Here is a 165,952-nt window from a genome sequence, read left to right as displayed (position 1 = left end):
GTGAATCCCCTATTCATTCCATTGTTCATTCAAAAGCCATTGCCGCGCCTGAAAGCGGGTCGCCATTCTAACCAAGTTATCCACATCTGTCATGAAATATTCAGCACTAATCGTTCAAAAAAGCGCTTTTCATGCATAAATTTAAATTTAAAACCTAGTGTGGATAAGTTTATCCGCAAGCTGTGGATAAAATATACCATAAAGTTATCCACAAAGTATAAAAATTATAGAAACAGTTTTATCCACAACATAAACCTATGTTTATAAAAATAAAAAATACATTTTCCACAGAAAAACAGCTCCCTAATAGTAATAAATTTAAATTTATAAATTTGAATTTATTTATAAGAACCAAACTTTCTGTGGATAACCAGAACCAGGTTTAAATTTAAATTCAAAGCAAGAATCTAAATTTGAATTGTGCATAGTATTGTGGATAAATCTGTTGATATAGATGTTAATAACTAAAATATAATTTTAAAACAATTATTTATATTGTGGTTAACTATTTTATTTACTCTTTGACTACACCATTTGAAAAGTATCAGGCAAGCCAATACCCAGACTAATTTGAAAAGAAATATGCTTTTGCATTGACAGCTCAAGCAATGAGCACTAAAATCGCGGACCTTCATAGAAAGATCATTTTTGGAGTTTCGACATGAAACGTACATTCCAACCATCTGAATTAAAGCGTAAACGCGTTCATGGTTTCCGTGCTCGTATGGCTACTAAAGCTGGTCGTCAAGTTCTAGCTCGCCGTCGTGCAAAAGGTCGTCACAGCTTAACTGTTTAATCAGTTAGGCTTCGCCGACTTTGGGTGATATGACAACACTTTATGGTTTTGGCACAGAGTTACGATTACGCTGTGCTGCCGATTATAAAGGTGTCTTTGATGGTGCGCTTTTTAAAGTGCATCAACCCCATTTCTTATTTCTTGCAAAACATTCCGAACTGCCAAATAGCCGTTTGGGTTTAGTTGTTGCCAAGAAAAAAGTGCGCCGTGCGCACGAACGAAATCGAGTAAAACGTCTTGCTCGCGAAAGTTTTCGCCTGTATCAACAGCAACTCAGCGATCTGGATATTGTCGTGATGCCTAAAGTGGGTATCGAAGCAGTGCCGAATGCCGAATTGCACCAGCAACTACAATTTGCCTGGCAGAAACTCAACCGTCTTGCCAAAAAGCATACAAAAATAGCTCCCTCCCCACAAAAGTAGAGATGGCCAATGGTACGTTTACTGCATTGGTTAATACGTTTCTATCAGATTGCGATTAGTCCTTTATTGGGACCACGCTGTCGCTATATTCCAACATGTTCTCAATATTCCTTGGAAGCAGTCCATACACATGGAGCTGTGCGTGGTGTGTGGCTGGCTACTAAACGTATTTGCCGTTGTCATCCGTGGGGTGGCTCAGGATATGATCCTGTTCCCCCGAAAGCGATTCGTTTTATTTCATTTCAGCAAATAGATTCTCAAACGCTTCACGTTGCTGTACCCTTTCGTGATCGTTTATTGAACCAAAATCACTCTAACCACTTGGGGTAATACATATGCAACAATGGGCCAGGATTGCAATTCTCGGGGCTATGTTTGTTGTCGCATATTTGCTCATTTTGGCGTGGCAAAAAGATTATGGAAATGCGGAAACTCAACCTCAGCAGGAAACTGCAGTTGTATCGCAAGAAGTGTCAGCAGATTTGCCAAATGCTCAGACGGCGACAGCCGCTTCTGACGTGCCACAAGCAAATGTTCCAGCGCAGCAAGCCACGGATGCTACAGCACCTGTAAGTCAGCAGCTTATTTCAGTACAAACTGACCTTTATCATCTTTGGATTAATCCTAAAGGTGGTGATATTGTTCGTGTTGAATTACTCAATCATGACAAAAACAAAGACAGCGATGAACCTTTCGTCATGCTGGAAAGCGATGCGAAACGTACCTATGTCGCGCAGTCAGGTTTAATTGGTCTAAATGGACCGGACAGCAGCCGTAATGGTCGTCCAAGCTATGAGCTGGAAAAAACTGCTTATAGCCTGGCAGATGCCAAGGCAGTCAAAAACAAAGATGGCGAGAATGTAAAAGTTCTGTCTGTGCCAATGGTATTCAAGACTGCAGATGGTGTAGAAATCATCAAAACTTTCAATTTTACTGAAGGTGAATATCCAGTTGTCGTGAACCACAAGGTGATCAACCGCAGTGGACAGGCTTGGCAAGGTCAAATGTTTGGCCAGATCAAGCGTGACAATTCTGAAGATCCAGGCAAATCTGATCAAGGTATCTTTACTTTAGGTACTTTCTTGGGTGGCGCTTGGGGTACCCCGGATGAGCATTACAACAAGTTGAAATTTGACAACTTTGTTGAAGAAAAGCTTAGCACTGAAGCCAAAGGTGGCTGGGTTGCGATGGTTCAGCACTACTTTGTGAGTGCTTGGGTACCAGGTAACCTGAAATTGACACAGGGCAATGGTGAGGCCTATACGGCGAAGCTGGAATCACGTAAGTCAACTGATAACATGAATATCATTGGCTTTACTTCTCCAACCTTCAATGTACCTGCTGGAACTGTGGCTGAAATTGATGCGACCTTCTATTCTGGCCCAAAAATCCAGTCAGAGCTGAAAGATCTGGCAACAGGTTTGAACCAGACTGTGGATTATGGCTGGTTATGGCCAATCGCTAAACTGCTATTCGTTGGTCTGGAATTCTTTCACGGCTTAGTGGGTAACTGGGGCTGGGCAATTATTCTATTGACCATTTTGGTGAAACTGATCTTGTGGCCATTGTCGTCGAAGAGCTACCGCTCGATGGCGAAAATGCGTGTGATTGCGCCAGAAATGCAGCGTATGAAAGAAGAGTTCGGTGAAGACCGTATGCGCTTCTCTCAAGAGATGATGGCACTGTACAAACGTGAGCAGGTCAATCCGCTAGCAGGCTGTTTACCGCTGTTGCTACAAATGCCAATCTTCCTGGCATTGTACTGGGTACTCATGGAATCTGTGGAACTGCGTCATGCACCATGGATGCTGTGGATTCAGGATTTATCTTCAATGGATCCGTGGTTCATCCTGCCATTGTTGATGGGTGCGACCATGTATATCCAGCAGTCATTGAACCCACAACCAACTGACCCGATGCAGGCCAAAGTGTTCAAGATTATGCCGGTGATCTTTACAGTATTCTTACTGTTCTTCCCTGCTGGTCTTGTGCTTTACTGGATTGTGAACAACCTGATTACGATCTTGCAGCAAGGTTTGATCAATAAAGCTGTTGCCAAAGACCGTGCACAACGTGAAGGTGAAACGCCAGCAAACTAAGTGTTGCTGACGGGCTGAATAAATCCGCTTAAGATGGTAATCTTAGGCGGATTTTTTTTGGCTGTACTTTTTGTTCTTCTGCAGGTGAATTTTATGCTCAACCCAACCACTACGATTGCTGCGATTGCGACACCACCAGGGCGTGGCGGCGTTGGGGTGATTCGTCTGTCTGGTCCAAAATCTTATGAGATTGCCCAGGCTCTGACCCAGAAAGAATTGCCCAAAGCCCGTTTTGCCGGTTTCCGTCAGTTCTATGATGCGGCGGGTGAAGTGATGGATGAGGGGTTGGCGATCTGCTTCCCGAATCCAAATTCTTTCACTGGTGAAGATGTGGTGGAATTGCAAGGCCATGGCGGTCCGGTCATCCAGAATGCCCTGCTCGCACGCTTGCTGGAACTTGGGGCAACAGCAGCCAAAGCGGGTGAATTCTCGATGCGTGCCTTTGAAAATGGCAAGCTGGATCTGGTCCAGGCTGAGGCGATTGCTGATTTGATTGATGCGACATCGCAAGCGGCTGCACGTTCTGCGGTACGTTCCCTGCAAGGTGCATTCTCGACCAAGGTGAATACAGTATTAGAACAGCTGATTCATCTGCGTCTGCATGTGGAGGCGGCAATTGATTTCCCTGAGGAAGAAATTGATTTTTTGGCGGATGGCAAGATTTTAAATCTGCTGGATGGTGTTGCTGTTGCAGTAACTCAAGTACAGCAATCAGCCCGTCAGGGACAGTTACTGCGTGAAGGTTTACAGGTGGTGATTGCTGGTAAACCGAATGCGGGTAAATCATCCTTACTAAATGCCTTGGCTGGGATTGAACGCGCGATTGTGACCGATATTGCGGGTACCACCCGTGATGTTCTGCATGAAAAAATCACTTTAAATGGTCTGCCAATTACCCTGACCGATACCGCAGGTCTGCGTGAAACGGGCGATATCGTGGAAAAAGAAGGGATTCGCCGTGCGATCAAGGAAATTGAACAGGCAGATCTGCTGTTGCTGGTATATGACCTGAGTCAAGGGGATGACCCCTTACAACTGGCGCAAGAATATTTTGCTGAGCATATCGAGCCGAAACGTCTGATGCTGATTGGGAACAAAGCAGATTTGACCGGTGCTGAAGCTGTTATCGGAGATTTGCAAGGTTTTCGTCATATCACCGTCTCAGCCAAGCAGGAAACTGGGGTGCAATCGCTCATAGACGCGATTACAGCGCATGCAGGCTTCCAACCAGAAGAAGATACCTTTATTGCGCGTACCCGTCATTTAGACGCAATGAAGCGTACACAGCACTATCTTGCTGAAGCACGTGAACAACTGGTGGTATATAACGCAGGTGAGTTAGTCGCTGAGTCATTACGTTTGGCACAGAATGCTTTAGGTGAAATCACCGGTGACTTTAGTGCGGATGACCTGCTAGGTAAGATTTTTGGATCGTTCTGTATTGGAAAGTAATTTTCAAGTTATATAAAAAAGCCCTCGATTGAGGGCTTTTTTACACAAAACGAAAATATTCAGCCATAACGCTTGAGCAGTTTTAAAAAATCCTGAAGATCCTGTTCATTGACGGCTTCTGGATCCTTGATGACATGTTCTATAAGATGCTCCTCAATCAGTTCATTCATCAGGCCATTTACAGCACCCTTGATGGCAGCGACCTGTTGCAGCACGTCAATACAGCTGGGTTCAGGCTGTGTCAGTGAGGCTTCCACGGCATGAATCTGACCTTTCAAGCGTCGTACACGATTTAATATTTTTTTATCTTCATGCAAATGACTCACCACAAGTCTCCAAAAATAAATATACTAAGGGGGAGTATATAAATAAGACCACTCGAATGCAAAATAATAGCGCTTCACAGCACAAGCATCAGTTTGATCAAGGCAATCCGCTGGCACAGAAAAAAATACTGTTTGCCACCATTCTGACTGCCGTGATGATGGTATTTGAGATTATTGGTGGGTGGGTCTTTCAATCCATGGCCTTGCTGGCAGATGGCTGGCATATGAGTTCTCATGTTCTGGCCTTAGGTCTTGCCTTTGCTGCTTACAAAGCTGCACGTCATTATGCCGATGATCCACGCTTTAATATGGGGACTTGGCGTATTGAAATTCTGGCGGGTTATAGCAGTGCCATCATGCTATTGGTGATCGCGGGCTTCATGGCTTTTCATTCGATTGAACGCCTGTTTGCTCCAGTGGAGATTCATTATAATGAAGCCATTCCGATTGCCATCCTGGGACTACTGATCAATCTGGTCTGCGCTTGGTTACTGCATGATGGTGGACACCAACATTCTCATGGACATCACCACGATCATGAGCATAGCCATTCTCATGAACATGACCTGAACCATCAGGCAGCATTTATGCATGTAGTCGCTGATGCCCTGACTTCAGTCTTTGCCATCATTGCCCTGCTCGCCGCTAAGTATTTTGGCTGGGATATTCTGGATGCTGTGCTCGGGATTGTTGGATCAATCCTGGTAGCACGCTGGTCTATTGGTTTATTGAAACAGACCGCAAAGACCCTGATAGATGCCGATATGGATGCACCAGTGGTAGATGAAATCCGTGAAGTAATCGCGGAGTTTGGTCCTGCAGTAAAAATGACTGACCTGCATGTTTCCCGCGTGGGTAAAGGCAAGTTTGCCTGTTTTGTGGCGCTGGATACCACGCTGGATTTAAGTCCTGATCAGGTACGCGATGCTATTTCTATTCACGAAGAAATCGTGCATATTTCTGTAGAAATTAATCCAGTTCCCTCTGTTTCCTAAGCAGTTTATGTTCCACGTGAAACAGTAAAAAAAGATCGAACTATGACACTACATAAATCATCTGATTTTTCTGCATGAAACGCATAGAATCAGCACTACTTTACTCTGACATGAGCGGGAGATTCATGCTGAAACCTACCCTATTGCTGGCTATCACCGCCTTGGCTTCGAGCCTGAGCTTTGCCGATATCAATACAGTCAAAGCCAATCTGGCCAAAAACAGCCCGGACCTGAAAATTGAAAATCTTCAAGCTACGGAAATGAAAGGGATCTATAGTGCTTCTATGGATGGACAGGTAGTTTACCTGAATGAGGATGCCAAGCATCTCATAGGTGGTTCTATGATTCGCCTTGCCGATAAGCAGAATCTTACCCGTGATCTGGTGTTGAAACAGAACAGTATCGACTGGAAAAAGCTGCCTTTACAGGATGCATTAAAAACAGTACGAGGAACCGGTAAACGTCAGCTGGCTATCTTTTCTGACCCAAATTGCCCATATTGCAAACAGCTTGAAGTAGAACTTAAAAAGCTCAATGACGTGACGATTTATACTTTTGTTCTGCCATTAAAAGCTCAATCTATAGCCCCTTCACGACAGATTTATTGTGAAAAAAATCCGGCTCAAGCCTGGGAAGATCTGATTAGCAAAGCTATTCAGCCTAAATCCACTAAACGCTGTACCAATCCGGTAGAGCGTAACTTGGCCTTGGCTAAATCCCTGGATATTCAGGGGACACCAGCAATTATTTTCTCGAATGGTTTTAAAGTCATGGGTGCCTATCCAGCTGAACAGATTGAAAAAATTCTTACAGAACTTGGTCTGTAATCTTAACTTTCTCGTTAACCTAAAGTGTATTGAGAGCAGAAGGTTTGAATTGAATCTTTAAAAACCAGCAATAAAAAAGCACCCGATCAGGTGCTTTTTTCAATGTAAAACAGACATTATTCAATTAAATATTCAGACAGTTTTGCGTTTGGTAATCATGTTGTAGATAAACAGAATGATGATGGCACCAATCACCGAAGCGATAAAGCCTGCCGCCGAACCTTCCTCATAAAGACCCAACATACGACCGCCATAGGTGGCAAGTAATGAACCGGCAATCCCCAGTAGGGTTGTCATAATGAAGCCTGCCTTGTCATCTCCAGGATGGATCGCACGCGCAATTAAACCTGCGATAAAACCAATAACAATTGCAACTATAAGTGACCACATATGCATGCTCCTTTCTTATCATGTCTTTGTTTTTAAGTCATGTTCAGGAATAATCATCGGATAAATCAATTCTTTAATCTAGCGAAGTCCTGAAACGGAATGTTAGCTTTTTGTTCATGTGAAGCAGACATAAAAAAAGTGGCTTTTCGCCACTTTTTCAAGTCGAATCTGTTAAAGACCAATTTCACCAATAAATGGAATATGGCGATATTTTTGATCATAGTCGAGGCCGTAGCCGACAATAAATTTGTCTTCAACTTCAAAGCCAAGGAACTGCACGTCCAGATCAATTTCACGGCGTGAAGGTTTACTTACCAAGGTACACAGCTGAATCGAGTTCGGGTTACGGGTTTGCAGGATTTCCAGCACTTTGCTTAAGGTATTGCCTGAGTCAATAATGTCCTCGACCACCAGTACATCTTTACCATGGATCTCACCGTCCAGATCTTTCAGGATTTTGACATCACGGCTTGAGGTTGTACCACCACCATAGCTGGATACAGTCATGAAATCGAGTTCATGCGGCTTGGAAATGGCACGACATAAGTCCGCCATGAAGATCACTGAACCGCGTAACAAACCGATGAGCACAAGCTCTTTGTCACTATTGGCATAGTGTGCATCGATTTGAGCACCAAGCTCTTTGACTTTAGCTTGAATTTCTTCAGCGGAAATCATTACGCTCATTTGAACGGTCATGGGTAGATACCTAAAAAAGTAAAAATAGCAAAATAAAAAAGGTGTTGACCTGCAACACCTGATATATCAGCAATTTTAATACATCCAGTAGACAGATGCACCTGTTTTGCCCTGTGTTAATGTAATCAATTTTTAGGCAATTGTGAATCACGCTTGAGTAAAAAAGCACAGCCAATTGCTACTACAGATAACATGAACCAAGTGCGACGGCGTGATTTTTCAGGCTTTTTCCTGAGCTGCTGCTTTGACATATACCGCTTCTCCATAAACATAAGTCGCTGCAATATTACGGTCATCACCAAGCATGATCAGTGCAAAAAATGCATCTTCAATATTTTTGGCTCTACTTTGACGTAACTGTTGTAACGCCGTTGCATTCAGATCCAGTACCACAAAGTCGGCTTCTTTCCCAATATTAAAATTACCCAAGCGATCGTCCAGGCTCAGGGCTTTGGCTCCTCCCAGTGTCGCATGATAGAGCGATTCAAAGGCAGACAGTTTATCGCCTTGCAACTGTTGCACCTTATAGGCTTCATTCAGTGTTTGCAGCTGGTTAAAGGATGTACCAGCACCGATATCGGTACCCAGTCCAACTTTCACCTGCTTATCCCAGGCTTTTTTCAGGGGAAATAAACCACTACCGAGAAACAGATTGGAAGTCGGACAGAAAGCAATTGCCGAGTCGGTCTGCTGCATGCAATCCCACTCCGGCTCTTCCAGATGCACGCAATGGGCAAATACCGATTTAGCGCCAGTCAGGCCATAGTGATGGTAAACATCCAGATAACCTTCACGTTCCGGAAAGAGTTCTTTTACCCAGGCAATCTCATTCTTGTTTTCACTAAGATGGGTATGCACATAGACATCCGGATATTTCGCTTTGAGTTGTCCGGCTTTTTTTAGCTGTTCTGGTGTTGATGTTGGGGCAAAACGTGGCGTGATGGCATACAGGTTACGACCCTTACCATGCCATTTTTCAATCAACTTTTTAGAATCGGTATAAGCAGATTCTGCAGTATCGGTGAGTGCTTCGGGGGCATGACGATCCATCAGCACCTTTCCGGCAATCAGGCGCATATTACGCGCAGTCGCTGCATTAAATAAAACATCTACGGATTGTGGATGTACGCTACAAAATACCAGTGCGGTAGTCGTTCCATTTTTAAGTAATTCTTCTACAAAAAACTCGGCAATTTTTTCTGAATAAGCTGGATCCTGGAACTGAATTTCAGTGGGGAAAGTATAAGTATTTAGCCATTCCAGAAGCTGTTCGCCATAAGCACCAACCATTTCGGTTTGTGGGAAATGGATATGGGTATCAATGAAACCTGGCACGATCAGCTGCTCTGGATAATGAGTCACCTGCACGCCTTCAGGCAGATGCTGCTGGCCTTCATCCCAGTTGCCAAACCATTGAATCTCACCATTCTGGCTGATGAGTAAACCATCTTCTACATATCGCACTTGGTCGTGAATTTCACGCGCTTGGGCAACCGTATTCTTGATATCCAGGAAGCGACCGCGTACTGCCGTCATTGCAATGATAGAAGACATTTAAAACCTGCGCTTTGTTATTTTTTCGGTTGATTGTACCTGATATTTTTCACTTAAACTGTATCGTGTTTACGCAGGTCAAATATGGTCAAGAAACTGTAATAAGTTAGAGATAAATAGCCTCAGGATCGCAGGGGCATTGATGATATGTTTGCCTTTTACTTCATTCATGCAGGTACAATTTCTTTGCTCATTGGTCAAATTAGACAACATAGGCGATATAAAAAAGCCTTCCAGAAGGAAGGCTTTTCTTGGTTTTAAGCTATTTAAATGTTTATAGTTGATGAATATTATATTTCTTGTTGTGACGAATCGACATGAAGGCAGTAATGGCTAGCACCAATACAATCACACTTAAAGAAATCCAGATTGGCATATGGAATACATCCAGCATCAACATTTTGAAGCCAATAAAGACCAGAATCACACCCAGACCATATGGCAGGTAATACATTTTCGAAGCTGCACCTGCTAGCAAGAAGAACATGGCACGCAGGCCCAAAATTGCCATCAAGTTTGCGGTTAAGACAATAAATGGATCCGTAGTCACTGCAAAGATGGCAGGAATCGAATCTACAGCAAAGATCACGTCTGATGCTTCGACCAGAATTAACACCAGAAAGAGTGGCGTTGCCCATAACAGGCCATCTTTACGCACAAAGAATTTATTGCCTTCAAGTTGCGGGGTCAGGCGCAAATGTTTACGCAGCCATTTTAAGATCGGCATGTCTTCAATATTGCTGGGTTCATCATTATGGCCGCGCAGAAATTTATAGCCGGTGTAAACCAGAAAGGCACCAAACAGATAGAGAATCCAGGAGAATTCCTGTACGAACCATGCACCAATAAAGATGAAAATCGTTCTCAGGACAATTGCCCCGAGTACCCCATACAGTAACAGCTGACGCTGTAAGGCAGGCGGAATGGCAAAGGCTGCAAAGATCATCAGCCAGACAAAAACATTATCGATTGCCAGTGATTTTTCCAGCAAATAACCGGCAAAGTATTCCATGACTTTCTGGTTGGCAATGACCGCCCCTGCCGTCTGTTCCAGATATAGCCACAGACCACCACCAAACAGGACTGCCATGGTGACCCAGGCAATACTCCAGTAGGCTGCAGTACGGACTTTAACTTCCTTACCATGCTGATGCTTAAAGCCGATGAAATCAACCGTCAGCATGACGGCGATAATTCCGAAAAAAATAAGATACAGCCAGAGCGTACCAATTGTTTCCATGTGTATTCTCCACATCGGACAATTGGCCATAAAAAAACCTCGACCAGTTGTCTGATGAAAAACATCTATAACAACATGATCAAGGTCTTGCCTACATCGTACTGTTTTAATTTTGCATAGTTAATTTTGCATAATTATAGTGACGATGCTCAGATACCGACTTTTTGCAAAGTGTAATGACGATATTCTGACACGTTTAAATCACTCAATAGAGACACTTTAAACGTTTGGAGGAGGCTACTCCCCTTGTTCAAACTCAATTCTTTTTGAGCAAAAGCTCAATGTGAATAAAGCATGACAGATTTTAAGCAGAGACACAATTTTATTTACAAAAATCATCGATTAAGAACGTAAAAAATCAGGACGTTTTACCAGGGAAAACAAAGCTGTGTTCTATATCGCTCAGTAACACTACTGAAATAAATTCGGTTGTGTTAAAGATAAAGGCAGCACACGCCAAGGCAATTACACAGATTCATAGGCGTGTGATAGAAAGGGATTTGGGTAGAAGCGGATATGAGGGATGATTCATACAGGATCGGCACATTTTATGCTTTTGACAGAAAACTTCACATGAGGCTGGCTGTAATTTGACTCAGCGGAATTAAAAAAATTGCAACATTGTAAAGCTGAGGACTATGGCAGTCTGACATAAAATCTTGAGGTAAACCTATGCAGATTGAACACCAGGAACAAGGAACTAAAGGTGAATGGTATGTGGTGCAGAAAGACCAGCGCCTGGCAGAGATGACATATTCCCGGGCAGGTGATGATAAGTTCATTATTGATCATACCTGGGTGGATGACAGCCTACGCGGGCAACGTGTTGGACAGCAGCTGGTTGAAGCTGCGGTCAGTTTTGCCAGAGCACATGCTCTGAAAATTATTCCACTCTGCCCTTTTGCCAAGTCGGTGTTTGATAAAAATGAAAGTATACGGGATGTACTTCAATAGGACTTCATCTAACTCAAAGATGGGACTAAACATCTATAGAAGTTTAATGGATGAGGATATGACGATATAACAGGTTAATCCTGGATTAGTACAACAGGTAAGAAAATGAGCAACATTAAACATCAGGACTCAAAGCGCGGCGGTGTATTTTATATGGAAGACCAAGGCCAGCGCGTGGCAGAAATTACTTATCAATGGCGTGAACCGGACACTATTGTCGCTGACCATACCTGGGTCTCACATGCGCTGCGTGGCAAAGGTGTGGCCCGCAAGATGCTGGATATTCTGGTGGAATTTGCTCGTCAGAAACAGCTAAAAATTATTCCACAATGCTCCTATGTGCATGTCATGTTCAAACGTGATCGGAATTTACATGACGTAGCGACTTTGGCTTTTTAAACCACCCGGTTGGAATAAGCCGATTCAGATTAGTAAAAGACAATAAGCCCTGTTTATGGGCTTTGGGCAGTTTATAAAGTAGAATGCCACTGAATAGTCCTAATCCCATCCAGACAATCTGCTCATACTGCTGCAGCATGAGCAAAATAGCGATGATCAGGGAGATGCTGGTCTGAAAAAAGGCACGATGATCCACATACTTCAGTAGTGCCCAGGTTAATAACAGGGTACTGATCAGCATATTAATTTCACGTTGCAAGCTCCAGCTATGCAACACGATGACTAGCGCGAAACACAGACATAACAAGCTTAACGTGATGAAAAGATCTTTTAGCATGTTTCACCCTCATTAAAATCATTATCATTCGAATAATTATTTTTCAATGATGTCTCTTTAATTTTTAATAATTTAGCTACAAATTGCAAACTGAAAACAATGTAAGACATAGCTGATATTTGATTAAAAAATAATCTAAATCCCAGGTGTTGATTCTAAAATCAATACTTGTAATTTGAGGGAATCATCCATGCTACAACTCTGTTATGCCAGTGAGCGTGTCGAAACAGAACAAGATTTATTACAAGACTTGAGTGATATTTTAGCAATTGCACGAAAGTTCAATTATGAACATCAGATTTATGGGGCGTTGTATTATGCTCAAGGGAAATTTTTCCAGTGCTTGCAGGGTGAAGCTGAGATTGTAGAACAGCTTTTTCAACGTATTTCGAAAGACCGTCGGCATCAGCAGGTCTATCGTTTTGCTGATACAACCGTGGAAGCGCCAAGCTTTGCTGCATGGTCTATGAAATATGTACATAAGCATAGCGAGATTGCTTCGTTCTTTTCCAAGTTGGGTCATAGCAGTTTTCAGCCGCATTATTTAGATCCACAGGATCTGGATAGCTTGCTTGAGATCCTATATCGGGTTGACGAAAATCATCAACAGCTGGTTTCACCAAAGGGTTATAAACAACGTGGTTATGTTCCTTATTTCTAAATTAAGCAGTATAAAAAAGCCCGCAATGCGGGCTTTGGTTTTATGAACAGAATGAGTCATGAATCAGTAATCAATCATGACTTTTAAGGCTTTTTCATCAGCCGCATGTTTAAACACATCATAGGCCTTTTCAAATTCATCAAATTTAAAATGATGGGTCGCCAGTTTTTCTAGTGGCAGTTTGCCTGAACAGCAGGTTTTGAGCAGCATGCCAGTGGTATTGGCATTTACCAGACCTGTGGTAATGGTCAGGTTCTTAATCCACAGTTTATTCAGTTCAAAATTCACCGATTTACCATGCACACCGACATTGGCGATGTGCCCGCCTTCTTTGACTATGTGCTGGCAGATATTCCAGGTCGCTTCCAGACCGACTGCTTCAATGGCACAATCTACACCACGGCCATCAGTCATATCCAGTACCCGTTGAATTGCATCTTCATTGGCAGAATTCACGCTATGGGTTGCACCCACAGTTTTAGCAAATTCCAGCCGGTTATCATCCACATCGACCATAATGATATTGGCAGGTGAATAAAATTGTGCTGTCAGCAGGCAACTCATCCCAATTGGTCCTGCACCGACAATGGCGACATTGTCCCCCGGTTTGACATCGCCATATTGCACGCCAATTTCATGTGAGGTGGGCAGGATGTCAGACAGGAAGACTGCTACATCTTTATTTAATCCGTCTGGTAGGTGATACAGTGAGGTGTCAGCAAACGGTGTACGGACATATTCTGCATGGGTTCCGTCAATCATATAGCCCATAATCCAGCCACCCTCATTTCGGCAGTGGGCATACAGTTGTTTCTGACAGTTTTCACAGGTACCGCAGCGGCTGACACAGGAAATAATCACCTGATCGCCCTTTTTGAAATTTTTGACTGCTGAACCGACTTCTTCAACAATACCAATGCCTTCATGACCGAGAATCCGGCCATTAAAACTGCCGGTTTTTTCTTTTGCCACCTCTTCAATTTCGGGGTTTTTACCTTTCCAGATTCCGAGGTCTGTTCCGCAGATCGTGACTTTGGTGAGCTTGATAATGGCATCATCAGGTTGCAGGATTTGTGGGACGGGACGTTCTTCAAAACGGATGTCATTGGCGCCATAGTAAACCATTGCTTTCATTGTATTTGACATGGCAACTATCCTTCTTAATGATTATTGTGAAAGATTGGCAGTCGTGATTACTGTAACGACTGTCAGCTGAGAAAGATGCAATGGTTTTAAGCTAACAAGATTCTAGGATGAGATCATTGGTAAAATAGTTAATTCCTTAAAAAAATTAAGTATTTTTTAAGGTTAAAAAAGGACCGTAGCCATCTGTCTACGGTCCTTGAAAAGTCTTATGCAATAAAAGACTAAAAGTATTTATTTAGATATCTGACTGTAAGGCACGAATCAGTTTCTGATGCAAGCCGCCAAAACCGCCATTGGACATGATCACCACGGCATCGCCCTCGTCTGCTTCAGTCACAACAGTTTGAATGATTTCATCCAAAGTACGTGCTATGACAGCTTTATTTGGCGCAGCTTCAATCACAGGTTGCAGATCCCAGTCCAGGCCTTCCGGTTGATACCAGATCACTTCATCAGCCAGACGTGCTGAATAAGCCAAGCCATCTTTATGACTGCCCATACGCATGGTATTGGAACGCGGCTCAATGATCGCCCAAAGCTTACGTTCACCCAGACGCTTGCGCGCGCCGTCGAGGGTCGTATCAATTGCAGTCGGGTGATGGGCAAAATCATCATAGACTTCAATGCCACGCACCGTATCTAGCAGCTCCATACGGCGTTTTACACCGCCAAAATTGGAGAGTGCTTCACAGGCAGTTTCAATGGATACACCGATATGCTCAGCAGCAGCAATGGTTGCCAAAGCATTGGCAACTGAATGCTGTCCAGTCATATTCCATTTCACTTCACCTTTTAACACACCATGCTGTAGCACCTTGAAATGTGAACCATCGGCAGACAGTTGCTCAGCATAAAGTTCAGCTTTTTCATTGGCATCCAGTGAAGTACGAATCACAGGTGTCCAGCAGCCCTGCTCCAGGACTTCATCGATATTTGTTTCAGTAATTGGTGCAATAATGCGACCTTCACTTGGAATGGTACGTACCAGGTGATGGAACTGCTTTTGAATCGCTGCCAGATCATCAAAGATATCGGCGTGATCAAATTCCAGATTATTCAGAATTGCAGTTTTAGGATGGTAATGCACGAACTTGGAGCGCTTGTCGAAGAAAGCAGAATCGTATTCATCGGCTTCTACACAGAAGTATTTGCCGCCACCTAAACGCGCGCTTTCAGAAAAACCAAGTGGCACCCCACCAATCAGGAAGCCTGGCTCTAACCCCGCCTGATCCAGTACCCACGCCAGCATCGTTGTCGTTGTTGTTTTACCATGGGTGCCTGCTACACCCAACACGTGTTTACCTTGCAATACGTGATCTGCAAGAAATTGTGGACCTGAAATATAAGGCAGGCCTTCATTGAGCATGTATTCCACAGCATCAATACCACGCTTCATCGCATTGCCAACAATGACCAGATCTGGATGTGGTTGTAGATGGCTACGGTCATAGCCCTGCATTAAAGTAATGCCTGCATTTTCCAGTTGGGTCGACATCGGTGGATACACGTTCTGGTCTGAACCTGTCACCTTATGTCCAAGGTCTCGCGCTAGTAAGGCCAGCGAGCCCATAAAGGTGCCACAAATGCCCAAGATATGCAGATGCATCTACTTCACTCCATTTTGTACTGACACATCACTTTGTTTGCTGTGCTGTTGTCATGATTTATTCGATTTACCGGCAACGATAGCAAGGCTTTGCGGGAAAAGATAGGCATTCTGGCGTGATTTTTTATGTGAAGAAACGATACCAGGTGGGATAAAAAACCAAGGTTCACGATTATCTTTTGCTGTAATAATCCGTAAAATATCCTGTAAATTTTCTACTGGCATCTGCTATGTTCTGGCCCCTGCTCCTGCTTGTTTGTGCAAACTGCTTTATGACGTTGGCCTGGTATGGTCATCTAAAATTTTTGCCACATGATGCCCCAATGTGGAAGATCATTTTATTTAGCTGGATCATTGCCTTATTTGAATATAGCCTGATGATTCCTGCAACACGGCTGATGGCACAACACGGTCTGGCAGTCGGTCAGATGAAGATCACGCAGGAAGTGGTGACGCTACTGGTTTTTGTGCCCTTTATGCTATTTATGTTTAAACAGCCGTTTAAACTGGATTATCTCTGGGCGGGATTATGTCTATGTGGCTGTGTCTATTTCGTGTTCCGTAGCCCCTAATCTACTAAAGTGGTGTACTTCCCTATTTTTATTCCAGATTTTAGGATTTCATTAAAAAAATAAGAAAAATCGGGTCTTGCTTTGACCGTTAAATTTTATGAAGCTGAATTTTCAGTCTATAATAGACCCTCCTATTAAAGCTTGGCTCTCTCGTCGAGATTTATCTTCTTTACTTTAATCTCTGGAAAAATTTGCAATGAACGCGGCTGCTCCACTAGTAGGTATTATCATGGGTTCTCAGTCAGACTGGGCAACTCTCGAACACACAGCCAATATGCTAAAGCAACTTGGTGTTCCTTTTGAAGCCGAAGTGGTTTCTGCACACCGTACTCCTGACCGTTTGTTTGAATATGCTGAACAAGCACGTGATCGCGGCATCCAAGTCATTATTGCCGGTGCTGGTGGTGCTGCGCATTTACCAGGTATGTGTGCGGCGAAAACTGATCTTCCTGTACTTGGTGTGCCAGTAAAATCATCAATTTTAAACGGCGTTGATTCATTGCTTTCAATTGTACAAATGCCTGCCGGTATTGCAGTGGGTACGTTGGCGATTGGTCCTGCGGGTGCAACAAATGCGGCAATTATGGCGGCGCAAATTCTCGGTTTAACACGTCCGGACATCGCAAAAAATGTTGCAGATTTCCGTGCGGCGCAAACTGATAAAGTTGCAAGCAACAACATTCCAGGTCAAAACTAAAGCCAAGCTTAATACGGGACATTCATCATGGATAAAACCATCGGTATTTTTGGTGGCGGTCAACTGGGTCGCATGATGGCGCAAGCTGCCTTACCTTTGAATATTCAATGCACCTTCTTTGAAGCGAGCACGGACTGCCCTTCAGCAGCGTTGGGTCAAGTGATTTCAACCAAAGCGGAAAATGGTCTGCAAGATTTCATCGCAAGTGCAGATGTCTTCAGCCTTGAGTTTGAAAATACGCCATTGGCAGATGTAGATGTATTGACGCAAAGCAAACAGCTTCATCCACCACGTCAGGCGTTGGCAATTGCACAACATCGTTTGTCTGAAAAAGCCTTGTTTGATGAACTTGCGATTCCGGTTGCGCCGTATAAAGCAGTGACTTCATTGGACAGCTTAAAAGATGCAGTGGCTGAACTGGGGCTGCCAATCGTACTGAAAACCTCGCGTGGCGGTTACGATGGTAAAGGTCAGTTCGTATTGCGTACAGCTGATCAAATCGATCAAGCATGGGCAGAACTTGGCCCTGCGGGTGAATTGATTGCAGAAAGCTTTGTGACCTTCTCGCGTGAAGTGTCAATCATTGCGGTACGTGGTCAAAATGGTGATGTGAAAACATGGCCATTGGCTGAAAACCACCATCACAATGGCATCCTGTCACACTCGATTGTGCCTGCACCGAACAGTGCAGATCTACAGCCTGTGGCGCAAGATTACATCACTCGCCTGCTCAATCATTTGAACTATGTAGGTGTGTTGACACTTGAATTGTTTGTGACAGATAAAGGTTTGTATGCCAATGAGATGGCACCACGTGTACACAACTCAGGTCACTGGTCGATTGAAGGTGCGGTATGTTCGCAATTTGAAAACCACATTCGCGCCGTGGCAGGTCTGCCTTTAGGTTCAACCGATATTATTCGCCCAAGTATTTTGGTGAATATTATTGGTCAGCATCCAAAGACTGAAGATGTATTGGCCTTAGAAGGTGCGCATTTGCATCTGTATAACAAGTCAGAGCGCGAAGGTCGTAAGATTGGTCACATTACGTTGATGCCAAATGACAGTGCAGAATTGACAACCTTATGTCGTCAATTAGCGAAGATTTTACCGAATCCTTTAGCATTAAGCGAAGATATGACCATCTAAACTTGAACTTGCTGATAAAAAAAGCGATCACACCAGTGGTCGCTTTTTTATTTGTTTGCTTTCAGGCATGATTGCGCCTCTTTGAAAATCCCCTGCTATTGGTCGGATGGATTTTTGAAAAAACGTATAATAATTATACAATTAACATCACATTGAAAAGCTCATGATGTGAATGATGATCAGAGCTTCTATCAAGCGGAAAGCATCAGATTTGAATTTAAAAAGGTGTTTTAAATTCAAACAAAAATAAAATATGAATTTAAATTCATAAAATAAATTCAAATGAGAGTATTTGAATTTAGATTTTAAATTTAAAACAATAAATTTAAAAACCAGGAAATGAATTCAAAGTTTTGAATTTAAAAATTCCTCTTCTATTTTTTATAAATGAATTTAAATCTTAAGTATCTGAAATTACGTATTCTTAAGCGGGTAGATGGTTAGTTATCCATATAGTCTGTTTTGAATTTAAAAGGCTGGCAATACGGGTTTTGAATTTAAATTTAAAAAATTGATTCAAATTTGAATTTAAAGTAACTTGTGGATAAGTTTTTAAATTCAAAACTTACAAATAAATTTAAAAATGAAGAAAATATGAATTTAAATTTTACGTATTTAGGCTTTAATTTTATCCACAAGCTGATAAGGTGAATAGGAACATAATGCGAAATATAAGTATTTAAGGGTACTATGCAACGGCTTGCACTTTTTCTTGGCTCAATCGTTTTGGCTGCTTCTCAGGCACAGGCTGAACTGATTATTAATGGACAGCGTGTGAGTGCATCAGAACTGTCCTCGAGTCTTGGCATCTCTACGCCAAATTCCAGCTCATTTCAAAGCTGTCTGGCTGGATTAAAATCCCAGGCACTCGCTAAAGGTGTCTATGCAGCGACCTATGACCGATATACTCAAAATTTGACCCCTGATTATTCTGTAATTGAAAGACTCAACTATCAGCCAGAATTTTCAACGCCAATTTGGGATTATCTGTCTGGTCTGGTCGATGAAGAACGTGTGCAGCAGGGCCGTCAGAAATTACAGCAGCATCGCGACGTATTAAATCGAGTTAGTGCTGCTTATGGTATTCCGGCTGAAACTGTAGTGGCAGTCTGGGGCGTGGAAAGTAATTATGGTGATATTTCCGGTCAATATCCTTTGTTGCAGGCGCTCGGTACTTTGAGCTGTGAAGGTCGTCGACAAAGTTATTTCCGTGGTGAGTTCTTTACCACCATGAAGTTATTGCAACGCGGTGATGTCTATGAAAACCAGCTTAAAGGTTCATGGGCAGGAGCTTTTGGTCATACCCAGTTCATGCCATCCACTTATGATGAACTGGCGGTCGATTTTGATGGTGATGGGCGTCGTGATTTAGTTGGAAGTATTCCAGATGCCTTGGCTTCAACAGCCAACTTCTTGAAAAAACGCGGCTGGCAAAGCGGGCAGCCTTGGGGCTTTGAAGTAAAAATTCCACAAGGTATGTCTATCTCAGGCGAAGGTCGTCGTAATAAAACATCTCTGAGTAGTTGGATAAATCGTGGTGTGGTACGTGCTGATGGCACTCCGCTATTACAAGGGAATTTATCGGAATCTTCTCAGGCTGGTTTATTGGCACCTGCCGGTGCTAATGGCCCGTTATTTTTAGTGTTTAAAAATTTCGATGCTATATATAGTTATAATGCAGCCGAAAGCTATGCTTTAGCCATTGCACATCTGTCAGATCGTTTACAAGCTAAAGGTAGTTTTGTTCAGTCGTGGCCGACTGATGATGCTGGCACATCACGTGCAGAACGTCGAGAGATTCAGCAATTCCTTTTAAATCGTGGTTATGACATTGGTGCGGTGGATGGTTTGATTGGCGATAAAACCCGTCAGGCGATTCGACAGGAACAAATTCGTTTAGGCTTAAATCCAACCGGACGGGCAGGTCAGCAGATTTTGCGTGCTTTCAGAAATGAAAATGCCAAACTGATGATGCAATAACAGAGATTGAAAAAAAGGTCTGCAATAATGCAGACCTTTTTTAATGACTATTTTTTTAAGTAACTATATATAGTCATGTAAATAATATGGTTAAGCAGGGCTTAGATGGCAGTAATGGTACCGAGCACACGATAACCTGAAGCACCGGTCACAGCCGGCAGGTTACCACTCAGCTGGTTTATAAAGCGCATCGCCAGCCAGGCAAAAGCAGTACCTTCGACCCAAGTTGGATTTAAGCCTAATTCAGCTGTAGTTTGCACACTCCAGTGATGTTTACGCAAACGCCAGCGCAGCTGTTCCAGTAGATGTGAATTATAAGCACCACCTCCACAAACATAGACTTCACCCGTATCCAGACCAGAACGATAAATCGCTTTTTTAATCGCACGTGTGGTGAGCTTCATGAGCGTTGCCTGAACATTTTCAGGGGTATCTTCCAGCTCGTCATATTCTAAAGCACTGCGCCAATCGGCAATCTGTTCATCCAGCCATTCCAGGTTAAAGTCTTCACGGCCGGTACTTTTAGGGGGTTCTTTGGAGAAAAATGCATGTTCCTGCAAACGATCTAACAGGCTACGGATTGGCGTACCATAAGCTGCCCAATTGCCATTTTCATCAAAAGGCTGACCGGTATAACGCTGACACCAAGCATCCATCAGAATATTAGCCGGTCCAGTATCAAAGCCATAAACTTGATCCGGTTGACCCGCAGGTAGAATACTGACATTGGCAATACCACCTAGATTCAGAATTACACGGTGAATGCTGTCATGCTGAAAAATATCCTGATGGAAAGCCGGAACCAGAGGTGCACCCTGACCACCAGCCGCCAGATCACGACGACGGAAATCGGAAATTACCGGAATCCGGGTGATTTCTGTAATGATATTTGGATCGCCAATTTGTAGAGTAAAACCGTGTTCAGGGCGGTGGCGAATGGTCTGCCCATGTGAGCCAATCGCCTTGATCTGCGAACGATCCAGATTATTTTTTTCAATCAGCTCATTAATACCATGACCAATCATCTGTGCCAGAGCAACATCTGCTTTACCCATGCGGTCAATTTCATTATCGCCGGGCAGTGTGAGTGCCATCAGTTCATCACGAAGATCATGATCAAAAGGCAAGGTGAGGGTGGCGTGAAGCTGGAGTGGATCAAAAGAAGCAGCAACAATATCGACACCATCCATGCTTGTGCCGGTCATTACCCCAATATAGATCGCTGTCATGGTTATTCTTAAGCCTGCAATGTGCTGAAAAAGTGTTAGTATATCGCACAAATTGAATAACTGATGTATTTAGGTTTTGTGATGTCAAATTTCCTGCCGGCTGAAGAACAACTTGCCCTCATCCAACGAGGCACACACGAAATTATTTCTGAAGAAGATCTTCTGAAGAAATTAAAGCAGAATCGTCCACTAAAAATTAAAGCGGGTTTTGACCCAACTGCACCTGACTTGCACTTAGGTCATACTGTCCTGATCAATAAGCTAAAAGTATTCCAGGACTTGGGCCACGAAGTTTTCTTCCTGATTGGTGACTATACTGCGATGATTGGTGACCCAACCGGCAAAAGCGCAACACGTCCACCATTATCACGTGAACAGGTTCTAGAAAACGCAAAAACTTATCAAGAACAAGTATTTAAAATTCTTGATCCAAACAAAACCAAAGTGGTGTTCAACTCTGAATGGTTTGCACAAAAAACTGCGGCTGATTTAATTCAATTGGCATCGCAGCAAACTGTTGCGCGTATGCTTGAGCGTGATGACTTTACCAAGCGTTATAACAACCAACAACCGATTGCGATTCACGAATTCTTGTATCCACTGGTACAAGGTTATGACTCTGTAGCGCTTGAAGCAGACGTAGAGCTGGGTGGTACAGACCAAACCTTTAACCTGTTAATGGGTCGTACGTTGCAAGGTCGTTATGACCAAGAAGCACAAGTATGTATTACTGTACCAATTCTTGAGGGTTTAGATGGCGTTAACAAGATGTCTAAATCTTTAGGTAACTATATTGGTGTGTTTGATGCACCGGGTGCAATGTATCAAAAAGTGCTTTCAATGCCGGATTCACTGATTGAACGTTACTTTGATCTTTTAAGTTTTAAATCAATTGAAGAAATCCAGCAGTTGCTTAAAGAAGTGGCTGAGGGTCGCAATCCACAAGAAGTGAAAAAGATTCTTGCACTTGAACTGGTTGAGCGTTTCCACGGTGCGGAAGCAGCAGCCAATGCACATAAAGGTGCAGGTAACTTAATTACTGAAGGTGAACTTCCAGAAGGTACACCTGAAATTACCATTTCACTGAGCGAGTTTGGTGGTGAAATCTTTATTACGTCGATTCTGCGTGAAGCAGGTCTGACTAAAAACTCGGCACAAGCTAAAGATGCACTTGGCCGTGGTGCGGTAAAAGTAGATTGGAAGCCAGTTGATACAACTTTTTCTGTGAAAGAAAACGTGACTTTGATTGTTCAGGCAAGCAAAAAAGCCATCGCAAAAGTAACTTTTGTTGACTAAGATTTTTTCTAAGTTATTGAATTAAAAGCAGGCTTCGGCCTGCTTTTTTTTATGGATCCCTATATTTAAAAATCAAATAAGCAAATTCAAAAAAAACCTTATAAAAACAAGAGTTAAATTTTTCCGAATCCCTTGCGTTTCCCTATTATTATGTATAAGATTTATTCATCTAGAGAATTCGCTTTAAGCACATCTAGAGGGTAGTGGTAATAACAACTAACTCCACAACTTATATAGTCTCTTCACCAAGAGACTTTTTTTTAAGATACTAAAGCAAATAACTATAATAATGACATAATGGATCGGGTAAAGATTCAACTCTAAGGGAGAGATTTTGGGAGAGATCTCTTCCTTTTTTATTGGCAAAATTTCCCCTTTCTTTTCGATATTTTCTTTTAAACATCACACTTTTTATTTGCTTTAAATTCAGCGAAGATCGCTGGATGGATACTGACATTCAGAAAATTATTAGTATGCTGATCATATGAGGTCTCAAAGAAGATCTATAAATTAAAAATAAGAGGGTAAGCAGTGTTTATGTATCATTATCAGACTCAGGATATTTTTGATCAGGAAATTGATTTCATTTTACGTTTTCTATTTGAATACGATACGCCTGAACAGAAACAGCAATCCTTTGACCATGCACATGCTTTATTACAGCAATTAGATCTTGCATCACACTATCCGTTATTTTCATTAGTCAAAGAGCGATTGCCACGTCGGGCTAAATTGTTATTTGCTGCTGAGGACTATAAAGGTAAAAAAGAAGTGATTGAGGAAGTCATGCATCACTGGTTGGGGCATAAGCATCGCCAATACGCAGCTTAATAGTCTTAACATGCTATTTAGCTTTATATAGGGGCTAAATCAGGTTTTGTAACTTATATAGAGCTTAATAAAGCTGATTTAGCGATTTTTACTTTTTAAAACCTCAAATTAGAAAGAAAGGCTGGTGTAAAAGCAGCAAACTGACTTTCCTGATGTGGCCTATATCTATAAGTCGGGTAGAAAACAGTAAAATATGTAAGCTGATATAAGAGAGTTTTGGAAAATTTTAAATACAGAGCTGAAATTTCACGGTCTAATTAAAAATCAGTACGTTTTTGAGAGCTATTAGGTCTTAATGAAAATGCCTGTTTTAAAATGAATTGCACTGAATACAGGTTTTATTTGAATAAAACGGTCAAAATTTAGATAAAAAAGCGATTTTTTAGTGGTTTTCGTAGAAAAAAGATACATACGTGAAAAATATAGTGAATTGGGGGTTGCAATGATTCTGAAATCCTCTAGAATGCACCCATACCGACGAGATACACGGAAACGAACGAAGCAGATTGCTAAGTTGTTAAGTGTTTCAAGTCCAGCTTCTAGCACTGACGAGGTGTTAGAAAGATCATTAAGAGATTATGAAGAACAACTTGTGTGGATTTTTACTGGTTGATCAATCGAATATATTTTCATTGATAATTGGTAGAAATTTCTCGAAGTTTATTTGAGCAAATTTTTTGTCAGTAATTGATGAGCCAAGATTGGTACACTATATGTACTATTGATTTTAAACTGAAGAGTTTGATCATGGCTCAGATTGAACGCTGGCGGCAGGCTTAACACATGCAAGTCGAGCGGGGTGAAGGTAGCTTGCTACTGGATCTTAGCGGCGGACGGGTGAGTAATGCTTAGGAATCTGCCTATTAGTGGGGGACAACGTTCCGAAAGGAACGCTAATACCGCATACGTCCTACGGGAGAAAGCAGGGGACCTTCGGGCCTTGCGCTAGTAGATGAGCCTAAGTCGGATTAGCTAGTTGGTGGGGTAAAGGCCTACCAAGGCGACGATCTGTAGCGGGTCTGAGAGGATGATCCGCCACACTGGGACTGAGACACGGCCCAGACTCCTACGGGAGGCAGCAGTGGGGAATATTGGACAATGGGCGGAAGCCTGATCCAGCCATGCCGCGTGTGTGAAGAAGGCCTTTTGGTTGTAAAGCACTTTAAGCGAGGAGGAGGAACTCTAGATTAATACTCTAGATGTTTGGACGTTACTCGCAGAATAAGCACCGGCTAACTCTGTGCCAGCAGCCGCGGTAATACAGAGGGTGCGAGCGTTAATCGGATTTACTGGGCGTAAAGCGTGCGTAGGCGGCTTTTTAAGTCGGATGTGAAATCCCTGAGCTTAACTTAGGAATTGCATTCGATACTGGAAAGCTAGAGTATGGGAGAGGATGGTAGAATTCCAGGTGTAGCGGTGAAATGCGTAGAGATCTGGAGGAATACCGATGGCGAAGGCAGCCATCTGGCCTAATACTGACGCTGAGGTACGAAAGCATGGGGAGCAAACAGGATTAGATACCCTGGTAGTCCATGCCGTAAACGATGTCTACTAGCCGTTGGGGCCTTTGAGGCTTTAGTGGCGCAGCTAACGCGATAAGTAGACCGCCTGGGGAGTACGGTCGCAAGACTAAAACTCAAATGAATTGACGGGGGCCCGCACAAGCGGTGGAGCATGTGGTTTAATTCGATGCAACGCGAAGAACCTTACCTGGCCTTGACATACTAAGAACTTTCCAGAGATGGATTGGTGCCTTCGGGAACTTAGATACAGGTGCTGCATGGCTGTCGTCAGCTCGTGTCGTGAGATGTTGGGTTAAGTCCCGCAACGAGCGCAACCCTTTTCCTTATTTGCCAGCGGGTTATGCCGGGAACTTTAAGGATACTGCCAGTGACAAACTGGAGGAAGGCGGGGACGACGTCAAGTCATCATGGCCCTTACGGCCAGGGCTACACACGTGCTACAATGGTCGGTACAAAGGGTTGCTACCTCGCGAGAGGATGCTAATCTCAAAAAGCCGATCGTAGTCCGGATCGCAGTCTGCAACTCGACTGCGTGAAGTCGGAATCGCTAGTAATCGCGGATCAGAATGCCGCGGTGAATACGTTCCCGGGCCTTGTACACACCGCCCGTCACACCATGGGAGTTTGTTGCACCAGAAGTAGGTAGTCTAACCGTAAGGAGGACGCTTACCACGGTGTGGCCGATGACTGGGGTGAAGTCGTAACAAGGTAGCCGTAGGGGAACCTGCGGCTGGATCACCTCCTTAACGAAAGATTGACGATTGGTAAGAATCCACAACAAGTTGTTCTTCATGACGATGTATCTGAGGGTCTGTAGCTCAGTTGGTTAGAGCACACGCTTGATAAGCGTGGGGTCACAAGTTCAAGTCTTGTCAGACCCACCATGACATACTCATACGATACATTGAATCCTAAATGATAAGCTGGGGACTTAGCTTAGTTGGTAGAGCGCCTGCTTTGCACGCAGGAGGTCAGGAGTTCGACTCTCCTAGTCTCCACCATCACATCATTGACTACTAGTTGGTCAAGCAGATGTAAGATGAGCTAAGAAATAAGCGATCAATTGATGAGATCCTAGAGATTAACAAGTACAAGCGTTATGATACGCGCACTTGATAATCTCTGTGATCTATCACAGTTGACTGCACTCCGACGAGGATGCAGTGAATCATTAACAGAATATATTTGAGTTGAAATAATTTGTTCAAACTCGTTTTAAACAACCTAACAAGCAATTGTGAAAGTTGAATGAAATGAGTTCTAGCGATTAAACTGAATCAAGCGTTTTGGTATATGAATCTAATTGAAGCTGTACAGTGCTTAAATGCACAAGACGCCAACTGTATGAGAGTGATGAGAAATCATCATGATCTGTTGCTAACCTAACTTGTAAGGGTTAACGACTGTTTGGGGTTGTATAGTCAAGTAATTAAGTGCATGTGGTGGATGCCTTGGCAGTCAGAGGCGATGAAAGACGTGATAGCCTGCGAAAAGCTCCGGGGAGGCGGCAAATATCCTGTGATCCGGAGATGTCTGAATGGGGAAACCCACCTGGTATAAGCCAGGTATCATTAACTGAATACATAGGTTAATGAGGCGAACGGAGGGAAGTGAAACATCTCAGTACCTCTAGGAAAAGAAATCAATTGAGATTCCCTCAGTAGCGGCGAGCGAACGGGGAACAGCCCATTAAGTCATATCAGTTTTAGTGGAATGCTCTGGGAAGTGCAACCATAGTGGGTGATAGTCCTGTACACGAAAGGGCTGATATGATGATGTCGAGTAGGGCGAGGCACGTGAAACCTTGTCTGAATATGGGGGGACCATCCTCCAAGGCTAAATACTCCTGACTGACCGATAGTGAACCAGTACCGTGAGGGAAAGGCGAAAAGAACCCCTGTGAGGGGAGTGAAATAGATCCTGAAACCGCATGCATACAAGCAGTGGGAGCCGACTTGTTCGGTGACTGCGTACCTTTTGTATAATGGGTCAGCGACTTATATTCAGTAGCAAGGTTAACCGTATAGGGGAGCCGTAGGGAAACCGAGTCTTAATAGGGCGTTTAGTTGCTGGGTATAGACCCGAAACCGGGTGATCTATCCATGAGCAGGTTGAAGGTTAGGTAACACTGACTGGAGGACCGAACCCACTGTCGTTGAAAAGCCAGGGGATGACTTGTGGATAGGGGTGAAAGGCTAATCAAACTCGGTGATAGCTGGTTCTCCCCGAAAGCTATTTAGGTAGCGCCTCGGACGAATACCATTGGGGGTAGAGCACTGTTTCGGCTAGGGGGTCATCCCGACTTACCAAACCGATGCAAACTCCGAATACCAATGAGTACTATCCGGGAGACAGACTGCGGGTGCTAACGTCCGTAGTCAAGAGGAAAACAATCCAGACCGCCAGCTAAGGCCCCTAAATTATAGTTAAGTGGGAAACGATGTGGGAAGGCATAGACAGCTAGGAGGTTGGCTTAGAAGCAGCCACCCTTTAAAGAAAGCGTAATAGCTCACTAGTCGAGTCGGCCTGCGCGGAAGATGTAACGGGGCTAAAACTATATGCCGAAGCTGCGGATTTGCAATTTATTGCAAGTGGTAGGGGAGCGTTCTGTAAGCCGATGAAGGTGGATTGAGAAGTCTGCTGGAGGTATCAGAAGTGCGAATGCTGACGTGAGTAACGACAAAGCGGGTGAAAAACCCGCTCGCTGAAAGACCAAGGGTTCCAGTCCAACGTTAATCGGGGCTGGGTGAGTCGACCCCTAAGGCGAGGCCGAGAGGCGTAGTCGATGGGAAATTGGTTAATATTCCAATACTTCTGTTTAATGCGATGAGAGGACGGAGAAGGTTAAGTCAGCCTGGCGTTGGTTGTCCAGGTGGAAGGTTGTAGGCATGTATCTTAGGCAAATCCGGGGTACTCTATGCTGAGAACTGATAGCAAGCTGTACTTGTACAGTGAAGTGGCTGATACCATACTTCCAGGAAAAGTCTCTAAGCTTCAGTTAAACAGGAATCGTACCCGAAACCGACACAGGTGGTCAGGTCGAGTAGACCAAAGCGCTTGAGAGAACTCTGCTGAAGGAACTAGGCAAAATGGTACCGTAACTTCGGGAGAAGGTACGCTGTTGATGGTGATAGGACTTGCTCCTTGAGCTGTCGACAGCCTCAGAAACCAGGCCCCTGCAACTGTTTATTAAAAACATAGCACTCTGCAAACACGAAAGTGGACGTATAGGGTGTGATGCCTGCCCGGTGCTGGAAGGTTAATTGATGTGGTTAGCGCAAGCGAAGCTATTGATCGAAGCCCCAGTAAACGGCGGCCGTAACTATAACGGTCCTAAGGTAGCGAAATTCCTTGTCGGGTAAGTTCCGACCTGCACGAATGGCATAATGATGGGGGCGCTGTCTCCAGCAGAGGCTCAGTGAAATCGAAATCGCCGTGAAGATGCGGTGTACCCGCGGCTAGACGGAAAGACCCCGTGAACCTTTACTGCAGCTTGACATTGAACTTTGATCTTACTTGTGTAGGATAGGTGGGAGGCTTTGAAGTGGCGACGCTAGTTGCCATGGAGCCGTCCTTGAAATACCACCCTGGTAATATTGAGGTTCTAACTCTGCTCCATTATCTGGAGCGAGGACCATGTCTGGTGGGTAGTTTGACTGGGGCGGTCTCCTCCTAAAGAGTAACGGAGGAGTACGAAGGTGCGCTCAGCGTGGTCGGAAATCACGCGTAGAGTATAAAGGCAAAAGCGCGCTTAACTGCGAGACCCACAAGTCGAGCAGGTACGAAAGTAGGTCTTAGTGATCCGGTGGTTCTGTATGGAAGGGCCATCGCTCAACGGATAAAAGGTACTCTGGGGATAACAGGCTGATACCGCCCAAGAGTTCATATCGACGGCGGTGTTTGGCACCTCGATGTCGGCTCATCTCATCCTGGGGCTGAAGCAGGTCCCAAGGGTATGGCTGTTCGCCATTTAAAGAGGTACGCGAGCTGGGTTTAGAACGTCGTGAGACAGTTCGGTCCCTATCTACCGTGGGCGCTGGAAATTTGAGAGGATCTGCTCCTAGTACGAGAGGACCAGAGTGGACGAACCTCTGGTGTACCGGTTGTGACGCCAGTCGCATCGCCGGGTAGCTATGTTCGGAAGGGATAACCGCTGAAAGCATCTAAGCGGGAAGCCTACCTCAAGATAAGATTTCCCTGTGACTTTATGTCACCTAAAGAGCCGTTGAAGACTACGACGTTGATAGGTTGGATGTGGAAGTGTAGTGATACATGAAGCTGACCAATACTAATTGCTCGTGAGGCTTGACTATACAACACCCAAACAGTTGTATGTAAAGCATCAATTGATTTCATATTAATCAAAGCAACTTGATTTAGTGATCAAGCTAGATAAAATGAACACCTTAGATTGACTCAAGTATCTCTGTTAATAACTCATTTGGTAGAAAGCAAGGCAACCATAAGACCTAGCGAGTATCCATAAACAGTTGTGCTGGCGACAATAGCAAGAGTGAACCACCTGATCCCTTCCCGAACTCAGAAGTGAAACCTCTTAGCGCTGATGGTAGTGTGGGGTTACCCATGTGAGAGTAAGTCATCGCCAGCTCATTATTCCAAAACACCCCCAATCAAAAGATTGAGGGTGTTTTTTTATGCGTAAAAAATAGAAATATAAGGCTAATAAAGGAAAAAGGTCTAAAAAGAATAAAGTTTACTTTCATACTGTTTTGATTATGATGTAATTGACTGAAAATAAAGCAATAAGGATAAGATTTGACTGAGGTCATTGTACAATTACTAGGCGGAATAGGGCTGTTTTTGTTGGGCATGAGCTTAATGACCGACACGCTAAAGAACCTTGCTGGTGATGCTTTACGTCAATGGTTTGCTAAATTTACAGGTTCACCGTTTAAAGCGATGAGTACGGGCATTATTGCCACCCTGATTGTGCAATCTTCCACGGCAACGACATTGGCAACCATTGGTTTTGTGAGTGCAGGGATCTTAAGTTTTGCTCAGTCGATCGGCGTAATCATTGGGGCGAATATTGGCACAACCAGTACGGGCTGGATGGTGGCATTCTTAGGCGTAAAGTTTTCGATTAGCCAATATGCATTGCCATTTATAGCCTTTGGTGCATTGGCAAAATTATTATTTAAAGGGCGTATTGCTTTAATTGGTCTGGCTGTTGCTGGTTTTGGCTTAATATTCTATGGAATCGATCTGCTTCAAATCGCGATGTCCGGTGTTGCGGAAAGAATAGATTTATCCGTTTTTGAAACAAAAGATTTTGGTGGAAAAATCCTGCTGGTACTGTTTGGTATCGTAATGACCATTATTTTGCAGTCATCTAGTGCTGCGATTACAACGACTTTGGCAGCATTAGCAAGTCAAGCTATTCAATTAGAACAAGCATTTATGCTGGTGATTGGTCAAAATATAGGAACGGTTGCAACTGCAATATTGGCTGCTATAGGTGCAAATGTCAGTGCCAAAAGAACAGCAGCCGTGCATCTCAGTTTTAATGTACTCAGTGCAGTGTTGGCTTTTTTTATTCTTGTACCGATGTTTGTTCACTTCAGTGCAGCAGGGCAAATATTTGCAGGCTTAAGTGCTGTGGTATTGGTTGCAGCTTTTCATACACTTTTTAGTTTGCTGGGGGCATGTATTTATATGCCTTTAATTCCTCAATTTTCCGGGCTACTGATGAAATTGATTCCGGATGATCAGGATGATGTCATGCTGATGCTGAATGAAGCAAGTTTAGAAGTCCCAATACTGGCCTTGTCTGCAATTGATCAAGTGATGCGCCATTTATTCACTCAGCAATTCTTATATTTAGCACATGCGATTAAAGATGGGGTTTACCCATCGGCAGCCATGTTGAAACAGCTTGATGAAAGGTTGATGGCCCTTGAAGCCTTTATTCAAAAACTAGAACCATTCGAAGATCAAAAAAATCAGCAGCACGTATTATATATATTGCGTTTGATGGTGTATTTGAAGGTTCTCAGAAGTGATCTAACCCAACTTGAACTGACTCAGGCCATACGTACTCAACCGTCGCTGAATCAACTTGCTTTAGAGTATGCGGAAGTCCTGGAAAATGAATTAGATTTCAATCAAGCCCTGCAACAGACAAAAAATTATCAGCATTTATTATCTGATTTAAAGCGCTTGAAAATAGCTCTGAAAGCAAATCGAGAGGAGCTACGCCAAGATATACATCAATATGCGCAATTGCATCATTTAAAAATGAATGAAACATTTGAATTGCTGGCAGGACAACGTTGGCTAGATCGAGTGATTGCACATAGCCAACGTACGGTGAATGTTTTGCAGGATCAGTATTTATTTAATACGACACTAACTGAGGATGAGCATGCTTAAGGGTCGTTCTTAAGCCTTCTTTATGTGTTTACACACACTGTATGCACTAGGGCCGCTGGTTAACGAAACTGATGAGGTGGCAGGCTATTGGTTAGCTAATAGTTTAATGTTTTGCTGGCGATGAATATTGCTGCAGTTATTGGCATCGCAGGCGGTGGTATTCTGCTAGATAAGTTCCATTTAAAACCGATGATCATTACTCTCTGGCTGTCAGATCCCGTGGCAAAGCAGAAGCTTAAGGCTGTCAAGGCTTAGTGACACACAGGTTCTTATATTCATTTTTAGTCTATAAAAACCGTGAAACCCCTTCAAATAAGGGGTTTCAGCATTTAAATTCATAATTTTTAGCAGAAATCAAAAAATATTTTTTTCTAGAAAAATCACTAAAAAAATCCACTTAAAAATACATTTTAAATATATAAAACAATAATTTAAATATTAATAATAACGTGAATATTCACATAATAAAATGCATCTAAAGCTTTAATTTAGCTTAACTATGGTCTTATTGTAAGGCAAAAACTGCTTCAGTATATTCGCTGCAACTGATTATTTTTTCGTAATAGTCAGTAGGATATATGGACAAGTACTCATGGGAGATGAGAACGATGACAACGGAAAAAATAGATGTAAATTCTGTAGTCGATAATGCGAAATTCACGCCTTTCCACTTCAATGTAGTTGCTTGGTGTTTACTCATTATCTTATTTGACGGCTACGATTTAGCAATCAATGGTGTAGTTTTACCACTATTGATGCAAGACTGGGGCTTAAGTGCAGTGCAAGCGGGAATGCTTGCCAGTACAGCTCTTGCAGGCATGATGTTTGGTGCGATGATCTTTGGTTCCTTGGCGGACAAGATTGGTCGTAAGAAAGTGATCATGATCTGTATTGTTTTATTCAGCGGTTTAACCTTTGCAGGTGGTTTTGCTTCAAATCCAACAGAATTTGGTATTTTACGTTTCCTTGCTGGTTTAGGCATTGGTGGTGTAATGCCAAACCTTGTGGCTTTAACATCTGAATATGCACCACAGAAAATGCGTAGTACGCTTGTGACTGGTATGTTCAGTGGTTATGCCGTAGGTGGTGTAATGGCAGCGTTATTAGGCTCATGGTTTACGCCAACATTTGGTTGGGAAATCATGTTCTTTATCGCAGGTATTCCACTATTCTTATTACCAGTGATTTGGAAATTCCTACCTGAATCATTGTCATATATTGTGAAAGAAAACCGCCAAGCAGAAGCGCGTGCAATCGTGCGTCGTATGGCACCAGATGTAAAAGTAACTGAAAATACAGTATTTACTTTACCTCAGGAAAATGTACCTGAAGCGGCAAACGTAGTGAGCTTGTTCCGTCGTGGTCGTGCTGTAAATACATTACTGTTCTGGATTGCGTTCTTCACTTGCTTGCTGACGATGTATGCTCTCAGCAGCTGGTTGCCAAAATTGATGATGGCTGCGGGCTACTCAATGGACAACAGCTTGATGTTCATGATGGTAATGAATATTGGTGCGGTTGTGGGTATTGTGGGCGGTGGTATTCTGGCTGACCGTTTCCATTTGAAACCAGTATTGATGTGCTTAGGTATCATGGGTGCGACTGTAATGAGCTTAATGGGCTTTGCATCTAACCAATTCTTACTTTACATCCTGGTGTTCCTGGCTGGTGCAGCATCAATCGGTTCACAAATGTTGCTATACAGCTATGTAGCACAGTACTACCCACTGGCAGTACGTTCTACAGGTATTGGCTGGTCTTCTGCGATTGGTCGTATGGGTGCGATTGTAGGTCCAATCCTGATTGGTGGCTTACTCGGTATGAATCTGCCTGCACACTTCAACTTTATGGCAGTTGGTTTACCGGTACTGATTACAGCAATTGCGGTTGCACTGATCATGCATGAAAATGAAGCTGACAAGATTGGTTCAGCAGAGACAGTTGCAGCAAAAGCTTAAAACCAAGTTTGAAATAAGAAGCCTCCGAAAGGGGGCTTTTTTTATGAGTTAAAAAAAGAGACAAGTTCGTCCTTTGAAAAATTAATGACTTATACATATTTAAAAAATTGGTTTTATTTTTGGTCGATATGACAATGCTTATTTTGATCAAAAAGAAAACGCATGGGTTTAGTTATTTGGCGATCGTTAAGACTTTTGTCGGGTATTTCAGTGCATAAACCTATGCTCAACTAATGATCAGCGAAAACATGACCGTATCGATCTATAAAAATAACAGCAAAGAATGAATCTGCATGTTTCGCGTACATAACAATGACATTTAATCTCACAGGAGGTGAGAGGTGACAATGAATACAGTCAATGTAAATGACGTGATTGATCAGGCCAAATTTACCCCATTTCACAGCAACGTGGTGTTTTGGTGTTTGCTAATCATTTTATTTGATGGCTATGACCTTGCGATCAATGGTGTGGCATTACCGTTATTGATGCAAGAGTGGTCCTTAAGTGCGGTTCAGGCGGGCATGCTCGCAAGTACAGCACTTGCCGGCATGATGTTTGGTGCAATGATGTTTGGAACACTGGCCGATAAAATTGGCCGTAAAAAAGTGATTCTTATTTGTGTGCTGATTTTCAGTGGTTTTACCTTTGCAGGTGGTTTTGCCTCAAACCCCACTGAATTTGGTGTGCTGCGCTTTCTTGCAGGTTTAGGCATTGGCGGTGTCATGCCAAACCTTGTGGCTTTAACCTCAGAATATGCACCTGCGCGTTTGCGTGCCACGCTTGTAACCACCATGTTTAGTGGTTATGCGGTAGGTGGTGTGATGGCCGCATTACTCGGTGCATGGTTGACTCCCAATTTTGGTTGGGAAATCATGTTCTTCATCGCGGGTATTCCACTGTTACTGTTACCGATCCTTTGGAAATTCTTACCAGAGTCATTAACGTTTTTGGTCAAAGCCAAACAAGACAAACATGCCCATGCGATTATGCAGCGTTTGGATACATCACTGAGCTTCAACGTTGAAACCAAACTTGAACTGAGTGAAGTCAAAGTTGCTGAGCCTGCCTTTGTGAGCAGTTTATTCAAACAAGGTCGTGCAGCGAGTACCTTGCTGTTTTGGCTAGCTTTCTTTATGTGTCTACTGACCTTATATGCGCTTGGCAGCTGGTTACCTAAACTGATGATGGCTGCAGGTTACTCACTGGGTAATAGTTTGATGTTCTTGCTTGCCATGAATATTGGTGCGGTGATTGGCACAGTCGGTGGCGGAATTTTGGCAGATAAATTCCATTTGAAACCAGTGATTATTAGTCTATGTTTGGCGGGGGCTGTGGCATTGTCTTTACTTGGCTTTAAGTCACCGCAACCTGTAATTTATTTCTTGGTGGCGGTTGCGGGTGCATCTGCGATTGGTGGTCAGATTTTGCTGTATAGCTATGTGGCACAGTATTACCCATTAACCGTACGTTCGACAGGTATTGGTTGGGCTTCAGCAGTAGGGCGTAGTGGTGCGATTGTGGGGCCGATTCTGATTGGTATGCTGTTGGGTATGGAGCTTCCACATCAGATTAACTTTATGGCAGTGGGTTTCCCTGTGATTATTGTGGCTATTGCGGTTGCGCTCATTTCACGGAAATCAGCACCTGAAGCATTGCCAACTTCTAAACCTGTTGCATTAAAAGCTTAAAATCAAGTTTGAAATAAGAAGCCTCCGAAAGGGGGCTTTTATATGTTATAAAATTTTAATTTTAATAATGATTATGTATGAAAAGAAAATCAGAATCGCTAATACAACAATGTGAACGTTTAAACATAGATTATATTGAAATAAAACTTGATTACGAAGGTAAACCAGAAATAGCCCTTCTTGAATATTTTAAAAACCAAGGTTCTATAGGGACTACATCGGAAGGAGGTGCAATCTTAACTTTTATGAAAGCATGTTTTTTAGATAAGTTATCAGAATTAAATAGTTTTGGTTGTAAAGATGACGCATGTAATAGGTATTTAGAAGCACAGTTCGAAATTTTGAAAGATTTTAAAGATGTTATAATTAACTCCATAGACTCATTATCTAAAGAAACTTTTATTAGGGTTCTTGCATAAATCATTTTTTAATCACTACAAAGGAAATCCCCTCTCCTTGTAGGAGACTTGCGGAGCACATGCTCCTCAGGGAGAGGTTTTTTAGAAGAAATCCCCTCATCCTAACCTTCTCCCAGAGGGAGAAGGAACTTTCAATATCCATTTAAACATGAATATAACGATCATTTTTTGATTTATGAAAGAGATCTATTAAAAATGCAGAAGAAATACTTAATAAGCAATTTATAAAAAGTATTTATCCTGATTTGAATCTGAATATTTTAATTGCTTTGTACGACTCCTTATCTAAAGATAATATCAAAAAATTAGCTTATAAATTTTCTGAAAATCCTTATGGTTATCGTTCTGGTTGGCCTGATATAGTTGTAGAAAAACAAAAAGAAATTTATTTTATCGAGGTTAAAACTAAAGATAAATTACATGAAAGCCAGTTATATACAATTCCAGTAATGAAAGAAATTCTTCCTTTTGCGTTTATGGTATATCGTATAAAAAAGTAGTTTTTAAAATTGGTAGTCAACTATGAACCTCAAATCATTCTCCCCAATCCCTGAAGATGACGATGAACTGCATCTTCCTGAACTGGTGTACTGGGCATCCTTAGGTGATGTCGAACAGGTCGAGCAGGCACTACAGGAAGGTATGAACGTCAACTCCGCTGATGAAGAAGGCTATAGCGCATTACAGGCTGCTGCTGAAAATGATCATCTTGAAGTGGTGAAGCTGCTGGTGAGTAAAGGCGCAGATGTCGATCATCGCAGCACCTATACCGCTTTAGAGCTGGCTGAAATGGCAGGCAATAAAGATGTTGTGGAATATCTAAAAAGCCTGAAAGGCAGTATTCCTAAATAAGAAAGAATAAAAAAAGAAACCCCACAAGCTGGGGTTTCTTTTTGAAGCTAGTTTAGGACTATGGAATGATATCCATATCCGCTTCCAGTTCTTCCACAATCGCGGTATTAAAAGCCGGTAAATCATCCGGATTACGTGAAGTAATCAGCACCCAGCCATTGGTATTACAGCGGTGCACTTCTTCATCAACCCATTTTGCACCGGCATTTTCCAGATCCAGCTTGATACTCTTATAAGAGGTCAGGTTTTTATCTTTGACCCGACCCGCATCAATCAGCGTCCATGGTCCATGACAGATGGCCGCAATCGGTTTCTGATTATCGGCAAAATACTGGATAATGCGTTGGGCATCTTCATTAATACGCAATTTATCAGCATTCACTGTTCCGCCAGGAATGACCAGCAAATCATAATCTTCAACACTGACTTCACTCAGGGTTGTATCGGGTGTGTATTGTGCACTTGGTTTGCTGTCACTTTCCATGGTTTGAACATCTTCATTTTTTTCTGCAGCATGAATCACCACAAAACCATGCGACTGCAAGAAATCCATTGGCTGGACTAATTCATCGTGTTCAATGCCCACGTTCGAAGTGATAAACAGAATTTTCTTGACCATGATTGTATATCTCAATATCTGCAGGGTTCTTTAGCTTAGCAATAAGGCATTTTTTGCAATGTTGCTTTTTTAGCCGAGGACTGTAAGCATTTATAGAAGAAAAGCCTGCTAGAACAACAGAGAAAAACAATAGATGGAAAAAAGCCCCGATATCCTATCGGGGCTTTTCCGTATTTCGTGCTCTAGGTATAACTCCTGTCGTACCTCACGTCCTGGTGCATCTGCTTATTTTTGTTTTTATGTTTCGGAGCATCCTGCTCTCTATGTGTTTAAGATACTGCAGCTTGCTGTAGCTCGAAAGACGCAGATAACGGCTTGTGTTGTAAGCCTAGGCTTACAGGATTTAGGCTACTTTCTTTAAGCTATTATTTTCATTAAAAGTGTATATCCAGACCGATATAAGGACCTTTAAATTCCAGCTGAAGATCTGGCACATTATTTTGCTCGGCATCAATTTTCATGATGCGATAGCCCAGCTTGGCACCGAGGTCTACCGCCAGATTATCAATAAAGTCGTATTGAAGCTCAGCCTGTATATCGGTCTTTTTAGTGTCGCTGCCATGGCTGTAAACAGCTTCAGCTTTGGCACTCATACCGGTAAATGGCAGTTTGACACCAGCTGTTGCGTAGAGCAGAGGGCTGTATTCATCCAGATCGTACTGGGTTAAAGCACCGGCGTTCAGGTTTTTCACCGTACCAGCCAGATTGGTTAAGCCGACACCGACATCCGCATGCAGCACTGTATCTACTAATTCGTAATACAGAATATAGTCGATATTGTTCAGCTCGATATCTGAAGCATTCAGCACAGTGCTTTGCTCGCTGTTGCTGTCGAGATTTACATATTTGATTTTCGCATTTGGCAACAACGGTACTGGATGTTCCAAAGCTACCGACAGCTGTGCCGTACCTTGACGGTCCAGATCATGTTTGTTTGCATTATCTGATTGGCTATACCCGTCAAAATTCCAGTAGCTGGCATCGGCTTTCAGACCAATGACATCGGCATGGCTGACAGTGCTCAGTGCCAGTCCGCATAATAAGGTGTTGATGATTCTTGCGTGCATAGGTTGAATTTCCTTGTGCTTGACTCAAATTGAGCAATTTTATGACCTAAATCCATATTTTTAGTATTTCTGGCTAGCTGCATCATATAGATAATTTTCAAAATGTATATGGCAGAAAACAGGGGATTATCCAGTTAGATTGAGCTTAATTGTTCAGTTTTATTTTGCTAGATCTGGAACAATTGTATAGCAGGCTTTTCAGCCATCTAAACCAAGGTCTACATTTTAAAAACGCATGTCACTGGATCTTGGGCATATAATCAAATATATCGAAATATTGCGTGACCCTGAAAGGACGTGACATGACTAAACCCCAAGCAGTAATCGACTATCCGCTTTATGTGGCAGGTAAGGCCGTGGAAACCTCAGAATGGCTGGAGGTTCAGGATAAATATACGCATAAGGTCTGCGCACGTGTGGCATTGGCAGATGCCAAAATTCTGGAAAAAGCCATTAAAGCAGCAGTGAAAGCTGAAGCAGAAATGGCGGCTCTGGAACCCTATCAGAAACAGAAAATCCTGTTGCACTGCGTGAAACGCTTTAATGAAATTCGCGATCAACTGACCGAGATTCTCATTGCAGAGGGTGGCAAGCCACGTAAAGCTGCGGCAGCTGAAGTAGAACGTCTGATCAATACTTTCCAGATCGCTGCCGATGCGGTGAGCCAAGTCGATTCAGGTCGCATGATCCCATTGGCAGTCACAGCTGCGGCATCGGGTTATCAGGGTTTTGTGAAGCAGGTTCCGATTGGCGCCGTCTCCCTGATCAGTCCTTTTAATTTTCCGCTGAATCTGACCGCTCACAAGATTGCTCCAGCGATTGCAGCGGGTTGTCCCTTTGTCTTAAAGCCTGCCAGCCTGACACCGGTATCGGCCTTGAAGATTGCTGAAATTCTGGCAGAAACTGACTTGCCGCCAAATGCATTCTCGGTATTGCCATGTCCACGTGAACTGGCGGATGTACTGGTCACCGATGACCGCTTTAAGATGCTCAGTTTTACCGGTTCCGATGTGGTCGGTTGGGATATGAAAGCGCGGGCAGGACGTAAGAAAGTCACGCTGGAACTGGGTGGTAATGCTGCAGTAATGATCGAGCCGGATACTGAAATCACGGATAGCTTTATTGATCGTTTGATTGGTGGTGCTTTTGGCCATGCCGGACAGGTCTGCATTAGTGTGCAGCGCATTCTGGTGCATCAAGACATCTACGTTGATGTGAAGAAAAAGCTGGTGGCTAAGCTGAAAAAACTCAAAGCAGCCGATCCTGATCTGGACACCACCGTGGTCGGTCCAATGATTAAGGAAGCTGAAGCCAAACGTCTGAAAAAATGGCTGGATAAAGCCGTGAAGAAAGGCGCTAAAGTTCTCAGCGGTGGCAAGCTGGATGGCGTGATGTTTGAGCCAACCTTACTGGAAGATGTTGATCATGGTCTGGAAGTGTACAAGGACGAAGTATTTGGTCCGGTGGCAATTCTGGAAAAATACAGTGATTTTGCAGCAGGGATCGAGTGCATTAACAGTAGCCGTTTTGGTTTGCAGGCCGGTGTCTATACCCAGAATCTGAACAAGATGTTGTATGCCTGGAATCAGTTGCATGTTGGTGGCGTGATCATCAATGACATTCCATCTTTCCGTGTCGATAATATGCCGTATGGTGGTGTAAAGGATTCGGGGCTAGGACGTGAAGGCATCCAGTCTGCAATTCGTGACATGCAGGAAGAGCGAATGCTGGTGATTAAAGCCTGAATCATGATTTAAGTTTAAAGTGTTCAGATCATGCGTATATTTGCTCATGATCTGATTTTTTTAAAGTTCAGCTATTCAATAAGGAGAGAACAGGAATAATTTTTATATCTCATCAAGATATACTTAAAAAACAATACATTCCTAAAAGTTAATATACTTATAACTTAATAAATCAAGATGGGCCTGGAGAAATATTGAACGGTTGAACAAGATATATTATAAAAATTTAATATTAGGAGCAGAATTTACACAAATTATACTCAAAACTCAGTATTGTTAAATCCATATACACGGACAGTATGGCCAAGATGCTTTATCCAGGATTTGACATGCTAGACCGTTAGCTGATTTAGAAGCTGAGGCTCACAAGGCAAAGCTCCAATTGAAGCACCCAGAATTATTTTTATTGGTACTTTTTTTGCTCGCGCGATAACCACAATAAGCAGCATCTAAAGAGACCTAAGGTTTAGGTGTTCTATGACAGATACTCGAGAGAATTGGTCGGCACGATCAGGATTTATTATTGCAGCAATTGGCTCTGCAGTAGGGTTGGGTAATATTTGGCGTTTTCCATACGTTGCCTATGAAAATGGTGGAGGCGCATTCCTGATTCCTTATCTGATTGCGATTTTTGCAGCAGGTTTGCCATTATTGTTTTTAGATTATGCAGTTGGACACAAGTTCCGCAAAGCACCGCCAATGGCCTATAAAAAACTCATGAATGCAGAATCTCTGGGTTGGTGGCAGGTGATGGTGACTCTGGTCATCGGGATTTATTATGCCAGCGTGTTGTCCTGGGCCGGCAGTTATATGTTCTATTCCTTCGGACAGCAGTGGGGCACAGACACACAAGGCTTCTTCTTCAATACCTACCTGCAAAATGGTGAAGGCCTGACTTTCGGCTTTGTACCGGTACTGTTCTTTGGTCTGGTAGTTGTTTGGGCAGCGGTCATGCTGATTCTTTACGGTGGAGTACGCCGTGGGGTGGAACTGGCGAATAAAATCTTTATGCCATTACTGGTGATTTTATTCACGATCCTGGTGATTCAGGCAGTACGTTTACCTGGTGCAGTCGATGGTTTAAATGCCTTCTTTACTCCGAACTGGGAAGCCATGACCAATTATAAAGTCTGGCTGGCAGCTTTTGGTCACATCTTCTTCTCACTTTCGGTGGGTTTCGGGATTATGTTGACCTATGCGTCTTACTTGAAACGTAAAACCAACCTGACCGGTTCAGGCATCGTGGTGGCATTGGCCAACTCGTCTTTTGAAATCCTGGCGGGTATTGGTGTCTTTGCAGCACTTGGTTTTATGGCGTTCAGCTCAGGTGCGAAAGTTGAAGATGTGGTGTCCGGTGGTATCGGTCTGGCCTTTATTGCTTTCCCGAAAATCATTTCCAGTTTAGGCTCAGGCGGTGACCTGTTCGGTTTCCTGTTCTTTGGTTCATTGACGGTGGCGGGTATTACCTCCATGGTGAGCATCCTGCAGGTACCAATTGCGGCATTCCAGGACAAGTTGGGCTGGTCAAAGAACAAGTCAGTAACGATTATTGCTGGTGGTTCAGCAGTGGTATCGACTTTGATCTTCTCGACTCATAGTGCTATTACATTTGTTGACATCATTGACTACTTTGCCAATAACATTGGTATTGTCGGTGGTGGCCTGTTATCGATTATTTTATTGTCATGGTTCCGCCGTCCATTGATGAAACAGCTGGAAGAACATGTTAACCAGTTTGCCAGCGTGAAACTTGGTGCGAGCTGGAAGTTCATGCTGACCTTCATCACCCCTTTGTCTTTATTACTGGCACTGGGTTTAACCCTGAAATCTATCTTGGCAGAAGGCTATGGTGGTTATCCCGCAAGTACGCTGTGGATGATTGGTGGGGGTACCCTTGCATTCTTTATTCTGGGCGCCATTCTGTTCAGTCTAGTTAAAGACCGTCATAGTTAGGAGAACGAATATGAATACATCTGCATTGATTATGATGATTTTCTCCATCGTTTTATTATGGGGTGGTCTGGTACTGTCTGTGATTCATCTGGCAAAAAATCCGGAAGAACCAGAAGACTAACAATCTTCACATAAACTGATTGTTGCTGTAAATGAAAGTCATTATCATCTTTGCTGATAATGGCTTTTTTAATGGGCGGACTTATGGGTATTGCTCCCGTGACGGATGCACAAGTCTATACAGCCTTTGCCGTGACTTTATTTGCTGGATTGGCCACCGTTGTCGGTGGGGGACTGGTGCTATTTTTAGAAAAGCCCAATCTGCGTATCATGTCTTTCGGTCTGGCCTTTGCTGCCGGGGCAATGATTTATGTGTCCCTGACTGAGATCCTGACCAAATCCATTGATTCCTTTAGCATAACTTATGGCGCAAAAATGGGTTATGCCTGGGGAACCTTGACCTTATTACTGGGTGCAGTCTTGGTGCTGTTACTGGATCATCTGGTACCCAATCCGCACGAGACCCTAGAAAAAAATAATACCCAGGATCTAGGGCAGGAGCAGTTGCTACGTACCGGTTTACTCACCTTATTTGCTATTACTGCACATAATTTGCCGGAAGGCATGGCGACCTTTTTTGCAACCTTGGAAAGTCCGATGCTGGGTGCACCGTTGGCAGTAGCGATTGCGATTCATAATATCCCGGAAGGTGTAGCGATTGCCTTGCCGGTGTATATGGCGACGCATCGGCAATCTTATGCTTTGCTCGCCAGTCTGGTTTCTGGTCTGGCGGAACCTTTGGGCGCCGCGTTGGGGTACTTCATTCTGGCGCCGTATCTGAATACCACCATCTATGGCATCATTTTCGGCCTGATCGGGGGCGTGATGGTCTATCTGGCACTGGATGAAATGTTGCCGACAGCCAAGCGCTATTCCAAAGGTCATGAAACTGTTTATGGCCTGATTAGCGGGATGGCGGCGCTCGCCAGCAGCCTGGTGATTTTTAAATTTTTACAGTAAATCCAGAATATAAAAAAAGGTAGCTGAAGCTACCTTTTTCTTTAGGTTAATACTCAAGCTGTTTTTTCGATACGGCAATAGAAGAAACCATCGCCTTGCCCAGCTTTCGGTAACAGCTGACGACCATGGGTCTGCTCAATGCCCCAATCAGCTTCGATCTTGATTTCTTTAGCATCCGCATGGGTGTTAAAGAATTCGAGCATCTGCTGTTCATTTTCTGCTTTCAAAATTGAACAGGTGATATACAGCAAAGTGCCGCCAACTTTTAGCTGCTGCCACATATTTTCTAGAATCTGCTTTTGCAGTTCCACAGTCTGGGCAATATCAGTAGATTGACGCAGCAGGCGGATATCAGGGTGACGACGCATAACACCAATCGCTGAGCAGGGTGCATCCAGCACGATACAGTCCGGCTGTTCAGCGGCTTGCCAGCTGATCGCATCGGCAGTCACGATTTCTACGTGTTCGCCTTCAAGCAGCAGACGTTCCAGATTTTCCTGCACACGTAGCAGACGTTTGGCATCCTGATCCAGTGCAATCAGCTTTTTAGGGCTGTATTTTTCCAGAATATGTGCCGTCTTACCGCCCGGTGCTGCGCAGGCATCGACAACATATTTGTTATTCAGGTCTGGCAGCAAAGTCGCACAGAGCTGGGCATGTTCATCCTGTACCGAAAAACCGCCGACATCAAAACCAGGCAGATGCGGTATATGGCCATTCTCATCCAGCACGATCCCAACATTGGAAATTGTACAGGCATGTGCAGCAATGTCATGCTCATCCAGAATTTCCAGATATTCATCACGACTGACCTGACGTTCATTAACGCGTAAGGTTAGTGGAGCTACCTGTTTCAGTTCAGTGCTGATTTCCACCAGTTGTTCCGGCCAGTCTTTCTTTAGACGTTTGTACAACCAGCTTGGCAAACCATGCGCCTGTTTTAATGCAGCCTGAAATTCAGGTGTTTCACGTGAAACACGACGTAAGATGGCATTCACTACACCACTCAAGGCCTGATAACCGAGCTGCTTAACGGCTGTTACGGTTTCAGAAATTGCAGCATGCGGGGCAATACGGGTTTCCAGCAACTGGTACAGACCGACATAGAGACAGGTTTCTACTGTGTCATTGTTAATTGGTTTCACCAGGAGTGGCAAGGTTACGCTTTTCAGCGCATACCACTGACGCAGTGTCCCAAGAACCAGTTCGTGGAACAGGGCGCGGTCACGCTCTGCCACTTTGCCAAGATGTTGTGGCAAAACACTGGCAAGTGATTGCCCTTGCTGTACCGCGAGCAGGGTGCGAATCACCTGGGCACGTAAATTCAGGTGTGATGTGCCGGCTTCGTAATGACTCATGCCAGTATTTGTCCTACATGTAATTTTTGGGTTTGATTGATTTGAACCGGATTCAGCGCTTTACCGCCCGGCCATTGCAGTGAAGTCAGGCAAATGGCTTTTTGATCACCACAAGCGACATGTACACCATGTTTATCTAGCGCAAGGATAGTTCCGGGTGCCTGGCCTTCAGCATTTTCCTGAGATAACAAAGAACCCCAAACGCGCAGGTTATTCGTTTCATCAAGAGGCGTAAAAGCCACTGGCCATGGATTAAATGCGCGGATATTGCGGTCAATGCTGACAGCATCCTGAGTCCAGTCGATTTTAGCTTCTGCCTTGGACAATTTATGTGCATAAACCGTAAGTGCTTCATCCTGCACTTCGCGCTTATCAAGATAGTGCTGTAGAGATTCTTCTGTTTCCAGTACTTTGACTGTGGCTTCAGCACCTTGCTGAGCCAGCTTGTCATGCAAAGAAGCTGAGGTGTCTTGTGGCTCAATCGGGCAGATGGTTTTATACATCATGTCGCCAGTATCTAAGCCAGCCGCCATTTTCATAATGGTCACACCAGTCTCGGCATCCCCCGTAGCGATGGCACGTTGAATCGGTGCGGCGCCACGCCAGCGAGGTAGCAATGAACCGTGAATATTCAGGCAGCCATATTTCGGTGTATCTAAAACCACTTGCGGCAGGATCAGACCATAAGCTGCCACCACCATGACATCCGCATTTAAGGCTTTTAACTCAGCTTGAGCGGCCAGACCTTCTTCGGTTGAAGATTTAAAATGTAGCGGTTGATAGACCGGAATATTGTGTTCCAGTGCCAGCTGTTTAACCGCGGATGCCGTCAGTTTTTGCCCGCGACCGGCTTTACGGTCTGGCTGGGTATACACCGCCACAATCTCATGGTCGGTTTTTAGCAGCGCAGCCAATGCAGTGGCTGCAAATTCTGGTGTGCCTGCAAAAATGATTTTCACGGATGAAATTCCAAATAAACTTAAAAGCATTATAAGGCATAAGGCAATTCGCAGCCTAATTCAGCACAGCCTTTAAAGCCAATCGTTGCTGATTACACTGATAAATCACTCAGATTTCATATAAAAAAAACTCATGCAAATTGTAAAAAATATTCATGAAAGTTTTGTATTTAAACCGGAACGATAGCGGTATAGTAGATTTTACTAAAAGATTTTAATCGTGTAGGTACTGAAACTGCGCTGAGCATATCCCAACCTGTCACATCGATAAGCGCCTGATCTGCCGTGTGACTTGGTGTATAATATGTTCAATTTTCGACTGATTTCATGCTCTCGATCAGACAGATTTCGCCAGAGTGAATGAACTCATTCACCTCAAGCACAACCTTTGTTGGAATAACACAATGCCTGACTATCGTTCAAAAACATCGACACACGGAAGAAACATGGCGGGTGCGCGTGGCTTATGGCGCGCCACTGGTATGAAGGATGAAGACTTCGGCAAGCCAATTATTGCAGTCGTTAACTCATTTACCCAGTTCGTTCCGGGCCACGTGCATCTAAAAGACCTCGGTCAATTGGTGGCGCGTCAGATTGAACAAGCAGGCGGCGTAGCAAAAGAATTTAATACCATTGCAGTCGATGACGGGATCGCAATGGGTCACGACGGCATGTTGTATTCACTGCCTTCGCGTGACCTGATTGCTGACTCAGTAGAATACATGGTCAATGCACACTGTGCTGACGCAATGGTCTGTATCTCGAACTGTGACAAAATCACACCGGGGATGTTAATGGCGGCAATGCGCTTAAATATTCCAGTGGTATTTGTGTCAGGCGGCCCAATGGAAGCAGGTAAGGTAAAAGTTCGTGGTGATGAACACGCGATTGACCTTGTAGATGCCATGATTGTTGCAGCAGATGACAACTTTACTGATGAAGAAGTTGCAGCGTATGAGCGTTCTGCGTGTCCAACCTGTGGTTCTTGCTCAGGTATGTTTACTGCAAACTCAATGAACTGTTTAACTGAAGCCTTAGGTTTATCTTTACCGGGTAATGGTTCTACGCTTGCAACACACGCAAACCGTAAAAAATTATTTGAGCGTGCGGGTCAGTTGATTGTTGAAATCACAAAACGCCATTACGAACAAAATGATTACAGCGTATTACCACGTAATATTGCCCCTAAAGCAGCATATGAAAATGCTATGACTTTAGATATTGCAATGGGTGGTTCTACCAATACCGTACTTCACTTATTGGCTGCTGCACATGAAGCAGAAGTTGATTTCACAATGGACGACATCGATCGTTTATCTCGTAAAGTGCCTGTACTTTGTAAAGTTGCACCTGCAGTGAAAGATGTTCACATGGAAGATGTGCATCGTGCAGGCGGTATCATGTCGATTCTTGGTGAATTAGACCGTGCAGGTTTACTCGACACTTCTGTACCAACCGTACATGAAAAAACACTTAAAGATGCTTTAGACAAGTGGGACATTATCCGTACTGAAAATGAAGACGTGTATAACTTCTTTAAATCAGCACCGGGCGGTGTACCAACCCAAACAGCATTCTCACAAGATCGTTACTACACACGTTTAGATGGTGACCGTGAGAAGGGTGTGATCCGTAATGCAGAACATGCGTTCTCTAAAGATGGTGGTTTGGCTGTGCTTTACGGTAACATCGCGATTGATGGTTGTATCGTAAAAACTGCAGGTGTGGATGATTCAATTCTTAAATTTAACGGTACAGCACGTGTATTTGAAAGCCAAGATGATGCAGTAGAAGCAATTCTAGGTGGCAAAATCGTTAAAGGTGATGTAGTCCTGATCCGTTACGAAGGTCCACAAGGTGGTCCGGGTATGCAAGAAATGTTGTATCCAACCAGCTACTTAAAATCGAAAGGTTTAGGTAAAGATTGTGCGCTGGTAACCGATGGTCGTTTCTCGGGTGGTTCATCAGGTCTTTCAATTGGTCACGTGTCTCCAGAAGCTGCTGAAGGCGGTGCAATTGCTTTGGTTGAAGATGGTGACCGTATCGAAATTGATATTCCTAACCGTACTATTCATTTAGCAGTGGCTGATGATGTGATGGCTGAACGCCGTGCAGCGCAAGAAGCGAAAGGTTGGAAGCCTACAAAAGAGCGTCCACGTAAAGTTTCTAAAGCACTTAAAGCCTATGCAATGCATGCGACAAGTGCTGCAAAAGGCGCGGTACGTGATATCTAAGCTATAAATTTTTATAGCGCAAAAAAGCACTCCAGATGGGGTGCTTTTTTATTTCTTCGCTATTTATTTCTTAAGCATTTAAGGTTTATTGAATCACGTGAACTTTCAATAAAATCAATCATGGCAGTGCTGTAGATATTTAAAAACGATAAAGGCTTAGTAAAAGTAGGTGTATAGTAAAACTACAGCCTCTATACAAAAGTGATTACACGCATGTCAATGAAATTTATTAGCCGCTTTGTGGCAATTTTAGTGCTCGTTATGATTTTAGCGGCACTTAGTATTCAATTTTTCTTTAATCCACATCATACCGTCGTCTTCTGGATTTTAGCTGTTCCGGTGATTTTGGGGGCTCCGATCCTTGCCTCTGTGGTCTTGGCATCAAATGAAGAACTTGATCTGCATCAGGTAAATTAAGCACGAATATACTAAAAATGCGCCAAGCAATGATTGGACTGACGATAACAGATGAATGTATCTCAGAAATTCCCTCAAGGCTTGGCATCGTCCAAGAAAAAGACTCGGCTTTAAAAGTCCGAGTCAGGTCGGATGGCAATAACATGCTATTTCACTTCAAATGCTCATCTAACGTTTTGATTATTCACTGCCTTAAATAAATTTGAGACTGCTGATGAGTGTTGCGTAGGCAGAGTTTTACTTTCGACAGGACAATTGCAATCTCCCTTTCGCTTTATCTGCTTCATTGGTTAGAGAAAAAGCAAAAATAACCAAATCAGATACACAGAGTCTTACTTTTATGTAGACATGGCTTTCTATACAATCGAATAAAATCTAGGCAGCTTTTAGGCTTCACAAGAATTACACCCAGGACCAATAAAATGAGTAAAGACAATATCCGAGAACATTCCGCGCCCGTCTATGAGGGCATTGAAAATGCACCCGCCCGTTCCATGATGCGTGCCACCGGTTTTCAGGATGAAGACTTTACTCGTCCTTTCATCGGCATCGCTTCAACCTGGGCCAATGTCACCCCTTGTAATATGCATATTGATGGCTTGGCACGTACCGTCGAGCAAGGTGTGAATACCGCAGGAGGTAAGGGGATTATCTTCAATACCATTACCATTTCCGACGGGATTTCTAATGGGACTGAAGGCATGAAATATTCTCTGCTTTCCCGTGAAATTATTGCTGATTCGATTGAAGCTGTGGTCGGCTGTCAGGCTTATGATGGTGTGATTGCCATCGGTGGCTGCGATAAAAACATGCCGGGCTGCATTATGGGATTAGCACGTCTCAACCGTCCGGGTCTGTTTATCTATGGCGGTACGATTAAGCCGGGTGAAGGTCATACCGATATGATTTCTGTGTTTGAGGCAGTCGGTCAGCATGCCAAAGGCGAAATCAATGCCATTCAGGTCAAGCATATTGAAGAGGTTGCTTTGCCGGGTCCGGGTTCTTGTGGCGGGATGTATACCGCGAATTCGATGGCTTCTGCGATTGAAGCATTGGGTATGAGCTTGCCGGGTTCCTCAGCACAGGAAGCGGTCTCTGAGGACAAGCAGATGGATTGTGCTCGTGCCGGTGAAGCTGTAATGAATCTGCTGCGTCTGGACATCAAGCCACGTGACATCATGACCAAAGCAGCTTTTGAAAATTCAATTAAAGTACTGATTGCTTTGGGTGGTTCAACCAATGGGGTGCTGCATTTACTTGCGATGGCACATACCGCAGGTGTCGAGCTGAGTCTGGATGATTTTGTCCGGATTGGCAAAGATATTCCAGTCGTAGCTGATGTGCGTCCATCCGGTAAATACCTGATGTCGGAACTGATTGCAATTGGCGGGATTCAGCCCTTAATGAAGCGTATGCTGGATGCCGGCATGCTGGATGGTTCCTGTCTGACGGTGACCGGAAAAACGCTGGCAGAAAACCTGGTGGATGTAAAAGATTATCCTGAGGATCAGCAGATTATCCTGCCGTTCGACAAGCCAGTGAAAAAAGATTCGCATCTGGTGATTCTCAAAGGCAACCTGTCACCAAAAGGCGCTGTGGCAAAAATTACCGGTAAGGAAGGCTTGTACTTTAAAGGACCGGCACGCGTCTTTGAAGGCGAGCAGGGCGCGATGCGCGGGATTCTGGATGGTGAAGTGCAACCGGGTGAAGTGGTGGTGATTCGCGGTGTCGGCCCTAAAGGTGGACCGGGCATGCCAGAGATGCTCAAACCGACCTCAGCGATTATTGGTAAAGGTCTGGGGGCTTCAGTCGCCCTCATTACCGATGGTCGTTTCTCCGGAGGGAGTCATGGTTTTGTGATTGGTCATGTGACGCCAGAAGCTTATGAAGGCGGACCGATTGGTCTGGTACAAAATGGCGATGAGATTTCGATTAATGCTGAAACCCGTGAAATGATCTGGCATGTCTCGGATGAGGAAATTGCTGCACGTCAGGCTGCATGGGTTAAACCAAAACCGAACTATAGCCATGGTGCATTGGCCAAGTTTGCTAAACTGACTTCAGGCGCAGAAACCGGGGCAGTGACTGACCTCAATATCGAGATTTAAAGGCTCAGCAAACATTGATCATTTTGTCTTGAATTGATATAAGTTTTTTTCACATAAAGCAGATCTAGACGATCTGCTATTCTGATGAAAAAGATAGTATCCTGTAGCAGTTAGACGCTGTCATCTGCTGCGCCGTTATCTGTTGAGGCTGATCTCATGTCCCTGTTACGCCGTTGGTTCGATCCAATCCGATCGAGTTGGTTTTATCAAAAGCCAACCCGCCAGGCGGTGCTATCTGTTGAAGATGGCTTAACGATTTACCTGCGTCTGGATGATGTCTATAGCTATCTGGCGGTGCAGCAGTTACCACAACTGGAAGAGATTCTGAGTCCGGAATTAAAACCGCTAAAGGTGGTCATTTCCAGTCAACGTGGCGAAGTTCCGAATCAGATGTCTTTTGAAGAATGGCAAAATTATTGTATTAATGATGCCAAAATTCTCTCCAGACAGCATCGTTTCAGCTTTCATGAAACACCAGAATTGCCCACTGAAGAAGCCTTAAAACAGGCCGAAACCATTCTGCGCCGAACGCCATTGCGTGGACAGGATTTTCTCTATCTGCTTGAAGATATCTTCCATATGCTGTGGCAAAAGCAGTATGGCAAACTGCGTACCTTGCATACCATGGCCAGTCGCCATCATCAGCCACAGAATTTTTCTGAACGGGTTTTTGACACAACCCCGGTTTTGGCTAGCTATTTTGATTTTGGTGGCCGTCAGTATCACGCTGTAGATGATTTGCTGCGTTTAACTCGCCGTCTGAAACAGCAAAAATTACTGACGGGTAATCCGATATTCCTGATTAATCATATTGAATGGCGTGAGCATCTGATCAGTGATGCTGAAGAACTGAATGAAATCCAGGGCTTGGATCCGGAACTGGATCTGTATATTGCCCTGGAAGATCCGATTTCCTGGCTGTTGCTGGCCTACATTAAAGAAGAACTGGCTGATTATTATAATATTCATCTGAATGTCTATCCCCTGTCTTATCGTGGGCGTGATGGCTTTGACTGGGGACTGGCAACACGCCTGTCAAAACGGACCGAAGTCGAATTCACCCCATTTTGCCGACCGACGGCACAAAGCATTTTGCCGATGGTACAGCTGTATTACAGCTGCCCGGAAGAGGAGCGCGTGGATGCGATGTACCGGATGTTACAGGCGGTGTGGACGCGTGGCCGTGATCTGAGTTATACCCCACATTTCAAGGCCTTACAGCAGGAACTCGGAATTGAACAGCTGACAGAAGAAGACCTGCAGGCCAAACTTAAAGACAATGATATGCTCTGTGAAATGAAGTCTCAGCCCAACTTGCCGGTGCTGGAACTTCGAATTGATAATCAAAGTTTTGTATTTAATAGCTTATATCGTGTCTGGATGATTGAAAGTATTTTCAGTAATGTGTTAGAAGAAAAGTATAAGAGTGATAATCAAACTGAAAGTGAACTGAATAAACATGAACAAAGTAAAAGCTGAATCATTACAACATGCACGTGAGCAGATTGACGCGATTGATACAGCTTTGGTTGAGCTGATTGCTGCGCGCCAGTTTTATGTCGACCAAACCACCCGTTTCAAGAAAACTGAAACTGACCTGCAATCTCCAGAACGGATGGAGCAGATCGTCGAAAATGTCAAAGCCCAAGCGCAAAATCAGGGTGTTGATCCAGTATTTATTGAGCATCTGTATCGGGAAATGTTCCAGTATTTCATTCAGCGCGAACTGAAAGAATTCCGTCCTTAAGCGATCTTTATATAAAATCTTTGCTGGCCAGTCTGATGCTTTCCAGCAAAGCACATCCTAAGCCTCAAAATCTGCTTGAGGCTGTATCTTTGGTCAGGCGACCAGTTTCAACAATATTTAAAACAGCTGTAAATCAGATAAATCCAGACGCATCTACAGGATGCTCATTGCAAAAAATCTATCTTAAACAATTCTCCGGACATAAAAAAAGCAGCCTTTGCGGCTGCTATTAAATTAGTGACTTGGAGTTTATTTTTTATCGACCAGGTTGAAGAACCAGTTCAGGAATAATGCAGCGAATGTTGCAGTACCAATTCCGCCCAGGTTGAAATTACCAAAGGTCATGGCAAAGTCACCCGTACCTAAAATAATGGTCACAGCCGCAACCATCAGGTTTTTGTTTTGTGAGAAATCGACTTTATTTTCAATCCAGATTTTGGCACCGGCAATGGTGATCAAACCAAAGACCACAATCGAAGCACCAGTCAGAATCGCAGTTGGAATGGTATGAATCACTGCACCAAACTTCGGGGATAGACCAAGGAAGATTGCAAACACACCCGCTACGGCAAAGATAATGGTTGAGTAAACGCGAGTGACTGCCATCACACCGATATTTTCACCATAAGTCGTCATCCCCGGAGCACCGACACCACCAGCTAAAGTCGTTGCCACGCCATCCGCGACAAAAGCTTTACCAATATGCGGATCCAGGTTTTCACCGGTCATTGCGCCGACTGCTTTAATATGCCCCAGATTTTCAGCCACCAGAATCAAGGCAATCGGTGCAATGATCAGCATGGCATTTAATTCAAAGGTCGGTGCATGGAAAGTTGGTAAACCGAACCAGTTAGCTTGCTGAATTGGGGCAAAGTTGATCGCAGTGCCATACCCCATGACATTACTGAGGACAAAGTAGATCAGATAAGCCAATAACAGGCCGACCAATAACAGCAGGCGCTGTAATAAACCACGGGTGAATACCGCAATCGAACCCATGCACAGCACGGTGACCAGTGACATCCACATGTTGAAGGTATTGCCCATGACACTTTTTACGGTTACAGGAGCAAGGTTCAGACCAATGATCATCACCACCGCACCAGTGACGACTGGTGGCATCAGCTTTTCAATCCAACGGGTACCCGTCGCCATGACCAGAAAACCCATCAAGGCATAGAAGATACCACAGGCAATAATCCCGCCTGCTGCAACGCCAATATTTGGATTGAGGCCACCACCACCGGCATAACCGGTTGCCGCGATCACCACACCAATGAAGGCAAAGCTTGATCCCAGATAACTTGGCACGCGGCCACCGGTCATCAGGAAAAATAAAATAGTACAAATACCTGACATTAAGATGGCCAGGTTTGGATCAAAGCCCATCAAAAATGGCGCCAGTACAGTGGCACCAAACATTGCAAAAGCGTGTTGTACACCCAAAATCACAGTCTGTGCAGGTGGTAAATATTCTGCGGTACCTACTGGTCGTGCATCGATACTGCCCTCATAAGGGCGCCATTTGGGAAACCAATTGGACATAAAATGAGCACTCAAAAGATAAATTGTGCACATCATACTCTTGTTTTTTAGAAGATTTAATCGCTGATACAAAATTTTTGTTCAAATTAATGCTATGACTTTATTTGATATTTTACCGGGTGGTAAAATTTTTTTGAATTAAAAGTAAAGTTAAATCAGTGTATTAATTCTGTGAAAAAATATTGTTATAACCTATAAATAATTTTTATTGGCTATATAACTAAAGTGCTTTTGAATATTTGGCTGATCAATAAAAAAGCATATCACGGAGATACGCTTTTTCATGATTAAAAATGACTTAGCCTGTATTCCGTAAACCAGCAGCAATTCCGGCAATACTCACCATTAATGCATGATCTACCGGGGTGTGTTCAGCATTTTGCTCTGCCAGATACAGACGACGGCGTTTCATCAGTTCGGCCTGTAACAAGTGCAGCGGCAGTAAATATGGCTTACGCACGCGCATCGATTGATCCAGCACATCATTACTGGTCAGCAGTTTTGATTCACCTTTTAAGGTCAGCAGGGTTTGTACCGCATCTTTCAGACGTTGACGCAGTTCCTCACCCAGTACTTTCAGGTCAGGATCATGGGTCAGATGTGATTCATAGTACAATGCCACATCACCATCTGCCTTGGACAATACCATTTCCAGCATATCAATCAGGGTCTGGAAATATGGCCACTGCGCTAGCATTTCATCGAGTGTGGCACGTTGACCCTGATCCAGTACCTCATTCAATGCAGCACCAGTACCGAGCCAGGCAGGTAACATCAGACGGATCTGGGTCCAGGCAAATACCCATGGAATCGCACGTAAGGATTCAATGCCGCCACTGACTTTACGTTTTGCTGGACGTGAACCGAGCGGCAGCATTTGCAGTTCCAGCTCAGGCGTTACCGTACGCAGGTATTTTACGAAGTGTGGATTTTCACGTACCGTTTGACGATAGATCTGTACTGATAAATCGGTCATCTGATGCATCAGCTCACGCCATTCTGTTTTTGGCACAGGTGGCGGCAGCAGCGTCGCTTCCAGTGTCGCAGCGGTATAGATCTCCAGATTTTGTAGCGCGATGCCTTCCAGACCGAACTTGAAGCGGATCATCTCACCCTGTTCAGTGACACGAATCGTACCCGAGATCGAGCCAGGTGGTTGCGAGAACAAGGCCTGTTGTGTTGGGGCACCACCACGGCTGATTGAACCGCCACGACCGTGGAATAGCGTTAACTGAACACCGTGCTGTTGTGCCACTGCAGTTAATTCCTCTTGGGCACGGTATTGCGCCCAGTTGGCAGACATAAAGCCGGCATCCTTGGCTGAATCTGAATAGCCAATCATGACTTCATGCTTGCCCTGAATATGCTGTTTGTACCAGTGCATATTAAACAGCGTGGACATGGTGCTGGCTGCACCGTCGAGGTCTTTCAGGGTTTCGAAGAGAGGAACTACTCGTAGTGCCTGTTTAATCCCGGCTTCTTTTTGCAGCAATAAAACCGCCAGTACATCACTTGGGTATTCCGCCATCGAAATGATATAGGCACCGAGTGATTCACTTGGCTGTTCTGCCAGCGTACGCATAGTCGCGAAGACTTCCTGCACATCTGGATGTTCAATCAGGCTGCCTGCTGGTTCATTCAGGTATTTCGGTAATAGGGGACGTTTGCTTTGCAGTTCCTGTAATAGGAAGTTCTGACGCGCCTGTTCGGTCCAGGTTTCAAAATTACCTAAGCCAAGATATTCCGTAATCGCAGAAATTGCCTGACGGTGGCGACCAGACTCCTGACGGATATCCAGTTTCAGCAATTCAATACCGAAACTGTTCACACGATAAATAAAGTCCAGCAGTTTGCCATTGGCAATTTCTGGCAGGTTGCACGCTAGCAGCGAGCGATAGCACAACAATAAAGGCTGTAGTAACTCATCTTTGGTTTTAATGACCTGGCTGTCATCGGCATCATTACCCTGCAGTTTTTCTGCCAGCCAGTGACGCGTTGCTTTGAGGCGTTCGCGGGTGTCACGGAGATATTCACGATAAGGCTCCGGATGAGAGCTGCCCAGCGCCTGTTGCAGTTCTTCACTGCATTGCTGGATTGACAGTTCCCAGCGTAGGTCTTCAATATCACGTAAATACAGATCAGCAGCTTTCCAGCGTGACAGCCACAGCACTTCCTGTGTGATGTGATGGGTCACATTCGGATTACCATCACGATCACCCCCCATCCAGGAAGCAAAACGCACAGGCGCTACACTAAGCGGTAATGACTGACCGCACTGTTCCTGTACTATGCCATCTAGTTCACGGATGAATTTTGGTACTGCATTCCATAAAGTCTGTTCAATAGTGGTAAAGCCCCATTTGGCTTCATCGACTGGAGTTGGACGATGTTGACGGATTTCATCCGTCTGCCAGGCAGAAGTGATCAGCTGTTTCAATTCCGCCAGAACGGCTTGACGTTCACGCGGAGTCAGTTTTTGCTGGTCGCACTTGGACAGGCAGTCATTGATGCCATCATATTTTTGAATCAGGGTACGGCGGCTGACTTCAGTCGGATGTGCCGTCAGGACCAGTTCAATTTTCAGTTCGCAGATCTGCTGATATAAGCTTTCAGCGGAAATTTCCTGCTGTTTAAACTTTTCAAATAGGGGAACCAGGGGATTTGGCGATTCGGCAGTTTCATCAAATTCACTTTGACGGCGGCGACGTACCACATGATATTGCTCGGCAATATTGGCAAAGTTCAGAAAGTGGGTAAAAGCGCGGGTCAGTGGAAGAATTTCATCATCTTCCAGACTAAGAAATAATTGTTCGAGTTGTTTTTCTGCTTCAGCCTGGCCGTCACGTGCACCCTTGGAAAGCGCCCGAATCTGTTCAACCTGATTAAACAAATCCTGCCCCGCATGTAGCTTTAAGGTTTCACCGAGCAGATTACCCAGTAAACGTACGTCTTCGCGTAGTGGTGCATCAATTTGTTGAGCCATTTTTATATTCCCTCTGTTGCATTTCCAGACTATACCGTGCCTGGAAAGCATTCCAAGCCCGTTACAGACAAAAGTCGGACATGACCTGTCTATAAAATAGCAAGGCTAATACCAATTTATATGAATCTGATGACAAATTGACAGCTTAGGCAGGCTTTGTTGCACAAAGATTTGAAATGCAAAGCGCCCCTAATTGAGCCAAATTTAAGGCGTAACTTGGGTAAGTGGTCGACCTAATTCCGTAAATCTGTTGAGGACTGCTACACGTGCATGAATTTCATTCACCTGACTAGGAAAGCTTCTTGCCATTAATTTATCGCCTAATAATTTGATGCAATGCATCTTGGTTTCCACCAAACTGCGGCGATGATAGCCTGACCATTTTTTCCATAATGTCCTGCCTAAACGTTTAACTGTTCGAAGTAATTCATTTCGCTCTAGCGAGCTGATCTTTGTATCTTTCCATGGTTTCGCATTTTTTCTAGGTGGAATCACCGCATGTGCTTGCCGATCTGCAATGACCTGACGGCATTGCTTGGTGTCATAAGCTCCATCGGTATAAACAGAGTCAATCTGCTCATCTTGTGGAATCTGATTAAGTAAATCACCAAGCACCTGTGAATCACCGACATTATTGGTTGTGAGCTGAATAGCGCGTATTTGTAGGGTTTTGGCATCTATACCAATATGTAGTTTACGCCATTGGCGACGATATTCAGCTCCATGTTTCTTGCGTTTCCATTCGCCCTCACCTAGAAACTTCATGCCTGTAGAGTCTACGAGTAGATGCAGCCCATCGCTACTTTTTTGGTAGCTGATTGCAATATCAATATGCTTTTGTCTTCTACAAAGCGTACTGTAATCTGGTGCGGTCCAATTTAATCCGCAAAGTTCAATCAGACTTTGCACAAAGCCAGTGACCATACGTAAAGATAGACGGAATAAGGATTTAATCATTAAGCAGCATTGGATAGCTGCGTCGGAGTAGGTTTGATTTCGCCCTTGTTTGCCTTTTGATGGAGCATACCATTGCGTAGCAGGATCAAACCAAATGACAATATTTCCGCGACTCATGAGTGCTCGGTTATATGCGGGCCAATTGGTTGTGCGGTAGATTTTGTGTGTAGGCTTCTTCATTTGAAAATTATATCGCTGAAAAAGCCTTTACAGATAGGTTTGTGCAACAAAGCCGCTTAGGCAGCATAGCGCAATAAGAAAATATAAATAGCGTCCTGAATAATTATTTGCTGTTGTTCCAGGGTGGGTACAGCAACAACACCCAGCAGCACTTTCTGATGCCGATTACCAAACAGCAGTGAGAGCATCAGTTCAGTTTGCCGCCATGGATCATCTTGCTGAATAAAATAATAGCTCTGAGCCAGATGAAAGAACTCCTGCCAGAGCTGGCTCAATCGCAGATGTGAGGCATTAAAGAATTGTTGGGTTAAAGGGCTTTGCTCGGAGGCCAGTTCCATCAGCAGTAAATCCAGTTTAATCGCTTCCGGCAGATTGACCATATTCATCGACAGCATACAGGCTTCATGCAACGCATCACGAAAATTGCTCTCGGCATGCAGCAGTGTCGTCGGACTGAGCGGAATAAGATGCTCGCAGGTATCCTCAATTGCGCAGGTAAAGAGTGTGGCTTTGTCCTGAAAATGGTTATACACCGTCAGCTTGGTCACGCCCGCAGCCTGCGCAATCTGGTTCATGCTGGAACCATGATAGCCATGCTGCAAAAACAGGTGTTTGGCCGCATCCAGAATACGCCGGCGCTTTTCGAGATCTTTAGGACGTCCTACGGGAATTTGCACATTTTTTTCCAAAAAAATAAAAATGGTCATTGTTTTATGGGGGTAATTCTAATTAGTGTACCGCATGGTATATTAATTAAAAAATAACCAGTTCACTATAGCGCAGTCTATCGACCAGAAAAATCATTTTATTTGATAAGAGCAGACAACATGAGCACGATTCAGTACGTCCTGACCGGCATGATTATAGCTTGCAGTGTGACCTTAGGGGGATGCAGCAAAAACAATGCGGCAACAGAACAGGAAGTTCCCTTTGTCATGGTGACTCAGCCGAATACCTCCTATTTAGAACAGAAAAGCTATGCCGGGGATGTACAGGCACGTCAGCAAACGCCACTGGCGTTCCGGGTCGCTGGTCAGATCACCCAGCGTTATGTCGATGTCGGGGATCAGGTTCGGGTAGGGCAGGTACTGGCGAGCTTAGATGTCAAGGATGCGGAACTGCAGTTAAATGCAGCGCGTGCCCAGCTGGAAAGTGCCCAGTCTGCAGCCAAAATTGCTGAAGATGAACTGAACCGTTTTAAACAGTTACTGCCGGCCAATGCGGTCAGCCGCTCGCAATATGATGCAGTCGAGAATCAATATAAGGCAGCTAGATCGAATCTGAAGCAGGCCCAGTCCAATTATGATGTCAGCCGTAACCAGACTGGTTATAACCGCTTGATTGCCAATAAAAATGGCGTGATTACTGCACGTCATATTGAAGTCGGTCAGGTGGTGGCGGCAGGGCAGGCAGCCTTTGACATTGCGCTCTCTGGAGATCGCGAAGTCGTCATTGGAGTGCCGGAACAGGCGGTTGGCGAGATTAAAGTTGGTCAGTCAGCCTGGGTTACGCTCTGGTCGAAAAAAGATGAAAAATTTAGTGCTTATGTACGTGAAATTTCTCCAGCTGCAGACCAGTCCCGGACCTTTACTGTGCGGGTAGCACTACGTGAAGGCCAGAAATCGATTCAGCTTGGACAAAGTGCTCGTGTGTTCTTTATCAAAACTCAGGACAATGCGCTGAGCGTACCTTTATCCAGTATCTCTGCGATGGAGGGTCAGGCTTATGTGATGGTGGTCAAGCCGGATTCTACCGTACGTAAGGTACCGGTGCAGATTGGCGCTTATGGCCGTGATTCTGTGCCTGTGCTGAGTGGTCTTAAAGCGGATGATTATGTAGTGATTGGGGGCATTCATCTGCTCCGGGATCAGCAAAAAATCCGTCCGATTGACCGTCAGAACCGTAGTGTGACCATTCGGGCTGGAGGTTAAACATGAATTTTAACCTTTCGGAATGGGCCCTGAAAAATAAGGGTCTGGTGCTGTATTTCATGATTCTACTTGGTCTGGTCGGCATCATGTCTTATTCCAAACTGTCACAGAGTGAAGATCCACCTTTTACTTTTAAGGTGATGGTGGTACAAACCTACTGGCCGGGGGCCAGTGCACAGGAAGTTTCCCTGCAGGTCACGGACCGGATTGAAAAGGAACTGATGACCACAGGTCAATATGACCGCATCATGGCTTATTCCCGTCCTGGTGAGTCAATGGTCACTTTTATTGCCAAAGATTCTTTGCGTTCAAAAGACATTAATGATGTCTGGTATACGGTACGTAAAAAGGTCAATGACATTCGGCATGAACTGCCACAAGGCGTGCAAGGTCCGTTCTTTAATGATGAATTCGGCGATACCTTCGGCAATATCTATGTACTGAAAGGCAAAGATTTTGACTACGCCACACTGAAAGAATATGCCGACCGTCTGCAATTACAATTGCAGCGAGTGAAAGATGTTGCCAAAGTCGAACTGATTGGTCTGCAGGACCAGAAAATCTGGATTGAGATTTCTAATACCAAAGCTGCACAGCTGGGTATTCCAGTCACTGCTATTCAGCAGTCGCTACAACAGCAAAATGCCATGAGCAATGCCGGTTTTTTTGAAACCGAGTCAGACCGGATTCAGGTGCGAGTCAGTGGTGCATTGCAAACTGTGGAACAACTACAGCAGATGCCACTTTATGTGAATGGTAAAACCATTCAGCTCGGCGATGTGGCAGAAGTCTATCGCGGCTTTACTGATCCAGCCCAGCCACGCATGCGTTTTATGGGTGAAAACGGGATTGGCATTGCGGTCTCCATGCGTAAGGGTGGGGACATCATTGCCTTGGGTAAAAACCTGGAACAGGAATTTGCTCGCCTGCAGAAATCCTTGCCTCTAGGGATGGATCTGCAAAAAGTATCGGATCAACCGGTGGCGGTAAAGCGCAGTATCAACGAGTTTATGAAGGTGCTGGCGGAAGCGGTGATTATCGTGCTTCTGGTTAGCTTCTTCTCTCTCGGTTTCCGTCCCGGTCTGGTGGTGGCTTTTTCAATTCCTTTGGTACTGGCGATGACCTTTGCCGGTATGCAGCTATTTGATGTCGGCCTGCACAAGATTTCCCTGGGTGCCTTGATTCTGGCACTTGGTCTGCTGGTCGATGATGCCATTATTGCCATTGAAATGATGGTGATCAAAATGGAACAGGGCTATAGCCGGCTGGAAGCTGCCGGGCATGCCTGGCGTACAACCGCCTTTCCGATGTTGACCGGAACTCTAATTACAGCAGCTGGCTTCTTACCAATTGCAACTGCTGCATCCAGTACTGGGGAATATACCCGTTCTATCTTTCAGGTGGTGACCCTTGCTTTGCTGGTGTCCTGGATCGCTGCAGTGCTGTTTGTCCCGTATTTGGGTGACAAACTCCTGCCGGATTTTAATAAAGATCTGATCCAGAAAGCACCCTGGTATCAGCGCCTCTGGTCGCGTCTGCGCAAGCAGCCTGAACCACAGCCGATTATACATCATGCCGGTGAGCATCATGATCCTTATCAGACCCGGTTCTATCAGGGTTTTAGACGCTGGGTAAATACCTGTGTCACTTATCGCAAGACCGTGATTGCGCTGACAGCAGGTATTTTTGTCCTGTCGATCATCATGTTTAAATTCGTACCACAGCAGTTTTTCCCACCATCAAATCGGGCGGAGATTCTGGTTGATCTAAAGCTGGAAGAAGGTGCTTCACTGAAGGCTACGGAAGCTGCAGTGAAAAAAGTCGAGGCTTTCCTGTCTAAACAGGAAGGGATTGATAATTACGTGGTTTACGTCGGCACCGGTTCACCGCGTTTCTATTTGCCACTTGATCAGCAATTGCCACAAACCAGCTTTGCCCAGTTTGTAGTACTGGCTTCTTCACTGGAAGACCGTAATGAAATCCGTGAATCCTTAAGTAAACAGATTCGTCTGCTGCTACCTGAAGTGCGTACCCGCGTATCCTTGCTGGAAAATGGCCCACCCGTCGGTTATCCACTGCAGTTTCGGGTATCGGGTGAAGATCTGGGACTGGTGCGTACCTGGGCACAAAAAGTCGCTGCTCAAGTGGCTGAAAACCAGAACACCACCAATGTGCATTTAGACTGGGGCGAACCAAGCAAAGTAATCAAATTAGACATTGATCAGGACCGTGCCCGTCAGATGGGCGTGAGCAGTAGTGATCTGGCCAATTTCCTCAACAGCTCCATTGCAGGAGCAGGACTGGATCAGTTCCGGGAAAAACGTGAGCTGATTGAAATTCGTCTGCGTGGTGATCAGGCGGAACGGGTGGATGTGGCTTCTTTAAGCAGCCTGGCGGTACCCACTACACGTGGTAACTTTGTACCGTTGGCTCAGATCGCCAATATTGAATACAGCTTTGAAGAAGGCTTGATCTGGCATCGTAACCGTTTGCCGACGATTACCGTACGTGCGGATATCCGTACCAGTTTGCAGCCTGCAACTGTCGTGAATGAATTGCAATCTACACTAGATCAGCTACGTGCCGAGATGCCAAATAGTTATCTGTTGGAAATAGGGGGCACCGTTGAGGAATCAGCACGTGGTCAGACATCTGTGAATGCCGGTATGCCATTGTTCCTGGCAGTGGTTCTGACCCTGCTGATGATCCAATTGAAGAGTATGTCACGGACTTTTATTGTGTTCCTGACCGCCCCACTGGGCATCATTGGCGTGGTACTCTTTCTGTTATTGTTTAATAAACCGTTTGGTTTCGTCGCCATGCTGGGTACGATTGCACTCTCAGGCATGATCATGCGTAATTCCCTGATTCTGATTGATCAGATTGAACAGGATATTCAGGCAGGGGAGTCACAATGGGATGCCATCATCAATGCCACAGTACGCCGTTGCCGTCCAATTGTACTCACGGCTTTGGCTGCTGTAATGGCCATGATTCCACTTTCACGCAGCATTTTCTTTGGCCCAATGGCGGTTGCTATCATGGGCGGATTGATTGTGGCGACGCTGCTAACCCTGTTTTTCCTGCCGGCCTTGTATGCGCAATGGTTTAAGGTAAAGAAAACTTCGCAATCGGTCTAAAACTGTCTTAAAATCAGGTGCGAAATATTAAATTTTTTAATATAGTAGTGCCTGATAATTTTACAATTTTAAAAAATGCGAAGTTGCCGTTTTTTCAGTATTGCAGAAACGGACAACGAGGTTGAAAGAGACATGAATCAAAAAAGTTTAACTCAAATGCGGCGCTCTGTAGCCATTGCATATGTGTTCATGTTTTTAGCCTCTTTTACCGTGATTTTTGGAATTTTTTCTTATTGGTTAGCACGCAAAGTCGCTCAGGTCGACTATGCGGAAGTCTGGCTACAGGCACAAGCCCTTTGGATTATGCGTAATGTGGTGATCTATACCATGCTGGCTGTTTTTGCAGCCCTCTGGTTTATTCCACTCTTTTTCCATGCCTGGGACAGCATGTTATGGGTGAAAGCCTGTACTGTCACGGGTGTCGTATTCAGCTTTATCGCCTTTATTTTCATAATTAATGCCTGGTTCAAGGGCGTGTCCAAATTCTATCAGAGCAAAGCTGTTTTCTAAGCTTTCGATTTTTTTTCAGATTCCCCCTTGTAAAAACTGGTTTGACCCCCAATTTCAGACCACAGTTGAGTATTAAATAAAATTCCGTGAGGAGCATCGCCAGACATGGCTAAACGTGATTATTATGAGGTTTTGGGTGTTGCTAAAACCGCTAGTGATGATGAGATTAAAAAAGCCTACCGTAAGTTGGCGATGAAATATCATCCAGACCGCAACCCTGACAATCCAGAAGCTGAAGAAAAGTTTAAGGAAGCTTCAGAAGCTTATGAAGTACTGTCTGACAGCGAAAAGCGCAGCATGTACGACCGTATGGGCCATCAGGCCTTTGAAGGTGGTATGGGCGGCGGTGGCGGCTTCGGCGGTGGTTTTAGCGCAGAAGATATTTTCAGCCAGTTCGGTGACATCTTTGGTGGGGCATTTGGTGGCGGTCGTCAGCAACAACGTGCGCGTCGTGGTTCTGACTTACGTTATGTGATGGAACTGAGTCTGGAAGAAGCAGTCAAAGGCGTCAAGAAAACGATTACCTTCACTGCGCCTGCACCATGTGATGCCTGTGATGGTAAAGGCTCTAAAAATCCGAATGATGTGGAAACTTGTCCGACCTGTCATGGTGCGGGCCAGGTACGTATGCAGCAGGGGTTTTTCTCTGTACAGCAAACCTGTAGCACCTGTCGTGGTCAAGGCAAGATCATCAAGAATCCATGTAATAAATGTCATGGTTCGGGCGTATCTGATCGTCAGCAAACCCTGGAAGTTACCATTCCAGCTGGTGTGGACAATGGCGACCGCGTACGTTTAACCGGTAAGGGTGAAGCGATCCGTGATGGTCAATCTGGCGATCTGTACGTAGAAGTGGTAGTGCGTGAGCACGAGATCTTCCAGCGTGATGGCGCTGACCTGTATATGGATGTGCCTGTTTCAATTGCTGATGCTGCATTGGGTAAAGAGATTGAAATCCCAACCCTGGATGGCCGTGTCAGCCTGAAAATCCCGGAAGGTACCCAAACCGGTAAATTATTCCGTTTACGTGGTAAGGGGGTAAAACCTGTTCGTACCAGCATGACTGGTGACCTGTTATGCCGGATTGTGGTTGAAACACCAGTAAACCTGACGGCACGTCAGCGTGAATTGCTGAAAGAGTTGCAAGCCTCAATGGATGGGGAAGGTAGCCAATCTTCACCGAAGAAAAAATCATTCTTTGATCGTCTGTTTGACTAATTGAATGAGAATAGAAAAGGACGCTCAGGCGTCCTTTTTTATATCTCAGCTTTACAGTTCACCGCTTTTTAAAAAGAAAAAATTGGTATCTTCCTCAGGTTTCTGTATAAGTTCACTATTCAGTAAAGCTTCTGTCTTACTTTATATTCCTGTGGCTTGAACTTATTCTGTTATTTCAACAAAGCTAACATAAATGATACTGATCTCATCTTTTGCAATTTGTTGAAGTAGCTAAACTGATTATAAGAATAAAGAAGTTGATGACGCATAATTTTCTAAAATTTAAGGTAACCGAGATGATAAAAGTAAATATTGGTATTTCAGCCGAAGACAGAGCGGAAATTGTAGAAGGTCTATCCAGACTACTTGCCGATAGCTACACCTTATATTTAATGACCCATAACTTTCACTGGAATGTCACCGGCCCGCAATTTAATACTCTACATAACATGTTCATGCAGCAATATACCGAACAGTGGAATGCTTTAGACATTATTGCAGAACGGATCCGTTCTTTGGGCTTTCCTACACCAGGAACCTATCAGCAGTTTGCAAAGCTGACTTCTATTGAGGAAATTGAAGGTGTTCCTAAAGCGGAAGAAATGATTCGCTTACTGGTCAATGCCCATGAGACGGTTGCCCGTACCGCAAGAAGCATGTTTGACATTGTAGATCAGGCAAATGACCAGCCAACTGCAGATATCCTGACTCAACGTCTAAATGTGCACGAGAAAACAGCCTGGATGTTAAGAAGTCTGTTAGAAGAGTAAATCTTTCAGATATTCATAGCTGAATTTTTAGTTTTCTATTTCCAAAGTATTGCTCTCATACAACTGGCCCATGGTTATCCTATGGGCTTTTTATATTTTTAATCCTGAGCTCGTATTGTATACAGGAAAAACAGCTTGCCCAATATTTTATAGAAAGCCGACTCTTTAGAATTTAATTAAACATTTCCTGCATATCAAAAACGCTCATGATCTTCTTTAATTCTTTTCATTGATTTTTATGCGATCAATCTTAGTGTTAGGAGCGAGTTTTGCTATAGTAAGAACAATTTCGAATCAATATCAGGACTACGTTATGTCAGCGACACCACGCATTGGAATTTTAGGGGCAGGCGGCCGTATGGGACGCATCCTTATTCAGGCAGTGAAAGAAGCCGGCTATCAATTGGGCGCAGCAGTTGAACGCCCTGAAAGCACACTTTTAGGTGCAGATGCCGGTGAACTCGCAGGCATTGGAGCAAATGGTGTCAAGGTTGTTGGCAGTTTAGAAGAGGTCGTGAAGGATTGTGATGTCGTGATCGACTTCACCGCACCAGCTGCGACCGTGAATCACCTTAAAATTTGTCGTGACCATGGTGTTGCGATTGTGATTGGCACGACAGGCCTAAACGATGAACAAAAAGCCTATGTTGATGAGTCTGCAACAGAAACACCTGTAGTCTATGCAGCAAACTACTCAGTGGGTGTGAACGTATCGATCAAGCTCCTTGAACTTGCTTCTAAAGTCTTCGGCGATACAGTAGATATTGAGGTCATTGAAGCACATCACCGCCATAAAGTTGATGCACCATCGGGTACAGCATTAATGTGGGGCGAAGCCATTGCGGATGCGCTAGGCCGCGATTTAAAACAAGATGCTGTTTATCATCGTGAAGGGCATACAGGTCCACGTGAACGTCAAAGCATTGGTTTCCAAACGATTCGCGGTGGTGACATCGTGGGTGAACATACTGCAATGTTTATTGCAGATGGTGAACGTGTTGAAATTACCCATAAAGCGACTAACCGGATGAACTTTGCTTCTGGTGCCGTTCGTGCTGCTGCCTGGGTGGTCGGTCGTGATGCGCGCAAATATGATATGAAAGACGTACTTGGTTTTAACGATATTTCAGTATAAATATTGCTCAAAATCATTTATAAATAATAATTAAAACCTAAAACAAAAATTAGAAGACGACAACGGAATGAAAAAAGTCATATTCATGTGCTGTGCTGTGGCGCTTGCAGCCACAGCACAGTCCACGCCGGTAGATAACGCACGGCTGAGCATTAATAAAAACAACATTAAAGTGTGGACCTTTCAAGATGCGAAAAATCCGGTCTTTTTGTATAAAGCAGAAACGACCTATGATGTCCCGATTGAACAAGCTGCATCTTTAATTTTAGATGTCGATAATGCCGTGAAATGGGTGCCGTATATGGGCAGCATTAAGGTCTTGTCGCGTGATGATCGTAAAGGTGACTTTACTTTATATATGGTGCTGGATTTTCCATTTCCGTTAAAAGACCGTGATTTGGTGGTGCAAGGGAAAATGAGCAAGGATGCCAAAGGAATAATCACCATTAAAAACAAGGCAGTGCAAAAAGGCTATCCTTTAAATCCCAATTATGTCCGTTTAACCCATTATGAAGGCGATTGGACATTTCAAAAATTAGCGCCCAATCAGGTTAAAGTGTCCACCTATGGTTATGCCGACCCTGAAGGCTCAATTCCGCTGACCTTTGTCAATATGTTCGTGCAGCAGCAGCCCTATCAGATGCTACAAAAAATGAAAAAACAGCTCAGCATACAAAAGCATTATTTGCCTTTACCTGAAGCCTTGAAGTAAACCTACGATGCTCTAGATGCCTTAGTCTTGTGCTAGGGCATAAGCCGTTAGGCGTTTCATATGAGATGCCGGTGGCAGATTCAAGGTCAAAATCATCTGGGTTTGTCCTGCGGTAGGGTCAATCAAGCTGACCGCGATTTGTTGTGCTTGCTGTGTACATAGAAAGCTTAATTTCTGTTGCTGAGGCATGAGTGCTTGTGTCGTGTTGGGCTGTGCAACATAGTGACGTTGAGCTGTGGTTTGGTTAGCCGCATTTTGGGTAATTTGATAATGCGCTAACTGTTGTGTGTTCAGGAAACCTTGGATTAGTGATTTACAGATCAAATGCCGTTGCTGATCCGCTGCTGACATGCTGTTTGGTTCACAACCCATCAAGGTTAGCATACTACCCAATAGTGTGATTTTGAAAAAATGATACATGAGCTCCCCTTCCGTAAATTCCTGTTATTGATATGGCATTCAGCATAGATGTGTTAAGTTGATGGGTACAGCTACAAGAAAATTTAAAAAATGGGTACAGTTTTAAAGTTTGGGTATCAACAGCTTGCCAATAGCATGATGGAAAAAATTCAGTCCGGCGAGCTGCAGCAGGGGCAACGCTTAAACTCACTTCGTCAATTTGCGCTGCAACATCAGGTCAGTTTAAATACCATAAAGAGTTGCTATGCGTTGCTTGAAGCGCAAGGATGGATTGAGGCAAAAGAAAAAGTGGGCTATTTTGTTAAAGCGCCTCAAAATGAAACCGCCTTAAGCTTACCCAAGCATCCTGACTTTTCTGCCTCTGCCAAGGAGGTATCGAATTTAGATTTACAAATTCAAATTCAACAAGCAGCAATCAACAGCCAATTGATTCAGCTTGGTTCAATTCAACTGTCTCCAAGTTTAATTCCGGTACAGGCACTGCGTCGTTCAGTGCAACGTGCGTTAAAACATGCCAAACCGGAAGATTTTTTATATAGCGACCGGCAAGGTCATTTGAGTCTCAGGCAAGCACTTTCAGCGCATTGGTCGGAAGATGGTTTTTTTATTGCACCGTCGCAAATTTATATCAGTAATGGCTGTATGCCAGCGTTGTCGGTACTGTTACAAAACCTGACAGACATCAATGATGCTGTCATTGTGCCAACGCCCAACTACAACGGTCAGTTGCAGTTATTAGCCTTATTAAAGCGAAAAATCATTGAGATTCCTGCAAATACAGCAGGTTTTGATCTTGCCCGTTTGGAACAGGCTATGCAGCAGCCGAATGCGAAAGTATGTTTGTTGACGGCAAATTATCAAAATCCACTTGGTTTTTGTTTAAGTCATGCCGAAAAAGAGCAGATCGCAAAACTCGCTGAAAAATATCAATGCACCATTATTGAAGATGATATTTACGCAGAATGTACCTATGCAGAGCAGCGTCCTTTACCCATTCAATATTGGGATCGTGCCGGCTATGTGGTGTACTGTGGCTCAGTGTCTAAATCCTTGTCATCGGCCTATCGTGTGGGGTGGTTTTGTTTACCGGAACGCTTACAGCATTTACATGCCAAAATCATGCTACAAAATGTCATTGTGAATACCCCATTGCAATTGGGCTTGGCCGATTTAATCCATAGTCGTGAGTATCGAAAGCATTTAAACCAATTAAAACCCATATTAAAACAACAAGTTCAAGCCTATCGGCAATATATTCATAAGGCATTTTCAGGGATCCCGATAGGCATCAGTCAACCTGCGGGTGGTTATGTGCTTTGGCTACAGTTTCCTGAAGAAATTGATAGTATCGAGATATATGATTTTGCTCAGCGCCAAGGCATTAATATTGTGCCGGGTTTGGTCTTTGGTGAAGATGCCCGTTATAACAATTGTGTACGCTTCAATGCAGGGCATGAATTATCCGAGGAGATCTGCCAGGCGATTCAGTGCTTGGCAGATTGGGTGAAACAAAAATTGAGCGAGAAGCCTTAAAAATCTGCTTTGAGCACAATCCGGTATCGTGCCTTGCCAGAATGCAGGCGTTCAATCGCTGCATTGATATCTGACATTGGAAATAATTCAATTTGTGGTGCAATATTTTTACGCGCAGCAAACTTCAGTAACTGACGTAAAGCTGCTGGAGAACCTGTCGGTGAACCAGTCACGGATTTGGCACCGCCAATTAATGAGCCAGCTGAGATCTGCATCGGCTCCAGAGGTAAGCCCAGCATATGCACGGTGCCATTCGGCGCCAGGGTCGCCAGATAAGCCTGCCAGTCTAAAGTGACATTCACGGTACTGAGCAGCAAATCGAATTTACCACGAAGCTTTTTAATCGCTGCCGGATCGCGGCTATTTACCACATGATCCGCGCCCATGGCTTTGAGTTCATCGGTTTTATCCAGGTTGGAGGTAAAAGCAGTGATCTCACAGCCCCAGGCTTTGAGCAGTTTAATGGCGATATGACCTAAACCACCAATACCGATGACCCCGACATGGTGAATGGCCTGAATCTGATGTTTTAGAATCGGATCAAATACGGTAATCCCGCCGCAGAGCAGGGGGCCGGCACTGGTCGGATCCAGATCTTCAGGAAGAGGAATTGCCCACTGCCAGCCAGCACGGACTTTATCGGCAAAACCGCCAGCATGACCAACAATCGTCGCCACCTGACCACCGGTACACATGACCTGTTGACCTGAAATACACGGGTCACAATGCTGGCAACTTTCTGCTGTCCAGCCAATGCCGACACGCTGACCGACCTTTAAACCTTTGGCTTCAGAGCCCAGTTGTGTAATTGTCCCGATAATTTCATGGCCGGCTACAACAGGATAGACCGAAGATCCCCAATCATTATTGAGTACTGAAATATCGGAATGGCACAGGCCGCAATATTCAACTTTGACTTCGACCTGATGTGGCTGAAGCTCACCTGCATCGAATTGATAAGGTTCCAGGGCTGCACCTGCAGCCATCGCGGCATAGGCATGAATGGTATTATTGGACATAGATTCAGCTCTTATTTGAATGGGAGGATCTTGTTTTAAAGTGACAGTGGTTTTCATGATCATCCACCATGCCGACTGCCTGCATAAAGGCATAACAGATCGTTGGACCAACAAATCTGAAACCGGCTTTTTTTAAGGCTTTGGACATCTGCTGGCTTTCAATGGTCTGTGCCGGAGCCTGACGATAATCTGCCACATCATTATTTAAACGCGGCTGTTGGGCAAAAGACCACAGCCACTCGACCACATCATGACCTTGAGATTTCAGCTGTTGCCAGGCGCGGGCATTATCCCGAATGGCTGTCAGTTTACCGATATGCCGGATCAGACTCGCATCTTGCAGTTTTGCTGTGAGTTGCTCATCTGTAAAAGCAGCAATGGTTGCAATAGAATATTGAAAGAAATGTTCACGGTAAGCTTCACGCTTTTTCAGGACCGTGATCCAGGCCAATCCTGCTTGCTGTCCTTCCAGACACAGCATTTCAAACAGACACGGTTCATCCAGAACAACCTGACCCCATTCCTGGTCATGATATGCAATATAAAGAGAATTATCGGAGCACCAGCCACAGCGTTGAATGGTCATGTGATGCTCCTTATTTTTAGAGTTTAAACATGGTCCATTGATCTTGCTGGTTATCCCAGTAAGACAGCTCTGCCTGCTCCAGATCACTAAACTGGATCCAGGCATCTTTGCCGTTCTTATCGGCATAACCGGTACTGATCAGAAGCGCATCTTCGGTGATTTCCATAATCCAGCCCTGATAAGTCTGGTCATTGAGCACGATTTTTTGTTGATTGCCTGACTCAGCAAATTCTACCAGACGGTTGATCAACGCTTCTGACATGTACATTTCCTAAAATTAACGTAAATATGGATAGGGATTTACTGCACCACGGCCTTTACCCTGCAGATAAAGCCCATAATGCAGGTGAGGCGCAGTATGCCGTGCATTGCCGCTATTGCCAACATAGCCAATTACCTGACCTTTTTTGACATAGTCCCCGACACTCAAGCCGCGCTTATGCCCGTCGAGATGCGCATAATAATGCCAGGTTCCACCCGGGCCGAGTATCCAGATCACTTTACCACCCAAATTGTTATTGCGTAAGTCTGCAATCAGGCCTTCAGTTGCACTCAGGACTTTGGTTCCACGTGGAGCCATAATGTCGATACCTTCGTGCAGGCGGCCACTGCTACGGGAAGCGCCCCAGGTATCTTTGAGCTGGCGTGTCTTGATGTTATCTACCGGAATCGGCAGCCGGGACGGCATTGATGTATTCCTCAGTTGCTGTACCAGAATCGGATTTAGTATTGCAGAACCCGGCTGTTTGGGAGTAGAGCTACACGCTGCCAATAGCAGCATTAAAACAGAAATAATGGCAAAACGAATATTATGCTGCAAAGCGTCCTTCCTTGTGCGCCTGTATCAAGTTCAAAAATTATGAAGTTAAAAATCTCGTATTTCTAAATATGTCACAGTTGAGTTGCAGAGATCAATTTTTTCATTGCTGTGGGGATGCCTGCCTGAACTGCCGCGGTTGGCTCCAGCCAGATGCCATTCAGTTCAATGGCTAAATGTTCTTGCAGATCAGCATCAATGGCAAATACCAGGCCTTCCAGCTGCCAGGTAAAATGGGTAAAACTATGCGAAATTTCGACTTTTTGTATGAAATGTTTTAAGCCTAGGCTCTGTTTTAATACATCCAGTTCATGTACTTCTTCAATAATTGGCAGACACCACAGACCACCCCAAAGTCCAGTATTGGGACGTTGCTGCCACAGCCATTGATCACCACATTGTAAGATCAGCACCTGGGCAGATTTCACTGGTACTGGTTTTTTGGCTTTCTTAAAAGGCAATTCATTTTCTAAGCCTTGTTGATGTGCCTGGCAATGCTGTTGCATCGGGCAATATAGGCACAGCGGTTTCTTGGGCGTACAAACTGTGGCTCCCAGATCCATAATCGCCTGGGTATAGTCATGATTGCGCTCGTTAGGACACAACTCTTCAGCCAGCTGCCACATGGCACGTTCATGAATGGGTTTGGACAGATCATCTTCAATGGCAAAGAAACGTGACAAAACCCGTTTGACATTACCATCCATAATCACGCCGTATTCACGTAGCCCTAAAGACATCAATGCACCAGCCGTCGAGCGGCCAATACCTGGCAGTGCAATCCATTCTTCCAGGGTTTCAGGAAAATGACCTTGTGAAGCGACAATTCCCGCTGCTTTATGCAGATTACGTGCCCGGGCATAATAGCCGAGTCCAGCCCAGTAAGGTGCAACCTCATCCCAAGTCGTGGTTCCCAAGTCCTGAACCGTAGGGAAACGTGCAATAAAACGGTCAAAGTACTGTAATACCGTTTTGACCTGGGTCTGTTGCAGCATGATTTCAGATACCCAGACTTTGTATGGGTCATCCGCCACTTGCCACGGCAAGTCATGCCGGCCATGAACATCAAACCATTCTAAAAGTGCATCTGAAAATACAAACATGAATACTGGACAGGGCTGGGAAACAGGAAGGCATTATAGCTGATTCAGCTGAAGGAATCGGTGAAAAGTGTATCAAGGTAAATAGGGAAATCAGGCAATAAAAAAGTGAATGATCCGAAGTTCATTCACTCTGGTAAAACGTCATCTAAAAACTTGTTTTAGTCTTCAATTCCCCAACGGGCATCCAGTTTCAGTACTTTGCCTTCATAACGTGGAATGAGGTGAATATGCAGGTGTTCAGACTTTTCTTTGAATACCTCACCATCATTAAAACCTACATGGAAGCCAGATGGCTGATAACGTAAATTCAGTTCATTACGTGCCTGTTCCAGCAAAGACATCAGGCTTTTACGTTCTTTATCGGTAATTTCAAAAAAGGAAGCCACATGACGCAGTGGCACGATCACACTATGTCCTTGGGACAATGAATTCGGTTCAGGCAACACCACACCAAAGTCATTTTTGGTAATGACATCATATTCGTCATAGTTGCAGTATGGACAGTTGTTCTCAGCCATTTCATTCTCCTTATTTCTTCTTAAACAATCATTTCTTGCACTATTCCGCTCCCCCTCAGAGTGGCATAGCGCAAATATTCTTTATGCCAGGCGACGTGCCAACAGGGCATACATTGCCTCAAGGCTTTGTTGTTCTGCTTCAGCATTGTAACCAAGGTCTACACCATTGGCTTTGGCCCGTTCATTGGCAAGCGGGTTGCTAAAGCCATGTTTGGCATCTTTGAAAATGATCACCTCGTGCTGCACATGGGCTGCCTGCATTTCCTTACGGAAACTTTCAACATCATCCAGTGAAACCATGCTGTCCTGTTCACCGTGCAGGACGAGAATCTCAGCCTGAACTTGGCCTTCCTGAGCGGGGGCTTTGGGTGAAAGATTGGCATGGAAAGTTGCTACGGCCTGTAATGGGGCATTAGAACGTGCCAGATCAAGTGCGACTTTACCGCCATAACAGAAACCGATTGCTGCCAGTTTATCTGCATCAACTTCATCTTGTGTGGCGAGGGTAGTCAGGGCAGCAGTAGCACGGTTCACAATCGTATCAGGATCTTCAAAAGTCTGCATCATCCATTCATAGGCTTGATCCGATGCCGTGGTGACTTTTTTATCGCCATACATATCAATCGCCAGGGCAGCATAGCCGTGTTCAGCCAGTTCACGGGCACGCTGTTCGGTATAGTCATTACGGCCCCACCATTCAGGTGCCACAATCACACCTGGAACAGGCGTATCGGATTCGGGTGCCGCAAAATAACCAATGAGCTGGCTGCCATCCTGCGCCGTATATTGAATCTCGCGTGTCTTTATTGCTGCCATGGGAGTTCCTCTATTGTTGTTAAGTATTTGGATGAAAGCATAAACATAGCAAAAGCCGAACCAATGTCACAGGATTACAGCAGATTAATTTGTTCTTTTTAGTCAAAAAAAAGGAGATATGCCCGGATATCTCCTTTTTGATTATTTCATGACTTCAATCAGTTCAATATCGAAGATCAAAGTGCTATTTGGTTCAATCACATCACCGGAACCAATTTGTCCATAAGCAAGTTCTGCGGGGATAAAGAAACGGTATTTGGCGCCAGGTTTCATCAGTTGCAGACCTTCGGTCCAGCCCATAATCACCTGACTGGTCTTGAATACAACCGGCTGATTACGTGCAATGGAACTGTCAAACACAGTACCGTCAATCAGGCGGCCTTCATAATGTACTTTGACATTACTGTTCGCATTTGGAGATTTTCCTTTGCCATCTTGCAGGATCTGGTATTGAAGTCCTGATTTAGTCGTTTTAATCTCTGGTTTTTTGGCATTTTCAGCCAGGAATTCACGGCCAATTTTGGCATTTTCTTCAGCTGTTTTCTTGAGCTCAATTAATTCGCGAGCATCCGCCTGACGCTTGTATTGCATCAGTACCTTTGCCATTTCTTCTTCAGTCAAGCTGGCTTTTTGTCCTGCCGCTGCGGCCTTCAACCCAGCACTAAATGCATCCAGATTGATGCCTTTCAATGAATCGGCATTATTGCGACCCATAAGATAGCCAAAGCTGTAACCCACCTGTTCTGCTTCTGTACTTTTGGTGGTGATATCCTTGGCATATAAGCTACCGGAACATAACAGCAGGGCAGCAAGACTAATTTGTATTTTCATTCTAGTTTCTCAAAAACAAGGGAGAGCATCTTGCTCTCCCTAAACCGTATTATTTTACTTCGATGAGTTCAACATCAAAAATTAAGGTACTGTTCGGTGGGATTGTACCTGGAACACCTTGCTGACCATAACCTAACTGAGATGGGATATATAAGGTTGCTTTGCCGCCTTCTTTCATCAGCTGTAAACCTTCAGTCCAGCCTGGAATGACCTGATTCAGTGGGAATTCGATTGGTTCACCACGTTCTACTGAACTGTCAAATACCGTACCGTCAACCAGCTTGCCGGTATAATGAACTTTGACCATAGAGTTTGCAGCAGGTGATTTTCCTGTACCTTCTTTGGTTACCAGGTATTGCAGACCTGAAGCAGTGGTCTTGACGCCAGGCTTTTTCCCATTTTCAGTCAGGAAAGAATCACTTGAAGCTTGGGCCTTTTTAGCATCATCAAGCTGCTTTTGCTGCATATCCTTCTGGAACTGCTCATAAGCTGCCTGTAGTTCTTCTTCATTATAGGCTGCCTCATTACGGGCATGGCCATCACGAACACCGGTAATGAAGCTGTTGATATCTAGCTCTGGTGGAGTTTGATGTGCGACTTCATAACCGAGAGCATAGCTGATTTTAGAAACTGCAGATGCATCTTTAGATGCCTTAGAAGTTTGATTTACCGGATTTTGAGTTGCATAGTAAACAGGAACGAGCGCAGCACCGCCTAGAAGAACAGCGACAGCAATCGGTAAGGCCTTACTCATGTATTATTCCAATATGATGTTATCGTTAATGTTCGTTCCATCTTAGCAGAAATTTTTAAGAAATCTTGAACCACCTGTGCAAATTTCAACGGGTTTTTGCTGTGCTTTGGTAGAGCTTGGAATTTGATAAAACCAGCCATAAAAAAGCCGGCAATTGCCGGCGTTGAATCTTAGTCCTGATCTTTTCTGGCTTTATAGTTGTAGTTATAGTTATAGCCGTAACCATAGCCATAACCACCGCTGCCACGTTCCACATCGTTCAAAATCACGCCATTAATTTTAACATTGGCTTGTTCGAAACGATTGACGGTAATTTCAAGTTCTTTAATTTGCGTTTTTCCATGACGTACCACCAGCAGGTTCACACCAGCAGATTGGGCAATGATCACACCATCTGTGACTGCCAGGGCAGGTGGTGTATCAATCAGGATATGATCAAACTGCGCAGATAACTCGTTCAAAAGTGCCTGGAACTTTTGTGAGCTTAATAGTTCTGATGGGTTTGATGGGTTTTTACCCCGTGAAATAAAGTACAGGCCCTCATAATTATCTGCTTTGATGACCTGTTCCAATGTATGGGTACCAAGCAGAAGTTCAGACAGTCCCGGTGCCGTATCCTGATTAAAGTACTTGTGTAAATAGCCGCGACGCATATCGCCATCCATCACCAGGACTCTTTTACCGCCCTGTGCCAGAATGGCGCCCAGATTTGCTGTAATAAAAGATTTACCCACTTCCGGGGCCGGGCCAGAGATGGCAATAATATTATTTTTCGCTTCCGTCAGTGAGAAATGAATAGTCGTCCGAATGCTACGGATGCTTTCTACCGCAATATCGTCACTATCTTTAACTGCAAGAATAGGAATTGATTTTTTCTTTTTCAGCAGTTTGACCCGGCTTTCCTGAACTGCTGAGCGCGGTACTGTGGCATAAACAGGAATATCCAGTTCATTTTCAATCTGTGCTGCATCTTTAATACCACTGCGCATCATATTGCGTAACAGTGCGATTAAGGTACCGAGGAAACCACCGAGGAAAATTGACAAAATCAGAATCTGCAGTTTTTTCGGTGCAATTGGTTTAAGTGGTTCAACAGCGGTATCGACGATACGCACATTACCGATTTCACCGGCTTTGGCAATTCTTAACTGCTGATAAGAATTGAGCAGGGCCGTATACAGCTGCTGTTTCACCTCGACCTCGCGATACAGCTGTAAGTAGCGACGTTGTAAATCTGGTAACTGTTTTAAGGTTCCATTCAACTCGGCAATTCTGCTGTTGATCGCAGCCAGTTGAGCTTCCATCTGCTGCATGACCGGATGTTCGCTGGTGTACTTCGCTGAAGCCTCAGCAACAGACTGTTCCAGCTGGGCTTTTTGGGTTTCCAGTGCAACACTCTGAGTTAAATACAACTCGGATTCTTTGGTTACATCCACGGTATTTGACTGCTGACGGAACTGGTTAAATTCACGTTCTGCCACATCCAGCTGCTGACGCAGTTCAGGAAGCTGATCTTCTAGAAACTTGAGGGTTTGCGCTGTTTCTGCTGATCGACGTTCCACGTTCTGCTGACTGTACGCTTGCAGGATGGCATTCAGCACCTGGGTAATATGCGCCTTATCCTGACCTTCATAATTTAAGCCCAGAATCCCAGTCATTTTACCTTTTTCTGCGACCGAGTAATTGGCCAGTAAACGATCTGCTGCAGCCGGTAGAGACTGTTTGCTGATGAGATAACGGTCCTGGAACTGGTCCTGGCTAAAAATTGCTACTTTCCAGGTTCCATCAGCGCGAGTTGCCTGATTATTGCGGTTTAACAGGCCAGAAAAAACCACTTGGCCTGTTCTTGGATCGGTCAGACTAAACTGTTGTTCTTTAAATTGTAGTTCTAAAGTCTTGTCATAATAGGCCTGTGGAATATCAAACTGACGGATATCAAATGCCTGATCACCATCTCTGAATAAAACCGATCGGGTTGAATATTCAGTCCGATAATCATGCGGATTGAGCAGACGATCAAACAGGGAGTCTTCTGTTCCTGCAACTTGAATATCTAAATTTAAGCGATCAATTACGTCACCCAAGACCAGACGTGATTTCAGAATTTCGATTTCCGCCTGTGCTGGCTGTTTTTGCTCGATCATATTCGACAGATCGCCAAGCAAAGCTGCAGACGTACCTTTACTTTCTTCGACCTGAACCAGTGCATCCACACGATAGGTATCTGGTGTAACGCGTAAATACAGTAAAGCCGCCACAATACTTAAAATGACGCAAAGGGCAATGAGTTTCCATTGAGCAATCAATGAGAAAAAGAGTTCTTTTAAGTCAATGGTATCTTCAGTGTTGGTGGTTTGGCTCATAGTTTATTGTCATTCAATTATTTAAAGATGGGATATCCAGTCATTTACACACTGTTGAATCTGCTCAAAGGTGTGATCAAAAAAGAGTTGATCCTGCTGGTAGGGGTCAGCAATATTTTTTGATTGCCAGTGCCCCAGGCGAAAAGTTTTTCCTTTGGCAAAAGGCCAGCGCTGCTCTAAATGCTGTTGCTGGTTTTTACTCATAACCAGCACCAGATCAGCCTGCTTAATCATGTCCCCGGTCAGTTTTTTAGCCCGGTGAGCCTGCATGTCCAGTCCGATACCTTGCATACAGTGTTGGGCTTTCTCATCTGCCGAATAGCCGATCATCGCTGCAATACCGGCTGAATGGATCTGCCGTTCAGGGAGCGCCTGCTTGAGTAAATATTCAGCCATAGGACTGCGGCAAATATTACCGACACAGACCACCAGAATATGTTTAAACTGCATTATTGTCCCAGTCGATCCAGATTATACAAGGCATTCGAGAATGGAATCACCTGATTCATCACACGTTGCCAGCGCGCCAGACCTGAGGCATCGACATAGACAATATCATTGCTGCGCATTTTGAACTGATTGGCCAGGCCAAAGTCAGCAATGCTGGTGAGGTCCATTTGATAAACTTCAGTATGGGCAGCATTGGCTTGACTGCGCACGATATAAATCTTGCTACGACTGGCAGATAGTGGATTTAGTCCCAAGCTTTCACCTAATACATCACTTAAACTCATGCCTTGGTCCCGCATCGGCAGAGACTGGTTTTTGCCCGATTCACCCATCACATAAATTTTTTGATTTTCGCGATTGTTCACATATAAAGTGTCATTCGGCTGGATCAATAAATTATGCAGAGAAAGACCTGCTTTTTCTAATTCTACGGTATTGAGCTGGTAGGTACGTCCCTGACGGACTAAAGTCATGGATGTATTATCCCCCTGCTGTGCATTGACACCACCAGCCATACCCAAGGCGGTATACACACTTACAGGTTGATCGCTTAAATAAAACTGTCCGCCTTTCATGACATTGCCCTGAACCGAATAGCGCTGTCCCTGATAGGACAGAACCCGCACAATCACATCTGGGGTCTTTAAATAGCGTGACAGCTGGCTACGCAGTTCAGTATTAATCTGGGACAAGGATTTTCCCGCTACTTTATAGCGGCCAATTATTGGAAACTGGATATAACCCTGCTGGTCAATCTGGTAGCCGTTTGACTGGACTGAAAGATCACTATTAATCGTATTGGTCGGTGGAGTAATTTCCGGGTAAGCCCAAAGATAAATGGACAGGATATCTCCCGGACTCAGACTGTAGCTACGATGCGGGGTGCTAAACAAATGAGCATAGTCTTGTTGAATGTTTTGTGCAGCAGGTTGAACAGCCAGTATAGCGTCCTGGGTGAGTTTAATCACATTGACTGAAGTGCCAAGCTCGGTTTGATAGACACCCTCTGCTGGTAAATCATAGGTTTGCAGGCCAGAGGTAACTGCGCAACCGGTCACAGTAAGACCGCAAGTCAGTAAAAAAACCAGTTGAATTTGTCGCACATGAAATCCCGTTTTTAATATTTAAATCGTTAAATATGCGACATTCTACCTGAGAAGTCTGCACTTTTGATAACAAAATGTATCTGATTATAAGTGAATAATGAGCGAAATCAGCCAAGTTTACCTTAGCCTTATGACATTGTAGGGGAAAGTACCTTGAAATAAAATGAACAAAATATTTGATAAGTTTTTTTGTTTTTTGGTGCTAAATCATAACCTAAATTTCATGTTTTTCTGCTAGTATGCGCGCCGAATGAGTGAATCTTCATAAGTACAGTACATTACTAAGGCGTTGAAATGCTATCTATTGCAGATTTGAAAATTGCGGTGATTGGGTCGGACTATGTGCCTTCTGTCCTAGATAAGAGTGGTGAAAAAAAACTTATATTTTCAAAATTGGATTGTACTCTTTTAAAATTTAATTTTATTAAAAGTATAAGTAATACTTGATCAAGCATATGAGTATTTTATCTAAAAAAATTGTCTCTAATTCGCTTTGGATGATGATTGAAAAATGCATTAGCATTTTTGGTCTTATTTTTGTCACTTCCTATGTGGCAAAATATATCGGCCCTACTAACTTTGGTAAAATAGCATTAGCAGCCACCTTATTTGGCTTTGTGCAAACCTTAACTTGGTTTGGTAATCAGGAAATATTATTTAAACGAGTGAGTAAAAATCCAAATTCAGGATTGAGGTATCTTTTTGGTACACAAAATTTAAGAAAGATTTTGTTTTTAATATGCAGTTTGCCTATTTTGATTGGCTTATATTTATATTCTGATCAATTAACCCTTATCTTTGCAATAGCGACTGCCTTAGCTGTTTATTTTGTTACCCAAGATATTTTTGCAATCTATAATAATGCAATATTGGCCTCCTATATCAATGCCATTGTAAATATGGTTGGATTGGGTTTTGCCTTACTGATTCGTTATCTGATCGTGCTATTTGAAATGAATTATGCTTATTTAGCAATTCCTATTGTTATGACAGCACTAATTCCTTTTTTACTCAAGAAGTATATTTTCAATAAATCTCAGAAATTAAAGCCCACTAACTTTAAACATTATAGAAAATATTATTTTGGCGCAGGTGGTGCTTTAGTGTTATCTACATTGGCAGTCACCTTATATACCCAAATTACTAGTCTAATGTTGGCGGCTTTAACCTCTACACGTGAATTAGGAATTTATGCTGTAGCTGTTACTTTAGGAATGTCTTGGGCATTTATAAATACTTCTATCATTACTTCAGTTTTAAGCAAAATATATAGAGAAAAAAGCAACTATCAATCATATGTAATGATTGCAAAATTAAATGCTGTGATAATACTTATTTCATTGGTAGTAGTAACTATGTTGGCTATTTCGGGGCAATGGATTGTAAATCTACTTTATGGAAATGCTTATCAAGAGGCATATGAATTAATTATAATCTTAGGATTAGCTACTCTATGTAGTGGTTTAGGAACGATTTCTGCACGTTTTTTGGTAAAAGAAGAAAGCTACCGCTATATTTCAAGAAAAATGATGTGTGTTGCAATAAGTGCATTGCCAATATCTTATATTATGATTTATATATTTGGATTAAAAGGTGCAGCATATAGTGTACTAATAATTGAATTTCTATCATTAACTTTTTTTAATTACTTTTATAAAAATGGTCTTATATTTAAGATACATTTTTTTCCATTTTTTAAACATTCATTAAAATTTAAGCATTAGGAAGAAGTAAGTGTTAAATATTACTGTTGTAGGTACAGGTTATGTTGGATTATCGAATGCAGTGTTGTTCGCACGTCAACATAATGTAACGAGTTTGGATATTAATGAGAATCGTGTCGCTTTAATTAATCAAAAAATATCTCCTATTGCAGACGACTATATTGAGCAAGCTTTTCATGAAGGAAATTTGAATTTAAATGCTACTCTTGATCAGACTCAAGCATATCAGCAAGCTGATTATATTATTATTGCGACACCGACTAATTATGATTCTGAAACCAATTATTTTGACACATCTTCTATAGAGAGCGTTATTGCGGATATTCTTCCCCTGAATAATACTGCGACAATTATTATAAAATCGACTATACCTGTAGGTTATACTACAGAGGTTAAAGCAAAATTTAAAACAGAACAAATAGTATTTGTGCCAGAGTTTTTACGTGAAGGTAAAGCACTTTACGATAATTTATATCCATCACGAATTATTGTTGGTGAAAAGTCTGAACGTGCTGAAAAAATTGCAGAACTTTATTTGAATGCAACTGTTGAGCAAAAAGCATCTACATTATGTATGGAGTCTACTGAGGCTGAAGCGGTAAAGTTATTTTCAAATACTTATCTAGCCATGCGTGTTGCATATTTCAATGAGTTAGATACTTATTGTGCAAAGCACGGTCTTAGCAGTTTAGATATTGTAAGAGGTGTAAGTTTAGATCCACGTATTGGACAGCACTACAATAACCCGTCATTTGGTTATGGGGGATATTGTCTGCCAAAAGATACTAAACAATTACTGGCAAATTATAAAGATGTGCCACAAAATCTGATTCAAGCAATTATTCAGTCAAATCAGACCCGTAAAAAATTCATTGTTAAAGAAATTTTAAAGAAGAAACCTAATGTGGTAGGGATATATCGCTTAACCATGAAAGCCGGTTCTGACAATTTTCGTGATTCTGCAATTCAAGGGATAATTCATGAGTTGGAAGAATATAATGTTCAAGTTCAAATTTATGAACCGACCTTGAAACAAGAAAAATTTGGACGCTATGCTCTTCAAAATAATTTAGATGACTTCTTGTTAAGTTCTGATGTAATTCTTGCTAACCGAATGAGCGATGTGTTGAAAACAAATTCACATAAAGTCTATACACGTGATTTGTTTGGGGAAAACTAATGACTGAAAATGCAATTGTAGTAATTACATATAATAGACTGGTTAGTTTGAAAAGATTAATAAAATCATTATTGTGCGCAGAATATTCAGGGGATCAAATTGATTTGATCGTGAGTATGGATTGCTCCGGAGACAGAGATTTAGAATTATATATAGAATCTATAAGCTGGCCATTTGGTGAGATTGTTAAGGTATTTCATGAAGAAAAGTTAGGGCTTAAAAAGCATGTTTTATTTTGTGGCAGTTTTACGAAAAAATATGAAAATTTATATATTTTTGAAGATGATCTATATGTTTCAAAAGGGTTTTATGCATATGGTAAAGGAGCTATAGATTTTTATAAAGATGATGAGAGAATTGCAGGAATTTCTTTATATCAGTATGAATGGAATCAATATGCTAATTTACGCTTTGATCCTATTCATGATGAATATGATACCTATTTCTTACAAGTAGCCTCATCTTGGGGTCAAATTTGGAACAGAAAAAAATGGAATGCATTTATAGAGTGGATGCAAAATTATTGCGATGAAGATCTAAAAAATATTGAAGATTTACCTGCTGTTGTAAGTAGCTGGTCAAAAAACTCTTGGTTAAAATTTCATCATGCATATTTGGTAGTAGAGAATAAATATTTTGTGTACCCAAGAGTTGCTTTGTCGACAAACTTTTCTGAACCAGGTCAACATGCATTACTTGATTCAACTTATCAGGTGAATTTATTGCACGGGGTAAAAAATAATTATAGGTTCCCTACATTAGAAAATGGAATAAAATATGATGGTTATTTTGAAAATAAAGAAATTTTTATTAATGGATATGAAAATGTAACTGTTGATTTATATGGTACTAAGAAAATAAAAAGAGATTATTTTTTAAGTACTATAATATTACCTTATAAAGTTGAAAAAAGTTTTGCTTTACGCTTGCGCCCATGGGAATTAAATATTATTAATGAGGTTTCTGGTGAGGGAGTGTATCTTTATAAAAAAGATAATAATAAATTAAGCTTTCTAAAACATAATTATTTAGAGGCACTTAGAAGAAGATATTTATTTAAAATAAATACAAGAAAAGGGTTATTTGTGATTTGGGTAAGTTTAATATTTGAGTCCTTGATGAGACGTTTAAAGAAATGAAAATTAATAAGATTAATAAAGAGTTTATATTTGCTTTTATATTATTTTCAATAAATTTATTTACATTTCTAAAGCTTATATTTATTTCACTAACTATACCATTTTTGGTGAAATCAATTAAAAAGAGTTATGGTTTCTTATTTTTCTTTTTAGGGTTGTTTATCTATATATTAATAAGCTTTATAAAAGGCTATATGGATGTTGTGGATTTAATTCCTTTTATTTTTATAGTTTTATGTTATGCTTTAGGGCTGTTAAATTTCTTTGATTCTTTTAAAATTTCTTTTTATTCAACAATAATGTTGAGCTCAATAGCAATAATATCAGTGTTTAAGGATATTATTTTGAATGGTTTTGTTGGTGGTATTAGGTCTATACCATTTTATTTTAGTGATGAATTGGTTTCAGCTACGGTAATGGCAGGTTATCTTTGTCTAGGTTTTTCATTTATATCATTGTTATTTTTTAATACTAAAAATAAATCTATAATATTATTATTTGTATTATTTAGTTTAATTTGTGCTATTCGTTTAGGGTCTAGAACACTGATTTTAATTGCTTTGTTTGGTTTTATTTCTACAAGTGTAATTATATTTATAGGTAGAAGTAAAAAACAAAATAAATATAATTTTTTAATCATGTCGACTCTAATAGTCTTATCTTTATTTTTCTATAAAAAAATAAGTGATATTTTAAATTATTATTTTTTAGATAGGATAGATAATGCAGATGCTAGTATTTCTGGAGGGGGGGGGAGATTTGAAAAATGGAGGTTATCTTTAGAAAAAATTTATGAAAATCCTTGGGGGTGGGAGGGGGAATATTATGCTCATAATTTTTCTTTAGATATAGCAAAAAATGTTGGAATTTTACCGGTCTTATTTTTTTTAGTTTGGCAGATTTTGATATTATCTTATATACCAAAATTAATTTATTCTAACCTAGACACTAAATATAAGATTTATTTTATATTTAATATTTTATTTGGATTTTTTTTGCTTAATTTTGAGCCAATATTTGATGGTTTCTTATATTTTTTGGCTCTTTATTGTATTATTATTGGATCAATTAGTAATTTGAATTATAGGAAATAAAATAGTGAATATTATTTTTGTAGGTGGACTTTTTCCAAGGGATTTCTATTCTAAATATATTGATAGTATTTCAAATGGCCTTCAAGTCGCTAGTGAAAACTTTCAAACAAGTTTTATTGATGGTTTATTATCTAATCAATATAAAATTAAAATTATTTCAGCTCCTTTTTTTCCTTATTATTCTAAAGATAGTAAAATAATGTATATAGAAGGTGGAGTGTGGAAATATAAGGAAAATGATTTTTATGGGGTTTCTTATCTAAATATTCCCTTTATAAAAAATCAATTAAAAATTAAAGGTTTAAAAAATTATATTAAAAAAAGCCTTTCAAGAGATTGTCAGAATATAATTTTTGTTTACTCAGCAAATTATGCTTATTTAAAGGCTGCTTTGGAGTTTGAAGGTCAAGCTACTATAGTGCCAATAATTACTGATTTACCTAAACATGTAAGTAGTTCTAATTTTCTTTATAATAAATATATTTCTATATTTGAAAATAATTTTTTTAAAAAAAATATAAATAAATTTGATGGGTATGTTTTTTTAACTAAATATGTTGCTGATTATTTAAAATTGGATTCGAGTAAATGCTTTATTATGGAAGGTATATATACTCCTATTAAAATAGCTAATAGTGAAAAAATAAAAAAAGAGAAGAATGTTGTTTTGTATACTGGAACACTTAAAGATATTTATGGGGTGAAGGATCTAATAGAATGCTTTAAATCAATTGAACATTATGAACTTTGGGTTTGTGGTGATGGGGAGTTAAAAAACTATATTATTGAGTGTGGAGTAAAGTATAAGAATATTAAATATTTGGGAATGCTTAATAAAACTGAAATCATAAAAATTCAAAAAACTGCAAGTGTTTTAATTAACCCGAGAAAGAATGAGCATGAATTAAATATGTACACCTTTCCTTCTAAAACAATGGAGTACCTAGCTTCTGGCACACCTGTTCTAATGTATAATTTAAGTGGCATACCTGATGAATATCATAAGTATCTTAATTTTATTGATCCCCAAATAGGTTTAAAAGATAATATTATTAATTTTTTTAAAAGAGATCTTAATAAATTAAATGAGACCGCAAGTGCAGCAAGGTCCTTTATTCTTAATGATAAAAACTCTACTAGACAAATTTATGAATTAATGGAATTTGTTGTTAATAAGTTAATCTAATGAGGAATGTATGATACTGCTAGATTCTGTTTTTATTAATAATAGTGGTGGGTTGGTTTTACTCAAGTATTTAGTTGAATATCTAGAAAAAGAGCTTAAAAATGTTTTTTATTTATTTGATAGGAGAGTTGAGTGTTATTTTAAACATATTCCAGATTCACGTAAGAAATATATTGCCAATTCCTTAATCGAGAGACATTTTTTTTATAAAGTGAATAAAACAAAATTTGATCAAGTTCTTTGTTTTGGGAACTTGCCCCCCACTATTAGATTGAAATCTAAAGTTTTAGTATATTTTCATCAACTTCTCTTTCTAAATCTCCCTAAAGACTTTTCTTTGAAAAATAAGTGTATATATAAGTTTAAACAATTTATTCTCAATTTTACTAAAGAAAATGCTGATATATGGTTAGTGCAAAGCGAAAATGTTAAATTGAGAATCTCGAAAAAATATTTATTGGGAAAAAATGAAAAAATTATAAAATTACCTTTTTATCCTAAGTTGGATTTCTCTAATTATATTATACATAGAGCTAAATTTAGTTTTTTGTATGTTAGTAATAGCTCTCCTCATAAAAATCATTATAGGTTAATTGAGTCTTTTTGTTTAGCTTATGATGAAGTACATAAAGGTAGTTTGGCAGTTACTGTACCAGATACAGATATAAATTTATGTAAGTATATTCAGCAGAAAATTGATTTAGGTTATCCTATTAAAAATTTTGGTTTTATAGATAGGGAAAAACTAACCGAACTTTATTTAAGTCATGAATATTTTATATTTCCCTCATTGGCTGAAAGTTTTGGATTGGGGTTGGCTGAAGCTATAGATGGTGGTTGTAAAATAATAGCATCAGACCTGAGCTATACTTATGAAGTTTGTGAGCCTTCATTAGTTTTTGATCCTATTAGTATAGCTTCTATACAAGCTGCCATAGTAACTGCTATTAAAAATCAATTACCTTGCGCAAAGAAATTAATTGAAAATGATCTTTCAAAGATTATGCAACTTCTAGTGGACTAAATATGTATTTTACAAATAAGATTCTTCTCATCACAGGCGGTACCGGTTCCTTTGGTAATGCTGTTCTAAAACGCTTTTTAGAAACAGACATTAAAGAAATACGAATATTTAGTCGTGACGAAAAAAAGCAAGATGATATGCGTAAAAAGTACCAATCATCTAAGCTGAAATTCTATATTGGTGATGTGCGTGACTATAACAGCGTTTTAAATGCAACACGTGGTGTCGATTATATTTATCATGCTGCAGCTTTAAAACAAGTCCCTTCGTGTGAATTTCACCCCATGGAAGCGGTTAAAACCAATGTGATTGGTACAGAAAACGTTTTAGAAGCAGCCATTCAAAACCACGTAAAACGTATTGTATGTTTAAGTACAGATAAAGCAGTTTACCCAATCAATGCCATGGGTATTTCTAAAGCCATGATGGAAAAAGTCATTGTAGCGAAATCACGTAATTTAGAAGAACTAGATACGACTATTTGCTGTACGCGTTATGGCAATGTTATGGCATCTCGTGGATCAGTGATTCCCTTATTTGTCGATCAAATTCGTCAAGGAAAGCCTTTGACAATAACAGATCCAGATATGACACGTTTTATGATGACTTTGGATGATGCTGTAGACCTGGTTTTATATGCATTTGAACATGGTCAAAATGGCGATATTTTTGTACAAAAAGCACCCGCAGCAACCATCCATGTTCTAGCGCAGGCTTTGACTCAGTTAGTAAATGTACCGGATCATCCTATTTCAATTATGGGTACGCGTCATGGTGAAAAAGCGTTTGAAGCCTTATTGAGCCGTGAGGAAATGGCGGTTGCTTTAGATCAAGGTTATTATTATCGTGTGCCTGCTGATCAGCGTGACCTAAACTATTCAAAATATGTTGAAGATGGCGATTTAAAAATTACTCAATATGAAGATTATAATTCCCACAATACCGAACGTTTAGATGTTGAAGGTATGAAAAAGCTTTTGCTTAAGCTGGAATTTATACGCGCCTTAACTCAAGGCCAATATATTGATCCCGAGGCTTAAACATGAAGATTTTAGTCACAGGCTCTAACGGCTTTATTGCAAAAAACTTGATTCAATTTTTATCAGAAAAATCTGATGTTGAAGTATTAAAGTTTCATCGAAATTCCACTGCGTCAGAATTAGAACAGTCTGTACTCGCAGCAGATTGGATTGTACATTTGGCTGGAGTTAATCGTCCTTTAAATGAACAAGAGTTTATTGAGGGAAATGTCACCCTCACGCAAAAAATAACAAATGTTCTTAAGCAGGCAGAAAAGCACACTCCAATTATTCTATCTTCATCTATTCAGGCTGAACGTGATAATACCTATGGTCAGAGTAAATTGGGTGGTGAACAGGCTTTATTGGAACTGCAGCAAAAGCAGGGCAATCCTGTGTATATTTGCCGTTTAGCCAATGTGTTTGGTAAGTGGTCACGTCCAAACTACAATTCGGCTGTGGCAACATTCTGCTATAACATTGCAAATGACCTACCTATTCAGATTCATGATGAAAATGCCATGATTCGATTGGTCTACGTAGATGACGTCGTAGAGTCATTCTGGAATATTATTCAGGGTACACAGCAGGTAAAACAAGTCTTTGCCATAGAACCTGAATATCAGATTAGTGTCGGTGAATTAGCGCAGACACTGAAAGGTTTTAAAGAGTCTCGCAATACATTGATTACTGATCGTGTCGGAACAGGTTTAAATCGTGCACTTTATTCAACCTATTTAAGTTTCTTAAAGCCTGAACAGTTTGACTATAGCCTACCCAAATATGGTGATCAGCGCGGAGTTTTTGTCGAAATGCTGAAAACGCCCGATGCAGGGCAGTTCTCTTACTTTACTGCACATCCGGGGATTACGCGTGGTGGCCATTATCACCACACCAAAACAGAAAAATTTTTGGTGATTAAAGGTAAGGCATTATTTAAGTTTAAGCATGTGGTGACAGGTGAGTTCTATGAGCTTGAAACTTGTGGTGATGAACCGCGAATTGTGGAAACTGTGCCAGGCTGGACGCATGACATTACCAATATTGGTGATGAAGAAATGGTGGTCATGTTATGGGCAAATGAAATTTTTGACCGTGAAAAACCAGATACCTATGCGATGCCATTAACGAATTAAGAGTTGAAATTGTGAAAAAATTAAAATTAATGACGGTCGTTGGAACTCGTCCTGAAATTATTCGTTTATCACGTGTTATGTCTACGTGTGATCAGTACTTCGATCATGTTCTAGTACATACAGGTCAAAACTATGATTATGAACTCAATGAAATCTTCTTTACCGATTTAGGTATTCGTAAGCCAGATCATTTTTTAAATGCTGCAGGCGCAACGGGTGCTGAAACGATTGGTAATGTCATTATTGCTGTAGATAAAGTATTAGAACAGGTTCAGCCAGAAGCATTACTGGTGTTAGGTGATACCAACAGCTGTATGGCGGTCATTCCTGCCAAGCGTCGTAAGATTCCAACCTTCCATATGGAAGCGGGAAATCGCTGCTTTGATATGCGTGTGCCAGAAGAAATTAACCGTCGTATTGTCGATCATACTGCTGACATTAATTTAACTTATAGTACGATCGCACGAGATTACTTGTTAGCAGAAGGCCTACCTGCAGATCAGGTGATTAAAACAGGTAGCCCAATGTTTGAAGTATTAAATCATTATAAGGCTAAAATTGAAGCATCAGATGTATTAGAGCGTCTGGGCTTAAAAGAACATCAATATTTTATTGTCAGTGCGCATCGTGAAGAAAATATTAATTCGGATCAAAACTTTTTAGATTTAGTTGAGATGCTGAATGCGGTAGCAGAAAAATACCAATATCCTGTGATTGTTTCAACACACCCTCGTACCCGTAAGCGTATTGAAGAACTCAATATTGAATTTCATCCACTCATTCAATTGTTAAAGCCACTCGGTTTTAGTGACTACAACAAGTTGCAACTTGCTGCAAAAGCGACTTTATCCGACAGTGGCACCATTAATGAAGAATCTTCTATTTTGAATTTTCCTGCTTTGAACTTGCGTCAGGCGCATGAACGTCCTGAAGGAATGGAGGAGGCTGCGGTGATGATGGTGGGTTTAACAGCTGAACGTATTTTGCAAGGTCTCGATATTCTGGATCATCAACCACGTGGTGAAGAAAGATTGCTGCGTTTAGTCGCTGACTATAGTATGCCAAATGTGAGTGAAAAGGTTGTGCGAATTATTTTAAGCTATACCGACTATATCAACCGTGTGGTGTGGAAGAAGTACTAATGAGAATCTTGTATATCACTCAGTTTTTTAATCCTGAACCATCATTTAAAGGTCTAAAATTCGCGAAAGACATGCAAAGTTATGGTCATGAGTTCGAGGTACTTACAGGTTTTCCAAACTATCCAGAAGGGAAAATATATACTGGCTATAAATTAAAACCATATCAACATGAAGTATTAGAAGGTATTGCTGTGCACCGAGTCTGGCTATATCCAGATCATAGTGCGTCAGTACTTAAACGTATAGCAAATTATGTTAGTTTTTTTATAACTGCATTAATTGCCGGTTTGTTTATCGTCAGAAAATTTGATGCGATTCATGTTGCCGCCACTCCTTTAAATATAGGATTAGTTGGAGTGATTTTGGGAAAAATTTTTAACAAACCTGTATTGAGTGATATACAAGACATATGGCCTGATTCTCTAGCTGCGACAGGGATGTTAAAAAACCCTAAAGCTTTAAAATTTATATCTTATTTCTGTAACTGGTCTTATCGTAATTCTAAAAAAATTACTGTGATATCGAAAGGTTTTAGAGATTTATTAATTCAGCGTGGTGTTCCAGAAAATAAGATTGAAATTATCTATAATTGGTCCGGGTTAGAGGGAGTATTACCTACTGGTAATCATCAACTCAAATATGTTGAAAATATTTTCAATGTAACATTTGCTGGGAATATGGGTAAAGCTCAAGATTTAACTAACGTAATTTTGGCTGCAGAATTACTGAGCAAAGAACATCCTGAAATTATCTTTAATTTTATTGGAGATGGTATTGAAAAGCAGAATTTAGTCGATTTGGTCACCAAGAAAAATTTAAACAATGTAGTTTTCTATGATCGTGTAAAAAGTTCAGAAGTTATAGGCTATTTGGAAGAATCAGATTGTCTCTTAATCAGCTTAAAAAAAGATCCCCTATTTGAAATTACAGTACCTTCAAAAACTCAAGCCTATTTGTCTTTGGGAAGACCTATCGTGAGTACAGTTTTAGGTAATGCAGCAGATTTAGTAGAGAAGGCTGAAGCAGGCTATGTTATAGAGCCTTCAAATCCAATTAAACTGGCAGAGGCAATTATTAAGTTATCAGAGTTAAGTAAGCTAGAGCTAGAGAAAAAAGGGTTAAGTGCAAAGAATTTCTATGAAAAAAACCTTTCAAGACAAGCTAGTTTAAATAAATTTTCTGATACTTTTAATGCAATGAAGGATTAAGAATGATTTATAAATTTTTTTTTAAAAGACTATTGGATCTAATTGCTTCAACACTTGTATTTATTTTATTAAGTCCAGTTTTTCTAGTGGTCATGATTTTACTAAGTTTAGCGAATAAAGGTTCTCCTTTTTTTTCCCAACAACGTCCAGGAAAAAATGAGAAAATATTTAGCATCATTAAGTTTAAAACGATGAATGATGCTAAAGATGATCAAGGTAATCTTTTACCTGATGCTCAAAGGCTAACTAAGATTGGTAGTTTTATTAGAAAAACTTCACTTGATGAAATGCCTCAATTAATTAATGTGATTAAAGGGGATATGTCATTAATTGGACCTAGGCCTCTATTTGTAAGATACCTACCGTATTATACAAATAGAGAAGCACTACGTCATAGTGTAAGACCCGGTATAACTGGATTAGCCCAAGTCAATGGTAGAAACTTTTTAGACTGGAATAGTCGTTTAGAACTGGATGCTCAATATGTGGAGAATATTAGTTTTATTAATGATATAAAAATTGCGTTATTAACTATTAAAAATGTTATAGCTAGAAAGGATATTGCAGTAATTCCGGGAGCTATTGGCAAACCTTTAGATATTGAGCGATCCAAAAAATGAAATTTCGCCTACTAAATGAAAAAGACTTACTTTTACGGGTCAAATGGATGAATGATGTACGAATTTATTCTACTATGCATTTCAAACCACCTATTTTAATGGAAGATACCATTCAGTGGTTTAATATTAATAAAGAAAATAGTCAACGTGAAGATTTTGTTTTCGAGACATTGGATGGCGATGTATTAAGTATGTCGGGTTTAACTGGACTAGATACTGATATTTTGAAAATGGAGTCTTACATTTTTGTTGACCCAGATACCAAAGCAAAAGGCCTAGGTAAGAAAACATTATTTTTACAATGTGTTTATGCTTTTGAAATTCTAAAAATAAATAAAATCTATGCTTATATTGATTCAGATAATTTTGCATCCCAAAGATTATATACTAAAATTGGATTTAAAAAAGAAGGTATATTACGTAATGAAACTAGAAGAGAAAATGGTTTTATAGATCGTTATTATTATGGTTGTTTCATAGGTGATCTAGATAAAAGTTTATTTCAATATCAGGTTAATTATGACTGTAAAGAGATTATACTTTTATGATTATTTATCAAGAAATCTATCAAGCAGAGATTAATCAAAACATCACTATTATTCGGGATGATTTGTATCCATTCTTAGGTGGTGGTAATAAAGGTCGCAAAATTGATAGTATTGGCCAAGAAATTTTAGATAATTCATATAGTGCTGTAGTAACAACTGGTGGTATACAATCGAACCATTGCCGAGCAACTGCTGTTTTTTGCGCGCAACATCATTTGCAATGTACATTAGTGTTACATGGTGATAAAGAAAAATTTTTAAAAGAATCTGGTAACGCAAAAATAATGCGAATGTCAGGTGCAAAGATTATTTTTGTTGAACAATCTGTAGATATAGGTCCAATAATGGATCAGTCGATGCAGCAATATCATAATTTAGCTTTAAAACCTTATTATTTATGGGGTGGTGGTCATAATCTCCAAGGCGGTAAAGCTTATATTGATGCTGTCACTCAATTGGATCAGCAGTTAGAAATAGATTATTTATTCGTTGCTTGTGGTACCGGTTCTACCCAGGCAGGAATAATGGCGGGTTTGTCGAAAAAAAATATGCCTTGTAAAGTAATTGGTATATCTGTTGCGAGAAATCAGCAATCTGCACAAGAACATGTAGCTAATTTTTATAATCAGCTTTGTGAAAGTTTTTCTATTCAGAGACAACATGAAACTATTGTCTTGGATGATTATTTGTGTGGTGGTTATGAACAGTATAATGATGAATTGAAAAAATTATCTGCTAATTCAATTCGTGATTATGGCTTCGCGTTGGATACAACTTATAGTGGCAAAGCATTCTTGGGTATGCAGCAGTACGTATTAAAGCACAATCTGCAAGGTAATATCCTGTTTTGGCATACTGGTGGAATTTTTAATTTTTTGGCTTAAATTAACTTATGAATATTTTATTTACATGTGCTGGACGTCGTAATTATCTCATTAATTATTGTAAGCAAGCATTAAATGGTCAAGGTATAGTCTTGGCTACCGATATGAGTAAACTTGCTCCAGCAATGTCTGATGCAGATATCAGCTTACTTGTTCCTTCTATTTATAGTGAAGATTATATTCCAGAATTATTTAGTATTGTTAAAGAGTATCATATCAATGCGATTATATCTTTAAATGATCTTGAATTACCTATTCTGGCTCATCATAAACAAGCCTTTGCTGATCTGGGCGCAAAAATTATTGTATCAGATAGTTCGGTAATTGATATTTGTTTTGATAAAATTAAAACGCGTGATTTCTTAACTTCTATTGGTCTTAATACCCCCCAGACGTTTACTAATTATAATCAAGCATTACAGGCGATTAAAGAAGGTCAATTAACTTTTCCACTTGTTTTAAAACCAAGGTGGGGCAGTGCTTCAATTGGAATCGAATTTCCGGAAAGTCTTGAAGAATTTGAATTAGCTTATAAGCTGCTAATGATTAAATTAAAGAACACAATTCTATTTGAGGCGAGTAAGAACGAATTAGATGCAGCCATCTTGATTCAACAGAAATTGAATGGACCAGAATATGGCATGGATATCGTAAATGACTTGGATCAAGAATATTTTACGACAGTAGTGCGTAAAAAACTTTCTATGCGGGCTGGAGAAACAGATAAAGCGGTTTCTGTTATTGACCAGCGTTTTTCAGATATTGGCGAAAAAATATCAACTAATTTAAAACATATTGGTAATTTAGATTGTGATGTGTTCGAGCAGGATGGTGAGTTGTATGTGCTTGAATTGAATCCACGTTTCGGTGGTGGATATCCTTTTTCACATGAAGCCGGTATGAATACTATTCAGGCCTATTTAGCTTGGTTAGCTGATGAAAAACTAGAGAGTTCTTTTAATCAATATAAAGCTGATCTCGTATTTTCTAAGTGTGATCGTCTTATTCGTATTTAATTTTTAGGGAATACAACATGCTAAATACTGCATTTGAACCATGGCCAAGTTTTACTCAGGAAGAAGCGGATGCGGTTTCCCAGGTTTTATTGTCGAATAAAGTCAACTACTGGACCGGACAGGAATGCCGCGAGTTCGAAAAAGAATTTGCCCGGTTCGCAGAAACCCAGTATGCAGTGGCTTTAGCTAATGGAACCGTGGCACTCGATGTTGCTTTAAAAGCCTTAGGCATTGGCGCCGGGGATGATGTAATTGTCACCTCACGCACCTTTCTGGCATCGGCCAGTTCGATTGTGACGGCTGGAGCAAATCCTATTTTTGCTGATGTTGAGCTGGATTCACAGAATATTTCTGCTGAAACCATCCAAGCAGTACTGACCCCAAATACCAAAGCGATTATTTGTGTGCATCTGGCAGGCTGGATGTGCGACATGGACCCGATCATGCAACTGGCTGCCGATAAAGGCCTGTATGTGATTGAAGACTGTGCACAGGCGCATGGAGCAAAATATAAAGGTAAATCTGCCGGTTCAATCGGTCATGTTGCGGCCTGGTCCTTCTGTCAGGACAAGATTATGACGACAGGCGGTGAAGGTGGTATGGTCACCACCAATGACGAAACCCTGTGGAAAAAAATGTGGTCCTATAAAGACCATGGCAAAAACTTTGACAGCATCTATAACAAGCAGCATCCACCGGGTTTCCGCTGGCTGCATGATTCCTTTGGTACCAACTGGCGCATGATGGAAATGCAGGGTGTGATCGGGCGCATCCAGCTGAAAAAAATGCCGGAATGGACTGCAAAACGCCTTGCCAATATGGAAAAAATTTATGCTGCATTTGCAGACAGTCCATATTTTACTGTGCATCGTCCATCCGATGATTATGTACATGCAGCTTATAAATGTTATGTGCAGGTCAATATTGATGTTTTGCCTGAAGGCTGGTCACGTGACCGGATCATGCAGGAAATCAGTGCGCAGAATGTGCCTTGTTTCAGTGGCTCCTGTTCAGAAGTTTATCTCGAGCATGCTTTTGATGATACGCCATGGCGTCCAGCACAGCGTTTGAAAAATGCGCAGCAATTGGGTGAAACCAGTCTGATGTTTTTAGTTCATCCTACTTTAAGTGATGAAAGTATTAACAAAACAGTCACCGCAATTCAACAGGTGATTCATAGAATAGTTGCTTAAACTTTAAGAATATAAGTGCACCGTGTTCGGTGCACTTAACTTATATAGAATATGTTTTTAAGTTACTCATCGCATTGTGACTTATTAAAAATTTATTAGAATTGAGACAACGCATCCAGTGAAATCGATCATTACGCCCTTTGTAGAATCACCACGAGTCGCCAAACTCGCATTTTTGATTATTCTGGATTTTTGTACTTTTCCTGTCTTGATCTGGCTCTGTTATGCCATTCGTAGCTTTGATCTAGGTGCAGAGGTAGTACCAAATCTGCCGTTTGGTACGCTTTGGGTCAGTGGGATTGCAGTTGCATCGCTGCTTATCTGTGGGGTCTACCGCTTTATTGTCCGCACTTATAATGAAGTGTTTATGATCAAAATGGGACTGGCGACGGCGTTGACTGTCGCTGGTCTTTATGCACTGGCTTATTTTACTCCGGCATTTATTCCGACCTCTATTCCGCTGATGTTTGGCTTTATGATGTTTGCCTGGATCTGGTTTAGCCGGGGGATCATCCGTTTTATTATCCGTTCCTATTTACAGGCTGACGTACAGAAAAAACGCATTGCGATTTATGGGGCCGGGAATGCGGGTCAACAGGTTGCTGCTGCACTGTATCGCTCCAATGCACATTTACCGGTCATGTTTATTGATGACAAACGCTCGTTGACCGGACAGCAGCTGGGGCGACTCAAAGTTTATGATGCCCAGACTGCCCTAAAACTCATGCGCAAGCAAAAAATTGATGAAATTCTGATTGCTTTGCCCTCAGTGGGGCGAGTCCGTAAAAGTGAAATCATTAAATTTTTAGAGCCGGCACATCTCAAAATTACCGAAATTCCGGGATTAACCAAACTGGTGGATGGTGAAATCCGGGTTTCGGATATTCAGGAAGTCGATATTATTGACTTGCTGGGACGTGACCCGGTACCGCCGGTTCCAGCACTTCTGAGTAAAAATATTCAGGATAAAGTGGTCATGGTCACCGGTGCAGGGGGGTCGATTGGTTCAGAATTGTGTCGCCAGATCGTAAAAAACCAGCCGGCAAAAATCATCATTTTCGAGTTAACTGAATTCGCGCTGTATAGTATTGAAAAAGAATTAAGTTTAACTGCAACTTGTGAAATTATACCTATCCTGGGGTCGGTTCTAGATGAGAGTAAACTGGAACGTGTAATTGAACAGTATGGCGTGCAAACGGTTTATCATGCTGCGGCTTACAAGCATGTCCCACTGGTAGAATGTAATCCACTAGCGGGCCTGAAAAATAATGCGGTGGGAACGGCGTTTAGCGTGAATGCTGCGGTGAAGAAAGGTGTAGAAACCTTTGTGCTGATCTCAACTGATAAAGCGGTCCGTCCAACCAATGTTATGGGTGCCAGTAAACGTATGGCAGAACTTTACTGTCAGGCGATGGCAGAGGCACAACAGCAGACCCAGATCAGTATCGTCCGTTTTGGTAATGTGCTCGGTTCTTCGGGTTCTGTAGTGCCGCTATTCAAGCAGCAAATTGCCAAAGGTGGCCCGATTACCGTGACTCATCCGGATGTGACCCGCTACTTTATGACCATTCCGGAAGCCTCACAGCTGGTGATTCAGGCTGGTGCCTTAGGCTTGGGCGGCGATGTGTTCCTGCTGGATATGGGTGAGCCGGTGCGTATTCAGGATCTGGCCCGTCAAATGATTGCTTTAAGTGGACTGAAAGTCCGTGATGAGCAGTATCCGGATGGTGATATCGAAATTCAGTATGCTGGTTTGCGTCCAGGGGAAAAGCTGTATGAAGAACTGCTCATTGATCAGGAAAATACCGAAATTACGTCACATAGTCGTATCCTAAGATCATTTGAAAAACACGTTCCGTTACAGGAAATTACACAGGTGTTTGATAAAATCCAGGCACTTTCTGCCACGCAGACAGATATCGACTGGGCCTTATCACAGCTTGAATATTATGTTGATGGCTATCAACGTGGTAAAGAAATTAAAGTTAATTAAGTGAAGTTTATTTATGATTAAAAAAGCCATTTTGCCGGTCGCAGGTCTGGGTACACGTTTTCTTCCAGCCAGTAAATCTATTCCAAAGGAAATGGTAACTGTCGTTGACCGCCCCGCTATTGAATACGTGGTAAAAGAGGCAGTTGCTGCTGGAATTGAGCAGATTATTTTAGTGACACATTCATCAAAGGCTTCGATTGAAAACTATTTTGACCGCAGTTTTGAGCTGGAAACCACCTTGGAGCAAAAAAAGAAATTTGACCTGCTTAAGGAAATTACTGAAATCCTGCCGCCGCATGTCAGTGTGATCAGTGTACGTCAGCCGCAGCCTTTGGGCCTTGGTCATGCCGTGCTGTGTGCCAAAAGTGTGGTCGGTGATGATGATTTTGCTGTACTGCTCCCAGATGTTTTAGTTAAAGATTCAGACACAGAAAATGATTTAAGCCTGATGATTCAGCGTTTTAATGAATCAGAAGCTTCGCAGATTATGGTTGAAGCTGTACCAGATCATCTGGTGGATCAGTATGGCATTGTTGATGTCGCAGCGACACCAGAAGAAGGACAAAGCACCGTGATGCAAGGGATTGTAGAAAAGCCAGCGGTGGGAGCGGCGCCTTCAAATTTATCGGTAGTGGGTCGTTATATCCTGCCGGCAAAAATCATGCAGTTACTGGAACAGACGCCACGTGGTGCAGGCAATGAAATCCAGCTGACTGATGCAATTGCCATGCTCCAGCAGACCGACTCGGTAGAAGCTTACCGTATGAAAGGCCAGACCTTTGACTGTGGCAGCAAACTGGGTTATCTCAAAGCGGTATTGCACTATGGTGTGGATCATCCAAAACTGGGTGAATCTTTTAAAGCTTTAATTCAAGAACTGAAACTATAAAACAGACTTTAAGAATCAGAAGGAAGCTTATGAACATTGCAGTATTTGGTCAGACTCTGTATGCCGGTGTCATGGCAGCCTTACTGGCAGAATGTGGTCATCAGGTCTACTGGTGTGATTTGCTGAAAAAACCGTCTTCCGAACAGGTTTATGCACAGGATGAAGCCGTACAGCAATTACTGAACAAACAGCACGCCAAGGGCTTTTTACAATACTGCAAGTTTGAGGCCATTCCTTTAGATGTCGATGTTTATCTGTTCAGTCTCAGTCCGACTGAAGAAATTCAGGGTCTGGAAATCTTGCGTGAGCTTAAGCTGCGTCCAATTATTCATCCAAAACTGATGATTAACGCCTCTACCTTGGGCCTGCATGGCACTGAAAAATTCCAGCAGATTCTGTCGGAAGATCACTGGATCTATTTACCGGATGTGATTCAGGAAGGTAATGCCTTACGTAGTCTGACCGAAGCCAGCCAGCTTATTGTCGGCTATAGCAATGAAACCGCGAAAACGCTTTTGAAGGAACTGCTCAGGCCGTTATTCCCGCGTGAACAGCAATACCTGTTTATGCCGGTTCTGGATGCCGAATTTACCAAACTGAGTGTGTCCGGCATGCTGGCGACGCGGATCAGCTATATTAATGATCTGGCTCTGGTGGCTGAAAAACTTGGTATTGATATTGAGCATGTACGTCAGGGGCTGGCAGCAGATAGCCGGATTGGTTCGTCTTATCTGTATCCGGGGGCCGGGTTTGGTGGCGAAAACTTCTCGCATGATATTCAGATTCTGGCCAGTACTGTGTCAGGCACCGGCGCGAAAAGCCAGTTAATGGCTCAGGTCTGGGAAATTAATGAGCAGCAAAAAGAACTGCTATTTCGCAAGCTTTGGAATTATTACCATGGTGATCTGGCCGGGAAAACTGTAGCGATCTGGGGAGCATCCTTTAAGGAAAATACCTCGCGTATCCAGCAATCCCCGATTCATGCCATGTTGACTGCACTCTGGGCGCAAGGGGTGACCGTCAAGCTGCATGATCCGCAAGCCCTGGCGGAAATTGAAAAAGTCTACGGGCAACGCGATGATCTGGTGTATTGCACAGATCAGTACGAGGCCGTAAATGGAGCACATGCCCTATGCGTGCTCACAGCCTGGAAACAATACTGGAATCCCAATTACCGCAGCCTGTTGAATCATATGCAGCATCCACTGATTCTGGATGGACGTAATATCTATAATCCGGACTATATGAAAGCACAGGGCTTTGCCTATAAAGGAGTGGGACGTTAATGAGTACGATTCAGCAACCTTATCCCCTCGAACAGAAAGATACTGTTTTAAGCCGGTTAAATAATTTAAAACAGCAGTTTGAACACAAGCATCTGCAAGAGCTATTTCAGCAAGATCCTCAGCGTTTTCAGCATTTTTCGGTGAACTTGCAGCCAGTAACCTTTGATTTTAGTAAACACCGGATAGATCAAGAGGTGTTGCAGACACTGGTGCAACTGGCGCAGGCACAAGATCTGAAGCAGTGGATCAAACGCCTGTTTTCCCAAGAACAGGTGAACTATACCGAGCAGCGTGCTGCAATGCATTGGGCCTTACGTTTGCCAGAGCAGAATGAGCAGCATCCTGAATTGGCTGCTGAGGTGCATACCCAGCTGCAACGCATGTTTACTCTGGTGGAAAAAATCCATGCCGGACAGTATCGCGGTGCCACCGGTGAAGTGATTCAGGATGTGGTCAATATCGGGGTAGGTGGCTCAGATTTGGGACCGCTGATGGTCAGTCAAGCCCTGTCTGACTTTAAACAGCCCACTCAGCGCCCCCTAAATGTACATTTTGTGTCGACCATGGATGGCAGCCAGCTGTCTGATCTGCTGCATAAGCTGCGCCCTGAAACCACGCTGTTTATTATCTCCTCCAAATCTTTCGGCACGATTGACACTTTGTCCAATGCACAAACGGTACGTCTGTGGCTGGAAAAAGCCTTGGGCCAAGACCTGTGCACGATCCAGCATCATTTTATTGGCGTCTCGACCAAGCCGGAAAAAATGACTGCTTGGGGGATTGCACCAGAAAACCAGTTCCTGCTCTGGGACTGGGTCGGAGGCCGTTATTCGCTGTGGTCCTGTATTGGCTTACCTATTGCATTGACTATCGGAGTACAGGGTTTTCAGCACTTTTTAGCAGGTGCTTATGCGGTGGATGAGCATTTCCAGACTGCTCCATTTGAACAGAATATTCCAGTGCTGATGGGACTATTAGGTGTCTGGAATAACAACTTCCTGGATATCCAGACCCATGCCGTACTGCCATATGACGGTCGTTTGAAATATTTTGCCTCTTATTTGCAGCAGCTGGAAATGGAATCTAATGGTAAATCCATTCAGCGCAATAGTGAAAAAGTAGACTGGGATACCTGTCCGATTATCTGGGGAGAAGTCGGGCCGAATGCCCAGCATGCTTTCTATCAATTATTGCATCAGGGCACCCAGTCGGTCAGCAGTGATTTTATTGCCCCAGTACAGCGTTATAATGCCAACCAGTTTACCTATGCCGATAATGCCGATGCGCTGATTGAGCAGCATCATTTGGCCCTGTCCAACTGTCTGGCGCAGTCACGGCTGCTGGCCTTTGGTAATCAGGCGCTGGATGCCAGTGAACTGACTGATCTACCGGCGTATAAGCAGTATGCAGGTAACCAGCCCAGCTCGACCATTTTAATGCAAGAGCTCAATCCTTATAGTCTGGGGATGCTGATCGCCATGTATGAACATAAGGTGTTTGTGCAGTCAGTGCTGTGGAATATCAATCCTTTTGACCAGTGGGGCGTCGAAAAAGGCAAGGAAATTGCCAATCAGCTCTTGCCGATTTTAAATGGTGAACAGACGGATGTGTCTGCACTGGATGCCTCGACACAAGGTTTAATTGCAATATTAATGGGGAAACAACGTGGCTAAAGTCTTGGTAACCGGTGGGGCCGGTTATATCGGTTCACATACCTGTCTGGAATTATTAAATGCCGGACATGAAGTCGTGGTATTAGATAATCTTTCTAATAGTTCTGAAGAATCTCTGAATCGTGTGCAGGCTTTAGCTTCAAAATCTTTGGACTTTATTCAGGGTGATATTCTAGATCAGGATATTCTGAATCGGATTTTTAGTACTTATCAAATTGATGCCGTGATCCATTTTGCCGGTTTAAAAGCGGTAGGGGAAAGCCAGCAAGTTCCACTAAAATACTTTGAAAATAATATTTCAGGTTCCATCAGTCTGGTACAGGCCATGCAGCGCGCTGGGGTTTTCCGTCTGGTGTTTAGCTCATCCGCCACGGTATATGATGAAGCCAATATCTCGCCTTTAAATGAAGACATGCCAACCGGGATACCGAGCAATAACTACGGTTATACCAAGCTGATTGTAGAGCAGCTATTACAAAAGCTATCGGTATCTGATGAACGCTGGTCGATTGCCTTGCTGCGTTATTTTAATCCGGTTGGTGCGCATAAAAGCGGACAAATAGGGGAAGACCCGCAAGGGATTCCAAATAACCTGATGCCGTATGTGACTCAGGTGGCGGTTGGTCGTCGTGAAAAATTATCAATCTTTGGGGATGATTACGATACGGTCGATGGGACTGGGGTACGGGATTATATCCATGTGGTGGATCTGGCCAATGCGCATTTATGTGCACTCAATAACCGTCTTGATGCACATGGCTGTCGTGCCTGGAACATCGGTACGGGACAGGGCTGTTCAGTTTTGCAAATCAAGAATACCTTTGAACAGGTCAATGCGGTGCAGATTCCATTTGAAATCGCGCCCCGTCGTGAAGGCGATGTGGCGACGTCTTTTGCCGACAATACCCGTGCAGTCCAGGAGCTGGGCTGGCAGCCACAATATGGTCTGGAAGATATGCTGGCAGATAGCTGGAACTGGCAGAAACAGAATCCGCAGGGTTATCGCTAAAATTCTTTTAATTGTATAAATAAAATGGGAGTTCAACAATTGAACTCCCATTTTATTGTGCTTGATCTAGGAAGATTAACCTTGAATCAGCTGGGTCAGTTCATCCACATAGTCTTGCATCGGTTTTGGATTTCGGTCCGCCCGTGTTTCAATATTCAGGCGCAATAACGGCTCGGTATTGGATGCACGTACATTCACACGCCATGCATCAAATTCCAGGCTGACACCATCTGTCTGATCAATTTCTGGATTTTGATCTGCATAGTGATCAAAGATTTTCTGGATAGTCGTTTGAGTATCGGCAACCTTGAAGTTAATTTCACCTGAACATGGAAATTTGGCAATCATCTCTTCAACCAGAGCCGATAATGGTTTTTGTGTCTCAGATAAAACAGACACGGCCAATAGCCAAGGAATCATCCCACTGTCACAGTAGGCGAAGTCACGGAAGTAGTGATGCGCACTCATTTCACCACCATATACGGCATTATGTTCACGCATTTTTTCTTTAATAAAGGAATGACCAGACTTGGACTGGATTGCTTGACCTTTGAACTGTTCAACAATATCCAATGTGTTCCAGACCAGACGCGGGTCATGCACAATCTTTTCACCGGCCTGTTTCAGCAGGAACGCCTGTGCCAGCAGACCGACAATATAATAGCCTTCAATGAACTGGCCTTTTTCATCGAACAGGAAACAGCGGTCAAAGTCGCCATCCCAGGCAATCCCCATATCCGCACCATGCTGAATGACTGCCTCACGGGTGCTGTCACGGTTTTCAACCAGAATTGGATTCGGAATCCCATTTGGGAAGTTACCATCCGCTTCATGGTGAATCTTGATAAATTCAACTGGAATGTTTACAGCTTTAAATTTGTCTTCAATTGCATCAATCACATGACCTGCAGCACCATTACCGGCATTCACCACCAGTTTTAACGGGCGAACTTTTACAGGGTCGATATATGTCATTAGATGATCGACAAATTCAGGCAGGATATTATATTTTTCTGTGGTGCCTTTAACGGCAACGTCTTTAAATTCGCCTGATTCTGCTAAAGCCTGAATCTCTTTAAGACCAGTGTCAGCACTGATCGGACGGGCATTTTCACGCACCAGTTTCATGCCGTTATAATCCATCGGGTTATGACTGGCAGTGACTTCAATACCACCTTGCACATCTAAATGGAAGGCACCAAAATAAACTTCTTCAGTCCCGGTCATACCTAAATCCAGGACATTCACGCCCGCATCATTTAAACCGCGGATAGTGGCCTGTTTTAAATCTTCACTGCTAAGGCGCACATCACAACCGACCACAACGGTTTTGGGCTGGTAAATTTGTCCATAGGCGCGACCAATTTTATAAGAAATCTCTTCATTGAGTTCGCTGCCCAATCTGCCGCGAATGTCATAGGCTTTAAAGCAGGTGAGGTTTGTCATAGGTATATCCATTCATATCAAGCAATGAAAAGGCTGGTCGAGCCAGCCTTTTTAGTTTTTATTCAACAGTGACAGATTTTGCAAGATTACGGGGTTGATCGACATCGGTACCGCGTAATACAGCCACATGATAAGACAGCAATTGCACAGGAATACTGTAAACAATTGGCGCAAGAATTGGATCAACAGTTGGTATAAAGACCACATGTTGACGGTCTTTGGCTTTAATGCCACTGTTCTCATCAGCAAAAACAAACAGTTCACCACCACGGGCCTGAACTTCTTCCATATTGGATTTTAGTTTATCCAGCATGTCATCCTGCGGAGCCATAATCACGACTGGCATATCGTTGTCGACCAAGGCCAATGGACCATGCTTCAGTTCGCCTGCCGCATAACCTTCAGCATGAATATAGGAAATTTCCTTCAGCTTCAAGGCGCCTTCTAGTGCAATTGGGAAATGTGTACCACGGCCCAGGAACAGACAGTGTTGTTTTTCTACAAACAGTTCAGAAAGACGTAAAATTTCATCATCATGATGCAAGGTGTCCAGAATCACTTTTGGCATATGCCATAAGTCAGTACTAATGGCTGTGACCTGTTCTGCTGAAATTGTATTTTTGACGGTACCTAGTTTTAATACCAACAGCATCAGTGCAGCCAGCTGAGTGGTAAAAGCTTTGGTTGAGGCCACACCAATCTCAGGACCTGCCAAAGTCAGCAGGCTATAATTGGTTTCACGGACCATCGAAGAGGTTGCCACGTTACAGATCGTCATCGTGGTGATGTCCAGTCCTTTAGCAGCGGCACGTTTCTGTGTATCACGTAATGCAGCTAAGGTATCTGCAGTTTCACCAGATTGGGAAATACATACATAGAGGGTGTGATTTACAATCACTGGAGTACGATAACGGAATTCGCTGGCAATTTCGACTTGGCAAGGCAGATCAATCAGCTGTTCAAACCAGTATTTGGCAATCATACCGGCATGATAACTGGTACCGCAGGCAATAATCTGGATTTGCTGAATTTTTGAGAAGTCCTGTTCTGCACAAGCAAGGAAATCTTCGCGCAGATCGTTACCATTTAAGGCTTGTGATATGGTCTGTTTGATTGCTTCAGGCTGCTCATAAATTTCCTTGAGCATATAGTGCTTGTATTCACCTTTAGACGCATTGCTGACGGCAGCATCCAGTTCCTTGACCGGGCGATCGACCAGTTGACCATCGACAAACACTTCAATCGTGGTGCGGGTCAAACGGGCAATATCACCTTCTTCAAGATAGATAAAACGGTTGGTAATCGGAAGCAGCGCCAGCTGGTCAGAGCTAATAAAGTTTTCACCAATACCGACACCAATCACCAGCGGAGAACCTTCACGCACGGTAATTAGTTCATCCGGGTGGTCAGTATGTACGATGCCCAGTGCATAAGCACCTTTTAGCTGAGGAACCACTTGGCGTACAGCTTCTAACAGGCTCGGGGTAGATTTCAGTGCATCATTGATCAGATGGGCAACCACCTCAGTATCGGTCTGGGAGGTAAACACATAGCCTAAAGCTTCAAGATCATCTTTGAGTTCCTGATAGTTTTCAATAATCCCGTTATGAACCACTGCAACATTTTCAGAAATATGTGGATGCGCATTTTCTTCAGTCGGTTTGCCATGCGTTGCCCAGCGTGTATGTGCAATACCGAGGGAACCGCTAATCTGTGATTCATTAACAGCCTGTTCAAGGTTTGCCACTTTACCGACCCGACGTTCACGCAGGACCTGGCTATTGTGAATGAGCGCCAAACCCGCTGAATCATAACCACGGTATTCCAGGCGTTTTAAGCCTTCAATCAAAATATTGGTAATACTACGTTCCGCAATGCCACCGACAATACCACACATATTTGTTCCCCTTATTTCTTGATTTTTTGCGGACGTGGATAGTTTTCTTTGGCAAACTGCTTTGAACGTTCTACCGCTAAACTGTTCTCTGCCACATCACGGGTAATCGTCGAGCCTGCACCGACTGTAGCACCGTTGCCAATTCTCACAGGTGCAACCAATGAACTGTTTGAACCAATAAAGGCCTGATCACCAATAATTGTTTTAAATTTGTTGGCGCCATCATAATTGCAGGTAATGGTACCTGCACCAATATTTGAGCCTGCACCAACTTCAGCATCACCTAAATAAGTGAAGTGATTGGCTTTTGAGCCTAGACCAATCGTCGTATTTTTTACTTCAACGAAGTTACCAATATGGACTTCATTTGCTAATTTCGCACCTGGGCGTAAACGTGCGAATGGACCAATTTGCGCATGTTCACCCACAATCGCACTATCAAATACGCTATACGGTTGAACTTTGGTACCTGCTGCGATTTTAGTATTTTTAATGACACAGCCTGCGCCAATTTCAACGCCATTACCAAGTTCACAGTCACCTTCAATGATTACGTTGATATCAATACGCACATCTTGACCGACAGTTAAATTGCCACGGAGGTCAAAACGGCTTGGATCAATCAGATGCACGCCTTGTTGCATGAGTTTTTTCGCTTGATCAGCTTGGTATTGACGTTCTAAAGCCGCCAGTTGTACACGATCATTCACACCTTCAACTTCAAAAGCTTGTTCAGGTTGTACCGATGCGACTTGCATACCATCTGCGAGTGCCATAGCCACGATATCCGTCAGGTAATATTCACCTTGTGCATTGTTATTGCTAAGGAGGGGTAACCACTGATGTAATTTGGCATTGCTGACAGCATAGATACCAGTATTGATTTCCTTGATTTGACGTTGTTCGTCAGATGCATCTTTATGTTCAACGATGGCTTGGATGGCGCTATTTTCACGCACGATACGGCCGTAACCATTGGCATCAGGCAGGGTTAGGGTGACCAGACCAATACCAGTTGCTGCAGTCGCATCGAGTAATTTTTGCAAGGTCACAGGATTAATGCAGGGTACATCACCAGAAAGAATGAGTGATACACCGTCGCGAGGCAGAACTGGCAAAGTCATCTGTACCGCATGACCGGTACCGAGCTGTTCAGCCTGTTCTACCCATTTAATATCGTGTTGTAGAAATGCTGACTGAACCCGGTCACCACCATGACCATAAATCGTAATAATATTATCTGCGTTTAATTTTTTTGCTGTTTCAATCACATGCCCGAGTAATGGACGTCCTGCAAGTGGTTGTAACACTTTTGGTAAAGATGAGCGCATGCGCGTACCTTTACCTGCAGCAAGAATAATAACAGTCGTTGACATGTTCTAATCCTAAAAATGGCTTAAGCCACGGTGAAATAAAAATAAACCCAGATGCATAACGCAGCCCAAAGCCCCGCAATAATGTCATCCAGCATGATGCCAAAACCGCCGTCCACTTGACGGTCAATGACACGAATTGGCCATGGTTTCCAGACATCGAATAAACGGAACAGGGCAAAACCGACCAATGCCCATGTCCAGCTCACTTCATTCAGATAGAGCAAAGGCAAAAAGGTAATCGATTGTCCTGCAAATTCATCCCACACAATGCGACCATCATCATGTACACCCATGACTTTAGCGGTATGACCGCAAATATAAATACCAATGAGCGACATCAGAATGATGGCTAATATGGTGCTGGATAGGCCAATTGCAAGCCAGAGCGGAATAAGCAATAATGCAAAAGCCGAACCAAAAGTACCCGGCGCTTTCGGTAATAAGCCCGAACCAAAACCAACGCCACAGAACACAATAAAACGGTTAGTCCATGACATGGCTTTAAAATTGATTGAAGGTTTATGCAAAGTGTTGATACCCATTAAATTGAAGCAAATGATCTACGCCATCTTTTTCAAAAGTTAAGCCGTGCTGCTGCTGAATTGTGCCGATCATACTAATCGAAACATCAAGTTGTTTTTGCAATAATTTTTCATAATTTTGCGGGCTTATTGTAAAACATAATTCATAATCGTCGCCACCTGACAATGCATATTGCCATTTTTGCTCATCGCTTAAGGCGTGCAGAGCAGGGCTCAGCGGTAAGTTTTCAAGTTGTAACTTTGCACCGACATTCGAAGCTTTTAGAATATGTCCAAGATCTTGTGCAAGACCGTCTGAGACATCAATCATACTGTGGGCCAGACCTTTTAAGGCGACACCGAGTTGACAGCGTGGGGTTGGATAATCCAATCGTTTTTGCAAGGCATGACCTAAGTGCTGTAAGCCATAAGCGGCATCGCCGACTTGACCACTGACACAAATATAATCACCCACTTGTGCACCTGAACGGGTTACCGCAAGACCAGATTCAATCCAGCCCATTGCAGTCACGGAAATCGTCAGATGAGGGCTTTGGGTGGTATCACCACCAATTAAACGCACACCAAATTGATCGCAACAATCATATAAACCCTGACTAAAACCTTTGAGCCAGTCATGATCAATTTGGGGTAAGCTCAAAGCCAGTAAAATGCTATGAGGGGTTGCACCCATTGCAGCAATGTCAGATAAATTGACAGCCACAGATTTCCAGCCAATCGCATGTGGATCGGTGTCGATTGGAAAATGGCGTCCAGCAACGAGCGTATCAGCACAGATGACCAATTGTTGCTGTGGGGGAGGGGTGAGCAAGGCTGAGTCATCACCGACACCTAGATCGACAGACATAGCAGTCTTACGATTGAAATAGGTATCGATAATTGAGAACTCAGCCATACAACAAATCTACTTAAAACTTAGTTAGTTTGTTGTTTTTCAGCTGCACGTAAAGACGTTGCTAAACGGTCTAATACACCATTGATGTATTTGTGGCTGTCTGCACCGCCAAAATGTTTAGCAAGCTCAATTGCTTCATCCAAAACAACGCGATAAGGAATCTCAAGGTGTTCTTTGAGTTCATACGCGCCCAGACGAAGTGTTGCGAGTTCTACGCCGTCAAGCGCAGAAAGTTCGCGATCCAGCACAGGGATAAGCAAAGCATCCAATGCTTCATGATTGGCAACCACTTGAGTCAACAATTCATGATAATAGCCAAGATCCACTTTGTGCATCGCATTGTCTACACGAGTACGTGCTTCAATCTCATGCACAGGGTTGTGGCTCATCTGCCATTCATAAATTCCTTGTACAGCAAAACGACGTGCTTTACGTTTTGCAGCATAAGTTGCTTGAAGTGTTTGCGACATAGCCTTAAATAGCCTTTAACAAGTTAACCATTTCAATCGCAGTCAAGGCAGCTTCACTACCTTTATTGCCTGCTTTTGTTCCAGAGCGTTCAATCGCTTGTTCAATACTATCCGTAGTGAGTACGCCATTAATGACAGGAAGACCAGCGTCTAGACCAACTACGCCTAAACCTTTGGCACATTCACCTGCCACGAAATCGAAGTGCGGTGTGCTACCACGAATCACAGCGCCTAAAGCAATGATGGCATCGAAATTACCAGTCGCTGCAAGTTTTTTCGCAACGATCGGAAGTTCCCAGGCACCAGGTGCATGAACGACAGTGATATTATCCTCTGATACACCATGACGTTTCAATGTATCAATGGCACCTTCTAACAGATGCTCAACAACAAAGCTATTAAAACGACCAACTAAAATCGCATAACGGTCTTCGTTCGCGAGATGTAACATACCTTCAATACGGCGAACAGCCATAATAACCTCGATTCTTATCTTAAGATGTGTGTTGTGCGGTGATGTATTCCACCACTTCTAAATTAAAACCTGATAATGCATTAAAGCGTAATGGTGAGCTGAGCAGCTTCATTTTTTCGACGCCTAGATCACGCAAAATTTGTGCGCCCACACCAATCGTTTGGTACTGCTGAGATAGAGCAGCATTGGATTTTACATTTTTCGGTGCTTTTAAAGTATCAAGCGCAGGGCCTAGATCTTGTAAATGACGTTGACCAATCCAAACCAGGACACCGCGATCACTGCTTGCAATTTCTTTGAGTGCTTTGTCCAAATTCCAGGCCGGTTCGCCGTCTTGTTTATTCAGTTTTAAGAGGTCACGTGTTGGATTAAAGCCGTGGACACGAACCGTGGTAACGCCTTCTTTCGGCTCACCTTTTACCAGTGCTACATGAATATCAGGGTTACCGAGTTCGCGGTAACGATACAGATCAAAGGTACCGTATTCGGTATCAATGGTTTGTTGATCTAAACGTTCAACCGTCTGCTCATTGGTCATACGGTAATGAATAAGGTCGGCAATCGTACCAATTTTCAAGCCATGTTTTTCAGCAAAGACTTCAAGGTCCGGGCGACGCGCCATGGTGCCATCTTCATTGATGATTTCACAAATCACTGATGCAGGCTCAAGACCTGCAAGACGCGATAAATCGCAACCTGCTTCGGTATGACCTGCGCGGTGCAGGACACCACCTGGCTGTGCCATCAATGGGAAGATATGACCCGGTTGTACGATGTCTGCAGGTTTAGCATGTGCAGCCACGGCTGTTTGAATTGTATGCGCACGCTCTGCAGGTGAAATCCCTGTCGAAATGCCTTCGGCTGCTTCAATCGATAAGGTGAAGTTAGTACCGTGTTGAGCGCCATTAGCATCTACCATTAGTGGAAGGTTCAACTGTTGGCAACGTTCTTTACTTAAAGTCAAACACACTAAACCGCGAGCATGGGTGATCATAAAGTTGATGTCTTCAGGACGCACGTGTGTGGCAGCAATGACTAAATCGCCTTCATTTTCACGATCTTCATCATCCATCAGGATGACCATCTTTCCTGCACGGATATCTGCTACAAGCTCTTCAACTGTATTGAGCGGCATCAACCTTCACCTTCTTTTTTTGATCTTGTTCAGACCGAATCATGACATTATTGGTTGCATAGTCTAACGCTTTTTGAGCAATTTTGCCTATGCTTATTGGTTTCCCTAAGTTGACCATTGTTATACACAGTCTTTTTCAGCAAAGAAAGCCGACTTTATAAGGAAGTTTTTAATTTCTGTATTTTTTTTATTCATTTAAAAATCATAAAAAAATCAATCATTATGGAAAATAAAGATATAGTAAGTTTTGGATAACATCAGACATACTTTTGGATTGCAAAGATTTAGTACATATCAGCCTAAAGCTTAAAAAATAAAAAAGCGAACCAAACGTTCGCTTTTTTTAACTTCAAATTTTTAGAAGAAACCGGCAGGCTTGGTCGAGTAACTGACCAGCAAGTTTTTGGTTTGTTGATAATGATCGAGCATCATTTTATGGTTTTCGCGTCCAATCCCTGATTTTTTATAACCACCGAATGCCGCATGGGCAGGGTAAATGTGATAACAGTTGGTCCATACCCGACCAGCTTGAATGGCACGACCAGCACGATAAGAGGTATGTGCTGAACGTGACCACACACCTGCACCTAGACCATAAATGGTGTCATTGGCAATTTTGATGGCATCATCAAAGTCTTTAAAGGTGGCGACAGCAAGCACAGGTCCAAAAATTTCTTCCTGGAAAGTTTTCATGTCATTGGTACCTTTAAAGATGGTCGGTTCAATATAGAAGCCTTGTCCGACTTCCTGACGTTCACCACCGCCAAGCAAGACCTCGGCACCTTCTTCACGACCTGTGGCGATACAACCCAAGATTTTATCTTGCTGTTCTTGCGATGCCTGTGCGCCAATCATGGTGTCGGTATCCAGTGGATGACCGGTCTTAATACGCTTCACACGCTCAACCGCGCGTTCCAGGAATTTGTCTGCAATACTTTCCTGTACCAAGGCACGCGATGGACAGGTACAAATTTCCCCCTGATTCAGGGCAAACATGGTAAAACCTTCTAGGGCTTTGTCTAGGTATTCATCCTCTTGATCCATCACATCTGCAAAGAACAGGTTCGGTGATTTACCACCAAGTTCCAAGGTCACTGGAATAATATTTTCAGTCGCATATTGCATGATCAGCTGACCGACTGCTGTTGAGCCAGTAAATGCAATCTTAGAAATACGCGGATTGGTTGCCAGTGGACGACCCACCTCAACGCCATAACCATTCACAATATTCAGTACACCTGGTGGCAAAAGATCCTGAATTAATTCAACCAGAACTAAAATACTGACTGGGGTTTGTTCCGCAGGTTTCAGCACAATACAGTTACCAGCAGCTAAAGCCGGAGCCAGTTTCCATGCTGCCATGAGGATGGGGAAGTTCCATGGAATGATTTGACCGACCACGCCCAGTGGTTCATGGAAGTGATAGGCAATAGTGTCTTCATCAATCTCGGAAATGCCGCCTTCCTGTGCGCGAATACAACCTGCAAAATAACGGAAGTGGTCGATACACAGTGGAATGTCGGCATTCAGTGTTTCACGAATCGGTTTACCGTTGTCCCAAGTTTCTGCAACAGCAAGCAGTTCAAGATTTTCCTCTAAACGATCGGCAATTTTTAATAAAATATTTGAACGTGTAGTAGGTGATGAACTATTCCATTGTGCTTTGGCAGCATGGGCTGCATCGAGTGCGAGTTCAATATCCTCGGCACTGGAGCGCGGTACTTTAGTAAAGGCTTTACCATCGACCGGGGAAATATTATCAAAGTATTCACCTTTGACAGGCGGTACCCATTTACCACCAATAAAGTTTTCGTATTGTCCTTTAAACTGGATTTTTGAACCGTCGGTATTTGGATCTGCGTAACGCATATTGTTGTCCTTTGATTGATTGTTATAGCTGTGAGAGAAATAAATGTGAGAGACGAAGACTCATCTTGGAATGAATGGTTATAGCTAATATAAAGAGCAAATCTGACGGTATGTCGAGGGTTTACAAGCGTGCTACAAAAGGTAACAAGCGGGGTATAAGAAGATTTTATTATTTTTAATAAAAATCAGTTTATTAGGTTAAATAGATTAAAGTTTTAAAAGGTTAAAACATGATATTTCTCACATATAAGCTGATTGAAAAATAACAATCAGCTGATGCTAAATTAAAATTCTTTAATTAAATTTTGGGGAAGGTCATTTATTATTTTCCTTCCCACTATTTGGCAAATTATTAGCGTTACGAACTGGTCAAAGTCCTTTTGTTTGTAACCACTCAAACAGTTGTTGATAGACCTGTTCTCGCACCGCTTTTTCTGACAGTACCAAGTCATGCAAGCCGTTATGAATTTCACATAAAGTGACATCACCTGATATTTTTCTGGCATGCTGAATCATGTCCTGCACTTCCAGGATCACATCGCTGCTTTGTGCATGACGATTAAATTTTCGTGGATAAGTGGTCTGATGGGAGTGCATGATCAAGACAGGAATGCTTAACTGAATGCCTTGATGCAGTTCTTTTTGGGCTTCATGAATGGCATGTACAAAGCTCAAGCGTACCATTGGATAGCGGACTTTTTTCCATTCGAGGTTAAAGTCCCATTCTCCATGATGGCTGGCATGTAAACTCGGGACATACCATTTATTCAGACGACTTGGGAATAGCAAGTTTGGAAAACGTTTGCCCATGGCTGCCATTCGAGGAATGGCAAATTTCTTTTCCAGACGACTCATATTGAAGTCATAAAAGGGACTGTTGGCCCAGAGCGCTTTAATCAATGGATGATCAGGATGATGTGCGGCATACAAGGTTGTGGTTAAACCACCCGTCGAATGTCCGCAAAGCAACACGGCCTCATGCTCTTCCTGAGCAATAATATTTAAAGCTTCAGTAATTTCTGCATCATATTCCGACAGGCTATGGACGTTATAGTATTTCTGATGGGGCAGATAGGAGCGGCCATATTTACGCAGATCCAGGGCATAGAAGTCAAAACCCTGCTCATTGAAACGCTCTGCCATTTCAGTCTGGAAAAAATAGTCGATAAAGCCATGGATATACAGCACCGCTTTTTTAGTTGGCTCAGCGACTTTCTTGCGGACCAATGTTGCTACTACCTGACCTTCATAATCATTCGGAAGATCTAAGGTGGCCTGTTCATAACCCACACCTAAAATATCGGGTTGATAATTTATCTCTATTTTTGTTGTCATTATTTTCTCTTAAATTCTTGTTTGGGTTTTATATTTAGATATTTCTACACGGACGTCAAATAAAAAAACAGCACTTTCTCATGAGGAGCTGATCACCTGAATTTTAAATCTAAACAGCGCATCAGAACAGAATGACTGAGGGGGAAGCAAGAGTTCGCTGTGGTGGAAACAGATGTCTATAAACTGCTTGTTTATTATTTTCCTTGACCAAATAGTCTGAAAATAAAAAAGCCCCAATCTTTCGATCAGGGCTTTTTGAATCTGGAGCGGGAAACGAGACTCGAACTCGCGACCCCAACCTTGGCAAGGTTGTGCTCTACCAACTGAGCTATTCCCGCAGGGTCGAATAATTTTTTACTATTAAAAAACTAAACAAAAAAGAATTTGGAGCGGGAAACGAGACTCGAACTCGCGACCCCAACCTTGGCAAGGTTGTGCTCTACCAACTGAGCTATTCCCGCATGCCGTGTATAATACAGCATGCAAAAACAGGGTCAATAACTTTATGAAAAATCTTGCACCGTTTGCATAAAATAAAATCAATTCAGCCGATCCAGCGATATAAATCGACAAAATTTATGCAAAATTTTGTTAAAACAGCGCCTTGGCAACCTTTAACTCTCCTTGAGGACAGTAAAACTCCGGACAGAACAGGGTATACTGAATAGAATTTGAATCATTTGTATTGTAGTTGCGGAGAAGGCCATGAGTATTGAACAACAATTAAGGGAACGTCTGGCTACCCTCTCTCCATCTCATCTTGAGGTGGTAAATGAGTCTTCTGGTCATGGTGGCTATTACCCGGGTAAGGAATCACACTTTAAAGCGGTAATTGTTAGTGAAGCTTTTGCAGGCCTGCGTCAGGTGCAGCGCCATCAGAAAGTCTATGCCGCAGTAGGTGATTTACTGAGTCCAGAAAAAATCCATGCATTAGCCATCCATGCTTTTGTTCCAGCAGAGTGGGTCGGTCAGGATACGACCAGTCCTGAATGTGCACATGCCCCGAAAAACTAAGAGGAACATATGGAAACCCAATTATTAGTCAAGATTATCCATATGTCTGCGGCCAGTCTGGCAATTATCGCGATTCTGGCACGTGCATTTACCTTGTTTGTTGGTACACAGGGTAATTTACCTAATCCGGTTGCACGCAAGCTATTTGTTGCTTTGCAGCATCTGGCACTTGCTGTGATTGCTGTGACAGGTGTCATTGCGCTAGTCATGAAAAACTTTGAAGTACAGCCCTGGTTCTATGCCAAGGTCATTTTATTCCTGGTACTGGTTTCATCCTTGATGAAAGCCTATAAAAAAGATGATTCTGTCCTACTGGTACAGCGTCGTGCTGGCCTGGTTATTGCAATTATTTCATTAGCTGCAATTATGGCGCTGGTGATGATTAAGCCAACTTTTGGCTAGAAAATAACATCATCTTGTTTGGCCAAATTTAAATAGATTGATAAAAATAATAGGGGGTTTTAATGCGTACACGTGTGGTGTTTAACCAAAAAGGTGGCGTGGGGAAGTCGAGTATTGCTGTGAATCTGGCAGCAATCAGTGCACATCAGGGGCATAAAACCCTGCTCATTGACCTCGATCCACAGGCCAATTCCAGCCAGTATCTGCTTGGCGACGATGCGACCTATTCAGGGGATAAGCCGGCATTAGAACCCAATATTGAAAACTATTTTGATGAAGTGCTGGGCAGCCAGCAGAACAAGGGTCTGATTGGCAATGCCATCGGCTCAATTCTGAAAACGCGCGCTAAAGGCCTGGAAAGCTATGTGCACCAGTCACCGTTTAAACATCTGGATGTGATTCCAGCCAGTCCAAGTCTAGGTACATTGGCACATGCGCTGGAATCCAAACATAAGATTTATAAACTACGTGATGCCTTGCAACAGTTAACAGGTCAGTATGAACGGGTATTTATTGATACGCCACCGGCCTTCAATTTCTTTACTTTATCGGCTCTCATTGCAGCAGATCGGGTGCTGATTCCTTTTGACTGTGATGTATTCTCCAAACGTGCCCTGCATACCCTGATTGAAAATGTCATCGAAACCCAGGACGACCATAATGACCGTCTGGAAATTGAAGGGATTGTGGTTAATCAGTTTCAGGCGCAGGCCAAGCTGCCACGTGATGTGGTGCAACAGCTGAAAGATGAGGGCTTGCCGGTATTAGCTAACATGCTGCCGCCATCGGTCATCATGAAGGAATCACACCAGAAAAATCAGCCCTTAATTCATTTGGCAACTGATCATAAATTGACTCAGGCCTATCAATCGTTGTTCAATGAGATTGAGCAAAAATAAAATTGATGATTACAGCATGAAACTCGTGAAATTCAGTCTTGGCGTAGTGGGCCTGGCATTGTTAAGTGCCTGTGCTACGACCGTCAAGCCGACCTATGTGTCGCCAACCCAATATCAGTCCTATGACTGCGGTCAGCTGCAAGGTGAATACAATCGTATCCAGCAGTATATCGACAGCGGTGTACAAGTGCCGAAACGAACGGGTGTTGGTGTAGGCGTCGGTGTTGGTGGCGGCTGGGGCAGCCATAGTGGTTGGGGTATTGGGCCGAGTATTTCAGTCAATATGGGCCAGTCTTCCAATACCAAAAAGACCGAACTGGCACGTCTTTTAGGGGAGCAGGAAGCAATTGTGCAGGCAGCGCGTTATAAGAGCTGCCCACTGATCATTCGCCAGACTGTACCCAAAAAATAATGATGAAGATGAGAAATGAAAATGCTGACTGAGGTCGGCATTTTTTAGCATCGCATTTTGGGAAGGGTCATTATTTTGCTAGAAAGCCGAATGGAATGACTGCTCGAAACAAATTTATGAGCATTTTCATATTGTTATATGTTGGTCAAATTCGTTAATGTTGCGCCATTCTTTGCGGTAAATTTGCGTATGATCGAAAACTGGCTATTTATTTTGGCTGTGATTGCAGTATTGATGATTCCGGGACCAGGCAATGCACTGGTTGTGCTGCACATCAACATGGTCAGGCTAGAACCAGTTTATATATACCCGCCATTCTGCTGGGTTACTTCTATGTCATTAATGTCTGGGCCTTGCTGATTCATCTTGCAGTCCCGATCTGGCCTAATTTCCAGGGCATGCTGCATATACTAAGCACCATTACCGTAGGCTGGATGACTTTCCGGCTGTTTAAAGCCAAGCAGCTGGAGCAGCATAATTCTAGGCATCCGATGATCCGGCCTTGGCAAATGTTTACTGCAACTTTAAAGAATCCTAAAGCGGCGTTGTTTGCTTCCGGTATTTTTCCCATGGCGACCTGGGAAAACCCAACCAATTTCGTGCTGTTCTTTGCGATATTCAGTCTGGTGACATAGCCGGTATTTGTCTTCTGGATGGCGTTCGGTCAGGCAATTCTAGCTGGGGAGTCTGAGAAAATAAAAACCGACCTGGTATATAAAGGGTCGGTCCTGTTTTTGCTGCTCTGCCTGATTCCGCTGATTATCAGTGTATTTAACTGAATCCAGCACTTATGAGAATTTAAGCCATTTTGTTCTTTTTCAGCTTTTGCTGAATAAAACCAAAAATGCCTGGCAATACACTAATAATAATGATGCCAAAGATCAGATAGGTAAAGTTATCTTTAACGATTGGCATATTTCCAAACAGATAACCCAAGATCACAAAAGAGCTGATCCACAAGAAACCACCAATCACGTTATAGCTCAGGAAATACTTGTAATTCATACTGCCAGCACCAGCCACAAAAGGAGCAAAGGTGCGGGCAAAAGGCACGAAACGGGCAAAAATAATGGTCTTACCCCCATGTTTGGCAAAAAATTGCTGGGTGGCTAAAAGGTGTTTTTTATTGATAAAGCGCGATTCGATCTCAAAGACACGCGGTCCGATGAGCTTGCCAATATGATAGTTCAAGGTATCGCCTAATACTGCTGCCACGAACAGAAGCGGAATCAGTATCCATGGATCCATGGCTCCAGTAGATGCTGCAAGTGCCCCCGCAGCAAACAGCAAGCTGTCACCCGGCAGGAAAGGCATGACTACCAGTCCCGTTTCTACAAAGATAATCAGGAAAAGAATGGCATAAATCCACACCCCATAATTGGTGATGAATTCAAGCAGATGGTCATCTACGTGTAGGATAAAATCAAGCAGTTCCATGGCGCCAGTACAAGCAAAAGTGTGCTGAAATGCTAACAGTCCAAGACTGGAAAGTCAGTACCAAAACATAAATAAATTACCAGCTCGCTTCTCGAAGTTTGAGCTTATAAGTTAGCTTACAAATTATTTTTGAAGCCCTTAAGAAACAGGCATAGCATGGATAGGCCATTAAAATAAAAACCAATAGGTGACTCCCATGCTTAATCCCGATTTGACCTTACAAAAAATCTTTCTCACCCCCACCACTGAAGCACTGATTAATCTGGTGGCACGTGCACTTATCTCCTTTATTTTTATTGGTTCAGCCTGGATGAAGATCCAGAACTATGGTACCACGGCGGGCTATATGGAATCATTTAATGTACCCAGTGAATTGCTGCCACTGAGCATTCTTCTGGTGGGTGTCGGTGGACTGGCAATCCTGTTCGGCTTTCAGGCACGTTTAGCGGCACTGGCGCTGGCAGTCTTTACTTTTATCTGTGGATTTATCTTTCATGGTGCAGAGGAGGAGATTATTCACCTGATGAAAAATATTGCCATGACAGGCGGGCTGTTATTCCTGTTTCTGCATGGTGCAGGACGCTTTAGTCTGGACTATCTGGTGACCCGCAACACTGGATCACAACGCAACATTTAACTCATCACTGGATATATGACGAATCGCGCAAATACATAATTTCTGCACAAGCTGCACAGTTATTTTGCTTTGCTCATTAAGCAAATACAGAAAACGGAGGGCTAAAACATGAAAAAATATATGCTATTGAGTGCATTTATTGCTGTTGCAAGTTCATCCCTTTGGGCAAAATGGATCAGGAGATTTTAAATGAAGCAAAAAGGAATGTAGTCACGGTTGCTCAGGCTCAACAGCTTAGTGATGAGACAGGCGTGATCCTACATGGCCAGATCGTCAGACAGCTTGCCACCCAAAGCGATGAATTCGAGTTCAAAGATAAAACCGGTTCCATTATTATTGAGGTCGATGATGACCAATGGAAAGCTTTACGCCTGAAGGCTGGTGATCAGGTGCGCATTTTGGGTGAAGTTGATACTTATAGTGATGAACCCACCGCTATTGATGTCATTCAGATTGAGCGAGTGAAATAAAACCCGTCTGCAAAGCCCTGTACCCTGGCAGGGTTTTTTCTACAAAAATATATTTATTACTGCATTTTTGAACAGAGCAACAACTCAAAAGCCGCATATAAAATGCGTGAATTCTGCTTCAATAACACCTGATGAAACTACAATAGTGAAATCAATCATGAAGCAAATGTTATTGGTTGTGTTTCTCACCAGTACCATGTTTGCTACCGCATCTTGGGCCGGGCAGCGTGAAGCTGAAATGTTAAGGAACGCGGCTCAAAATACAGTGAGTGTTGCGCAAGCAAAACAGCTGGTAGATGAAACAGCGGTCACCTTATCAGGTGTCATTGTTAAACGAATAAGAGGTGATCATTTTCAATTTAAAGATCGTAGTGGATCTATCGAAATCGATGTAGATGATGAAGTGTGGAAACCTCTTCATTTGAAAGCAGGTGATCAGGTCAACATCATGGGTGAAGTTGATACCCAAAGTGATAACTCAACCATTATTGATGTCGAGAAACTGGAAAAAATATCAGGTAGTAAAGAGCAATGACAGTGGTATAACCAGAATTAATGTAATGATAAGCGCTGGAAGTAAAGCCTTATTGCTCTGATTTAATCACAATATAAAATCTTAAAAGCCGATATCCTCTATTCTAGTCAGTGGAGGATATCCAGAACCCATTTATACAATTATCATCCTCTTCAGAATAGCTTGAAAATGAGCATTTCATTTTCCCTGAATCATCATCCGATCAAGTAAATATCAGCCTTGCGCGAATAGTGTGCTTAATGCAGCGAAAAATGATAGAATACGGCGCTTATCTTTCGTTTGCCTTTCTATAGTTGTTTGTCATGACTACCAATACTCAAATCACTGAAGATCGTATCCTGATTTTGGATTTCGGTTCTCAATATAGCCAATTGATCGCACGTCGCGTACGTGAGTCTGGCGTATATTCTGAAATGTTTGCCTATGACATGTCTGAAGAAGACATTCGTGCATTTAATCCAAACGGTATCATCTTGTCAGGTGGTCCTGAGAGCGTTCACGAAGAAGGTAGCCCGCGTGCGCCAGAAGTTGTGTTCAACTTGGGCGTTCCTGTATTGGGTATTTGCTACGGTCTGCAAACCATGTCTGCACAACTTGGCGGTAAAGTTGAGCCAGGTACAGTACATGAATTTGGCTATGCAGAAGTAGACATTCAAATCCGTGATGGTCTTATTGGCGATCTTGAAGATTCAGCAGACAAATTGAAAGTCTGGATGAGCCACGGTGACAAAGTGACTCAGATTCCAGAAGGCTTCCAGATTACTGCCAGCACACCAAGCTGCCCGGTAGCAATGGTGTCTGATGAAAAACGCCGTTTCTATGGTATTCAGTTCCACCCGGAAGTAACTCATACTGCTAAAGGTAAAGAGTTACTGTCTAACTTCGTTCACAATATCTGTGGTTGCCGCAGTCTGTGGAACTCTGAAAACATCATCGACCTTCGTGTTGAACAGCTTCGTGAACAGATTGGTGATCAGAAAGTATTGCTAGGTCTTTCTGGCGGTGTGGATTCATCAGTTGTTGCTGCACTTTTACACCGTGCAATTGGCGACCAGTTGACTTGCGTATTCGTAGATAATGGTCTTCTTCGTTTGAACGAAGGCGAGCAAGTGATGGATATGTTTGCGAAAAACATGGGTATCCGTGTGATTCGTGCTGATGCTGAAGATCGTTTCTTGTCTGCACTTGCTGGTGAAGTTGATCCTGAGAAAAAACGTAAAATCATTGGTCGTGAGTTCATCGAAGTATTCGCTGAAGAAGCACGTAAGCTGGATGGCGTGAACTTCCTTGCGCAAGGTACGATTTACCCTGACGTGATTGAATCTGCTGCAACTAAAAATGGTAAAGCACACGTGATTAAATCGCACCACAATGTGGGCGGTTTACCAGAAGATCTAGCATTTGAACTGGTTGAACCAATCCGTGACCTGTTCAAAGATGAAGTACGTAAATTAGGTACCACTTTAGGTCTTCCTTTTGAAATGCTTTACCGTCATCCATTCCCAGGCCCAGGTCTAGGTGTTCGTATTCTGGGTGAAGTGAAAAAAGAATATGCTGACATTCTTCGTTTAGCAGATGACATCTTCATGCAAGAACTTCGTGCAAGTGGCTGGTATGACAAAACTGCACAGGCATTCGCGGTATTCCAACCTGTGAAATCTGTTGGTGTAGTGGGTGATGGCCGTCGTTATGCATGGGTGATCGCACTTCGTGCAGTTGAAACTGTAGACTTCATGACAGCTCGTTTTGCACATCTTCCATACGACTTGGTTGACAAGATTTCGACTCGTATCATGAACGAAATTGCTGAAGTTTCTCGTGTTGTTTATGACGTATCGTCTAAACCACCTGCAACGATTGAATGGGAATAATTTAGGGATTTCAAGAAGTGAAACTTCTTGCCTAAATTACGCCGAGAACTATGTTCGAGGCTATTCAGGGTAATCTGAATATTTCAAAAAAAGAGCGCTTCGGCGCTCTTTTTTATACCCTGCTTTATTCTTGAGCCAATTTCATATTTCGATCCTTATTCCATGAGCCTTGTGGCTGCAGTACGACATTAGGATTGATTAAGGGATCATATTGCTCTACTCGATTCCTTCCATTGGCCTTGGCCTGATACAGCGCGATATCCGCCTGTTTAATGACGGTATACAGGTCAGTTTCACAGGTTTTCAGAATTGCAGCACCTACTGAAATAGTGAACTTTAAGGACTGACCTTGATCAAGAAACACCTCTGCCTGTTCAATACGCTGCCTTAAACAATCAGCAATTTTCAGAGCATCATCCAGATGCGTATCAGGAAGCAGGGCAATAAACTCTTCCCCGCCATAACGCGCCAGAATATCAGTATCTCGCATTTCACTTTGGGCCGTTTCCGCAATAATTTGCAGTACCCGGTCGCCAATATCATGACCATAGTTATCATTAATCTTTTTAAAATGATCGACGTCAAACACAATGAGTGAACTTGGATTCGGTGTTTCTTGTTCAAGCGTATGTGCTATATGTTGCTGAGCCAAATATTCAAAGAAGCGACGGTTATTTAATCCTGTTAAGGAATCAGTATGCGCCATATGCTCAAAAGCCTGACGGTTATATTCATTCAAGGTATGTTGTAAAAATACAAGCCGAGATTTAAGCGTTGAATTCCAGCTGATATAGATACTAAAACTGAGCACCGGCAAGTAAATTAGAGAAAACAGAACCAGCTGTTGCAGATCACCTTTAACATTGAAATACACACCGATATATATCATGAGGGTAATCAGGGCTGAGATAATCAGGGAAGGCTTGAAACGGATATGTACACTTAAATTTGCCAGAACGATAAAGATTAGAGAGGAATATTGATAGATCAGGTTATAAGGGCTTTCTGACTGATTTAAATTAAAAAACCAGACCGCACTGGCACCAATTATCGAAGTGGGTAGCAATAGATCAAAGAGTGCTAAATTCCGGCTATACTGGTACATCCACACAGTGATCAGGGTCATGACTGAGGTAAAACCCAGTTTGGTCACAAGCAACAGGGTATGGATGTCACGAAGTACATAAATATCCGCAAAGGTATAAGAAGCATAAGCAAACTGTGCAAACAGATTCACCTGTAGCAGATATCTCAGATGCAGCTTTTTTTGGTGGGAATAATAGGCAGATTTTAATGGCTGAGGAATACGAACCAGAGGATCTTTAAGCGCCTGCTGAATCAGAAGACGTGACTCCTTATGATATTCCTGTGGCATTCAGCCTTCCCCATAAGAAAATAAAATTCTTTATACATTAAATAGTGTATGAATTTTATTCTATTCCTTAAAAATTCACTTTAAAAGTAGTCATCTACAATAAATATGTTCGGTTACAAAAAAAGGTGATGAATAAAAAGGAAAAAACCTGAGATAGGTTGGATTTACCGTTCATGTGTTTAAGTCACTTTTATGATGGATCATAAGTTAATATATTTTTCATTATAAAAATTCTGTGAATCAGATTGAAATGGTGAACTCATATCTGGATGATAAACCTCAGTTCGGTTGCGTCCACTCTTCTTGGCAGCATAAAGTGCCACATCTGCTTTTTTAATCAGGTCATCCAGATCCTGGGTAGGGGATTCCAATTCCGCAATACCAATTGAAACCGTAAATTTCAGTACAAGCTTAGGCTGGGCATAGAGATACTGCTGCTGAATTGAATTACGAATGCGCTCGGCGATCACCAAGGCATCCTGCAACTGTGTATCGGACAGCAAGATAATAAATTCCTCACCACCAAAGCGTGCCAGTACATCACTATGGCGCATTTCCTTACGCGCTGTATCTGCAATCAACTGCAGTACCCGATCCCCAACATCATGGCCATAGTTATCATTGATCTGCTTGAAATGGTCCACGTCAAACATCAGCAGGCAGGTACTCGAGTATCTTGGCCAGTCATGAATATAGTTTTCTGCCAGATGAACAAAATGCCGGCGGTTATAGAGTTGGGTGAGTTCATCAGTATGGGCGAGATTACGCACCATATGGTAGTTCCATTCATCTAACAGGGTACGGATAAATGCACGACGGGTATGCAGGATATTGTTCCAGTTAAAATATAAGCTAAACAGCAACACTGGGCTAAACACAACGATAAAGATAAAAGCTTCCGATAAGGTCATCAGCTGGGTCATCGCGATCAGAACCAGCAGGCTGATTAGGACCGAACAATACAGTGCAACCTTAAATTGAACCTTGATGCAGAGATTGGTAATCAGAATAAAAATGGATGCGGCATATAAATAATTTGCTACATGCGGGCTGGTAGAAGAGAGCAGGAACAGGATCCATACGCCAGCGCAAAGTGTCGTCCCTATCGGCAGGATCAGATCGAGTAGACGAATGTCCTGACTGTATTGAAACAACAGTTCACAGACGATCCAAACGGCCAAGACCAAAGTCACCCGAGTAAACCCTGAAACCATCATCAGGTCAGGGATAATAAAGATATCGGCAAAGAAATATAGCAAGAACACCAACTGTGCCAGTAGGTGGATCTGACGCAGACTATGGCAGTTATGCCGGTACAGATAGTCATAAAAATGTGACTGGAATTGCACAGGAATATGGGCGTGCCGATCCACAAGTGCATCTTCTAGCACCTGACGGTTCTTCAGGTCATTCTCGGAAGCTTGCAATTGCTCCAAAGAATGCCTATTGAAACTCTGCAAGGAAGCCTGCGTATTTGCATGCATCCTGCCATCGACAGTCGTCATTTTCCAATCCTTTAAGAATTCGCCCATATTATGAGCAAATTTAGGGGGCAGGAAGCTATAGTCAATCGGGTAGATTGCGACGTATGGAGAAGGAAAAAGTAACAAAACATTTTATCTGTAACAGGGGAAAGCCAAAACTAAGATATTATTGAATTAATTATTTGATTTTATTTAATAAAATTATAATTTAATCCTGTTTCACGTGAAACAATCAGGGATAATTGTTTGTTGCAGCATGTGTAAATTACAGCTTATTAAAATGGAAAATGCTAAAAATGATTGGGGTGATCTTTGCATAATCGTGACCTTGAATTTTAAGGATAGATTCAAGATCCCAAGTACCCATGAAAACAAGAAATCAGATCAAGTACAGATCAGACAGCTAAAGTTAAAGATTGTTTCAAATATGATAAGCATAATCCTGAAAGTAGCGCTTTTTTCACCAATCTAAATTGCTATGATCTGTTAATCCAGCCGAGTGAGCCAAAACATGTCGAATAATAATGATATCGAACTTTTCAATTCAGATGATTGCACTAAGTATGTCAATCAGTTCATTGCAGAATTTCCATTACGCCGCGCTGAAATTGGTCAGGGGACTGTAATCAAACGTGCGTTACCAAGTCGGCATAAACGCATGATCGGGGCATGGTGTTTTCTGGATCATGCCGGACCTGCGCATTTCCCACAGGGAGATGGCCTGGATGTGGGACCGCATCCACATATTGGTCTGCAGACTTTTACCTGGATGATTGAAGGCACCATGATGCATCATGACAGTCTGGGCAGTGCGCAGTTGCTACGTCCGCGTCAGGTCAATCTGATGACCGCTGGTTATGGCATTTCCCATTCTGAAGTTGCGCCTGAAACTGAAACCAAGATGCATGCCGCACAGCTCTGGATCGCTTTGCCAGATGATATGGTCAATATGGCGCCCGCGTTTGATCATTATCCAGAATTACCTGTGGTTGAAGATCAGGGCATTGAGTTCACGGTACTGGTCGGAGAATATCTGAAGGAAGCATCTCCAGTAAAGGTGCATAGTGAACTGCTCGGGGTGGACCTGTATGCAGCTGAAAGCACCCAGGCAGTATTACCGCTTCATCCTAAATTTGAATATGGTTTTCTGGCACTGGAAGGGACTGCTAGTATCAACGGGCATGAACTGACTGAAGATAATATGGTGATTCTGGAACCGGGTCTGGAACAGGTACATGTCGAGATTCATGCTGGAAGTCGTGTACTGTTGCTAGGGGGCGAACCTTTTGAAAACCCGATTTTGCTGTGGTGGAACTTTGTTGGCCGCACGACTGAAGAATTGAAAATGGCACGTGAGCAATGGATTGCAGAGCATGAGCGATTTGGCTCGATTCCTGCCTATGAGGGACCACGACTTGAAGCACCTGCTTTCCCGGATCACATGCGTCCTTCAAAATAAATGGATAACCATAAAATAAGGAAGAAGAAATGGCTATTATTGCAAGTGCTGGTGTACATAGTCTGGAAACACCGTGGCAGGGGCAGATCAGTCATGGCAATCACCAATATCTGACCGATAAACCGGAAGCTTTTGGTGGTCAGGATCGTGGTCCTGCACCTTATGATTTTCTGCTGGCAGGTTTGATTTCCTGCACCATGATTACCTTGCGTATGTATGCCAGGCATAAAGAGCTGGAGTTGGGAGAGTTTCAGATTGAAGCTGATTTCTTTACCAATCGGGAAGGGCAGGAATGGATCGAACGACGTTTAAGTTTTCAAAACCCATTAGATGAAGGATTACAGCAAAAAATTCTGGAAATTTGTCAAAAAACTCCAGTGACTAAAACTTTGCTACGGAGTCTGGAGATCCGAACCACATTACTTTGATCTCGCCGTATGTAAATGAGGTTAATTGAAATGTAATGTAATTCGTAAAGCATTTCACCAGAACCAGGCACTTTTTGTTATGCTGAATAGGCAATAACACGACAATAACAAAAGAGCCTAACATGCGTATCCTACACCATCTTGAGCAGTCCCGATCGTTCCGTATTTTATGGGCACTGGAGGAATTGGGGCTAGATTATGAAATCAAGTTCCATAAACGGTTGCCTAACTTTTCTGCCCCTTCAGAGTTGAAGATGATTCATCCATTAGGGAAGGCACCGATCCTGATTGATGGTGATCAGGTGCTGGTAGAATCTGCAGTGATTTTACAATATTTGCAGGAAACCTATGATGTCGGCATGGAGTTTCAGCCGCTCAATGCCACCACCAAGCAGCAGTACCGGTACTGGATGCATTATGCCGAAGGCTCACTAATGCCGCTGCTGGTCATGCATCTGGTCATGAACTCCGTTGAGAAGCATACGCCATTTTTGCTGCGTCCTATGGCGCGACAGATTACCAGTGGGATTAAGAGTAAGTTTGTACAGCCGCGTCTTAAAGATCATATTCAGTATCTGGAAAACTACTTGGGCGAGAATGAATATTTTGCTGGTCGATTTAGTTTTGCTGATATTCAAATGAGTTTTCCATTAGATGCTATTCAGACTCGTACTGGTAAACGTTATCCGGCGATTGAAGCCTATCTGGAACGGTTATCCCATCGTCCCGCCTATTTCCGGGCTATGTCCAAAGAAGAAGTATTGAGTTAACCACCCATCAAAAATAAAGGTGCCAAAAGGCACCTTTTTATTGGGATATCGTTTCAATCAGTCTGGAAAACTTAAGCGTTCCTTCGGGAAAATAACTTTGAAAGTAGAGCCCTGATTTTCACGAGAATCAATCTCTAGCTGTGCCTGATGTTGCATCAGTACATGCTTTACAATCGCGAGTCCAAGACCTGTGCCGCCAGTACGTCGGCTACGGTCAGAATCGATGCGATAGAACCGTTCAGTCAGGCGCGGCACGTGTTTCGGGTCAATCCCGATTCCGGTATCTTCCACCACAAAGTAAGCCGATTCACCATCATCATGCCAGCCCATAGTCACCGTACCACCTTTTGGCGTATATTTAATCGCATTGGTGATCAGGTTGCTGAAAGCACTGGCAATTTCCATATCGGAACCAATCAGATCACAATGGCTGTCAATATCCAGATTTAAGGTGTGGCCATAGTCTGCGTTATAGGCTTGGGCATCATCAAATAGCTGGTTCATCAGAGTAGGCATGTCAATAATCTGATTCTTGGCAATATTTTCGTCATTTTCTAGACGAGACAGGAGCAACAAGTCATTGACCAAGGCATTCATACGTCGGGTCTGAGATTGCATCTGGTCAAAAGCACGTTTCCAGCGTGGACTGATATCTTCCTGATCGGTAAAGGTTTCGATATAACCACTGAGAACCGTTAAAGGCGTACGTAGCTCATGTGAAATGTTGTCAACAAAGTCTTTGCGCATCTGTTCCAGATTATGCATCCGGGTCACATCATAAGCGACCAAGACGCGGCTTTCTCCCCCAAAGCGGGTCATCTTGACCTGTACATAATGGCCTTCAAGAATTGAAGACTGAATCTTGAGACCGTCAGGCGCATCATCAATATGATGATAATAATCAATGAAATTTGGCTGAGACAGTAAACTCAGAATATTACGGCTTTTATCTTCAGCACTGATACCGAGCAGACGTTCAGCCGCTGGATTCCACCATTCAATCTGCTGATTTTCATCGATCAGTACCACGGCTTCCTGTAGCGCGCCTAGAGAAGACTGGGCACGATCAATCAGCTCGACCATCTCCGCCTGTACAATGCGTTCCTGACGCTGGGCCTGATAGACATTGAATAGCAGAGCACCCCAGATGCCATTGATCTTGGGTGGTACGTCATAAGGACGATTGGAAATCCAGTCATTGACCAAGTAGAGGGAGCGTATCTGTGTGATAAAAAATGCCACAAAAGCCAGTACGATACAGACCCAGAAATACCCGATCCCATAACCAATCAGGCTACCGATCAACAGGAAAAAGGCCAGAAGGCGTAAATCCTGCTTGGCAAAGTCCCATAAGCTATTGGAGCTTGGCAGTTTATGCCCACGGGCCATTTCAGGAACAGGGTAGGGTTTATACATAAAGCAGGCTTTACCTAAGTCAAATTAACCGAGTGCAACATCAATACGGGTCGAAAAGCGGTAGCCGGTTCCGCGTACAGTCTGTACATAACGGTCGGCACCATACGGTTCCAGCACTTTGCGCAGGCGACGGATATGCACATCAATGGTCCGGTCTTCAATATATACATTGCCACCCCAAACCTGATCCAGAAGCTGGGCACGAGTATAGGCACGTTCTGGATGGGTCATGAAGAAGGCCAGCAGACGATATTCGGTCGGACCCATATCCAGGATAGTATCATTAAAGCTGACACGCTGGCTTGCAGGATCAAGTAGCAAGCCATTGGCTTCAATACTTTTTTCACCATTCAAGCTATTGGTACGGCGCAGTACGGCTTTGATACGAGATACCAGTTCGCGGGTAGAAAATGGCTTGGTCATGTAGTCATCTGCACCAGCATCCAGACCTTGAACCTTATGATCTTCTTCGCCCCGTGCAGTGAGCATAATGACTGGGATTTCTGACAGGGTTTCATCGCGTTTCAGGCGACGGCATAAGTCTACGCCGCTAACTCCACCGGGCATCATCCAGTCCAGCAGGATCAATGCTGGACGCTGATCTACAATCATTTGATGGGCCTGTTTGGCATCTTCTGCTTCTAGACAATTAAAGCCTGCCATATCCAGTGCCGTATGGATCATTTCCCGAATTGGAAGCTCATCATCGACGATTAAAATGTAGTCATCTTTCACAGCGCATTTCCTATAAGTCAACGGTGGACCGTTTTATATTTATGACGAGCCTATTACAAAGATTAATTATGACAGTATCATTGCAGAAAGGGATACTTGCGCTGCTTTCGCAAAGATTTGTGACAATTTAAGTTGCTGAATAGAAGAAAAATATCTGCAATAACACTCGATTGAAAACTAAAAGAGAAATTAAAAAATAATTGCTCTAAACCTTATTTCTTATCTGAAAAAGATTCAAATAGGGCCAGGAAGACAATACTACATGAGGACAAGACCTCTTCCATGGACTGTTTAAAACCGCTCATGACCCAGCGAATCGCGATCTGGGTGACATAACCATTTAAGCCTGTCGATACCAGAGAAATTTCCCGCTCGGAACGGCTCAGATTCGGCATCATCAGCATGACAAAGGCCTGAATCATGCGGTCAAAACGCCCCATGGTTTCGTGAATGGTGGCCTGATTATGCAGTTCCTGCACCAGCATGGCATCGATATAAATAATCCGAGCCATACGTGGATTATCTCGCAAGGTAGTGAGCAGGGCAGTCAGACCAGCTTCGATCATCTTTTTAGGATCAGAAGAGGCTTGCATCATTGCCTGCATGACATTTTGCTGTAATTCATCGATCAATTTCAGGAAGATGGTCTGAAACAGATGCTCACTTTTCTTGAAAGATTCATAGAAATAGCGTTCGGTCAGCTTGGCTTCAGTACAGATATCTTTGACAGTTACAGAAAAAAAACCATGTGTACCGTAAGCCTGAATACCGGCTTCAATCAGCTTTTCCCGGCGTGCCTGCTGGCGTTCAGCCATAGACAGACCTTTAAACTGACGTTCCTTCGCCACTGCTTTTTGTTGTTTTTTCTCAGGAATTACCGAATTGGTCATGGAATGATTAAGCTCATAAGCACCGAAATTTTAGATATCTTACCAATAAATTCCACTTAGACCTATGTCCTTGATCATCAATCTGGATTGTCCTGAATAGACAAGTCATCATGATTGACAATGAGTATTGTCAAAACTATATTGAGGAGAATTACTGCATGAGAAGCACGACAGAACAAGAAATACTGTCCGGGCAGGCAGTTTTATCGATAAGGGAAACTTATGAAAAATTTTAATAATAAAGTTGCTGCGATTACCGGTGCCGGTTCTGGTATTGGTCAGCAATTGGCAGTTTTATTGGCGAAACAGGGCTGTCATCTGGCATTAAGCGATGTCAATGAAGAGGGTCTGGCGAAAACGGTTGAGCTGTTAAAAGATTCTAATGTACGTGTAACGATCAAAAAGGTGAATGTCGCGAATCTTGAAGAAATGCGTACTTGGGCGACTGAGGTGGAACAGGACCATGGCAGCGTGAATATGATCTTCAACAATGCTGGTGTGGCTTTAGGTTCGACTGTAGAAGGCGCGAGTTATGACGAGCTGGAATGGATTGTTGGCGTCAACTTCTGGGGCGTGGTGTATGGTACCAAGGAATTCCTGCCACTGATCAAGAAGACGGGCGATGGTCATATCATCAATATTTCCAGTCTGTTTGGTCTAACTGCACAGCCAACACAATCTGGCTATAACGCCACCAAGTTTGCAGTACGTGGCTTTACCGAATCCTTACGTCAGGAACTGGATATCGAAAACTGCGGTGTTAGCGCGCTGTGTGTACATCCTGGTGGTATTCGTACCAACATTGCCAACGCGGCCAAAATGAATGACAGCCTAAAAGCCTTAGGTATGAATCCTGAAAAGTCTGCACGTAGCTTCAATAAATTACTGCGTTGTCCACCTGAAGAAGCGGCACGTCAGATTCTGGATGCAGTGCAGAAAGATAAACGCCGTCTGCTGATTGGTAATGATGCCAAAACCATCGATCTGATTCAGCGAATTCTACCGACGGGCTATCAGAAGGTCACAGCTTTTGCCACCAAGCTAGGTAAATCGAAAAAATCAGCTTAGGTTGTTAAAAGTTATGAAATTAAAGTCCGCTTATGCGGACTTTTTTATATTTAAACTTTGAAAATGCAAAACTGGCGGCAAGTTTTCTTTATCTAAAAAATAGAAAATTAAACAGTGATTAAAACCGATCTTCTTTATAAAGACTGGTCTAAGAGGCTACAGCTGTATGATGTTGAGCACTGAGGTACTGATTTTCCGGACGTTTCAGCCCCAGGTTTTCACGTAGCGTACTGCCTTCATATTCAGTCCGGAACAGGCCACGGCGTTGTAACTCCGGTACAATGAAATCGATGAAATCATTCAAGCCGGCAGGTGTCGTCGGTGGCAACACATTAAAGCCATCCGCAGCGTCATTTTCAAACCATTCCTGCAACTGGTCAACGACCTGTTCAGGTGTCCCGATCAGTGTCCAGTGACCACGTGCAGAAGCAACATATTCATAGAGCTGACGAATACTGAAGTTATGTTTCTGTGCAATATTGATCATCATTTGCTGACGACTGGATTTGATTTCAATCCCTTCCAGTTCCGGGAAAGGCGCATCCAGATCATAGTTTGAAAGATCAAGATCACCTGCTAAGCCAGAAAGAAGTCCTAAACCCACATCCGGGTGAATCAAGCTGTTCAGCAATGCATATTTTTCTTTGGCTTCCTGTTCGGTTTTAGCGACAAATACCGATACCCCTGGCATTACTTTCAGGTCATCCGCATGACGGCCATATTTGGCTAAACGCCCTTTAACATCCCGATAGAAGGCTTGGGCCTCAGTTAAACTTTGTTGGGCTGTGAAAATGACTTCAGCATACTTGGCTGCCAGTTCACGTCCATCTTCAGACTGACCTGCCTGCACAATGACCGGATAGCCTTGTGGTGGACGAGGGACATTGAGTGCGCCTTGGACATTAAAATATTTCCCTTTATGTAGCGGTTCATGCTGTTTCGCGGCATCAAAGAAATGACCGCTTTCTTTATCGTAGAGGAAAGCATCATCTTCCCAGGAATCCCAGAGTTTCTGCACGATTTCAATAAATTCATCCGCACGCTCATAACGGACTTGGGCATCCGGATGTGCACTAAAACCAAAGTTACGCGCAGTTTCAGTAGAAATAGTGGTTACAACATTCCATGCAGCACGGCCCTTACTGATATGGTCTAAAGAGGCATATTTGCGCGCTAATAGATAGGGTTCTTCATAGGTAGTTGAAGCAGTAGCAATAAAGCCAATATTTTTGGTGACTGCTGAAATGGCAGCAAATAAGGTCACGGGTTCAAAACCGACGACTTTGTCACTGTAGCCTACATTTTTATTATGCTTAGAAGCGCCATGACTCCAGTTAACTGCCAAACCATCGGCAAGGAAATAAGCATCAAACAGACCGCGTTCAGCAGTTTTTGCTAATTCAATTGCATAATCAAGACTTAAATGGTTCTGAGGACGAGACTCTGGGTGTCGCCAACCTGCCGCATGTTGCGAAGTTGTTGGAATGAAAGCACCCAGTTTAATTTGTCGTTTGGCCATGCTGAAATCCTGTCGTTATCATGTATTTCAACAGGTTTATAACAAGGAATAATCTGGTTTAAAAATACGATAAAATTAAATCCTTATACTAAATATGGGATAAGCCTAAGCAGGAAATGTATCTATTTCCAAAAATAGATAAGATCTAAATTTTCAGGTACTTCAACCACCTTAAATCAGCATTTCAATGGTTTTCTTTTTCCAGACAAACTGGTAATACAGTCCTTGCATGATGCATAGACAGACAAAAGCTAGAGCATAGCCATACCAGATGCCTTGCAGGCCCCACCAGCGACTGAATAGATAAGCTGCCGGGACTTCAATCCCGATAATAGCGATAATATTGATAATCATTGGTACCGTCACCGTACCACTGGCCCGCATAATCGAAGCAAAAATCGCACTGGCACCAAAGAACAGAATGGACCAGAGCACGATAAACAGGAGCTGCTGACCCAGTACCACAACCTGTGGATCGGTAATAAACAGGGCCATCAAATATTTTGAGAAAAGATAGGCCAATACCACCAGACTACCTGTGAACAGAATATTCATGCTCAGGGCAGTACGCGTCACTTTATTGAGTAAGTCATTTTTACCTGCACCAATCGCTTGGGCACCAAAAACCGAAGCGGCAATTGCGATAGAAAGTGCAGGGAACTGGATATAATTCAGCACCTGATTCACGGCCCCATAAGCTGCAGTCGCTTCTGCACCATAGCGGTTGACCAAGCCCACAATTACCAAACCTGCCACTGAAGTGGTTACCATCTGCACGCCGGTCGGGATGCCTAATCGCAGAATAATTTTGCTGAGCTGAGGCTGATGACGGATATCTTTCAGCAAAGCCCAGTCTGGCTTGAGGGGATGTTCTTTATAATTTAAATATAATGTTAGAAATAGCAGGACTGCCAGGTTACCGAGGATAGTCGCAATTGCGGGAGAAATAATCCCTATCTTGGGAAAACCAAAATAACCGGCAATCAGAACGGGCGTCACCACCAGACCTACTCCAATCGCCAGGGCAGAGGCAAACAATGCAGTAGTGCTGTCACCCACACCGCGCAGGATTGAAGTATAAATAATATAAATAAAAATCAGTGGGCTACCAGCAAGCATCCATTGCACATAAGGCAGAGACAGGTGCATGACCTCCGGATCAGTCCCGAGAAGCAAAAGGATATCCTCCGTGAAAATGACACCAAACAGGGCAATCAGCGTACCGCCAATCAGGGTCATAAACAGGGTGGAACCAACAACACAGCGGACCTTCTCCAGGTTTTTAGCTCCCCAAGCCTGTCCCACCAAAACGGTTGAACCTGCTGATAAGCCAATCACAAAAGCCATCAAGCAGAACAGGATTGGGAAAAATACTGCAACTGCAGCAATGGCATGTACGCCCAGCATTTGCCCGACAAAGATAGTATTAATGGTGCCGGACAGGCTTTGCAGGATATTGGTCACAACCAGCGGCAGCAGGAAAATAAAAAATGTTTTCCACAGGTTTTGCTGCTGAACCAATGCTTGCTGTGCCATAGGACGTCCTGTTCTTGATTATTAGAGAGGAATAAAAAAATAATTATCAGAAATTTGTAGAAAAATAGCCTTAGCTTTTAGGTAACTCAGGCTAAAGCTATCTAAGTCTTTAAATATTTGAATCAAACTTTGGAAAGAATTTCGCCAGCTTGCAGCAAGGTTTGTTCTTTTTTGGCAAAACAGAAACGCAGTAAACGTAAATCTTTTGGCGGTTGTTTATAGAATACTGACACTGGAATCGCCACGATTCCAAGTTCATGTGCCAGGTACTGACACATATCAACATCTGCTAAGTCTGGTCGAATCTCGCTGTAATCCAGATTCTGAAAATAGGTGCCTTGCGAGGGGGTCCACTGGAAACGTGAATCCTGAATGGATGAATTAAACAAATCACGTTTGGCCTGATAAAAAGCTGACAGCTGGGAAATATGTTCAGGATGTTGTTGTAAATATTCAGCCAGTGCTACCTGAACAGGAGTCACACCGCAGAAACTGGCAAATTGATACACCTGACGGAACAATTTCATTAAGGCCGGGGTCGCTACACAGAAGCCGGTTTTCCAGCCAGTCACATGGAAGGTTTTTCCAAAGGAGCCAATGACAAAACTACGTTCACGCAATTCAGGGAAAGAAAGTGCTGAATGATGTTGAATGTCATCAAAGACCAGATGTTCATAGACTTCATCGGAGAGTACGACAATATTACGGTCACGGATCAGTTCAATCAGCTGTTGCCAATCTGCTTTAGACCAGACACTTCCGGTTGGATTATGCGGCGTATTCACAATAATCATCCGGGTACGGTCATTAATGGCATCTTTAACCTGATTCCAGTCCACCGAGAACTCCGGATGCTGCAGTGCAATATGAATCGGTTTGGCGCCTAAAACCTGTACCGTCGGTGCATAACTGTCATAACTTGGGTCAAAAATAATAACTTCTTCACCCGTACGCACCACCGCCTGAATGGCACAGAAGATTGCAATGGTCGCCCCGGGTGTAATGGTAATTTCCTGAGCAGGATCTAATGACAATTGATCGCGCTGTAAATATAAATCAGCCAGCAAAGCGCGTAATAATGGTAAGCCATCTCCAGGCGCATACTGGTTAAATCCAGAAGCACTTGCCCGTCCTAAAGCCGCAATCAGATCGGGTGGTGCGGGAAAATCAGGAAACCCTTGCGAAAGATTCAGTGCCCCGAGTTGCTGAGCCAGGGCAGACATGGTGCTGAAAATCGTCACGCCTAGATCGGGCAATTTGGACTGGAGATCAAGCATGTCATAGTGCTCTTTTAATTTGTATATCCAAGCAGTTTAACAGTAACTATTCTGCATTGTGATCACAAATAAAAGAAATCATTCGTAATTTTATTGATAAAAAATTCAAGGACCTGACTCCTAATTATGTGCTAATAATACGTAAATTGAAAGCCAAATCATGTGAAATAAAAAGCTTGATGGACGTATAGGGGCTAATGTTTATAAAATCAGCTGCATAATAATTCTTAAAAATAACCATAAGATGCTAAAGAATATTCATATCCTTCTTGAGGGGCTTGGGCTGAACTTGCAAAAACGTGCCCTACATATTCAGTTTTCCAATCAGGTTTTAAATACCCAGGTCTTTATTCAGCGGATTGAAGGTCATCATCGGATCAATGAAGGTTTGCAGGCAGAACTGATCTGTCTTTCAACCCATGCAAATATCGCTTTAAAACAATTTATTGGCTGTCAGGTCGCGGTTGATCAGGTCACTGATCGTGGTGAATTGTTCCGGACCACAGGTTTGATCACTACAGCAAGCCAGGGACAAAGCGACGGATCTTTAACCCTGTATAAACTGACCCTGCAGGATGCAACTTCCTTATGGCATAAACGTCGCAATAGCCGGGTGTTTATGAATAAAAGCGTCCGGGATATTAGTGAAATTTTATTTAAAGAATGGCAGGTACGCAGCTCCATATTTGCAGCACGATTGAGTCTGGATGTTTCTGCCTTGTCACGGGACTACGATGTTCGTCCTTTTGTAATGCAGTCCAATGAAACGGATTATGAGTTTCTGACCCGCTTATGGCGTAGTGAAGGCATGAACTGGCTGATCGATGAAAAGGAAATTATTGTATCCGCTTCAGCTCAGACCATTCAGCCGCAGATTCTAAGTTTGATTGATAATCAGCAACATTTTCAGGCTTTAAAACGCCGTAGTATCCGTTTTCATCGTAGCCATGCCACCGAACCTTTTGACACGATTACTGGTCTATTGGCAGAACGCTCTTTAAATCCAACCATTGTCCAAACCCAGCGCTGGCAGGCAGATCAGCTGGCGCAGAGTGAAAGTCAGGTACTGCTGAGTGGCCATCAGCATAGCGAAGTACAGGATAATCAAAGTCTGAATCTTGAAGATTTGTGGACCATTAGCCCAGCTTGGACCAGTGACTTAAATGGAGAGGATCAGACGACATCAGCCAGCTCGACCCAACTGGATAAACTCAGTCAGCAGTTGAATCAATATCATGCATTACAGTCTAAATATTTTAAGGCCAATAGTCGTGTTCGTGATGCACAAGTCGGTTACTGGTTTGAATTACATGATCATCCTGAACTGGATCAGCACCCAGTCAATGAACGCGAGTTTTTAATCCTGGGGAAGCATTTCTATAACCAGAATAATTTACCTAAAGATATTTTGATGCAGCTGGATCAGCTCATGCAGTCCAGCCGCTGGAAAGTACTAGATGATGAACGGCAAAGTAATGAGCTTTTTTTGATCCGTCGCCATATTCCGGTAGTACCTGAGTATCACCCGTTACAGCATCGGCCAATGGCTCATCCACAGCACGCGAAAGTGGTAGGTCCGGAGGGGGAAAGCATTTACGTGGATGAGTGGGGACGGGTCAAGGTGCGTTTTCTATTTACCCGTAATGATGACCATCAGCATGATGGTGGTGCTGGCGCCAATGATAATGACACTGATTCGGCCTGGGTAGATGTGCTAACGCCATGGGCAGGCGAAGGTTATGGCGCCCGATTCCATCCGCGTATCGGGGAAATTGTAGTGATTGATTTCTTCGAAGGAGATATTGATCGTCCCTTTATTGTTGGACGTATTCATGAAGCTGAACGTTATCAAACTATGTTTGATAAGAAGGGGCAGTTGCCATTCACTAAAAAACTAAGTGGTATCCGTTCTCAAGAGGTGGATGGCGAAGGTTTTAACCAGATTCGCTTCGATGATACAACTGGACAGATTAGTGCACAGCTGCAAAGTAGTCATGGGGTCAGTCAGCTAAATTTAGGAAATCTAAGTCATCCAAAAGAAGATGAGGCTAGCGACGGGCGTGGTGAGGGCTTTGAGTTAAGAACAGATCAATGGGGAGCACTTAGAGCGGGAGCTGGCTTGCTTCTTTCTACCTATAAACAAGAAAATGCCAATGCTAATCACTTAAATACCAGTCCTGCGAAAAGCCAGCTTGAATCAAATTTGAATCATAGTAAGGCTTTAAGTGAGATTGCCAAAAATCAGCAAACAGACCCCTTAGAAGGATTAGATCATCTAAAAAAATTTCTGGATCAGATTGAACAGCAAGATCAAAGCAAGGCTGAAACTTTCAAACAAGCTTTAATGCTGCTGTGTGCACCGAATTCAATTGCACTCTCAACTAATGAAGACCTGTATCTTTCAGCTGATCAGCAGATTAACCACAGTGCTGCGGATAATATTAATTTTTCCACACAGAAATCTTTGATTGCTCACGCTCAGGACAAGATCAGCTTATTTGCAGCTCAACAAGGATTAAAAGCCGTTGCGGCAAAGGGAAAGGTCGAACTCCAGGCACAAGATGACGCAATAGAAACAATTGCTCGTCATAAAGTAAAAATTATTTCAACTGAAGATCGAATTGAAATTATAAGCCCTAAAGAAATTTTGCTTACTGCCGGTGGATCTCAGTTAAAGATTAATGGACAAGGTGTATTTGGAATAACAGGTGGGAAGTTTGAGTGTAAAGCGGGGCAGCATATATTTAAAGAAGGTCAAAATATTATTGAACAAAAAATAAGTCTACCAAAAATGGAAACTTTGTTTAGTAATCGAATTAATTATCAATGGAATACTGCCTGTGAAAGAGAAAAAGAAATTTTCATTGTTGATAAGAAGGAGGGAACATTAATTAAAAGCAAAAAATCCCTGCTAAATGAAGTAAATCAAATAAGTACTCTACGGTTCTATACCTCTCAAAAAACAGATTTTATAGCTTTTGGGTTTAATTCTTGTCAAACATATCTACGTCAAGAACTAAATAAAGAGGATATCGATGAGTTATTGGAGGACCTAGAAGATGAGGAAATTGAGGATGAGGTATACACTAAAGAGGATACTGAGTAATGAGTCAGTTAGTCACTATTACATCCAAACTTTATGATGCATCAGGAAAGTATGTCATCAATTTAAAGGTAAAATCACGCTATAAAGGTTCATCTAGAGAGAACATCAATAAGACAGATCAAGACGGTCTATTTATCTTTCATGCTTCACCGAATCGAACTGTAGAAATTCTAGCCCAACCACCTAATACCAAAGATTATATTGTTGTTAAAACTATTAGACCTCTTGCGAAAGTTGTTATTGCAAGTTGATTCGGTTTACCAGTGCAGCAATTAAGTTCATGCGTAAACCGAATCTTTTCCGTCTATTTCGATAGCGTTCACTTAAGATTCTAAATGTTTTCAATTGACTATTAATGTGTTCGATCACAACGCGTATTTTTCCAATCATTTTATTGTACTTTTTCTCAACTTCAAATAAAGGAAAATTCTTCTTTTTCTTAATGGGCATCAATAATTTAAAGCCATCTTGCTCTAATCCGTAGTACCCTAAATCAGTCATAACATATTCACAATGTTTGAATTTCTTAACCGTTTTCCTTGCCAATTTAATGTCATGCTGACTGCCATACGATATATCTAATCCTATGATTTGTTTACTCTTAGGATGGTAGATCACTTGGGCTTTAAGCGTATGTTTCTTCTTTTTACCACTATAGAACTTACTCTGATTTTTTTTTCGGGCGTTCTATTGAACATTCTGTCGCATCAATAATGACCCAGTTAAAGCGTTCGTCTGTTGTGGTAAGGCTTCGTTTTGGCAGAGTAAAACGTCTTGATCTCATTAAGGCATCTTCAACCTTTTTAATGGTTCGGTTCACATTACTTTCAGCGATATGATAGTGTGCTGCTAACTCCAATTGAGTGCTATAATTTCGTAAGTAATTGAGTGTTAATAACAATTGATCCTCTATAGCTAAAGTATGAGGACGGCCTGATTTCTTTTTGAGTGATTCTGCTTTTTCTAAAACCTCGACCATTTCGGTAAAAACTGCTCGAGGTACGCCAACCAAGCGCTTGAATTCAGAATCTGAAAAACGGTTTAAGTTCTGATATCTCATGAAATCTATATGGGGATGGTTTTTACTTTCGCAAGAGATCTATTAATTCTTCAATAGTTTCTTCTAGAAAAGACCCTGTAAAAGTACCTTTACCTAAAAGTATAGAGCAATATCAACAGAAAAAAGTTACCACTACTTCAAAAGGGATAGTGACAACTTTATTTAAAATTATAGATAGTAAAGAGAAAATCCTGATAAATTTCCCAGTAACCTCTCGTCCTAAAGGAAGTCAAAAGTCATTTGAGCGTAATTCAAATGAACAGGGCATTGTAGAAGTCCTATCTTCACCTAATCGAGATATTGAAATTTTGGTTTTAACTTCGAATGATGAATTTACTTTAAAAAGTTCTGTTAACTCTGGGAATGGATCCCAAATACCAATAATAATTAAACTAGATGAACCTTATGAAAATTTTAAAAGTCTCTCAAATTTCAAAATAGTAGACAGGTTAGGAAATGACTACAATATTGAAAATACTAAAATTGAAATCTTGTATTTAGAAAGTGGAATAAAGAAAGTTTCAAATACTTCTAATGGAAAATTTTCACTTCAAAGTATGGTTGGAGAAAAAGTAAAGATTACAGTATTTAAACCAGATGGAAAGCGTTTAGAAGCCAATAATTATTACTCTAAAAGAATGAAAGAAGATTCTAATAAATTGGAATTAGACGTGGATATAACAGGAGGCCAAACCTCAGTAAATAAACCCGAAATAGAAAAGGACTTAAAAGTTAATGAATGTGCCTGTAATAGAGATATTATGGAAGAAGAATTCAAAAAAGTAACAACTAGTGTTACAGCTATAAGCTTTCTTAAATATTTAAATCAACAGTTTAAGAAACTTAATATGAATAACTGTTTGGAAAAAGCCCATTTTATAGCACATACACTGCATGAAACTGCAAGCTATTCTCTAATGGAAGAAGGATTAGCTGGTAAATCTGAAAGTGAAGTTTATGATGGTTATAAAGGAAGGGGATTAATACAAATAACTTATAAAACTAATTATGAATCATATGGGTTGGCAGTGAATGAAAATTTTTTAGGAAATAATAGGCATAGAATTGCTAGAGAAAAACAACATGCTGTAGGTTCTGCAGTTTGGTATTGGCATCATTCTAAAGCTGGTAATTTAACTCCTCATGCAATTAATAATGATCTAATAGCAACTTGTGCATTAATTAACGGAGGATATAATGGATTTGATGATAGAGAAAAATATCATAAAAGAGCTATAGTAGCTTTTAATATAAAGAAATGTAGAAACTTGGATAAAAAAGTAGTAGCTAATCTTGAGTATTATACAAAATTTGAAAATAGTTATATTTATGCTAATAAAATAGGAGAAAGTTTTGGGTGGGGATTATGGAATGATCCTAAGGGATATAAAAAAGGAAAATTAAAAAGTGCTGAAGAAGCCAAAAAAGGATATCAGAGATTTCTAGAAATGAGTAAAGATAAAGAGTTTCCTTTTGGATATAATAAAGATAAAAAAGGTAATAAAGTTAGTAGAAAGAGATATGGTTACACTGCAAATTCTGCAAAATTATTAGCTAAAAAGAGAATAAAAGAATTATGAAGAAAATTATCGCCATATTTTTTGCTCTAACTTCATGTTCAAATGTTCAATCTAATGAAAAATACTATTGCTTGGCAAGCGATAATAAATCAATTATATTAGTTTCTAGTCGTTATCCCGAAATTGATTCTATAAAATATTATCCCTATTTAAAAAATATTAAAATTTCAAAACCTATAAAAGAAAAAAGTATTGATATGGGAGATAATGCTAAACCAGAAATTTATAGAACTATGAATGAAATGATTAATGGAAAAATAACAGGGAAATATACTTTCATGTCGCAAGGTTATCTTCTTTATAATGTGGAATATTTTAGTTTAAAAACTAAGAAAAAAACTTTCTTTGAAAAAAATGATTTAAGAATTAAAGGTATAAATTGTATTTAATTAAGATATGCAATTGATGATAGTAAATTAAAAAGATTAGGGCTAATTGATATCAATTAGCCCTATTATTTACCCTTCCAAAACCTCTTCCAGCAACTCCTCACTTGGTGCAAAGTAATACGCACCATCCATTGGAGTCACGAAATGTAGCAAGCGGTCATGGAGCCCATCGCCTGATGTACCAAACATGCGTACTAACATGGCATCAATGATTTTCAGGTCTTTGGTATAAGCAATGAAGAATAGACCTTGGTCACCACGACCATCTCCATAAGGCAGAGAGTGGCGTAGAATTTCCATTTCCTCGCCTTCCTCATCTTCAACGACAGTACGAGCAATGTGAGCATTGGCAGGTTTTACCTCATCCTCGAGTTCAATCGATTCAAGTTTGGTACGACCCATGACTTGTTCTTGAGCATCGACTTTGAGTTTTTTCCATTTATCCAGGTTATGCGCATAACGCTGCGCAAAAATGAATGAACCGTCTTGGAAAATGCCAGCATCTTCACCGAGTAAAGCTACTTCAGCACGATCATCCGGAAATTGCGGATTTTCAGTCCCATCAATGAAACCGGTAATATCACGGCCATCAAAGTAACGGAAACAAACACGTTCATCTAATACTTCAACCTGATCGCGAATACCTTCGAAGAAAGACTGACTCAAGGCGAAACAGATATCAGCACGCGCACTGGCAATATGAATCAGTACATCAGCGGGAACCACAGGCATATTAAATGAACCTTGAATTGGCTCTAATTGTTTAAAACCAGCAGGGGCCTGTTCATACAGTTTTGACCAGAGTTCAGGACCAAAAGCGACAGCCGTTTTAATTTGCGCATTCGGATGTTGGGTAATCAGGCGATCGCGTGTCGTAAAGAGCTGTTCTAATCGTTCCTTAAAATCTTCAATACTGAGATCTTTCAGACGTAAAACAATAAAGCGAGCATGATCTGAAGGTAATGGTAAAATTACAGATTGGGCTGTCATTCATGGCTCCTGTAATAAAAATTCCTGTATTTAATCGCATTATTGTGCCTGAAGCCATACAGGGTGAATAGTATTCAGATTAAATTTTAGCGAGATTTTGATCTGAATATATTTGAAAAGTCATATAATACGCTTCAAATTTTCTATCGAGCAGATTCATGTCCTATCAAGTTTGGTTTGCCTACATGCTGGCCTGTTGGGTGATTAGCATTTCCCCGGGTGCGGGCGCCATTGCTTCGATGTCGAGTGGCCTAAATTACGGTTTTCGACATGGCTACTGGAATGCTTTAGGCTTGCAGCTGGCCTTGCTGGTTCAAATCGCCATTGTCGCTGCCGGGGCAGGGGTACTGTTTGCGACATCACCTTGGGCATTTCTGCTGGTAAAATGGTTTGGCGTGGGTTACCTGCTTTATCTGGCATATTTACAGTGGACTGCGCCGATGCAGTCGATTGAGATTCAGCATGAGTTAACCCGTAAGTCAGCTGGGAAACTGGTATTGCATGGTTTTCTTGTGAATATGAGTAATCCAAAGGCAATTGTGTTCCTGCTTGCGGTATTGCCACAGTTTCTGGATCTGTCCAAACCTCAGTGGATTCAGTATGTGATTATGGCAGCAACCATGGTCACCATTGATCTGATTGTGATGGCGGGTTATACCGGATTGGCAGCGAAAGTTTTAAGATTATTGACATCGGCAAAGCAACAAAAAATATTAAATCGCAGCTTTGCCGTACTGTTTGCCTGCGCTGCAACCTTGCTCAGTTTGGTGCATCAGGCATAAACGTAAAGGCGGATTACACAAAAATAAAAACAATGTGATGTCGCTAGCTTTTGAATACAAAACATAAAAATAATAAAAAGAGGTATTCCTATGTCAGGCCAATTTGACTTCGTGTCTATTATTAAAAAGCCAACCATCCACGAGTATGGCTGTTGTATTAGTCATTGTATTCAGCTTCCAGATGGTACCCAAAAGACTCTCGGTGTGTTTTTACCGACAGAACAGCCGATCGTATTTAAAACTGCTGTAGCAGAACGTCTGGAAATTATTGCGGGTGAATGTCTGGTGCAGATCGGTGAGGATGAGCATTATCAGCGTTATGTACCAGGACAATCTTTCTATGTACCTAAACATAGCCGGTTTAAACTGTTATGCAGAGAAGTCGTGGATTATGTCTGTCACTTTGAATAGGGCAGTCAATTTACTCAGGTCGCACTTTTAGCTGCTGCAAAAACTCATGTTCGGTCATCACCATAATGCCGTGTTGTTGCAACAGGGCAGCAGTAACGCCTTGACCTTGAATTTTTGTCCCAGTGAATGATCCATCATAAATCAGGTCACTGCCGCAGGATGGGCTGTGAGCTTTAAGGATGGCATGTGTGACCTGAAATCTTTGAGCAAGATCTAAAGTGGCATAGGCGCCTTGAATAAAAGCTTCTGAAACGTCTGTACCATTTATATCTACGACATTAGCTTGATGCAGCAGCACATCGCGACCATTACCAGATTGAATCTCGGCAGGAGGGCGGGGGATGGCTAAACCACCGCTAATTTCAGGACATAGACTGACATATTGATCAGGTAGTAGATGTTGCAGCAGTTCCTTGAGCAGGCAATCCTGTCCATCGTAACGGACTTTATGACCGAGCAAACAGGCACTAATCAAGTAGCGTTTGCTCATGATGACTTAACTCAGTTTCTTAAACTTCTGTACACAGAAGATCAGGGCAAACAGCACCGACATGGTGAGTACAATGGTCAGGCCGGTTGAAGTATTTAGCCCTGCACTTGACCATAGGCCAATCGTCACCCCAATCTGAGCAATTACAAAAGCCCAGATCACCATTTGTTTCGGTGAATTTGCCAGCAGGCGAGCCGTCAGTGCTGGAATGACCAGAAGTGCACCCATGAGTAATGAACCTACCGCTCGAAGTGCCAATACGGTAAACAGTGCCAGTAACAACATAAAGATCAAGCGTTGTAATTTGGCATTCACGCCTTCACTGATAGCCATGTCGGGATCAATGGCAATCTGGATCTGTGCCTGCCAGCTTTTATAAATCACAGCCAGTGCAACAATAATCACCACAGCAAAAGTGGGTAAATCATTCCAAGAAATGGTCAGCAAATCACCGAATAGATAACTGAGTAGTTCTGGTCTTAAACTTGGTAAATGTTGAATGAACAATAAGCCTGAACAGAGCAGGGTGGCTGAGCAGAGTGCAAGCAAAGCATCATTTGGTAGGCGAGGATCGTACAGCACCCACAAAATACCAACCAGCAACAGGGCAATAAAGGTCACACCCATCCACAGCGGCAGGCTCATGGCACCAGCAATGGCAACACCCAGTAAAGTACCATGTGCCATGGTATCGGCAAAAAAAGACATCCGACGCCACAGCATCAAACAGCCCAGCGGAGCGGTCAGAAACACCAGTAGTGTTCCCATAATCCATGCAGGTAAAAGGAGTTGTAACCAGTCCATCATGGCTTAAGCTTCCGGCTCGGGGTGAATATGCGGTCGTGCATCATGCTGACAAGGGGTCGCGGAGTCACCATGGGCACAGTGATCATGATGATGCTGATAGAACACCCGATTGGTGCCAAAGATCGCCTGATATTCTGGATGCTGTTGGACACTTTCCGGTAGGCCGCTACAACAGATATGTTTATTCAGGCAAACTACACGATGGGTGCCTTGCATCACCCATTGCAGATCATGCGATACCATTAGAATGGCACAGCCATATTTTTCTGGCAGGCTGCGCACATATTCATACAGTTCGGCTTCAGACTGAATGTCCAAACCTTGCATTGGCTCATCCAGAACCAGAATGTCCGGTTGTCGTAATAAGGCACGAGCCAATAGCACACGTTGACGCTCACCGCCAGAAAGCTGTTGAACTTTGGAATTTTCCAGCTTGGCAATGCCAGTATCGCGGATAATTTCAGCTTTTATATCTGAAGGGCATTTTTCCAGTGCCAGCAGATCTTTAACCCGTAGAGGCAAACTATGCGAAGGATTGAATTTTTGTGGTACGTAGGAAAATTTCAGCTTGCGCGCCGTCTTGATCTCACCCGATTTCGGTTTCACGATTCCGAGCATCACCTTGATCAGGGTAGATTTGCCAGCGCCATTGGGACCTATGAGCGTGATGATTTCCTTTTCTTCTAAGGAAAAGTCTACGGCTTTTAAAATGTCCCGCTCATCAATATTGACCCAAATTTTGGAAAGTTGAATCAGCGGTGTGGAAGTTAGGCTTTGTTTCGACACTGCTGACAGATTCCTGAAATCTCAATGATGCTGTGATGGGCACTGAAACCATCTGAGTTTGCCAATGCATCCAGCTGATCCAGCAAGCCTTGTGCCGAAGCTTCTTTTACGGCTTTGCATTCAGTACAAATCAGGAAAGCGGCTTGATGGCCTTCACGCGGATGACAACATGGAATATAGGCATTAATAGAAGTCAGACGATGAATAAAGCCTTTTTCTAATAAAAAGTCGAGCGTGCGATACACCGTCGGTGGCGCTGCAGGGCGATCACTATTATTTTTAATCTTGGCCAGCAGGTCATAGGCACCCATTGGACCTGAGGCATTTAAAATCAGTTCGAGTACTTCCTTACGCAAGGGCGTAAGTCGCGCACCAGTTGCCGCACACAGGCTTTCCGCTTCAGCCAGGCGTTGCTCCACGTTTGGATGATCGTGTACGCCGTGCAATGCGTTGTGGTGTTCGTGCGAACAGGAACCCATAGTTCACCTCAAGTGCGAAACTGAAAATAAAAGAATTTTAAATCTTACCATGAAGCGTTATCAGTTTCGATCAGGCATAGGTATTTTTGCGAATTTGTTATAATATAACACTTAGTATTTTTACCGCGATTTTCTCTCATGTCCCGTTTCTTTGCGTTTTGTGCCCTGGCTTTATTGAGTACCCTTAGTTGGTCACAAAGTCTGGTAGTATCTACGCATCCGATTTACCTGATTGCCAAGAAAATTACCCATGGGGTAGAACAGCCAACTTTATTATTGGCCAATCAGACCGGACATGATGTCAGCCTGACCCCGGCGCACCGTAAAACTATTCAGGATGCGGGACTGGTCATCTGGTTGGGACAGGCGCATGAAGCACCTTTGACAAAAGTACTCGAAGAAAGTAATAAAAGTATCGCAATTTTGGATTCCAGCATTATTAATGCGCTACCTATGCGTAATCCACGTGGTGAAGCATTGAAAAATACGGTTGATACGCATGTCTGGCTTGATCCAAACAATGCCGTGCGCATCGGTTTCTTTATTGCAGCACTGCGTTCCCAGCAAATGCCACAGTATCGTGAAACTTACTGGAAAAATGCCCGTGACTTTGCACAAAATATGCTGACGACAGCACAACGTTATAGTTCCACTACCAAACCACGTCCATATTGGTCATATCATGATGCCTATCAATATCTGGAGCGTCCGCTGAACCTGAAGTTTATGGGGGCGCTAACGGATGATCCGCATGTGTCACCTACTGTGGCTCAGATCAAGTTCCTGCAGGATACCCGCGCACAGAGCAAAATGTGTCTGCTGGCTGAAGGTCATGCCAATGCCAATCAGTACAGAAAACTGAACCCGGTAGTTTTCCAGCATGTAGACGAAAGCATGAGTGGGGCAGGGGACTTTATCCAAGGCTGGCAGCAATTAGCTGATCAAACGAGCAAATGTGTGCTAAATTCTCGATAATGATTAAAAAGTGATCGAGTTTTGCTTAGTTTAGAAACGATTGAACCGTCGAATTTTTCAAAGCTAAACTCGGGAAAAGATTGCATGTTAAGGGGTGTAACTCTATAATGCCTGCGATTAAAAATAATCATCAGCTAAACTTGTCAAGCATGATTGCTGTGAGTGAATAAATAATGAGCCGAACTAGTCGCTTGATTGACCGACGATTAGCGAAAGCTTTAGTCATCTTACAAGCAGTAATGATACCCGTTTCAGCGTTGTTGGGTTGGGTTCTAAAGGACACAACCGCAGCCTTGAGTGCAGCCTTGGGTGCATTCGTATGTTGGTTGGCGACCTGCTACTTTAGCTGGCAGTCGTTTCGTGCTGCGGGCGCGCGAGCTTCCAAACAAGTTCTATCGAACATGTATAGGGGCATGCTCGGTAAGTTTGCAATTGTGATTGTTGGTTTCATTTTGATTTTAAGCAATGTCAAGCCGTTATCCCCGGTTGCATTGTTTTGTGGTTTTATACTCGTTCAAGCCATGTCGTGGGTCGCTCCATTTTGGGTGTCACGTCTACAAAGACGAGTTTAAGCGCAGCAAAAATTGAAAAGTTTTTCAGGAGCAGGCGAGATATCAAGCAGCACGCGATATTCGTTTGTTCTATTAGTTTTTTGACATTGACCAGGTGTGATTTATGGCTGCTGAAGAACATGCCCTTACTTCGACCGAGTATATCAAGCATCACTTGACCAACATGACCTATGGCAAAATGCCGGACGGAACATGGAAATTGGCCGAGAGCGGTGCTGAAGCTCAACAGATGGGGTTCACTGCTATTCACTTGGATTCAATGGGTTGGTCTATCGGACTAGGTCTGATTTTCTGTTTGTTGTTCTGGTTGGTTGCGAAAGCAGCTAATGCTGGTGTTCCTACCAAGTTCCAGTCAGCGATCGAAATGATTATCGAGTTTGTAGATTCAAGTGTACGTGATACCTTCCACGGGAAGTCTCGATTAATTGCACCCTTAGCATTAACCATTTTCGTGTGGATTTTCCTCATGAACTTGATGGATTTAATCCCTGTTGACTTTATTCCTTATGTAGCTCAACACGCGATTGCTTCTATGCTGGGTGTAGACCCTCATCAGGTTTACTTTAAAATTGTTCCGACTACAGATCCAAACATTACCCTAGGTATGTCTATTTCTGTATTCTTCTTAATTATTTTCTATAGTATTCGTGAGAAAGGTGTTGGCGGCTTCGTTGGTGAATTGGCACTGAACCCATTTAACCCAAGTAATCCAGTTGCTAAAGTGCTTTTAATTCCATTCAACTTATTGTTGGAATTAACTACTTTCTTGGCGCGACCAGTTTCATTGGCTCTCCGACTTTTCGGTAACATGTATGCGGGTGAGTTAATCTTCATTCTTATCGCGTTATTACCGTTCTGGATCCAGTGGGCATTGTCTGTGCCTTGGGCGATTTTCCACATTTTGATTATTACGCTACAAGCATTCATTTTCATGATGTTGACTATCGTGTACATGAGTATGGCAAGCGAAAAGCATTAATGGTATTGCCTAACTGTCACGGGATGGTTGGGCACAATTTTTTAACTTAAATTTGGTATAAACCTAACCTCTGAGGAATTATCATGGAACTCACTTTAGGTCTAGTTGCAATTGCATCTGCTATCTTGATCGCTTTCGGTGCTTTAGGTACTGCGATTGGTTTTGGTCTTCTAGGCGGCCGTTTCCTTGAAGCTGTAGCTCGTCAACCAGAATTGGCTCCACAACTTCAAACTCGTATGTTCTTAATCGCGGGTCTTCTTGATGCTGTGCCTATGATCGGTGTTGGTATTGGCTTGTTCTTCATCTTCGCTAATCCATTTGTAGGTTAATCAGCTTAATTCCGAAATTCACTATTTGAGGAATTTGCAATGAATATCAACCTCACATTGTTTGGCCAAGCGATTGCGTTTGCGATTTTCGTCGCATTCTGCATGAAGTTTGTATGGCCACCACTAATCAATGCGATTAGTGAACGTCAGCGTAAAATCGCTGATGGCTTAAATGCTGCTGAAAAAGCGAAGGCTGACCTTGCAGATGCGCAAGCACAAGTGAAAGCTGAACTGGACGCGGCAAAAGCACAAGCGGCTCAATTGATCGAACAAGCGAACCGTCGTGCAGCGCAATTGGTAGAAGAAGCTCGTACTCAAGCGTCAGCTGAAGGTGAGCGTATTCGTCAACAGGCTAAAGAAGCTGTTGATACTGAAATCAATTCTGCTCGCGAAGAATTACGTCAACAAGTGGCTGCTCTTGCAGTTGCTGGCGCTGAGAAAATTCTTAGCCAGCAAGTTGACGCAGAAGCTCACAATGCCATGCTGACTCAGCTGGCTGCTAAACTTTAAGAGAGGCGGATTATGGCTGAACTCTTGACGTTGGCACGCCCTTACGCTAAAGCAGCATTTGCTTACGCTTCTGAGCAAAGTGCAACTGACTCTTGGTCAACTGCGCTTGAATTGCTCAGTGCTGCGGTGCAAGACGAAGCATTTTCAGCTTATCTAAATCGCCCTGAGTTGACACCTGCTGAGCAGGTGGCACTTTTTGCTAAAGTTTTAGGCGAAGACCAAACGCCTGCAGTGTCAAACTTTTTGACAATGCTTGCTGAAAACGCACGTTTGGCTTTGCTTCCTGAAATTCAAGCAGAATATGAACAGCTCAAATCACAGAATAACAATACTGTGGATGTTGTAATTGAATCAGCATTCCCATTGACTTCTGTACAGGAACAACTTCTTGCTCACGCATTAGAGAAAAAATTCGAAGCGGCGGTAAATGTTTCTGTAGAAGTTAAACCAGAGCTTATTGCTGGTGTAGTTATTCGTGCAGGCGACCAAGTGATAGATGATTCTGCGCTTAATAAGCTTGAAAAAATGCGTACTCGTCTTCTAGCTTAATTGCATATAAGAAGACTGAACTTTAAAAAGATTGAGGTATAGCGCAATGCAACAACTGAATCCATCCGAGATCAGTGCGCTCATTAAACAGCGTATCGGCGATCTGGACACCAGCGCGACCGCTAAAAACGAAGGTACCATTGTTATGGTATCCGACGGTATTGTGCGCATTCACGGCCTTGCTGATGCAATGTACGGTGAAATGATCGAATTCGACGGCGGCTTATACGGTATGGCACTGAACCTAGAACAGGATTCAGTGGGCGTCGTTGTTTTAGGTAACTACTTAAACCTTCAAGAAGGTCAAAAAGCGCGTTGCACAGGTCGTGTATTAGAAGTTCCGGTTGGTCCAGAACTTTTAGGCCGTGTAGTAGATGCTCTTGGAAACCCGATTGATGGTAAAGGCCCAATTGATGCAAAACTGACTGATGCTGTTGAAAAAGTAGCACCAGGCGTAATTTGGCGTCAATCAGTGGATCAACCTGTACAAACTGGTTATAAATCAGTAGATACAATGATCCCAGTAGGCCGTGGTCAACGTGAGTTGATCATTGGTGACCGTCAGACTGGTAAAACAGCTATGGCGATCGATGCGATCATCGCTCAGAAAAACTCTGGCATTAAATGTGTATACGTAGCAATCGGTCAAAAACAATCGACTATCGCTAACGTTGTGCGCAAGCTAGAAGAAACTGGCGCTATGGCGTATACAACTGTTGTAGCAGCAGCGGCAGCGGATCCAGCAGCAATGCTTTTCCTTGCTCCGTACTCAGGCTGTACAATGGGCGAATACTTCCGTGACCGCGGTGAAGATGCGCTTATCATTTATGATGACTTGTCTAAACAAGCTGTAGCATATCGTCAAATTTCATTGCTTCTTCGTCGTCCACCAGGTCGTGAAGCTTACCCAGGTGACGTGTTCTATCTACATTCACGTCTACTTGAACGTGCTTCTCGTGTATCTGCTGACTACGTTGAGAAATTCACTAACGGTGAAGTTAAAGGCCAAACTGGTTCATTAACTGCATTGCCGATTATTGAAACTCAAGCGGGTGACGTATCTGCATTCGTACCAACAAACGTAATTTCGATTACTGATGGTCAGATCTTCCTTGAAACATCATTGTTCAACGCGGGTATTCGTCCTGCTGTGAACGCGGGTATCTCTGTATCTCGTGTTGGTGGTTCTGCGCAGACTAAAGTCATCAAGAAATTGTCTGGTGGTATCCGTACGGCACTTGCACAGTACCGTGAATTGGCAGCGTTTGCTCAGTTCGCTTCTGACCTTGACGAAGCAACTCGTAAACAGCTTGAACACGGTCAACGCGTAACTGAGCTTATGAAGCAAAAACAATATGCTCCATACTCAATCGCTGACCAAGCTGTATCAGTTTATGCATCTAACGAAGGCTATATGGCTGACGTAGAAGTGAAGAAAATCGTAGACTTTGACGCTGCGTTAATTTCTTACTTCCGTTCAGAACATGCTGCAGTTATGCAAAAAGTTGACGAGACTGGTGCTTGGGACAAAGATATCGAAGCTGAATTCAAAGCGGGTATTGAAAAGTTCAAAGCGACTCAAACTTACTAATTTAGCAACTTGCTAGATTAGTGTTGGTTTGGTTCACGGAATCAACCTTCGAGGGCTCGAAAGGGCCTTCGAATACTAGGTTAAGCGTATGGCAAATTTAAAAGAAATTCGCGCCAAAGTAGCTAGTATCAAAAGCACGCAGAAAATTACTCGCGCGATGCAGATGGTAGCAGCTTCTAAGATGCGTCGTGCGCAAGAGCGCATGGCTCAAGGCCGTCCGTATGCCGAAAATATGCACCGTGTAATTGCTCACTTGGTTCAAGCGAATCCTGAATACAAACACCGTTATATGGTTGAACGCCCTGTGAAGCGCGTTGGCTATATCATCGTGTCATCAGATCGCGGCCTTGCTGGTGGTTTGAACATTAACCTGTTCAAGAAAGTGGTAAAACACGTTCAACAGCAACAAGAGCAGTCAATTGAAGTTCAATTTGCTTTGATTGGTCAAAAAGCGGTTTCGTTTTTTAAAAACTACGGCGGTAAAGTACTTGGTGCGACCACTCAAGTGGGCGACACTCCAAGTCTTGAACAGTTATCTGGTTCTGTACAGGTGATGTTAGACGCTTATGATAAAGGCGAGTTAGATCGTATTTATCTAGTATCTAACGGCTTTGTCAACGCCATGACTCAAAACCAAAAGATCGAACAGCTTGTTCCTTTAGCAGCTGCTGAAGAAGACAAGACGCTTAACCGTCAATACGGTTGGGACTACATCTACGAGCCTGAAGCTGAAGAGCTTTTAAATGGCTTGTTGGTTCGTTACATCGAGTCTGTGGTGTATCAAGGTGTGATCGAAAACATCGCGTGTGAGCAATCTGCTCGTATGGTTGCAATGAAAGCTGCAACGGATAACGCGGGTGACTTGATCAAGAACCTGCAACTTATTTATAACAAGCTGCGTCAAGCCGCGATTACTCAGGAAATTTCTGAGATCGTTGGTGGTGCCGCTGCCGTTTAACATATATTAGTTTGAATTGAGGAGACAGCAATGAGTAGCGGTCGTATCATTCAGATCATCGGCGCGGTTATCGACGTCGAGTTTGAACGTAACAGCGTTCCTAAGATCTATGACGCTCTCCAAGTTGACGGTACTGAAACTACATTAGAAGTTCAGCAACAACTTGGTGATGGCGTAGTTCGTACTATTGCAATGGGTTCTACTGAAGGCCTTAAGCGTGGTTTGAACGTAACTAACACAAATGCGCCGATCTCTGTACCAGTAGGTACAGCGACTCTAGGTCGTATCATGGACGTTCTTGGTCGCCCAATCGACGAAGCTGGTCCTGTTGCAACTGAAGAGCGTTTACCAATTCACCGTCAAGCGCCTTCTTATGCAGAACAAGCGGCTTCTACTGACCTTCTAGAAACTGGTATTAAAGTCATCGACTTACTATGCCCGTTCGCGAAAGGTGGTAAAGTTGGTCTGTTCGGTGGTGCCGGTGTTGGTAAAACTGTAAACATGATGGAGTTGATCAACAACATCGCTAAAGCGCACTCAGGTTTATCTGTGTTCGCTGGTGTTGGTGAGCGTACTCGTGAAGGTAACGACTTCTATCACGAGATGAAAGACTCTAACGTTCTTGACAAAGTAGCAATGGTCTACGGTCAGATGAACGAGCCACCAGGTAACCGTTTACGCGTAGCGTTGACTGGTTTGACTATGGCTGAGTACTTCCGTGATCAAAAAGACGAAAACGGTAAAGGCCGTGACGTACTATTGTTCGTTGACAACATCTATCGTTATACACTAGCGGGTACTGAAGTATCAGCACTTCTAGGTCGTATGCCATCTGCAGTAGGTTACCAACCAACACTTGCAGAAGAGATGGGTGTTCTTCAAGAACGTATTACATCTACTAAGTCTGGTTCTATTACGTCAATCCAAGCGGTATACGTACCTGCCGATGACTTAACAGATCCATCGCCTGCAACTACGTTCGCTCACTTGGACGCAACTGTTGTATTGAGCCGTGACATCGCTTCTCAAGGTATTTACCCTGCGATCGATCCACTTGACTCTACTTCACGTCAGCTTGATCCACTAGTAGTAGGTACTGAGCATTACGAAATCGCTCGTTCAGTTCAAAACGTTCTTCAACGTTACAAAGAATTGAAAGACATTATCGCAATTCTTGGTATGGACGAATTGTCAGAAGAAGACAAACTTACTGTATACCGTGCACGTAAGATCCAACGTTTCTTCTCTCAACCGTTCCACGTAGCTGAAGTGTTTACTGGTGCTCCTGGTAAACTTGTGCCGCTTAAAGAAACGATTCGTGGCTTTAAAGGTCTTCTAGCTGGTGAATACGATCACATCCCAGAACAAGCGTTCTACATGGTTGGTGGTATTGACGAAGTGATTGCTAAAGCTGAGAAACTTTAATTAGTTCCCTAATTTAGGAGATTCTCATGGCGACTATGCAATGTGACGTTGTAAGTGTTCAAGAGTCTTTGTACTCAGGCACTGTAACTATGCTAATTGCTAAAGGTGCTGGCGGCGAGTTAGGTATTATGCCTGGTCACGCTCCGCTGGTAACTTTGCTCCAACCTGGCGCGATCCGCGTTATTTTGGAAAACGGTACAGAAGAATTAATCTATGTATCTGGTGGTGTTCTAGAAGTTCAACCGCATGTTGTTACGGTTCTTGCTGATACAGCAGTCCGTGCAGAAAACTTGGATGAAGCTGCAATTATTGAAGCGCGTAAACACGCTGAACAATTGCTCGCAAATCAAAAGAGCGATTTGGACTCTGCTGCTGCTTTGGCTGCTCTTGCAGAAACTGCTGCTCAGCTGGAAACGATCCGCAAAATCAAAAACCGCGCAATGTAATTGCTGGTTTAAGATTGAAAAAACCACCCGAAAGGGTGGTTTTTTTATTGTAAAAAATTCAGTTTGAATCTACTTATCTTATAAGTCTAGTAAAAAAAGTAGTCGCTTGTTAGACCTGTTAAATAGCTTTTTAACCCACCCGTATAATTATATTTTGTACCACTCGATATAACTTTTACCCTTTCTCAGTAATGTTTTGAACCAATCTGTAAGCAGGCACACACCATAAAAAAATCAATGCTAAGTTAAGTGATTAACCCGGATGCAAGCTTGTTTGAGTCGATGTAATGAAGTCGAGAACAAGCAAAACTTATAATTTGAAGAAAAGGGAAAGTCATGGCATATCAATCTATTAACCCATTTACCAATCAAAAATTAAAAGACTATCCGCCACATACAGATGAGCATATACAAAATGCGCTGGATCAGGCAGAACAGATTCTCAAGTCAGAGTGGCCACAACAGATTGATCAACGTATTGAAGTGCTGAGAAATGTCGCGCAAAAATTACGTGAACAAAAAACCGAGCTGGCTAAGCTTACTACTCTGGATATGGGTAAGCTGATTAAACAGAGTGAAGGTGAAATCGAATCTTGCGCCAAAATTGCCGAATACTTTGCTGATCATGCCAAAGAGTTTCTAGCTCCAGTGTCTTATGAAACGGAACTGGGCGAAGCCTGGGTAGAGCATCATCCTCTAGGTGTTGTGATGGCAGTTGAACCGTGGAATTTCCCGTTCTATCAGCTAATGCGGGTCTTTGCACCAAACTGTGCAATTGGCAATCCGGTCCTGGCCAAGCATGCTGGCATTGTGCCGCAATGTGCCGACGCTTTTGAAAAGCTGGTGCTGGAAGCAGGTGCACCAAGAGGTGTCTGGATTAACCTGTTTATCAGTTCTGTTCAGGTTCAAGATATTATTGCTGATCCGCGCGTACAGGGTGTGGCCTTGACAGGTTCAGAAGGTGCCGGAAGTGCTGTGGCCGAGCAGGCGGGTAAATACATTAAAAAATCTACCTTGGAACTCGGGGGGAATGATGTCTTTATTGTGCTGGATGATGCCGATCTGAAAAAAGCCATCAAAATTGGCTGTCAGGCCCGGGTGAATAACACTGGGCAGGTATGTACTGCCGCCAAACGTTTTATTTTGCATGAGAAAATCGCTGATGAATTTAAGGCTGGTATGCTGAAAGCTTTTCAGGAATTAAAAATTGGTGACCCACTTGACCCTGAAACGACACTGGCGCCCTTATCATCGGCTGATGCGCTGGAAAAACTGACCAAGCAGGTCGATAAGGCCGTAGCGCATGGTGCCACTCTGCTGACAGGTGGTAAGCCCATCGAGCATGCAGGTAACTTTTATGAGCCAACCATTCTGGAAAATATCAGCCGTGATAATCCAGCCTGGTATGAAGAATTCTTTGGCCCGGTTGCCCAGATTTATGTCGCCAAGGATGAAGATGAAATTGTCTCGATTGCCAACGATTCGCACTATGGTTTGGGCGGTGTGATTCACTCTCAAGATATCGACCGTGCCAAAAAACTGGCTTCACGTGTAGAAACCGGCATGATCTGGATCAACTGGTATACCGATACTGCTCCAGAGCTGCCCTTCGGCGGTATCAAAAATTCTGGTTATGGTCATGAATTATCGATCGACGGTTTCAGAGAATTTACCCAGAAACGTTTAGTCGTCGTCAAAAGTCCTAAAGAATAATGATTTTTCTGTCTTATTCTTTTAGTAAGGAAGTGGCTTTCTAGGCCACTTCTTCTATCAATCTATATTGAATATTAATCAACCAGTCTGGCGACTGGTTGATGAGGGAACTTAGGTCATCTAGAAAACGGAGATCAGCTTTCCTGTTCTGTCGCCTCAGACTGTTGATCAGGAATCATCATTGCGGCCAGCTTGATCATTTCAGACTGGATATTTCCCATCTGTTTTTCCAGCTTCTGGAAATCCACCTGGCTGAAATCCATTTGTCCATTCAGGAAAGGAGATGCCAATGCCTGCTGGTTAGCATTCATCAGGTTGCTACGTACCTGGTCGACTTCCTGACTCTTCAGGTTTAAGCCACTCAAAGTCTGGTTAAAACTTTTTAACTGCTGCTGTAACTGTATTGCAGCACTCTGCAATTGAGAAGTATCTTTTTCATTGACCGCAGTTTCCAGTTCAGTCTGGGTTTGCTTCAGCTGAGTCACATAATCACCGGCCTTTAACTGCAAATCGGCCACATCACGTACGATATAGAACATATTGCCACTTTTAAGGTCTGCAGAAGACTGCCGTACTTCAGCATTTTCTGCTACTACATTCTGTTGGTCCGGTTTCTCAGTATATGACGCAGGGGCAGAGACCTGATCACAGCCCAGCAAACTCAATGCACCTGCAAAAAGGGCAAAAGGTAATACGCTATTTTGGAGAATTTGCTTAGATTTCATTGGGGTGCTCATCATTCACTGCTTACAGACTTTAATATAGGGATGAAATTTGTAGAAAATACGGAGAGTTGCAAATGAATAACAAAAAAGTCTCACTATAGATATTCAAGCATAAAAAAAGAGCGCTGAAGCGCTCTTTTTTCACCGAGGAGGGCAGGGTTTAAGCTGCGATAATTTTAATTATCTTATCGTTAATCATGTTCATCAGAATATAGTCGCCATTTACTTTAATCCATTGCTGGTTTCTACCCGGTTTGCTGAGTCGTTTATATTTGCTGTGATCCACTTTATAGATTTTGCTTTGGTATTGGTTTGGGACTTTTTGACCTACTTGCCAATCACGTGATGGATCAACTTTTTTATAACCCTGTTTATGCTGTTGAGCTGGATGCTTATTTAACTGATGGTGTTGAGGTGCATGATGATGCTGAGCATGCGACTTATGGGGTTGATGATGATCTTGAGGCGCAGCCATGGCTGGAATAGCAACCAGTGCAGTTGAGATCGATAAAACAATTGCTTTAACCAGCGTTTTCATACTTCACCTTTCATTAGGGCGGTTTGTTTGTGTATGCACTCATCATAGGCCGGTAGAGGTATTTGAAATTGAAGGGATTGTAGTGGAAATATTAAAATCTAGAAGAAAAATGGAAGAAGTAAACTGAATAATTTTATTGGTATAAATATCTGTTTTTAATTAAAAAATGTAAGCATCTCTAACTATGGGAGATGCTTACATTACTGTTACAAATTATTTAGCCAGTTCGGCATTAATTGCATCGACGATACGTGGATCATCTGCGCTAATGTCCGGTGCAAAGCGGGCAACGACTTCACCGTTTTTATTGACCAGGAATTTTTCAAAGTTCCAGAGCACTTCAGGTGGCTGGTTCGGAGTCAGGCCATAATCCACCAGATCTTTCCACCACGGGCCTTCACCAGTACGTTCAGGAATCGCCTGGGTTAAAGCAGCATATAAAGGATGTTTTGCTTCACCAACGACCGGAATCTTAGCAAATAATGGGAAATCAACCTGATAATTCACTGAACAGAATTCCTGAATTTCCTTCTCGCTACCGGGCTCTTGCGCCAGGAAATCATTTGATGGGAAACCTAGAATCTCTAAACCTTCAGCTTTTTTCTCGTTATATAGCTTTTGCAAGCCTTCATATTGTGGAGTCAGGCCACATTTAGATGCCACATTGACGATAAGCAAAACTTTGCCCTGATACTGGTTTAAAGTGAATTCTGCACCCTGAATGCTTACTACTGGAATGTCGTAAACTGAAGTACTCATATGAAGTCCTGTTTTTGATGTGTTTATCCTGTCGGATGTTGTAACGGGTATTCCAGCTGAGTACAAGTGAAAACATGTAGAGCAGCCGGATAAATTTAAATCCATGCATTAATTTTGCGTGAAAAATCAATTATGCTTGCGCTGCACGATAACGGTGTTGAATTGAAAGCGACTTGGCTTGGATGTGCAGACAATGCTGAACCCTACACTTTATGGATGAGTATATGACACGGCAACACAAGGTAGTGTGGTGGGCATTTTTACTGCCATTGGCAGCAGTGCTGATCTGGTCATTGAACATGACCGTGAATCGCTATGTGGCTGACTACATTTCACCCGTAAGTATCAGTTTTTATCGCTGGATTCTGGCTCTGCTCATCCTGACGCCGTTTGTTTTACCGCAGGTAATACGTTCCTGGTCCAGTATTCGGCCTTATCTGGCTAAGCTGGCTGTACTCAGTGCTTTGGGAATGGTGTTGTATCAAGGTCTGGCTTATACCTCGGCACACTATACCACTGCGACCAATATGGGGCTAATCAATGCCTTTATTCCGGTCTTTACCATTATTGTCGGTATCTTTGTCCTGCATGTTCGTCCCGCAGTGAATGCAGTAATTGGCAGTCTCTTGTCGATCTGTGGTCTGATGTATGTCATGGCGCAGGGGCAGTGGGGGAATTTACTGAATTTTGGTGATACCTATATCGGTGATGTATTGATGCTGATCGCGGTATTCTTTTATGCCTGCTATGGGCTTTTTCTAAAGAAATGGCAGATACAGATCCCCTTAATCCAGAGTCTTTATATCCAGATCTGTTTTAGTGTTTTACTGCACATCCCGATGATTTTATGGACTGGCTTGGATGCTATCAATATTAATAATGCTGGCAGTATTATTTATGCAGGGATTTTTCCATCGATTGCTGCGCCATTTTTATGGATGATGGCGGTGCAGATGCTCGGGCCAAATCGCAGTAGTATTTTTATGAACCTGATGCCTGTCTTTACCGCACTGATTGCGTATGTTTGGCTAGGCGAGTCTTGGACGGTTTATCACACCATGGGTGGTCTGGTGATTCTGGTAGGGATTTTCCTCGCACAATACACACCCAAACAGAAGGCATAAATGGGAATTTCATTTTATAAAATTAAATGTTGATTAAAAAATAATCAAACAATCATCTGTATTTAATTGAAATAGACGGTAAATCTGTAAAAATTAAATGTAAAAATAAATGGTTAAAATTGACCTTTAGTTTAAAACTGGAACAAAAATAGCGGGATATTTTGAATTTTGATCAAATACTCCAAATTACTAATATGAAAAATATATTAATAATAACTTTTATTATATTTGTTGTTGGGCATGCTTTCTCACATAATACGCCCATCAAGAGTGATACTTCAGAAATTTTCCTGATATATCAATCTTCCAGAGATTTTGAGACCCTCTGGATGTGTTTGCACATCCTTTTTTATGCTCAGCCATCCCTATATGGCTGAGCTTTTTTTTGTCTTAAAACTTTAGTCGGACTTGAAAAAAACCAAAAAATGGACCCGTGCTTAAGCGCGGATCACTTCACCGGTTACGGCATCAATAATTTTGCTAGGTTCCTGACTTAATCCTAAATCACCATTCAAGTAGTTCAGGCTTTCAGATTCTTTAAAGTACTGTTTTGCGTCCTGCAGCGAAAGTGCCGGAGTTAGACCTGCCGGATTGGCACTGGTCGAAACGATATAGCCCCCAAAAGCCTGACATAAAGCCACGCATAAAGGATGGGTAGTGACACGGACCGCAACTTTGGGATGATTACCTTTAATCCAGGCCGGAATATCTTTACTGGCAGGTAATAACCAGGTGGTTGCACGTTCGGATAAGCTGCGGTTGGTCCATGAAGCAACAACACGTTCGCGGATTTCTGGTGTCAGTGTTTCTAGTAAAGGCTCTACCTGAGAAATATGTCCAGCAAGTAGAATTACGCCTTTTTCAATTGGACGCTGTTTTAGTTGCAGAATCTGGTGAAATGCCTGTTCGTTGTGAGGGTCACAGCCCAAACCCCAGACAGCCTCTGTAGGGTATGCCAAGACTTGTCCTTGTTTCAGGAATGTCGCTGCTTCGGCAACAGAGGTGGTGATCATGTATATACCTTTTAAAAACAACAAACGGTTATTGTGAACCTTATTTGCCTGTACGACAACGTAGAAACATGCCGGCTTGCTGTGTACTGAAACCGAGTAATTCCAGTTCCATCAACTGTGCTGTGATTGTGGAAACATCCTGGCTGAGTTGCATGCTGATCTGATCCAGATCCTGTCCGATCCAGTCGAGCTGATTGTAGAGCGCAATCAGGTGTGCTGGAATCTGGATCAATTCGGGCTCACTATTTTCGGCTTTAGAAAATTGTTCGGCTGCCTGCCATTGGGTGGCTAATGCCAGATCTTCAACCACCTGTTGTGGATGATCAATCAAAATTGCACCTTCGCGGATGAGCTGGTGACAGCCTTTATGATTTTCACTATAGATATGTCCAGGAATCGCAAACACGGTTTTTCCTTGTTCGGCAGCCAGTTTGGCTGTGATGAGCGAGCCACTTTTCAGGGCAGCTTCAGCCACAATAACCCCTAGACTCAGTCCACTGACAATACGGTTACGCCGTGGAAAATGATGTTGCAGAGGTGGAGTACCAGGCAGAAACTCTGTAATCACCGTGCCGCCTTGTGCAATGATCTGTTCTTTTAATGGCTGATTTGTTGCCGGATAAGTTTGATCCAGACCCGTGCCCATCACTGCAATTGTACGATGCTGCTGCAGAGCTGCCCGATGTGCCGCTTCATCAATGCCTTGAGCCAGTCCACTATTGATATAAAAACCCTGCTCACTTAAGTAATAAGCAAAATCATAAGCCATCTGACGGCCGTGGTGGCTCGGTTTGCGGCTACCGACAATCGCCACTTGCGCCTGTAATAAACTGTCGGCCTTGCCCTGACCAAATAAAATCGGCGGTTTATCTGCATAGTGACTCAGCTGTTGCGGATAGTCCGGTTCATCATGCAGCAAAATAAAGTCGCAATTTTTCTGAATTTGTTCCAGACAACATTGAAACTCGTGCTGGGAATCTTCGCAGTTGAAATCCTGAAGCCGCTGGATATGATTTTTATGAACCCCAAGTTTTAGCCAAGTTTCGGCTTGATCCGGCTGAACAGCATCAGCAAGATTTTCATAATATTCAGATAAGCGATAGAAACTGGTGAGGGAATGCTGGACTACATGCCATAAGCGAATGTTGTCCAGTTGAGTCGTAGATAACGAATTCAACATATTGAGACCTATCTTGCGTCTTCTTATTTTTATAATGAGTAGTGAGGTTAAGATGATGCTGAATCACAGCATCATCTTAAAGTTCTTGTAAATTATTCGTCCAGCAGCGGTGGCTGAATGGTTGCACCGACTTTAATCGGCAATTCACTTTCTAGGACATAGGCATAGCTGAGCTGATCAAACGTTTTGAAGACCATGACATTACCAATGCGTTCGCCCGGAAGCTGTACACGCTCTTTGGTTTTTGGATCAGTCACGACTTCACCTTGCTGATTCACGCTAAACACATGACCAGCCTGAACACCATTTGCTTTGCCTCGGTCAATCGTCACAACACTATGACGCGCAGCTGTACCAATTGAACCCAATACTCGTACGATCTGGCCACCTGAAGTGCTGTTTGCAGCATTCACTGGGTAGAACAGGGTAGGCAGCATAGGATCATATTCTGGTAATACACGGTCACCGCGACGGACTTCAGCATTATAGCTATCAGTCAGTTCCAGTGTGGTGATATCACCTTCACCACGAACTGCGATACCAGAAGCGACTTGTTGTAGTTCTAGAGCAGCGGTGTATTTTTTACCATTGGCATCAGTAAATATATAAGGTTCAGCTTCGCGGTATACCGCATAGCGCTGACCCACTTCCAGGCCATTGCCACGTGCATAAACTTTTTGGCCTTTACCGGCCAATACACGTTGATCTGCCGTACCCAGAATATAAGGTGTGCCTTCAATAGAATCTGGTGCCACAATCGTATAACGCTCTAGCCATTGCTGGATGTGCGCGAGTGGAATAACAGGAATGGTATTGTTGAGCGATTCGATACGGACCTGCGGCTGCAACTTGTCAGTACCGATGTAGCGATTGATGATACCCGTACAGCCATCGCCTTCATCTTTACCAATGATTGGGCGACCCTGGTAATCACACATCAGCAGACGGTCACCCGGGAAAATCCAATGTGGATTTTTCACATGTTTGTTGCCTGCCCAGATTTCTGGCCAGCGCACCGGATTTTTAAGGAAACGTTTGGAAATATCCCATAATGTGTCCCCTTTTTTTACCACATAGACATTTGGTGCTGATGCTTTCAGGCTTGGTGGATTTACATTGCGAGCTGGCGCTGCATGTGTAGTTGAAATTGTCCCCATACCCACACCCACACAAACTGCAAGTGCGAGCATCTGATTTTTAATCCCCAAGGCACTAAAAGATGACATGCCTTTCAAAACCTTTTTCATTATCATAATTCCTAAAATTATGTATGTAAGTTGCGTTATAATAACGATCTTACACACAATTTTTTAATGAAGCATTCCTTCATTTGGTTTTTTGATCAATGGCATAATTGAGGACGCAGTATGGCCTTATTACCTATTTTAAGTTTCCCGGATCCCCGTCTTCGTACCATTGCACAACCAGTCGAAGAAGTTACTGATGAAATTCGTCAGCTCGCTGCAGATATGTTTGAAACCATGTATGAAGCGCCAGGCATTGGCTTGGCCGCGACACAAGTTGATCGTCATATTCAGCTGATAGTCATGGACCTGTCTGAAGATAAAGATCAACCCATGGTGTTCATTAACCCCAAAATTACACCATTGACTGAAGAAACACAGCCATACGAAGAGGGCTGTCTATCAGTACCTCAAATATACGATAAAGTTGAGCGTCCGTCACGTGTAAAAATTCAAGCAATTAATCTTGAAGGTCAAGCATTTGAGATTGAAGCTGATGGCCTGCTGGCTGTGTGTATCCAGCATGAAATGGATCACTTAAATGGTAAACTTTTCGTGGATTATTTATCGCCTTTGAAACGTCAGCGTGCTCGCGAAAAAATTGAAAAGGCAGCACGTCAGCGTGATAAAGCCAAGGTTGCGGTAAAACGCTAAGATAATTGTATTCAAACTTTAGTACCACAAAGCCCAATTTCGATTGGGCTTTGTTATAATATAACGCGACAAGTTTTAGGATTGCCCTGTTGCTTTTCGTATTACGTGGTGGCGCGCTGCTAGCATTTGCAGCCGTCTTTTTACAGATCGCTGTTTTCTTACAGCCTTTACTGCCTGTGCAATATCAAGTTGCACCAGTCTGTGAAACCATCACGCGTGCACTTTTATTATCCCCGACTTTGGGTTCGCACGACGCCCATTCCCATCATGCTGATCACAGCAATCATCTCCATCATTCAGAAAGTACCCATGACCATCATGATGCCAGCCATCAATGTCAGTACTGTACGGTCTATGGCAACTTAGTCTTACCGCCTGAATTAAACGTCAAAGAAATCCTTGATCGTATTCAAGTTCGCTTAATTGCTTTTGATAAAGCATTTCAGGATGTTTGGTTTGCGCTACAACGACTCTTTCTCATTCCACAGGGTAGGGCACCGCCACTGTTTGCATAAAACCACCTTCGTATTGCTTGGGTCTTGATGAACCTAAGCCGTGTTTGATATGTATTTCAGTGAGATATTAAAATGGCTCAGCCAAAATTCTATTTACAGCCGCTTGCGGCTGCGGTTTGTGTTGCCTGTTATTCACCTGCTGTTTTTGCAGATAATCTAATGCCTGTTCAAAGTTTGGCACCGATTGTGGTGACTTCAACAGCAGGTACAGATGCCAATGGTTTAATTGTTCGTGCTGATCCAAAACAGCCGATTCAACCTGTGCCTGCAACAGATGGCGCAGATTATTTACAAAGCATTGTGGGTTTTAGTTCGGTAAATAGTGGTGCAGGTACCAATGGGGATGTGACTTTCCGTGGCATGTTTGGTTCACGTATTAAAATTTTGACAGATGGCAATGAAAGCTTGGGTGCATGTCCAAGCCGTATGGATTCCCCGACATCTTATATCTCACCTGAAAGTTATGACCGTATATCTGTCATTAAAGGGCCGCAAACGGTTCAATATGCCAATACAGGTTCGGCAGCAACGGTGATTTTTGAGCGTACGCCTGAACAATTTGACGAAGACACAAATTACCGTGGTCAAGCAAGTGTCTTAATGGGTTCATTTGGCCGTTTAGACCAAAATGTTGAAGTGGCTGCGGGTGATGATAAGGCTTACATTCGTCTAAACACCAATCGTTCTGTTTCCAATAGCTATAAAGATGGAGATGGTAGAACCGTGCCATCAGATTGGAAGCGCTGGAATGCAGATCTGACTTTAGGCTGGACACCAGATGCAGATACCTGGGTAGAGTTAACAGGCGGTAAGGCAGATGGTGAAGCCGTCTATGCTGGACGTATGATGGATGGTTCTAAGTTTGCTCGTGAAAGTCTAGGTTTACGTGTGCAAAAACAGAATCTGACTGAAACACTTAAAAAAGTAGAAGCACAGGTTAACTACAATTTTAATGATCACGTCATGGATAATTTTAGCTTGCGTCAAGTTGAAGAACCGAATAAAGCCATGACGGTTACCCGTCGAACTTTAAATTCACGACTATCAATGACTCATGAGTGGGATAAGTTGCAGCTCATTAGCGGTTTGGACACTCAATTCAATAAGCATGCAGGAGGGATGTATCATTCGACCAAACCGATGATGAATTCTCCTGTAACAACAGATATGGAATTTCAATCCATTGGTGGTTTTGGTGAATTGAGTTATGACCTAGGGAATGATAATAAAGTTGTATCAGGCTTGCGTATTGATCAAGTTAATATTGATTCTGTGAAGCGTAGTATTGATCGTAAAGAGACTTTGCCGAGTGCTTTCATTCGTTTTGAGAATATGCATCCCGAACATGATGATGGTAAAACTTATATTGGTTTAGGTTATGTCGAACGTGTGCCAGATTATTGGGAATTATTTAAAACTGATTTGAATGGCGAAGCCTTATCTACATTTAAAGATCTAAAAACTGAAAAAACCTTACAGTTAGATCTTGGCTATCAACATCATCATGGCGCATTCAATTCATGGGTATCTGCTTATACAGGTTTAATTAATGATTACATTTTAATTAATTATGATGCTGATAAGCCGACAGGTCATGGTATTAATGCAGCCGATTCTAAAAACGTTGATGCATTAATTGCAGGTGCAGAAGCAGGTATTGGTTATCAGTTCACTGATGCCATTCAAGCAGATGTCAGTGCCATGTATGCATGGGGTGAGAACACCACTGATAATACGCCGTTGCCACAAATTGCACCTTTGGAAGGGCGAATTAATCTTCGTTATATCCAAGATCGTTATACATTAGGTGCTTATTGGCGCATTGTGGATGGTCAAAGTCGTATAAGCGAACGCGAAGGCAACATTGTTGGTTATGACAATAAGAAAAGCGCAGGCTTTGGTACTTTGTCTTTAAACGGTACTTATAACCTTACAGAGGGTGTGGATTTATCTGTAGGTATTGATAATGTCTTGGATCGTACATATACCGAGCACTTAAATAAAATGGGTGCATCAGGCACAGGTTTACCAACTGATGAGCAATTTAACAATATTGGACGAAATTACTGGGCAAGAATCAGTATGAAGTTCTAATTTGAGTTAAATCTAGCAAAAAGCA

General features: G+C 42.8%; 152 protein-coding genes, 4 tRNA genes, 3 rRNA genes and 4 pseudogenes. 98 read left to right on the top strand and 65 right to left on the bottom strand.

The window, feature by feature from the left end; translation table 11 throughout:
• Positions 1–661: 661 nt before the first annotated feature.
• The 5 genes from rpmH (at position 662) to mnmE (ending at position 4,769) form a co-directional block, all read left to right on the top strand.
• Positions 662–796 (top strand): 50S ribosomal protein L34, encoded by a 135-nt coding sequence (rpmH, locus tag IHE35_RS14640; protein ID WP_000831329.1) that lies wholly within the window; start codon positions 662–664, stop codon positions 794–796.
• Positions 797–825: 29 nt separating this feature from the next.
• Positions 826–1,218, top strand: coding sequence for a ribonuclease P protein component (gene rnpA, locus IHE35_RS14635; protein WP_242788330.1), 393 nt, complete (start codon positions 826–828; stop codon positions 1,216–1,218).
• A gap of 9 nt (positions 1,219–1,227) precedes the next feature.
• Entirely contained in the window at positions 1,228–1,548 is a 321-nt protein-coding gene (gene yidD / locus IHE35_RS14630) for a membrane protein insertion efficiency factor YidD (RefSeq protein WP_005233127.1), read from the top strand.
• Between the two features lie 5 nt (positions 1,549–1,553).
• Positions 1,554–3,317 carry a membrane protein insertase YidC gene (gene yidC, locus IHE35_RS14625; protein ID WP_242788329.1) on the top strand — a complete coding sequence of 588 codons (1,764 nt, stop codon included), beginning with the start codon at positions 1,554–1,556 and terminating at the stop codon, positions 3,315–3,317.
• Positions 3,318–3,410: 93 nt separating this feature from the next.
• Complete coding sequence (gene mnmE, locus IHE35_RS14620) at positions 3,411–4,769, top strand: tRNA uridine-5-carboxymethylaminomethyl(34) synthesis GTPase MnmE (protein WP_242788327.1); 1,359 nt, start codon at positions 3,411–3,413, stop codon at positions 4,767–4,769.
• Between the two features lie 59 nt (positions 4,770–4,828).
• Here mnmE and IHE35_RS14615 read toward each other — a convergent pair whose 3' ends face one another.
• Positions 4,829–5,095 carry a metal/formaldehyde-sensitive transcriptional repressor gene (locus IHE35_RS14615; RefSeq protein ID WP_242788326.1) on the bottom strand — a complete coding sequence of 89 codons (267 nt, stop codon included), beginning with the start codon at positions 5,093–5,095 and terminating at the stop codon, positions 4,829–4,831.
• 56 nt (positions 5,096–5,151) lie between these two features.
• On the opposite strand from IHE35_RS14615, the gene dmeF reads away from it, so the two are divergent.
• Both dmeF and IHE35_RS14605 read left to right on the top strand, forming a co-directional pair.
• Positions 5,152–6,090 (top strand): CDF family Co(II)/Ni(II) efflux transporter DmeF, encoded by a 939-nt coding sequence (gene dmeF, locus IHE35_RS14610; RefSeq protein ID WP_242788325.1) that lies wholly within the window; start codon positions 5,152–5,154, stop codon positions 6,088–6,090.
• 125 nt (positions 6,091–6,215) lie between these two features.
• Positions 6,216–6,917, top strand: coding sequence for a DsbC family protein (locus tag IHE35_RS14605; RefSeq protein ID WP_242788324.1), 702 nt, complete (start codon positions 6,216–6,218; stop codon positions 6,915–6,917).
• A gap of 132 nt (positions 6,918–7,049) precedes the next feature.
• Here IHE35_RS14605 and IHE35_RS14600 read toward each other — a convergent pair whose 3' ends face one another.
• The 5 genes and pseudogenes from IHE35_RS14600 to IHE35_RS14690 all read right to left on the bottom strand — a co-directional run.
• A complete protein-coding gene (locus IHE35_RS14600) occupies positions 7,050–7,307 on the bottom strand; it encodes a GlsB/YeaQ/YmgE family stress response membrane protein (protein WP_242788323.1) in 258 nt (85 codons plus the stop codon).
• Positions 7,308–7,478: 171 nt separating this feature from the next.
• A complete protein-coding gene (gene hpt / locus IHE35_RS14595; RefSeq protein WP_242788322.1) occupies positions 7,479–8,006 on the bottom strand; it encodes a hypoxanthine phosphoribosyltransferase in 528 nt (175 codons plus the stop codon).
• 219 nt (positions 8,007–8,225) lie between these two features.
• The gene (gene guaD, locus IHE35_RS14590; protein ID WP_242788321.1) at positions 8,226–9,560 is read right to left on the bottom strand and encodes a guanine deaminase; all 1,335 of its coding nucleotides are present in this window, start codon (positions 9,558–9,560) and stop codon (positions 8,226–8,228) included.
• Positions 9,561–9,834: 274 nt separating this feature from the next.
• Positions 9,835–10,800 (bottom strand): TerC family protein, encoded by a 966-nt coding sequence (locus IHE35_RS14585; RefSeq protein ID WP_242788320.1) that lies wholly within the window; start codon positions 10,798–10,800, stop codon positions 9,835–9,837.
• A 382-nt stretch (positions 10,801–11,182) separates the two neighbouring features.
• A pseudogene (locus IHE35_RS14690) lies at positions 11,183–11,332 on the bottom strand (sugar transporter); the annotation flags it as partial.
• A 140-nt stretch (positions 11,333–11,472) separates the two neighbouring features.
• Between IHE35_RS14690 and IHE35_RS14580 the strand changes: the two are divergent.
• Positions 11,473–11,754 carry a GNAT family N-acetyltransferase gene (locus IHE35_RS14580; RefSeq protein ID WP_242788318.1) on the top strand — a complete coding sequence of 94 codons (282 nt, stop codon included), beginning with the start codon at positions 11,473–11,475 and terminating at the stop codon, positions 11,752–11,754.
• A 105-nt stretch (positions 11,755–11,859) separates the two neighbouring features.
• Positions 11,860–12,153 (top strand): GNAT family N-acetyltransferase, encoded by a 294-nt coding sequence (locus IHE35_RS14575; RefSeq protein WP_242788316.1) that lies wholly within the window; start codon positions 11,860–11,862, stop codon positions 12,151–12,153.
• Here IHE35_RS14575 and IHE35_RS14570 read toward each other — a convergent pair.
• Positions 12,107–12,490, bottom strand: coding sequence for a hypothetical protein (locus tag IHE35_RS14570; RefSeq protein WP_242788314.1), 384 nt, complete (start codon positions 12,488–12,490; stop codon positions 12,107–12,109). The two genes, IHE35_RS14575 and IHE35_RS14570, sit on opposite strands and share 47 nt — an antisense overlap.
• A gap of 190 nt (positions 12,491–12,680) precedes the next feature.
• Here IHE35_RS14570 and IHE35_RS14565 point away from each other — a divergent pair, with 190 nt between their 5' ends.
• Positions 12,681–13,151 carry a BLUF domain-containing protein gene (locus IHE35_RS14565; protein ID WP_242788313.1) on the top strand — a complete coding sequence of 157 codons (471 nt, stop codon included), beginning with the start codon at positions 12,681–12,683 and terminating at the stop codon, positions 13,149–13,151.
• Positions 13,152–13,214: 63 nt separating this feature from the next.
• Here IHE35_RS14565 and IHE35_RS14560 read toward each other — a convergent pair whose 3' ends face one another.
• The 3 genes from IHE35_RS14560 to IHE35_RS14550 all read right to left on the bottom strand — a co-directional run bounded on the left by IHE35_RS14560 (position 13,215) and on the right by IHE35_RS14550 (position 16,128).
• The gene (locus IHE35_RS14560) at positions 13,215–14,297 is read right to left on the bottom strand and encodes a zinc-dependent alcohol dehydrogenase family protein (protein ID WP_242788312.1); all 1,083 of its coding nucleotides are present in this window, start codon (positions 14,295–14,297) and stop codon (positions 13,215–13,217) included.
• Positions 14,298–14,532: 235 nt separating this feature from the next.
• Positions 14,533–15,903 (bottom strand): UDP-N-acetylmuramate:L-alanyl-gamma-D-glutamyl-meso-diaminopimelate ligase, encoded by a 1,371-nt coding sequence (mpl, locus tag IHE35_RS14555; protein WP_242788311.1) that lies wholly within the window; start codon positions 15,901–15,903, stop codon positions 14,533–14,535.
• Between the two features lie 51 nt (positions 15,904–15,954).
• The gene (locus IHE35_RS14550; RefSeq protein WP_242788310.1) at positions 15,955–16,128 is read right to left on the bottom strand and encodes a hypothetical protein; all 174 of its coding nucleotides are present in this window, start codon (positions 16,126–16,128) and stop codon (positions 15,955–15,957) included.
• Between the two features lie 5 nt (positions 16,129–16,133).
• Here IHE35_RS14550 and IHE35_RS14545 point away from each other — a divergent pair, with 5 nt between their 5' ends.
• The 4 genes from IHE35_RS14545 (at position 16,134) to IHE35_RS14530 (ending at position 20,301) form a co-directional block, all read left to right on the top strand.
• Positions 16,134–16,475: a DMT family protein gene (locus IHE35_RS14545; RefSeq protein ID WP_242788309.1), complete on the top strand. Its 342-nt coding sequence runs from the start codon at positions 16,134–16,136 to the stop codon at positions 16,473–16,475.
• Positions 16,476–16,671: 196 nt separating this feature from the next.
• Positions 16,672–17,172 carry a 5-(carboxyamino)imidazole ribonucleotide mutase gene (gene purE, locus IHE35_RS14540; RefSeq protein WP_242788308.1) on the top strand — a complete coding sequence of 167 codons (501 nt, stop codon included), beginning with the start codon at positions 16,672–16,674 and terminating at the stop codon, positions 17,170–17,172.
• 27 nt (positions 17,173–17,199) lie between these two features.
• A complete protein-coding gene (locus IHE35_RS14535) occupies positions 17,200–18,321 on the top strand; it encodes a 5-(carboxyamino)imidazole ribonucleotide synthase (RefSeq protein WP_242788306.1) in 1,122 nt (373 codons plus the stop codon).
• 690 nt (positions 18,322–19,011) lie between these two features.
• Positions 19,012–20,301: a lytic murein transglycosylase gene (locus IHE35_RS14530; protein ID WP_242788305.1), complete on the top strand. Its 1,290-nt coding sequence runs from the start codon at positions 19,012–19,014 to the stop codon at positions 20,299–20,301.
• 101 nt (positions 20,302–20,402) lie between these two features.
• On the opposite strand, the gene IHE35_RS14525 is transcribed toward IHE35_RS14530, so the two are convergent.
• Complete coding sequence (locus tag IHE35_RS14525; protein ID WP_242788304.1) at positions 20,403–21,530, bottom strand: anhydro-N-acetylmuramic acid kinase; 1,128 nt, start codon at positions 21,528–21,530, stop codon at positions 20,403–20,405.
• A gap of 63 nt (positions 21,531–21,593) precedes the next feature.
• Here IHE35_RS14525 and tyrS point away from each other — a divergent pair, with 63 nt between their 5' ends.
• The 13 genes from tyrS to IHE35_RS14460 all read left to right on the top strand — a co-directional run bounded on the left by tyrS (position 21,594) and on the right by IHE35_RS14460 (position 36,493).
• Entirely contained in the window at positions 21,594–22,826 is a 1,233-nt protein-coding gene (gene tyrS / locus IHE35_RS14520) for a tyrosine--tRNA ligase (RefSeq protein ID WP_242788303.1), read from the top strand.
• A 537-nt stretch (positions 22,827–23,363) separates the two neighbouring features.
• The gene (locus IHE35_RS14515; protein WP_242788302.1) at positions 23,364–23,657 is read left to right on the top strand and encodes a hypothetical protein; all 294 of its coding nucleotides are present in this window, start codon (positions 23,364–23,366) and stop codon (positions 23,655–23,657) included.
• Positions 23,658–24,386: 729 nt separating this feature from the next.
• Positions 24,387–25,926: ribosomal RNA gene (locus IHE35_RS14510) — 16S ribosomal RNA — on the top strand.
• 61 nt (positions 25,927–25,987) lie between these two features.
• A tRNA-Ile gene (locus IHE35_RS14505) sits at positions 25,988–26,064 on the top strand.
• Between the two features lie 41 nt (positions 26,065–26,105).
• A tRNA-Ala gene (locus IHE35_RS14500) sits at positions 26,106–26,181 on the top strand.
• Between the two features lie 418 nt (positions 26,182–26,599).
• Positions 26,600–29,493: ribosomal RNA gene (locus tag IHE35_RS14495) — 23S ribosomal RNA — on the top strand.
• Positions 29,494–29,674: 181 nt separating this feature from the next.
• Positions 29,675–29,789, top strand: a 5S ribosomal RNA gene (rrf, locus tag IHE35_RS14490).
• The 16S, 23S and 5S rRNA genes sit together here with 2 tRNA genes alongside, the layout of an rRNA operon.
• 167 nt (positions 29,790–29,956) lie before the next feature.
• Positions 29,957–31,573, top strand: a complete 1,617-nt coding sequence (locus IHE35_RS14485) for a Na/Pi symporter (protein ID WP_242788301.1) — start codon at positions 29,957–29,959, stop codon at positions 31,571–31,573.
• Between the two features lie 608 nt (positions 31,574–32,181).
• Entirely contained in the window at positions 32,182–33,531 is a 1,350-nt protein-coding gene (locus IHE35_RS14480; protein ID WP_242788300.1) for an MFS transporter, read from the top strand.
• 341 nt (positions 33,532–33,872) lie between these two features.
• On the top strand, positions 33,873–35,222 hold the full coding sequence (locus IHE35_RS14475; protein ID WP_242788299.1) for an aromatic acid/H+ symport family MFS transporter: 1,350 nt from the start codon (positions 33,873–33,875) through the stop codon (positions 35,220–35,222).
• 77 nt (positions 35,223–35,299) lie between these two features.
• Positions 35,300–35,641, top strand: a complete 342-nt coding sequence (locus IHE35_RS14470) for a hypothetical protein (RefSeq protein WP_242788298.1) — start codon at positions 35,300–35,302, stop codon at positions 35,639–35,641.
• Positions 35,642–35,886: 245 nt separating this feature from the next.
• The gene (locus tag IHE35_RS14465) at positions 35,887–36,141 is read left to right on the top strand and encodes a VRR-NUC domain-containing protein (protein ID WP_242788297.1); all 255 of its coding nucleotides are present in this window, start codon (positions 35,887–35,889) and stop codon (positions 36,139–36,141) included.
• Positions 36,142–36,163: 22 nt separating this feature from the next.
• Positions 36,164–36,493, top strand: coding sequence for an ankyrin repeat domain-containing protein (locus tag IHE35_RS14460; RefSeq protein WP_242788296.1), 330 nt, complete (start codon positions 36,164–36,166; stop codon positions 36,491–36,493).
• Between the two features lie 58 nt (positions 36,494–36,551).
• Here IHE35_RS14460 and IHE35_RS14455 read toward each other — a convergent pair whose 3' ends face one another.
• Together IHE35_RS14455 and IHE35_RS14450 are read right to left on the bottom strand one after the other, a co-directional pair.
• Positions 36,552–37,112, bottom strand: a complete 561-nt coding sequence (locus IHE35_RS14455) for a type 1 glutamine amidotransferase domain-containing protein (RefSeq protein ID WP_242788295.1) — start codon at positions 37,110–37,112, stop codon at positions 36,552–36,554.
• Between the two features lie 374 nt (positions 37,113–37,486).
• The gene (locus IHE35_RS14450; protein ID WP_242788294.1) at positions 37,487–38,179 is read right to left on the bottom strand and encodes a TIGR04219 family outer membrane beta-barrel protein; all 693 of its coding nucleotides are present in this window, start codon (positions 38,177–38,179) and stop codon (positions 37,487–37,489) included.
• A gap of 302 nt (positions 38,180–38,481) precedes the next feature.
• Here IHE35_RS14450 and IHE35_RS14445 point away from each other — a divergent pair, with 302 nt between their 5' ends.
• The 4 genes from IHE35_RS14445 (at position 38,482) to zupT (ending at position 42,897) form a co-directional block, all read left to right on the top strand.
• On the top strand, positions 38,482–39,924 hold the full coding sequence (locus tag IHE35_RS14445; RefSeq protein ID WP_242788293.1) for an aldehyde dehydrogenase family protein: 1,443 nt from the start codon (positions 38,482–38,484) through the stop codon (positions 39,922–39,924).
• Between the two features lie 477 nt (positions 39,925–40,401).
• On the top strand, positions 40,402–41,877 hold the full coding sequence (locus IHE35_RS14440) for a sodium-dependent transporter (RefSeq protein ID WP_242788291.1): 1,476 nt from the start codon (positions 40,402–40,404) through the stop codon (positions 41,875–41,877).
• A gap of 10 nt (positions 41,878–41,887) precedes the next feature.
• The gene (locus tag IHE35_RS14435) at positions 41,888–41,998 is read left to right on the top strand and encodes a methionine/alanine import family NSS transporter small subunit (protein WP_004814066.1); all 111 of its coding nucleotides are present in this window, start codon (positions 41,888–41,890) and stop codon (positions 41,996–41,998) included.
• A gap of 83 nt (positions 41,999–42,081) precedes the next feature.
• Positions 42,082–42,897 carry a zinc transporter ZupT gene (gene zupT / locus IHE35_RS14430; RefSeq protein ID WP_242788289.1) on the top strand — a complete coding sequence of 272 codons (816 nt, stop codon included), beginning with the start codon at positions 42,082–42,084 and terminating at the stop codon, positions 42,895–42,897.
• A gap of 53 nt (positions 42,898–42,950) precedes the next feature.
• On the opposite strand, the gene rsmB is transcribed toward zupT, so the two are convergent.
• Positions 42,951–44,255, bottom strand: a complete 1,305-nt coding sequence (gene rsmB, locus IHE35_RS14425) for a 16S rRNA (cytosine(967)-C(5))-methyltransferase RsmB (RefSeq protein ID WP_242788287.1) — start codon at positions 44,253–44,255, stop codon at positions 42,951–42,953.
• The gene (gene fmt / locus IHE35_RS14420) at positions 44,252–45,214 is read right to left on the bottom strand and encodes a methionyl-tRNA formyltransferase (protein ID WP_242788286.1); all 963 of its coding nucleotides are present in this window, start codon (positions 45,212–45,214) and stop codon (positions 44,252–44,254) included. The genes rsmB and fmt overlap by 4 nt, the downstream gene beginning before the upstream one ends.
• A gap of 404 nt (positions 45,215–45,618) precedes the next feature.
• Here fmt and ilvD (IHE35_RS14415) point away from each other — a divergent pair, with 404 nt between their 5' ends.
• The 5 genes from ilvD (IHE35_RS14415) (at position 45,619) to IHE35_RS14395 (ending at position 51,720) form a co-directional block, all read left to right on the top strand.
• On the top strand, positions 45,619–47,448 hold the full coding sequence (gene ilvD / locus IHE35_RS14415; RefSeq protein WP_242788285.1) for a dihydroxy-acid dehydratase: 1,830 nt from the start codon (positions 45,619–45,621) through the stop codon (positions 47,446–47,448).
• A 213-nt stretch (positions 47,449–47,661) separates the two neighbouring features.
• Entirely contained in the window at positions 47,662–47,865 is a 204-nt protein-coding gene (locus IHE35_RS14410) for a hypothetical protein (RefSeq protein ID WP_242788284.1), read from the top strand.
• A gap of 422 nt (positions 47,866–48,287) precedes the next feature.
• Positions 48,288–49,973, top strand: a complete 1,686-nt coding sequence (ilvD, locus tag IHE35_RS14405) for a dihydroxy-acid dehydratase (RefSeq protein ID WP_242788283.1) — start codon at positions 48,288–48,290, stop codon at positions 49,971–49,973.
• A gap of 156 nt (positions 49,974–50,129) precedes the next feature.
• On the top strand, positions 50,130–51,452 hold the full coding sequence (locus IHE35_RS14400) for a hypothetical protein (protein WP_242788282.1): 1,323 nt from the start codon (positions 50,130–50,132) through the stop codon (positions 51,450–51,452).
• Positions 51,433–51,720 (top strand): chorismate mutase, encoded by a 288-nt coding sequence (locus tag IHE35_RS14395; RefSeq protein ID WP_242788281.1) that lies wholly within the window; start codon positions 51,433–51,435, stop codon positions 51,718–51,720. Before IHE35_RS14400 ends, IHE35_RS14395 begins: the two co-directional genes overlap by 20 nt.
• Before the next feature lie 249 nt (positions 51,721–51,969).
• Here IHE35_RS14395 and IHE35_RS14390 read toward each other — a convergent pair whose 3' ends face one another.
• The 4 genes from IHE35_RS14390 to IHE35_RS14375 all read right to left on the bottom strand — a co-directional run bounded on the left by IHE35_RS14390 (position 51,970) and on the right by IHE35_RS14375 (position 58,062).
• Positions 51,970–53,265: a solute carrier family 23 protein gene (locus IHE35_RS14390; RefSeq protein WP_242788280.1), complete on the bottom strand. Its 1,296-nt coding sequence runs from the start codon at positions 53,263–53,265 to the stop codon at positions 51,970–51,972.
• Positions 53,266–53,563: 298 nt separating this feature from the next.
• On the bottom strand, positions 53,564–56,248 hold the full coding sequence (gene ppc / locus IHE35_RS14385) for a phosphoenolpyruvate carboxylase (protein WP_242788279.1): 2,685 nt from the start codon (positions 56,246–56,248) through the stop codon (positions 53,564–53,566).
• Between the two features lie 204 nt (positions 56,249–56,452).
• Entirely contained in the window at positions 56,453–57,385 is a 933-nt protein-coding gene (locus IHE35_RS14380; protein ID WP_242786770.1) for an IS5-like element IS17 family transposase, read from the bottom strand.
• Between the two features lie 56 nt (positions 57,386–57,441).
• A complete protein-coding gene (locus tag IHE35_RS14375; protein ID WP_242788277.1) occupies positions 57,442–58,062 on the bottom strand; it encodes a TetR/AcrR family transcriptional regulator in 621 nt (206 codons plus the stop codon).
• Positions 58,063–58,212: 150 nt separating this feature from the next.
• Between IHE35_RS14375 and IHE35_RS14370 the strand changes: the two genes are divergently transcribed.
• From IHE35_RS14370 to IHE35_RS14340, 7 genes are all read left to right on the top strand, one after another.
• Positions 58,213–59,316 (top strand): efflux RND transporter periplasmic adaptor subunit, encoded by a 1,104-nt coding sequence (locus IHE35_RS14370; RefSeq protein ID WP_242788276.1) that lies wholly within the window; start codon positions 58,213–58,215, stop codon positions 59,314–59,316.
• A 2-nt stretch (positions 59,317–59,318) separates the two neighbouring features.
• Positions 59,319–62,456 (top strand): efflux RND transporter permease subunit, encoded by a 3,138-nt coding sequence (locus IHE35_RS14365; protein ID WP_242788275.1) that lies wholly within the window; start codon positions 59,319–59,321, stop codon positions 62,454–62,456.
• Between the two features lie 132 nt (positions 62,457–62,588).
• A complete protein-coding gene (locus IHE35_RS14360; protein WP_242788274.1) occupies positions 62,589–62,966 on the top strand; it encodes a hypothetical protein in 378 nt (125 codons plus the stop codon).
• 105 nt (positions 62,967–63,071) lie between these two features.
• Entirely contained in the window at positions 63,072–64,184 is a 1,113-nt protein-coding gene (dnaJ, locus tag IHE35_RS14355; protein ID WP_004895889.1) for a molecular chaperone DnaJ, read from the top strand.
• 296 nt (positions 64,185–64,480) lie between these two features.
• Positions 64,481–64,954 carry a Dps family protein gene (locus tag IHE35_RS14350; protein WP_242788273.1) on the top strand — a complete coding sequence of 158 codons (474 nt, stop codon included), beginning with the start codon at positions 64,481–64,483 and terminating at the stop codon, positions 64,952–64,954.
• Between the two features lie 313 nt (positions 64,955–65,267).
• Positions 65,268–66,089 (top strand): 4-hydroxy-tetrahydrodipicolinate reductase, encoded by an 822-nt coding sequence (gene dapB, locus IHE35_RS14345; RefSeq protein ID WP_242788272.1) that lies wholly within the window; start codon positions 65,268–65,270, stop codon positions 66,087–66,089.
• A 67-nt stretch (positions 66,090–66,156) separates the two neighbouring features.
• A complete protein-coding gene (locus tag IHE35_RS14340) occupies positions 66,157–66,801 on the top strand; it encodes an START domain-containing protein (protein ID WP_242788271.1) in 645 nt (214 codons plus the stop codon).
• Between the two features lie 21 nt (positions 66,802–66,822).
• Here IHE35_RS14340 and IHE35_RS14335 read toward each other — a convergent pair whose 3' ends face one another.
• Positions 66,823–67,221, bottom strand: a complete 399-nt coding sequence (locus IHE35_RS14335) for a hypothetical protein (RefSeq protein ID WP_242788270.1) — start codon at positions 67,219–67,221, stop codon at positions 66,823–66,825.
• A gap of 90 nt (positions 67,222–67,311) precedes the next feature.
• Here IHE35_RS14335 and IHE35_RS14330 point away from each other — a divergent pair, with 90 nt between their 5' ends.
• Positions 67,312–68,754 carry a PLP-dependent aminotransferase family protein gene (locus IHE35_RS14330; RefSeq protein WP_242788268.1) on the top strand — a complete coding sequence of 481 codons (1,443 nt, stop codon included), beginning with the start codon at positions 67,312–67,314 and terminating at the stop codon, positions 68,752–68,754.
• On the opposite strand, the gene IHE35_RS14325 is transcribed toward IHE35_RS14330, so the two are convergent.
• From IHE35_RS14325 to IHE35_RS14270, 12 genes are all read right to left on the bottom strand, one after another.
• Positions 68,751–69,773, bottom strand: coding sequence for an NAD(P)-dependent alcohol dehydrogenase (locus IHE35_RS14325; protein ID WP_242788266.1), 1,023 nt, complete (start codon positions 69,771–69,773; stop codon positions 68,751–68,753). The genes IHE35_RS14330 and IHE35_RS14325 overlap by 4 nt on opposite strands.
• 4 nt (positions 69,774–69,777) lie before the next feature.
• Positions 69,778–70,359 carry a DNA-3-methyladenine glycosylase I gene (locus IHE35_RS14320; RefSeq protein WP_242788264.1) on the bottom strand — a complete coding sequence of 194 codons (582 nt, stop codon included), beginning with the start codon at positions 70,357–70,359 and terminating at the stop codon, positions 69,778–69,780.
• Positions 70,360–70,375: 16 nt separating this feature from the next.
• Positions 70,376–70,621: a hypothetical protein gene (locus tag IHE35_RS14315; protein ID WP_242788262.1), complete on the bottom strand. Its 246-nt coding sequence runs from the start codon at positions 70,619–70,621 to the stop codon at positions 70,376–70,378.
• A gap of 15 nt (positions 70,622–70,636) precedes the next feature.
• Positions 70,637–71,140 (bottom strand): M23 family metallopeptidase, encoded by a 504-nt coding sequence (locus IHE35_RS14310; protein ID WP_242790029.1) that lies wholly within the window; start codon positions 71,138–71,140, stop codon positions 70,637–70,639.
• Between the two features lie 110 nt (positions 71,141–71,250).
• Positions 71,251–72,279, bottom strand: a complete 1,029-nt coding sequence (gene mutY / locus IHE35_RS14305; protein WP_242788260.1) for an A/G-specific adenine glycosylase — start codon at positions 72,277–72,279, stop codon at positions 71,251–71,253.
• A 158-nt stretch (positions 72,280–72,437) separates the two neighbouring features.
• A complete protein-coding gene (locus IHE35_RS14300; protein ID WP_275975182.1) occupies positions 72,438–72,875 on the bottom strand; it encodes an HIT domain-containing protein in 438 nt (145 codons plus the stop codon).
• 3 nt (positions 72,876–72,878) lie between these two features.
• Complete coding sequence (locus tag IHE35_RS14295; RefSeq protein ID WP_242788258.1) at positions 72,879–73,613, bottom strand: dienelactone hydrolase family protein; 735 nt, start codon at positions 73,611–73,613, stop codon at positions 72,879–72,881.
• A gap of 141 nt (positions 73,614–73,754) precedes the next feature.
• Positions 73,755–74,444: an FKBP-type peptidyl-prolyl cis-trans isomerase gene (locus IHE35_RS14290; RefSeq protein WP_008307019.1), complete on the bottom strand. Its 690-nt coding sequence runs from the start codon at positions 74,442–74,444 to the stop codon at positions 73,755–73,757.
• 49 nt (positions 74,445–74,493) lie between these two features.
• Positions 74,494–75,198 (bottom strand): FKBP-type peptidyl-prolyl cis-trans isomerase, encoded by a 705-nt coding sequence (locus IHE35_RS14285; protein WP_242788257.1) that lies wholly within the window; start codon positions 75,196–75,198, stop codon positions 74,494–74,496.
• Positions 75,199–75,368: 170 nt separating this feature from the next.
• Positions 75,369–77,561 (bottom strand): polysaccharide biosynthesis tyrosine autokinase, encoded by a 2,193-nt coding sequence (locus IHE35_RS14280; RefSeq protein WP_242788256.1) that lies wholly within the window; start codon positions 77,559–77,561, stop codon positions 75,369–75,371.
• A 21-nt stretch (positions 77,562–77,582) separates the two neighbouring features.
• Positions 77,583–78,011 (bottom strand): low molecular weight protein-tyrosine-phosphatase, encoded by a 429-nt coding sequence (locus IHE35_RS14275; protein WP_242788255.1) that lies wholly within the window; start codon positions 78,009–78,011, stop codon positions 77,583–77,585.
• The gene (locus tag IHE35_RS14270) at positions 78,011–79,114 is read right to left on the bottom strand and encodes a polysaccharide biosynthesis/export family protein (RefSeq protein WP_242788254.1); all 1,104 of its coding nucleotides are present in this window, start codon (positions 79,112–79,114) and stop codon (positions 78,011–78,013) included. The genes IHE35_RS14275 and IHE35_RS14270 overlap by 1 nt, the downstream gene beginning before the upstream one ends.
• A 458-nt stretch (positions 79,115–79,572) precedes the next feature.
• Between IHE35_RS14270 and IHE35_RS14265 the strand changes: the two genes are divergently transcribed.
• The 20 genes from IHE35_RS14265 to galE all read left to right on the top strand — a co-directional run bounded on the left by IHE35_RS14265 (position 79,573) and on the right by galE (position 102,080).
• Positions 79,573–80,841, top strand: a complete 1,269-nt coding sequence (locus tag IHE35_RS14265; RefSeq protein WP_242788253.1) for an oligosaccharide flippase family protein — start codon at positions 79,573–79,575, stop codon at positions 80,839–80,841.
• A gap of 10 nt (positions 80,842–80,851) precedes the next feature.
• On the top strand, positions 80,852–82,021 hold the full coding sequence (locus IHE35_RS14260) for a nucleotide sugar dehydrogenase (protein WP_242788251.1): 1,170 nt from the start codon (positions 80,852–80,854) through the stop codon (positions 82,019–82,021).
• On the top strand, positions 82,021–83,160 hold the full coding sequence (locus IHE35_RS14255) for a hypothetical protein (RefSeq protein WP_242788249.1): 1,140 nt from the start codon (positions 82,021–82,023) through the stop codon (positions 83,158–83,160). The genes IHE35_RS14260 and IHE35_RS14255 overlap by 1 nt, the downstream gene beginning before the upstream one ends.
• Complete coding sequence (locus IHE35_RS14250; protein ID WP_242788247.1) at positions 83,157–84,254, top strand: hypothetical protein; 1,098 nt, start codon at positions 83,157–83,159, stop codon at positions 84,252–84,254. The genes IHE35_RS14255 and IHE35_RS14250 overlap by 4 nt, the downstream gene beginning before the upstream one ends.
• Before the next feature lie 4 nt (positions 84,255–84,258).
• Positions 84,259–85,440: a glycosyltransferase gene (locus tag IHE35_RS14245; RefSeq protein ID WP_242788245.1), complete on the top strand. Its 1,182-nt coding sequence runs from the start codon at positions 84,259–84,261 to the stop codon at positions 85,438–85,440.
• A gap of 10 nt (positions 85,441–85,450) precedes the next feature.
• Positions 85,451–86,464, top strand: coding sequence for a glycosyltransferase (locus IHE35_RS14240; protein WP_242788243.1), 1,014 nt, complete (start codon positions 85,451–85,453; stop codon positions 86,462–86,464).
• A gap of 2 nt (positions 86,465–86,466) precedes the next feature.
• The gene (locus IHE35_RS14235; protein ID WP_242788241.1) at positions 86,467–87,504 is read left to right on the top strand and encodes a polysaccharide biosynthesis protein; all 1,038 of its coding nucleotides are present in this window, start codon (positions 86,467–86,469) and stop codon (positions 87,502–87,504) included.
• 2 nt (positions 87,505–87,506) lie between these two features.
• Complete coding sequence (locus IHE35_RS14230; protein WP_242788239.1) at positions 87,507–88,619, top strand: NAD-dependent epimerase/dehydratase family protein; 1,113 nt, start codon at positions 87,507–87,509, stop codon at positions 88,617–88,619.
• 11 nt (positions 88,620–88,630) lie between these two features.
• Positions 88,631–89,761: a UDP-N-acetylglucosamine 2-epimerase (non-hydrolyzing) gene (gene wecB / locus IHE35_RS14225; RefSeq protein WP_242788237.1), complete on the top strand. Its 1,131-nt coding sequence runs from the start codon at positions 88,631–88,633 to the stop codon at positions 89,759–89,761.
• 8 nt (positions 89,762–89,769) lie between these two features.
• Positions 89,770–90,969, top strand: a complete 1,200-nt coding sequence (locus tag IHE35_RS14220; RefSeq protein WP_242788235.1) for a glycosyltransferase family 4 protein — start codon at positions 89,770–89,772, stop codon at positions 90,967–90,969.
• 2 nt (positions 90,970–90,971) lie between these two features.
• Entirely contained in the window at positions 90,972–91,589 is a 618-nt protein-coding gene (locus IHE35_RS14215) for a sugar transferase (RefSeq protein ID WP_275975174.1), read from the top strand.
• Positions 91,586–92,137 carry a GNAT family protein gene (locus tag IHE35_RS14210; RefSeq protein ID WP_275975173.1) on the top strand — a complete coding sequence of 184 codons (552 nt, stop codon included), beginning with the start codon at positions 91,586–91,588 and terminating at the stop codon, positions 92,135–92,137. The genes IHE35_RS14215 and IHE35_RS14210 overlap by 4 nt, the downstream gene beginning before the upstream one ends.
• Entirely contained in the window at positions 92,134–93,021 is an 888-nt protein-coding gene (locus IHE35_RS14205) for a pyridoxal-phosphate dependent enzyme (protein WP_242788231.1), read from the top strand. The genes IHE35_RS14210 and IHE35_RS14205 overlap by 4 nt, the downstream gene beginning before the upstream one ends.
• Before the next feature lie 8 nt (positions 93,022–93,029).
• Complete coding sequence (locus tag IHE35_RS14200) at positions 93,030–94,037, top strand: ATP-grasp domain-containing protein (protein WP_242788230.1); 1,008 nt, start codon at positions 93,030–93,032, stop codon at positions 94,035–94,037.
• 17 nt (positions 94,038–94,054) lie between these two features.
• A complete protein-coding gene (locus tag IHE35_RS14195) occupies positions 94,055–95,230 on the top strand; it encodes a DegT/DnrJ/EryC1/StrS aminotransferase family protein (RefSeq protein ID WP_242788229.1) in 1,176 nt (391 codons plus the stop codon).
• 118 nt (positions 95,231–95,348) lie between these two features.
• Positions 95,349–97,223, top strand: coding sequence for a nucleoside-diphosphate sugar epimerase/dehydratase (locus IHE35_RS14190; protein WP_242788228.1), 1,875 nt, complete (start codon positions 95,349–95,351; stop codon positions 97,221–97,223).
• A gap of 13 nt (positions 97,224–97,236) precedes the next feature.
• On the top strand, positions 97,237–98,112 hold the full coding sequence (gene galU / locus IHE35_RS14185; RefSeq protein ID WP_163164499.1) for a UTP--glucose-1-phosphate uridylyltransferase GalU: 876 nt from the start codon (positions 97,237–97,239) through the stop codon (positions 98,110–98,112).
• Positions 98,113–98,141: 29 nt separating this feature from the next.
• Entirely contained in the window at positions 98,142–99,398 is a 1,257-nt protein-coding gene (locus IHE35_RS14180; protein WP_163164501.1) for a nucleotide sugar dehydrogenase, read from the top strand.
• Positions 99,398–101,071 carry a glucose-6-phosphate isomerase gene (gene pgi / locus IHE35_RS14175; RefSeq protein ID WP_242788227.1) on the top strand — a complete coding sequence of 558 codons (1,674 nt, stop codon included), beginning with the start codon at positions 99,398–99,400 and terminating at the stop codon, positions 101,069–101,071. Before IHE35_RS14180 ends, pgi begins: the two co-directional genes overlap by 1 nt.
• The gene (galE, locus tag IHE35_RS14170; protein ID WP_242788226.1) at positions 101,064–102,080 is read left to right on the top strand and encodes a UDP-glucose 4-epimerase GalE; all 1,017 of its coding nucleotides are present in this window, start codon (positions 101,064–101,066) and stop codon (positions 102,078–102,080) included. Before pgi ends, galE begins: the two co-directional genes overlap by 8 nt.
• A 75-nt stretch (positions 102,081–102,155) precedes the next feature.
• Here galE and IHE35_RS14165 read toward each other — a convergent pair whose 3' ends face one another.
• From IHE35_RS14165 to IHE35_RS14110, 12 genes are all read right to left on the bottom strand, one after another.
• Positions 102,156–103,526 (bottom strand): phosphomannomutase CpsG, encoded by a 1,371-nt coding sequence (locus IHE35_RS14165; protein ID WP_242788225.1) that lies wholly within the window; start codon positions 103,524–103,526, stop codon positions 102,156–102,158.
• Between the two features lie 58 nt (positions 103,527–103,584).
• Positions 103,585–105,423, bottom strand: a complete 1,839-nt coding sequence (glmS, locus tag IHE35_RS14160) for a glutamine--fructose-6-phosphate transaminase (isomerizing) (RefSeq protein WP_242788223.1) — start codon at positions 105,421–105,423, stop codon at positions 103,585–103,587.
• Between the two features lie 11 nt (positions 105,424–105,434).
• Positions 105,435–106,799, bottom strand: coding sequence for a bifunctional UDP-N-acetylglucosamine diphosphorylase/glucosamine-1-phosphate N-acetyltransferase GlmU (gene glmU / locus IHE35_RS14155; RefSeq protein WP_242788221.1), 1,365 nt, complete (start codon positions 106,797–106,799; stop codon positions 105,435–105,437).
• A gap of 20 nt (positions 106,800–106,819) precedes the next feature.
• The gene (locus IHE35_RS14150; RefSeq protein WP_242788219.1) at positions 106,820–107,341 is read right to left on the bottom strand and encodes a phosphatidylglycerophosphatase A; all 522 of its coding nucleotides are present in this window, start codon (positions 107,339–107,341) and stop codon (positions 106,820–106,822) included.
• Entirely contained in the window at positions 107,319–108,236 is a 918-nt protein-coding gene (thiL, locus tag IHE35_RS14145; RefSeq protein WP_242788217.1) for a thiamine-phosphate kinase, read from the bottom strand. The genes IHE35_RS14150 and thiL overlap by 23 nt, the downstream gene beginning before the upstream one ends.
• A 20-nt stretch (positions 108,237–108,256) precedes the next feature.
• Positions 108,257–108,706: a transcription antitermination factor NusB gene (nusB, locus tag IHE35_RS14140; RefSeq protein WP_242788215.1), complete on the bottom strand. Its 450-nt coding sequence runs from the start codon at positions 108,704–108,706 to the stop codon at positions 108,257–108,259.
• Positions 108,707–108,710: 4 nt separating this feature from the next.
• A complete protein-coding gene (gene ribE, locus IHE35_RS14135; protein WP_242788213.1) occupies positions 108,711–109,181 on the bottom strand; it encodes a 6,7-dimethyl-8-ribityllumazine synthase in 471 nt (156 codons plus the stop codon).
• A gap of 19 nt (positions 109,182–109,200) precedes the next feature.
• Positions 109,201–110,316, bottom strand: a complete 1,116-nt coding sequence (ribBA, locus tag IHE35_RS14130; protein WP_242788212.1) for a bifunctional 3,4-dihydroxy-2-butanone-4-phosphate synthase/GTP cyclohydrolase II — start codon at positions 110,314–110,316, stop codon at positions 109,201–109,203.
• Between the two features lie 357 nt (positions 110,317–110,673).
• A complete protein-coding gene (locus tag IHE35_RS14125) occupies positions 110,674–112,185 on the bottom strand; it encodes an aldehyde dehydrogenase family protein (RefSeq protein ID WP_242788211.1) in 1,512 nt (503 codons plus the stop codon).
• 369 nt (positions 112,186–112,554) lie between these two features.
• Entirely contained in the window at positions 112,555–113,520 is a 966-nt protein-coding gene (locus IHE35_RS14120; RefSeq protein WP_242788210.1) for an alpha/beta hydrolase, read from the bottom strand.
• Positions 113,521–113,782: 262 nt separating this feature from the next.
• Positions 113,783–113,858: transfer RNA gene (locus tag IHE35_RS14115), tRNA-Gly, on the bottom strand.
• Positions 113,859–113,905: 47 nt separating this feature from the next.
• Positions 113,906–113,981: transfer RNA gene (locus IHE35_RS14110), tRNA-Gly, on the bottom strand.
• A 244-nt stretch (positions 113,982–114,225) separates the two neighbouring features.
• Between IHE35_RS14110 and IHE35_RS14105 the strand changes: the two genes are divergently transcribed.
• The 5 genes and pseudogenes from IHE35_RS14105 to IHE35_RS14085 all read left to right on the top strand — a co-directional run bounded on the left by IHE35_RS14105 (position 114,226) and on the right by IHE35_RS14085 (position 117,026).
• The gene (locus IHE35_RS14105) at positions 114,226–114,534 is read left to right on the top strand and encodes a BolA family protein (protein ID WP_242788209.1); all 309 of its coding nucleotides are present in this window, start codon (positions 114,226–114,228) and stop codon (positions 114,532–114,534) included.
• A gap of 9 nt (positions 114,535–114,543) precedes the next feature.
• Entirely contained in the window at positions 114,544–114,936 is a 393-nt protein-coding gene (locus IHE35_RS14100; RefSeq protein ID WP_242788208.1) for a SirB2 family protein, read from the top strand.
• A gap of 62 nt (positions 114,937–114,998) precedes the next feature.
• Positions 114,999–115,835 (top strand): ParA family protein, encoded by an 837-nt coding sequence (locus IHE35_RS14095; protein WP_242788207.1) that lies wholly within the window; start codon positions 114,999–115,001, stop codon positions 115,833–115,835.
• Between the two features lie 16 nt (positions 115,836–115,851).
• A complete protein-coding gene (locus IHE35_RS14090) occupies positions 115,852–116,247 on the top strand; it encodes a hypothetical protein (protein ID WP_242788205.1) in 396 nt (131 codons plus the stop codon).
• Between the two features lie 189 nt (positions 116,248–116,436).
• A pseudogene (locus IHE35_RS14085) lies at positions 116,437–117,026 on the top strand (threonine transporter RhtB).
• Positions 117,027–117,045: 19 nt separating this feature from the next.
• Here IHE35_RS14085 and IHE35_RS14080 read toward each other — a convergent pair.
• Entirely contained in the window at positions 117,046–117,684 is a 639-nt protein-coding gene (locus IHE35_RS14080) for a DedA family protein (protein ID WP_242788204.1), read from the bottom strand.
• A 196-nt stretch (positions 117,685–117,880) separates the two neighbouring features.
• Between IHE35_RS14080 and IHE35_RS14075 the strand changes: the two genes are divergently transcribed.
• The 4 genes and pseudogenes from IHE35_RS14075 (at position 117,881) to guaA (ending at position 121,197) form a co-directional block, all read left to right on the top strand.
• Positions 117,881–118,321, top strand: a complete 441-nt coding sequence (locus tag IHE35_RS14075; RefSeq protein ID WP_242788202.1) for a DoxX family protein — start codon at positions 117,881–117,883, stop codon at positions 118,319–118,321.
• A gap of 108 nt (positions 118,322–118,429) precedes the next feature.
• Positions 118,430–118,791: pseudogene (locus tag IHE35_RS14070) on the top strand (NirD/YgiW/YdeI family stress tolerance protein).
• A gap of 157 nt (positions 118,792–118,948) precedes the next feature.
• On the top strand, positions 118,949–119,326 hold the full coding sequence (locus IHE35_RS14065; RefSeq protein ID WP_242788200.1) for a NirD/YgiW/YdeI family stress tolerance protein: 378 nt from the start codon (positions 118,949–118,951) through the stop codon (positions 119,324–119,326).
• A 302-nt stretch (positions 119,327–119,628) separates the two neighbouring features.
• Positions 119,629–121,197, top strand: a complete 1,569-nt coding sequence (guaA, locus tag IHE35_RS14060) for a glutamine-hydrolyzing GMP synthase (RefSeq protein WP_242788199.1) — start codon at positions 119,629–119,631, stop codon at positions 121,195–121,197.
• A 124-nt stretch (positions 121,198–121,321) separates the two neighbouring features.
• Here the strand turns inward: guaA and IHE35_RS14055 are convergent, their stop codons facing one another.
• Together IHE35_RS14055 and IHE35_RS14050 are read right to left on the bottom strand one after the other, a co-directional pair.
• Positions 121,322–122,572 carry a GGDEF domain-containing protein gene (locus IHE35_RS14055; RefSeq protein WP_242788198.1) on the bottom strand — a complete coding sequence of 417 codons (1,251 nt, stop codon included), beginning with the start codon at positions 122,570–122,572 and terminating at the stop codon, positions 121,322–121,324.
• A gap of 200 nt (positions 122,573–122,772) precedes the next feature.
• On the bottom strand, positions 122,773–124,077 hold the full coding sequence (locus IHE35_RS14050; protein WP_242788197.1) for a GGDEF domain-containing protein: 1,305 nt from the start codon (positions 124,075–124,077) through the stop codon (positions 122,773–122,775).
• A gap of 490 nt (positions 124,078–124,567) precedes the next feature.
• Here IHE35_RS14050 and IHE35_RS14045 point away from each other — a divergent pair, with 490 nt between their 5' ends.
• The 3 genes from IHE35_RS14045 to IHE35_RS14035 all read left to right on the top strand — a co-directional run bounded on the left by IHE35_RS14045 (position 124,568) and on the right by IHE35_RS14035 (position 126,713).
• The gene (locus IHE35_RS14045) at positions 124,568–125,515 is read left to right on the top strand and encodes a pirin family protein (protein WP_242788196.1); all 948 of its coding nucleotides are present in this window, start codon (positions 124,568–124,570) and stop codon (positions 125,513–125,515) included.
• A gap of 29 nt (positions 125,516–125,544) precedes the next feature.
• Complete coding sequence (locus IHE35_RS14040; RefSeq protein ID WP_242788195.1) at positions 125,545–125,943, top strand: OsmC family protein; 399 nt, start codon at positions 125,545–125,547, stop codon at positions 125,941–125,943.
• A 122-nt stretch (positions 125,944–126,065) separates the two neighbouring features.
• Positions 126,066–126,713, top strand: a complete 648-nt coding sequence (locus tag IHE35_RS14035) for a glutathione S-transferase (protein ID WP_242788194.1) — start codon at positions 126,066–126,068, stop codon at positions 126,711–126,713.
• Between the two features lie 57 nt (positions 126,714–126,770).
• Here the strand turns inward: IHE35_RS14035 and phoR are convergent, their stop codons facing one another.
• The 3 genes from phoR to IHE35_RS14020 form a co-directional block, all read right to left on the bottom strand.
• Complete coding sequence (phoR, locus tag IHE35_RS14030) at positions 126,771–128,129, bottom strand: phosphate regulon sensor histidine kinase PhoR (protein ID WP_242788193.1); 1,359 nt, start codon at positions 128,127–128,129, stop codon at positions 126,771–126,773.
• 24 nt (positions 128,130–128,153) lie between these two features.
• Positions 128,154–128,864 (bottom strand): phosphate regulon transcriptional regulator PhoB, encoded by a 711-nt coding sequence (gene phoB / locus IHE35_RS14025; RefSeq protein WP_242788191.1) that lies wholly within the window; start codon positions 128,862–128,864, stop codon positions 128,154–128,156.
• Between the two features lie 212 nt (positions 128,865–129,076).
• Complete coding sequence (locus IHE35_RS14020; protein ID WP_242788189.1) at positions 129,077–129,754, bottom strand: TetR family transcriptional regulator; 678 nt, start codon at positions 129,752–129,754, stop codon at positions 129,077–129,079.
• A gap of 222 nt (positions 129,755–129,976) precedes the next feature.
• Here IHE35_RS14020 and IHE35_RS14015 point away from each other — a divergent pair, with 222 nt between their 5' ends.
• The gene (locus IHE35_RS14015) at positions 129,977–130,822 is read left to right on the top strand and encodes an SDR family NAD(P)-dependent oxidoreductase (RefSeq protein WP_242788187.1); all 846 of its coding nucleotides are present in this window, start codon (positions 129,977–129,979) and stop codon (positions 130,820–130,822) included.
• A 148-nt stretch (positions 130,823–130,970) separates the two neighbouring features.
• Here the strand turns inward: IHE35_RS14015 and IHE35_RS14010 are convergent, their stop codons facing one another.
• The 3 genes from IHE35_RS14010 to IHE35_RS14000 all read right to left on the bottom strand — a co-directional run bounded on the left by IHE35_RS14010 (position 130,971) and on the right by IHE35_RS14000 (position 135,154).
• Positions 130,971–132,341 carry an LLM class flavin-dependent oxidoreductase gene (locus IHE35_RS14010; RefSeq protein ID WP_242788185.1) on the bottom strand — a complete coding sequence of 457 codons (1,371 nt, stop codon included), beginning with the start codon at positions 132,339–132,341 and terminating at the stop codon, positions 130,971–130,973.
• A 171-nt stretch (positions 132,342–132,512) separates the two neighbouring features.
• Positions 132,513–133,877: an MATE family efflux transporter gene (locus tag IHE35_RS14005; RefSeq protein ID WP_242788184.1), complete on the bottom strand. Its 1,365-nt coding sequence runs from the start codon at positions 133,875–133,877 to the stop codon at positions 132,513–132,515.
• A 122-nt stretch (positions 133,878–133,999) separates the two neighbouring features.
• Positions 134,000–135,154 carry a methionine aminotransferase gene (locus IHE35_RS14000; protein WP_242788183.1) on the bottom strand — a complete coding sequence of 385 codons (1,155 nt, stop codon included), beginning with the start codon at positions 135,152–135,154 and terminating at the stop codon, positions 134,000–134,002.
• 244 nt (positions 135,155–135,398) lie between these two features.
• Here IHE35_RS14000 and IHE35_RS13995 point away from each other — a divergent pair, with 244 nt between their 5' ends.
• Together IHE35_RS13995 and IHE35_RS13990 are read left to right on the top strand one after the other, a co-directional pair.
• Positions 135,399–138,260, top strand: coding sequence for a type VI secretion system Vgr family protein (locus tag IHE35_RS13995; RefSeq protein WP_242788182.1), 2,862 nt, complete (start codon positions 135,399–135,401; stop codon positions 138,258–138,260).
• Positions 138,260–138,478, top strand: a pseudogene (locus IHE35_RS13990) (hypothetical protein); the annotation flags it as partial. The gene IHE35_RS13995 and the pseudogene IHE35_RS13990, both read left to right, overlap by 1 nt.
• A gap of 19 nt (positions 138,479–138,497) precedes the next feature.
• Here the strand turns inward: IHE35_RS13990 and IHE35_RS13985 are convergent.
• Positions 138,498–139,320 (bottom strand): IS5 family transposase gene (locus IHE35_RS13985; protein ID WP_242786769.1). Its coding sequence is split into 2 segments (ribosomal slippage): positions 138,498–138,938 and positions 138,940–139,320, totalling 822 coding nucleotides; the frame shifts between segments, so codons are not numbered across the junction.
• A 149-nt stretch (positions 139,321–139,469) separates the two neighbouring features.
• Between IHE35_RS13985 and IHE35_RS13980 the strand changes: the two genes are divergently transcribed.
• Together IHE35_RS13980 and IHE35_RS13975 are read left to right on the top strand one after the other, a co-directional pair.
• On the top strand, positions 139,470–140,900 hold the full coding sequence (locus tag IHE35_RS13980; RefSeq protein WP_242788181.1) for a glycoside hydrolase family 19 protein: 1,431 nt from the start codon (positions 139,470–139,472) through the stop codon (positions 140,898–140,900).
• Positions 140,897–141,289: a hypothetical protein gene (locus IHE35_RS13975; RefSeq protein WP_242788180.1), complete on the top strand. Its 393-nt coding sequence runs from the start codon at positions 140,897–140,899 to the stop codon at positions 141,287–141,289. Before IHE35_RS13980 ends, IHE35_RS13975 begins: the two co-directional genes overlap by 4 nt.
• 69 nt (positions 141,290–141,358) lie before the next feature.
• Here the strand turns inward: IHE35_RS13975 and IHE35_RS13970 are convergent, their stop codons facing one another.
• Positions 141,359–142,279: a Dyp-type peroxidase gene (locus tag IHE35_RS13970; RefSeq protein ID WP_242788179.1), complete on the bottom strand. Its 921-nt coding sequence runs from the start codon at positions 142,277–142,279 to the stop codon at positions 141,359–141,361.
• 158 nt (positions 142,280–142,437) lie between these two features.
• Between IHE35_RS13970 and IHE35_RS13965 the strand changes: the two genes are divergently transcribed.
• Together IHE35_RS13965 and IHE35_RS13960 are read left to right on the top strand one after the other, a co-directional pair.
• Complete coding sequence (locus tag IHE35_RS13965; protein WP_071320819.1) at positions 142,438–143,061, top strand: LysE family transporter; 624 nt, start codon at positions 142,438–142,440, stop codon at positions 143,059–143,061.
• Positions 143,062–143,151: 90 nt separating this feature from the next.
• A complete protein-coding gene (locus IHE35_RS13960; protein ID WP_242788177.1) occupies positions 143,152–143,472 on the top strand; it encodes a pyrimidine/purine nucleoside phosphorylase in 321 nt (106 codons plus the stop codon).
• Positions 143,473–143,482: 10 nt separating this feature from the next.
• Here IHE35_RS13960 and IHE35_RS13955 read toward each other — a convergent pair whose 3' ends face one another.
• From IHE35_RS13955 to IHE35_RS13940, 4 genes are read right to left on the bottom strand one after another with little or no spacing between them, the layout of a single operon-like run.
• On the bottom strand, positions 143,483–143,965 hold the full coding sequence (locus tag IHE35_RS13955) for a DUF523 domain-containing protein (RefSeq protein ID WP_242790027.1): 483 nt from the start codon (positions 143,963–143,965) through the stop codon (positions 143,483–143,485).
• 3 nt (positions 143,966–143,968) lie between these two features.
• Positions 143,969–144,769 carry a zinc ABC transporter permease subunit ZnuB gene (znuB, locus tag IHE35_RS13950; RefSeq protein WP_242788175.1) on the bottom strand — a complete coding sequence of 267 codons (801 nt, stop codon included), beginning with the start codon at positions 144,767–144,769 and terminating at the stop codon, positions 143,969–143,971.
• 3 nt (positions 144,770–144,772) lie between these two features.
• Positions 144,773–145,555, bottom strand: a complete 783-nt coding sequence (gene znuC / locus IHE35_RS13945; RefSeq protein WP_242788174.1) for a zinc ABC transporter ATP-binding protein ZnuC — start codon at positions 145,553–145,555, stop codon at positions 144,773–144,775.
• Complete coding sequence (locus IHE35_RS13940) at positions 145,537–146,034, bottom strand: transcriptional repressor (RefSeq protein ID WP_242788173.1); 498 nt, start codon at positions 146,032–146,034, stop codon at positions 145,537–145,539. Before IHE35_RS13940 ends, znuC begins: the two co-directional genes overlap by 19 nt.
• 138 nt (positions 146,035–146,172) lie before the next feature.
• Here IHE35_RS13940 and IHE35_RS13935 point away from each other — a divergent pair, with 138 nt between their 5' ends.
• The 11 genes from IHE35_RS13935 to IHE35_RS13885 all read left to right on the top strand — a co-directional run bounded on the left by IHE35_RS13935 (position 146,173) and on the right by IHE35_RS13885 (position 156,081).
• Positions 146,173–147,009, top strand: coding sequence for a zinc ABC transporter substrate-binding protein (locus IHE35_RS13935; protein WP_242788172.1), 837 nt, complete (start codon positions 146,173–146,175; stop codon positions 147,007–147,009).
• A 173-nt stretch (positions 147,010–147,182) separates the two neighbouring features.
• A complete protein-coding gene (locus tag IHE35_RS13930; RefSeq protein WP_004814246.1) occupies positions 147,183–147,581 on the top strand; it encodes an ATP synthase subunit I in 399 nt (132 codons plus the stop codon).
• Between the two features lie 103 nt (positions 147,582–147,684).
• A complete protein-coding gene (gene atpB / locus IHE35_RS13925) occupies positions 147,685–148,560 on the top strand; it encodes a F0F1 ATP synthase subunit A (RefSeq protein WP_004644859.1) in 876 nt (291 codons plus the stop codon).
• Between the two features lie 83 nt (positions 148,561–148,643).
• The gene (gene atpE / locus IHE35_RS13920) at positions 148,644–148,889 is read left to right on the top strand and encodes a F0F1 ATP synthase subunit C (RefSeq protein WP_000424060.1); all 246 of its coding nucleotides are present in this window, start codon (positions 148,644–148,646) and stop codon (positions 148,887–148,889) included.
• A 39-nt stretch (positions 148,890–148,928) separates the two neighbouring features.
• Complete coding sequence (locus IHE35_RS13915; RefSeq protein WP_004814248.1) at positions 148,929–149,399, top strand: F0F1 ATP synthase subunit B; 471 nt, start codon at positions 148,929–148,931, stop codon at positions 149,397–149,399.
• A gap of 12 nt (positions 149,400–149,411) precedes the next feature.
• Entirely contained in the window at positions 149,412–149,948 is a 537-nt protein-coding gene (locus tag IHE35_RS13910; RefSeq protein ID WP_242788171.1) for a F0F1 ATP synthase subunit delta, read from the top strand.
• A gap of 46 nt (positions 149,949–149,994) precedes the next feature.
• Positions 149,995–151,539, top strand: coding sequence for a F0F1 ATP synthase subunit alpha (gene atpA / locus IHE35_RS13905; RefSeq protein ID WP_004814250.1), 1,545 nt, complete (start codon positions 149,995–149,997; stop codon positions 151,537–151,539).
• Positions 151,540–151,627: 88 nt separating this feature from the next.
• Positions 151,628–152,497, top strand: a complete 870-nt coding sequence (gene atpG, locus IHE35_RS13900) for a F0F1 ATP synthase subunit gamma (RefSeq protein WP_004814251.1) — start codon at positions 151,628–151,630, stop codon at positions 152,495–152,497.
• Between the two features lie 30 nt (positions 152,498–152,527).
• Positions 152,528–153,922 (top strand): F0F1 ATP synthase subunit beta, encoded by a 1,395-nt coding sequence (gene atpD / locus IHE35_RS13895; RefSeq protein ID WP_004780710.1) that lies wholly within the window; start codon positions 152,528–152,530, stop codon positions 153,920–153,922.
• A gap of 26 nt (positions 153,923–153,948) precedes the next feature.
• On the top strand, positions 153,949–154,368 hold the full coding sequence (locus IHE35_RS13890) for a F0F1 ATP synthase subunit epsilon (protein ID WP_004780711.1): 420 nt from the start codon (positions 153,949–153,951) through the stop codon (positions 154,366–154,368).
• A gap of 336 nt (positions 154,369–154,704) precedes the next feature.
• Entirely contained in the window at positions 154,705–156,081 is a 1,377-nt protein-coding gene (locus IHE35_RS13885; RefSeq protein ID WP_242788170.1) for an NAD-dependent succinate-semialdehyde dehydrogenase, read from the top strand.
• 134 nt (positions 156,082–156,215) lie between these two features.
• On the opposite strand, the gene IHE35_RS13880 is transcribed toward IHE35_RS13885, so the two are convergent.
• The 3 genes from IHE35_RS13880 to IHE35_RS13870 form a co-directional block, all read right to left on the bottom strand.
• Positions 156,216–156,806, bottom strand: a complete 591-nt coding sequence (locus tag IHE35_RS13880; protein WP_242788169.1) for a hypothetical protein — start codon at positions 156,804–156,806, stop codon at positions 156,216–156,218.
• Positions 156,807–156,966: 160 nt separating this feature from the next.
• Positions 156,967–157,344 carry an RcnB family protein gene (locus tag IHE35_RS13875; RefSeq protein WP_242788168.1) on the bottom strand — a complete coding sequence of 126 codons (378 nt, stop codon included), beginning with the start codon at positions 157,342–157,344 and terminating at the stop codon, positions 156,967–156,969.
• Between the two features lie 213 nt (positions 157,345–157,557).
• Positions 157,558–158,103: a glutathione peroxidase gene (locus IHE35_RS13870; protein WP_242788167.1), complete on the bottom strand. Its 546-nt coding sequence runs from the start codon at positions 158,101–158,103 to the stop codon at positions 157,558–157,560.
• Between the two features lie 224 nt (positions 158,104–158,327).
• Between IHE35_RS13870 and IHE35_RS13865 the strand changes: the two genes are divergently transcribed.
• Entirely contained in the window at positions 158,328–159,227 is a 900-nt protein-coding gene (locus IHE35_RS13865) for a DMT family transporter (RefSeq protein WP_242788166.1), read from the top strand.
• Between the two features lie 437 nt (positions 159,228–159,664).
• On the opposite strand, the gene IHE35_RS13860 is transcribed toward IHE35_RS13865, so the two are convergent.
• The 3 genes from IHE35_RS13860 to IHE35_RS13850 form a co-directional block, all read right to left on the bottom strand.
• A complete protein-coding gene (locus IHE35_RS13860) occupies positions 159,665–160,240 on the bottom strand; it encodes a Sua5/YciO/YrdC/YwlC family protein (protein WP_242788165.1) in 576 nt (191 codons plus the stop codon).
• Between the two features lie 40 nt (positions 160,241–160,280).
• A complete protein-coding gene (dprA, locus tag IHE35_RS13855; RefSeq protein WP_242788164.1) occupies positions 160,281–161,420 on the bottom strand; it encodes a DNA-processing protein DprA in 1,140 nt (379 codons plus the stop codon).
• Between the two features lie 92 nt (positions 161,421–161,512).
• The gene (locus IHE35_RS13850) at positions 161,513–162,667 is read right to left on the bottom strand and encodes a LysM peptidoglycan-binding domain-containing protein (RefSeq protein ID WP_242788163.1); all 1,155 of its coding nucleotides are present in this window, start codon (positions 162,665–162,667) and stop codon (positions 161,513–161,515) included.
• Positions 162,668–162,787: 120 nt separating this feature from the next.
• Between IHE35_RS13850 and def the strand changes: the two genes are divergently transcribed.
• The 3 genes from def to IHE35_RS13835 all read left to right on the top strand — a co-directional run bounded on the left by def (position 162,788) and on the right by IHE35_RS13835 (position 165,927).
• Positions 162,788–163,318 (top strand): peptide deformylase, encoded by a 531-nt coding sequence (gene def, locus IHE35_RS13845; protein WP_099338021.1) that lies wholly within the window; start codon positions 162,788–162,790, stop codon positions 163,316–163,318.
• A gap of 89 nt (positions 163,319–163,407) precedes the next feature.
• Positions 163,408–163,833 carry a DUF2946 family protein gene (locus IHE35_RS13840; protein ID WP_242788161.1) on the top strand — a complete coding sequence of 142 codons (426 nt, stop codon included), beginning with the start codon at positions 163,408–163,410 and terminating at the stop codon, positions 163,831–163,833.
• A gap of 72 nt (positions 163,834–163,905) precedes the next feature.
• Positions 163,906–165,927, top strand: a complete 2,022-nt coding sequence (locus IHE35_RS13835) for a TonB-dependent copper receptor (RefSeq protein ID WP_242788159.1) — start codon at positions 163,906–163,908, stop codon at positions 165,925–165,927.
• Positions 165,928–165,952 lie beyond the last annotated feature (25 nt).

The organism is Acinetobacter sp. ASP199, assembly GCF_022700675.1.
GTDB lineage: Bacteria > Pseudomonadota > Gammaproteobacteria > Pseudomonadales > Moraxellaceae > Acinetobacter.
Note: the sequence above shows the minus strand (reverse complement) of the source record. Positions and strands in the feature narration are given on the sequence as shown.

What these genes read in the sequence shown, in the direction of transcription:
- rpmH (WP_000831329.1), top strand. Translation starts at nt 662, where the DNA reads ATGAAACGTACATTCCAACCATCTGAATTAAAGCGTAAACGCGTTCAT.
- rnpA (WP_242788330.1), top strand. Translation starts at nt 826, where the DNA reads ATGACAACACTTTATGGTTTTGGCACAGAGTTACGATTACGCTGTGCT.
- yidD (WP_005233127.1), top strand. Translation starts at nt 1,228, where the DNA reads ATGGTACGTTTACTGCATTGGTTAATACGTTTCTATCAGATTGCGATT.
- yidC (WP_242788329.1), top strand. Translation starts at nt 1,554, where the DNA reads ATGCAACAATGGGCCAGGATTGCAATTCTCGGGGCTATGTTTGTTGTC.
- mnmE (WP_242788327.1), top strand. Translation starts at nt 3,411, where the DNA reads ATGCTCAACCCAACCACTACGATTGCTGCGATTGCGACACCACCAGGG.
- dmeF (WP_242788325.1), top strand. Translation starts at nt 5,152, where the DNA reads ATGCAAAATAATAGCGCTTCACAGCACAAGCATCAGTTTGATCAAGGC.
- IHE35_RS14605 (WP_242788324.1), top strand. Translation starts at nt 6,216, where the DNA reads ATGCTGAAACCTACCCTATTGCTGGCTATCACCGCCTTGGCTTCGAGC.
- IHE35_RS14600 (WP_242788323.1), bottom strand. Translation starts at nt 7,307, where the DNA reads ATGTGGTCACTTATAGTTGCAATTGTTATTGGTTTTATCGCAGGTTTA.
- hpt (WP_242788322.1), bottom strand. Translation starts at nt 8,006, where the DNA reads ATGACCGTTCAAATGAGCGTAATGATTTCCGCTGAAGAAATTCAAGCT.
- guaD (WP_242788321.1), bottom strand. Translation starts at nt 9,560, where the DNA reads ATGTCTTCTATCATTGCAATGACGGCAGTACGCGGTCGCTTCCTGGAT.
- IHE35_RS14585 (WP_242788320.1), bottom strand. Translation starts at nt 10,800, where the DNA reads ATGGAAACAATTGGTACGCTCTGGCTGTATCTTATTTTTTTCGGAATT.
- IHE35_RS14580 (WP_242788318.1), top strand. Translation starts at nt 11,473, where the DNA reads ATGCAGATTGAACACCAGGAACAAGGAACTAAAGGTGAATGGTATGTG.
- IHE35_RS14575 (WP_242788316.1), top strand. Translation starts at nt 11,860, where the DNA reads ATGAGCAACATTAAACATCAGGACTCAAAGCGCGGCGGTGTATTTTAT.
- IHE35_RS14570 (WP_242788314.1), bottom strand. Translation starts at nt 12,490, where the DNA reads ATGCTAAAAGATCTTTTCATCACGTTAAGCTTGTTATGTCTGTGTTTC.
- IHE35_RS14565 (WP_242788313.1), top strand. Translation starts at nt 12,681, where the DNA reads ATGCTACAACTCTGTTATGCCAGTGAGCGTGTCGAAACAGAACAAGAT.
- IHE35_RS14560 (WP_242788312.1), bottom strand. Translation starts at nt 14,297, where the DNA reads ATGTCAAATACAATGAAAGCAATGGTTTACTATGGCGCCAATGACATC.
- mpl (WP_242788311.1), bottom strand. Translation starts at nt 15,903, where the DNA reads ATGCATCTGCATATCTTGGGCATTTGTGGCACCTTTATGGGCTCGCTG.
- IHE35_RS14550 (WP_242788310.1), bottom strand. Translation starts at nt 16,128, where the DNA reads ATGCCAGTAGAAAATTTACAGGATATTTTACGGATTATTACAGCAAAA.
- IHE35_RS14545 (WP_242788309.1), top strand. Translation starts at nt 16,134, where the DNA reads ATGTTCTGGCCCCTGCTCCTGCTTGTTTGTGCAAACTGCTTTATGACG.
- purE (WP_242788308.1), top strand. Translation starts at nt 16,672, where the DNA reads ATGAACGCGGCTGCTCCACTAGTAGGTATTATCATGGGTTCTCAGTCA.
- IHE35_RS14535 (WP_242788306.1), top strand. Translation starts at nt 17,200, where the DNA reads ATGGATAAAACCATCGGTATTTTTGGTGGCGGTCAACTGGGTCGCATG.
- IHE35_RS14530 (WP_242788305.1), top strand. Translation starts at nt 19,012, where the DNA reads ATGCAACGGCTTGCACTTTTTCTTGGCTCAATCGTTTTGGCTGCTTCT.
- IHE35_RS14525 (WP_242788304.1), bottom strand. Translation starts at nt 21,530, where the DNA reads ATGACAGCGATCTATATTGGGGTAATGACCGGCACAAGCATGGATGGT.
- tyrS (WP_242788303.1), top strand. Translation starts at nt 21,594, where the DNA reads ATGTATTTAGGTTTTGTGATGTCAAATTTCCTGCCGGCTGAAGAACAA.
- IHE35_RS14515 (WP_242788302.1), top strand. Translation starts at nt 23,364, where the DNA reads ATGTATCATTATCAGACTCAGGATATTTTTGATCAGGAAATTGATTTC.
- IHE35_RS14480 (WP_242788300.1), top strand. Translation starts at nt 32,182, where the DNA reads ATGACAACGGAAAAAATAGATGTAAATTCTGTAGTCGATAATGCGAAA.
- IHE35_RS14470 (WP_242788298.1), top strand. Translation starts at nt 35,300, where the DNA reads ATGAAAAGAAAATCAGAATCGCTAATACAACAATGTGAACGTTTAAAC.
- IHE35_RS14460 (WP_242788296.1), top strand. Translation starts at nt 36,164, where the DNA reads ATGAACCTCAAATCATTCTCCCCAATCCCTGAAGATGACGATGAACTG.
- IHE35_RS14455 (WP_242788295.1), bottom strand. Translation starts at nt 37,112, where the DNA reads ATGGTCAAGAAAATTCTGTTTATCACTTCGAACGTGGGCATTGAACAC.
- IHE35_RS14450 (WP_242788294.1), bottom strand. Translation starts at nt 38,179, where the DNA reads ATGCACGCAAGAATCATCAACACCTTATTATGCGGACTGGCACTGAGC.
- IHE35_RS14445 (WP_242788293.1), top strand. Translation starts at nt 38,482, where the DNA reads ATGACTAAACCCCAAGCAGTAATCGACTATCCGCTTTATGTGGCAGGT.
- IHE35_RS14440 (WP_242788291.1), top strand. Translation starts at nt 40,402, where the DNA reads ATGACAGATACTCGAGAGAATTGGTCGGCACGATCAGGATTTATTATT.
- IHE35_RS14435 (WP_004814066.1), top strand. Translation starts at nt 41,888, where the DNA reads ATGAATACATCTGCATTGATTATGATGATTTTCTCCATCGTTTTATTA.
- zupT (WP_242788289.1), top strand. Translation starts at nt 42,082, where the DNA reads ATGGGTATTGCTCCCGTGACGGATGCACAAGTCTATACAGCCTTTGCC.
- rsmB (WP_242788287.1), bottom strand. Translation starts at nt 44,255, where the DNA reads ATGAGTCATTACGAAGCCGGCACATCACACCTGAATTTACGTGCCCAG.
- ilvD (WP_242788285.1), top strand. Translation starts at nt 45,619, where the DNA reads ATGCCTGACTATCGTTCAAAAACATCGACACACGGAAGAAACATGGCG.
- IHE35_RS14410 (WP_242788284.1), top strand. Translation starts at nt 47,662, where the DNA reads ATGTCAATGAAATTTATTAGCCGCTTTGTGGCAATTTTAGTGCTCGTT.
- ilvD (WP_242788283.1), top strand. Translation starts at nt 48,288, where the DNA reads ATGAGTAAAGACAATATCCGAGAACATTCCGCGCCCGTCTATGAGGGC.
- IHE35_RS14400 (WP_242788282.1), top strand. Translation starts at nt 50,130, where the DNA reads ATGTCCCTGTTACGCCGTTGGTTCGATCCAATCCGATCGAGTTGGTTT.
- IHE35_RS14395 (WP_242788281.1), top strand. Translation starts at nt 51,433, where the DNA reads ATGAACAAAGTAAAAGCTGAATCATTACAACATGCACGTGAGCAGATT.
- IHE35_RS14390 (WP_242788280.1), bottom strand. Translation starts at nt 53,265, where the DNA reads ATGTCCAATTGGTTTCCCAAATGGCGCCCTTATGAGGGCAGTATCGAT.
- ppc (WP_242788279.1), bottom strand. Translation starts at nt 56,248, where the DNA reads ATGGCTCAACAAATTGATGCACCACTACGCGAAGACGTACGTTTACTG.
- IHE35_RS14380 (WP_242786770.1), bottom strand. Translation starts at nt 57,385, where the DNA reads ATGAAGAAGCCTACACACAAAATCTACCGCACAACCAATTGGCCCGCA.
- IHE35_RS14370 (WP_242788276.1), top strand. Translation starts at nt 58,213, where the DNA reads ATGAGCACGATTCAGTACGTCCTGACCGGCATGATTATAGCTTGCAGT.
- IHE35_RS14365 (WP_242788275.1), top strand. Translation starts at nt 59,319, where the DNA reads ATGAATTTTAACCTTTCGGAATGGGCCCTGAAAAATAAGGGTCTGGTG.
- IHE35_RS14360 (WP_242788274.1), top strand. Translation starts at nt 62,589, where the DNA reads ATGAATCAAAAAAGTTTAACTCAAATGCGGCGCTCTGTAGCCATTGCA.
- dnaJ (WP_004895889.1), top strand. Translation starts at nt 63,072, where the DNA reads ATGGCTAAACGTGATTATTATGAGGTTTTGGGTGTTGCTAAAACCGCT.
- IHE35_RS14350 (WP_242788273.1), top strand. Translation starts at nt 64,481, where the DNA reads ATGATAAAAGTAAATATTGGTATTTCAGCCGAAGACAGAGCGGAAATT.
- dapB (WP_242788272.1), top strand. Translation starts at nt 65,268, where the DNA reads ATGTCAGCGACACCACGCATTGGAATTTTAGGGGCAGGCGGCCGTATG.
- IHE35_RS14340 (WP_242788271.1), top strand. Translation starts at nt 66,157, where the DNA reads ATGAAAAAAGTCATATTCATGTGCTGTGCTGTGGCGCTTGCAGCCACA.
- IHE35_RS14335 (WP_242788270.1), bottom strand. Translation starts at nt 67,221, where the DNA reads ATGTATCATTTTTTCAAAATCACACTATTGGGTAGTATGCTAACCTTG.
- IHE35_RS14330 (WP_242788268.1), top strand. Translation starts at nt 67,312, where the DNA reads ATGGGTACAGTTTTAAAGTTTGGGTATCAACAGCTTGCCAATAGCATG.
- IHE35_RS14325 (WP_242788266.1), bottom strand. Translation starts at nt 69,773, where the DNA reads ATGTCCAATAATACCATTCATGCCTATGCCGCGATGGCTGCAGGTGCA.
- IHE35_RS14320 (WP_242788264.1), bottom strand. Translation starts at nt 70,359, where the DNA reads ATGACCATTCAACGCTGTGGCTGGTGCTCCGATAATTCTCTTTATATT.
- IHE35_RS14315 (WP_242788262.1), bottom strand. Translation starts at nt 70,621, where the DNA reads ATGTCAGAAGCGTTGATCAACCGTCTGGTAGAATTTGCTGAGTCAGGC.
- IHE35_RS14310 (WP_242790029.1), bottom strand. Translation starts at nt 71,140, where the DNA reads ATGCTGCTATTGGCAGCGTGTAGCTCTACTCCCAAACAGCCGGGTTCT.
- mutY (WP_242788260.1), bottom strand. Translation starts at nt 72,279, where the DNA reads ATGTTTGTATTTTCAGATGCACTTTTAGAATGGTTTGATGTTCATGGC.
- IHE35_RS14295 (WP_242788258.1), bottom strand. Translation starts at nt 73,613, where the DNA reads ATGGCAGCAATAAAGACACGCGAGATTCAATATACGGCGCAGGATGGC.
- IHE35_RS14290 (WP_008307019.1), bottom strand. Translation starts at nt 74,444, where the DNA reads ATGAAAATACAAATTAGTCTTGCTGCCCTGCTGTTATGTTCCGGTAGC.
- IHE35_RS14285 (WP_242788257.1), bottom strand. Translation starts at nt 75,198, where the DNA reads ATGAGTAAGGCCTTACCGATTGCTGTCGCTGTTCTTCTAGGCGGTGCT.
- IHE35_RS14280 (WP_242788256.1), bottom strand. Translation starts at nt 77,561, where the DNA reads ATGAGCCAAACCACCAACACTGAAGATACCATTGACTTAAAAGAACTC.
- IHE35_RS14275 (WP_242788255.1), bottom strand. Translation starts at nt 78,011, where the DNA reads ATGCAGTTTAAACATATTCTGGTGGTCTGTGTCGGTAATATTTGCCGC.
- IHE35_RS14265 (WP_242788253.1), top strand. Translation starts at nt 79,573, where the DNA reads ATGAGTATTTTATCTAAAAAAATTGTCTCTAATTCGCTTTGGATGATG.
- IHE35_RS14255 (WP_242788249.1), top strand. Translation starts at nt 82,021, where the DNA reads ATGACTGAAAATGCAATTGTAGTAATTACATATAATAGACTGGTTAGT.
- IHE35_RS14250 (WP_242788247.1), top strand. Translation starts at nt 83,157, where the DNA reads ATGAAAATTAATAAGATTAATAAAGAGTTTATATTTGCTTTTATATTA.
- IHE35_RS14240 (WP_242788243.1), top strand. Translation starts at nt 85,451, where the DNA reads ATGATACTGCTAGATTCTGTTTTTATTAATAATAGTGGTGGGTTGGTT.
- IHE35_RS14235 (WP_242788241.1), top strand. Translation starts at nt 86,467, where the DNA reads ATGTATTTTACAAATAAGATTCTTCTCATCACAGGCGGTACCGGTTCC.
- IHE35_RS14230 (WP_242788239.1), top strand. Translation starts at nt 87,507, where the DNA reads ATGAAGATTTTAGTCACAGGCTCTAACGGCTTTATTGCAAAAAACTTG.
- IHE35_RS14215 (WP_275975174.1), top strand. Translation starts at nt 90,972, where the DNA reads ATGATTTATAAATTTTTTTTTAAAAGACTATTGGATCTAATTGCTTCA.
- IHE35_RS14210 (WP_275975173.1), top strand. Translation starts at nt 91,586, where the DNA reads ATGAAATTTCGCCTACTAAATGAAAAAGACTTACTTTTACGGGTCAAA.
- IHE35_RS14205 (WP_242788231.1), top strand. Translation starts at nt 92,134, where the DNA reads ATGATTATTTATCAAGAAATCTATCAAGCAGAGATTAATCAAAACATC.
- IHE35_RS14200 (WP_242788230.1), top strand. Translation starts at nt 93,030, where the DNA reads ATGAATATTTTATTTACATGTGCTGGACGTCGTAATTATCTCATTAAT.
- IHE35_RS14195 (WP_242788229.1), top strand. Translation starts at nt 94,055, where the DNA reads ATGCTAAATACTGCATTTGAACCATGGCCAAGTTTTACTCAGGAAGAA.
- galU (WP_163164499.1), top strand. Translation starts at nt 97,237, where the DNA reads ATGATTAAAAAAGCCATTTTGCCGGTCGCAGGTCTGGGTACACGTTTT.
- IHE35_RS14180 (WP_163164501.1), top strand. Translation starts at nt 98,142, where the DNA reads ATGAACATTGCAGTATTTGGTCAGACTCTGTATGCCGGTGTCATGGCA.
- pgi (WP_242788227.1), top strand. Translation starts at nt 99,398, where the DNA reads ATGAGTACGATTCAGCAACCTTATCCCCTCGAACAGAAAGATACTGTT.
- IHE35_RS14165 (WP_242788225.1), bottom strand. Translation starts at nt 103,526, where the DNA reads ATGACAAACCTCACCTGCTTTAAAGCCTATGACATTCGCGGCAGATTG.
- glmS (WP_242788223.1), bottom strand. Translation starts at nt 105,423, where the DNA reads ATGTGTGGTATTGTCGGTGGCATTGCGGAACGTAGTATTACCAATATT.
- glmU (WP_242788221.1), bottom strand. Translation starts at nt 106,799, where the DNA reads ATGTCAACGACTGTTATTATTCTTGCTGCAGGTAAAGGTACGCGCATG.
- IHE35_RS14150 (WP_242788219.1), bottom strand. Translation starts at nt 107,341, where the DNA reads ATGGGTATCAACACTTTGCATAAACCTTCAATCAATTTTAAAGCCATG.
- thiL (WP_242788217.1), bottom strand. Translation starts at nt 108,236, where the DNA reads ATGGCTGAGTTCTCAATTATCGATACCTATTTCAATCGTAAGACTGCT.
- nusB (WP_242788215.1), bottom strand. Translation starts at nt 108,706, where the DNA reads ATGTCGCAAACACTTCAAGCAACTTATGCTGCAAAACGTAAAGCACGT.
- ribE (WP_242788213.1), bottom strand. Translation starts at nt 109,181, where the DNA reads ATGGCTGTTCGCCGTATTGAAGGTATGTTACATCTCGCGAACGAAGAC.
- ribBA (WP_242788212.1), bottom strand. Translation starts at nt 110,316, where the DNA reads ATGCCGCTCAATACAGTTGAAGAGCTTGTAGCAGATATCCGTGCAGGA.
- IHE35_RS14125 (WP_242788211.1), bottom strand. Translation starts at nt 112,185, where the DNA reads ATGCGTTACGCAGATCCAAATACCGACGGTTCAAAAATCCAGTTTAAA.
- IHE35_RS14120 (WP_242788210.1), bottom strand. Translation starts at nt 113,520, where the DNA reads ATGACAACAAAAATAGAGATAAATTATCAACCCGATATTTTAGGTGTG.
- IHE35_RS14105 (WP_242788209.1), top strand. Translation starts at nt 114,226, where the DNA reads ATGAGTATTGAACAACAATTAAGGGAACGTCTGGCTACCCTCTCTCCA.
- IHE35_RS14100 (WP_242788208.1), top strand. Translation starts at nt 114,544, where the DNA reads ATGGAAACCCAATTATTAGTCAAGATTATCCATATGTCTGCGGCCAGT.
- IHE35_RS14095 (WP_242788207.1), top strand. Translation starts at nt 114,999, where the DNA reads ATGCGTACACGTGTGGTGTTTAACCAAAAAGGTGGCGTGGGGAAGTCG.
- IHE35_RS14090 (WP_242788205.1), top strand. Translation starts at nt 115,852, where the DNA reads ATGAAACTCGTGAAATTCAGTCTTGGCGTAGTGGGCCTGGCATTGTTA.
- IHE35_RS14080 (WP_242788204.1), bottom strand. Translation starts at nt 117,684, where the DNA reads ATGGAACTGCTTGATTTTATCCTACACGTAGATGACCATCTGCTTGAA.
- IHE35_RS14075 (WP_242788202.1), top strand. Translation starts at nt 117,881, where the DNA reads ATGCTTAATCCCGATTTGACCTTACAAAAAATCTTTCTCACCCCCACC.
- IHE35_RS14065 (WP_242788200.1), top strand. Translation starts at nt 118,949, where the DNA reads ATGAAGCAAATGTTATTGGTTGTGTTTCTCACCAGTACCATGTTTGCT.
- guaA (WP_242788199.1), top strand. Translation starts at nt 119,629, where the DNA reads ATGACTACCAATACTCAAATCACTGAAGATCGTATCCTGATTTTGGAT.
- IHE35_RS14055 (WP_242788198.1), bottom strand. Translation starts at nt 122,572, where the DNA reads ATGCCACAGGAATATCATAAGGAGTCACGTCTTCTGATTCAGCAGGCG.
- IHE35_RS14050 (WP_242788197.1), bottom strand. Translation starts at nt 124,077, where the DNA reads ATGACGACTGTCGATGGCAGGATGCATGCAAATACGCAGGCTTCCTTG.
- IHE35_RS14045 (WP_242788196.1), top strand. Translation starts at nt 124,568, where the DNA reads ATGTCGAATAATAATGATATCGAACTTTTCAATTCAGATGATTGCACT.
- IHE35_RS14040 (WP_242788195.1), top strand. Translation starts at nt 125,545, where the DNA reads ATGGCTATTATTGCAAGTGCTGGTGTACATAGTCTGGAAACACCGTGG.
- IHE35_RS14035 (WP_242788194.1), top strand. Translation starts at nt 126,066, where the DNA reads ATGCGTATCCTACACCATCTTGAGCAGTCCCGATCGTTCCGTATTTTA.
- phoR (WP_242788193.1), bottom strand. Translation starts at nt 128,129, where the DNA reads ATGTATAAACCCTACCCTGTTCCTGAAATGGCCCGTGGGCATAAACTG.
- IHE35_RS14020 (WP_242788189.1), bottom strand. Translation starts at nt 129,754, where the DNA reads ATGACCAATTCGGTAATTCCTGAGAAAAAACAACAAAAAGCAGTGGCG.
- IHE35_RS14015 (WP_242788187.1), top strand. Translation starts at nt 129,977, where the DNA reads ATGAAAAATTTTAATAATAAAGTTGCTGCGATTACCGGTGCCGGTTCT.
- IHE35_RS14010 (WP_242788185.1), bottom strand. Translation starts at nt 132,341, where the DNA reads ATGGCCAAACGACAAATTAAACTGGGTGCTTTCATTCCAACAACTTCG.
- IHE35_RS14005 (WP_242788184.1), bottom strand. Translation starts at nt 133,877, where the DNA reads ATGGCACAGCAAGCATTGGTTCAGCAGCAAAACCTGTGGAAAACATTT.
- IHE35_RS14000 (WP_242788183.1), bottom strand. Translation starts at nt 135,154, where the DNA reads ATGCTTGATCTCCAGTCCAAATTGCCCGATCTAGGCGTGACGATTTTC.
- IHE35_RS13995 (WP_242788182.1), top strand. Translation starts at nt 135,399, where the DNA reads ATGCTAAAGAATATTCATATCCTTCTTGAGGGGCTTGGGCTGAACTTG.
- IHE35_RS13975 (WP_242788180.1), top strand. Translation starts at nt 140,897, where the DNA reads ATGAAGAAAATTATCGCCATATTTTTTGCTCTAACTTCATGTTCAAAT.
- IHE35_RS13970 (WP_242788179.1), bottom strand. Translation starts at nt 142,279, where the DNA reads ATGACAGCCCAATCTGTAATTTTACCATTACCTTCAGATCATGCTCGC.
- IHE35_RS13965 (WP_071320819.1), top strand. Translation starts at nt 142,438, where the DNA reads ATGTCCTATCAAGTTTGGTTTGCCTACATGCTGGCCTGTTGGGTGATT.
- IHE35_RS13960 (WP_242788177.1), top strand. Translation starts at nt 143,152, where the DNA reads ATGTCAGGCCAATTTGACTTCGTGTCTATTATTAAAAAGCCAACCATC.
- znuB (WP_242788175.1), bottom strand. Translation starts at nt 144,769, where the DNA reads ATGATGGACTGGTTACAACTCCTTTTACCTGCATGGATTATGGGAACA.
- IHE35_RS13940 (WP_242788173.1), bottom strand. Translation starts at nt 146,034, where the DNA reads ATGGGTTCCTGTTCGCACGAACACCACAACGCATTGCACGGCGTACAC.
- IHE35_RS13935 (WP_242788172.1), top strand. Translation starts at nt 146,173, where the DNA reads ATGTCCCGTTTCTTTGCGTTTTGTGCCCTGGCTTTATTGAGTACCCTT.
- IHE35_RS13930 (WP_004814246.1), top strand. Translation starts at nt 147,183, where the DNA reads ATGAGCCGAACTAGTCGCTTGATTGACCGACGATTAGCGAAAGCTTTA.
- atpB (WP_004644859.1), top strand. Translation starts at nt 147,685, where the DNA reads ATGGCTGCTGAAGAACATGCCCTTACTTCGACCGAGTATATCAAGCAT.
- atpE (WP_000424060.1), top strand. Translation starts at nt 148,644, where the DNA reads ATGGAACTCACTTTAGGTCTAGTTGCAATTGCATCTGCTATCTTGATC.
- IHE35_RS13915 (WP_004814248.1), top strand. Translation starts at nt 148,929, where the DNA reads ATGAATATCAACCTCACATTGTTTGGCCAAGCGATTGCGTTTGCGATT.
- IHE35_RS13910 (WP_242788171.1), top strand. Translation starts at nt 149,412, where the DNA reads ATGGCTGAACTCTTGACGTTGGCACGCCCTTACGCTAAAGCAGCATTT.
- atpA (WP_004814250.1), top strand. Translation starts at nt 149,995, where the DNA reads ATGCAACAACTGAATCCATCCGAGATCAGTGCGCTCATTAAACAGCGT.
- atpG (WP_004814251.1), top strand. Translation starts at nt 151,628, where the DNA reads ATGGCAAATTTAAAAGAAATTCGCGCCAAAGTAGCTAGTATCAAAAGC.
- atpD (WP_004780710.1), top strand. Translation starts at nt 152,528, where the DNA reads ATGAGTAGCGGTCGTATCATTCAGATCATCGGCGCGGTTATCGACGTC.
- IHE35_RS13890 (WP_004780711.1), top strand. Translation starts at nt 153,949, where the DNA reads ATGGCGACTATGCAATGTGACGTTGTAAGTGTTCAAGAGTCTTTGTAC.
- IHE35_RS13885 (WP_242788170.1), top strand. Translation starts at nt 154,705, where the DNA reads ATGGCATATCAATCTATTAACCCATTTACCAATCAAAAATTAAAAGAC.
- IHE35_RS13880 (WP_242788169.1), bottom strand. Translation starts at nt 156,806, where the DNA reads ATGAAATCTAAGCAAATTCTCCAAAATAGCGTATTACCTTTTGCCCTT.
- IHE35_RS13875 (WP_242788168.1), bottom strand. Translation starts at nt 157,344, where the DNA reads ATGAAAACGCTGGTTAAAGCAATTGTTTTATCGATCTCAACTGCACTG.
- IHE35_RS13870 (WP_242788167.1), bottom strand. Translation starts at nt 158,103, where the DNA reads ATGAGTACTTCAGTTTACGACATTCCAGTAGTAAGCATTCAGGGTGCA.
- IHE35_RS13865 (WP_242788166.1), top strand. Translation starts at nt 158,328, where the DNA reads ATGACACGGCAACACAAGGTAGTGTGGTGGGCATTTTTACTGCCATTG.
- IHE35_RS13860 (WP_242788165.1), bottom strand. Translation starts at nt 160,240, where the DNA reads ATGATCACCACCTCTGTTGCCGAAGCAGCGACATTCCTGAAACAAGGA.
- dprA (WP_242788164.1), bottom strand. Translation starts at nt 161,420, where the DNA reads ATGTTGAATTCGTTATCTACGACTCAACTGGACAACATTCGCTTATGG.
- IHE35_RS13850 (WP_242788163.1), bottom strand. Translation starts at nt 162,667, where the DNA reads ATGAAAAAGGTTTTGAAAGGCATGTCATCTTTTAGTGCCTTGGGGATT.
- def (WP_099338021.1), top strand. Translation starts at nt 162,788, where the DNA reads ATGGCCTTATTACCTATTTTAAGTTTCCCGGATCCCCGTCTTCGTACC.
- IHE35_RS13835 (WP_242788159.1), top strand. Translation starts at nt 163,906, where the DNA reads ATGGCTCAGCCAAAATTCTATTTACAGCCGCTTGCGGCTGCGGTTTGT.